This is a genomic window from Gaetbulibacter aquiaggeris (assembly GCF_044003965.1).
Classification (GTDB): Bacteria; Bacteroidota; Bacteroidia; order Flavobacteriales; family Flavobacteriaceae; genus Yeosuana; species Yeosuana aquiaggeris.
Window position 1 is genome coordinate 1 of sequence record NZ_JBAWKC010000004.1, and the last position, 230,686, is coordinate 230,686.

Below are 230,686 nucleotides of genomic sequence, written 5' to 3' on the forward strand. Positions count from 1 at the left end.
CAGGCTACTGATATTAGTGCGCTTACCGCTCCTGTATTATGTGATGGTGGTGCTACTAGTGTAACTTATAATATAACGGACTTATGTGAGTCTGGTCAGGATACGGCTACATTTACGGTAACTCCTGCAACATCTGTTTCTTTTGATCAACAAAATCTTCCTACAGACATTGCTGTTGAATGTGATAGTGTGCCAGAAGCAGAAATTCTTACAGCTTCAACAAGTTGTGGAAGTGTAGATGTTATTTATAGTGAAGAAAGAACAGACGGAAATTGTCCTTCTTCATATGAATTAAAAAGAACATGGACAGTTAATGATAATTGTGGTTCAACTATAGCACACACTCAGATTATAATTGTTTCTGATACCAAGGCCCCTGTAGCTCCAAATGCTCCTGCAAATATTACATTTGAATGTATAGATGATGTTCCTGTAGCCGGAAATTTAACTGCGGTAGATAATTGCGCAGGTAATATTACTGTAGGCGGTGTGGATACTTTAGATAATTCAAATCCCTGTAATGTTATTATTACTCGCACATGGACCTTTACTGATGATTGCGGTAATACAAGCTCTGTGGTTCAAACTATAACCGTTATAGATACAACCGCACCTGAATTAACTTCAGATTTAGATACAGACCTTACAGTAAGCTGTTCAAATGTTCCAGAGATACCGAGTCTTAAGTTTACAGATAACTGTTCTTCAAATGTAGATGTTGTTTTTGATGAAACAAATTCGTTTGATGAAGCTATATTGGACGATTATGAAATAATTAGAACATGGACAGTAAGTGATGCCTGTGGAAATAAAAACACGTATACACAAACATTGCATGTAACATTAGATGAAGTTATTACTGAAATAACTGCCGGTGACAAATGTTATGATGATGGTATTGTCAATTTAAATGATTATTTGCAAACGACCAACTTAACAGGCGTTTGGGAAATGCTTGAAGGAAATACAGACGCAACTCTTGAAGGTAATATATTTAATCCTACATTATTAGAACTGAGTTTAGATTTCAAACCAGGAACTGGAGGAATTGATTACTTATTCAAATATGCCACAACTGATTTTGGATGTGTTAGTGTGACCTATGTCTCTATGAATATTAACGCTGAGTGTACTGTATTACCTTGCGGTAGCGAAGACGTTATTATATCAAAAGCAATTACACCTAACGGAGATCAATGGAATGAAAACTTCGAAATTAATGGAGTTGAATTGTGCGGATTTGTAATAGATGTGAAAATATTCAATCGTTGGGGTGCGCTAGTATTTGAATCCCATAATTATCAAAACGACTGGAATGGTAAAGCAATGTCTGGAGCAATTGGTAATGCTTCGAAATTACCTAACGGAACCTATTATTACATTATAATTTTAAAAGACAGTGGATTGAATCCTTTTACCGGACCAGTTTACATCGGAACCAAATAAAACAGTAACCTATGAAACTCATTAAACATTATATAGTTGCTTTGGCGTTGTTTAGTTGTAGTGTGGGAATTGCACAACAGTTACCGCAATTCACACAATACATGTACAACACAATCTCTATAAACCCTGCTTATGCAGGAAGTAGAGAGGCATTAAGTATTGTTGGTTTACACCGAAGCCAGTGGGTTGGCTTCAAAGGTGGTCCTATTACACAAACTCTTTCTATTCATACACCTCTTAGGAATGATAGAATAGGTTTAGGCCTTTCTTTTATAGAAGATGATTTAGGACCACAAAATTTCTCATATCTATATGGCGACTTTTCATATACTATTCCAACTGGAACGGATTCTAGATTGGCATTTGGATTAAAAGCTGGGTTTACTGGGTTTAGTTTTGATACTGAATTTAGACTTGATGACAGTAATATTAATGATCCACTTATTTATGGTCAAGAAGATCGTTGGAGTCCAAATATTGGTGCTGGTGTATTCTGGCATTCCAATAAATGGTATTTAGGTTTATCAGCTCCTAGAATTTTAAATACAGACTATAATACAAGTAAAGATTATGCTGCTTTAGAACGTATTAGCTATTATTTTACAGGTGGTTATGTCATTGACTTAAATAAAAGTGTGAAATTGAAACCGGCATTCTTAGTTAAGGCTACTAATGGAGCTCCTGCTTCCTATGATTTAACGGCTAACTTCTTATTTAATGAGAAATTATGGCTAGGTGGTTCTTATAGAATAAATGAACAAACCTCTGCAATTGGTGGTATTGTAGATTTTCAAATATCCAGACAATTACGCATTGGTTACGCGTATGAAAAACCTATCTCAGATATTGCCAGTTATACTTCCGGAACACATGAAATACTGTTAATTTATGAGTTTAAATTCTTAAGTTCTAAACTAAAATCACCTAGATACTTCTAATTAAAACAATTATGAAATTTAAAAATCACATATTAGTTGGTGTCCTGTTAATGGTCAATGTCTTTGTATTCGCTCAGTATGGGAAACAAAAAAAAGCAGATATCCTATTTAATAAATTTTCATTTGTTAAAGCGGCGAATGAATATAGAGAACTTATTGAAAACAATTATAATAAAGATTATGCAACAAGACGTTTAGCAGATTGTTATGCCTATTTAAGAGATCCAAGAAATGCCGCTAGATATTATAAAAAAGCTGTTGAACAAGTTAATGTGCCTATTGAGTATTATTATAGTTACGCCCAAGCCTTAAGAGGAATCAAAGATTATAAAAACTCTAGAATTTGGTTGGAAAGATTTAAAGATTCCGGAGGGGTTATTAATGCTAATGATTTTGAAAAGGATGTGAACTTTATTACGAGTGTTTTTAATGCTAAACAACAGTATTTTTTAGATAAAGTAAGGTTTAATTCAAAATTTAGTGACTTTGGCGCATTTGAACAGAATGGTAAAATTTATTTTGCTTCCTCCAGAGATGAAGGTGTTTCTGTAAAGCGACTTTATGGCTGGAATGAACAACCGTTTTTAGATGTATATGTAGCTGATGTTGGAACCAAAAGAAATGTAGATCATACTGCCAAATTAAAAGGCGATGTTAACTCCATATATCATGATGGTCCAGTTACCATTACAAAAGATGGGAACACCATGTATTTCAGCAGAAATAACATTGATGAACATGGTCTTTCAAAAGATAAAAAAGGTATTAGCAATATGAAAATTTATAGAGCAACCTTAAGAGATAGTATTTGGACCGATATTGAAGATTTATCTATTAACCATAGTGAATATTCCACACAGCATCCTGCCTTAAATAAAGATGATTCTAAATTATATTTTTCTTCAGATTGGCCTGGAGGTTTTGGAGGTTCTGATATTTATGTAGTAGATATAAAGGCAGACGGTACTTTAGGAGTACCAACGAATTTAGGAAACGTTGTCAATACAAAAAAATCTGAAGGTTTTCCATTTATTAATAATGAAGGCACACTTTTCTTTTCATCAGACGGGCATCCGGGACTTGGCCTGTTAGATATTTTTGGTACTATTCAAGGTGAAAATGACGAATTTGTTGATGTCATAAATTTAGGAATCCCAATTAATTCAAATAAAGACGATTTTTCATTTAGCATGAATCCTAATGGGATTACAGGCTATTTTGCATCCAATAGAACCGGAGGTCGCGGTGATGATGATATTTACGCCTACCACAGAGTTCCAACATTACAAGTTGAAGGTATAGTAAGTGATGCTATAAATACCAAACCTATAGCTAACTCCATTATTACATTATTTAATGATAAAGAAGAACAGATAGCGTATATGGTCACTGATGAAAATGGTTTTTATCAAATAAACATTGACAGAAATCAAGATTATAAAATTGTTGGAAGTCAGATAAAATATATAGATGATTACAGGACCTTTACTTCAAAGTATTTACAAACTGAACTGACAACCATTACGGCTAATTTGTTATTAAATCCAGTACAGGATGTTATAAAACTTGCTGAATTAAATACCATTTATTTTGATTATGACAAACATAATATTAGAAAAGATGCCGCCTTGGAACTCGATAAAATTGTGAGTTTAATGCAGAATGATTATCCGGATATGGTCATAAGAATTGAATCACATACCGATTCAAGAGGAGAACTGTCTTATAACGATAAGTTATCTATTGACAGAGCTAATTCCACTTATGAATACTTAATATCAAAAGGAATTAATCCATCAAGAATAACAGAACATGAAGGTTTTGGTGAAAGAAGGCTGACTAATGGTTGTGAAGATGGAGCAAAATGTGAAGAAAAAGATCACCAGTTAAATAGAAGAACTCAATTTATTGTTGTTAAAATGGAATAACCTATAATTTCAAAAGAACTTATTTTAAAAAACCTTGGTCTTTTTAAATTGAAACTAATACCCCATGAAATCAAAAACACACATACTAATCTACATTATTGTTCTGATTAACTTTACAGTCTTTGCTCAATATGGTAAGCAAAAAAAAGCAGATAGTTTATTTAATAAATTTTCATTTGTAGATGCATCAGAGGTATATAAAGACTTAATTGAAAAGGATTTCAATAAAGACTATTCTGTTAGGCAATTAGCTGATAGCTATGCCTATATGAGAAATCCAGATAGTGCGGCAGTATATTATAAGAAAGCTGTTGAACAAAATAATGTACCTACAGAATATTATTATAAATATGCACAAGCTTTAAGAGGCATAAAAGAGTATAAAGAGTCTAGAATATGGTTGAGAAAATTTAAAGATGCCGGTGGTAAAATTGATAATAATAAATTTTTAAAAGATGCAGATTTTATAACTACCATTTTTAACACAAAACAACAGTATTTTTTAAAAGATGTAAAGTTCAATTCTAAGTTTAGTGATTTTGGTGCTTATGTTCATAATGGTTTAACTTATTTTACCTCATCTAGAGATGAAGGTGTATCTACCAAACATATATATGGCTGGAATAAAGAGCCTTTTTTAGATATCTATGTAAAAGCAGAAAATGATACTATAGTAGATCATAAATCAAAAATAAAGGGTAAAATCAATTCAACATACCATGACGGCCCTTTAACTATGACTAATGATGGTAAAACCATATATTTTTCAAGAAATAATTATAATAAAAATGGTTTAGCAAAAGACAAAGCAGGTATTAGTAATTTAAAAATTTACAAGGCCTCTTTAATCAATGGCATTTGGGATAATATTGAAGAAGTTCCTTTTAATAATGATGAATATTCGACCGGTCATCCGTCATTAAATAGTGATAATACAAAATTATATTTTGCTTCAGATAGGCATGGAGGTATTGGTGGATCAGATATTTATTATGTAGATTTAAAAAGTGATGGCACTTACGGAGACCCACAAAATCTTGGAAATGTTGTCAATACAGATAAAAATGAAGTTTTCCCTTTTATAAATAATGAAAACGTTTTATTCTTTTCTTCAAACGGGCATCAGGGATTAGGCTTATTAGATATATTCGTCACCACTAAAGACCAAAATGATATAATAACTGGTGTTTTAAACTTAGGAGTTCCTGTAAACTCTAGTAAAGACGATTTTTCATTTTTTATGAGTGAAGATGGAACCAGTGGTTTTTTTGCATCCAATAGAGATGGAGGCGTTGGTAGTGATGACATCTATGCATACAACAGAATTTTACCTTTAAAAGTTGAAGGCACTGTTACTGATATTATCAACAATAAACCTGTTATAGGTGCAAAAATCACCATATTTGATGCAAATAATAATCAAATTGCCTATTTAGAAACGGATGAAAATGGTCATTACGAAATTAATATTGATAGAGATGCTGATTACAAAATTGTAAGTAGCCAAACAAAATATGTTGATGATTCGAAAACGTTCACCTCTAAAAACGTTCCAAAATCAACGACTAGTATTACTACTAATTTATCATTGAACCCAGTACAAGACGTTTTTGTCTTGGCTGAATTAAATACCATCTATTTTGATTTTGAAAAGTATAATATTAGAAAGGATGCCGCATTGGAATTAGATAAAATAGTAAATATGATGCAAAAGGATTATCCTAATATGATTATTAGAATTGAATCGTACGCAGATTCCAGAGGCACAATAAAATTTAATGATTGGTTATCACAGGCTAGAGCTAAGGCTACCAATGATTATTTAATTTCAAAAGGTATTGATGCTTCTAGAATTACAAAATATGAAGGATTTGGTGAACGAATATTATTGAATGGTTGTGATGGCAGTATTAACTGTGAAGAAAAAGACCATCAGTTAAACAGACGTACAGAATTTATTGTGATTCAAATGCAATAAAATTTAAACTAAAATAATTTCAATAAAAAACAGGTAATTTAAATTACCTGTTTTTTTTGGTTGGTTAGTTATCAGTCCTTTTGCTTTTTAGCTTATAAGGAAATCGCTGCTAATATATTCTAAAGTATCATTAATTTCATTAACAAATGTTAAGGGTTAATGTTTAGTGTTTTTCTAATTCTACTTAATTGAACAGGAGTTATACTTAAATAAGAGGCAATTTGATATTGCGGAATCATAAAATCTATATTAGGAAGTCTTTTTTTAAGCTGCAGATAACGTTGTTTTGCATCCATAGAAATAAGTTCAAGTTGTCGTTCTTCATAGGACATAAATATTTTTTCTAATATCTTATTATATAAATTACTTATCTCAATATCCTGTTGACAAAGACTGACTATTTCATTAAAATCAATTTCATATAACTTACAATCAGTAAGTGTTTCATAGGTTAATTTTGAGGGTTGTTTTTTGATTATGGACGTAAATGAACCAACAAAACTTAGTGGCATAAAAAAATTCTTGTTATATTCCTTTCCGGATTCAGAACTTAAATAAACACGCATAAGCCCAGAAACGAGCAAATATATTTTATTAGCTACCTCACCGGCCTTAGCCATAGGAGTATTAGCTTCTACAACTTTAAACGACGAAATCTTTTGAAGCTTCTCAAAAGTTTCTTCAGACACAGCGATAAATGAATTTAAATATGAGAGAGTCGGATTCAAATGGATTTGTAAATTATAATGCTTAGGAAGGCACAGCTAATTTACATTAAATTTCTTATAAAAGAAATATGTTTTTAAATCGAAGTTATTTATCCCATTAACTTATAAGATTGTCTAGCTATTTCAATTTCCTCATTTGTAGGTATCACTAAAATTTTTACTTTTGAATGCATGGAACTCACATCTGTAATTTCACGTGCTTTAACGTTATTTTTCTCCTTATCTAGCTCTATTCCTAAATAATTCATATTCTCACAAATCATTTTGCGAATTAAAATAGAGTTCTCTCCTACTCCAGCTGTAAAAACAATAGCATCCAAACCATTTAAAACGGATGCATATGATCCAATATATTTCTTTACCCGATAGGCAAACATGAGTAAAGCTAATTGACAATTCTCATTTCCTTTAGCGGCTTCTGCTTCTATATCTCTTAAATCACTAAATCCTGTTAGACCTTGCATGCCGCTTTTCTTTTGCAATAGTGTATTCACTTCATCTAAAGAATATCCTAAAGAATTTACCAGATAAAAGATGACGGATTGATCAATATCACCACTTCTGGTACCCATGATAAGACCATTCATAGGTCCAAAACCTAAGGAGTGATCCACACTTTTTCCGTCTTTCACTGCCGTAATACTGCACCCGTTGCCTAAATGTATAGTAATTAACTTTGAACTGTTATTTGGCAAGGTTTCTTTTGCTTTTTCAGAAACATATTTATGACTCGTGCCATGAAAACCATAAAGACGAATTTTTTTCTCCGTCAGAAATTCATTGGGAATAGCATATTTATAAGCCTCAATAGGTATAGTTTGGTGAAACGCCGTGTCAAAAACTGCAATTTGAGTGGCAGATGGGAATATGGCTTCCGACACTTCAATACCCTCATAATTGGGAGGGTTATGTAAAGGAGCCAAAGCAAACAATTCTTTTATTTTATCTTTTACAGATTGATTAATAATTACCGTTTCTGAAAATGTACTTCCGCCGTGAACTACACGATGGCCTACCGCATGAATTTCACTTTCATCTTTAATCACACCAACTTTAGCATCCATCAATAAAGCAGCCACCTTTTCAAGACCCACTTTATGATTAGGAACTTCAGTTACATTTTCTGTTTTATGAGTGTCTGTTTTATAATGTATTTGAGCGTTATCTAATCCAATTCTTTCTACCATTCCAGAACAAATTATTTTTTCGTCTGGCATTTGTACTAATTGATACTTTATGGATGAGCTTCCTGAGTTTATTACTAATATATTCATACTTAAATTCCTTGCGCTTGTATAGCTGTGATAATTACGGTATTAAAAATATCATCAACTGTACAGCCTCTGCTTAAATCATTTACTGGCTTATTTAAACCTTGCAGCATTGGTCCGATGGCTATAGCTCCGGTTTCACGTTGCACAGCCTTATAAGTATTATTTCCTGTGTTTAAATCAGGGAAAATTAAAACCGTAGCTTGACCAGCGACTTCAGAGTTTGGCATTTTACTTTTTCCAACGCCCATATCAACAGCCGCATCATATTGAATAGGACCTTCTATTTTTAGATCTGGTCTTTTTTGTTTTACAATTTCCGTAGCTTTTCTCACTTTATCAACTTCTTCTCCTTTTCCAGAAGCACCTGATGAATATGATAACATAGCTATTCTAGGCTCTATTCCAAAAGCAATACTTGATTCTGCAGATGAAATGGCTATTTCGGCTAATTGTTCTGCATTAGGATTCGGATTGATGGCACAATCTCCAAAGACTGATACGCGATCATCCAAACACATGAAAAACACAGATGAAACCACCGAAACTGAAGGCTTCATTTTCACAAACTGTAAGGCTGGTTTAATAGTATGTTGCGTGGTATGTGCAGCTCCTGATACCATACCATCCGCTAATCCCTTATAAACCATCATAGTTCCAAAATAAGAGACATCATTCATTAAATCTTCTGCAATATCAATCGTTACTCCCTTATCTTTTCTTAATTCATAGAGGGTATTCGCAAAATCCTTTGATAACTCAGACTCCAAAGGATTGATAATATTTACTTTTTCAAGGTCTAATTTTAATCCTAATCGGTGTAATCCTTCAATAATTTTATTTTTATCACCAAGTATGGTTATATCTACGATATCCATAAGAATCAATCTTACGGCTGCAGCGATGACTCTATCATCATTCCCTTCTGGTAATACAATATGTTTTTTAGATGTCTTAGCCCGTTTTAATAAATTATATTGAAACATTCTTGGTGTTATACCAGCATTCTTAAATGTAATGAGCTTATCAGTCAGTCTATCGACTGTACAATATTTATCAAATGTATTTAAGGAAATTATAATTTTATCTTTATTCTCAGCGTACATGTGAGAACGTACTGCACCAATTTTATTGGCAACCTCAAAAGTTCCAAACTTAACTGACAGAATTGGCACAATTTGTTGTAATCCTTCAATTAATTTAACGATGGGTTCTTCGGGTATTAATCCACCTGTTAACACAATTCCTGAAACCGAAGGATAATTACTAGAAATATTAGCTTGTAAGGCACCTAAAATAATGTCTGCTCTATCACCTGGGGTGATTATTAAGCAATCTTGTTCCAGTTGTTTTAAATAATTGCGTAACTGCATAGCGCCTACTTTAAAACTACTAGTTTGATTATTTAGGTATTCTTTACCAAACAAAACTTTGGCTCCAATCGCTTTTGATATTTCTTTAATTGTAGGATTATTTAATGATGAGATTAATGGAATTGCATTAACAACAACATCCTTTGGTAAATTTTCTTCTACGCCGTCAATTACAATTTTTAGATTTTCTTCCTGGACTTTATTAGCAATGACGGCCAGTACTTTTACTTCTTTTTCTGTAAATGAATCATAAGCTAAATGCAATCCATTTATAAATTCGTCTAAAGTTTTCCCAACGCCACTTGATACAATAATAGCCGGAATCCCTAAGTTTTTTGCTATTAAAATATTTGCATCTAATTCTATGGCCGCACCTTCTCCAGAAAAATCAGTTCCTTCAACCAGCATAAAATCATTTTTATCTTCAAGAGCTTTATATTTTTCAATAATGGTGTCAAATATTTCACCTTCTTTTCCGGCATTCCTTTTATTAATAAACTCTGTGCGAGTCAACGCAAATGCTTCTTTGTAATTGATATCTAAATCAAAATAAGAAAGTATTGTCTTAACATGGTTGTCTTTTTTTCCTAAGCCATCACCATCAATTATGGGTCTGAAATATCCCACTTTAGCTGTTTTGCCCAACAACATTCTCATTAACCCTAATGCAACAATTGATTTACCACTATTAGGTTCACTTGTTGCAATATAAATTGCCTTATTCATTGAAATAAAAATTGAAATAAATTCAATGCAAATGTACTTTAAAATAATATAAAATAAATTTTAAAAGCCCTAAAAATCAAGGGTTTTACGATTTTTTTTTCAAATTTATTTTATATTATTTTAAAATGATTTTTATCATATTTTGAATATTTTTTTTCAATTAAAAATATCATCAATTTATAATAAATTACCCTTATTTTTACTTTATGGTTTTACTTATAAAGAACATAAAGGAATTACTTCAAGTTAGAGAGTCACAAATTAAATTCATTTCTGGTAAAGAAATGAGTACACTTCCATCAATAAAGAATGCCTTTCTTTTAATAGAAAATGAGACTATTATTGATTATGGAAGTATGGTACATTTTAAAAATATTTCAGTTGATAAAACAATAGATGCTACTGGAAAAATGGTAATGCCGGCTTATTGTGATTCTCATACGCATATTGTTTATGCCGGAAATAGAGAATTGGAATTTGTAGATAGAATAAATGGTTTGAGTTATGAAGAAATTGCAAAACGGGGCGGTGGTATATTAAATTCCGCTAAAACCCTTCAAAACACCAGTGAAGATGCCCTTTATGAGCAATCTATTCAACGTATAAAAGAAGTTATGGCTTTGGGTACGGGTGCATTGGAAATAAAATCAGGGTATGGCCTAAATGTTGAATCTGAACTTAAAATGTTAAGAGTAATAAAGCGAATAAAGGAAAACTTTCCCATTGAGATTAAAGCTACCTTTCTTGGTGCCCATGCTATTCCGCTAGAATACAAAAATGATAAGAAAGGTTATATAGATTTAATAATAAACGTCATGCTTCCTGAAATTTCAAAGGAAGGATTGGCTAACTATATTGATGTTTTCTGTGAAAAAGGTTATTTCTCTTTAGAAGACACAGAACAAATACTAAAAGCAGGTGAAAAATTTGGCTTAATCCCGAAAATTCATGTTAACCAATTTAATGCTTTTGGCGGTGTTAGCTTAGGCATAAAATACAACGCTTTGTCTGTAGATCATTTAGAAGAATTAAATGATGAAGATATTACTGCATTACAAAATAGTTTAACTATGCCTGTAGCTTTACCTTCATGCTCGTACTTTTTAAGTATCCCCTATACCCCAGGCAGAAAACTTATTAATGCAGGACTGCCTATGGCTTTAGCTTCTGACTATAACCCAGGGTCAACACCTAGTGGAAATATGAATTTTGTGCTAAGTACCGCATGTATTAAAATGAAAATAACTCCTGAAGAAGCTATAAATGCCGCGACCATTAATGGGGCTTATGCCATGGGAATAGCTGATAACTATGGAAGTATAACCATTGGTAAAAAAGCGAATTTAATAATAACGAAAAAAATTCCGAGCTACTATTATTTACCATATGCCTTTGGCGACAATCATATTGATCAGGTGATCATCAAAGGAGAATCAATATTATATTAATTTTTAAACATAAAAAAACCCGAAAGTTTTCTTTCGGGTTTTTTATTTACTTAATATTTCTCATTTAAGAGTAAACTCTGAATTAGCCACTAAGTCTTTTTCATTGAATACATTCACAATATAACGTCCTTTTACAAATTTACCTGAATCTGTAGGTGCTAAAAACTCACAAACATTTAAACTTGTATTTTCATAATTAAATTTACTAATCATACTGTAATTTAAAGTTTGTTCTCCAAAAGTTACTTGCTCATTAGCTCCTAAAGTATTACTATTTGGATCTATAACTTGAATATAAAGTTCTTGATCACCCGCTTGTACCAGTTTATTTTTAGCAACTGTAAAACAAACACTGATTTTATCTGCACGACTAGCTCTTTCAGTTGGTACTAATTTTCCAGAAGTTCTTTCAATAACTCCTAAAACTTTTAATCCTACAGCTGATAAAACAGCAGCATTTTCCATAACTTCTGCTAAAGCATTGTTTTGTAATAACAAAGAATCAGTAAACATAGTTCTTTCTTCTAAACGTACTTTAGTACTATCTAAAGACGTTGCTAAATAAGCATTTTGAGTTTTTAATGATTCATTTTCAGCTAACAATAAATCCATTTCTTTTTGAAGTGAAGTATACTTTTGTTTGTATCTCCATAAACTTTTCACGTTTGTTTCTGAAATTTTTAAAGAGTCAATTAAACCTTGAATACGGTCTCTTGCTTCAATTAAATCGTTTTTAGCAATAGTGTTTTCGCTAATGGCAGCATCATATTGTTTTGCCATGGCGTTTAAATCATTCATTACTAATTGTTTTTGTTCAGTAAGATCTTTTTTCGTTTTATTACTTTCGTTATAAAGATTTAGTGAATAAAAAGCTGTACCTAAAAAAAGGACAAGTGCAATACCTAGTGCAACTTTTAATCCCATACTACTGCTACCATTGTTTTCCATAATTACTTGATTTTAATTTGTTTTAATAGTTTAATGAATTTTAATTTTATACTTGTTTTTTTAATACTTTGAATAAATAAAAAACTGTATTTTTAAATATTCTAAAAATTTAATTATTCAATGGATAAACTAGTTTTATTTAATAATTCAGAACTAAATAAATTACTAAACAAGCGTACAGGTGAATCCAAATTTGGAGAACATGTTACTCTTTTAGCTTCCATTTCTAACATATACGACGAACTTAAAAATTTGGATGTTACACATGTAATTATAGGTTTGCCAGAAGATGTTGGCGTATTTGCAAATCACGGAATGACAGGGACTTACAACACTTGGAATACCGTAATAAAATTTTTAGTAAATATTCAAAATAATCAATTTACAAAAGCAAATAAGGTTTTAATATTAGGACATTTAGATTTTTCGTCTGAAATGCTAAAAGTTTCAAGCCTAGACCAATCAAAGAAAAAAGATGTTTTAAAGGCTAGAAAAATGGTCAAAAAAATTGACACTTATGTCACTTATATTATAGAACAAATTGTTTCAGCCGGGAAAAAACCTATTGTTATTGGCGGAGGTCATAATAATGCCTATGGAAATATAAAAGGTGCTTCACTGGCCTATGGCTTTCCTATTAACGTGGTTAATTTTGACGCCCATTCAGACTTTAGACCTGAAGAAGGTCGTCATAGCGGCAATGGTTTTTCATATGCTTATGCCGAAGGCTTTCTAAAGAACTATTTTGTTTTTGGATTACACGAAAATTATACATCTGACAGTATTTTTAAATCCTTTTCAAAAATAAAATCAATTCAATACAACACATTTGAAACTATAGAAATTCGAAAAGACTTAAAATATAAAAATGAATTACAGCGTGCATTGGAACATGTCTCTGGCAAACCTTTTGGAATTGAAATTGATTGTGACGCCATTGAAAACATTTCCAGTAGCGCAATGACTCCAAGTGGATTTAGTGTGAATAAAACCAGGTCATTTATTAATTTTTTTGCCAAGAATGAAAATGCCTGCTATTTACATATCTGTGAAGCTATTGCCAACACTGAAAATGAAAAACAAATAGGCAAATTAATTACTTATTTAATCACAGATTTTATTAAAGCCCATGCTAATTAATATAATTAGTTACCAACCGGAGTATATACCATCTTTTTATGAATTAAATATTGAATGGCTCCAAACCTTTTTTTATGTTGAACCTTATGATGAGGAGGTATTAAGTAATCCTAAAAAATATATTATCGATAAAGGGGGGCATATATTTTTTGCCAAGTTAGAAAACCAAATTATAGGAACTGTTGCTTTGATGCCTACTAAAGTAAATTCCATTGTTGAACTAACAAAAATGGCTGTTTCTCCAAGCTATAGAGGTTTAATTATAGGACAGCAACTTATGCAACATTGCATCAGGTATTCTATGGAAAACAACATAAATTCCATCATCTTATATTCAAACAGAAAGCTTGAAAATGCCATTTATATTTATAAAAAATATGGTTTTATCGAGATTCCGGTAGAAGAAAATTGTCCTTATAAGCGTTGCAATATTAAAATGCAATTAGCCTTAAAAAAATCATAGTAACTTATGAATTATTGCATATTGAAGTAAAACAATCGTTCTAGTATCTTCTATTTTTCCCGAATTTAACATTTCAATGGCTTCTTTAAATGGTATTTCCATCACTTCAATATCTTCATGCTCACTTTCCAATCCACCTCCTGCATTTACCTTCATGTTGTTCGAATATTCTCCAATAAAAAAATGCATCTTTTCTGTCATAACACCAGGTGATGAATAGGCTTCGTAAACTTTCTTGACACTTTTCAACCTATAGCCTACTTCTTCTTCTGTTTCTCTAATAATACAGGCTTCGGGTTGGTCTTTGTCTAATAAACCCGCACATATTTCAACTAAGAAACCGTCTGAATTTCCATTTATATAAGTCGGCATTCTAAACTGTCTGGTTAAAATAATGCTGCCCTTTTCTTTATTATACAACAATATGCCAGCACCATCTCCTCTATCATAACATTCCCTGACTTGAGTGACCCATTCCTCATTTTTCATTAAATAATCAAAAGTCACTTTATTCAATGTGTAAAATTGTTTTGAAAGCAATTCTGTTTTAATATTTTTTACCCTTATTTTTGACATTCGTTTACTTTATGAATATTATTTATCTGGTAATTTCGTAAAATTAATTAAATATGAAATTTTAATTTAACATATTCTTAGTTAAAACGTATAAACCTATCTAGACCAATATTTAGTGAATAAAAAATATTATATTTGATTCGCTATAATGCAATTTGCTCAAACAATGCTTTTAAAACATACTATTAATTTTTTATCAGGATTTACTGTTATTGAACAGAGTGACATTGTAACTGTTTTAATAGTGGTTGTTATCTTTTTTTCAATTCTTTTAATTTTAGGAATAAGAAAGTCTTATAAACTTAAAAAAGAAAATGAGCGATTGGATAAGATAAGTGAGGAAATAGCGAAACAAAAAGAAGAGTATAAAGACTTTACTGAAGGCCACATGTATGGTAATAATTAATAAAAAAAAAAGCCTGCAGTTTTGCAGGTTTTTTTTTCTATCTTACTAACTTCTTATATTTAAGACGTTTAGGCATCAAATCGCCACCAAGTCGTTTTTTCTTATTTTCTTCATATTCACTAAAACTTCCTTCAAAGAAATACACCTGAGAATCGCCTTCAAAAGCTAAAATATGCGTACAAATTCTATCTAAAAACCATCTGTCATGTGATATTACAACAGCACAACCTGCGAAGTTTTCTAAACCTTCTTCTAAGGCACGCAAGGTATTCACATCAAGGTCGTTCGTTGGTTCATCTAATAACAACACATTTCCTTCTTCTTTTAGTGTCATAGCCAAATGCAGACGGTTTCTTTCACCACCAGATAACAATTTAACTTTCTTATTTTGTTCACCTCCAGAGAAGTTAAAACGACTTAAATAGGCTCTGGAATTTACTTCTCTGCCGCCCATTAAAATTAACTCTTGCTCATCGCTAAAGTTTTGCCAGATCGTTTTTTCTGGGTCAATATTTGAATGACTCTGGTCTACATAGGCGATTTTAGCAGTTTCACCCACCTTAAACTCTCCTTTATCTGGCTTCTCTTCACCCATGATCATTCTGAAAATAGTTGTTTTACCAGCACCATTTGGTCCAATAACGCCAACAATTCCAGCTTGAGGTAATTTGAAATTTAAATTTTCATACAATAGTTTATCACCATAGGCTTTACTTACTCCAATGGCTTCAATCACATTAGTTCCTAATCTGGGACCATTTGGAATATATATTTCAAGTTTTTCGTCAAGTTGTTTTTGATCCTGACTCATCAACTTATCATAATTATTCAAACGTGCTTTTTGTTTGGTTTGACGTCCTTTGGCACCTTGTCGTACCCATTCTAATTCGCGCTCCAAAGTTTTCTGACGTTTTGATGCTACTTTACTTTCTTGTGCCATGCGTTTAGATTTTTGATCTAACCAAGAAGAATAGTTCCCTTTCCATGGAATCCCTTCACCCCTGTCTAGCTCTAAAATCCATCCAGCCACATTATCTAAAAAGTATCTATCATGTGTTACCGCGATGACAGTTCCTTTATATTGAGCTAAATGATGCTCTAACCAATGTACAGATTCTGCATCCAAATGGTTGGTAGGTTCATCCAGCAGTAACACATCTGGTTCCTGTAATAATAATCTACATAAAGCAACACGTCTTCGCTCTCCACCAGATAAGACACTTATCTTTTTATCACCTTCCGGCGTGCGTAACGCATCCATGGCGATTTCAAGTTTGGTATCAAGTTCCCAAGCATTTGAAGCATCAATTTTATCCTGTAGTTCTGCTTGGCGAGCCATAAGCTTATCCATTTTATCTGGATTGCTATATACTTCCTCTAAGCCAAACATATCGTTTATCTTGTTGTATTCATCAAGGATAGCAACCGTTTCCGCAGCCCCTTCTTTAACAATTTCAATCACTGTTTTACTATCATCCAACTTTGGATCTTGCTCTAAATAACCAACCGAATAATCCTGTAAAAACGTAACATCACCCTGATAATTCTTTTCAACACCTGCAATAATTTTAAGTAGTGTAGATTTTCCTGAGCCGTTTAAACCTAAAATTCCAATTTTAGCCCCGTAAAAAAAACTTAAATAAATATTTTTTAAAACGGGCGTGTTTGCTCCTGGAAAGGTCTTGGTTAAACCAGTCATTGAGAAGATAACTTTCTTATCGTCGCTCATTATACTCTTCCTTTTAAAGCATTAAACACCCAGGCAATGGCAAAAAAACCAATACCAACAGATGCAAAGCCCCAGCCTGCAACTTCATTATATCTAAAGGCTCCAAGTCCTATTAAACCTAATCCTACTATCACCATAATTGTTGTGGCCCAAGCCAAAACGGTATTTTTGTTCATTGCCATAATAATATTCTTTTTTCAGTTAAGGCGCATTCTTGTTAAGATACAAGGAAAAGACTCTACACCTCATCATATATTTTATAACAAATTATATGATTACAGTTTCAACCCTTTCCGCAAATTGAAACACAAATATCGTATTTTTTAATAAAAAAGCATCCTATCAAGGATGCTTAATTATAAGATTTAAAAAATACACTTAAAATTTCATGGGTACTTCAATAAATAATAAACTAGTATCTTCTTCTGGATTAATTTTAAAAGCATCTGTTTCCCATATTCCAACAGCATCTCTACTCTCTAAAACAGTCTTATCAATCAGTGTTTTACCGCTAATGTTCATAATATAAACACCATGATTTTTACTTTTTAATTTATAGTCAAATGAATTTGATGCACCTAAATCAATTCTAGAAATGATGGCATCCTGATGAATTTTTAAACTTCCTTCGTGAGTGTCATCAATAGAAGTCACTAAGGTTTGAAGCTTATTTTTTCGCTCATTAGCATCAAATTTTTTCTGATCATATCGAGGTGTCACATTTTGTTTATCTGAAAAAATCCAAATTTGAAATAAACTTAAATGCTCATCAACAGACCCATTAATTTCTGAATGTTGCACGCCAGAGCCAGCAGACATCACTTGCACTTCACCTGGTAAAACAGGAATCCACTCATCACCCATATTATCTTTATGTTTAAGAACACCCTTTAACGGAATTGTTATGATTTCCATATTGTCATGCGGATGCGTTCCAAACCCCATTTTTGGAGCAATGATATCGTCATTAAGTACACGCAACGCCCCAAAATGCACTTTTTCCGGATTGTGAAAACCGGCAAAACTAAATGAATGATTTGCTTGTAACCATCCGTGATTTGCAAATCCTCTGCTATCAGCCTTATGATGTATTATTTTCATTTTATTTCCTTCTTTAATATTTATTATCTCATTTTATCAAGTAATTGACTCAATTGTTCTGCTTCTGATTCATTCAAGTTTTTTAATAGTTCTTTATTAAAATTGTCTGGTATCGATTTCAAAAGACTCTTTCCTTTTTCAGTAATGGCAATTTTAACCACGCGTCTGTCATGTTCACACGGCAAACGTTCTATAAATTGTTTGGCACACAACTTATCCATTAATCTGGTAGTGTTTGGAGCGCGCTCTATCATTCGATCTTTAATTACCTGAACATTTAGGGGTTCATCTGCTCCGTTTAATATTCTTAAAATATTATATTGTTGAGGAGAAATACCAAAAGATTTAAAAAAATCATTTTGATGATTTGAGATCCAACTAGCCGTGTATAATATGTTTAACAGCGCTTTAATTCTATTATTCGCGAATGTTGAATTAATATCTTTTGATAAATCTCCCATATTTACAGACTTAGCTCAAATTGCTTCACAGCATTTTTTAATTGCAAATTCAATTCGTCGTCAACAATTTTACCATTAGAAAAATTATTTCCAAAAAACGGTAATGAATAGATTTCAACAATATTTGCATTGTGACGCGGAAATCTATCTTTCGCAATATTTAAGACTGATTCACCACCTCTTCCTCCTGGAGAAGTCGCCAATAATAACATAGGCTTATCAAAAAAAGTCTTTCCCTCAATCCTTGACATCCAATCAAAAAGATTTTTGAAGGCTGTTGAATAGGCACCATTATGCTCGGCTAATGACAACATCAGCCCATCTGAAGATTTTATAAGATCTAAAAAAATATGCGCATTTTGTGGAATACCATGTTCCTTTTCAAAATCAACGCCATAAAGTGGTAATTCAAAATCATTTAAATCTAATATTGTAACATCAACCTCATTTAATAAACTTGCCGAATACGTCACTAATTGTTTATTAATTGATGTTTTACTATTGGTTCCTGCGAAAGCAATGATCTTTTTCATATGATGTTTAAAATTTAATCAAATGTACAATAAACTATTTTATTTTCCAAGGAAACTATTTCCATGTAATATTATTTAATATTTAATTAACATAGTTTGAATGATTTTTTGAATCTTTTGTACATTAGCAACAAACTAAATGCAAATGGATATCAACTTCAATAAAAACGAAGATCATAATAAACTCTTACTCTCTGAACTTAACAAAAGACTTGCTAAAGTTCACCTTGGAGGAGGTAAGTCAAGTATTGAAAAACATCATTCAAAAGGTAAGATGACCGCGCATGAACGGATTAATTATTTACTTGATTCGGGAGCCAAATCTATTGAATTAGCTTCGTTTGCCGGTGAAGGCATGTACCAGGAACATGGGGGTTGCCCTTCAGCTGGAGTAGTTGTAAAAATTGGATACATCAAAGGAAAACAATGCATTGTAGTTGCCAATGATGCTACCGTAAAGGCTGGAGCCTGGTTTCCAATTACAGCCAAGAAAAACTTAAGAGCTCAAGAAATAGCTATAGAAAATAAACTTCCTATTATATATTTAGTTGACAGTGCAGGTGTTTATTTACCATTACAGGATGATATATTCCCAGATAAAGAACATTTTGGACGTATTTTTAGAAATAATGCCATCATGAGCAGTATGGGAATTACCCAGATAAGTGCTGTTATGGGTAGCTGTGTGGCCGGTGGTGCTTATTTACCCATAATGAGTGATGAAGCCTTGATAGTTGATAAAACGGGAAGCATCTTTTTAGCTGGGAGTTATCTGGTAAAAGCTGCTATAGGTGAGAGTGTTGATAATGAAACCTTAGGAGGTGCTACCACACACTGCGAAATTTCGGGTGTGACGGATTATAAAGCCAAAGATGACAAAGATGCTTTAGATACTATAAAAAATATTATAAGTAAAATTGGTGATTATGACAAGGCGGGTTTTAACCGAATTGATCCGGCCAAGCCTAAAGAAAATCCTGAAGATATTTATGGTATCATTCCCAAATCAAGGGCTGATCAATATGATATGTATGATGTTATTAAACGTTTGGTTGATAATTCTGAATTTGATGAATATAAAGCTGGTTACGGAAAAACAATCATTACCTGCTATGCCAGAATTGAAGGCTGGGCTGTTGGTATTGTGGCTAACCAAAGGAAACTAGTTAAAACAAAACAAGGTGAAATGCAGTTTGGAGGGGTTATTTATAATGACAGTGCTGATAAGGCTACCCGATTTATTGCCAATTGTAATCAAAAAAAAATCCCACTGGTCTTTTTACAAGATGTTACCGGTTTTATGGTAGGCAGTAAAAGTGAGCATGGTGGTATTATAAAAGATGGTGCTAAAATGGTTAATGCAGTGAGTAATAGTGTGGTTCCTAAATTCACTGTTATTATTGGGAACAGTTACGGTGCCGGTAATTATGCCATGTGTGGTAAAGCTTATGATCCACGCCTCATTGTGGCCTGGCCAAGTGCCGAATTAGCAGTAATGAGTGGTAATAGTGCCGCTAAAGTACTATTGCAAATTGAAACCGCTTCCTTAAAGAAAAAGGGAGAAACGATTACCAAAGAAAAAGAAGAAGCCCTTTTTAATAAGATTAAAGACAGATACGATGCACAAGTATCCCCTTATTACGCAGCCGCACGTATTTGGACAGATGCTATTATTGATCCTTTAGATACGCGCAAATGGCTTAGTATAGGTATTGAAGCGGCTAACCACGCTCCTATTGAAAAGAAATTTAATTTAGGCGTGATACAAGTTTAAATAACGCCTATCTTTTTTAAAATCTTATTACGTTGAATTTTTTCTGATATCACATCAAACTTTTTAACGGCATAAATATGCTTTGGCCTTTCATATTTGTCCAAGATATTAAAAATGGAAGTATCTATATCTGCAAATTCTTTTTCTACAATTATAATAACTCTCTCACCTAATTTTTTATCTTTTTCTGAAGCTATAAAAAACTTACAATCTATTTTACCATACAGCTTTTCTTCAACACTTTCAGGAAATATTTTAACACCTCCAGAATTAATAACATTATCAAATCTACCTAACCATTCAAATTCGGTGTCAGAATATAATTTAACAATATCATTAGTTACAATGGGATGCTTTGAAAGATGTGGTGATTTTATGACTAAACAACCTCTTTCATCCTGAGAAACAAAAATATCTGGCAGGGTTTTAAAAACAGATTTATCTTGTGAAAAATCATTTCCTTCTTTATTGAAATTATTAAGTGCTTTTAAGGCAATATGAGTGGCGGTTTCCGTCATTCCAAAGGACTCGAAAATATTTACTGGAAAATCCTTGATGGCATCAATAAGTTCATTGGATGCTTTAACACTTCCTACTATAATATTTTTAAAATTACCTATTTTATCAATAGAATTTTGCAATTGAATAGGTAACATAGCACAAAAATCATAGGCTCTTTTTGAGTTAAAAACGGGATGAGCTGAAGGTTCAATCAGGTCAATTTCTAGACCTAATATCATGGCGCGCACTAACATCATTTTTCCTGCAATAAAGTTGGCAGGAAGACAATGCAATGCTTTGTCTCCCGGAGCAAGATTAAAAAAATTACCAGTAAAAATAGAGGAATTTACCATGGCTTGTTTATCAAGCTTAATTAGTTTTGGTTTACCCGTTGTTCCTGTTGATTTTACTTTTATAAAGCTTTTAGAATCCAGCCAATCTATCAAAAAATCACCAACAGCTTGTTCGTAAGGCAGGCCTTCTTTAATAAAACTATAGGCTACTTCTTTTATATCATCTTGATTATAATTTACGCCGTTCAGCTTAAATTTTAAATGTACTTTATTATAACTAGGTATCACGTAATTGTGGGTTTAGGTCTTTAACTATAAAATCTCGTTCGGTGGCGTCACCACTTTTCCAAATAGCTTCTCTTTCCAGTTAGTCCATTTGTATTTTTTTGCTAAAATTAATAGAATTATTGGAAATACTATAAATACAGGCATAAATATATCTACAAACCCGGCTTCCGTTGGATCTGACAAATCTTTTAAAACGGAATGGGTTTGAAAAGCAGTCCAGTCAGCCGTCACTAACAGTGCTGTAAAAAGATTATTGGCTGCATGAAACCCCAAGGAGAGTTCCAATCCTTCATCCATTAAGGTCATAATACCTAAAAATAATCCGGTTCCTATATAATAAACCATAATCATATTTCCCAACTTATCAACTTCAGGATTAGCAATATGCAACATGCCGAATGTAAATGAGGTCAATAATAGCGGTGCCCATTTGTTCTTTAAAATCACACCAATCCCCTGCATCAAATAACCTCTAAACAAATACTCTTCAAAACTGGTTTGAAGTGGCACAAATAAAATGGCAATGATACAAAGTATTATAAATGGTACGAGCTGAAAATTAATAACATAATCCGCCGGCGAGGTCACATAATCTATAATCACAAAACTGCTTGAAACAATTCCCCACAGAATAAAAATAAACCAAAAGCGTTTCCAATCAATTTTTTCTCTTGAGGTAGTTAATTGAATTAAAGGCTGCCTGTGTAAATACTTAGCAACCATGAATACACCTACCAAACCAATGGCAAAAGACAACAGCATTAAAAACAGATTTAAATTAGGCTCTAATAAAGACATCATATTCTGTTCATCCAACTGAAATATATTATCCCCATTTTTAAAAGCTTTAATCATAACCGCAGCAGTAAATGGAATTTGCCCAATGATGACTGCAATGACAATAATTATTAATCCTGCTAAATAACGCCACCATTCGTGTAATGACTTAAATGCTTGTGATATATACATAAATTATAAATTAAAATTCCAACTAGTGTTAGTATTGTAATAAAGTGCGCCCTCTTTGACCTCTAAGGGTGACTCAAAATTATTGGTAAACAAACTTCCTGTACCTAATCCTTGTGGTTGTAGATTGCGCTTTGTGTAAGTATATTGCGCTATAGCATTAAGCCCTACATTACTTTCTAAAGCACTGGTTATCCACCAGCCAATATTATGGTGTTCTGAAATCTCTATCCAACCATCACTACCTTGAAAACCACCAATTAAAGTGGGTTTTAAAATAATATATTGTGGTTTAATACTATTAAGAAGCGATTCTTTTTTTTCTTTTGAAAAAACGCCAATCAATTCTTCATCTAAAGCAATGGGTAAAGGCGTTTGGTCACATAGTTTTGCCATCTCTTCAATTTGTCCTGGTTTAATAGGTTGCTCTATAGAATGCAAGTCTAAATCAGATAAAATATTAAGTTTTTCTAAAGCATCTGAAGGAGAAAAAGCCCCATTCGCATCGACTCTTAATTCCATATCTTTTGAGGAAAATTCTTTTCTAATAGATCTTAAAAGATTTATTTCCGTTTGAAAATTGATGGCACCAATTTTCATTTTGATACATTTAAAACCAGCTTCAATTTTATATTTAATTTGTTGACGCATATAGGATTCAGACCCCATCCAGATAAGTCCGTTTATTTCAATAGAATCAGTTCCTTGAGTAAAATCCGAAGGAAATAGTATAAAAGGTTTTTTTGCCTCCAAAGATTTAAATGCCATTTCTAATCCAAATTGAATGCTCGGAAACGCTACCAATTCTTGAAATAAGACCTCTAATCCTAAATTCACATTTTCACAAACCCATTGTAATTTGTCTTCATAATTAGGTTTGTCATCAATTGATAAGCCCTTAAACATGCCGCATTCACCAACACCTTGCTTACCATGCTCATTAAGAATGATAAACCATGTTTCTTTGGTTTTTAATACCCCTCGTGAGGTTCCACTCGGCTGTTCAAAAATTAAGATATGTTTTTGATAAGATGCTGTTTTCACTCGCCAAAAATACTTAATTTATTTTGTATTTTAGAGCGCATAAACTAAATACCAATGCCCAATTTCCCTAACATTATTCTTTTTGCTATTCCGTTTTTCATTTTGGCTATGTTAGTTGAATTGTTTGTAACCGCAAAACAGCATATTAAATCTTACGAAATGAAAGATTCATTTTCATCGCTAACCATGGGATTGGGTAATGTGCTTTTGGGTTTTGTTAGTAAGGCCCTGGTTTTATGGGCCTTCTTATATGTTTATGACCATTTCAGATTGGCTACAATTCCTATTATTTGGTGGAGTTTTGTTCTTATTTTTTTTGCTGATGACATCTCTTACTACTGGTTCCATCGTGTTTCGCACACATGTCGCCTTTTTTGGGCCTCTCATGTGGTACATCATTCATCTAAACACTATAATTTAAGCACGGCTTTACGCCAGACCTGGTCAGGTAGTTTTTATTCATTTATATTCTGGATCTGGATGCCTCTTTTGGGATTTCATCCGGCCATGATCATGTTACAAATGTCTATTAGTTTATTATATCAATTCTGGATTCATACGGAGACTATTGATAAAATGCCAAAATGGTTTGAAGCTATTATGAATACCCCTTCTCATCATCGGGTACATCATGGCAGCAACCCATTATATTTAGATAGAAACCATGCCGGAATTTTAATCATTTGGGATAAAATCTTTGGCACTTTTCAGTTGGAACTTAAAGACGAAAAAGTAGTTTACGGATTGGTTAAAAATATTAATACCTTCAATCCCATAAAAATTGCCTTTATTGAATGGATATATCTGTTTAAAGATGTTCTTACGGGTAAAAAATCTATAAAAAACAGGATTCTTTATTTGATTAAACCTCCAGGCTGGTCTCATGATGGCACTGGAAAAATAAGTAATGATTTACGAAACGAATGGCTCATTAAAAAAAAGACTTATGACACTAAATAACAAAGTGATTTGGATAACAGGTGCCTCCAGTGGGATTGGCAAAAGTTTAGCGATTGAACTTTCAAACTATCCGTGTCAATTAATATTATCTGCAAGGCGAAAAGAGGTTTTAGAGGAAGTAAAAAAACAATATAAACATCCGGAAAACGTTGCGGTACTGCCTTTTGATTTAGCCGATTATAAAGCGATGCCTCAAATTGCCAATGAAGCTGTTAAATGCTTTGGTGTTGTGGATATGCTCATTAACAATGGTGGTATTAGCCAACGGTCACCAATCATAGAAACGGCCATTGAAGTAGATAAAAAACTGATAGACATTGATTATTTGGGCACGGTAGCTTTAACCAAAGCCATTTTACCTCATTTTGTTTCAAATCAATCAGGATGTTTTGTGGTGGTGTCGAGCCTTATGGGGAAATTCAGTTCTCCTTTAAGATCTGCTTATTGTGCTGCCAAACATGCCTTACATGGTTTTTTTGACGCGTTACGATTAGAGCATCATAAAGATAATATAAAGGTGACTTTAATATGTCCTGGTTTTGTCAATACCAATGTGGCCAGAAATGCTTTAACTGCAGATGGCAGTCAGCAAATAATTCAGGATAAAATGACTGAAAATGGATTAAATCCGGACATTTTTGTTAAAAAAATGATCAAAGCCATAAAAAAAGAAAAATTTGAAGCTTATATTGGAAAATTTGAAGCTTTTGGAGTTTATGTACAACGCTTATCTCCCAGACTCATTCATTGGTTGGTTCTGAGAAGTAAGGTGAAATAACAAACTGCTTATAATTCAATAAAATCACCAATATTTAAAAGCATTAAATCTTTTCCTTTTTCAAAAAACTTCTTTTTAGCTAAATCGTGGTCAATTTCAATATAACCAAAAGTGTCAAAATGATAGCCCAACACTTTATCACATTTAACAAAATCACTGGCTATAATGGCATCGTCTACTCCCATAGTAAAATTGTCACCAATAGGAAGGATAGCTAAATCAAGTTTAATAAACATGGGAATAAGCTGCATATCCATTGTAAGAGCCGTATCACCGGCGATATAAATATTTTTATGTTCTCCTTCAATAACGAAGCCGCCAGGTTGCCCGCCATAACTTCCGTCTGGAAACGATGAGGTATGAATGGCATTGACATATTTTACATTTCCAAATTCAAAATCCCACTGACCACCATGATTCATTGGATGGCCTTCAATGCCAAGTTTTTCAAAATGTGATACGATTTCAAAGTTTGAAACAATGACGGCATTGGTTCTTTTGGCAATAGCTTCCACGTCTAAAATATGGTCTTGATGCGCATGGGTTAACAAGATGTAATCTGCTTTTAAGTCTTCAATGTTTATGTGGGAAGCCTTAGGATTTGCTGAAATAAATGGATCTACTAAAATATTAATGTCCCCTACTTGAATGCCTAATGAAGCATGACCTAAAAATGTGATTTTCATGATTTCAAAATTATTTATTTTAAAAAAGAAAAGTACAAAAAATCTATAACAATTGCCCTACTCCCATAAGTATGGCTAAGAAAAAAGTAGAAAGCGCCACTTTTTTTAATTCAGAATCAAGTAATTTTAACTCCTTGTTCCTTTTTACTTTAATTAAGTGAAGTATTAAAGGCACATACATAACCATAAATATGAGGTTATAAACAGAAGTATAATAAAAAATCCCAAACAATAAAGAACTGATAATGGCTGAAATAATTAAGCTGTAATGATAAAGCTTCATATTCTTTTCACCCAACTTTATAGCGATGGTTATTTTTTTTGATTTCTTATCAGATTCTATATCTCTCATATTATTTAAATTGAGAACCGCTGTACTTAACAAACCAATAGTAATAGCCGGTAAAATAACCACATGATCTAATTGTTTTGAAAATAAAACATAACAACCAATCACACTAACCAATCCGAAAAATATAAAAACAAAAAGATCTCCAAACCCTCTGTAACCATAGGCATTGGCTCCGATTGTATATTTCATTGCAGCAATAATACTGACGGTCCCTAACACAAAAAACAAAAGAGCTAAGAAAAAATTACGCGCTCTAAAAGAAGAAAAAACCAACATGGTAGCTAAAATAATAGAAATTAAAACACAGATTTTGATGCCTTTAAACATGTTTTCTGGAGAAATCTTACCGCTTTGAATGGCTCTTTCTGGTCCAATTCTGTCATTACTATCCGTTCCTTTTATGCCATCGCCATAATCATTGGCTAAATTAGAAAGTATTTGAAAACTCAGGGTGGTAAGTATTGCTAGAACACAAATCTTCCAGTTAAAAAATCCATTGTATTCAGCTAAACAAGAGGCCAGAATGATTCCAGAAACAGACAAAGGCAAAGTCCTCAATCTCATAGCAGAAATCCAAATAGAAATGTTTTTCATATTAAGGAATCCATTTTTTTTCAAAATTAGGCTTTCGCTTTTCAAGAAAAGCGTTTCTGCCTTCTTTTGCCTCCTCAGTCATATAAGCTAAACGAGTGGCTTCTCCTGCAAATACCTGCTGACCAACCATGCCGTCATCCGTCAAATTCATGGCGAATTTCAACATTTTTATAGATGTTGGGGATTTTGCTAATATTTCCTGGGCCCATTGATAAGCAGTTGACTCTAATTCTTCATGAGGAACTACCGCATTGACCATTCCCATCTCAAAAGCTTCTTGTGCAGAATAATTTCTTCCTAAAAAAAAGATCTCTCTTGCTCTTTTTTGACCTACCATTTTTGCTAAATAAGCGGAACCATATCCACCATCAAAACTGGTAACATCTGCATCTGTTTGCTTAAAAATAGCATGCTCTTTACTCGCTAATGTTAAATCACATACCACATGCAGACTATGACCGCCGCCAACAGCCCATCCTGGTACTACGGCTATCACTGCTTTAGGCATGAAACGAATGAGTCTTTGTACTTCCAGAATATTTAAACGATGGTATCCATCCTCGCCAACATAACCTTGATGCCCTCTTGCTTTTTGATCGCCACCACTGCAAAAAGAATACACCCCATCTTTTGTTGAAGGACCTTCAGCTGATAATAAAACGACTCCTATATTAACATCTTCTCCAGCATCATAAAAAGCATCATATAATTCACTGGTCGTTTTTGGTCTGAATGCATTTCTTACATTTGGCCTATTAAATGCTATACGAGCAACACCATTACATTTTTTGTAGGTAATATCTTCGTATTCTTTAACAGTAATCCAGTTTACTCCGTCCATTTTCATTATTTTGTTCAAAAATATATTTTATTTTAATAAGACTCTTTCTTTAACCTTAAAAATTACGGTTAAACAATTCTAAACTTTTGACTTTATTAAAAATTAATAATTTAATTAAATTTTAAATCATCTAGTTTCCCAAATTAATAAATAAAAAGTAAAAATCAGGAATCAGAAATAAGCATTGGAATATATTTTTTTCTCCATTTGAATGGACTACATTTATAAAATCTAAATGTAAAGACCAAAAAATTATAAAATACTTATTTTTTGAATGTAAATTTGATATTTCTATTATTTTATAAACTGTAAGTGTATATTACAGGTTTTTATCTTATATTTATTTAAGAAATTAGCTACTAATTTATGATATTTACAATCATTCTTTCATTATTAATTTTAGTTGCAATAAACTTTTTATTACTAGCCTTTAGCTGTAATAAAACAAAAAAGGTTAAAAAAACCATTAACCAACGTGTTATTCACTCAACCAAAGTTACCAATTTACCGGCTTCTCAAAAACTTGCTCCAACAGGAAGTTAGTTTTACTAAAATGTTTATTACCAAACCACAAACCTCTATTCGCGCTTAACGGAGATGGGTGACCACTTTGTAATACGTAATGTTTTTTCGCATCAATTAGTTTTATTTTTTGTTTGGCATAACTACCCCATAGCATAAAAACAACATTCTTTTTATTATCACTGATTGTTTTTATAACAGTATCTGTAAATGTTTCCCATCCTTTACCTTGATGACTTCCTGCCAAATGCGCTCTTACGGTCAAAGTTGCATTCAATAATAAAACTCCTTGATTGGCCCAACGTGATAAATTTCCACTTTTAGGATAAGGAACACCTACATCCTGTTCAATTTCTTTAAAAATGTTCTTAAGGGATGGTGGATGTTTAATATCATCATTCACTGAAAAACATAAACCATGTGCTTGTCCTAGATCATGATAAGGGTCTTGTCCAATAATTACGACTTTAACATCATGAAAATGACAATGTTCAAAAGCATTAAATATTTGATTGTCTGGAGGAAAACATTCATGTTTTGAATATTCTTCTATCACAAAATTTGCTAAACTATCAAAATAGGGTTTATCAAATTCTGATTGCAAATAAAATTTCCAGCTTTCGTGTATATTGACATTCATAATATCTAAAACATTATCAAAAATTAATCCTACAAGTTAATATGGCCTCTTTATAGATTAGATAATTTGGTCATTACCAATTTCAAATTTTAAATGATCATAGCAATTTGTCGATTCTATTTACCATGATTAAGCAAACCCTTCAATTTTGCTTTTAGATTGAATTATGTGTGTTTTAATTCAAAGTTTCACTTAACCATTTAAAAAACTCATTTTGCCAAACAATCCCGTTTTGAGGACTCAAGACCCAATGATTTTCATCTGGTAAATACATAAGTTTACTTTTTATTCCTCTCAATTGAGCCGCTTGAAATGCCTCTAATCCTTGTCCTATTGGAACCCGATAATCTTTTCCTCCCTGAATCACAAGAATAGGTGTATTCCATTTATCGACATTTTCAATAGGATTAAATGAGGTGTAACTTTTTAAGTTTGCAGGGTCCCAATACGGACCGCCAAGATCTTTGTTGACAAAAAATAATTCTTCAGTTGTTCCATACATACTTCTAGTATTAAAAATACCATCATGAGCAATAAATGATTTAAATCTCTCATTGTGAACACCCGCTAAATAATAAACAGAATAGCCACCATAACTAGCACCTATACACCCCATTCTATTTTTATCGACATAAGATTCTTTAGACACATCATCTATAGCTGCAAGATAATCTTCTATATTTTGTCCACCATAATCACCGCTAATTTGCTCATTCCATTCAACACCATGCCCTGGCATACCGCGCCTGTTTGGTGCCACAATGATATAACCATTGGCAGCCATTAATTGAAAATTCCATCGAAATGAATAAAATTGAGTAAGAGCCGATTGGGGACCGCCTTGGCAATAAAGCAATGTTGGATATTTTTTGTTTGGATCAAAATCTGGAGGATAAATAACCCATGATAGCATATCCTTTCCATCAGTTGTTGGAATCAATCGCTTTTCTACATTGCCAAATTTTATATTTTTATAAGCCTCATCGTTTACATGACTTAACTGGGTCATGGTCCCGTTTGATAAATTTACCAGATAAATTTCTGATGCATGGTTCATATCGGTCCTTGTCACAGCCATTTTAGAATCAGACTGTCCTATAAGTCCTGTAATATCAAATGTTCCATTGGTGATTTGCTTAACTATTGGTGTAATGCTTTTTAGCGCAGTAACTTCAAAAAGTTGAATAGTTCCCTCTACAGGTGCATTGAAAAATATTTTTTTACCATCATTACTCCATAAATAACTATTTACAGTTCCATCCCAATCTTTAGTCAAATTTCTTTTTAAACCATCATTTAATACAATAATATCATTTTTATCAGCCTCATATCCGGGTTCATCCATTTGTAACCAAGCCAAAACACCTTCTTTTGAAAAAGAAGGATTCGTATCATAACCCTGATTATCTTTTGTTAAATTAATAGTAGTATTTGACTTTAAATCATAACTATAAATATCGGTATTCGTGCTTTTAGCATAATTTGTTCCATATTCTTTTTTAGCTACATATAGAATTTTTGATCCATCCAAATTCCAGATATAATCCTCTGCGCCACCAAAAGGCTTGAGCGGGCAGTCAAATGCTTCGCCTTCCATAATATCTAAAGGATCTGCATCCTCTGAATCTATTTTTTTTAAGAATACATGACTGAATTTACCGTCTTCCCAAGTATCCCAATGTCTATAATTAAGATTATCATAAATCTGAACATTTGATTTTTCCAATTCAGGATAATTATCAACACCACTAACAGATTTTAACTTCACCTCTACATCATAAATTTTAAATTGACCATTTGGAGATATTTTTGAATCCTTAAAAATTGTTTGATACTCATTTATAGCACTTGTTGCTCCATTTGCCATAGAAACTTTATAATAACTAGTCGTTTTAGAATTGGTCTCAAGGTTGTAAACCGTTGAAGCATAAATCACATCCTTGCCATCATTGGAAAGTCCAACCGGGCTAATACGATTTAGTTTCCATAACAATTCCGGGGTCATGACTTGAGCCAATAAAAAATGATTGCTAATTAAAAGCAACATAATAAATCCAATTTTTTTCATGATTTTTATAATTAATTTAAAATTTTATATAACATTTCTTTTAACAAATCGCCCTGGGCAACGGCATTAGAATCAACCCCTTTACTTTTGACATCAAATTCTCTTAAAACTGAAATCACTGTACTTACCTTTTTCATAGGGAAATTGCGCGCAGCTACTATGTAATCATTAACAAAATAGGGGTTTATTTTTAAGGCCGACGCCACGTGTCTTGGCGCTTTATCAGATAATCCATGAAATTGTAAAAGTTGTGTGAAGAAACTAAACAATAATGCGACTGTTACAACCATAGGATTGTCCTTAGGGTTTTCAGCAAAATAATTTATAATTTGGTAAGCCTTCATACTATTTCGTTCACCAACAGCTTTCCGTAATTCAAAATTATTAAAGTCTTTACTTATTCCAATATTCTCTTCAATAAGTTCGGGAGTTATTTGAGTCTCCTTTGGAATTATGATTTGGAGTTTTTCTAATTCATTATTAATTTTACTTAAATCTGTTCCTAAAAACTCAACCAGCATTTGTGCTGCCTTTGGTGTAATAGTATATTTTTTTACCGATAAAATCCTTTTAATCCAATCGGCTACTTGATTTTCATAAAGCTTCTTACTTTCATAAACCAACCCTACCTTATTAACCGCTTTATATAAACTTTTACGCTTATCAATTTTTTTGTACTTATAATTTATTACCAGTACGGTTGATAATTGTGGATTATTAGCGTAAGTTTCTAATTTTTCAATGGATCTTGACAAATCCTGCGCTTCCTTTACAATCACTACTTGTCTTTCAGACATCATAGGATAACGCTTGGCATTTTCAACAATATCTTCAATGGTCACATCGCGTCCATATAAAACCACCTGATTAAAGCCTTTTTCTTCTTCTGTCAAAACATTTTTTTCAATATAGTCAGATATCTTGTCAATATAATAAGGCTCTTCGCCCATTAAAAAATAAATAGGTTTAATGTTTCCGTTATTAATATCAGTAACCAATTGTTTGACTTCGTCCAAAATGTAAAAATTTCAAATTAAAAGAATCAAATTCCAAAAAATCATAGAGATATTTGGTATTTGAATATTGTGGTTTACCTTTGAGTTAATTAAAGATAAAACGTGTTGCAAGAACTAAACTTTCCTAAGTTTTCGTTTCGATTCAAAAATAAGGAAAATAAAATTTCTATATTCGATGTTATCCGCAAAAGATTTGTGATTTTACAACCTGAAGAATGGGTAAGACAACATTGTATTCATTATTTAATTGATTATAAAGGATACCCGAAGTCTTTAATAAATATAGAAAAGGAACTCATAATCAATTCTTTGAGAAAACGTTATGACATTGTTGTTTTTAATTCTGATGGAAGTATCCATTTAATTGTTGAATGTAAAGCACCAACCATCAGTATTAATCAAAATGTATTTGATCAAATCGCCTTGTATAATTTAAGTTTGAATGCCACTTATTTGATGATTTCTAATGGTTTCAATCATTATTATTGTCAAATGGATTTTATAAATGAAAAGTATCATTTCCTTAAAGATATTCCAGAATATACTAAATGAAAATAGCCGTTGTTATATTAAATTGGAATGGTAAAAAGCTTTTAGAACAGTTTTTACCATCTGTGGTTAAATATTCTAAAGAAGCGTCTGTATATGTAGCAGATAATGCCTCAACAGACGATTCTATTTCTTTTATTGAACATCATTATCCAAAGGTTCACATTATAAAAAACAACCAAAATGGCGGTTATGCCAAAGGATATAATGACGCACTCAAAAGTTTAAAAGAACCTGTTTTTTGTTTGCTGAATAACGATGTTGAAGTCACAAATAATTGGTTAGAACCAATCATTCAAACTTTTAATAACGAACCTAATACAGGGATTATTCAGCCCAAAATATTAGATTATAAACGCAAAGATTATTTTGAATACGCTGGAGCTGCAGGTGGTTTTATTGATAAATTTGGGTATCCGTATTGTAGAGGGCGCATTTTTGATTCCATTGAAAAGGATTTAGGACAGTATAATGATGTTACAGAAATTTTCTGGGCCTCTGGTGCCTGTTTATTTATTAGAAATGAGGTTTATAAAACATTAAACGGTTTAGATGAAAGTTTCTTTGCTCATATGGAAGAAATTGATTTGTGCTGGCGTGCGAAAAATGCAGGTTATAAAATTAAATATGTAGGAAAGTCTGAAGTTTTTCATCTTGGCGGTGCCACTCTTAATAGTTTAAACCCGCAAAAAACGTATCTCAATTTCAGAAATAGTTTATATACATTAACTAAAAATGCTAATGGTAATTTGTTTATTTTAATTTTTATAAGACTCATTTTAGATGGCGTTGCAGGATTAAAATTTTTGTTAGAACTCAAATTCAAACATTTCTTAGCTATTATTCATGCTCATTTTAGTTATTACAAACATTTAGGAACTTTACTAAATCAAAGAAAAACCTATATTAACAAAGAAAAATACTATAATAAAAGATCCATTGTTTTATATTATTACGTATATAAAAATAGAGTTTATAAAAGTTAATAAACAGTTTAGCAAAAATTTTGTTAAAATGTTAAAATTGAATGATTTTTATATACTTTTGCTACGTTAAACAACAAAACAAATTAATCCAAAAACAATCATGAAAAAACTTTTAATTTTTACCTTTTCAGCCTTAATGCTTCTTAGTTCATGCGTCTCTAAAAAAGAATATACTGCACTTGAAGCCAAACAAAAAGAAACCCAAGATTTATTAAATACTGCAACAGTAAAATTAAACAGTTGTTTAGCTGATAAATCAGCAGCGGTTGCAAGAACAACGGCCTTAGAAGAACAAATTGCTGATTTACGTAAAAACAACGACAACCTAACTGTGTTGTCTGCTAAAGGTGCTTCAAATATTGAAAAAACACTTGAAAGCATTAAAGAAAAAGAATTAAAAATTACACGTTTACAGGATGCCTTAACTAAAAAGGACAGTATTACTTTAGCGGTAGTTACTAGTTTAAAACGTGAAGTTGGTATTAACGACCCTGACATTGAAATTAATGTTGAAAAAGGTGTTGTATTTATTTCTATTGCTGACAAATTATTATTCCAAAGCGGAAGCTACAATGTAACTACAAGAGCTAAAGAAGTTCTTGCTAAAGTTGCTAAAGTAGTTAATAGTAAACCAGACTTCGAATGTATGGTTGAAGGACATACTGATAATGTGCCTTACCAAAGTGGTGTTTTATTAGACAACTGGGATCTAAGTGTAAAACGTTCTACCTCTATTATTAGAGTATTACAATCTCTTGGTGTAAACCCTGGACAATTAATTGCTGCTGGTCGTGCAGACTATGTGCCTTTAGTTGAAAATAATACTGCTGAAAACAGAGCTAAAAACAGACGTACTCGTATTGTAGTACTTCCAAAAATTGACCAGTTCTATGACATGGTTGAAAAAGAAATGAAAAATCTTTCAGCTGGTACTAAATAAGAATTGAAATATTTATACTAAAAAGCCCAATCATATGATTGGGTTTTTTTTATTTGTCATCATTAAAAAATCTCTAAGCCCCCTTTGCCTTTTCTTACAACAAGAGGCTCTTCTTCAGATAAATCTATAACGGTTGATGGCTCATTGTCACCATAACCGCCATCAATGACCAGATCTACTAAATGATCCCATTTTTCTAATATAAGTTCTGGATCTGTAGTGTATTCCAAAACTTCATCTTCATCTTTAATTGATGTTGAAATAATAGGATTACCTAATTGCTTAACTATTTCTAGTGCAATATTATTGGCTGGTATTCTAATACCTACTGTTTTTTTTTGTTTAAATGGTGCTGGCAAGGACCTGGCGCCCGGAAGAATAAAAGTATAGGGACCTGGCAGAGCTCTTTTTAAAATTTTGAATGTTGATGTATCAATTTGTTTGACATAATCACTTAAATTACTTAAATCATGGCAAACAAATGAGAAGTTTGATTTTTCTAACTTTATCCCTTTAATGCGCGCAACCCGCTCCAGTGCTTTTAAATTGGTAATATCACATCCTAGTCCATAGACCGTATCTGTTGGATAAATAATTAAACCACCCTTCCTGAGAACCTTAACTACTTTTTCAATTTCCTTCGGATTAGGGTTCTCTTCGTATATTCTTAAATATTCAGCCATGTTGGTTAAAATTAACCTATTACTTCCAGCTTTGCAAAACGCAATAAAAGTTTTTTAACACCTCCATTTTCAAAATTTATTTCCGCCTTCGTATCTGCTCCAACCCCTTCAATTTTTGTGACTCTGCCGGTTCCAAATCTTAAATGCTTTACTAGGTTACCCACAACCAATTTATTATCAAACAAATTTGCAGAACCATTAGTTTTTGATAAAGGTTTTAAATTTTTTGGCGTTGTTACTTGAAATTTTTCTGATTCTTTATTAGGCGTTGTCCCTTTTTTAAATATTGGTTGCTTTGTTTCTTTAAATCTGATTTTATTTGGTTCTACATCTCCAAAAATATCGGCATCCAGCATAGGATTAAACCGCCGTTCTTCAATAGGCGTGATGTTTTCAAGATATTGTTCATCTATTTCTTCAATAAAACGACTTGGTTCAGAATCAATCAATTTTCCCCAACGGTATCTTGATAAAGCGTAAGTTAAGTAAGCCTGTTTTTCGGCACGGGTTAAAGCGACATAAAAAAGGCGTCTTTCCTCTTCCAGTTCACTACGAGTATTCATGCTCATGGCACTTGGAAATAAATCTTCTTCCAGACCAACTATAAATACATATGGAAACTCCAGCCCTTTTGCTAAATGTATGGTCATTAATGCCACATGATCCGGATCACCTTTATCAGCATCTATATCCGTTGCCAAAGCAACATCTTCCAAAAATTCAGCTAACGATCCCGTAGTATCTGCTACTTCTTTCTGGCCTTCCACAAAATCTTTCATACCATTTAAGAGCTCTTCAATGTTTTCCATTCGGGTGACACCTTCTGGCGTCCCATCTTTGTTAAACTCTCTAATTAATCCGCTGGTTCTTGTGACATGTTCAGCTAACTCAAAGACATCTGCTGTTTGATTTAAAACCTGGTAACTTTCAATGAGGGTTACAAAATCTTGAAGTTTTGTTTTAGTGCCAGAATTAACTTTTACATCGGTCTTATCTATGTTTTTCATCACCTCAAAAATGGTACGTTTATAACCATTAGCAGATACAATCAATTTATCAATGGTGGTTTGCCCAATACCGCGTGGCGGAAAATTAATTATACGCTTAAGCGCTTCTTCATCAGCCGGATTAATAACTAATCTTAAATACGATAATACATCCTTAATCTCTTTGCGTTGATAAAATGATAAGCCGCCATAAATTCTATAAGGAATATCGCGCTTTCTTAATGCATCTTCAATAGCACGTGATTGCGCATTGGTTCTATATAAAACTGCAAAATCACTATTCTTTAATTGATGCTGCATTTTGTTATCCCAGATGGTACTGGCTACAAAACGACCTTCATCACCGTCTGTCAAAGACCTGTTAACTATAATTTTATTGCCTTCATCATTAGCTGTCCAAACCACCTTTTCAAGCTTGGTCTGGTTCTTATCAATAATGGAATTGGCCGCATTTACTATGTTTTTAGTAGACCGATAGTTTTGCTCCAATCGAAAGACCTTCACCTCGTCATAGTCTTTCTGAAAATTCAATATATTATTAATATTAGCCCCTCTAAACGCATAAATACTCTGGGCATCATCTCCAACAACACATATATTTTGAAACCTATCAGATAAGGCCCTTACAATTAAATACTGCGAATGATTGGTATCTTGATACTCATCAACTAAAATATATTTAAAACGGTTTTGATATTTCATCAAAACATCTGGAAAACGTGTTAAAAGTTCATTTGTTTTTAATAATAAATCATCAAAATCCATGGCACCCGCTTTAAAACAACGCTCAACATATTCTTTATAAATATCTCCCATCTTAGGGCGTCTTGCCATAGCATCCGCTTCCTTAAGTTCTGGATTTTGGAAATAGGCTCTCACGGTAATCAAACTGTTTTTATACGATGAAATCCTGGAGCGTACTTGCTTATATTTATAGATATCTTTATCTAGATTCATTTCCTTAATAATAGAGGCAATCAATCTATCTGAATCTTGTGTATCATATATTGTAAAATTGCTGGGATATCCCAATTTATCTGCTTCACTTCGCAATATTTTAGCAAATACTGAGTGAAAGGTTCCCATCCATAAATTTTTAGCTTCACTGGCTCCTACAATGGTAGCTATACGATCTTTCATTTCACGCGCTGCCTTATTTGTAAAGGTTAAGGCTAAAATATTAAACGGATCAACGCCTAGGCTCATTAAATAAGCAATACGATAAGTGAGTACCCTGGTTTTACCTGAACCTGCTCCAGCAATAATGATCATGGGCCCATCCTTTTGAATGGTGGGCTCTAATTGCGCTTCATTTAGTTGACTTAAATACTTCTCCAAACTACATCAAATTTACATGGTGAAATTAACCATTGTTATGCTTTTTCTTTATCCGATTTATTAATAATTATAAACAATTAAACATAAAATATTTAAAAAATATAACAAACACCATTCCACTTGATACATTTAAAAGATTGTTTATATTTGAAATATACTTTATAATTTAAATTAAAACCCATCTATATGGATACTGAAAGAGTCATCGATCTATTTTTATTTATAATTCCATCATTAATTACCGGACTCATTGCTTATTACTTTTTTAAAGAGCACACAAAAAATGAAGATGGCAGAAGACGCTATTTATTAAAAAAGGACATGCAAGTAAATGCGTTGCCCATAAGGCTTCAAGCCTATGAACGTCTGACTATATTTTTAGAACGCATGACCCCTTCAAAAATGCTCATAAGAATAATTCCAAAATCTTCTAATAAAGAATCTTATGAGTCTTTACTTATACTAACAATTGAACAAGAATTTGAACATAATTTGTCACAGCAAATATATGTGAGTGATAGATGTTGGAGCATTATCACAGCTGCGAAAAATGCAACTATTCAATTAATTAGAAAAGCCAGTTTACTAGAAAAAACAGATACAGCCGATAAACTTCGTGAAGTTATTTTAACAGAAATGATGGAACGACGTCCGCCAAGTGACGCAGCCTTATCTTTTATTAGACAGGAAGTAAGTGACTTGTGGTAGGCAACTCATTTTCAAACTTCTTTTAACTATATTTCTAAAGCACTCAGTTCCTGATTTCTGGTTTTAGCAAAATCATAACCACTGAGCCACCACTTAGTCATTTTGTCCTTTTCAAAAATCAAGGAATTTGTTGTTAATACTATTGGCGCATAATAAAAATTGATAATCGCATTGTTATGCGTAGCCACATATTTGCCGATTTTAATGTTTTGAGATTCAATTCTATCCAACATAAAAGCGAACATGTTAGTTAATAAAGAAAAGGCGTTTTTAGACGGCATTCTATTAAATTGTGTGATTTCTGTTTGCAAAATTATGGCATCCACTTCAGTAGCCCCCCTAGATATAGCCTCTTCAATTGGCACCATATTTCCCAAACCGCCATCAGCATATTCACAGCCATTCTTTTTAACAAGAGACATGAATGGTGTGTAATTGCATGAAATCCAGATCCAATCTACAAATTCCTCATAACTAAATTCTTTTAAGCTTTTATACTCTACCTGATTTACTGAAATATTTGATACCGTCACTACGATATCCATGTCGCTATTTTTTAAAAACTCAAACTCCTCCTCTATTAAGGTGTTTTTGATGAGTTTTTTAAGATTATGACTTTCACCAAAAGTTTTGCTTCCACGTAAAAAATTAATAAGTACATTAATGTGATTGATACCGATGTTTTGAACACCATATTTTTTCTTGATTACAAATGGACAGACGCTAAAAATACTGTTATTATTGACATTCGTATAGACATTTTTAATCTTTTCAATATTATTTAATGCTAAATGAGATACCAATAAACTTCCTGTCGAAGTGCCAATATACAATTGATAATCACGCTTTAATTCTTGAATGAGGTATTGAGCGACACCACCGGCAAAAGCCCCTTTACTGCCACCTCCTGAAATCACTAATGCATTCATATTTCTTATGGTTCAATTATTAATCTGATTTAACATCTCTTTTGCATATTTTGAAAATTGCCAGTTATGATGTTTGGTTGCCTGATTTAAATTGTCCTTGCAAATAGCATCACAAGCTTGTATCATATTTAAATATTGAAAAGCCTTTTGACGCGTTTCAAAATCATAATTGATGTTGGTATAATTCCTTAACTCTTCAAAATATTTCTGATTGTTTTCAAACTCAAATTCAGGCGTATTTAAAGTTAACGCTAACCAAAGCATCCTTACATTTTTATCATTAAACCCCATAACATCTCTGCTTCTTTTCAAATACTCAACTTTGTTTTCTGGAAAATTATTCCACAAATTATATAACGCCATTTCTATTGTAATATACGATTTATCATGCAGAAGAGATTCATACGCCTCCTTTAATTCCATCGGAATCTTAGTTATAAATTTCGCGATTGCTTGTCGCACTTTAAGGTTATTATTAAAGATCTCAATAGTCACTAATTCCGGGACTTGTTCTATGATTTTAATTTTGACTTCGTCAGACATCTCAGAAGTTAAATAATCTTTACACCTTAAGACGTCATCTTCGCAATCCACCAACAGATACTCTTGAATAAATTTAGATTGTTTTAAGCTATTTAAAGCTTCAGTATAGGGAAACTGTTCGTTTTTCAGCCAAAGTTCAGTAAATCCTTTTAAATCTTTACCGCTCGCCTTTTCAACAACCATAATAAAATCTTCTGTTTCAACATTTTTAAATTGATAGGCTTCCAAATAAGCTTTTATAGCCTTTTTAAAATTAACCTCACCCACATATTCCCTTAAGACATGTAAAGCCCAGGCGCCATGTTTATAAAAAGTTAAACTACTCGCTTTTGGATTTAACACACTTGCTCCTTGCTCCGCTTCATCCTGTTGCAATAATTCCTGGACATATTCATATAATTTCCAATAGTAATAATCTTGTCCAAATATCTCCCTTTCTGCCAACAAAGCATAATAAGTCGCAAAACCTTCTTGCAACCAGTGATGGGTTCCAGATTTCTCAGTTACTAAATCTCCAAACCATTGATGCGCCAGTTCATGAGCATTCACATTCACATAATTTTTATCAATAAAGGCAATGGAATCTATTAGAAATCCATCTGAAAAAATAGTAGTACTGGTATTTTCCATGCCGGCATACAAAAAATCCTTTACAGGAACCTGTTTATAATTTTGCCAGGGATACTGTACACCAATTTCTTCTTCCAGAAAATCAAAGATCCGTTTTGTGTAGCGATACGTTGGCTCAACTTTTAAGGAATCTTCAGGATAAAAAAACATTTCAAGAGGAATACTACTTTTAGAATATTCTGTTTTTTTATTGTATCTACCTATGGCTAATGCTACTAAATAGCTGGACATAGGTTGTTTCATATTGTATTGCCAAGTTATTGTTGACTCGTTATTTTCTCTATTAGTTAATTTACCATTGGCAATCACCTCATAATGTTTATCAAAAGTAATGGTTAAATCAAACTCAATTTTATCAGTCATATCATCAATAGAAGGCAACCAGTTACTAGTGTATTTGCCTTGTCCTTGTGTCCAGATCTGCTTATTACCATTTTCATTCTCCCAATCAATAAAATACATGGCTTTTTTAGGATTTGCCTTGTAATTAAATGACAACTGATATGAAGAATCATTTTTAAAATCGTGCTTTAACCATACTTTTTTACCGTCATTTGAAAAAGAAATCGTTTCATTATTTAAAGAAACATTTTTGAACTCCATATTTATGGCGTCAATAAAAATAGAATCTACTGGTTTCAAAATTTTAAACTGATAATTAACCATACCAGTCACTGTAGAAGAGTCTGGAATAAGGCCGATAGTAATTTTCGCTGTTTTAAAATCAACATAATCCGTCTGCTGAGTATAACCACGAAAACCAAAAAGAAGGAATACAATTAATCCAAAATATTTCATGTTATAAATATAGAAAAGCTTAGAGCAATTTAACAATTATAGTGGTTATTAGTGACAAAAGAATTATTTTAGTTTTATGAATACCAATCTTCAAACTCCCATTGATTATTTAAAAGGCGTTGGACCCAATCGGGCAGATTTACTACGCAAGGAATTGGGAATTTTTACTTATCAAGATTTAATTAATCTATTCCCAAACCGGTACATAGACAGGACACATTATTACAAAATAAATCAATTACAACGCAATAACGCTGATGTTCAGATTATTGGCACCATAATAAATCTCCAAGAAGTTGGCGAAGGCCGTTCAAAACGTTTAGTAGCTACATTTAAAGATGAAACCGGCGTCATGGAGTTGGTATGGTTTAGAGGGCATAAATGGATTAGAGAAGGCTTAAAACTTCACAAGCCATATGTGATTTTTGGAAGAACAAACTGGTTTAATGGCAAGTTTAATATGCCGCATCCTGAAATGGAATTTTTTGAAGATCATCAAAAAAATCTTCAATCGGCCATGCAACCAGTGTACCCCTCTACTGAAAAACTTTCAAACAAAGGTATTTCCAATCGTGTGGTTATAAAAATCATGCAGCAGCTATTCGCAGAAACAAAAGGCCAATTTTCAGAAACCCTTTCAGCAGAGCTTCTCTCAGAACTCAAATTACTTTCAAAAAGTGAAGCTGTTTTTAATGTTCATTTTCCACAAAATCAAGAACGATTAGCCCGTGCACAATTCCGTTTAAAATTTGAAGAATTATTTTATATTCAACTGCAATTAATCATCAAAAACCTACTACATAAATCTAAAATAAAAGGATATCCTTTTACAAAAGTCGGCAAGCTTTTTAACGACTTTTTTAATCATCATTTACCCTTTGAATTGACCAATGCACAGAAACGTGTACTCAAAGAAATTAGAGCTGATATAGGTAGTAATGCACAGATGAATCGATTATTACAAGGTGATGTAGGTTCCGGAAAGACCATAGTAGCCTTCATGTCAATGTTAATAGCAATTGACAACGGTTTTCAGGCTTGTTTAATGGCTCCGACTGAAATTTTGTCAGTACAACACTATAACGGATTAAGTGAACTATGTAAAAACTTGAATATCAGTGTTAAAATACTCACTGGTTCAAGTAAAACTTTAGAAAGAAGGAAAATTCACGAATCTTTAGAAAATGGCGAATTAGACATTTTAATTGGTACCCATGCCTTACTTGAAAATAAGGTGAAATTTAAAAATTTAGGGCTTGCCATCATTGATGAGCAGCACCGATTTGGAGTTGCACAACGCAGTAAATTATGGCACAAAAACACATCACCTCCACATGTTTTAGTGATGACCGCCACCCCTATTCCGCGCACCTTAGCCATGTCCGTTTATGGTGATTTAGACATCTCTATAATTGATGAATTACCTCCGGGAAGAAAGTCAATTAAAACGGTTCACAGGTATGACAAAAACCGTTTACAGGTATTTAAGTTTATTAGAGATGAAATTAAAAAGGGACGGCAAATTTATATAGTCTATCCATTAATTCAGGAAAGTGAAACAATGGATTACAAAGACTTAATGGATGGCTATGAAAGCATAGTCAGAGACTTTCCATTACCAAATTATCAAATATCAATTGTGCACGGCAAAATGAAACCGGCAGATAAGGATTTTGAAATGCAACGTTTTATCAAAGGGGAAACACAAATAATGGTAGCTACTACAGTGATTGAGGTTGGTGTGAATGTACCAAATGCCTCTGTTATGATCATTGAAAGTGCTGAGCGCTTTGGTCTTTCACAATTACACCAATTACGCGGACGTGTTGGAAGAGGTGCAGAACAAAGCTACTGCATATTAATGACCAGCCACAAATTGAGTGATGATAGTAAAACCAGATTAGAAACAATGGTAAAAACGAATGATGGTTTTGAAATTGCTGAAGTTGATTTAAAATTACGTGGTCCGGGTGATTTAATGGGAACCCAGCAAAGTGGTGTTTTAAATTTGAAAATTGCTGATATTGTAAAAGATAAAGATATTTTACAGTTGGCAAGATACTATGCTAAAAATATTTTATCAACTGACCCTTCTTTAAAACAACCTAAAAACAAAGCCATTATGGAGACCTACAAACAGTTAGGTAAATACAAGAATATCTGGAATTACATTAGTTAATAAAACTCACTTTTCAAACTCGAGACTTTAAAAATAACTTGATTATTGAGTCTTTTTTATTGAATTTATATTAAATCTGTAGATAGCTTCAAATTTCAAGAAAACCCCACCCTTTATACCTGGATTAAGTTGGGTACGATCATCGCCAAAAGTAAAAGCTGTCAACCCTAAATCATATTTATCTCCCTTAGCGTAAACTTCGTAATTATTACTTGAGTAACCGCATTTAGCGCGCAAAAGAACAGTTTTTTCAAAGGCATTATATTGTAAATAGGTAGCAAACTCCAAAGAACTTAAATCGACATATTCGTTTGAATTGTCCTGATTGATATTAAAACCACGGCCTATTCCAAAATAATCAAATCCATAAGTCAAAGCGCCTTTAGTATAATTTATTTCCGCTGAAATAGGAAGAGACATGTCCATTTCAAACTTATTATTTGGACTCAAATAATACCAGCCTATAATAGGGGTCGTAAAAAACCCAAATGCTTCCTCTGAACCATAGACTCCAAAGCGATAGATCAGGTTTGATTTTTTCTGAAGTTTTAAAATAGCAAAACCTCCCATAAAGAAGTCTTTTTTAGTGATTTTTTTGTAGTCAGAGGCTACTTTAGGAAGCAAAACTATAGTAGAACTCCATTTATCATTAAATTTAGAACTAAGACCCATTTTTAAAGTAGTACTGTATAATTTATTGAAAGGGCTATCATAAATATCGGTACTGGGATATAATTGTACTTCGTTTTCAATAAAAATAAGACCTGTGACCAAAACATTATTTTTATTCAGAATTACTGGATATGTAAAATCCAGATCAAAAGAAGTTACATGAGTACTCGCATCACTTCCTTCAAAATTATTATTAAAGGTTTGTCCGTAACCAATTTTTAAAAGATCCACATAATCCTGAGAATAACTAAATAATGGAAGAAATATCAGAATTAAATATTTTTTTTTCAAAGTTCTAATCTAGTTTAATAGATTCGCCTAGAGTCAACTCAAAAAAAAGAGGTAAATTTAGTCTAATCATAGATGATTTATAAAGCCAATATAGTTATTTTATGCAATAAATATTAAATAAATTAAGCCTTGCACCATGATAAGAAACCTAATACCATTTGCTTGTTTATTTCTAGTCATATATTCATGCAGTACTAAAGAAAAAACAGCATCTCCAGATCTTATAAAACAACAAATTATTGATACGGAAAACAACTTTGTTAAAGCATTACAGGAAAATGGTCTGCATGACGCTTTTGTTGCTTTTGCAGATGAAAATGCTGTTCTTATAAGAGAGACACAGTTAATAAAAGGAAAAAAAGCGATCGATGCCCATTATAAAAACCAACATACTAAAGGATTAACCTGGAAAGTTGATTTTGTTGAAATTTCAAAATCAGGAGATTTAGGCTATACTTATGGCGAATATATCTATAGTTATCAAGACTCCATAGGAAATCAACTAAAAGAAACTGGTGTTTTTAATACAATTTGGAAACTTCAAAAAGATGGCACCTGGAAATATGTAAAAGATTAGCCTTTATATTTAAAATGATTCTTTAATCTTTTTAAATCTGACGGTTTTTAATTCATTAAAGTACCACCGTATTAAACTAAAAAAGCGACTTTCTTAAGTCGCTTTTTTAGAGTTATTCAACCTTTTTCTTGGGCAATCTTTTGGCTTGTTTCAAATATTGCATCAACATCCACTCAATCTGTCCATTAGTGCTTCTAAATTCATCTGCCGCCCATTTCTCTACTGCTTTTAGCATATCTTCATCTATCCGTAATGCAAATGCTTTCTTTTTTGACATAAATACTTTCTTTATACTGTGCTTTGAAAAGGTTTATCTATATTTTTCTCTCTCAAAAACTACATTCATAATTCCGTTCTGATTTGTATTTATAGTATGTAGCGTCCAGCCTTCTTTCGCAATCAAATTCAGAAATTCTTCTAACTTTTTTGATCTATCTTTCCAGCCTAACTGCGGTTTTTCAACTCTATATTCTTTCATGATCTATTGATTTAATGTCCCTGTATTCAATACTGGAGAAGCATCTTTGTCACCACAAAGAATCACCATTAAATTGCTAACCATAGCAGCTTTCCGTTCGTCATCAAGATCGACAATGTTTTTCTTGCCAAGTTCATTTAAAGCCATTTCAACCATACTTACGGCTCCTTCAACAATTTTATGTCTTGCTGCTACTATGGCCGTGGCTTGTTGACGTTTTAACATGGCATTCGCAATTTCCTGAGCGTAGGCTAAATACCCTATCCTTGCTTCTAAAACTTCAATGCCAGCGATACTTAAACGCTCATCAATTTCTTTTTCAAGAGCCTCACTTACTTCATTGACACTGGAGCGTAGTGTAATGTCTTCAGTATGTCCTTCATCAGCAAAATTATCATAAGGATACATGCTCGCTAACTTTCTAACCGCTGCGTCTGTTTGTACTCTAACAAAATTTTCATAATTATCGACATCAAAAGCTGCTTTGTAGGTGTTTTGAACACGCCAAACCAGAATAGTACTTATCATGATTGGGTTACCCAGTTTATCATTCACCTTTAATCGCTCAGAGTCAAAATTACTTGCTCTTAAGGATATTCCCTTTTTTGTATAAAAAGGATTTACCCAGTAAAATCCGTTCTTCTTCACCGTTCCAACATACTTTCCAAATAAAAGAAGTACGCGAGATCCATTGGGCTGAACCATAATAAATCCGAACATCGTCACAATGGCTAGAAATACAGATATTCCAAACCATGGGTTTTGTAAAACAACAATAGCAGTAATTCCTCCTAAAAATAATATTATAAATACTAATAACATTAAGTATCCACTTGTAGGCACTATAATTTTTTCTTCTTTCATGATATATAATTTAAAATGATATTATTTTGATATCATAAATTTATAAAGTAAAATTATAATTTCCAAGTTTTTAAATAGATATTTTAAGGAATCCCCTTATTTGAATAAATCAATATTTAATTAAAATCGAAAAAAGTCCATGTGATTTCAAAAATAATTTATAACACATACTTAAAAATTAATGATATATTTAGCTTGTAAAAAACATTACAAACTTGCTTATTGCAAAAAAAGCAGAACAACACTTACTGCACAATCATCAAAAACATACAGCATATGAAATCTATTTGGAAGCTAAAATATTATTATCTAGTAGCCTTTCTAACTTTAACATCATGTTCAAAAAAGAAAGAGACTGCTGTTGTTACAGACTTTTGCTCGCAAATACATAGAAATAACGAATTGACTCTATCCAAAGAACTTGAAGAGGTGGCGCCTTTAATGAAAAATAAAACTGGCGTTTATGTTCTTGAAGATGGCAGTGGGTCCATGGTGGCGAGAGCGTGGCTTAGTGAATATGCTGAAAAATCAATTGATATACAATATTTTATTTTTTCAACAGATAATGTTGGACTAATAGCCTGTGATTATTTGATAAGAGCAGCTGACAGAGGCGTTCAAGTAAGAATTATTGTTGATGATATTATGGTGGACGCTGATATTGAAGATTTATTAACCTTTAGTTCTCACAAAAACATTACTGTTAAAATATATAACCCTGGCGTTAATTTAGGTAAGAACATCTTTAGTAAAATTGGAAAATTTGTCACTGATTTCAGATCTGCCAATCAACGGATGCACAATAAAACATTCATAGTTGATAATAAAGTGGTTATCACAGGAGGTAGAAACATTGCAGATGAGTATTTTGATTATGATCACGAATATAATTTTAGAGATAGAGATATTTTATTATTAGGCAAAACAACAGAAAAAGTTAATACCTCCTTTAACGAATTCTGGAATAGCGATTTATGCAAAAACGTAGATGACCTCTTGGAAGCTGACCCCAATATTACTTATCCCGAAAACAGATTTGACAATCTTCATGAATATGCCTGTAATCCAGATAATTTTTGGCCACAAGTAAGAAACAGAATTAAAAATTTACCAGCTACATTCAAGGCTATTAATAATTCTGGTGATTTGGTTTGGCTTGATGATGTTGAATTTATTTCGGACTTGCCTGGAAAAAATGACGGAAAAAGTGGCTTGGAAGGTGGCGGTATCACTACGAGTGCCTTAATTGATCTAGTAAAAAATGCTAAATCAACTATTGATATTCAAACACCCTATTTAATTACTACCGAACTAAGCAGAGACTTATTTAAAGACGCCGTGATTCGTGGCGTAAAAATTAGAATTCTTACGAATAGTTTATCATCAACAGATAACCTTGAGGCTTTTAGTAGTTATCAATCAGATAGAGAAAAATTACTAAATACAGGTATAAGAATTTTTGAGTTTCGGCCAGATGCAGAAGAACAATCTAAAATGTTAACTGGAGAACTAGAAGATAGTTTGATTCACAAACCCATATTTGGGCTTCATGCAAAATCAATGGTTATTGATAATGAAATAACAGTCATAGGCACCTTTAATCTTGACCCAAGAAGCGCCAATTTAAATACAGAATGCATCGTTATTGTTCATTCTGATAAAATATCACAAGGGGTTTCAAAAGGCATGGAAATTGAGTTTAAACCTGAAAATTCATGGGAAACCACATTCAAAAGCAATCCAGATTATAAAGTGGATAGTTATAAACGAATTAAAACCTGGACACGAAAAATAATCCCAAAGGAAATTTTATAAGTAATTCAGTCTAGTTATAAGTTATTTGGTTATTCATTTAACAAATCATTTATAAATGATTCAAACTCCCCTTTAAACTGAATATATTTATCTCCTGTTGCAGGACCATTAAAACCTGTATGTATTTTTCGTACTTTTCCTGCTTTGTCAATATAAATAGTGGTAGGATATGATAAAATATGGTCAAGCATTGGTAATTTTTCCTGTGCTTCTGTTTTACTTGAACTACCATATTGGGCTAACAAAACAGGATACTCTATACCTACATTTTCCTTTAATCGCACAATATTTTTAAAAGCAGCTTCGGGTGTTTTTGCATATTCAAAAGCTAAAGCGATGAATTCAACCTCTTTATTGTGGCTATTTTTATAATATTCTGAATAAAACTTACTCTCATCCAAACAATTGGGACACCAGGTTCCCATAATTTGTATCACAACCACTTTATTTTTAAAACGAGTATCATCTAAGGACATCATTTTTCCCGAAACATCAGGAAATGAGAAAGAAACCTTGTTATAGCCTTCTTTTAAAAAAGTTAACTGATCTTCATCCGGCAATTCAAAATATTCATTACGCCTCGCAATAAAAGGTTCTTTATAATGATTACCTGAATAAAAAACACCTTCCATAGTACTATCAGTTACTTTTGCTGTAAACAAAAAGGCATGTGAACCATCAAAAGTTGAGAGTTTAAGTTGATCTCCTTCCATAACACCTTCAAGATATCTATAATCCCCTGTGGTGGTTCTAAAAGTTCCGGAAACCTTATTAGCTACTTGATTGAATATCCCTTTAGCAATATAGGTGTCTTCTTTAGTCTTTGGACTAAACACGGTTTCCCAATTTCCGGTTATATTGCTATTGTATTCAGGATTAGCAACTTCAAAACGAATAGTGTTATTGGATTCAGCTTCAAAAGGCACTACTCTACTTAAAGTTTCATTTTTAAAATATCCTTTTAAATCACCTCCATTTGAAATTTTAGCAACGATATAACCTTCAAAAACAGGCATTTTAATATAAACTGAGTCATTAGCGTAATTAATATCATTTACCGAAATTACTTCATCTGCATTATAAATTTTTAAAGACTTAGCAGTTATCACTTCAAAATTAAAAGGCAAATCCAACGAATCATTGATCATTAAAGTAGCTCTATAGGCACCGGTTTTCAATTCTTTTGGTTCTTGAATACAAGAAACCATCATAATTAGCAATACAATAAGGAGACGTTTTATCATAAGAAACTGGCTTTAAAGCATAATTAATCGAAATATATCTAAAAAACTTACAAATAAAAATAATTTAGCATTTCTATTACTATTCAGTATTATTATCTTTGTCACCTTATTTAAGGATAAAACATGAAGATTTCATATAATTGGTTAAAACAATTCATCAAAATAGATTGGACACCAGAACAAACGGCTGAATTACTGACTGATTTAGGTCTTGAGGTGGAAGGTATTGAAACTTACCAATCTGTTAAAGGAGGTTTAGAAGGTGTTGTCATAGGAAAAGTTTTGACATGTGTTAAACATCCAAATGCCGATAAATTAAAAATAACCACTGTTGATATAGGTGAAGAAAGCCCGTTACAAATTGTTTGTGGTGCTCCTAATGTAGCTGCAGGGCAAAAAGTACCTGTTGCCACTATTGGAACTACTCTATATTCTCCTGATGGGGAAGCCTGGACCATTAAGAAAGGAAATATTCGCGGAGAAGAAAGCCATGGTATGATTTGCGCTGAAGATGAACTTGGTTTAGGAGCGTCTCATGATGGTATTATGATTTTAGATGATAGCCTTGCTGTGGGTACTTTAGCTTCCACTGTTTTTGAGGTTGAAAACGATCAGGTCTTTGAAATTGGCCTAACTCCAAACAGAGCTGATGCTATGAGTCATTTGGGAACTGCCAGAGATTTAAAAGCAGGATTACTTCAAAAAGAAATTAGCTTAGAACTTATTACACCATCTCTTAGTGCCTTTCATACAGATAATAGATTACTAAAAATTGATGTCGCCGTTAAAAATAAAGATTTAGCCCCTCGCTATTGCGGCGTTACTATTTCTGGAATTAAAGTAGAAAGTTCTCCTGCATGGTTGCAGCATAGACTAAAAGCTATTGGTTTATCACCCATAAACAATATTGTAGACATTACTAATTACGTTTTACATGATTTAGGGCAGCCACTACATGCTTTTGATGCAGTTAAAATTAAAGGCAACAAAATTGAAGTTAAAACTTTAAATGAAGGTACAAAATTCATGACCCTTGATGGTGTTGAAAGAACCTTATCTCAAGAAGACTTAATGATTTGTGATGCTGAAAAACCCATGTGTATTGCTGGCGTTTTTGGTGGCTTGCATTCAGGTGTTTCAGAATCAACTACAAGTATCTTTTTAGAAAGTGCTTATTTCAATCCAGTAAGTATTAGAAAATCAGCAAAACGCCATGGTTTAAATACAGATGCTTCTTTTAGGTTTGAGCGCGGAATTGATCCAAATATTACAGAACTGGCTTTAAAACGTGCAGCGCTTTTAATTCAAGACATTGCCGGTGGTGAAATTTCTAGTGATATCGTAGATATATATCCTAACAAAATAGAAGACTTCCAGGTTCGATTAAGTTTTGAAAATGCTAAAAAACTCATTGGGGAAGAAATACCTAAGGATATTATTAAACGTATATTAACCTCTTTGGAAATTAAAGTCAACAATGTTACTGAAACAGGATTGGGTTTAACCGTTCCTGCATACAGAAATGATGTTCAAAGAGAAGCCGATATTATTGAAGAAATTTTAAGAGTATACGGCTATAATAATATCACCATTACTGAAAAATTAAATGCCTCTATTTCAAGTTCTTCAAAATTTGAAGATCACAAGATTCAAAACGTCGTTGGTAACCAACTGGTTTCTCAAGGTTTTTTTGAAATTTTGGCCAATTCTTTAACAACTCCTGCCTATACTAAATTAAGTTCACAGTTAAAAGAAGAAGATAATGTCACCATTTTAAATCCTTTAAGTAATGATTTATCGGTATTAAGACAATCATTACTATTTTCCGGTTTAGAAGCTGTTTCATACAACTTAAACAGAAAAAGACTGGATTTAAAGTTATTTGAATTTGGCAAATCCTACCACGATTTTAATGGAAAAAGAGAAGAGCAAAAACATCTAACCTTATTTTCTACAGGCAACCAAAATAACGATACGTGGCTATATCCAAACAAAAGAAGTGATTTCTTCTTTATGAAAGGCACTATTTTGGCTATATTAGAACGCTTAGGGATTACAAGAACTCAAGAATCACCAATAAGTAATGATCTGTTTAGTGAAGGTTTAGAATTAGGTTTAGGCAAATTGAAACTAGTTGAATTTGGCTTAATTAAGAAACCAATCTTAAAGCATTTTGATATCTCTCAGGAAATTATTTATGCAGATTTTAATTGGGATGCTATTCTGGAAATGGTTAAACGCAATAAAATTTCATTTAAGGCCATTCCAAAATATCCTGAAGTTCGTCGTGATTTTGCCTTATTGTTAAACGACAATATTAACTTTAAAGATATTCATGCAATTGCCAATAAAACGGAACGACAACTCTTAAAAAAAGTGAGTTTATTTGATGTATATCAAGGAAAAAATTTACCACAAGGCAAAAAAAGTTATGCGGTAAGCTTTACTTTGCAGGATGAACACAAAACCTTAACAGATAAGCAGATAGACAAAATAATGTCTTCACTCCAAGGTAACTTTGAAAAGGAACTAGGCGCTGAGTTAAGGTAAAATAGCCTTTGAAAAAGTTGTTATTAAAATTATAAATACAAAAAAAGCCTTTCAAATAATTGAAAGGCTTTACTTTTTGGGTGGAAGACCGGATTCGAACCGGCGACCCTTGGTACCACAAACCAATGCTCTAACCAACTGAGCTACAACCACCATGTAACTTGCATTTTCTAATGCGTGTGCAAATGTAACTGATTTCAGTTTTTCTGCAAAGATTTTTATTAATATTTTAAAAGGAAATTTTAATAATTTACCAGAGGTTCCATAAAACCAAAGGACCAGTTCAAAGAATTGCCTATTAACTTACTTATAAACAAGTATTAAGTAATATTATTTTAAATCAAACAAACTGTCAACCGCTATATTTCTATCAACCGTAAAACCTTCACCATATGCAGTTCCAATTAAACGTCCCATATCAATGGCTCTGTTTTTAATATTATCAGTAAAATTTTTTGTTGAAATAGGAGTCATTGGTTCCTTACTATTCTCATCATAAAATTGCGTTTTATAAGCTAATACAGCCTCCATTTTTAAATCCATATAGCCAGAAACATCTACAATAACATCAGGCTCTAAGTTTTTCCATTGTATATAATGATAAATTTGTTTTGGTCGCCAAGGTTCCTGCCACGCTTCTTCATCCTCAGTTTTTGTGTCAATTTTCAATAATCCACTTAAAAAACAAGCATCGCTAACTAATTGACTTCCTTTGGCATGATCAATATGCCGGTCCTCTTTTGCATTACAAATTACTACCTCTGGCCGGTACTTTCGAATCATTTTAATAAGTTCTATTTGATGATACTTATCATTGACAAAAAAGCCGTCCGCGAATTCCATATTGGTTCTCATAGAAACACCTAAAATTTCTGCTGCATGTTGAGCCTCTTCAAATCTTGTTTTTTCAGTGCCACGAGTCCCTAATTCACCTTGCGTTAAATCAATAATTCCTACTTTTTTACCATTGGCAATTTCTTTAGCTAAAGTAGCAGCACATCCCAACTCAACATCATCTGGATGTGAACCAAAGGCAAGAATATCTAATTTCATATATTTTATTTTAAACCTAAATAAAGTTCATTACAAAATTCAATTATTTTTATTAAAACTTCCAACTTATTTATTCTTTTTTTAAGGAAAAACGGAACATTTAATAATGTTTCTTGTTAATGTAAACATGATTATTAATAAATCGACATATCTATTACGTTTTGGTTAGTAAAAATTTGATATTATTATCAATGAGAATGAAAAGTATGTAAAAATGTCGTATTTATTCATTTTATGACTTTTGTCATAAATAATGGTCGTGATGCTCAGTAATTTTATACCACAATGAAAAACAAAAAATTGCAAGAGCCATTTAAATAAATTTAAAACTTAAAAGACATGAAAGAATCAACCCTCTTGAAAAAGTATGGTTTAAAAGATGTTAGTGCACATTGGAATTTATCACCTGAAGAACTTCAACGAATTACCGTTGCAAAAAATATGGGTAAAGAAACTTCCAACGGTACACTCGCTATCAATACCGGAAAATTCACAGGCAGATCTCCACAAGACCGTTTTATAGTGAAGGATAATTACACTGCAGATAAAGTATGGTGGGGAAAGGTAAACAAACCTGTGTCTTCTGAAAATTTTGATAAACTACAAAAGGAAGTTATAAGTTACCTTTCTGGAAAAGAACTTTACGTAAGAGATGGTTATGTTTGTGCTGATCCAAGATATAAAACGAATATAAGAACCATTACAGAATTCCCCTGGTCTAATTTATTTGTTTTCAACATGTTTTTAAGACCTGACAAGGCAGAATTAGAGAACTTTAATGAAGAATGGTTAGTACTTTGTGCTCCAGGTTATGTGGCTCAAAACCCAAGTGAATACGGTATTCGTCAAGGCAATTTTTCAATCATCAACTTTACTAAAAAAATAGCCTTAGTTGGTGGGTCTGCTTATACAGGCGAAATAAAAAAAGGTATTTTTTCTGCTTTAAATATGATCTTACCCGTTGAAAAAAATGTGTTACCAATGCATTGCTCTGCTAATGTCGGTGAAGATGGAGATACTGCTATTTTCTTTGGGTTATCAGGAACTGGGAAAACAACGCTTTCAGCAGATCCAAACAGAAAACTTATTGGTGATGATGAACATGGCTGGACCGCCGATAACACTATTTTTAACTTTGAAGGTGGCTGTTATGCAAAAGTTATAGATTTAACAGAAGAAAAAGAACCAGATATTTTTAGAGCTATTAAACCAGGTGCTTTACTTGAAAATATAGTTTTTAAAGACAATGGTGAAGTAGATTATTTAGATAGCAGAATTACACAAAACACCCGTGTAAGTTATCCGATTTATCATATTGATAACATTCAAGAACCTTCATTTGCAAAGAATCCAAAAAACATCTTCTTTTTAACTTGTGATGCTTTTGGTGTATTGCCTCCTGTTTCAAAACTGACTCCTGGACAAGCTGCGTATCATTTTATATCCGGATATACTGCAAAAGTGGCCGGAACTGAGGCTGGAATTACCGAACCGGTTCCTTCTTTCTCTGCTTGTTTTGGTGAACCATTTATGCCTTTGCATCCGGCAAAATATGCTGAAATGTTAAGTGCAAAAATGCAGGAAGCCGGTGTTAATGTATGGTTAATCAATACGGGCTGGAGCGCCGGACCTTATGGTGTAGGGGCCAGAATTAAATTAAAGTATACCAGAGCTATGATTACCGCTATCTTAAAAGGACAGCTCAATGAAGTGGATTATGAACAACACCCAATATTTGGTTTCTTTATGCCTAAATATTGTCCTAATGTCCCCACTGAAATTTTAGATCCAATGAATACCTGGTTACAAAAAGGCGCTTATATTGGTAAGGCTATTCAATTAGCACATTCTTTCCACATTAACTTTGAAAAATACGCTAATGAAGCTTCACAACAAATCATGGAAGGTGGCCCGCTAATTGACCAGCACCATCATTTAGAAGAGCATATTTAATTGAATATGAATACTAAGTAAAAAAGGAGCCTGAACAGGCTCCTTTTTTTATTCGCCGACGCCAAAAGCCCTTATTCTTAGGGTCATAATCATTATTTTTTGGAGTGTTTGACCACCCATTGTCATTGTTTGTCGAAATTTATTGTATTCAAATTAATTATAAGCTTGATTTAATAACATTAAACACACATAAAATGACACGTTTAACTCTTCTCCTATTTGTAATTATCGTTTTAGGCTGTAAACCTAATGATGAAAAAAGTGACCTAATTCTTGGAACTTGGGACTGTATTTCTGTTTTTGATTTTGAAACTCAGGAAATATCACAAGCTCCAAGCGGAGAAAAGTTCATCGCTGAATTTAAATCAGATTCACTTTACTTAAGAAGTATTGATAATAATACTGAGTATGATGCAGAAATATATGCCTGGCAGATTAAAGAAGACTCTTTGTTTTTAGATGAATTAGGCTCCATTTATATAAAAGAATTATCCAAGAATAATCTTATAGTTGAACATGAGCTTTTTGGGAAACAACGCTTAACGTTTATAAAAATAAAATAATTATAAAACCATGAATATTGCTGATTTCAATAGGGTAATCATTTATTTTGTGATATTAAGTTTCACTTTAGGTTGCGGCTCTTTTCCTAGAAGAACAGTACCCAAGTACGACCTTAATAAAAACAACATTAATGCTTTAAATGGAAAATATACTATTAAAGCTATTTATTCTGGACCGACAAAAGACACAACTTCTGCTTGGAATTTCTCAGATTCAGATTTAGAAATTTATCCAACTTTTTTTGATGAACTTAACAATAGCCTTTTTGTAAAAAGCATAAAAAAAGATACCACTAAGATTTATACTTTTTTCTTAAAAATTTTAAGTACAAAAAAAATGGAATTTAATTATTTTGAAGATGATAGTATTATCAAACAAAATACGATAAAGTATAGATTAAAAGATGATGGTTATGTCTACTTAAAATACAAGAATTTCAAAATAATAGGTATTCCATATGTATTTGGAGGTTTCAACACAAAAAGAAACCGTATTACCTTAAATAAAGACACCAATTTACTTTTTGAAACTTCAGAATTTAAAAGCGGAGGTTTGTTCTTACTTATGATTAATCCCTATTCTAAGATGAAATATGAAAAAATATATCAACGCATAGAATAATTTTTATGTTTAAGCTACAGTATATAAAAATTTTAAGAAACTTATTTACTTTTCTTTGACATCTACTTGTTGATTGTAAATAATTAAATTTATATCATGAAAGCAACTTTACTATTTATATTAATTATTTTATTCATGGCATGCGCATCGCCCAATGGTGAAATAGAAATTCCTATTCTTGTATTTAATAAAAGCATAAATAAATTATCCCCTAATGTGGCATCACATAAAGATAAAGACGTTGAAATATTAAGTAGTGATTTTGAAAATGGAAGCAGAATAGTCTATTCATGTATCATTTATAGAATGGACAATGGCGTATTAAAAGGTTATCAGGCTCATATAAGTTTTTTAAACAATTATAATAAAGCAAAGTATGAATGGGTTAATGATTCTACTGTGACCGTTAGTTTTAATAACAAATTTAGTATTTCAGAAAAACATACCATAATGGGATATGGAAGCACAACTTTGTTACATTGGGATGATTAAGAAATACTTTGTTTCTTAATGATGTAGTTACTATGTGCCTGAATAAAAGAAACGTTTTATGTCTATTTTAATTACATTATATACAAAACCATTCAGGGTTTGACTACTCACCATAAGGGTTTGACGAAAATATTTGAAATTAATCATACTACAGCCTTACTTAGCCTTTAAATAATTAAATTTGAATATCATGAAAACTTTCAAACCCAGACTCATCATTTTAGCATTGTTGTTTTTTATAATAAACGGTTGTGTTGTAAAATCTTTATTTCCTTTTTATACGAGCAACTCTATTGTTTTTGAAAAAAAATTTATCGGTAACTGGATTGATACTGAATATGCTAAATGGAACATTCAACCTTTCCAAGAAGTGATTTTAAAAGAAAATAAAAAAGCCAGCCCCTCTGAGCTTGATGACGAGCAATTTGCTCTATATAATAAGTATGAAAAAGCATATGTGGTCTATTTTGAAAAAGACAGCACAAAATCTAGTTTTTTGGCAATGGCTTTTAAAATTAACAATCAGTTATTTCTTGATGTCACCCCTATTGAAGACAAGGAAATTGACGATTTAAAAAATAATTTATTATATAAAATTCATTTAATTGGCACTCATACTTTGGCAAAGTTTGATATACTAAATGATAATCAAATAGATATTAACTGGTTTTCTTCTGAAAAGTTAGAGAAACTTCTAAAAGAAAATAGAATAAAAATTAAACATGAAAAGGTCGGGTTTTGGGAGACTATTTTATTAACCGCCTCTTCAGAAGAATTGGAAAAATTCATAAAAAAATATATGGATTCTAAAGATGAAGACAAGTGGAAAACGGATGTAGAGTTTAATTTAACAAGAGTTAATGACTAATCGAAACCCACATTTAATCCAAGGCAATAACCACAATACACTCTTATTTAACAGTGTTTTGTGGATTTGCTCTTTTACTATATTGCTGTTCATTTTTTCTGAAGACAATAGTCCTAAAAAAATTGATTTTATATATACTATTAGTTTTTTAGCCACCATCATAATTCCAGTACTTTTAAACTTATACATTCTTATTCCGCTATTTTTAAAAACAGAAAAATACATACTGTTCGTAATTACTTTTGTTTTAACTATCATTGTGTTTACACAGCTTAATGTATGGTTCTTTGATTATTTTATAGATTATTTATTTCCAGATTATTTCTTTATATCCTATCATTCAAATTCTAAATTAATTACTATTTTCAGTATCTTTTTGTTAGGAACTACTTTAATAAAATTATCAATGGACTGGTTCTATTTTAATAAACAAGAGAACTTAGAATTAAAACTAAAGAACCAAAAAATTGAAATGCAACTCTCATTGTTGAGATCACAAATCAATCCTCATTTTTTATTTAATTCTCTTAATGTCATTTATGCTTTAGCACTTGAAAAGAAAGAAGAAACAAAAGATGCCATCGTGCAATTATCTGATATTTTAAGGTATGTTATTTATGATTCCAATACGCAACGCGTGTCTTTGAAAGATGAAATTGAACTATTAAAAAATTATATCGCATTTCAAAGATTCAGACATCTGGACACTGGAAATGTGACTTTTAATTATTCAACTGATGATACTAATTTTCTCATCTATCCTATGTTATTATTACCTTTAGTTGAAAACAGTTTTAAATACGGTATTAAGGGCGATATAAACCATACTTTTATAAATATAACGCTCAATCAAAAAGAAGAGGTTTTTTATTTTAAAATCGAAAATAATTATTCTGATAATCAAAATGAATCCAGTGAACATTCTGGTGTAGGTAATGAAAATATAAAAAAAAATCTGGAAATTGTATACCCCAATTTGCATGAATTTGAAATTATTAAAACGGAATCTACCTTTAAGGTTCACTTAAAATTAATTCAAAAATGACGCTTCGCTGCTTAATTATTGACGATGAGCCCTCTTCACAACTGGTATTAAAAACTTTTATAGCAGATGTGGGTTTTCTGGAGTTATGTGGGATCGCCAATAATGCTGTTGAAGCGATGAATCTATTACAAGATCATACTGATATTGACCTCCTTTTTTTAGACATCAATATGCCTAAAATATCTGGGTTAACTTTTTATAAATCCCTTCAAAACCCACCTCATGTAATTTTTACAACGGCTTATTCACAATATGCTATAGAAGGTTTTGAAGTTAATGCTATTGATTATTTACTAAAACCTTTTTCGTTCGATCGCTTTTTTAAAGCGGTTAATAAGGTTATTGAAAATCAAAGTGGAAAGGAATTAAAAAATCATGAAGACTCCTTCATTTTAATTAAATCCAGTAAAACTCTGCATAAAGTTAATCCCAACGACATTCTGTTTATTGAGGCATTAGGCGATTATGTCAAGGTTCATTTAGAGACCTCTTATATTTTGACCAATAATACCTTTAGCTCTGTTTTAGAATCTCTCCCGGAGTTAATGTTTATTCGAACACATAAATCATTTGCTATAAATTTTGCGAAAATGAATAGTGTAGAGGGCAATTTAATTACTATAAATCATCATAAAATTCCTATAGGACAAAAATACAAAGCAGCATTCCTCAGTATGATTAATACAGGAAAAAAACTATAGAGAACTCATTATAAATCTGTATAAAGAAAAAAAATAAAAATCACCTACAATTAATCATTTCTTTCAGCTTTTTCAAAAGCTTTGATGGCAGCAATAGCCCAAATAGCTACACAAACAGCGACAAAAATTGAAAACCAAAATATAACTTCGTTACCGCTCATTTTTTATAAGTTTTATGTAAATCATTACCCCTAAAAGTGTAGGAGCCCATAAGCCTATAAATATGCCATGCATTTGATCACCGGTTAAAAACAAAACTTCTGCTACAACAATGATAAATACACAGAGTAATAGCATTAAGAAATTAGAAAGACCTAATTTTTTTATTAAATTCATAATTATATGATTTTGAGGTTAATTTATAAAAAACACTTATTAGTTCAAAACATTTTCACAATAAAAATATTTTGAACTAATAAGAAAATTAAGAATTGAAAATCTAAATAATAATTTTAGATTTTATTTCTTGAAATACATCGCATATTTTCGATAGGCAAAATATCCAACGATTGCTAAAAATGCGATAGCTCCAAAAATAAATTTAATGCTTACAATCTGGTCACCACTTGCATATGAATGCAATCCTGCTAAGTAAAAATTAACTCCGAAGTAAGTCATCATAATACTTGCAAAGGCAACAACAGCCATCAGGTTGAATAACCATTTACCTCTTAGCCCTGGAATTAAACGCATATGTAATACAAAGGCATAAATAATAATACTAATAAGTGCCCAAGTTTCTTTTGGATCCCAACCCCAATAGCGACCCCAGCTCTCATTGGCCCACATACCTCCTAAAAAGTTTCCTATGGTTAACATAACTAAACCTACGGTTAAAGCCATTTCATTTATGATTGTTAATTCATTGATATTTAGCAACATCTTATCTTTATTGTCCTTATTTGTAAAGATCATTAAAAACAAGGCTACAAAACCAAGAATCATTCCTAAGGTAAACGGTCCGTAACTAGCCACAATAACAGCCACATGTACCATTAACCAGTAACTGTTTAAAACGGGTTGTAAATTAGCAATAGCCGGGTCCATCCAGTTCCAATGGGCTACCATTAAAATCATAGCAGTTACAAACGCCGTTGAAGCTATAGTTAGGTCACTTTTTCTTCCAAAAGCGAGTCCAAAAAACATGGTGGCCCAGGCCACATAAATCATAGATTCATAGGCATCACTCCAGGGTGCATGTCCAGAAATATACCAGCGTGTTATTAAACCTGCAGTATGCAATAAGAATAACAAAAGAATGATAATCTTAAATAAATTAACTGAGACTTGTATGGCCTTACTTCTACTTTTAAATATTTGAATAATCAGCACCACAAATAATAAAGAACCTGCATACATATACCAGCTAAACAGCTTTTTAAATATGTCATATTTATTATATAGCACTTCGGTATTAACTTTCTTATCACTTAACATAACAGCCGCTCCATACTGCTTTTGTGTTTTCTTAAAAGCGTCCAATAGTTTATCTGCTTCAGTAAAGTTTTTTGATTTTTTTGCTTCATTCAAAGCGTACAGGTAAGCACGAAATCCATTATTTATAAAATTACCATACAGAGAATCCTGTATATTAAAGTTTTTTGTTCTGTATTCTACAGATGAAATCCACTTATTATTTGGATCGTTAGGCACAGGAAAAATTCTAAGCGATTTTCCTTCAACCGTCCCATACATTAAATTAACACGTTGATCTGCCTCTTTAAATTCCTTTTGAAAGGCATTAGGCACTTGGGCTTTATAAGCCTCATCTAAATAAGGAGCCAATTTATAGTCCCCCTTTTCACTGAAGAAATCAGCTAAAGTGGCAAATTTTTCTTCCTTATCTAACCCAATAATCGTGCGAATGGAATCTGCTTTTTTAAGTTTTAAATAAATAATTGGAATGTTATACCAAAGCATCGGACTTTCCTGCATGGAAAGAAATATTTGATCGGCATTAAATTCTTCATACACATCATTTTTACTTAATTTTCTAAGCATTTCTGAAGCATACGTATTAACAGGCATCATTCTACCACTAAGATCCTGAATAACCAAACGTCCAAATTTATCAGTATGTTCTTTAGGGGTAATATTAGCGCGTAAAACCGAGTCCATTTGAACTTTAGTTGGCTTGGAATGGTCGTGACCATCATCTTCAGAATGAACTTGAGAATAGGCATTCAATCCAAATACAATTAATAAAACGGATAATAATTTTGCCTTTTTATCTTTTATACTATTCAATTGATTTTCTAAAAATTTAAATCTGGTAGCCTTACTAAACATAATGGCCATTAAACCGAAGAAAAGCATAAAATACCCAGAATAAGTGACCCAGGTTCCCCAGAAATCATGGTTAACCGAAAGCACAGTTCCTTTTTCATCGGGGTCAAAACTCGATTGAAAAAAACGATAGCCTTTGTGTTCAAGTATATTATTCATAAAGATCTTATAATCAAAATCACCAGATTCTGGATCTAAAACCGTTACTTTACTAGAATAGGACGAATAACCACGTTCTGTACCGGGATAACGTTCTGCTTCAAAATCATTTAACTTAATAGAAAAAGGCAATTCAAGAACTTTAGCACCAAATTGCAGATAAATATCTAATCCTCCTATTTCAACCTTTTTAAAGCCATTATTTAAACCTTTACCGCCTAGAACACCTACAGTTTTAGTTTCTCCGTTAGTTTCAATTTTAAATAATAAACCGTCTTCATCAAAAGTATTTATTACTTTAGATTTTTCCACAATACCAATATTTCCTTTAATAACTGGTTTTGGGAGCACCATTTGAAAACTTCCAAAAACGTACCTAGATCTTAAATGTAATGGCTGGATACTATCTTTTACCAATTGTCCTTGCGCCATAGTTGCCATGGTCATATACTCACCTTCAAAAGGTGATTCTATAAAAATACCATCTTCATTATTAGTAATGTTTACAGCTCCTTTGGTAGCCGCATTAAGACTGAATAACACATTATGAATAATCATAATCTGCCCTTCTTTTAAAAAATGATTATGAGCACCACCATCACCTGCCTCAACAATTTTTAAATAATTTTCTCCATTTTCATCAGGAATAATATCTTCTTCAGCCCCTTGAATAAAATCCAATAACTCAATGCTAACCGGTTGTTGATCATATTTTGCACTGATGGAAAATTTATTTTTTAACCTTGGCGAAAAATCAACCTCTTTTTCAATTGGCAATCTTTGTGCCACACCATCAATTTTATAGTTTCCATCTATGTAGGCTGTTACATATGTTTTTTGTGACAAGAACTTATTTTCAGTCGCGCCTTCACGAATGGCCATGACGCCTTCAAAACTGGTATATCTTGTGATAAACGCACCTAAAATGATAAAAATAAAAGCTAAATGGAGAGTAAACGTTGCCCATTTTTCCTTTTTATAAAGTTTATATCTGAAAATATTACCTGAAAAATTGATAATAAAAAACACAAATATGGCTTCAAACCACCAGGCATTATAAATTAATGTTCTGGTATAAGGTGTTGGTGATGTTTTTTGTCCCGCATCTAAAAAAGTACCGGCAACCATAGCACCAGCAAAAACAAGAAATAAAACAGCTGTAAATCGAGTTGAGAAAAGAATATTGGTTAATTTTTTTAACATTGTAGTTGGATCTTTAATATTGCGCAAATTTAAAGTATTTTGTATTGTTAGTAATGATAATAGTCATAAAAAAAGATGTTAAAACATTAGGATTTATTATTTGAACTAGTTCTAGATTCATAAATATGAAGATAAAAAAAGGTACTCATTTTTCTGGCTCTGGTCTTGGCATTTTCTGCGTAATCACCAACAAATAAATCATCTATAGTTTGAAACCACAGATGAAGCCATGCTCCAAAATGCAATTGGCTTATCGTGTTATTAAATTTTTTATCTACTTCCACATGGGCCTTTAAAGGGTTTCCCAAATATTTTGTCTTTAAAAATAAATTAGACTCCCAAAAAGTAGTAAGACGTTCCAAATGTTCCTCCCAATCTTGGATGGTTTCATTAAAAAAAGGACCTAATAAAGCATCCCTTCGCACTTTTTCATAAAATGTGGAAACCAATAAAAATACATCAGCTCTCGTTTTAATATCTTTTTTTTCCATATCGATCAAAGATACATGAATAGGCTTTTATATAACGCTTTACTTACTTATTTTAGCATTATGATTTCTGTAGTTATTCTCGGCGCTGGCAATGTAGCCACACATTTATTTCATGCTTTTTATAAAGCTGAAAATGTATTTGTAAATCAATGGTTTAATAGAAATTTAAAATCCATTGATTTCTACAAAAATATGGTAAATGTAACTAGTGATCTCTCTTCGCTTAAACCCGCAGATGTTTATATTATTGCCGTTAGTGATGATGCCATTTCAAAATTATCCTCTCAATTACCCTTTGAAAACCAATTGGTAGTTCATACTTCAGGGAGTGTTGGGTTATATGATTTAGATAAAAAGAATCGTCGTGGTGTTTTCTATCCATTACAAACTTTTAGTAAGGAAACAAGTATTAACTTTAAAAACGTTCCTATATGTATCGAAACGGCAGATAAGAAGGATTTTAAAAGCCTAAAACTACTTGCAGAAGCTATAGAAAGCGCAAGCTTCAAAGTAAATAGCGATCAAAGAAGCTCCTTACATTTAGCGGCCGTTTTTGTAAATAATTTTACCAATCAGTTGTATAGGATTGCCCATGAAATCACAGAATCAACAGGCACCGAGTTTGATATTTTAAAACCATTAATTCTTGAAACGGCCAATAAAATACAAAACTTATCTCCTTATTCGGCGCAAACAGGCCCTGCAAAGCGTAATGACAAGAAAACCATTAAAAAACATTTAAAAAAATTAGAGAATTCTCCTCATAAAGCAATTTATGAAATACTAACCGCATCAATTCAAAAAACACATGGAAGAAAAAAGTTATAAAGAATACTTAAATCATATTACCACTTTTATTTTTGATATTGACGGCGTCTTAACTGATGGCACAGTAACAGTTACCACAAGTGGTGAGTTGTTGCGTAAAATGAACATAAAAGATGGCTACGCTTTAAAAACAGCTGTTGATTTAGGTTATCATATTTGTATTATTTCAGGAGGCTCCAATGAGGGGGTTCGTATTCGTTTAAATGCATTAGGCATTACAAATATTTATTTGGGCACCCATGATAAAATAGACCAGTTAAATGAGTTCTTATTAAAATATAATATTAAGCCAGAACAGGTGCTTTACATGGGTGATGATCTACCAGATTATCATGTGATGCAAAAGGTAGGATTGCCTTGTTGCCCTCAAGATGCCGTACCTGAAATAAAAAATATTTCAAAATATATTTCTCATAAAAACGGGGGTTATGGTGCTGCCAGAGATGTTATTGAGCAAGTTTTGAAAGTACAGGAAAAGTGGCATTTAAACTATGATGCAAAATATGATTAGAATGCATGATTTCACTTTTTTTAATACACAATTCTTCTTTAATCTTTAACTCTCAGCTATTGAACATTTTAAAACTTATCCGCTGGAAAAATCTTGGCATGATTGTAATGATGCAATGCCTGATTAAGTATGGTTTATTTCAACCGTTTGGGGTAAGCATGTCATTAAATACCTTCCATTTTTTCCTTTTAATGATTTCGACACTTTGTATTGCGGCTGCAGGCTATGTTATTAACGACATTTATGATGTTGAAACCGATTTTATTAATAAACCGGACAGAATTATTATAGGTAAAACAATTAGTGAAAAAACGGCATATAACCTATTTATCATTTTAAATGTTATGGGTGTAGGCATTGGTTTTTATCTGTCTTATGCCATTGGTAAAAGTGAGTTGTTTGCTCTATTCGTTATTATTTCAGCGCTGCTATATGTTTATGCCAGCTATTTAAAACAAACATTTTTAATAGGGAATATCGTTATTTCTGTTTTGGTTGGTTTAAGCATTTTAATTGTTGGAATTTTTGAATTAATTCCTTCTATGACTCTTGAAAACCAAGGTATTCAATTAGCTTTTTTCAGAATCCTCTTAGACTATGCCATTTTTGCCTTCATTATAAATTTCATTCGGGAAATATCCAAAGACATTGAAGATACAGATGGTGATTATAAATCTGGTATGCATACTTTACCTATTGTAATCGGACGTGGAAGCGCTTCAAAAGTATTATTTGTGTTATCATTTATACCCTTGTTGGCGGTTATTTATTACCTTAATAAAAACTTGTACAAACAGCCGGTTGCCGTAATATATTATTTGATTTTTATAATAGCGCCTCTCCTCTATACCTGCATTTTAATATTTAATGCAAAAACAAAAAAAGACTTTCATGCCATAAGCCAACTACTTAAATTAGTCATGCTTTTTGGGATGATTTCTATTTTATTATATAAATTCATGTTATTATCATAATGATAAAGGAAAAATTAAAAAACCATCATATTATTTTAGCTTCTGGTTCCCCCAGAAGACAATTGTTCTTTAAAGATTTAGGGGTTGATTTTGAAATTCGCCTGAAGCCAGTAAAAGAAGATTTTCCATCACATTTGAAACATTATGAAATCAGTGATTATTTAGCCCAGTTGAAGGCAGAACCATTTAAAGAGGAATTGAAAGACCATGACATTCTTATTACAAGTGACACCATTGTATGGCATCATAATCAAGCTCTGGGAAAACCTTTAAATGAAGCTGATGCATTCAACATATTGAAGGCTATTAACAATGGCACACATGAGGTTATAACATCTGTTTGTTTTACTACCAAAACAACTCAAAAAATCGTTCATGACATTACTAAAGTAACGTTTAAACATCTTTCTGATGAAGAAATTAAGTATTATATTAAAACCTTTAAGCCATTTGACAAAGCGGGTGCTTACGGAATACAGGAATGGATTGGACAAATTGGAGTGACAAAGATTGAAGGCTCCTATTTTAATGTTATGGGACTTCCGGTACACATGGTTTACCAAGTACTTTCAGAAATCGTTGAATAAAATCGTTTTATTTACATAACCAAACTAACTTATCTTTGTAACTATATAATCAAGCATTATGAATAATTTTTTTAACACTTATACTTTAGAAATAGTAGAAACTATTATTCTTATATTATTTTTTATTATTCTAAATTTTACTTTAAAAAAAATATTAAAAGGCATTGGAAAACGAGGTAACATTAATGTGGCCAGAATCAAACTCATTGGGAAATACATCACAGTAACCTTAATTTTAATTGCTATTCTTATTGAAGCTATTATTCTTGGTGCTGAACCCAGTCAAATAGTTTTAGTTTTTTCTTCGGTATTTGCAGTTGTTGGTATCGGTTTATTTGCCACCTGGTCTATTTTAAGTAACATCACTTCTGGTATCATTATGTTCTTTTCGTTTCCTTATAAAGTTGGTGACAAAATCATGATACATGATAAGGATTTTCCACTTGAAGCCGTCATAGAAGATATTGGAGCTTTTCAGCTGCATTTAAGATTAGATAATGGGAATTTAGTCACTTATCCAAATAATCTCATACTACAAAAAGGCGTTACCCTTATTGAGAAAGATGCCCTGGATGAAGATTACGATTAAAACACTATATTTATAATATTAAGCTTTTAGCATGTTAAAAAAACGTACATCGCACTATAAAAAGAAACTGGGTTTAAGTCCTGGCTCTATTGTATACACCGGAGACAAAGAAACCCAGGGTCTTTTTATTGAATCTTTTGATTATAATTCTGAATTTGTCGATAAAAAAGTACATGCTAATATTGAAGATGTTTTTCATTTTAAAAATACAAAATCTGTTAGTTGGATAAATATTAATGGTCTTAATCATGTGGATGCTATTGAAAAAATAGGTAATCACTATAATCTGCATCCGCTCACGCTTGAGGATATTGTAAATACTTCTCACAGACCAAAAATAGATGACTATACTAATTATGTTTTTATCGTTTTAAAAATGATTTATTACGATAAGGATGAACAAGTTGTAACAGAACAAGTTAGTTTTATACTTGGAGATAATTATGTTATCAGTTTTCAGGAAGCAGAAGGTGATGTTTTTGATACGGTGAGAAATCGTATTAGTTTGGCAAAGGGCCGCATAAGAACCTTAGGCTCAGATTATTTATTATATGCCTTAATTGATGCTGTGACCGATCATTATTTTATTGTTATAGAAACTATGGGCAATAAAATTGAAGATCTGGAAGATAATTTATTCACCGGATATTCTCAGGAAGAAATAAGCGTGCAAATACAAAATTTAAAGAGAGAAATACTTAAAGTACGCCGAGCCATTTTTCCTTTAAGAGAAATTATAAGCAGGATTGAGAAAAATGAAAATAATTTTATTCAGGATAAAACCATTCATTATTATAGAGACATTTATGATCATGTCATCCAAATTTCTGAAAATATTGAGATTTACCGAGAAATGATCTGGGGTCTTATGGATATGTATATGACTACCATTAGTAATAAAATGAATGAAGTTATGAAGGTCCTTACAGTCATATCAACCATCTTTATTCCTCTGACATTTATGGCAGGTATATATGGTATGAACTTCGATTACATTCCTGAACTGCATTTCAGATACTCTTATTTTATTTTGTGGGCGATAATGATTGCTTTATTTTTCTCTATGCTTTATTATTTTAAAAAGAAAAAGTGGTTTTAGTTTTCTGCCTTTTAAAAGAAATCTGTCCTGTCATTTTTTTAAACAATCACTTGATTTTTATCAAATAAATTGTAAATTTAAATAGTTTTCAACCACTCAATATGAAAGATGTTAAGCAACATGTCTCAAACTTTCATAAAAAAAATAGAACATCTCGTTTTATCTAATCTTGAAAATGAAAAATTTGGTGTTAGTGAACTTGCCAAGGAAATGAACTTTAGCCGTTCCCAAATACTTAGAAAAACGAAGTCATTTTCAGGAAAATCAACCAGTTATTTTATTAGAGAAATTAGATTAAGGGAAGCGGCACGATTTATTTTAAATAGTGACTTAACAGTATCAGAGATTGCCTACAAAGTTGGTTTTGGTAGCCCTTCTTATTTTAACAAATGCTTTTTAGATTATTTCAATCAAACACCAGGTGAATTTAAAAAGAGCCATGAAAATAATGAATCCTTTGATTTTAAATTAGTAAATGAAACCTCTAAAAAAGGAATAAAAACAAATATGGCCTGGATTGCTGTTGTTGCAGTCATTATCGCCATAGTTTTATACTATCAAAAGAATTTCTTTAGTAATAAGTCTCATAAAGAGATTCAATATGCATCAATTGGAGTCCTACCGCTTGAAGATTATTCTGAAAATAGAGATTTTGATTATCTCGCATCTGGAATAACTGAGGCTATCAATCTAGAATTATCTAAAAACAAATCCATTCGTGTTATCTCAAGGGGGTCTTGCGAACGTTTTAAGGATGATAAAAACACTCCTTATAATCAAATTGCTAAGGAGTTAGGAGTTGATTTATTATTAGAAGGATCAGTTCTTCCCAATAATGATAGTTTACTTGTAGTAGTTCAACTAATTAAACCTTTTCCTGAAGAACGTCACATTTGGTCAAATAAATACCATCATAGCACCAAAAATGTTTTACAATTAGTGCAAAATATTTCCAGTGAAATCGCCAATGAAATTTCAACAAAAATAACTTCGAATAGGTCTAAAACTTACAATATAAATCCCGAGGCCTACAGTTTATATTTAAAAGGCAGGCATTTATGGTATTATCAAAAAACAAGATATAGTTCTTTAATGAGTGCTAAAGATTACCTGGAGAAGTCAATTAAAATTGATCCTAATTTTGCTCCAGTATATGTAGCATTAACGGAAACTTATATATCTCTGAATAAATTGATAGGAGACAATCTTGAAAGATTAATCAACAGGGAAAATGCAAGAAAATCAATTGACAGAGCGTTTGAACTTGACGAATCTTTAGCAGAAGCTTATATTACAAAAGGAAATTTAGTTGGAAAATTTGATTGGAATTGGGGAAAAATGAAAGAAATGGCTGAAATAGCATTGAAACTTGAACCAAACAACACAGAGGCACATCAATTATTATCAAATTATTATACGATAACTGGAGATTACGATAAAGCTATAAGCGAAGCTACGGTAGCGCATTCTCTAGACCCATTAAATCCCTCTATGGGTTCTTTAGTTGCTGAGAGATATTACATAGCAAAAGAATTTGATAAATCAATTAAAAAATATAACGAGGTTTTAGAGTTAGAGCCAGATTATGGTTTTGCCTTGAACGGAATAGGATATGTTTATCATAAAAAAGAAAACCTTGATAAAATGATTACATCATGGAGAAAGCTCCAAACCATTATGAAAAACGATTCACTTGGATGGTATTATGATAACAAAAGCCTCAATGAATCTTTAAATTTCTATTTAGATAAAGCAACAATAAATACACCAGGTTTTTGTTCAAATCCAAGCGTTATTGCATCTATTCAAATGATGGTAAACAATAAATCAAATGCCCTAGATTTTATAAAAGTTGCATACCAAAATAGAAATGAGGATCTACCTATCATGCTAACATATCCTGATTTTATTCCTCTTCACAGCAATCCAGAATTTCAGGAAATCGCCAAGAACATGGGGTTAGTTCTACCCGATTAATTGGAATGGTTTTTATAAATAAATTATTTTCTAATAATTCCCTATGCTTTAAAATTTTAATGATTTAAGAAAAATTTGAAATAAAATGCTTCAATATTGATATGTTTACATTAATATAATTCATGAGATTTAGAACATAACAATAAAACTAAATATTATGAAAAAAATTATTTCACTCTCGACAATTTTCGCTTTGTTTTTTCTTTTTATATCATGTCATACTGAAGCCATAGATGAAGCCACCAGCAATTTGGAACTAAATAGTTCTAAAGTAAATAACAGCAAAAAATCTACTGGTTTTGATCAATGGGGATATAATTGGAACGCCCACCAGTTTAATGGCTATCTTATAAACGCATGGTTTGGTGATGAACTGTATCCGGACGCACCTTGGTACAAAAAAGAACCTCCATACAATGGTGATTGGGAAGGATATGCAGTTGATAATCCTGAAGTTTTGGATTATGACTTTTATTACTACGGAAATATGACACTGGTAATGCACTGGAACGAATCCTGTATAACAAAAGAAGGAGTATACCAATATCCAATTGTTGATACAGATGCATGGATAACATTTCATTATCGCGCAGGAGAAGGCGAAAACCGATGGTCTCAATTTCAAAAATACGTGGCAGTAAAATCCACAGACACATTAGCTGTTTATTTTGCTGATGATGATGGAAATCCAGTATATGGAGAATGGTTCTCAGAAGAGGGAGAATCAGTTGGATTATTTTACTTGTGGCCAGACCGAGCACTTGTGCAAGTAGTAAATACAGGAAATGTTCCTGAAGGCATGCTTGGTACATACAAGGGTTTGATTGGCCCTGGAATAGGTAAATATAAGTCCCGTTAAATTTAGATGGTCTTTATGTACACCTTTGAACAAATAGGATAATGAACATTAAAAAATTTTTTAAATTAAAAAACCCTGTAGAATTAAACAGGGTTTTTTTATTTTTGAAATAAGTATCATTGTTTATGAAATTCGTTAAAGAAACATTAAAAGTAGGTCCTTGGCTGGTATCTTTTTCTATATTTGATTTTACCTAACTACAAAATATGATGCAAAAATCAATCCTTTTCCTACTATTTATATTTTTATTTCCATATTCCAATCAAGCTCAACAACCAAAAAAACTTAATGCTTCAGAGATCTATGAATCTATCCAAAAACTGAATTTTTTAGGATCAGCATTATATATAGCAGCGCATCCGGACGACGAAAACACCAGACTCATTTCTTACCTATCAAATGAAGTCAAGGCTAGAACTGGTTATTTGGCGTTAACAAGAGGTGATGGCGGACAGAATTTAATTGGCCCGGAAATAAGTGAATTATTAGGCGTGATAAGAACTCAAGAATTACTGGAAGCCCGAAAAATTGATGGTGGAGAGCAATTCTTTACAAGAGCCAACGACTTTGGGTTTTCAAAACATCCGGATGAGACTTTAGCCATTTGGAATAAAGAAAAGGTTCTGAGTGATGTTGTTTTGGCTATAAGAAAATTTCAACCTGATATTATTATTAATCGTTTTGACCATAGAAGCGCTGGCAGTACCCATGGCCATCATACCAGTTCAGCCATGTTGAGTGTTGAAGCCTTTGATTTAACTAACAATCCTAATATTTATCCAGAGCAACTTAATCAAACAAGTATTTGGCAACCACAGCGTGTCTTTTTTAATACTTCCTGGTGGTTTTATGGAAGCCAGGAAAATTTTGAAAAAGCGAATAAAACCAATTTATTAAGTATTGATACGGGTGTTTATTATCCTTTAAAGGGATTGAGTAATCCTGAAATTGCGGCTTTAAGCAGAAGCAAACATAAATCTCAAGGATTTGGAAGTACAGGAAGCCGTGGCGAAGAAATAGAATATATTGAACTCATCAAAGGTGATTTACCCATAAATAAATCTAATGTTTTTGATGGTATTGATACTAGCTGGAATCGAGTAAAAGGAGGTACCGCTATTGGTAATATTCTATCAAAAGTGGAAGCAGATTTTGATTTTACCAACCCTTCAACATCCATTCCAAAACTGGTTGAAGCCTATAAATTAATTGAAAAATTAGAAGATTCACACTGGGGAACTATAAAGTCTAACCAGATAAAAGATATTATTGCCGCTTGCGCTGGCTTATATCTAGAAGCCGTTGCAGAAACCAATCATGCTACACAAAATTCAGAAGTAGCTATTGCTGTTGAAATGATTAACAGGAGTAATGCAAATATTGTATTCACAGAGTTAAATTTAAAAGACAAAAGCCATAAAAAGTCATACAAACGTTTTGCTTTGGAAAATAATAAAAGAGCGCTTTTAAAAGACACAATAAATATTTCTAAAAACCAAGAACCGACAGCTCCTTATTGGTTGACTTCTAAAGGAACCTTGGGCATGTATACCGTAAGCAATTCAAATGACATCGGTTTACCTGAAACGCCTGCGATCTATAACGCCATTTTTAAATTAGAAATTCAAAACACCCCAATAGAATTTACAAAACCCATTGTTTATAAAACCAATGACCCTGTTAAAGGAGAGGTTTATAAACCATTTGTAATCACCCCAGAGGCTTCAGCAAAATTTACTGAAAAAGTAATCGTTTTTAGTAATGACCAACAAAAAGAAGTTCCAGTCATTATAAAAGCAGGAAAAGATAAATTGGAAGGATTTGTATCTATAGCACATCCAAAAAACTGGAATGTTTATCCTGAAAAACAAACTATTTCAATATCTCATGATGATGAAGAGCAAACCGTTTTGTTCACTATCGTTCCGCCGAAGGATCAACATGAAGGACTTATAACGCCAATGGTTCATGTTGGTGATCATATTTACACCAGAGAACTTTTTGAAATAGATTACGATCATATTCCATTTCAAACAGTTTTATTACCAAGCGAAAGCAAAGTAGTGAGATTGGATATTCAAAAGAAAGGTGAGAATATAGCTTACATTGAAGGTGCTGGAGATGTCATACCTGAAAGTTTAAGACAAATTGGTTATAACGTGGTTACCATAGCACCAAAAGATATTAATGCAGAAACTTTAAGCAGGTTTGATGCTGTTGTTGTTGGAATCAGAGCTTACAATACGGTAGATGATTTAAAATATAAACAACAAATATTGTTTGATTTTGTTGAAAAAGGAGGTAATATGATTGTTCAATACAATACAAACTCAAGATTAAAAGTGGATGCTTTGGCCCCATTTGATCTGGAGCTTTCAAGAGATCGTGTTACCGATGAAAATTCAGAAGTTATATTTTTAAACCCAAGTCATTCTATATTAAATTATCCAAATAAAATCACCCAAAAAGATTTTGAGGGATGGACACAAGAACGTGGATTATACTTCCCTGATAAATGGTCCAATGACTTCACTCCTATTCTATCCATGCATGATAAAGGAGAAAGTCCAAAAGATGGTAGCTTATTAGTGGCAAAATATGGAAAAGGCTATTACATCTATACAGGTTTAAGTTTTTTTAGAGAATTTCCAGAAGGTGTGTCTGGCGCTTATCGTCTATTTTCAAATATGCTTTCCATTGGTAAAGAAAACCTTAAACTAGAAGCTAAAATAAACGATTAATGATGGACCCGGAAAAGCAACAGAAACAACCTTGGTTAAAACTTTATTCAATTTTACTGATTGCTAATCTGGTCTACATTATTATTTTCTACCTAATCATGAAATCCTTTTAACGATGCAGAATTTAAATTGGATTGATTGGGCCGTTTTAATTACTACACTATTAACTATAGTTTTATATGGCACCTGGCAAACGCGTGGCAGTAAAAATGTAAAAGATTATTTAAAAGGGGGCAACACTTCAAAATGGTGGACTATAGGATTATCTGTCATGGCCACCCAAGCAAGTGCTATTACCTTTTTATCAACCCCAGGACAAGCCTTTAATGATGGCATGGGCTTTGTACAATTCTATTTTGGTTTACCAATAGCCATGATCATTATTTGCATGGTCTTTATTCCGTTGTATTACCGACTTAACGTTTATACCGCTTATGAGTTTTTAGAAAACAGATTTGATTTAAAAACCAGAACCTTAACGGCTATTTTATTTTTAATACAACGCGGATTGGCAGCCGGCATCACCATTTTTGCACCAGCCATTATTTTATCCGTGGTTTTGGGTTGGGATCTATTAACGCTTAATATTGCAATTGGCTTTTTAGTAATTATCTATACGGTTTCTGGTGGTACAAAGGCAGTTAACGTGACCCAAAAACACCAAATGATTGTCATTTTTATAGGAATGCTTGTAGCATTCTTTATTATTGTTGCCAAACTCCCGCAGGATATTACTTTCTCCAAAGCACTTGATATAGCTGGTGCCAGTGGTAAAATGAACATTCTGGATTTTAGTTTCAATTTAAACAACCGCTATACCTTTTGGAGTGGTATCATAGGTGGGACCTTTTTAATGCTCTCTTATTTTGGAACGGATCAAAGTCAGGTGCAACGTTATTTGTCCGGCAAATCAGTTAAAGAAATGCAACTCGGACTGATATTTAACGGATTGCTAAAAGTTCCCATGCAATTTTTCATTTTATTGGTGGGTGTCATGGTTTTTGTCTTTTATCAGTTTAATGAAGCCCCTTTAAATTTTAACCCTACTGCGACCGAATTAGTTTTAAACTCTGAATATAGTGCTGACTTCAAAAAGCTTCAGCAGGAACAACAAGAAAATTTTAAGGACAAGCAATTACAGATTAATAATTTTGTTACCAATTCTCCAACGGAAAATACCTCTAAATCAATTGCATTAGCAAATAAATCCAATACTGAAATTAGGAATCAAGCCAAAATATTAATAGATAAAGCCGCCGAAAAACAAGATATTAAAGTTGAAAGTAATGATAAAGATTATGTTTTTATCTATTTCATTTTAAACAATTTACCTCGTGGACTAATAGGTTTATTGTTAGCAGTTATTTTGAGTGCGGCCATGTCAAGTACTTCTAGTGAATTAAATGCTTTAGGGTCTACTACAACCATTGATTTATACAAAAGAAATACATCTGAAAAAACAGAAGAGCAGATGGTAAAAGCCTCCAAATGGTTTACATTCGCTTGGGGCATTATGGCTATTAGTGTTGCTTGTATTGCCAATCTTTTTGAAAATCTCATCCAGCTGGTAAATATAATAGGATCTATATTTTATGGTAATGTATTAGGTATTTTTATGATTGCTTTTTTCTTCAAACTTATTAAGGGGCAAGCTGTTTTTATTTCAGCTCTGGTGACACAAGTTATTGTTATTAGTTTGTTTCTTTTAAACCAATATGACATTATTAATCTGCCCTTTCTTTGGCTAAATTTTGTGGGATGTATTTTAGCGATTATGTTCGCTATGATAATAGATTATAAAAGAATTTCTAAATCCGATAAGATGATACTTATTTTTTTAATGGTCTTATTTTCTTGTTTCAGTTATTTAATTTTAAAAAACTCTAACCTTCTATACTAATTTATAGTATTTATTAAATACTAAAAACCATATGGCACAAAAAGTAAAAACCATTCGTTGGGGCATTATGGGCTTAGGAAATATAGCTCATAAATTTGCTCAGGATTTAATTAAAATTGATCATTCGCAATTATATGCGGTAGCCTCAAGAACTAAAGAAAAAGCAGATGAATTTGCTTCTAAATATGGGGTTTCACAAATCTATGGCAGTTATAAAGCATTGGTAAATGATACTAATATAGATGCTATATATATTGCCACACCTCATGCGTTACATAAAGAAAACACCCTTTTATGTTTAGACAAAGGGATTGCCGTGTTATGTGAAAAACCTTTTGCCATGAATGCTAATGAAGTAGACATGATGATTTCTAAGGCAAGGGAGAAAAAGGTGTTACTTATGGAAGCCTTATGGACTTCTTTTTTACCTCATTATCAATATGTTCTTAAAGAACTAAAAACTAAAACGTTTGGCGATCTGCTAAAAATGGAAGCCTCTTTTGGTTTTTTTAGAGCATTTGACAATGACTCCAGACTGTTTAAAAAATCATTAGGAGGCGGAAGCCTTTTAGATATTGGCATCTACCCCATTTTTGCGGCATTATCTGCTGTTGGAAAACCTGAGTCCATAGAGGCCACTGCCACTTTTTTTGAGAATGGTGCTGATTCGTCCTGTGACATGAGATTTAATTATAAAAATGGATTGAAGGCTTATTTAAGAAGTTCCTTGCTTGAAGATTTACCCACAGAAGCCATTTTTTACTGTGAAAAAGGAACTATTAAAATAAATAAGCAATTTCATTGTCCATCAAACATAACCATTACTGTTGATGGGAAAGAAGAACATTTAGATTTCCACTACCAAACAATTGGTTATAATTATGAAATTGAACACTTTAATGAGTTATTGCGTCAAGGAAAAACTGAAAGTCCTATCATGTCTTTTAAATTTAGCCAAGAATTAATAGCATTATTAGATAATGTAAGAACCCTTATCAATTTAAAATATTAAACAATTTAAATTTCCTGTTGAATATGTGGAATTTTTTTGATCAAGAAGCCTAAAAAAAAAGCGCAACCAGTGGTTGCGCTTTTTTTTATAAATAACATTCAACTTACATTTTTGCCCATTCTTGAAGCGACTCAGTATTCATTTTTACATAATCAGCGTTACCAGCTGCCTGTGCACCTACCAATGATTTTTTAGCAGTTTCTATAGCGGCTTCTTTATTTCCGGCTTTAGCATATATTAAAGATTGTTGTCTTAATTGCCAAAAGGCTGGTTTTTCAGTCATAGACATCGCCTTTTCCATCCATTCTAGTGCTGTGTTAATATCCTTATTTTCTTGAGAATAATAAACGGCTGCCGCATAATAATCATTCGCCGTTGGTGTCCCGTTCATAGCATCATTAATACTAGTTAGAACTTTATCATCAGTAGGTACTTTAAATTCTACACCCACATAAACATTTTCCCACATCATTCCTAAAGTTGCACCACCGCTATGTAAGTTATTGAAGCCCATAGTGAATGTTTCTATTGTCATTGGTAATGGGTAGACCTCTGCAGTAACTTTAGCCGCCACTTTTGCGTCATCCCATTTTTGAGGTGTTCCCCAATTATCAGTATCACTATAGAAAACAACTTCCCATGATTTTTCATTAGGCGTCACAAAAATAGCGTAAGATCCCGCTTTTAATGTTTTATCTCCGACACTAAAATCATCACTAAAAGTAATTTTTGTGTTCGCATTAGCGCCTAAACGCCAAAGTGTTCCATAAGGCACCAGATCTCCAAATATAGTTCTTCCTCTCATATTAGGTCGGCTATACTCTAAACTAACATCTGTTAGTCCTACCTTTTGATCTATCTTTGCAGACGGACTAGGCTGAGGGGTTACAATCTGTGCGTTTACCATTAAAGTAACAGTAAATAATGCAATAAATAGCTTAATTTTTTTCATAAAAAAGTGTTTGTTATATGTTTATCATTAGAATTTTTATAAAATTAAAGATTTATAACTCGTTAAAATGTTAACAAATCCTTAAATCTAATTTATTTGTTGATATTAGTTTGCTTCATAATATCTTCAAGCATTTCAACTTGCACCTGTTGAATCGTTAAAACTTCTTGTTACTGATGTATAATTAAATGATCATATTTAGGCATCAAAAAATAATCTTATTGAATTATCACAGGTATTAATTTAAAAACATATAAACTCCAATACCAGCTGCATATCCCAAAATAGCCAAAACAGAAATTCTTTTTAAATACCAAATAAAGTCAATTTTAAATATGCCCATAATGGCCACACCTGCCGCTGACCCTATGATTAAAATACTACCGCCGGTACCCGCACAAAATGCTAATAATTCCCAAAAAACACTGTCTACAGGATATACGTCTAGAGAATACATGCCCATGGCTCCAGCTACAATAGGGACATTGTCAATAATGGATGAAAATACTCCAATTAAAGTATTAATAACGTAAATATTATCAAAAGTCTTATCCAACAGTGTTGAAAGCTGTAATAAATGACCGCCGACTTGCAAAGCCGCCACTGCCATCAATATTCCTAAAAAGAACAAGATACTTGGGGTGTCAATGCGCTCAATGATGCCAGCAATTGACAAGTGTTTCTTATGTTCTTCATTCTTATTTCTATGCAATATTTCAGTAGTAATCCAAATAATACTCAAACCAAATAAAATACCCATAAAGGGTGGTAAATGGGTCACAGTTTTAAATATTGGAACAAAAAGTAAAGCGCCTATACCCACAAAAAATATCAATCTTTTCTCAAAATGATTTGCTAACCCACCTTTAATTTCAACGGAATCCTCGTCAGCTGTTTCTTGAATGAAATCTCCTTTTAATTTAAAACTTAATACAATAAGCGGAACGATCATGCATACCAAACTAGGAATAAAAATTTCAGTAACAATATTAGTGGCAGTGACCTGACCGCCTATCCAAAGCATGATGGTAGTCACATCTCCAATTGGTGACCAGGCACCGCCAGCATTGGCCGCAATGATGATCATACCGGCAAAAAGCCATAAATCCTCTTTGTTTTTTATCATTTTTTTTAACAAAGTGGCCATTACAATGGCGGTTGTTAAATTATCTAAAGCCGCTGAAAGAAAAAAGGTGATAAAACATAAGGCCCAAAGCAATTTAATTCTGCTAGAAATTTTTATACGATCTGTGATAATAGAAAAACCTTCATGTGCATCAATAAGCTCAACAATGGTCATGGCCCCTAATAAGAAAAACAGAATTTCAGATATTTCACCTACTTGAATCAATAAGGATTCTGTAATAAAATCAATAGAATGCGATGGTGAAATAGCAGTAAAAATGGTATCTCTTCCAAAAATGAGTAAAATCCAGCAAATAACTGCAATCAAAAGTGCAGAAGCCGTTTTATTGATTTTAATGACGTGCTCAGTTGCAATAGCCAAATATCCTATGGCAAATACTAAAATGATTGCTAAGTACATATTTTTTCAAAAATTAATTAGGGTAATGACACATTAAAATTAATCTATTTTTGAATTGGTTAAATCAGTGGGTAATAATATTTTTTATTCTTAATATCTAAGGCAATTTCAAACCAAAAAATGTCATTTTTTTAAAGGCATTTAGTAATTCTTTTAGAATTCAAAAAAAATAAAATTCAATCCTAAACAATGAGCTGATAAATTTATTATGTTAATTTTTGTTTAACTTTTATTATAAATGATTAAACATTTTGTACTTTTGTTCTAGAATTTTTAAATTATGGCAAAAAAGAAAAATATTTTAGAACAAGACATCATTTCATATTTCATGGATTATGTCCTAGCGCATGATAAAAAACCAGCTTCCGTTTACCACTTTGCTAAAACAAATGGTTTTGACGAAGCTGCATTTTATAATTTTTATGGATCCTTTGAAGCTCTTGAAAAAAACATATTTAAAGTATTTTTTGAGAATACTTTAATCGCCTTAGAGGCAAGTGAATCTTATGAAACCTTTGATGCAAGAAATAAGCTCTTGAGTTTTTATTTTACCTTTTTTGAGAACCTGACGGCTAACCGCAGTTATGTAGTATATGCTTTAAACACTCAAAAAAACAATCTTAAAGGTGTTTTAGTCTTATCTGAATTAAAGAAAAGTTTCAATAAATATATCTCCAATTTAGATATTGAAACATTAGATATTAAGCAAGAGCACATTGAAAGGATTCAAATAAAAGCACTACAAGAATCAGCGTGGATTCAATTAATGATGACCTTAAAATTTTGGTTAGATGATACCTCTGCTGGTTTTGAGAAAACAGACATTTTTATTGAAAAATCAGTGAATACCAGTTTTGATATATTAAATATTGCGCCTTTAAAAAGTGTTATTGACTTTGGAAAATTTCTTTTCAAAGAAAAAATGCATATGAATTAATTGACTATCATGAAAACCATAGATAAAATACCAGTAACAAAAATTCAAAGAGCCACGAAACTAGTTTCAACAGGTGCTAAAGTTGGCGTCAATTATTTGAAGTACTATGGTGATAAATTAGTAAACACTGAAGTTGAAGCCAAAGAGCGACTGAATAAAAATAATGCAGAAGATATTTATGACGGTTTAAAGCAACTAAAAGGGAGTGCCCTTAAAGTAGCTCAAATGCTAAGCATGGAAAAAAGTATTCTTCCACAGGCATATGTTGACAAATTTTCTTTGGCCCAGTTTTCTGTGCCACCATTATCGCCACCACTGGTTCTAAAAACATTTAAGAAATATTTTGGTAAATCACCAGATGACCTATTTGATTCCTTCAACACAACTTCTGTGAATGCTGCAAGTATTGGTCAAGTACACCTTGCAGTCAAAGACGGGAAAAAACTTGCTGTGAAAATCCAATATCCGGGAGTTGCCCAAAGTATTGCATCAGATCTTGCCATGGTTAAACCAATTGCTATGAGCATGTTTAACATCAAAGGTAAAGACTCCGATAAGTACTTTAAGGAAGTTGAAGGAAAGTTATTAGAGGAAACAAATTACATGTTGGAAATTAAACAAAGTCAAGAAATTGCCTTGGCTTGTTCTCACATTTCCAACATGTTGTTTCCTGATTATTATGAAGAATTATCTTCTGACCGTATAATTACGATGGATTATATGGAAGGTGAACATCTATCTGAGTTTACAGCTTATAATACCGATCAAGAGAAAGCTAATAAATTAGGACAAGCGCTTTGGGATTTTTATATGTTTCAAATACATAAATTAAAAAAAGTACATGCTGATCCGCACCCTGGCAACTTTTTAGTATCCAAAAAAGGGGAACTCGTTGCACTTGATTTTGGTTGTATGAAGAGCATTCCGGATGAGTTTTACATACCATACTTTGAACTGGCAGAGGAAAAAAACATCAATAATCAAGACTATTTTGTCACTAAATTATATGAATTAGAAATATTACGTGAAGACGACTCAAAAGAAGAAATTGAATTTTTCACAACTATGTTTCATGAAATGCTGAGTTTGTTCACACAACCATTTCAAAATGAGTCTTTTGACTTTTCAGATTCAGGATTTTTTGGAAAAATAGCAGAATTGGGTGAACGCTATTCTAAGAATACTGAGTTACGTAAAATGAACGGTAACAGAGGTTCAAAACACTTTATCTATATTAACAGAACCTTTTTTGGCCTTTACAATTTGATGTTTGATCTAAAAGCACAAAACATTAAAATCAATAATTTTAAAAATTTATAATAATGCTTCATTTCTCTCAACACGATATAGATGAAATGCAGCATTTGTATAAAATAAACTTAATTAACAGTTGCTCCGGCTATAAATCGGCAAACCTTATAGGGACAAAATCTCTTAGAGGTATTAGTAATGTTGCAATATTTAGTTCTGTAACGCACATTGGCTCAAGTCCGGCAGTATTAGGCTTCTTCTTAAGACCAACAACAGTTATCAGAAATTCTTACGAAAATATTAAGGAAACTGGCTTTTTTACTATCAATCATGTACATGAAGCTATTTTACAGGATGCGCACCATACCTCAGCTAAATATGATAAGTCGCTTTCAGAATTTGACTTTACAGAACTTAAAGAAGAATATAAAGGAGATTATTTAGTACCTTTCGTACAAGATGCGCCTGTACAAATGGCTATGAGATATGTTGAAGAATATGCTATAAAAGCTAATGACACCATTTTACTGATAGGCGAAATTATTGATTTGTACATTGCTGATGACCTACTGGAAGCAGATGGATTTGTAAATTTATCAAAAGCCAATGTAGCATCTATTAATGGTTTAGATGGATATAGTATTCCAAAACTAAAAACAAGATTAGAATATCAGAGACCAAAAATCTAAATAATAGGCGTTATTAAGATTTTGCATCTGGTTTTTAATGGAAATAAATTATAACCGATGAAAATTCTCGTAACTGGTGCCACAGGCTATATTGGCAAAAGATTGATTCCTTTATTAGTAAATGAAGGTCATGATGTTGTATGCGCTGTCAGAGATAAACTGCGCGTCAATAAACAGTATTTAGATGATGAGCATATTGAATTTATTGAAGTAGATTTTTTAAATGTTGAGTCCTTAAATAACATCCCTAAAGATATTGACGTTGTTTATTATTTAATTCATTCCATGTCCAATACTTCAAAGGACTTTGAAAGTATGGAGGAAAGATGTGCTATTAATTTCAAAACTTTTATTGAAACCACTCAAGCAAAGCAAGTTATTTATTTAAGTGGTATCACTAATGAAGAGAAATTATCAAAACATCTACGTTCACGTAAAAAAGTGGAAGACACCTTAGCTTCAAAAAAATACGCCTTAACAACCTTTAAAGCTGGAATAATAGTTGGCTCTGGAAGTTCCTCTTTTGAAATTATCAGGGATTTAGTAGAAAAGCTACCCATCATGATAGCACCAAAATGGTTAAATACTAAAACCCAACCTATTGCTGTGAGAGATGTATTAACCTATTTAAATGCCGCAAAAAACAACCCAGCTCTATTTAATAGATCCTTCGATATTTTTGGACCAGAAGTACTTACATATAAAGATATGCTTTTACAGTTTGCTCAAATTCGCAAACTAAAAAGATATATTATTACGGTTCCAATAATGACTCCCAGATTATCTTCATATTGGTTATATTTTGTAACGTCAACCTCTTATAAACTCGCAGCTTCTTTAGTAGACAGCATGGGTATACAAATAATAGGTCATCCAAGTGATATCAACAAAATACTTAATGTTCATCCTTTAACTTATAAAGAAGCCGTAGAATTAGCCTTTGAAAAAATTGAACAAAATAGCATTGTATCAAGCTGGAAGGACTCTATGATCAGTAGTGGGCGCTTAAAAAACAGTATGCATAAATATGTAAATGTTCCAAAATTTGGATGCTATACAGATTACAAAGAGCTGCCTGTTATTGATGAACAAAATACCCTCAACAAAGTCTGGTCTATTGGCGGCGAAACAGGCTGGTATTATGGCACTTTTCTTTGGAAAATTAGAGGTTATTTAGATAAACTTGTTGGTGGCATTGGATTGAGACGTGGCAGAACAAGTCCCACAGAACTTCACGTTGGAGATGCTTTGGATTTTTGGAGGGTTATTTTTGCCGACAAATCAAAAGGGAAACTATTACTGTACGCTGAAATGAGGCTTCCAGGTGAGGCATGGCTGGAATTTAAAATTGAAGAGGGGCTTTTAAAACAAACTGCTACGTTTAGACCTAGAGGAATTATTGGCAGATTGTATTGGTTTAGTGTTTCTCCTTTTCATGGATTAATTTTTAATGGGATGATCAAAAAGCTCATTCAACCTTAAAATGAATAAGTCATACCTGCCACAAAAACTTTGTAGTGTTTGCGGTTTAGCTTTTACCTGGCGAAAAAAATGGGAAAAGAATTGGCTAAATGTTAAATATTGTAGTGAAAAATGCAGAAGAAGAAAAGCACAATCAGCTTAGTTTGGTTAAAAAGAGATTTAAGACTTGAGGATAATGAGGCTATATTTAACGCCTTATCTTCAGGAAAAGAAGTGCTCTTTCTTTATGTTTTTGAAGAATTATTAATGAATGATCCTCATTATAGCCAACGTCATTGGAATTTCATTAAAGAATCTTTGTCAGATCTAAATAAGCAATTAATTCCCTATAATTCTAAAATACTAATCGTACAATCTGATATTATTGCGGTGGTCAATCAATTACAGTCAAACTATAAAATTTCTGATGTGTATTCTCATCAAGAAACTGGAATTTTAGTAACCTATGATAGAGATAAATCGTTTTACAGATATTGCAAAAACAACCTCATTGATTGGCATGAATCAATAAACAATGGTGTTTATCGCGGTATGAAGGACAGAGCATATTGGTTAGAAAAAAGTAATACCTACTTTGATTCCCAAACGCTTTCATTCTCGCCAAAAGAAAATCAATTAGTACCCATAGAGGACATTGAATCTTTGGAAAATAAATTGACGCCTCAGTCTTTAGAAACAGATGACTCATCTCCATTTCAAAAAGGTGGTCGTACTATGGGAATAAAATATTTAAATTCATTTTTTGACAAAAGACATGAAAAATATGTGTTTCATATTTCAAAACCCGAAATGTCAAGAATGAGCTGCAGTAGGTTATCACCATATTTAGCCTGGGGTAATTTATCAATTAGAGAAGTATATCAATTTGCTCAAGAACAAAAGAAAACTTCTAAGCATAAAAGATCTATTGATGCCTTTACATCCAGATTGCGTTGGCAGACTCATTTTGTTCAAAAATTTGAAATGGAGCATACCATGGAAAAGGAAAGTATTAATAAAGGCTTTCAAAAATTAAAAAAAGAGGTGTCATTAGAATTCCAAAAAGCATGGAAGACCGGATATACTGGATATCCTTTAATTGATGCCTCTATGAGGTGTTTAAATGAAACCGGTTACTTGAATTTTAGAATGAGAGCCTTAGTAGTTTCATTTTTTACTCATAATTTATGGCAACCCTGGCAAGACGCCTCAAAGCATTTATCACGAATGTTTCTTGATTTTGAACCTGGCATACATTTCCCGCAACTGCAAATGCAAGCTGGCGAAACAGGCACCAATGTCTTAAGAATATATAATCCCATAAAAAATAGCCTGGAACATGACCCGGATGCTTCATTTATCAAAAAATGGGTCCCTGAATTAAAGGGTTTAGACATCCCATTTGCACATCAACCCTATTTAATGACAGAATTAGATCAGGCTTTTAATAACTTTAAATTAGGGAAAGATTACCCATACCCCATTGTAAACATAAAAGAAACCAGAAAAAAGGCCAGTGATACACTATGGAATATGAGCAAAAATAATCAGGTAAAAACAGAACGTAAACGCATCCTGAAAAAGCACGCATCTAATGTTGAAACAAAGACTTTGTTAAAAAATTAAGTGATTCTATGCTTTTTTTATACAAATTCTGGCATCAACCGCAATTAAATCATTTTCAGAAGCTAATAAAGGGTTAATATCTAATTCGGAAATTTCCGGAGCCAAAATGAGTAATTTAGAGACTTTCGTTATCATTTCGGCCAGAGCCTGAATATTTATTCCTTTTTTACCTCGGATACCTTTTAAAACAGGAAAGGCTTTTAAACTACTAATCATATTTAGAGCTTCCTTATTTGAAATAGGAACCATATTTACGCTGATATCTTTTAATACTTCAACAAAAATACCTCCAAGTCCGCAAAGTACTATAGATGGATAATTTCCTTCTTTTTTAGCGCCGATAAAAATTTCCATTCCGCTTATCATAGGCTGAATCAGCACAGATTTAGCCCCATCAATCTGCATTAATTTATCAAAATGATCATGAAGTTCTTTTTCATTTGAAACATTTAAAATAACACCTCCAACGTCTGATTTATGCAAAGGCCCCTCTACTTTTAATACAACCGGGTATTTTAGTGTCTCTGAAACTTTGTGAAGGTCTGTTTTATTTCTGGCATATTTTTGAGCGGCCATTTTGACGCCTGCACAGTCTAATAATTTAAAAGCTGTTTCTGAAGACATGTATCCATTTGGAAGCGCATCTATCAGTTTTCTTACTTTTTTTAATGATTTTAATTCTAAAGTCTGAACTTTATCTTGAACTATTGTATAGTTAGACACCTTAGCTAAAGCCTTTCCAAATAAAACTTCATCATTAAATACAATATTTCCTTTCTTAATAAACGCATCCATTTCATTTTTTACATTCACAACTGATGGTAAAATGGCATAAATGGGCTTTTTACATGTTTTAATTTTATTATGTAACACTTCATAAGCATCGTAAACAGAGCTTAACCCCGGACTGCCAAAAATGACAGCCATAGCATCAATCTCATCAAATTTATGTTCGCAATAATCAATAATGGTTTCTAATTGCTGGGCGGTTCCAGTAGCTAAAAAATCAATGGGATTAGTAACTGAAGACCCTTCAAACAACTCACCTAATAATGTTTTACAATGGGTTCCCTTTAAAGAAGGAACTTGTAATCCGTTTTTTGACAAGACATCCGTTAACATCACAGCAGGACCACCGGCATGGGTGATGATAGCTATATTTTTTCCTTTAGATCCCTTTTGTAATAAGATGCCCGCAACAGTAATAAGTTCATTTCTGCCATAACAACGTATGATTCCTGCCTTTTTAAATAAGGCGTCTATAAAAACATCTGAATTGGCTATAGCGCCTGTATGTGAAGAGGCTGCCCTGTTCCCTGCTTCTGAACTTCCCGCCTTAATAGCGGCTATTTTACAACCTTTACTTATTAATGAAGCGGTATGCTCTAAAAACTTAAGCGGATCTTTAATGCTTTCAATATAAAGCAGTTTTACTTTGGAACTTTTATCTTCTTCAAAAGACTGGTCTAAATACTCTAAAACCTCTTCCACTCCTATTTGAGCACTGTTTCCAACCGTATAAACACTTGAAAAAGTGAGCCCCATACTTTCTGCAGCCTCTATAATAAATACGGCTGTGGCGCCTGAACCCGATATAAAATCCACGCCCTTTTTATCTAACTTCGGTATCGGTCTTGTAAAAACTCCTGTATAATATTGGTTTATTAAGCCTATGTTATTAGGCCCTAATAAACTGCCTCCCGCGATATTTATTAATTCAACGATTTCCTTTTCCAGTTTGGTCCCATTTTCATCCTTTTCACTAAAACCAGCCGAGAAAACGATAAATCCTTTGGTCTCCTTCTGCTGTGCTAAAATCCGGATAGCTTCAGGAATATATTTTGCTGCAATAGCCACTATTGCCAAATCTACCTTAGGTAACTCATTTAAATTTTTATAAGATTTTACTCCTTGAACAATTTCCTGCTTTGGATTAACTACATACAACTGTCCAGGGTATTTGTGATCAATCAAATTTTTCAACACGCTGCCTCCCGGACTCTGAACATTATCAGAACCCCCAATAACAACAATACTTTCTGGATGAATTAATTTTGGATGAAGCATAAATAGAGAACATGTAATAATTGTAAAGTAAGCAATTTAAAATAGGATTTTAGCTGACATTTATCACAATCTATCTTATTTAATTTTTGTTATTTTGAAAAGACAGATAATATATTTTAGCTTATGTATGCATTTTCAAACGCAGTAAATTCCATGCATTCAGAAGACATTAAATTATTAATGAAGCAGGCTTCTGGAAAAAGTGTGATCTCATTTGCAGGTGGCATGCCGAATAATGATTTATTTCCAGTAAAACAAATTGATGACATTTACAATTCTTTACCAGAAGACATTAAAAAATTATGCTTTCAATACGGACCAACCTCTGGTTACCCACCTTTAATAAAATCATTGCAAAGCTATTTAGAAAAGAAAGGATTGCCAGTCCAAGACAATAAAATTTTAATCACTACAGGTTCTCTGCAAGCCATATCTATTATTACTCAGGAATTTATAAACGAAGGTGATATCGTATTAACTGAAAACCCCTGTTTTGTAGGCGCTTTATCCGTTTTTGAAACCTTCGGTGCTGAAATACATAGCATTCCCATTGACAAAGATGGTATAGATATCAAGGCTTTAAAAAGAAAAATCACTTCTTTAGACCGAACCCCCAAGTTTTTATATGTCACACCAAATTATCACAATCCGGCTGGTATTATTTACACACCTGAAAGAAAAAAAGAACTTTTGGAGGTGTTATCGGGTACAGGGATTATTTTATTGGAAGATGATGCCTATAGTGATTTGTATTTTAATGAAGATGAAAAATATCTAACCAAACCCATGAAATCATTTGGTATTCAGGGTGTAGACATTATTTATACAGGTTCATTCTCAAAAATTCTCGGTCCGGGTTTCAGATTAGGCTATATGCTTTCTTCACCAGAAATATTCGAAAAAGCAGAAACCATAAAACAGGCTTTAGATGCCTGTACTTCTAATTTCATGCAAATATTAGGTAATGAATTTTTAGCACAACATAAATTAGAATCCTATTTAAAATTCTTGAGAAGTGAATATTTAGAAAGAAAAAATTTACTTCAACAGAGTCTTGAAAAATATATGCCAAATACAGTCACCTGGAATGAGCCAAAAGGAGGTTTTTACATCTGGCTAAAGTTACCTTCTCATATAAAGTCGACAGACATATTCAAAGAAAGTGTTACCAATGGTGTTGTCTTTGTAACCGGAAGAACCTTTGATCCGGCCAGTATAAAAGATGATAGATTGCGACTTTCATTTTCAAATATGCCAAAAGACAGCATTGAAAAAGGAGTCATTATATTAGCCAAGGCCGTAAAAAAGGTACTTAAAAATGCGAAAGTTAAAAGCTCTTAATTGCTATATAAAGTTAATTATTGGCAGCCAAATCTGTCATTTCTTTGGCTATTCTTTTTCCCTCAAAAAAGGCTTCTAAGTTTAAGCTTATTATTTTTTCACTTTTATGTTCAAATAGTTTTTTGATGGCATCCAGTAGACTTTTTTCTGATAAGGGAATAATAGAAGCAGCAGCGCCAAGCAATACCATATTGGCCACTTTTGAATTACCTATTTTTTTAGCAACATCTGTGGCATTTATAATGACATGATACGGATGCTTTTTAATTTGTTCTAATAAATCATTTTTCTCTGGATAGTTATCTGTATTAATAAAGGGATGTGAGTCTGTAACCAACCAGCCATATTTATTTAAAAAGGGTATATATCTCAATAATTCCATAGGTTCTACTGATAATATGAGATCCGCTTTCCCTTCAGGAATGAGGTCAGAAAATATTTCTTTATCAGAAATTCTAACATGACATTGCACGGCACCACCACGTTGACTCATTCCATGAACTTCAGATTGTTTTACAAACAAATTTTCACTTAATGCAGCCGTATCTAATACCGCTGCAATGGTTAAAATACCTTGTCCGCCAACACCCGATAATATAATGTTTGTTTTCATTCTTTTATTTTAGCTTAATGAAGCGATTTTAGCTTTAATTTCTTCTTTTTGGTCTCTTGATAATCGAACACAAGCTCTTTCAGAAATAATAACGGAAACGCCTTTGTATTTTAACTCATTTCTCAAGAGCTCTACGTTTTCATCATGATTTTTCTTTAAAGGAACCATTTTCTTAAGGTGATCTGGATGCACGCCAAGACCCAGGCATATATTATATAATCTTCCTACCGCACTTGATTCTTGCGCGCCGGTCATAGCGATGGCAGAATTATCAGAGATAATCACGGTAATAGGTGAATTTTCAAAAACAGCATCTAATAATCCGGTCATTCCGGAATGTGTAAAAGTAGAATCTCCAATTACTGCAATAGCATTCTCTAATCCGGCATCTGTGGCACCTTTTGCCATAGTAATGGAAGCTCCCATATCTATTAAGGTATTTATGGTATTTAAAGGAGGTAAAGCGCCTAAAGCATAACAACCTATATCTCCAAAAACGCTTTTATTCCCAATTTCAGGGATCAATTCATTAATAGTATTAAAAAGATCGGTATGTCCGCAGCCTTCGCACAATTGCGGAGGTCTGGGTGCAACGATAGACGGGATAGCTTTTGGACTTGCTTGAAAAATACCTAATGAATTGGCAACTATATTAGGGTTTAGCTCTCCTGTTTGCGGTATATCTCCAGTCAATCTACCTTTTATTTTATCATTCTCATCAAAATAATTGTGCAACAATTCTTCTACTATAGGATATCCCTCTTCTACTACTAAAACCTTATGACAATGCTGATATAACTTTTTAATTTTTTTCTTAGGTAAAGGATATTGTGATATTTTTAAAATAGAATAATAATCAATATCATCACCTATATTTTCCATCACATAGTTATAAGCGATACCACAGGCAATAATACCAATATCTCTGTCTTCACTCAACTTTAAACTATTGAGGGCAGAGTTCTCAGAAATCTCAATTAAAAGACTTTTTTTATTAACCAGTTTATCGAATTGTTTTTTGGCATTCATCGGAATTAATGCAAACCTCGAAGTATCATCAGGTAATTGCATCATATTCTGAGCTCTTCTTTCCCGTAATTCAATACCCGCACGCGAATGAGATAAACGGGTTACCATTCTTAATAAAACCGGTAGTTTTAATTCTTCGGAAAGATCAAAGGCATCATACATAATATCATAAGCCTCTTGCTGGTTTGAAGGCTCCAGTATGGGTATCATGGCAAATTTTCCATAAAACCTTGAATCTTGTTCATTCTGTGAAGAGTGCATGGAAGGATCATCTGCCACAACCACCACAAGTCCTCCATTAATTCCTGAAACGGCCATATTCATAAAAACATCTGAAGCCACATTTAATCCCACATGCTTCATCACAACCATGGCTCTTAAACCTGTATATGACATTCCTAGAGCAGACTCCATAGCCGTTTTCTCATTCACAGACCAGGTAGTGTGTATCTTTAATTCCTTAGCAAGTTTTGACCTTTGTATATATTCAGTAATTTCAGTAGAAGGGGTTCCGGGATAAGCATAAACTCCAGATAAGCCGGCATCAATACTGCCTTGAGCCAGTGCTTCATTACCTAATAATAAACTTTTCATATGATCCTTTTATTTCTAAAAACAAATGTAATTGTAACACAGCTAATAGAGTATGATTTATGTCATAATGCGGCTAAGAACTTGGGTAAAATCATTAGAAATGTTAATTTTTGTTTAACGTTTTAAATATATGGTTAAACATTCTGTAGATTTGTGTATATTTACAAGATGATATTAGATACTACATATTCAAACAAGAGTAATGACCAACTAATTAATGACTTAGTGGGTAAATCTTATTCCTTTCTGGAATCATTCAAAATGAAAGGTGTTGGATCCAAAAGAATGATCATAGATGATGCCAGTCCGAATTTTAAAAACTATTTAAATGCCACGGAAGATGTTACTTATGCCAATCTTGAGTTAAGACCCAATGGTTTGCTCGTGAGAATTAATAAAGGTTTAAAAAATTACACATGGGTAGTGCCCTTTTATCATTTGGTTATTTATAAAACCAACGGCAGCAGCATTCATGCACAAGGAAAATTTATTCATTTTAAAAATAACATCACTTTTAAAGAAAATAAATCCTTCTTTGACAAGCTTCTTAGTTCAAAAGTTACGTTTGAAAAACAATATGAATTTATTGGAATTTAATGGAGCTAACGGTAAATGATATTGACAGAATAATTGAAATGGCCTGGGAAGACCGGACTCCCTTTGAAGCCATAACCTTTCAGTTTCATGTATCTGAACAAGAAGTGATCACATTGATGCGTCGCGAAATGAAGCCCAGTAGTTTTAAAATGTGGCGTAAACGTGTTCAAGGACGTGCTACCAAACATGAAAAATTAAGAGAATTTGAAAAAGGGCGCTTTAAATGCTACAGACAAAAACAAATTACACATAACTCAATTTCAAAACGTTAACCTTGCTTTGCTTTAAGAGATGAGTACTTAATGACAGCAAATAAAAAAGATTGCTATGATATTAGAAACATTAAAAGAAAATTTAAAAAAGAACGGGCACAAATTAAATGGTTTCTCATTTGATGAAATTGGAGACGACCATCTATTTACGGGCTTAGAAACACCCATGAGATCAGATGCTTTTAAATTATCAGATTCAGAAAAAAAAGAAAAAATCGCCCTTCTTTTTGAAGAAATCATGAATGTGATGGGATTAGATTTAACAGATGATTCTTTAAAGGGGACACCCAAACGAGTGGCGAAAATGTATATAGATGAGATCTTTTCCGGGTTAAATCCTGCGAATAAGCCAAAAGTAGCTCTGTTTGATAATAAGTATCAATACAATCAAATGTTGGTGGAAAAAAATATCAGCTTTTATTCTAATTGTGAACACCATTTTGTGCCCATTATTGGTAAAGCGCATATCGCCTATATTTCTTCCGGGAAAGTGATTGGGCTTTCAAAATTAAACCGCATTGTTCAATATTATGCGAAACGACCTCAGGTTCAAGAGCGTTTAACGAATCAAATCGCTAATGACCTAAAGCAAATTCTTGAAACGGATGATATTGCCGTCATCATTGATGCTAAACACCTTTGTGTCTCTTCGCGTGGTATTAAAGATGACACCTCTGCTACAGTAACTTCTTTTTATGGAGGTGCGTTTAATTCGCCACAAAAAATTGCAGAATTACAAAGTTATATAAACAATTAATGAAACATATCATAATCATAGGAGGCAGTAAAGGTATTGGAAATGCCCTGCTAACAACCTTGTTAGCTGAGCATAAAGTTACCAACATCAGCAGAACAGTTCCAGAGCAGCAACATAATAACCTGGTACATTTTACTTGCGATGTTTTAAATGATGAATTACCTGAAATTTCAAGTGCTGATGCCCTTGTTTATTGCCCTGGCAGTATCAATTTAAAACCCATATCAAGACTTAGTCTAGAAGATTTTAGGGAAGATTTTGAAATTAATGTTTTAGGTGCGGTTAAAGCCATTCAAAAATATCTACCTGTTATTAAAAATGGTACAAATCCCTCTATTGTCCTATTTAGCACGGTAGCGGCCAAGTTAGGAATGCCATTTCATGCCAGTATTGCCACTGCAAAATCTGGTGTGGAAGGCTTGGTTAAATCTTTGGGTGCAGAATTGGCTCCAACAGTGAGGATTAATGCCATTGCTCCTACGGTTACTAATACTGATCTGGCTTCTAAACTACTTAGAAATGAAAAAATGATTGAAGCCATGACCGAGCGTCACCCATTAAAAAAATTCTTAAATCCTTCAGAGGTGGCAGAAATGGCTGCATTCTTAATTTCTGAAAAAGCGGCATCTATTTCTGGTCAAATCTTTGAAATGGATTGCGGTATTGTTACCTTTAAACTATAAAATTATGAAACGATTAATACTATGCTGCCTTATGTTTTCAATATTCAATAAATCTATGTCACAAACATCACCAACAGAATCTATTTATGATATCAAAATAAATAGTTTAGCCGGTCAACCAATTAATCTGTCCGATTACAAAGGAAAATATATTTTATTTGTTAATGTGGCCTCTAAATGCGGCTTTACTGGACAATATGAAGATCTACAGAAATTGCATGACAAATATCAGGACAAGCTGATGATTATAGGGGTTCCTTGCAATCAATTTGGCAATCAGGAACCTGGCACCGCTAAAGAGATAGAGTCCTTTTGTCAGGTGAACTATGGGGTAAGCTTTTTAATGACGGAGAAAGTGGATGTAAAAGGAAAAGATCAACATCCCCTTTATCAATGGTTAACGGATCAGGCTAAAAATGGGCAGTCCAGTTCCACCGTAAAATGGAATTTCCAAAAATATTTAATTGGCACCAATGGTCATTTGATTGATTATTACTTTTCAATCACCAATCCTATGAGTGATAAAATAACAAAACACTTACTATAACAACATATGTTCTCTCTATTTAAAACAAAACCTGAAGCTGAAAAACTTCAAAAAAAGTACGAGTTACTAATGCAAGAATGGCATTCACTTTTAAATGTAAACCGTAAAAAAAGTGATCAAAAATTTGCAGAAGCGCAAGAAATTTTAAACAAAATAGATAGTTTAAATTCTAATTAATGAAACAGTTAAAATTTGTAGTCCTGTTTTTAGTTATCAATTTTGGAGCCTTAGCCATCGGGACTTTACTCATGAACAATGGACCACAAACAGACTGGTATCAGCAACTCAATCAGGCACCCTGGACCCCCCCAGGATGGGCTTTTGGTGTTGCATGGACAAGCATCATGTTTTGTTTTTCGTTCTACATGACCTATTTATTTTTAGCCGAGCCCAGCGCCCGAGTTAAAATACTTTTCACGGTTCAATTTATTTTAAATGTTAGTTGGAATTATGTTTTTTTTAATCAGCATTTAGTTGGATTTGGATTACTAATTATTCTGGCGCTCACATTCATAGTAGCTGCCTTATTATTCAACTTCAGGAAACTCTTGCCGATTAAGAGTTTTTTAATACTTCCTTATTTTTTATGGTTGTTAGTTGCCAGCTCATTAAACGCCTACATATTTTTATATAATTAAAATGAAAATTTACACCTTACACAAAAAACAAAACTTACCAATAACTCTACAACAGGCCTGGGATTTTTTGTCAGATCCAAAAAACCTAAAGACCATTACACCAGAATATATGGGCTTCCATATTCTTTCCGGTGCTGACAGACCCATGTATGCCGGTCAGATTATTCAATATATAGTCACCCCTGTTCTAGGCATTAAAACGAAATGGGTTACTGAAATTACACATACCGTTGATAAGCATTATTTTGTTGATGAACAACGGTTTGGCCCCTATGCCTTATGGCATCACAAACATTTTATAAAGCAAATAAAAGGGGGTGTTGAAATGGAAGATATTATAGATTACAAAGTGCCACTTGGTATTCTTGGTCAATTGGTGCACCCCATATTAGTAAAGCCTAAACTGGAGGAAATCTTCAATTATAGAACCAAAAAGTTAGAAGAACTCTTTGGTGTTTATAAACCATGAAACAAACATTAAATATTTTTTGGTTCCGACGAGATTTAAGATTGGATGATAATCATGGATTGTATGAAGCTTTGCAAGGTGAGCATCAGGTTCTGGCTATTTTTATTTTTGATTCTGACATTTTAGAACGGCTCCCAAAGGATGATGCCCGTGTGACCTTCATTTATGAAACACTTCAGGCCATTAATGAAAAACTTCAAAAAGATGATGGAAGTGGTATCTCTATCTATTTTGGGAAACCCCTTGAAATATACCAACAACTTGTTCAAACCTATCACATCGAGACGGTGTATACCAATCATGATTATGAACCCTACGCCATCAAACGTGATCAAGAGGTTAAAGATTTTTTGAAAGAACAAAATATCGATTTTAAAACCTATAAAGATCAGGTTATTTTTGAAAAAAACGACATCGTAAAAGGGGATGGAACTCCCTATTTGGTGTACACCCCATACATGAAACAGTGGAAGAACCATTTTAGCAATCAATCTTTAAAAACATATGATACAAAACCAAATTTATTTAAGCTTGTTAAGCACACTCCTTTGGCTCATAGCAACTTATCAGAAATGGGATTTAAAACGTCATCCCAGAAAATAAGAAATTATTCAGTGACACCTGAATTGATTCAAAACTACGAAGCCACCCGTAATTTTCCAGCGCAAGACAGCACCTCAAGATTAGGACCGCATTTGCGTTTTGGAACGGTGAGTATCCGTGCGATGGTAAAAAAAGCGACTGCTGAAAAAAACGAGATCTTTTGGCAGGAATTGATCTGGCGTGAATTTTTTAGCCAAATATTATGGCATTTTCCTCATTCAGTGACCCAAAGTTTTAAACCACAATACGACCGTATTGTCTGGCGAAATAATGAATCAGAATTCAAAGCCTGGTGCGAAGGCAAAACAGGGTATCCGCTCGTAGATGCAGGTATGCGACAATTGAATAAAACCGGCTTTATGCACAACCGGGTGCGCATGCTGGTGGGTAGCTTTTTATGCAAACATTTATTGATAGACTGGCGTTGGGGTGAAGCCTATTTTGCAGAAAAACTGCATGATTATGAGTTGGCCAGCAATGTGGGTAACTGGCAATGGGTTGCTGGTTGCGGGGTGGATGCCGCGCCTTATTTTAGGATATTTAATCCCACCACACAAATTGAAAAGTTTGATAAAAATTTAGAATATATCAAACAATGGGTGCCAGATTTTCAAGAACTCACCTATCCTATTCCCATTGTGGACCATGCTTTTGCCAGAGAGCGCTGTTTAAAGGTTTATAAAGAGGCCCTGCAATAAGAAGCCTTCAGGTACATTAGTTTATGAGAACCAAATATAATTTTATCTAAACTTTATTCTTTTTTGTAGATTAGCGGTATTGTAACCAACCGATTTATAATGGAAGAAAGAAATATTCCCTTTGAAAAAACAATACCTGGGGTTTACGAAAAATATTTAGGCCCTTATCTTTACGAACCATATGCAGTGTATGTAACGTCCAGGATAAAAGGCTATCCAAAAAAAGTACTCGAAATTGGTGTTGGTTCAGGAAGACTCACCAATCACTTATCCAAAAAAATGGGTACTCAGGCCATGATCAATGCCATAGATATCAATCCGAATATGCTTGAGATTGCAAAAGAAAAAGTAAAAGCCAGCAATGTAGAATTTCTTGTAGCTGATGCGCAATCACTGCCTTTCCCTGATCATAGTTTTGATTGTGTGATATGCCAGTTTAGTTTTATGTTTCTTCCAGATAAACAAAAAGGATTTAACGAAGCATGGCGCGTTTTGAAACCTGGAGGTCAGTTCATATTTCTTACCTGGGACAAAGCAGAAAATAATATAACACTTCATATAAGCCAGCAAACTATCTTAGAATTTTTAAAAACCGAACCTCCTGCTTATTTTGGAAAAGCGTATGCTGCCATGAATAATCCCGATGAGCTTATGGAGTACACTAAAAATGCAGGTTTTGAAAACGCCAGTATTGAAAAAATCACTTTAATAGGTCAAAGCCCAACAGCCATGGATGCAGCCATAGGCTTTGTGGAAGGTAATTCTATTATCAAGGAAATTTTGAGAGAAGGCCCGGAACTACTAAAAACTATTAAGACTACTATTACTGCAAGAATTCATGAGCAGGTAAGTAAAGATCCTATAAGTTCTGAACTGAAAGCCTGGTTGGGAGAAGCATTTAAATGATAAAACCATCACTTCATTCTTTGGTTGATATCATTAATCTATAAAAGCATATTCTAATTATTAAACATGAAGCGCTCTTAAACTTTAATTTATAACAAACTTATTATAAGCGCCTTTTCCTTATTTTTTAATAATTTTACAGTATATTTTTTAATATGTCTGTAACAGGAAAACGTTATTTAGATTACGCTTCTTTTATTAAATCCACTTTTGGAGAACGGGTACAAAAAATAAGCTTAAATATTGGCTTTTCCTGTCCAAACAGAGATGGTTCCAAAGGCTTTGGAGGATGTACTTACTGCAATAACAACACTTTTAATCCTGATTACTGTATTTCTACTAAAACTATAAAAGAACAATTAGAAGAAGGCATACGGCGTTTTACTAAAAAATATAAAACGCAAAAATACTTCGCCTATTTTCAGGCGTATACCAACACCTATTCTGATATCGCATCCTTAAAAAAAATGTATGAAGAAGCCTTGAGTTTTCCTGGTGTGATTGGGCTGGTTATTGGTACCAGGCCCGACTGTATTTCTGAAGAGATTATTGAATATCTGTCGTTTTTATCAAAGCGAAGTTATATTTCTCTGGAATTTGGCGTTGAAAGCACCCTAAACAGCACTTTAAAAACCGTCAACAGATGCCATACGTTTGAAGACACCAAAGCGGCTTATAAACTGTGCACAAATAAAGGATTTCATTTAGGTGCTCATTTAATCTTAGGTTTACCGGGTGAAACCAAAGAGGATTTGTTAAACCATGCAGTGGAAATTTCTAAGCTACCCATCAACACCTTAAAATTGCATCATTTGCAAATTGTAAAACAATCTGTCATGGCGCATCAATTCAAAGAAAATCCTGAAAATTTTAATTTATTTACTTGTGAAACATATGTGGAGTTTATAGCGGAGTTTATAGAATTGCTAAGACCTGATATAATAATAGAGCGGTTTATTAGCGAAGCGCCTCTGGATTTATTGATAGCTCCCAAATGGAACGGTCTTAAAAACTTTGAAATGGTGGCAAAAATTGACAAAAAATTGTCAGCAACAAATACATGGCAAGGTAAATACTATACCCGGAACTAATAAGTTACTCTATCCTTTCAATCTTCGCACCAATAGCCCGTAAACGTTCATCAATGCGCTCATAACCGCGGTCAATCTGTTCTATATTCTGAATAGTAGAAGTCCCTTTTGCAGAAAGTGCAGCAATAAGTAAAGAAACACCGGCACGTATATCCGGAGAGGTCATTACCGTGGCTTTTAAAGTCGATTTAAAGTCATGACCAATAACCGTCGCTCTGTGCGGGTCGCACAAAATAATTTTAGCCCCCATATCAATCAATTTATCCACAAAGAATAAGCGGCTTTCAAACATTTTTTGGTGTATTAAAACACTGCCTCTGGCTTGCGTAGCCACTACCAGAATAATACTTAATAGATCTGGTGTAAATCCAGGCCATGGGGCATCTGCAATGGTTAAAATAGACCCGTCAATAAAACTTTGTATTTCATAACCATTAGTATGTGCTGGTATATGAATATCATCGCCTCGCTTTTCAACGGTAATACCCAGCTTTCTAAACACATTTGGAATCAATCCCAAATCGTCCCAACTCACATTTTTAATGGTGAGTTCACTTTTAGTCATGGCGGCTAATCCAATCCAGCTACCAATTTCAATCATATCTGGTAACATGGTATGTGTGGTGCCACCTAAGGTTTCAACACCTTCAATAACCAGCATATTAGAACCAACACCAGTTATTTTGGCACCCATTCTGTTAAGCATTTTACACAACTGCTGTAAATAAGGCTCACAAGCCGCATTATAGATAGTGGTAGTGCCTTCTGCTAAAACGGCGGCCATCACAATGTTGGCAGTTCCGGTCACAGAGGCTTCCTCCAAAAGCATATAAGCCCCTTTTAGGCGTTTTGCAGTCACACCATAAAACTGTTCTTCTTTACTGTAACCAAATTTGGCGCCCAAATTAATAAGCCCTTCAAAATGGGTGTCTAAGCGTCTTCTACCTATTTTATCACCACCCGGTTTAGGGATATAACCCTTGCCAAAGCGCGCTAATAATGGCCCAACAATCATAATGGAACCGCGTAAACCGCGTCCATCTACTTTAAAATCCTCTGATTCTAAATATTTTAAATTAACATTGTCTGCCTGAAAGGTATAGGAACCATGAGATAACTTTTCGACTTTAACCCCTAATTTTCTGAGTAAGTTGATGAGTTTATTAACATCTACGATGTCTGGGATATTATGAATAGTAACTACCTCTGGAGTGAGCAATACAGCACATAGAATCTGTAATGCTTCATTTTTGGCGCCTTGAGGTTGGATACTTCCTTTTAATTGATGGCCGCCTTCAATTTTAAATGTTCCCATACTATAAGTTTAATAGCGTTTTCTTGGTCGATTTGAGCTTTTTTTATGTCCGCTTTTTTTGCTTCCGGTATTAAATTTTGTTTTGGTGCGCATTAAACTGGTCGCATCCGTTAAATCTTCATCGGTGTTTTTAAGGTTTATTTTTCCATTTGAGAGTTCAAATAAATGCTTGAAAATCACGTCATCTTCAACCGTATCCTTATTCCAGTTTAAAAAACACTTTTTCATATGGTTGGCAATGGTAAAGATAAGAGCTTCTTTAAGGTCTCCTTCTTCCCAGGTATTGGCCACATCGATCATCGTTTTGATGTTATTTCCATAAAAACGATATTTAGGGAAGTTTTGAGGATATTCCAATGGGTCCGGCCTTAACTCAAGAAGTTCTTTTGAAGGCATTGGGAAAGGGGAATCTACGTCTAATTCAAAATTAGCCATTATAAAAAGCTGATCCCATAGTTTGTGCTGGAAATCAGGCACATCTCTTAAATGAGGTTGCATATTTCCCATCACAGCAATAATAGATTTTGCCGTTTTGTTGCGTTCTTCTTTGGTTTCAAGTGTTTTCGCGTAGTTAATCATTTTTTGCATATGACGACCATATTCCGGAATGATTAAATGTTCACGTTCTGTATTGTATTCTAAATTGTCTATAATCAAAATAAAGTGTGTAGAATTATATATTGTTGCATGTAGTATTTATGCTTTTTCAAAAGTACAAAAAAAAACTAAAGACTAATAACGCCTTCTACATTATTTATGACTTCTTTATACTTTTCAATAACCGCTTCCGGATTGCTCATCAGCAGATTTATAGAGATGCTGGTGTATTTACCGTTTTTAGATTCAGTAGTATTAATAACAGCTCCTACATTATTAAAAAACTCCTCTATAATTATCAGATTGTTTTTATCGGATTTGATAATGAATTTATACAAATATTCTGATGGCCAGCTACTTGTTTTATACAATCGGTCTTTTAATTTTTCGTAAAATTCTTCAGGGTTTTGTTCTGTGCTCATAATAATTTAATAAGTTGCAAAGGTACAGTTTTGTTTACATTTTTTTTTAAACATTTAAATTCCGAATTTTACAATCAAATAGCGCTGCATTGAATCGAAAAAAAATTGTTATTACAGGCGGACCAGGAACAGGTAAAACCTCAATTATTAACGAATTGAAAAACCAGGACTATCACTGTTTTGAAGAAATTATACGCTCTTTAACTTTAGAAGCTAAAAAAGAAAAGGAGGATGCCACACCTATCTCAAACCCTATTGCTTTTGTAAGTGATCCGTTAGACTTTAATACCAGATTATTGAATGGGCGCTTAAATCAGTTTGAACAGGCGCTTGACGTTGAAAAACCACTCATTTTTTTTGATCGCGGTATCCCTGATGTGTTGGCATACATGTCATTTTTTAATCAATCCTACAGTGAAGATTTTTTAAATGTATGCCTCAATCATAAGTATAACCATGTATTTTTACTACCACCCTGGGAATCTATTTATGAAATAGATAATGAACGATTTGAAAGTTTTGAAGAAGCCGTGAAAATTCATACTTTTTTAGAAGCAGTTTATATAAAATTAGGATACAACATTATAGAGGTTCCGTTTGGAAGTATTCAGGAAAGAACACATTTTATTATTAACAGTCTATAAAACATTTTTTGCAACATCCTATTAACATATTAGAGCGTTATTGGAACTTTACTGAATTTAAGCCGCTTCAGGAAGAGATTATCAATGCGGTTATTGAAGGTGAAGACACCTTTGCCTTATTGCCTACAGGTGGTGGGAAATCATTGTGTTTCCAAATTCCTTCCTTGGCACAGGAAGGTATTTGCATTGTTATTTCGCCGTTAATCGCCCTGATGAAGGACCAGGTACAGAAACTTCAGGAACAAGGTATTAAAGCCATGGCACTCACCAGTGGCATCCCGCCACAGCAGTTAGATACCCTTTTGGATAATTGCATTTATGGGAATTATAAATTTTTGTATTTATCGCCTGAACGCCTGCAGCAAGAACTGGTTCAGGAACGCATCAGGCAAATGAATGTGAATTTGATTGCTGTTGATGAGGCCCATTGTATTTCACATTGGGGTAATGATTTCAGACCTGCCTATAAAAATATTACTGTTTTAAGACAGCTGCAACCTGGTGTAAACGTGGTGGCATTAACGGCCTCGGCCACACCAAAAGTAGTCCAGGATATTATCAAGGAATTAGATTTTATTCAACCCAAAATCTTCAAACAATCCTTTTCTAGACCTAATTTAGGGTATTTAGTGCTTCATGAAGATGACAAATATTATCGGATTGAAAGCATTTTAAAAAAATATACAGCATCTTCCATCATCTATGTTAGAAACAGGAAATTAACGCTTCAAATAAGCTCCTTTTTAGAGTCCAAAGGCATTACCGCTACCTATTATCATGGCGGTTTATCAAATGCCGAGAAAGACAAGTTCATGCAGCAATGGCTCAATGACCAAAAACAGGTCATGGTGGCCACCAATGCCTTTGGAATGGGCATTGACAAACCAGATGTCAAAACCATCATCCATTTTAATTTACCGGAAAGTCTTGAAAGCTATTTTCAGGAAGCCGGAAGAGCCGGACGTAATGGAGAAAAGGCATTTGCGGTGATTTTAAAAAATAACAGCGATGAACTTTTAATAAAAAATCAATTTTTAAACGTTTTACCAACGGTTGATTTTATTAAACAGGTGTATAGAAAACTGTGCAACTATTTTCAGATCTCTTTTGGCGAAGGGGAGTTTACAACCCATGATTTTGATTTTAATACCTTTTGTAAAGTGTATGAATTTAATACGGTGTTATGCTATAATGCCTTGTTACTTCTTGACAGAACCAGTATTATCAGTTTATCCAGACAGTTTCACAATCAGGTGTCTCTTCAGGTCATTGCTACAAATCCGGTGGTGTTTGATTATTTAGAAACACATAAAGATTTTGAAATTATTTTGAAATCCATCTTAAGAATGTATGGTGGTGTTTTTGAACATGACACTAAAATAAATCTGATTAAAATTTCAGAAAAAGCATCAGTTGCTGAACCTGTACTGATATCGGCATTAAAACAATTAGAAAAGGATGAGATCATTACTTTAAACCTGGCAAAAACCGATGCCCAGGTTACTTTTATTCAGCCACGTGAGGACGATAAAACCATCAACCGCATCGCAAGTGTTATAGAACAACAAAATGATTTGAAACAATTACAGGTTCAAGCCGTTTTAGATTATATTAAAAATGAGTCTCTTTGTAAAAGCGTGCAACTCCTCTCCTATTTTGGTGAGACCAATATAAGCCCTTGTGGTATCTGTTCGGTCTGCACGAAAACGAAAAAACCGACTAGATCTCAGGATTTAAAAGCCTTAAGAAATCGAATAATTGAACTCCTGGAAAATGGAGATGTTTCCTCAAGGGTGATGATCACTGAACTGGATTGTTCTGAAAAGGACCTGAAAAAGGTCTTACAATTATTGTTAGAACATCAAATCATTTCAATTACAAAAACAAATACCTATAAACTATTTCATAGATGAAAGAATTAAGAATTGTTTTCATGGGAACACCAGATTTTGCGGTTGCTACGCTGAAAGCTTTAGTAGAAAATAATTACAAGGTGGTTGGGGTTATTACGGCGCCGGATAAACCCGCAGGAAGAGGCAGAAAACTCAATGAAAGTGCTGTTAAGGTCTATGCGGAATCGCAAAACCTGACTGTTCTTCAACCAACAAACTTAAAGGATCTTACGTTTCTAAATGATTTAAAAGCCCTGAAGGCCAATCTTCAGATAGTGGTCGCTTTTAGAATGTTACCAAAAGTCGTTTGGCAAATGCCTGAATATGGCACCTTTAACTTACATGCCTCTTTATTACCTGATTACAGAGGGGCTGCTCCTATTAATTGGGCTATTATGAATGGTGAAACTGAAACCGGCGTTTCAACTTTCTTTATAGATGATAAAATTGATACAGGCGAAATGATTCTTCAAGAAAGTGTGGCTATTGATTCAAAAGAGAATGCCGGAAACCTTCATGACAAACTTATGGATCTAGGCAGTAAACTGGTCCTTAAAACAGTGGCCTTAATTGAAAAAGGACCCGTTAAAACAACCCCTCAGACAGATTCTGAAGCGATTAAAACAGCTCATAAACTGGATAAAGAGAATTGTAGAATAGACTGGAACGATACTTTATTGAATATATACAATAAAATACGTGGCCTTAGTCCCTATCCCGGGGCCTGGTGTTACCTTATTAATAAAGGAGACACTGTATCGGTCAAAATATTAAAGAGCGATTATGAAATAAAAGACCATACTTTTTCAACTGGTCAAATTATTTCTGCTAACCAGGAATTAAAAGTGGCCACTAAAAAGGGCTTTATTATCATTAAAGAATTGCAGCTCCCGGGCAAACGAAATATGGATATAAAATCATTATTAAATGGCTATCAATTTGATGCTGCTGCAAAAATGCTGTAAGCCCCTAATTTTACTGATATTTTTAAATTACCGATAAAATGCAGTGTCTTTATTAACAAATGTGGCAAGTTATCAACATTAGCTTGCATTTCCCTTGCTATTACTTGCGTGATTGTACAAACCGTATAAATTTGTAAAGGATTTAACAAAAATGTTTAACCAACAATTTATTAATAATTAAATTTCATATTATGAACAAAACAGATTTAATCGATGCAATGGCAGAACATGCTGGAATTACAAAAGCAGCTGCTAAAAAAGCTTTGGAATGTGCACTAATCGAAATTGAAGGCGCTTTACAAAAAGGCAACAGAGTTTCTTTAGTAGGATTTGGTTCTTGGTCAGTTTCTAAAAGAGCTGCAAGAGAAGGTAGAAACCCTCAAACTGGGCAAACTATTAAAATTAAAGCGAAAAAAGTTGTTAAGTTTAAAGCTGGTTCAGATTTATCTAGAGCAGTAAACTAATAAACTTCATTTAATATTTATAAAATGCCTTCTCATCAGAAGGCATTTTTTGTTTAAAAAGTAATCTGACTTATTGCATTTTAAATAAATATATGTTAGTTTTAATAAACAAACGCCTCTTTTTATGATAACAACAAAACCCAAGAAAGGTGATTTACTAATTGCTGAACCTGCTATTATTGGCGATATATCCTTCAATAGGTCTATAGTATTGTTAGCAGACCATAATCAAGAAGGATCCATCGGTTTTATACTTAACAAACCTCTTAATTACACCATCAATGATTTAGTTCCAGAAGTTGAGGCCACCTTTAAAGTGTATAACGGGGGGCCAGTAGAACAGGATAATTTATATTTCATTCATACCATTCCGCAATTAATTCCTAATAGTATTGAAATTTCTCTTGGTATTTTCTGGGGTGGCGACTTTAACAAAGTGGCGGAGTTGATCACCAAACAGGAAATCAAAGAAAATGATATCCGTTTTTTTCTTGGCTATTCAGGCTGGAAATCGAATCAGTTAGAGACCGAACTTAAATCAAGTTCATGGGTGGTGACTGAGAACATATACAAGAAAACCATCATAGAAAAAGATTATGAATCTTTTTGGAAAGAAAAGATGCTGGAATTTGGTGGGGAATACAGTATCTGGTCCAATGCGCCTGAAAACCCAAATTACAACTAATTCAAACGCATTTTAACATTTAACTTTTGTAATATCAGTTTGGCGGTATTATTAGTAAAACTCTTTTTCCTGTATTTTGTAATGGGTTGTATGCCTGTAATCACATTAGTAACCCAAAGTTCATCGGCCTTTTGAAGTTCAAAAGGTGAAATGGAAGTCTCCAGAATTTCATATTCAGAAAGTGTCTTTAAAATTTCAATAATTTGTTGACGCATGACGCCTTTTAAACAACCGTCTGCTAATGGTGGCGTTTTTATAAGATTTCCTTTTACTAAAAACAGGTTCCCATTCAGAGCTTCTACTACCTGCTTATCTGTATTCAGTAATAAACAGTTTTGAAGCTTGTTTTCTTCTGAAAAAATACTCCCAACCACATGAATGGCCTTGTTATTTGTTTTTAAAGTAGATAATAAATTGGGGGCGATATAAAAATCCTTAAACAGATCAACTTCATAAGCTCCTTCTTTTATAAGATAGAAATCATCTTCTAATTTTTTACATGAAATCACAAAACTGATGTCATTAGTAGTGGGTAAATATAAACCACCCTCATTTCTGTAAACCAATAACTTGACCCTTGAAGAGGCATCTTGAAGCTTATTAGCCAGCAGCAACTCTTGAATGTGATCCTCAAGAAATTGCATGGTAAAATTCATGGGGATTTCCATACGCATAATACGCATGGAAGCCATCAGTCTGAAATAATGATCTTCCCAAAACAACAACTTCCCATAAGAAGTTTTTATCGTTTCAAAAAGGGCGTCTCCATAGTTAAGGCCCCTGTTATTTATTGATAATAAGGTATTATTATCAACTATCTGTCCATTAAAATTAATCATAAAAAAAGTCCAAAAGCCCGGTAAAGGGTCATTTGGACAAATATAAATTAAAGTCTCCTATTTTCTTTAAGAAGAACCTAAAACTTGTTTTAAACTGGAGATTTGATTTTCCCATAACATTTTAGCTTCCTCAACTTCGTCTTCATCAGCGAAATCTACAATCATTAAAGAAACATCCTTGGTGATTTCATCCACCTGAATTCTGAGTTCAAAGAAAGTCGATAACTCATCTTCTTCATCCGCCAGCCATCTGAATTTAATGCGCTCTCCGCTTTTTTTACTTAATAATTTTGCACTCTCTTCACTGTCATCCCATATAAATGTAAATAACTCGCCACGTGAGTTTACATTATCTGAAAACCACTCAGATAAACCAGAAGGGGTAGATATATATTGGTATAATAACTGAGGTGATGCATGTATAGGGAATTCTATTTCAAATTTCACTTTATCGTCCATAAGTAACATAAAATATTTTGTTGCTCAATATATACATAAATTGATAAGTTTAACAATAAAAATTAATAATATTTTGCACAAGTTATGTTTGTTGACAATAATATTGTTTTTATATTTGCAGCCTTCAATTATGGCGAGGTAGCTCAGCTGGTTAGAGCGTCGGATTCATAACCCGGAGGTCGCGGGATCGTGCCCCGCTCTCGCTACAAATGTTAATTGATTCAAAAACAAACGGTTTAGTTCACTCTAAACCGTTTTTTTTATGGCTACCTTTAATGAATTAATTTTGCTTGAACACGAAAGTGAACACGATTTAGAACACGATTTGGCACACAAAAAAGAGTTTTCAGATCCAAAAATTTACACCGCCAATGGCAATTTGTCCAAACGATGGTATGTTTATTATTCCTTTAGACACCCAGAAACCGGCAAGCTAAAGCGCATGAAAAATATTTATGGCGCCGTGAATACCTACAAGACTAAAGAGGACAGGCTGTCCTTATTAACAGGATACCGCAGACGCTTGCTAAAACTCCTAAAGGATGGTTACAACCCATACCACAATAATACCGCCTTGTATCAGTCCACATTACCTGAAAACAATCTAAAAGCTAAAGCAACAGAATCAAAACAAACGGATCCACAAACAGAAAACAGGCCTGTTTTTGAGGCACCAGACAACTCTGGACCATCACTTAGAGAAGCGTTTGATTATAGTTTACAGTTAAAAGACAAAACCGTTAATGAACGCACCTTAAAAGATTACCTATATTCTTCGAACGCGCTTGTTAAATGGGTCAAAAACAATAGACCAGAGATTCAATCCATACAGCAATTAAATAAAAAAGTGGCTATGGATTTTTTAAATGATAAATTATTGAAAACAAGCTCTAGAAATAGAAACAATATCCGTTTAAATCTCAGCAGTCTCATGCAAACATTAGTGGACAATGAAATTATTTTATCCAATCCTATGGGCAAAATTCGGGCCCTGAGAACGATTCCTCAAAGAAATAAATGCTATACAAAAGACACCCAGGAAAAAATATTTGAATATCTCAAAATGCAAGATCCTGTACTATTATTATATATCAAGTTTATCTCCTATGTGTTTGTAAGACCAATAGAAGCTTGCAGGCTCAAAGTTAAGGATCTGGATTTTACCAATAATACCTTTGAGTTTAAGGCTAAAAACAAGTCTTCAAAGACAAAGATCATCCCAAGAATCCTCTTGGAGTCATTACCAGATCTCACAGCATCCCATCCTGACTCCTGGTTATTTACACCTGGAAAAATTGGAGGAACATGGGATACCCAGGAAGAAAATAAACGAAACTATTTTACAAAACGATTTAAACAAGTAGTAAAGGAGCCTTTTAATTTAGGACCTGACTATGGCCTTTATAGCTTTAAACATACCTACACAACCATATTATATAGAGCTTTGTTAGAGAAGTCTTCACCATATGCCGCTAAAAGTGAACTAATGGAGATCACAGGACACAGCACCATGGAAGCCCTAGAAAAATACCTGAGAGACATTGATGCTTATTTGCCGGATGATTATTCCTATCTCTATGAAAATGAAGACTGACACTTTTGAAATAATACGCGATAATTTAACCAGAAAGTATATTTTTTACATTCCGGAAGTGGCCCATGCACATTTAGAAAATTCCATTTTTAAGGGTTCCGTCCCCATGGAAATTTGTAATACCATAGCCTATTTCAATCTTAACCGAGACCTGTCTACAAATATTAAGGTTATCACGACCCTCGACATGCTTGGAAAAGAGGAAATACTTAAAAAAAACCAATTTATTCTTTTTGAATCCAGAACAAATAGTGACGATGATTACTTTAAAGTTTTATTAAATGACTATATGCGGCAGTTAGAGGCCCACGCATTTGTTACCACGTGGATGCATCGAAATATTGAGCAAGTATTTAAATCGATAGACGAAAAAACCCTAACCCTCTTTAAACTTCAAGCAGTATATTTTGAAAATCATTATCAAGAGGTGTATAATCATTTTAAAATTCAAAAACATAGTCCCTCAAATACTAATAAAAATATTATAAAAGCATTAAAAGAGTCTTTATCAAAATCAGCTATAGAATTAATGAAGCCTCCCCTTTTTAATAATGCACCACGCAACGCACAGACAACCACAACCCTTAAAAAGAAAAAAAGCCTTATGAGTGATGAAGACATTGATCGTTTTTTATTGACCACCGTTTTTAATATAAAACTATAATGACGCTTTTTTTATGCTATTTGCTTGGATAATGCTGATTAAATCGTTAATTTAGCGTAAAACAAACGTTTGTTTTATGCTAAATTATTAAAATGAAATATTACACCTGTAAATATTGTTTTAACGAATTTGAACCAAAACGAAGACGTGTTCAAATATATTGTAGCAACACCTGCCGCGCGAAGGCCTATCATGCGAGAAAAACTGGTAGCACACAATTAGCAAAAACTTTACATCCCGATAGTGGTGCTTTGGTGCCTGATTTAATAACACCACCATCAAAAACAAAAATAGAATCTGTGAGCATTGCTGGTGTAGGTAATGCGACTATTGGTGCCCTTGCGGCAAGTGGCATAAAATCTGTTTTTACACATCCAGATAACAAAGCAGCCACAAAAGGGGACTTAAAGGACTTAGCAATGACCTTTACAAGAAGATATCATTTGGTAAATAATCTCCCAAGAAGGGACACTGATGGCGCTCTAGCTTATTTTGACATGGCAACCAAAGAGATCAAATACTCCATTTACCCCTTGTAAAACATTACATTCTAAAAACATACCCTAGAAATAATTATATATCCCTAGGAGCGTAATTGCTTTATCCTCTTGCCCCCTATTTCCTTAACTTTCACCAAGTCAAATACGCGGTACTTTAGCTAAAAATTGTAAGATGCTGCCTCACGCTCGCTACTAATTTTCATTCATTTCTATCTTTTGTATAGGATCTGTCTTTAGAAAAGATTTTTTTCAATCCAAAAATACAAACACCCCCTGATGATATAAAAATAATTATTAGTTTAGTGCTTGATCACCGTTTAGTGTTGTTTTGATAGCTTCTGTTTTCCTCAGGGAAATCCTCAAATACAAAAGGGCACTATTCTGTTATATAAACCTGATGAATCATTATGACCAAGCACTAACCAATGATCACAATCTTTAGAAAAATACGCCAAGGGTTACTGACTGAAAACAAATTCAGCAAGTATCTCATCTATGCCATCGGAGAAATTATACTTGTAGTTATCGGAATTTTGATAGCGCTCCAAATTAATAATTGGAACGAAACACAAAAAAATAAGCAACAGGAACTCATTATTCTAGAAAATATTCTTCAAGACTTAAAAAATGACAAAGTTGGTTTAAATAACATCATTGAGAGAAGAACAAGTAAGGCTGCCTCAGCAGAAATAATGCTCAGCTATTACAATGGCGTAAAAATAAAAAAGCTATCTGATTATTATTTCCATTGGACCAATGTCCTTTATTGGGAAGCTCATAACCCCAGAAATGTAGCATTTAAAGAATTGGTCAATTCGGGGAATGTGTCCATAATCAAGAATGCAGAAATTAGAAACTCCCTTCTTGAAATTAATGCTTCTTATGACGAATTATTCATAGTGAGACAGCACATGTATGATGATTATACGCTTTATTTATACAGTCCTTATTCTGACATTATAAATTATGAAGACGGCATTAAAGTGTGGTCTAATCCCAATACAGACATAGAATTATCCGAAGAAGATGTTGCTGTTGCTTTGAAAAATAAGGCCATAAAGAATGGATTTACCCTGGCATCTTTTAATAATAATTTACTAAAAGACCAACTGATCCAAATTTTGAAAAATGTGGAATTGACCATTGCTTTAACTGAAAAAGAAATTCAAAAATAACGAAAGCAACACAAGAACTTTTATCCCTTGTTTACAAATAAGCTAAACCAAAAAATATTATCTTTATATAGCTATGATCCCTTTGTGTAACAGGCCTAAAGGAACAGTGATTTTGTTCTTACATTGTAATTTTATTATGAAGTAGAAATGACCAGTCTAACAAGAACTTCAAGTTCGGAAAAATCGAACATCGAACACATAGAGATAAAAATATGGCTGGACTCTTATGATGAAATGTTTTCTGACTTTGACCCAAGAACCTATACCAAACGTACTGTATCAGACGATTTCATTTTACAGGTTAGAAAAGTTGCTAAGGACCAATTTCGAAAAAAAATGAGCCTTAAACTTTTGCTGCCAGAATCTGCAAGAAATGAGCAAAACGAACAAATCATTTCTGAACGCTTACATGATTACTTCAAGATCAACAATGAACAGCTTATTGAAGAAAAAAGAAAAGCCAATCGCAAGGGGTCTTTGCTAATAACAGCCGGTATATTATTGATGCTCGGGGCCAGTTATATCTCATACCTGAAGTCTGAATCATTTTATAGTCAGGTGCTGCTTATCCTGTTTGAAGCTGCCGGATGGTTTATGCTTTGGATGGGGTTCGATCAATTAGTATATTACTCTGGAAGAACCTTAAAAGAGTTTAATTTCTACGCCTATATGGCCAAAGCCGAAATTAAATTTGGATCTTATAGTGAGGAATCAAACCTGCTTGTTTAACTAACAAAAACAGGTTCATTATATTTTTAAAAAATTGAAAACACTCATGATTTACAAAAATTTGTAAAAATAATTCTAAATTAGGTACTTAAAACACGTAACATCGAATAGACATTATCCATTTACTTCTAAATATGAATTCACAAAAGAAAAAAGGTATCGATCGCAGAGAATTTATTGAACTAGGTGTTAAAACTGCTGTAGGGGTCGGACTTACTTCTTTACCTCTCATTTCTGTAAGTTGCCTGAGTGTTTCAAATACCAAAACGGTGCACGGGGCTTGCTATCATGATTGTCCTGATAGGTGCAGCTGGAAAGTTACCACGGTTGATAACAAGGTGACGGCATTTGAGGCCAGTCAAAATAATCCATATACTGCGGGAAAATTATGTGACAAAATGCTCAACTTTCCCAATGATGTAACCTTTAACCCTGATCGCATATTAACACCCTTAAAAAGAACTGGTGATAAAGGGAAGGGTGAATTTGTAAAAATAAGCTGGGAACAAGCCATCAGTGAAGTCTCGACAAAACTGAAAGCAATCATAAATACAAAAGGTGGTGAGGCTATATTACCTTATAGTTTTGGAGGTAATCAAGGCATGATTCAGGGTGATGCCATTTCTAATCGCTTCTTCGCTCAAATTGGTGCCAGCCAGTTAGAGAGAACCATCTGTGGAAGTGCAGCAGTAGCTGGTTTACTGGCCGTCAACGGACAAACTACCGGGGTGTTGCCAGAAGATATTGTTCACAGCCGATATATTATTCTTTGGGGCACTAATCCAATTCTTTCAAACCAACATCTCTGGCCTTTTATAAAAAAGGCCCAAAGCAGCGGCGCTACTATTGTGACGGTGGATCCTTTTCGTTCTCTGACTGCGGAAGCATCCGACTGGCATATTCAGCCAAGACCAGGCACGGATACGGCCCTTGCCCTTGGGTTAATGCATGTGATATTAGCAGAGAACCTGCATGATCAGGATTATATTGATAAGTATACCGTTGGTATTGAAGAGCTTAAAGAACACGTACAGAAATATGATCCTGATTATGTTTCTCAGATCACTGGTTTGGAACAGGAAACAATAATAGCCTTGGCCCAAGCCTATGCTCAAAGTAAACCCTCACTGATTCGGATACTCATCGGTATGGAACATCAGGTGAATGGTGCCAGCGCTTTTAGAGCTGTGGCCATGTTACCGGCACTAACTGGTGCCTGGCGGCATTTTGGAGGCGGCTTGATGCACTTTACCTACGAACCTTTTGGAGAAGCGCTCAACTGGAACAGTGTGGCACTTCCCCAATCCTTGGCAAATCCAAAAACACGATCCATCAATATGATAGAATTAGGGAAAGCTCTCAATAATAAGGAGCTCAATCCTGGCATAGATGCGCTATTTGTGTTTAACTCAAACCCGGCGAATACCACACCAAATCAAAACCTGGTCCTTAAAGGATTGGAAAGAACTGATCTGTTGACCATCGTATCAGAGCATTTCATGACTGACACCGCACGGTATGCAGATTATATTTTCCCGGCAACCACTGTTCTTGAAAACTGGGATATACTGGATTCCTGGGGAACTACTTATCTCAACATCAATGAACCGGCCATTGCCCCTTTAGGAGAATCCAAACCCAATTCAGAACTCTTCAGGCTTCTTGCCCGAGAGATGGGCTTTAATGAGCCCTATTTCCAGGAATCAGATATCGACATGGTGAAGAAAACATTGGAAAGCGATCATGGCTATTTGAAAGGCATCACTTTTGAGTCCCTACGACAAAATGGGGGACAAAAGCTACATCTCCCCAATCAATGGATGCCGCATGCAGAAGGGCATTTCAAAACAGCATCCGGGAAGTGTCACTTTTATAATGCGAATGTAGAACCCCCTATTCCAGATTATATACCAGTAGTCTATAATAAAAGAGAAAAGGAACAATACCCCTTGCATTTATTAACTATCAAAACCCCCAAACATTTCTTAAACAGCAGTCATGCAAATGTCCCCACCCTTATTGAGAAAGAAGGCAAGCCCTATTTAGAGATCAATGCACTTGATGCCTCCGCAAGGAACATTAAAGATGGCGATGAACTCAAAGTATTTAACCAGCGTGGCAATGTATACCTCAATGCAAGAATCAGTGATAGGGTTCAACAAGGGATCGTTTGTATGCCACAGGGATTTTGGTCTTCATTTTATAAAGGGGGCTCTTCCGCTAATGCCCTGACTAATGATCTGCTAACAGATATGGGCCGAGGAGGCGCCATACAAGAAGCCAAAGTTCAAATAGTAAAGGTCTAAAATAACCAACTACAATGGATATGGTTTATAAGTTTCGTTTCGGCATTCTTAACCATATACTAACTGTTATGGGTATTGCTAGACCACGGTGCTCACTTGAAACATTTAAAGCAGGACATTTTTATCAAATGAATTGTTGACCAATATCATTTCATTTCTTTAGATAGTTCCTTTATTTTATGGACTGTTAAACAAGAATATATTGCAGCATGGAAAAACAACATGCACAAAAGATAGTTACTCGATCTGGATGGCAACGGGTCATATTACTTATTGTTCTTGGTTACGAGGCGGCTGGTTGTTTGCTTGGCGGAACCCTCCTTATTGGGGCACCCAACGGCAGCTATATGGACATGCCCGTTGACATCATGCATGGCGTCTTTAGTGATTTTCTCATTCCCGGAATCCTCCTCGTTGGATTGGGAATTCTCAACCTGTTTGCTTTTCTGGCGGTGCTTCGGAAAAGCAGCTCAGACTGGTTCTTATCAGTACTTGCCTTAGGAGGGCTGTATATCTGGTTTGTGGTCGAAATTATTATTTTGAATGAACTGCACTGGCTTCACGCCATGTGGGGACTTCCGGTTTTACTTGGATGGGTGATGGTCATTCCGTTAATTGCGTCCCGACATGACACAGCGATGATGAGAAACACCTTGTTGCTCTGTGGCATCCTGTCGTCTTTATGGTATGTTGCGATAAATATTTTCGTTCCCATGCTATATGATGGATACAGTATGGCTTCCCTAACGGTTAGTGAATTGTCCGCCATAGGGGCTCCGACACGGATCTTATGGGTATTGCTATCTTTTTTGTATCCTCTGCTGTTAGCTGCCTTTGGATGGGGTGTGTTCCAATCAAGGGAAGGTAATCGTGCGCTGCGTATAGTTGGAAGTGTCATCATTTTTTACTGTATCATGAATTTCTACTGGCCACCGATGCACCAGCGAGACGTTCTCGCAGCGGGCGAAGGCACACTCACTGATATCTTGCATATCGTTTGGGCCATGATGACACTTATCCTTATGATGGTGATTATGGGATATGGAGCCGCAGCATTAGAAAAGGCATTCCGTCTTTTTACGATTGCTACTTTTGTGATCTTTATTGTATTTGGGGTTTTGATCGGCGTGGAAGCGCCAGATATCCGGACAAATCTGCCAACACCTCACATAGGTATTTGGGAGCGTATCAACATTGGCGCATTCATGTTCTGGGTGATCGTGTTTGCCATTGTTCTCATACGCAGGAAAAATATACCAGATTCTATTTAGGTTTGTTGCGGGAATAGCACCAACTGGCGATACGGACCTAAAAAAAAGTCTTTTTTTTTACAATTAGTAAATTCCGGAAACCTCGAAAACATCAGTAATGAAATGCTTCAAAATAGACTTTCTTCTAGGCTCGCCGCTTGAGATGCATGCAACAATAAAGCAGCATTTTTCTAAATTGAAATATCATCATTACATGGACACGCAAATCAAAGCAAACCAGATTGAGAATTTAAGCTGTCAATTAAGCAATATTTCTTTAATATTTGTTAACTAAATTGTTCATAATTCGTGCAATAATTACCGTCAAAACACCCTAATAAATTTTGATTTGTAGTAATTTTCCCGAGGAATTAAAATAGCTACGATTACAGCTCTATTCCCTCTATTTAAGCTTAAAAATCTTAAATATCTGGGACTGGTAACGGCGAAGCCGTGGGAAAGTGTTACAATTTTCTCTTCAAAAAACGATATGAGATTGTAATTGGTATGATGTAAACATTTAATTAGTGTGCTATCATTCTTGTAAAAGGGGTCTTTTTTTATGGTCATCGTAATTTGGAGCAAATACGGGTTACCGTAAAGATCCTTATTGAAAATATTGCAATTTTGGCTAATGTTTTTGTTGCATTGAAAAGATAAACCATGTCAGAGACTGAAAATTGGTATGTATTATACACAAAACCAAATAGAGAGAAAAAAGTTTTATCGCAGTTACTAAATCTTGACATGACCGTATACTGCCCAATGGTGACGACCATGCGTCAATGGTCAGACCGGAAGAAAAAAATAGAAGCCCCGTTAATTCCAAGAGTGATATTCATTAAATGTTCAGAACAAGACAGGAATAAGGTTTTTGAAGTGTCAGGTCCGCAGCACTATTTGTTCTGGTTAGGCAAACCTGCTATTGTACAAAACGCAGAAATTGAAACCATGCAAGCCTGGCTTCAGCAGGACATTAGTGAAGCCAATGTTATTGATTTAAAAACCGGAGACACCTATGTCATACAAAACAATGTTTTTAAAGGACAAGAAGGGGTGATTTATGAAGTGTCAAAGAATAGGGTACAGATCGTATTAAAAGAGTTAGGGATGAAGGTCACCATCACGAAAGAAAATAGAAGTTAGAACCATTTTATTATAAAAATAAGGGCTTGTAAGCGGTTAAATAATCATTTATCAAATAAGAAAAAAACCATCAAAATATTGAGGTATTACTTAAAAATACAGCTAAAAATATTGAAATTAATAAATAATGACCCAAGACCCCAGGACTGTTAAAAATGCAGATCATTATCTGTAAGTTTGTACTATATTAAAATAAAATAAATTTAAAATCAGGCATGACTTATATCATGTTTTTGTAAGAAAGGTCAGTTTATTTTTGACCCGTTAAAAATAGTAAGAACCCTTTGTAAATCTCTCTAACTGGGACTTTTAGCGGCGAAGCCGTGAAATAATAAAAATAAATTAATAGTTTTCTGGTATATATAACCTAATAGCAATTATATATATCCTATAACAATCAATTCCTCCCTAGCCTGTAATTATAAACTCATCTTAATTACCATTCAAAAGCATTTTTCCCTAAATGTGCATCTCTCAAAATTAATTGCTTAACCATTAAAACTATTTAAATTATGGAACTGATCAAAAAAATGTTACGAATTCTAATCATTGCTTTTGTTGCCGGTGTTTCTCTGGCAATGGTGAGTTACGTCATGTTTCCTTAAACCGTTTAAGATGGCTCATCACATGCTTTGAGCTAGTCAAACCTATCTGTTTTTCAAATAGAAGCGGTATACTCTTTTTGGATAGATCTTTTTTGCCAGCCAATAAATAATCCTTTAAAATGAATGTTTTATGACTAAAATTAAATTATGCACTTTTATGACGCTTGTCGTCTTCTGTTTTTCTATGTTACAAGCTCAACATGAGATGCCTGTAAACCCATTCAACCAATCTGATCATGAGGATCAGATGGATTCTAATGACATGAGTTCCATAGTGGTCCAGGAGCTTGCAACAGAAATAAGTGATAAGCATGCCATAACAACCGAATCTGTTGAAACACCCATAGAATTGCATTATTCAGGTAAATGGATGATAGGAGCCGGTATCAATATGGTAGAAGACAGTGGCAATCAACAATTGGGTAATTTTTTCACATTTAAACATAAAAATTGGGGGAATCCTTTTTATATAAATACGGAATATCTGTATAATAGCCATTTTAGTTTAGGGGCCACCCTCCTGTTCAACAAATACCAGTCAGGAAAAACAATTCAAGGTAATATCATTCAGGACGCCAGTGAACCTAATTATTTTGCCATGGATTTTTCCGCTAAATTATTTTTACGGGAAGTTTTGCATAGACATGTGTTCACACCCTATGTGATGGCCGGCACCGGATACCGTTATTTAGAGGGTTATCAGGCAAAAAATCAATCAGGAACCCTCGTTGACGTCCCAAAAACACAGGATATCACCCTGAATGCGGGCATTGGTGCTTATTACTGGATAGATAGAAGCTGGGGGATCAACTTCAGTTATATGGCAAAATTTGCCATGAAAGTAGGCGCAAATGATGCTTCAAAAACCAATCATCTGGCATCCTCTTTGGGTGTTTTTTATCGCTTTGATACCGCTCTCAGATAATGGCTATAAGCGTTTAAACTTTATATCAAACAATAATAACCACCCCTATCTATTTTTAAAAAAGGAAAATTTAAAAGCCTCATCTCTAAAATGTTTAAATTTAATTGTTGAATAAACCTATAAAATATATTATGAAGTCTACTATTAAATTAATAGCTTTCACCATGTTTGTCGCTACCTGTTTTACCGGGGTTCAGGCGCAAAATGATACGCTTGTAAAACCGGCCAAGGCCCCTGAATATGATGAACTCATGGATTCTAATTACAAAGATTCCATAGCTGCCAAATACGTTAAAACAAAAACAGTAACAGAAACCAAAAAGGAAAAGAAAAAAAATTATTCAGGGAACTGGGTTATAGGTGCCGGCATCAATGTCATTGAAGACAGTGGTGCACAAGACTTTTCTAATCTCACTGAAAGTAAATACAATCATTTTGGCAGCCCTGTTATGCTGAGTGTGGAGTATCTGACTAGTAACAAATTCAGTGTTAGTGCCACCTTCTTATTAAACAAATTCCAGTCAGGAAAAGACGTTCAAGGGCTTACCATTCAAACTGGTGAGGAACCTAATTATATGGCAGTCGATCTGGCCGCTAAACTGTTCTTTCGGAAAATTTTATATAAACATGTGTTTACACCTTATGTAACGGCCGGACCCGGATACCGATCTATAGGCAGTTATCAGGCAAAAAATGCCTCAGAGAATCTGGTGGACGTCCCTGAAACACAGGATATCACTATGAACCTGGGCTTTGGTACCTATTTCTGGTTCAATCGCAGCTGGGGACTCAACATTAATTATATGGCCAAATTCGCCCTGAAAATTGGTGATAATAATGATTATAAAACCAATCATCTGGTACCTTCTTTTGGTATTTTTTATCGCTTTGATGCCCCTAAAAATTTTAATGATCAGCCACCTGTTTTTAAATAAATTATTTAAACTACCTAGTGTCCAGATTTTAAAAAAATATAGGCACACACCACCCAACTATAAGATCAATTATGTCAAAATTAGTCCTTGAAGCCGAAACCTATAAGATTTTAGTTGCTTGCATACAAGTACATAAAAAACTGGGGAACGGGTTTTCAGAAAGCGCGTATCGCGAAGCCTTGGCAAAGGAATTGACAAACTCTGAGATCCCTTTTGAACAGTCCAAAAAACTACCGGTTTATTATGAGGGGACGCCTCTAGATAATTATTTGGTAGCTGATTTTGTGTGTTTTGATAAGATCATTTTAGAAATTAAAACATTGGTGTGTCTAAACCAAAACATCAAACAGCAAGCTCTTAAACTTTTAAAAGCTACCAATCTGGAGATAGGCTATCTGATAAATTTTGGGGAAACCAATCTCACCTGGAAACGACATATTAATACTTAAAATATCATTATTTTTACCATAAACTAATCTGTGTTCTTTAAAACATCCGTGTTATCCGTGAATCAAACAATTAAACTATCAGCCTCTCATTTAAAGCTTAGTTATAGCCTGTATTTAGAGTATTCCATTCCAAATGCAACCAGTCCAGAAGCGCAGGCGCATCGTAATAAGCACTGCATGGCTTTTAAAAACAAGCAAGCTCTTCACTATTATAACACAAACCATGTTTCTAAAGACACTTCAGGAAAATGGTGTCGTTATCAAGAAATAAACAATAAATTTTTTATCAGAAAGTTATTGATTGACAGATCCAGTATCTTACAATAAGGGCTTTGCCGTAAAAAAAATTAAAATATATCAATAATATCAAGCGCTTTATTAGACGTTCACAGTTTTAATGAGGCGCTATTAAAAATAAAGAAACATGACTACAAAAACCGCCTTTATAACAGGGATCACCGGACAGGACGGGGCTTATTTAAGTGAGTTTTTATTAAAAAAAGGCTATAAAGTACATGGGTTGAAAAGGAGATCTTCCTCTTTTAATACCGATAGAATAGATCATTTGTATCAGGATCCGCATATTGAAAACAGAAATTTCATATTGCATTATGGTGATATGACCGACAGTACCAATTTAATACGGTTGATCCAGGAAATACAGCCCGATGAAATTTACAATCTGGCCGCCATGAGTCATGTACAGGTCTCTTTTGAGATCCCTGAGTATACCGGTAATGCCGATGGACTGGGAACCTTGCGTATTTTAGATGCCGTACGCCTGTTAGGCTTAGAAAAAAAGACGAAGATCTATCAGGCTTCAACTTCTGAACTGTTTGGGAAAGTACAGGAAGTACCTCAAAGTGAAACCACGCCGTTTTACCCACGCTCCCCTTATGGTGTCGCCAAAATGTATGCCTACTGGATCACGGTCAATTACAGAGAAGCCTATAATATGTTTGCCTGTAACGGTATTTTATTTAATCATGAATCGCCAATCAGAGGAGAAACTTTTGTAACCCGTAAGATAACCAGGGCTACTGCCAGAATAGCCTTAGGCATGCAGGATAAATTTTATTTAGGCAATTTAGACGCCCAGCGCGATTGGGGCCATGCTAAAGATTATGTGCGCATGATGTGGATGATTCTCCAGGTCGATGAAGCCGAAGACTGGGTCATAGCCACTGGTAAAACAACCAGAGTTAGAGATTTTGTGCGCATGAGTTTTGCAGAAGTAGGTATTGAACTTGAATTTAAAGGCAAAGGAAGCGATGAAAAAGCCTATGTCAAAACCTGTATAGATCCAGAGTATCAGTTGCCAATTGGTAAAGAAGTATTGGCGGTAGACCCCAAATATTTCAGACCTACAGAAGTAGACCTGTTAATTGGAGACGCCACAAAGGCGAATACCAAATTAGGTTGGAAATGTCAATATGAATTGTCAGATCTAGTAAAAGACATGATGGAAAGTGATATCCAGCTTATGAAAAAAGAGCGTTACTTAAAAGATGGTGATTATAAAACAATGAATTATTTTGAGTAGGACCGAGCGTTAAGAAAATGTCTAGTAGACATTTTTAGCGATGGGGCCAGCTGGCGCGTTGGCAATTAAAATGACAGCATGGATTTATTTAATAACCAATAAACGGGACGGCGTGTTATACGCCGGAGTAACAAGTGAATTAAAACATCGTATCAAAAGCCATAAAACAAGAAAGTATAAAAACTCATTTTCAGCGCGTTATAATTTAGATAAGTTAGTTTATTTCGAGACGTTTGACAGTATCATAACAGCAAGAGAAAGAGAAAAACAAATAAAAGCAGGTTCCAGAGCTAAAAAGATACTTTTAATTGAATCGTTAAACCCTGATTGGAAAGATCTTTTTGAAACATTGTAAAAGCTTCATGAGATTGCTTCGCTATTTTGAGTGATTTTTTAGGAAGCCTCATGAGATTGCTTCGCTACGCTCGCAAATTCGTAGCTCCGAAACATGATAGTAACAAGGAATTCAGGCACCATTTAAAACAAGACTTTGCGAGGAAGCCAAAGGCGAACGTGGCAAACTTCTGATACCTAACGGAAAAGTTAACAAAATGCAAAAAAACGATAAAATATACATCGCCGGCCACCATGGCATGGTAGGCTCGGCAGTCTGGCGAGCACATGAGGCGAAAGGCTACACCAATTTGATTGGGAGAACCAGTAAGGAGCTGGATCTAAGAGACCAGAAAGCCGTTCATGATTTTATTAAAAGGGAGAAACCGTTAGCTATTGTGGATGCGGCAGCCAAAGTAGGCGGTATAATGGCTAACAGTAAGGACCAGTATGGTTTTTTAATGGAAAATTTGCAGATACAAAACAATCTCATACAAGCGGCTCATGAGTTGGGTGTTGAAAAATTTGTGTTTTTAGGAAGCTCCTGTATTTACCCAAAGCTCGCCCCACAGCCTTTAAAAGAGGAATACCTATTAACCGGCCCACTGGAACCTACCAACGAAGGCTACGCTATTGCTAAAATTACCGGTGTTAAGTTATGTGAAGCCATACGGAACCAATATAAAAAAGACTTTGTAAGTCTCATGCCTACTAACTTATACGGACCCAATGATAATTTTGATTTAAAATCATCGCACGTATTGCCCGCTATGATCAGAAAATTTCATTTAGCGAAGTGTTTAGAAGATAATAATTTTGCAGACATTCGTGCAGATTTAAACAAAAGACCTATCGAAGGTATTAATGGAAAGGCGAATGAAGAAGAAATAATAGCAATTCTTAAAAAATACGGCATCACCGAATCACCGAATCACTGCGTCACACTAAAACTATGGGGAACCGGCACACCCATGCGGGAGTTTTTACATGTGGATGACCTCGCAAAAGCCGTGGTATTTGCCATAGAAAACAGATTACCTGAACACTTATACAATGTAGGGACAGGTACTGATGTGACCATCAAACAATTGGCAGAAACCATACAAAAAGTGGTGGGGCATCAAGGCACAATCCATTGGGATAGCACAAAACCAGATGGTACCCCGCGTAAATTGTTGGAGGTGTCTAAGCTAAATAACTTGGGTTGGAAACATACCATTGATTTACAGCAAGGGATTGAGAGTACGTATGAGTGGTTTTTGAAAAAAAACAAATAATATTAACGAAAAATAACAAACACAAATGAGCTTATATAGTACGCTTAAATTTATTGCCAATCATCCATTAAATGGGAATAATAAGTTAGGTACTATCATTCGTTTTTTTAAATGGCAGATTAATACCCGATTAAATCCATATCCCATCCTTTATCAGTACACAACAAAAAGCAAACTGATAATAGAAAAGGGAATGACTGGAGCAACGGGAAATTTATATTGCGGCCTACATGAATTTAATGACATGGCATTTGTTTTACATTTTTTAAGACCAGATGATTTATTCGTAGATATTGGAGCAAATATTGGAAGCTATACAATTTTAGGAGCAGTACATGTAGGTTCTAAAACAATTTCCATTGAACCTGTTCCTTCCACGTTTTCAAAACTCTTGAATAATATCTCAATAAATAATGCACAGAATAATGTGATTGCCAAAAACATTGCCTTGGGCTCTAAGAAGGAAAATGTAGCATTTACAAAATCTCTTGACACAACTAATCATGTTGCTACCGCTTCTGATAAGGATATTATTGAAGTTAATGTTGAAACATTGGATGAACTTTTAAGTAACAATATAACACCTTCTTTAATGAAAATTGACGTTGAAGGATTCGAAACGGAAGTTATTAAAGGAGCTTTAAAAACTTTAAATAATCATAGTCTAAAAGCAATAATTATAGAGTTGAATGGCTCAGGCAAGAGATATGGCTATGACGAACTAGAAATACATAAAACATTATTGGCAAATGGTTTTATCCCATATTTATATGAACCATTTAATAGGGAAATTATAAAAATGGAAGGTTTTGGAACTCAAAATACAATATATATTAGGGACATTCAATTTGTAAATGAGCGCTTAAAAGGTGCAGAAAAAATTGAAATATTAAAACACACATTTTAATATTTGCTTATAACAAGTTTAAAATATAGAAGCCTAACCGCTATAAAACCAAGAGCTGTTATCAACTAAAACTTGATTAGCTCATAGCAGTTATTAATAAGATTTATATTGCTTGGGCTAATGCAAAACATGATGAATCAAAATTTAAATTATTTGATATCTAAACAATATGTTTTTAGCTAGGAAAGAAGAGATTAACTTACTAAAAGGATTTAAATTGACTTATAATTGGTTTTTGCAGAACTTTAAAGATGTTATAAAAAAAAATAGATACTTTAATGAAAAGCATTAAAGAACTGGTAAAGCAATATCAAGAAATAGTATTTAATTTCTTTAATAAAGGACACCAACGCACGCTGGAGGCTAAAAAAAATATTGCTGCTTCATTTTTTATAAAAGGAATAAGTATTGTTATTAACCTGGCACTGGTACCGCTTACCATAAACTATGTAAATCCATCCCAATATGGTATTTGGTTAACATTAAGCTCCATTGTTGCTTGGTTTAGTTTTTTTGACATTGGTTTTGGACATGGTCTACGAAATCGGTTTGCAGAAGCAAAAGCAAAAGGTGATTTTGAAAAGGCGAGGATTTATGTTAGTACAACCTACGCAGTTTTAGCTTTAATTTTTTTAAGCGTTTGGTTATTGTTTTTTATGGTTAACTTTTTTGTGGACTGGAGTATTATATTAAACGCACCAACTGAATTAGCACAAGAGTTATCGACTCTTGCTTTAATAGTTTTTAGTTTTTTCTGTTTACAAATTGTTTTAAAAACAATTAATACGATAATAATTGCCGACCAAAAACCTGCAAAAGCAGCATTTTTTGACATGTTGGGGCAGTTAATTGCTTTAGTAACAATCTTTATTTTAACAAAAACAACAAAAGGCTCCCTTATTTATTTAGGCTTAGGTTTAGGTTCTGCCCCAATTATAATGTTAATGGTTTCATCACTCATATTTTATTCCAAAAGTTATAAATATTTTGCTCCTTCATTAAAATATGTAAAATTTTCTCATGCAAAAGATATTATGAAACTTGGTTTCAATTTTTTCTTTATTCAAATTGCCGTTATTATTATTTATCAAACCAACAATTTAATAATAACGCAAACTGGTTCACCTGAAGATGTAACTATTTTTAATATTGCCTATAAGTATTTAAGTATTGCTCTTATGGGCTTCTCAATTATTTTAGGTCCATTTTGGTCGGCATTTACTGAGGCATACACTAAGAAGGATTATTTATGGATGAAGACAACATTAAAAAATTTAAAAAATATTTCCTATTTAGCAGTGTTTGGAGTTATTATTTTGGTTTTGTTTTCCAAATACATATATCAGCTCTGGATAGGTGATACAATAATAATACCTTTACATGTAACAATTGTAGTTGGTTTTTATATAATATTATTAATTGTTGTAGCTCTTTATACACAGATTTTGAATGGAATTGGAAAGATTAAAATACAGCTACTATCCTATTCTATAGCGACTATTTTTCATATTCCATTGGCAATATTTTTAGGAAATAAATGGGGTATTATAGGAGTAATTTTATCAGCCTCGTTTTTTTATTTTATTATTTCAATTTACACGATGAAGCAAGTTAATCTTATTGTGCGCAATAAGGCTAAAGGAATATGGATTAAATAATTTGAATTATTATTTAAATAAATGAAATTTACTAACAAACAAATCCTGGCTTTTATTTTTGGACTTGGAGCAACCATTACAATTCGCATTGTTGGTATTTTTGCTATCAGTGACGCAATAGCTATTCTGTTTTTGCCTTTTATTTTTGGGAAAAAGAGGATGTTTGCTGATAAACATTTTCGTAATGTTATTATTTTATTGCTGCTTTGGATGTTTTCGGCAATTATTTCAGATTTTTATAATGATACAGAACAGATTGATTCTTTGAAGGGGGTTTTCGGAATTATTCCTTTTTTTGCATGTTTGGTATTTGCTTATTGGTTATTAAAAAACAATTTTAGATTAATGGAACCTTTTCTTTGGGGTTATGCAATATCGTTTACAGTAAGTGCAGGATTTGGTTTGGATGCATTTTACCAGGAACAAATAGCTCGGAAGGGAATGGAATCTATATCCTCTTTAGGGTATTATAATAAAATTATAATATGGATAATAAGTAGTTTTATTTCAGGGGCTTTTGCAATAAGTTATTTTAAGAAATATCCGTACTTGGTAACCTTGGTATTATTTGTATTTTCCTTCATTACCTTGCTAGAAGGCTCAAGAAGTACCTTTCTTATTTTTTTTATTGCTTCGCTCACATTGTTCTATATTTTAAAGATTACCAAAGAATTACCCTGGAATGGTTTTTTATGGCAAGAACGATTAGGTAGAAAAATTCCAAAGTTTATTTTATTTGCATCAGTTCTGGTTTTCGCAGGGAAAAATATTTATGAGTATGGTGTGACTAAAGGGTATATGGGAGATGATGAACTTCAAAAATACAAAATGCAAGCTATTTCTAAAATCGGATTACTTTCAGGTCGAGGAGAATTCGTTTCTGCAGTTTTGGCAATAAAAGATGCCCCAATATTGGGACATGGGTCCTACGCTAAAGATAAAAATAAATATGGTTATTCGGCTGCAGTTTTAACAGGTCAAGATGATTTTAGTATAAATTGGAATTTTACTCGTGGGGATGATATTCAAATACCATCACACTCTCATTTATGGTCTGCATGGGTATTTAATGGGGTTATGGGTGCAGTATTTTGGTTTTATATTTTATTTGGTATCCTTCTGAAATTTATTAGAAAAAGGTTATTCTCTTACCCAAAATATTTAGCATATGTACTACTAGGTATTTTTTCTTTAGGCTGGAATATATTATTTAGCCCATTTTCCCAAAAACCTATGTTAGCCATGGCTATAGTATTTTTTATTATGTTATTGCGCAAAGAGAGCATAATTCTAGAAAGAATAAAAAAAATAAATGATTAGCATAATTACTCCCGTATTCAATGGTGCTCAATTTATTCGTAAAAATATCGAGTGTGTCAGGCAGCTTTCATTTCCCTTTGAGCATATCATTGTTGATGGCGGTTCTACTGACGGAACGTTAGAAATTATTCAGGAATATCCCTCACTACAGTTATTACATCAAACAGAAAAATCTGGCATGTATGGAGCAATTGACATGGGTTTTAAACAGGCAATAGGTGAATACATTTGCTGGATTAATTGCGACGATATTATATATCCACGGGAATACGAAAAATTTTGTTTGTGGACAGAACGAAATAATCTGGACTTCGCCAGTTCTAATGGAATTTTTAATTACGTTAAAGAAAATAGAAAAGTGCAGGTACGAAGCACAAAATATTTAAAGTGTTTTCTAAAAAAAGGATTTTTCCCATTTAGCCAACCCAGTGTTATTTATCGAAAAAAATTATATGAAAACTCAGGAGGTTTGGATTTTAAAAATTTTAAAATTGCTGGTGATATGGATCTTTTTTACCGCATGGCTACTATAAAAGAAGCAAAATTTGGGTTTAAAAATTTATACACATCCGAATTTTTAAAATACGGTGACTCACTTGGTGATAATAACGGCCAATTGGGAAAAAATGAGAGAAAGAATATAGGTTATATTCCTAGAGTAACTTGGTTTAATCGTGTTTTTTTAAAATTAGTTAGAATATTGCATATCTAAATTTCTATGTGGATTAAAATAAATGAATTAAGGCGGTTTTTAAGGATAGGAATATTAAAAACCTTATTCCTAAATTTCTATATGCTACCACTTAATCAAGCTATTCGTCTTCCAATTATTTTAACTCGAAAAGTTCATTTGTTCGATTTAAGCGGAAAAATTAAAATAAATGGGCCGGTTAAATTTAGTATGATTCGTTTTGGCTATTTTGGAGAAGACACTGCAGTTGCTAAAGATTTTAATACTTTACTTAAAATACGTGGAACCTTGATTTTTAATGGCGGCGCTCATTTTGGAATTGGCGTAACTATACGTGTTGAAAATGGAGCTACATTTGAAATTGGTAATAATGTCAGGATCAGCAATCAAACCAAAATAATTTGTTACGAAAAAATTGAAATTGGAAATGACTGCAGAATTGCATGGGAATGTCAAATTATTGATACTACATTTCATTATATCAGAAATAAAATAACCGGGGAATTTGCAGGTTTAAATGCATCTGTTAAAATAGGAAACAATAATTGGATTGGTAACCGGTCCAACATCATGAAGGGAACAGAAACCCCCGATTTCTGTATTATTGCCGGCGGCAGTCTATGTAACCAGAAATATGATATTCAGGAATATTCGCTGATTGCCGGAACACCAGCAAAGCTCAAGAAAACAAATGTTTACAGAGTTTTAGATGAAGAAGAGAAGGATATTAAAATCAATTCAAATATTACTACAATATAATGAAAATTGTTTTTTTAGTTGCAAGCTATATGCCACATCAAATTGCATTAATAAATGCAATAATTAAACAATATAATGTAGAAATACATTCATTCAGCATAAGTAAAAATTTTTCATTCATACCAAATAATTCAAAAGGGCTCATTACCTATGAACCAAGTAATTATAATGTTATACAACTTTATAGAAAAATTCTTGAAATTAATCCAAAACTGATTGTAGTTGCAGGATGGTTTATAAAAGATTTTGTTGGAGTTGCGAAAAAAATCAATAAAACACTTAATATTCCTGTAGTTTCATATTCTGACACCCAATGGAGAAACAACTGGAAACAAAAACTTAATTGCCTGATAAGCCCGTGGCATTTGAAAAAGGCATTTTCGCATATTTGGGTAGCTGGAATTTATCAATACGAATATGCCCGGAAACTGAGATTTGAAAAAAATCAAATCATATACAACTCATTAAGTTGTGATATAAAACTTTTTCAAAATGTTTCATTCGAACAAAAAACATCAGATTATCCTAAAAACTTCCTTTTTATTGGTCGGTTTGTTCCGGTCAAAGGACTTCATTTATTAATGGATGCTTGGCAACAAATATCCGACAAAAAAGGCTGGACTCTAACATTAGTTGGCGATGGTCCTTTAAAAACGCACTATCAAAACGAAGAGAGTGTTATTGTAAAGAATTTCATGCCGCAAACACAATTGATAAAAGAGATTCAGCAGTCCGGTTGTTTTATACTACCATCAGTTTTTGAGCCATGGGCTTTGGTTATTCATGAAGCTGCAGCAGCAGGTTTGCCTATAATAGCTACTGATGTATGTGGTGCAACGCCCCATTTTGTAATCAATGGTTTTAATGGTTATCAGGTGAAACCCAATGTTACAAGTATTAAAAATGCATTGGAAAGTTTTATTATGCTGGATACGAAACAATTAATTCGTTTTTCCCAAAACAGCCTAAAACTTGCGGAAAGTATTACTCCTGAATTAGGCGCTGCACAACTAATGAGCATATTAAATAAGGCTTAATTTAAAATGAAAATATTACACACCATTTCCGGGATGGGAATCAGCTCCGGCGGCCCAACTGCCTGTTTATATAACCTGATAGCTGGGTTAAGGCAGCAAGGCGAAAATGTAAATGTTTTAACCTTTAAACCGGAAAATATTGATTCCCTTATTTTAACTGAAGATTACATTCTAGGAGTAAAAAGCCCGTTTGAAAACAGATATGGCTATTCACTGAATTTCAAAAAAGAACTGCAGCAATTCAAAGATTTGGATATCATCCATGCCAACGGACTATGGCAATTTACAACTCATGCATCAGCGGTTTTTGGACGTAAAAACAACATTCCCTATCTTATTTCACCTCACGGAATGTTATATCCAGAAGCCATTAAAACATCATCGTGGTTAAAAAAAATTGCATTGCCACTCTACCAGCGTAAAGATTTACAAAGGGCAGCAGTAATTCATGCCACCTGCAAACAGGAAATGGAATTTATTAGGGCATTTGGATTTAATAATCCGATAGCAATCATACCCAATGCCATAGATGTTAAAACACCAATGAAATTTACACATTTAACAGCAAAAAAAAAGCAGGTAGGTTTCGTAGGCAGGTTTGCCACTATTAAAAATCTTGAGGTGCTATTGGAAGCTTGGGCTAAATCAGGAAAAAATCACCCAGGATGGGAATTGGTATTAATTGGCGATGGAGACCCTGTTTATAAAAAGAGTTTAATCCAATTAGCCAATAAATTAGAAATTAAAAACATCCGTTTTACTGGCTTTTTATCGGGCGATGAAAAAGAAATTGCATTGCAAAACTTGAACTATTTAGTATTACCAAGCAAATCTGAAAATTTTGGTATGGTAGTGTCGGAAGCATTAATTAGAGAAATTCCTGTCATTGCATCTAAAGGAACACCTTGGGAAGAACTTAATACTTGCCATGCTGGTTGGTGGATCGATTTCGGTGTTGAACCTTTAATAAATGCCTTATTAAATGCGATGCAAACACCAAAAATTGAAATGGAAACAATGGGTAAGAACGGTAGAAAATTAATTGAAGAAAAATATAATATGGAATTTGTAGCAAGCCAGATGATACAATTATACCAATGGCTATTAAAAAAAGGCGAGAAACCTGAATTTGTTAATTTAATTTAAATAATATGTCAGAATATAAAGATTACAACTGGAATGATGATGATTTTACAAATGCCCATGGAGTATTTATGACCCCTATAATTAAAATGTTACCAACCGACGGATCTCCAATTTTAGATGTTGGTTGTGGTAATGGAGCATTTGCAAATTATTTAATTAGTAAAGGATATAATGTTTTTGGCACCGACGCATCGATTTCCGGAATAGAAATTGCAAATAAGAAAAATCCTCAACATTTTTTTGTTCAAGACTTGGCAAAGGATGAGTTACCAATACAACTTCAACATATTCAATTTAAAACCATTATTTCAACTGAAGTAATTGAGCATTTATACGACCCCCGAAAATACATTGCATTTTGCAAATCAATTCTTGAAAAATCATCTGGAGGTAATTTAATTATTTCAACTCCTTATCATGGTTTTTTAAAAAATTTGGCTTTATCAGTTTTTGATGCTTGGGATAGGCATTTAACAGTGTTATGGGATGGTGGTCACATAAAATTTTGGTCTTTTAATACCTTATCTAAACTTCTAAAGGAATATAATTTTGAAATCCTTGCATTTAAAGGTTGTGGTAGGTTTCCTTATTTATGGCATTCAATGGTTATTAATTCAAAAATTAAAGTTGAATGAATCATAACAAGATAGATTTATCAAAATATAAAAATGCATTGAGTAAAAAAAACCAACTCGCACGTTTTTTCTGGACAATTATATGGTTTTTATTGGCAAGACCTTTGCCAAGAAGTGTTGGACGATCTTGGAAGTTGTTTTTATTGAGGTGCTTTGGGGCAAAAGTCCATAAATCGGCACATGTCTATTCTTCTGTTCGTATTTATGCACCCTGGCATTTAGAAATGCATGCTTATAGTTGTTTAGCTCCTGAAGTTGATTGTTACAACGTGGATAAAGTATCTATAGGAGCAAATACGACCGTATCTCAAAAAACCTATTTGTGTACGGCTTCACATGATATTACAAAATCTCATAACCCGTTGGTTACTGCTCCTATAATTATTGCAGATCAATCATGGATTGGAGCCGATGTCTTTATAGGTATGGGTGTCAATGTTGGTCAAGGTGCTGTAATTGGTGCGCGAGCAGCAGTTTTTAAAGATGTGGAACCCTGGACCATTGTTGGTGGTAACCCAGCAAAATTTATAAAAAAAAGAATAATTAATGAATAGGAAGCCCTCCCTTACTGCTATTATTTTAACCTATAATGAAGAAATTCATTTAGAACGTTGTTTAGATTCTTTAAAAGATGTCTGTAAAGATATTGTAGTCGTTGATTCCTTTTCAACCGATGGCACAGAAGCCATAGCTTTAAAATATGAGGCTCGCTTTTATCAAAATAAATGGATTAATTATGCAACCCAATTTAACTGGGGCTTAAAAAATACTAATATTGATACAGATTGGGTATTGCGCTTAGATGCTGATGAATATATAAATGTTCATTTGCAACAAGAGCTTCAACATAAGTTACCACTTTTACAGAAAAATATAAATGGAGTATTTGTAAAGCGCCTCATGTATTTTTTTGACAAGCCATTAAAAAAAGCGGGAATGTACCCTATCTGGCATTTGAAGATTTGGCGGCATGGTGATGCATTCTGTGAACAGCGTTGGATGGATGAACGCATGAAAATTAAACGGGGTGAAACCATAAAACTGCAAGGTGATCTTATAGACCATAATTTAAATAATTTAACCTGGTGGACACAGAAACATAATGGCTATGCCACCCGGGAAGCCATTGATATTTTAAATTCAATTTACAATTTTACCAATTCGGCAGGTGTAAAAGCAAACCTTTTTGGTAATGGCGAAGAACGTCGCCGATGGTTTAAAAAACGTTATTTGAAATTGCCTCTTTTTATAAGGCCTTTTTTGTTTTTTATAGTAAGATATGTTTTTCAAGGTGGTTTTTTAGAAGGAAAAAGAGGTTTTATCTGGAACGTATTGCAATGTGGCTGGTACCGGTTTTTGGTTGATGCAAAAATTTATGAAGCGTATAAAAAAGTAGGGAGAAATCGCGCATCCTTAATCACATATTTTAAAAACGAATATGGGTATGATATAACCAAGATTAATTGAACATGAAACTATCCATCATCACAGCTACGTATAACAGTCAAGCCACTATTGCCAGTTGCATGGCATCCTTAGTGCAACAAAGCTATCAGGCTATTGAATATGTGATTGTAGATGGTAATTCCAGTGATGACACCTTAGAGATTGTAAAGCAATACCAATTAAACTATCCACATGTTGCCTTTAAAATCACATCAGAACCCGATTTAGGTATTTACGATGCTTTAAATAAAGGGATTGCTCAGGCAACGGGCGCTGTTATTGGCTTTGTACATTCTGATGATGTGCTGGCATCAAACACTATTTTATCTGAAATTGCCCAAGCCTTTCAAAATAAAGCTCTGGATGGTGTGTATGGTGATTTGCAGTATGTAGCGCATTCAAATACAAATCAGGTCATCCGTTACTGGAAAAGCCGGTCCTTTCATCCTAAATTATTAAAACAAGGCTGGATGCCTGCGCACCCTACCCTGTTTTTAAAACGTGGAGTTTATGAAAAATATGGTAATTTTGATACATCGTATAAAATAGCAGCAGATTATGATTTTATGTTACGCATACTCAAAGAGCATACTCTTAAATTTTTATATTTACCACAAGTAATAACCAAAATGCGCGTTGGGGGGATGAGCAATCGCTCTGTTAAAAATATAATACAAAAATCAAAAGAAGATTATCGTGCGGTAACTTCTAATAAAGTAGGCGGTTTACTGTCAGTTTTAAGGAAGAATACCTCAAAAATAAAACAGTTTATTTGAAAATGTCATTGGTATAAAAACCTAATAAATGAGAAAAAAATGCTAAACGAAATGATGTCAAACTTAACGCTGGCCAGTATACTGGCAGTCATCAATTCATTTTTACTGGTGTATTTTATCATACCAAAAATAAGCTGGGTGATACACATGCGGCAATTACATGATAATCCGGATGAAAGAAGCTCTCATAGTACCGCCATTCCTACCATGGCAGGCATTTCTTTTTTTATTACCCTGATCATGACCTTGTTTTTTATCAAACACTTTGATTCAGACCAAATAAGTTTAAATATCATTGCAGCTATCACACTCTTGTTTATCATTGGCTTAAAAGACGATCTGGTCCTGGCTACCCCAAGAGCTAAAATACTCATGGAAACATGCGCCATTCTTTTGATGCTGTTTTCCAGCACTATGCAGATACCTACCTTCCATGGTTTTTTAGGCCTGCACGAAGTACCTGTAGTGCTCACTTACATAGCCATTATACTCATGATGCTCACCATTATCAATGCCTATAATTTAATTGATGGTATTGACGGGCTGGCGGCTATTGTGGCGATCATTATTTTTAGTATCTATGGTCTGATATTTTTTGCCACCGATTTACACTTTTATTTTTTGTTGTGCCTAAGTCTTATAGGTATCTTACTGGCCTACCTGAATTATAATTTCTCTTCAACAAAAAAAATATTTATGGGCGATACGGGGTCTCTCATTATTGGCTTTTGTATAGGGCTTTGTACCTTAAAATTTCTGGCCATGGATGATGCCATTTTTAATCACTTTTCATTTCAACCCGAAAATAAATTGATTGTGATTGCCGCCATTTTATGGATCCCGCTATTTGATATGTTACGGGTGATAAATGTGCGTTTGCTTAATAAAAAAAGCCCCTTTTACCCGGATCGGAATCATATGCATCATATATTGATCGATGCCGGGATCTCTCATTTTCAAGCCACCATGTTATTAGGTCTTTTAAATTACATCATCGTCATTGTGATTATCCGACTGTCGTCCATTTGGAATAGCTTTATTATGGTGGCCTTATTATTAGGACTGTTTATTGCAGGCGTTTTTATATTTTACATTCTTAAGAAAAAAATCACCTTAAAAAATCAAAAAATCAAAAACATAAAAATTCATATCAATTGAAACACGAGCACCATTATAGTTTAAAAATCATGAGTATTAAGAAAAGTAATTACCTGTTGATCCTCGCCTCCGCCCTATTCTTAACAGGCTGTATGTCCAGTAAAAAGATTGTCTATTTTCAGGAATCGGAGGCCATCAAAGTTCAGGACACCCTGGCCAACTTTCAGCCCCAGATACAACTTGGTGATCTAATAACCATACAGGTTTCTGCCAGCGACCCATTATCAGCAGAAATTTTTAATCTGTATGAAACGCCTTCAACATTAGGTAATCCCAGGCTCTTACCTTATTTGGTGGATGGTGAAGGCAACATCAATTTTCCGGTACTGGGAAAACTAAAGGTAGCGGGGTTGACCACGCAACAAATTGGGGACCAAATCACACAGGCTCTGACCACTTATCTGGTGGCTCCCATAGTGAATGTGAGGCTCACCAATTTTAAAATCACGGTAATGGGTGAAGTAAAATCACCTGGCACTTTTGCCATACCTAACGAACGTATTACCCTGGTAGAAGCCCTGGGTCTGGCCGGCGATTTAACCATTCAGGCCAAAAGAAACACGGTGCTGCTGATCAGAGAGAAAAATGGCGCACGCGACTTTGTGACCATTGATCTAACCAATAAAGCCCTGTTTAATTCCCCCTATTATTATCTGGCACAGAATGATGTCCTTTATGTGGAGCCCAACAAAACCAAGGTCAATTCGGCAGCAGTGGGCACAGGAACCAGTGTGCTGCTATCCTCACTTGGCATATTAATTTCCTTGATCACCTTATTTTCCCTTTAAAAATAGCTCATTATGCAAAATGAAAACCCCTTAAATTATGTATTGATTGATGAGGACAAACCCGTGAATTATCGCGAATTATTTGAAAAATATGTATACCACTGGAAGTGGTTTCTTTTGGGCATTTTGGTAGCTTTGGTAGCGGCTTACGTGTATCTCAGATACACGCCCCAGCAGTATACCGTGGCCACCACCATTTTAATTGAAGATGAATCTAACGGCATGTCTTCAGAGTTGTCATCCTTTGAAGATCTGGGACTTTTTGGCAGCCCAAAGAAGAAGGTAGAAACAGAGATCGGTCTGCTGAAGTCGCGCAGCTTGATGGAACGTGCGGTACGGACCTTAGGGATCAATATCAGCTATTTTAAAAAAGGCAGGGTGCGTGAACAAGAGGTTTATGAAAATACAGTTCGTGTTAATATTCCTTTTGTGACAAATGACTCCCTCTTTAAAAATGTGGATACACTTTTTAGCATTCATGCCCTGTCTGCCACTCAGTTTGTATTAAAAAATGCTAATGGTGCACAGGTTGGCCAGCATAGCTTTGAGGAACTAATTCCAACGGATTTTGGAATGATCTCTGTAATTTCAACCGGCACTGAAGCCATTAAAAGTGGTGATATAACCATTGTAAAAATTCAACCCGTAAAAGCCGTTGCCAAACAATTAAGTAACGCCATAAAGGTGGACTTAAAGTATAAAAATACTGGCTTGATCGAGTTGAGTACCAATACCGCCATCAAACAAAAAGGGGAAGATCTGCTCAATGAACTGGTAAGGCAGTATAATGAAGATGCCGTTGAAGATAAAAGTGTGATAGGTAAAAACACCAATACCTTTATTAATGAACGGATGCGGGTAATTGAAGAAGATCTGTTTAATGCAGATAAAGGGATTCAACAGTTTAAAACTAGCAATAAATTAACCGACATTACTTCTGATGCCACGATAGCCCTGGAAACCAATTCGGAACTGGAAAAGACCATTTTAAATTTAAATACCCAGATCAAACTCGCCAACTATGTGATGGAGTATGTGGCCAACAATACCAATGAACTCATTCCTGCCAATTTAGGTTTCAATGACGGGGCAGTCAATGCCAACACGCAACGTTATAATGAACTGCTGCTGGAACGCAGCCGCATTTTAAAAGGCTCAAAATCAGAACATCCTTTAATCAAAAACCTGGATGACCAGTTAAGCCAACTGCGACGCAGTATTTCTGCGGGTCTGGTGAATTTGAAGTCCTCCCTGCAGATCTCTTTAAGAGATGCCCTGAAGGAAGAGCAGAAAATGAGCTCCAAGATCACCTCAGTGCCCAGACAGGAACGCGAGTACCGCGATATTCAGCGTCAGCAACAAATTATAGAAACCTTATATCTTTACTTATTGCAAAAGCGTGAGGAGAATTCTATTGCCCTGGCCATCACGGTACCGAATGCGAAAGTGATTGACAGAGCCGACAGCAGTAATATTCCAGTAAGTCCGAAAAGATCCATTGTATATTTAGTGGCCCTGATGCTGGGAGGACTCCTACCATTTATGATCCTCTATATCCGGTTTTTATTTGATAATAAGGTACATACCAGCAAAGATATTGAAGCGGTGGTGAAATCCCCTATTATTGGTGAGATACCGCATTCAAGATCAGAGAATAAAATAGTGGTCAATGACAATGACGTAGATAATATTGCAGAAGCCTTCCGCATGCTTCGTACCAACATTTATTTTATGCTTTCGGGTGCTAAGAACGGGTCTCAAACCCTGTTTATAACATCAACTCTGGGTGCAGAGGGTAAAACATTCATCTCCTTAAATCTGGCCAGAGTATTGGCCTTATCTTCTAAAAAAGTGCTACTGATCGGGGCAGATGTTAGAAAACCAAAATTTAATGAATATATGGGCATTAAAATTAATAAGGGACTCACCCATTATTTAGCGGATGACACGATTGAGATTAACCAAGTGATTACCTCCTATCCAGAGGGGAATTTTGACGTTTTAGCATCAGGTGTGGTACCGCCAAATCCTTCAGAATTATTAATGAATGGACGTTTTGATGAGATCATGGCCTATGGAAAAGCCCACTACGACTTTGTGATCGTGGATACGGCGCCTATCAAAATGGTAACAGACACCTTATTGCTCAGTCATTTTGCCGATCTATGTCTATACATCATTCGTGCCGAAGTATTAGATAAAAGATTACTGGAAATACCTGAAAAAATGTTTTCAGAAAAACGCCTGCCCCATATGGCAGTGGTGCTTAATGATGTTAATATTCAAAAAGGAGGCTATGGCTATGGCTATGGCTATGGCTATGGCTATGGCAAGGAAGATCTAAAAAAACCTTGGTGGAAACGCATTTTAAAAAATAAATAAAATATATTTGACACATGAAGTAAATACTGACAAAAAAAGGCTTTAGTTTATATACGTCCCTTTTTATCAGCTATTTATCGAACACAGTAACCAATCCATTGAAAACCACAAAAAGTATAAAATGAAGAACATTATGCAATTTTATAAGGTAGTACCCTCATTATTACTACTAGTTACGCTATCTGGCATGGCCCAAAACACAGACAATGCAACAGAGGTAGACAATAAATATTTTAGTCTGACCTTTGGGATCAACATGATAGATAATAGTAATAATAAACTTGCGCCTTTTGATGGTAATCAATTGGATTTTAATACGCCTTTCTTTTTAACTGCCGAGCAAAGAATTCATAAAAACTGGTCTATAGCATTAAGTTTATCTACTAATCAATTAAAACTGGATAATATATCTGCTGTAGAGCCCTATTTTAGTACGGACGTCTTTGCCAATTTGTTTGTAGATGATCTTATTTTCAACAATAAAAATATAGACCTATATGTTGGTTTAGGTGCAGGCATCCAGACCTTACAAGGCAAGGCCGCAGCGTCTATTAATGGAACAGGAGGGTTTAGATACTGGGTTTCAGAAAAAGTGGGTATCAGTCTACAGGCTATTGGAAAAATAAACAGAGATGGTCTGGCACAAGTGGACAATCATTATCAATTTAATATGGGTGTGAGCTATGGCTTTGGAAGAAAAGCACAATCTAAGAAAATCGAAATTGGAGAAACCTTAGAGCCACCTGCGAAGCCAGCAGAGAGTATTAAAGTTACAGTTAAGGATACCATCCCTGCAGAACTGCCTGATTTCTCTTTAGATGTCAAAAAACCGGTTACCGTGACCTCTACAGAGTTGGCTAAAGACGCCTATGAAGCAGATATGATCAAGAAAAATGCGGGAGCCGCTTTAAATGCAAAATCTTCAAACACCAGGCCAGATGGCGTGAAAAAAGGCTATCATGTGATCGTTTATGCCTTTGAATATAAAAATAATTTAGATAGGATGGTGCGTCTTTTAACGGATAATGGCATTAAAGTGCAGGTGATCAGAGTATCAGAAAAAAACTTAGACTACATCAGTGTGGCTTACTTTAAAACGAGTGAAGAAGCGCATAACTATATGAATAATACCTTAGATAAGACACTGTTTAAAGACAGCTGGGTCTATGAAGTGGATTAAAAGAAAAAGACTATTGTAGAAAAAGTAAAGGTGTCTTTAAAATATGATTGATTTAAGAGTTGCCACTTGTTGGCATGAGTATCAATGAAAAGCAGCTTCATCTGGTCAAGATAATATCTTGTAAAAAAAAACGCTGCATCTATTGGATGCAGCGTTCGATCATAAATTTCCCTAAAACTTATGAATCAATTAATAGCACTACAAGTGTAAGCTGATTATTTTGATTTTTTTTACTGTTTTCCGTAAATAGCTAATATTTTAAATAAGCCCTAGATCTTTTGCAGTGGCTATCAAATGAATAGCATTATTAGATTTAAAATCTATGCGAAGTTTATTTAATCTTTTTTCAATAGAACTGAGACTACTAGGCTTAATGCCGTTCTGTTTAAAAAGATCACTTATGTCCTCCTGAGATAATCCGTTGGACAAATGCTCCAGTAATTGAATATCATAATCATCTATTTCCATATGATTATTAGAGTTCAATGCCTGCGATACTTCAGGAGACAGATAAAGTTTGTCCTGATGCACACTTCCTACCGCTTTTGTTAATTCTATTAGGCCTCTCCGGCTTTTACAGACATAGCCATCAACATGATGATTATTTATTAAATTCCGCACTTTTTGAAGGCGGTCTTCAATAGAATACACAATTATTTTTAAGGCGGGATATTCCTGCTTTAAGGCTTTTATTAAAGCTTCTCCTGAAGAAAATTTTTGTTCCCTATGGTCCGATTTAAAAGAGAGGTCAGTAATTAACAATTCAAAAGGCACTTGATCTGCCATGCCTTTTTTAATTTTTAGATAGGCATCGTCACAATATTGTACCTGATTAATTTCTTCAATACCCAGCTCACAAAGCGATATATACACCCCCTTGGTAATGTCCTGCATATCTTCTGCAACTAAAACTTTTTTAAACATAATTAAAGTGATACTCTGGCTTTAAAACCATTATTAACTTTTGTTTCAAAGGTAATTGTTCCGTTTATGGATTCCATACGGTTTTCCGTATTGTGTAAACCACTATTTTTAATCAGGTTAGTCCCAATGCCATTGTCTTTATAATCAATAATTATTTTTTTTCCTTTCTGTGAGAATGTTAAGACTACCAGCGTTGCTTTGCTATGCTTACGCATATTGGTCATAAGTTCCTGAAGCACCCTGTGCAAAGTGATTTTTTTATCATGGTCCAAACCCTCCCAGTTGACTTTGGACAAATCTTTGGTAATAATATTGACGGCATCACTCTTATAACTTTGTAACAAATCTCTCAAATGTGCTTCATAAGTGCCATGTATATCAATAATACTGCTCTCTTTAGAGATATCTCTGGTTTTATTATATACTTCCTCCAGATCATCTAAAATAGCCTCTTTGATCGTTTCAGTCTTTTGTATTTTTGTCATCACACGGTAAAGATCATTGGCAACCTCATCATGTACCTTTTTAGAAATACGTGTCTCGGTATTATAAACCTGTTGCAATTTGTCTTTTCTGTGTTTAGTTCTAACAATGACATACAAAAAAACCGTTAGAAATAGCCCTAAGATGGTTATACTTTGATAAATAGTTTTATTTAACTTTTCCTGCTCGGCTTCTATCTGACTGTCTTTTATTTGTAATTCCAGTTTTTGGGCTTCTTTTTCTTTCTTTTGAAAATCGTATTTAATGGCCGCATAATTATTCTCCTGAAGTTGCTTTTTACGTTCGGTCTCGTTCTTTAAAGCAACATAACTCATGAAATCAGAATTACCCTCTAATTTCATCTTTAATTCCATTGTTTCCAATTCAAATATGGGTGAGTTAATCTGATCAGACAGCGCCTTCATTTTATTAAAATACGTAATGGCTTTGGCTTTGTCATTTTGATCTAAATAGAATAAGAACAGATGCCTGTAACTTGAAAAAAGAGCCACCATATCTTCTAATGATAATCTGATTTGTAAGGCTAATTCCATGTTATTGAGCGCACTTGAATGTCCTGTTTTAGACTGAAAGTATCCCAAATTATCCAGGTATACGGCTTTGGTCTCTGTTTCTTTCATTGCTAAAACACTGTCATAATGGGGTATTAAAACGGCAGCAGCTTCTTGATAGTTATCTGAATCCGCATGGGTATTGGCCATATTAGTAAGGATCGCAATTTTATCAACTAAATTATCTTTCAATTCAAGGGCTAGGTTGTAATACCAAATGGCATTATCATAATCTTCAATTTTTCTGTAAACCATGCCAAGATGATTGGTTAATCGTTTTCTTGGTTCTGCTGTTTTAGTGCGGTCTTTAATAGCATCTAACAAACCCATGGCCTTCACAGCGGTTAATTCGCTTTCATGGGTAAACCCCATTTTAAACTGCCCTAAGGCGATTAATTCAAAATGATAGGCAGCCTTAATAGTATCGCCCTGCATTAATGATTGTTCAGCCTTTTTATTAAAAAACTCAAAAGCTTTGCCTGTTAAGTTAATATCGTTAATTTGAAGAATGGCATGATAATAAATTGACGTGCTGTCGGGAGTGTTCTGAGCGTGAAGCGAGTTGTTAAAAACACCAGGAATGTTAAGTAATACAAAACAAAAAAAGAGGTAGGGTAATTTATGGTGTTTCATTCCTCTAATTTACTAAGAATTTTTAGTTTTATTCTAAAAACTATTTTTTAAAATATTGTTTTTAGTTGTTTATAAATCATAGATTTTTTAGAAGAAGTAATGAAGAAAAGCTAGCGTTAACTGCTGTTGCATTAACATGATACAGTTATGACCTTATCAGAATTGCCTGTGTAAGAATGTTCAATTCAGTCATCAATACAGCGTACCATTTTTTGCTGCTGATTCTGGCATTATTCGATCGACGGATTGCAATTATTAAATTCAAATTTGATTAATCATTCCTTTTTCAAATCAGTAAAAATAGTTTTTGATCAATTGTTTCTGGTTTTCCGAATGGCTCCCTTAACAGATCTCCCTGCCGCTTTTAACATTTCATCTTTCAAATCCAAGGTATTTACATTTTTTCCTCTTTGAGCATCGCGTTTTTCCTTTCGAGCTTCACGTCTTTGCTTCCTAATCTCTGATACAGTTAATGGTCTCTTAATTTTTGATTTAACTTCTTCTTCCAGAGTAATATTAATTTTATTCTCATTTCCTACAGTAATTTCTTTGGTTTTAAATCCAGCACAACTAATAATGAGTACGGCGCCTTCATTTACCTTCAAATCAAAATTTCCATCAAAATTTGTTTTGATTACAGCTGATAAGCCCTTAACTAAAAGGGTTGCGTCATTTAAAGGCATACCATTCAAATCCCGCACATTGCCCTCAATTACAATTTCCTTTTTTAATCCCTCCACCATAGTCACTTGTCCTAATGAAATAGTTGGAAGAACAAAAAGTAGTACTAGTAGTTTTCTCATTGGTATGTTTTAATTTCTTCCAATTTAAATTTTTATTTTGGATTACCGTTTTTATTTATTAAATCTTTGGAGGATACTTATCAAGAGTATGACCATTTTAAAACCTTGTTACTTCTGTTATTGAGTTATGTTGTGACTCATAGACAACCTCAACAAAGCTTCTCAATAGCATAACAGTTATTATTGTTTATAAATTTCTATATACCACTAATCTAAAATAGCCCGATGTTATATTTAAAAAATTAGATTTCTTTTTTATAGTAATTGTGTTATTAATTTAATAAATTGTGATTATCATTTTATATTAATATGTGAACACAAAACTGAACACGTTTTGGAACACGATTAAAATTTGTAAAAATATAAATGACTGATATATAGTTATTTACAAATAGATGGATTTTCCTTTTGAAATTCATAACCCGGAGGTCTCAGGATTGCACCTCGTTCTCTCTGTATACTTAAAATCACTCACAATCAATACGTTTAGCTTACGCTAAACCGTTTGTTTTTTTACTTACATTTGCGCGTCAAAAAATATATAAATTTTGCAAATGATAATGACTACACTTTTTAAAAGAACCTTTCTGTTTATACTCTTCTTAATACCCATCTGCTTATTTGCACAAAATGACTCCATTGTAAATGAAAAACTACCAGCGAACGCCGAAAAGCTAGAGCTGATTTTTAAATATTCATCAATAACTTTGTTAAATACCAATACCACAAAGGTGACTGTTAACCCATACGGTGATGGAAAAATCAAGAAAAAAAGCGGCTCACAATCCACTACAAAAGTGTTAGGCATTACCTATGTTGAATCCAAATATAAATTCTTAATTGATTTCAGCAACGTATATAACGGATCTTCAAATCTAACAGGCACGAAAAAAACGAGTGATGTTTTAGAAACGACTGAGGCGACTATTACCACCAATTTAGAAACTTCTAAAACTTGGAACTTCTATTTAAAAATTGATAAAATTGATTTTTTTAATCTGGATAAAGGAAGGCTTACTGATGGCGAACGTACCATCAAGATCATCAGATCAAAAATTATCAGGCTTCAAAACATAGAGGAGCTTAGTGATTTGAATCCGGAAACCCTCTTTTATGAATTTATAGAAGATGGGGTGTCCTTAGGAGCGGTGACATTTGAGGGTCAAAGTACTATCTGGCTAAAGCCTGATTTAGATGAAACCACTAAATTGCTTGTATGTACGGCGATGCTATCCATTGCGAGTTAAGCTGTCAATAGCTCCCACTCCATTTTCCCCATAAATAATCATTAAATCAGCTACTTTAAGGTATCAATGTAGCCATGTCATTTTTATCTGGAGTCGTTTTTAAACTTGTTTGACCATAAACGGCATTGACAATCTTGTATAGGTCAGGTATTACTGTTTTTGCTATTTTGGAATTACTGTTTAAAAGCACACAGATACCCAGATCAGCCTCAGGATAAACTGCAATTTCATTTCTGTAATTATTCACACTGCCTCCATGATGGAACATGGTTTTTTGCGTATCATTTTCAATAAAGTTATGGATTCGCCACCCAAAGCCATAATAGGAGCTTACATGCCCCGGCCAACGTTGATAATATTTGCTACTTCCTTTAATTTCTATAAAGGGGTTAAAAGCTTTATCTAAAGCTGACATATCCATTATTTCTGGACGATGTCCAAGTAATAAGCGCATCCATTTGGCCATATCAAGGGCGCTGGCGTTAATACCTCCTGCCGCAACGGCATTATAATAATTATCTGTTAGTTTTAAAGTTTTCCAACTCTTACCGCTTTTAGAATGTGGTATAGCAACATTTTTTACCTTATCCAAAGTTTGATAATCCATGGAGATAGTTGTCATTTCCAATGGTTTAAAAAACCTATCGTTCAATAAAGTCTTAATATCTTGATGAGTTGCTTTTTGCATCATCTCAGCACTAAGGGCAAACATCGCATTTTGATAGCTGTACATCTTACCTGGTTTACTAATAGGAGTTACTGCTTTAAAACGTTTCGCAATATCAGTTAATGGGATTCCAGCCTCCACAAGATTGGTATAACTATGGTAAGGTGCTCCTGAAGTTTGTGATAAAATAGTAGCGAGTGTAATTTCATTAGTATTCGTCAAGTCTCCCAACTTAAATTCAGGGATATAATCATTAACCTTATCTGTCCAATCCAAAACCCCTTCACTATTTAATTTGGCCGCTAAAACGCCTGCGAACCCTTTTGAAAGGGATCCTAGTCTAAATACGGTTTCTGAGTCAACTTGATCCTTAAATTTAATGTTCTTTTTACCAAATCCCTCAGAGATGACAATAGAATCTCCCATGACTATGCTGACTCCTGCACCCACAATGTCACCAGAAAATATGGCTTTTTCAAAATAAGCCACAAGTGCCTCATTCAAGGCTTCCTGAAATGCTTTATGTATTTTCATTTCATTTTGATCGACTGTCGTTTTTTCAATTTTAATAGTCGAAATGGCTTTCCCATTGTCTTGTTCAGGAGCCGTTACAGCTCTGACAACACTTAAGGTGAGCACAACAAACGTGAAAATTAATACAGTAGGTTTTATAAAGATTTTGAATCTCTGCATAAGTAAAATTGAAATTAGTTTTGGGTGTTCGGCTACGAATATAGGATGAAATACTGATATATCCGATAAAAAACGTGTTTTTTTTAACAAAAACCGCTTATTGTTATTTTAACCTAAGATTTGTTTAAACTTCTCATAAAACACCTCTTATCGCAGCATATAATAATTAAGTAAAAACAGGTAAACCCTTTTTTTGAAAATCTGTGAATAAATTCACTATTTTTAAAATCAAATGTTATTAGCCTTAAATAGCATCCATTTTGTGTTCAAATGAAATCATAACCGACTTCATTAAACTGCAATCTATAACAACAAGACTCATGAATTCAATCATTAGAAATATTTTAGCAGTAATCACCGGAATTATTATTGGAAGTATTGTTAATATGGGCATCATAGCCATAAGCGGTTCTATCATTCCTCCTCCTAAAGGAGCAGATATTACTACCATGGAAGGTTTAAAAGCGACCATACATTTATTTAAACCTGTTAATTTTTTATTCCCTTTTTTAGCACATGCCCTAGGCACTGTGGCAGGGGCCCTCTTAGCAGCATTCATTGCAACTAAACATAAAATGAAATTTGCTTTAGGGATCGGTTTGTTTTTCCTGATAGGTGGTATTACAAACATCTTATTACTACCTTCGCCAACCTGGTTTACTATTGTAGATCTTGTCGGCGCTTATTTACCAATGGCGTGGCTTGGAGCAACACTAGAAAACAAAATAATAAATATGGTAAAAAAAATATTTTTCGTCGGTCTGGGATTGATCTTAATCTTTATAATTTACTTATTAGTCAATACTTATAATTTTAAATCAACACAACTAAAATATGAACCGGCCACTGTTTTTAAAATTAATAGGGCTTCCATTGAGAACTTCTCAAATGCCATAAAAATTAAAACAGTATCACCAGAGAATGACATTGATTTTGACTCTTTGCAATTCCAGAATTTTGAAACATTTTTAATTGAAACTTATCCTTTAGTGGATTCCCTTTTAGAAAAGAAAACGTTTAATTCTTTTAGTTTTTTATATAAATGGGCCGGTACAGACCCCAGTTTAAAGCCCATCATCTTAATGGCGCATCTTGATGTGGTGCCTGTTATAGAAGAAAATCTACCAGATTGGAAACACCCACCTTTTGGCGGCGAAATAATTAATGATACCATTTGGGGCCGTGGCACCATTGACGATAAAGTAGGAGTTATTGGCATCATGGAATCCTTAGAACTTTTATTAAAAGACGGCTTTAAACCAACACGCAGTATTTATATTTCATTTGGACATGATGAAGAAATTGGAGGCGTCAATGGGGCGAAGTCTATCGCTCAATACCTGAAAGATGAAAAGGTGGAAGCTGAATTTGTTTTGGATGAAGGCGGCAGTATTGTGCAGCATATGATACCAGACATTGATAAAGATGTTGCACTCATAGGCATCGCTGAAAAAGGCTTTATTTCTTTAGAATTATCAGTAAAAATGGAAGGTGGCCATTCTTCCATGCCAGAAAAAGAAACAGCGATAGATATAATTTCAAACGCCATAGTCAAACTTAAACAAAACCCCTTTCCTGCGATAATTTCTGCACCTATTGATGGTTTTATTCAAAATTTAGGCCCGGAAATGCCTTTTATAAACAGACTGGTGTTTGCTAATAAGTCCATATTTGAATCTGTGATTACAGGAATTTATGAAAAATCAGCGTCTGGTAATGCCCTGGTAAGGACGACTACTGCTCCAACCATCTTTAATAGTGGTGTGAAAGATAATGTCATACCACAGTCTGCCAGTTCAACCATAAACTTTAGAATTATTCCAGGGGAAACCCTTGCGACCGTTACTGAACGTGTGAAGGATCTTATCAATGACGAACGTATCATGATTAAAAAGGGAGATTTTATTTCTGAACCATCAAAAGTGTCAAGCACCAGTTCTTTTGGTTACACGACATTACAAAAAACTATTTCAGAAATTTATCCTGAAGTACTGGTTGCGCCTTATTTAGTAGTCGGCGGCACAGATTCCAGACATTTAAATGATATCTCGGATAATATTTACAGATTTTCAGCCATTAAACTCAATAAAGGAAATATAAAATCATTTCATGGACTGAATGAAAGATTACCTGTTAGTGACTTTGAAAATTCCATTCGTTTTTATTATCAAATCATAAAGAATAGTTCAACAAAATAAATGTAGTTCTATCTTTTAAACTAAACAAAAATTAGCGTTACCATGATGGAAAATAGTCCAAAAGTTGGGATTGGCGTGATGGTCATTAAAGATAGTAAAATACTGCTTGGTAAGCGAAAAAATGCCCATGGTGAAGGGACCTGGTCTTATCCCGGAGGCCATTTAGAATTTGGAGAATCCTGGGAAGCATGTTCAAAACGTGAAGTGATGGAAGAAACGGGTATCCAAATCAAAAATCTTCATTTTGGAATGGTGACCAATGATGTTTTTAAAAAGGAGCAAAAGCATTATATAACCATTTTTATAGTTGCAGAATTTGCCGCGGGTGACCTTAAATTAATGGAACCCCATAAATGTGAAAAGTGGGATTGGTTTGAATGGGGGCAATTTCCAGAGCCGCTTTTTTTGCCCATAATAAATCAGTTAAAAACAGACTTTAATCCTCTAACTATTTATTAAAAATATAAATGATTATTTATCACTTTATTTCGATATTATATAACAATATACACTAGCAAGAATGACTATTTTACAACAAGAATTGATTTTGCCTAATGGCAGCAGATTAAGTAACCGAATTGCTAAATCGGCCATGAGCGAGAATGCTTCAAACAAAAAGCATGAGCCAACAACAACGCTGATAAACGCCTATAAAATATGGGCTCAAGGTGGCGCCGGATTGTTAATTACGGGCAACATCATGATTGATTCCAAGGCTCTTGGCGAACCTAGAAATGTGATTGTGGAAGATGAGAGAAATTTTAATTTACTCAAATCATGGGCAGACACTGTAAAAGGGACAGAAACGCATTTATGGGCACAAATCAATCATCCTGGCAGACAGGCCATGGAACAAATCAACAGTGAATTATTAGCGCCGTCTGCCGTGCCTCTTAAAGTTGGTGGTAGAAAAAATGCGACAAAAAAAATACCAAAAGCCTTACTCGAAAATGAGATTGAAGAAATTATTGAAGCGTTTGGTAATACTGCCTTTATTTTGAAAAAAGCAGGATTTACAGGCGTTCAGATTCATGGCGCCCACGGTTATCTGGTAAGTCAGTTTTTATCACCCTATACCAATATCAGAGAAGATAAATGGGGTGGTACTATTGAAAACAGGTCCAGATTTGTGATCGAGGTTTATAGAAGTATCAGGAAAAAAGTAGGAGAAAAATTTCCTATAGGCATTAAATTAAATTCAGCAGATTTTCAAAAAGGAGGCTTTACAGAAGAAGAATCTATGGAAGTGGTTAAAATGCTGTCCAAAGAAGGCATCGATCTAATTGAGATCTCAGGCGGAACCTATGAAGCACCAGCCATGATGGGGAAAAAACATGAGAGCACCAATAAAAGGGAGGCTTATTTTATGGAATACATTGAAAAAGCAAGAAAGATCACCAAGACGCCTTTAATGTTAACAGGTGGTTTTAGAACATCCTCTGTCATGGAAGATGCGGTAGCATCAGATCAAGTAGATATTATTGGAATGGCGCGTCCTTTTGTCTTATTTCCCAATATAGCGAATGACCTGTACACTGGAAAACAAACTGATTTTACCAGCCACATTCAAAAAACAGGGGTAAAAGCCATTGATGGAGCTATGAACATCATCTGGTATGAAGCGCAAATTAAACGTTTGGGGAAAGGTAAAAAACCAAATCCAAAATTAAATCCTTGGTTTGTCTTTATAAGATATGCCTGGTTGATAATAGCTAAAAACCTTTTTTAAATTGAAATAACCATAAATAAAAAACTCTGCATCATATTCAACGCAGAGTTTTTTATATTTAATAAGTACAACAGGACTCTTAAGACTCCGCTTCTGAGAGGTTAATGCCTTTTAAGAGTATAAAAACACCCATTGTTAGTAACCATATCACCTTTACGTGAAAAACAGGCTTATAAATTTCAAAGTTGTCTGGGATTGCCAGTATAATGCCCATAGCGGTAAGACCCAATAAAATAGTAAACCAACTTAACCATTTGCTAAGCATATGCCATTTTAAAAGTCCAAAACCTAATAATATCAATCCTACTCCTGAAAATATACGTCCAAAACGTACAAAACAAGTCACATATTGATTGGTATAGAGTGTTCCGTTCAAAAATTCCTGAATTTCTTCAGGCGATTTACCCATGGTTTGACCCACACCCCAGGCACCGTAATTATAATAAAACGCTGCCGCTATAGCAATGGTAAAAGTTCCGACGATAACCATTCCTGCTCCAGGTATGATTACAACCCCAAAAGGTTTTTTGCCTGTCATTGAAACAAATGCAAAAATAGCAATGGCCATAGTGACCCATCCAAATATATGAATGCGATACATCCATATCCAGAACCATACGTTCTCACCTATGGCAGGAAAATCTGAAGCTTGAAAATACTCACCAACGTGATGTGGTGAAAGTGCCCAGCCACTCCATAATAATAAGGCAGCTAAAACAAAAGCCCATCCAATAAATTTAGTTCCAAAATTCTTTATCATAAAATTTAACTTTAAGTTATGGCATAATATAATTAAGGTACAATATAAAGCTGACTTGACAAAAAATGTGTAACATTTGTTACATAAGATATATTTTTAAAATTGTAATTTGTATCTTTAATATAGTATGTTAAAACTAATTTAATTCTACACTTTTGAAAAGAAGATCTTTTGTTAAAAAAGCAACGATTAGCTCGTTTGCCACACTTATTGGAGCAGAAATTATTTTTGGATCTAATATATTAGAAGGTTATGTGCCATTGGCATTACAAGATCCAGATCCATTTAAAATGTTTAATAAAAACAAAGAAATGGTAGTGTTGAATGACAAGCCATGGAATATGGAAGCGCAAGCTCACTTGCTAGATGATGAAATCACTCCTAATTCTTGCATGTTTATAAGAAATAATGGCTTAATTCCTGAGAGTATTGATGTAAAAAGCTGGGTTTTGAAAATTGATGGAGAATCTGTCGTTAAGGAAAAAACCTATACTCTTGCTGAATTAAAATCAAAATTCAAACAATATACCTATCAATTGACTATAGAATGTGGCGGCAATGGACGCAGTGAATTTAATCCACCTGCTCAGGGAAATCAATGGACTATTGGTGCCGTGCACTGTGCCTCATGGACCGGTGTGCGCTTAAGAGATGTTTTAGAAGATGCCGGCATCAAAAATAACGCGGTTTATATTGGCTATCACGCAGCAGATATACATTTAAGTCGGGATCCTAAAAAAGAACCTATTTCCAGAGGATGCCCCATGTCAAAAGCATTACAGGATGAAACTTTAATTGCATTTAAAATGAATGGAGAAGATATTCCGTTGGTGCATGGGTATCCTTTAAGACTGGTGGCTGGTGGCTGGCCTGCGTCGGTTTCAGGCAAATGGCTTAATAGAATTAGTATTAGAAACATCATTCATGATGGTGAAAAAATGGGGGGCGATTCTTACAGAGTGCCTTGTAAACCTATAGAACCAGGAGAAAAGATAAAGGATGAAGATTATTGCATCATTGAGTCTATGCCTGTCAAATCGTTAATTACGTATCCTAAATCTGGTGCTATTATCAACAAAGGAAAAACATTAAACATCCGAGGACATGCATGGGCAGGTGAATTAGAAGTGACTAAAATGGAATACTCCATAGATTATGGCTCGACCTGGAAAATGTGTACGATTGAAAAACCTAAAAACCGATTAGCCTGGCAACATTTTAAGGCTTCCATTGATTTTCCTCAAACAGGATATTATGAAGTTTGGGCCAAAGCAACAGATAGCAATGGAAAAGCACAACCTATGCTATTACCAGGATGGAATCCTAAAGGGTATTTAAATAATGCTTGTCATCGCATTGCGGTTAAAGTTAAGTAGATGTCTGAAGAATTAGAATTTTTTAAACAAGTTAAAAAAGTATATCATTTATTACTTTTACTATTCAGTTTGTTTGTCATAGCAGGCGGAGCGCTTGTTTATTATATGGCTAACCCTGAATTTTTTAATTTTAACAAGGCTACAGAGGTGGCTGTTGTTGTTGAAGAATTAGACCCCGATAGAATAGAAAATGGCATACATGTAGCCACTGGTTTTGTGGATGCTGAAGGGATGATGACGGTGGTTCGTAACTGTACAGCCTGTCATTCATCAAAATTAATTCTTCAAAACCGCATGAATGCTGATCGGTGGAATGCCACTATTAAATGGATGCAGCAAACTCAGAATCTGCCGGATTTAGGAAAAAATCAGGAGATTATAGTTAATTATTTAGCAACAAATTATCCGCCGGTTGATACGGGAAGACGCCCTGGATTAACAAATATTGACTGGTACGAATTAGATTAAGAATAAGAATAGAAATTAATAACATTTTACAAACAATAAATTAAGAATGGAAACTTATTTAGAAATTTTTACAAACACAGTAGCCGGAATGGCAAAATACCAATGGAGACAAATTATATTTGATGTTCCATGGGATAAGAACTATTTTTGGGGATTAACAATCATCTCTTTATTAGTTTGGCTATTGGAAATAGTATTCCCCTGGAGAAAGGAGCAATCTATTATAAGAAAAGATTTTTGGCTGGATGCGATTTACATGTATTTTAATTTTTTCATTTTCCAAATAGGTTTATATGGTTTATATAATTTATTGGGTGAAGGATTCAATAAATTAGGGATTACATCTACCTCTTTTGCGCTATTCGAGAAAGAAGCACTACCCACTTGGGCATTTATGCTTATTTTCTTTCTTCTTAATGATTTTGTGCAGTGGTTTACGCATGTGTTATTGCATAAATATCCCTTTTTATGGAAGTTCCACAAAGTGCATCATAGCGTCAAAGAAATGGGTTTTGCTGCGCATTTAAGATATCACTGGATGGAAAATATACTTTATAAACCACTTAAAACATTGGCAGTTATGATTTTGATTGGTGCTGAACCTGAACAAGCATTTTTCATTCACATTTTTACAGTTTTAATTGGTCATTTAAATCACGCCAACGTTAAAATAACCTGGGGTCCGCTTAAGTATATCTTGAATAACCCGGTAATGCATTTATACCATCATGCTTATGTTTTGCCTAAAGGATCATATGGTGTTAATTATGGTATTAGTTTAAGTTTGTGGGATTATATCTTTAAAACAAACTATATACCTGAAGATAGTGGTACGGTAGAAATAGGATTTGAAGGCGATGATGTATTTCCACATGATTTTATTCGACAAAACCTTTATGGATTTAAAAAAGGGCAGAAATAATTTGCCCTTTTTTAAAATATTTATAATATATAGAATATTAAAGTAATTTAATTATTCAGGATTCATAAAAACCTCAATATCTGAAAGTTTGATATTGGGGTTTGCTCCTTCACTTTGAGCCACTAAAGCGCCTACAGCGCAGGCAAAATCAATAGCTTCCTGAGGTTTCTTTTTGTTTAGTAGCTGACTTATTAATGAACCTAAAAAGGAGTCCCCTGCTCCAACGGTATCCTTTACTTTTACAAGATAACCACTGTTATAGTAAAAGGTACCGTCATATAATAAAACAGCCCCGTGATTCCCTTTGGTAACACAGAGGTGCTTTGTATTGGTTGCTTCGGAAATAAAACGAATATTTTGCTCCATTGATAGATATTTAGAACCCAGATAGGCACTTACTTCATAGAGTTCATCATCATTAAATTTTATAAAATGTGCCTTGTTCATAAGATGAATCAAAAGCTCTTTTGTATAATGTGGTGCTCTTAAATTCAAATCAAAAACATTATAAGAGGATACTTCAACAAGCTGTAATAAGGCCTCCTTTGAAATGTCATCTCTGGCTACCAAACTACCAAAAACAAAGGCATCTGAATTTAAAACTAAGGCTTTCGCCTTTTCATTAAAAATAATTTTATCCCAGGCACATGGATAGGTGATATCATAAGTTGCAGATCCTTTATCATTTAAGCTTACATGAACCTTTCCTGTTTCCAGTCCTTCATGCACTTGCATATAATCTGTATCAAGGCCGCTTTCAGAAATATAGTCTAAAAGGGTCTTTCCATACATATCATTTCCTATAGCACTAATGATAGCAACTTCATGATTAAATGATTTTAACCTTAAAGCGACATTTAATGGTGCTCCACCTATCTTTTCATGTGTTGTGAACACATCCCATAAAACTTCACCAAAGCATGTTATTTTAGCCATTTTATTCTCTTAAAATTATTAAATCCTTTTATAAAAAATTGAATATTAAAAATAGATACTGAATACGCAAAGTTTTCTAAAAAAAGTTCTTTTAAAATAATATAATTTCCTTAATCGATTTTCGAGTCATAAATTAATTTAAGGCTCCTTTATATGATATGATTAATTAACTCTTTTAAATTCAAGGCTTCCTGAGTTCCGGAAACCATGTTTTTTAAGGTATACGTATTTGATTTCATTTCTTCCTCTCCAACCAAAACTACAAATGGTACCTTTCTTTTATTAGCATAATTCATTTGCTTTTTCATTTTAGCAGCATCAGGATATAATTCTGCATGGATATTATTTTCACGCAAATGTTTAATCGCTTTTAAGCTGAATAAGGCTTCCTTCTCACCAAAATTGATGAATAAGACATCAATAGTCTTAGTGATGGTTTCAGGAAACAGAGCCAATTCTTCTAAGACCAGATAAATTCTATCCAATCCAAAACTGATACCCACGCCACTCACATCTTTCAAACCAAAAATACCGGTTAAATCATCATATCTTCCACCACCACCAACAGAACCCATTTGTACCTCTTTGGGAGCCGATACTTCAAAAATAGCCCCTGTATAGTAATTTAAGCCACGTGCTAAAGTAACATCGAGTTGTAATGAAGCGGTTTCTAATCCTAAGGTGCTAATCGCGTTATTAATAAATTCTAATTCTTCAATGCCCTTAATGCCTTCTTTTGAAGAGGCCAAAATAGTTTTAAGAGTATGCATTTGACTTTCAAAACTTCCCTGTAAACTGAATAAAGGTTTTAATTTATCAATGCCTGATTGCGGAATATCCTTGCTCAACATTTCTTCTTTAACCTTCTCCTCGCCTATTTTATCAAGCTTATCTAAGGCCACCGTAAAATCAATCAATTTATCATGTGCTCCAATAACTTCAGCAATCCCCGAAAGGATTTTACGGTTATTTATTTTAATCGTAACCCCATCTAATTTTAAAGAAGAAAAAACAGCATCGTAAAGTTGCACAAACTCTACTTCCTGCCATAAGGATTGTGAACCAACCACATCGGCATCACATTGGTAAAATTCTCTAAAACGTCCTTTCTGAGGTCTGTCGGCACGCCATACCGGTTGCATCTGATAACGCTTAAAAGGAAATTCTATCTCGTTTTGGTGTTGTACTACATAGCGCGCAAAAGGTACTGTTAAATCATAGCGCAGCGCCTTTTCAGAAATTATTGAAGTTAATTTATTTGAATCTTTAATAGTGTAAACTGAATCATCCACCTTGCTTAAATAATCGCCTGAATCTAAGATCTTAAAAATCAACCGGTCTCCTTCTTCTCCATATTTTCCCATTAGAGTTTCAGAATTTTCAAAACTAGGAGTTTCTATCGGTTGAAATCCAAAAGTTTCAAAAACAGTTCTAATCTTTTGAAAAATATAGTTTCGCTTAGAAACCTGTTCTGGATTAAAATCTCTTGTGCCTTTAGGAATACTTGGTTTTTGAGCCATTTAAATATTTTTAATACACAAATATCTTAATTTTTAATGTGACTTGATACCTTTTTTAAAATTTATAGTAACTTTATTGTCCTTTCATAGTCTAACAGGAAAAGTGAATAATTTATAAATCCGGTTTATGTTTTCATTAGTACGAGAAAATATTAGAATTGCTATAAATTCTATAAAAAGTCAAATATTACGTACTATTTTAACTGTTTTAATAATAGCCATTGGCATTACGGCTCTTGTTGGCATTTTAAGTGCTATTTCTGCCCTTGAAAACACCATATCAAGTGATTTTTCATCCATGGGCGCCAACACCTTCAATATACAGCGTGATGAGTTTCAAGTGCAACGTCGTGGCGGTGGGGAACGTCAAAAACAAAATCCTGTTATAACCTATGCAGACGCTAAGGATTTTATTGAAAAATATCAATTCCCTCTGTCTTCCATTTCTCTTGTCTTTACAGGAACTAATGCTGCAGAAATAAAATATGAAAGTACAAAAACGGATCCTGATGTTCCTGTTTTAGGAGCCAATGAAAATTATTTACAAAATTCGGGATTTAAAATAGCCTTAGGAAGAGAATTCAACTACTTTGATGTTGAAAACAACAATAATGTATGCGTTATTGGTGTGGATCTGCAAAAGAAATTGTTTAAAGAATTATATCCATTAAATAAAACCATTAGTGTAAGAGGCACTAAATTTAAAGTTATTGGCATATTAGAATCAAAAAAAACAGGGTTGGGAAGTAATGAAGATTATCGTGTTATCATTCCTATTCAAAAAGCGCGTTCCATCTTTACAAATGCGAATATCAATTATGGTTTAAGCGTTAAAATAGAAAAAAAGGAACTTCTTGAAAATGCTCAGGAAGAGGCCGTGATTACTTTTAGAAAAATTAGAAAATTAAACCCGATTGAAGATAACAATTTTGCTATTGAAAACAGTACTGATTTGATTAACCGCGTTGGTTCTATCACGCAATATTTATATATGGCCGCCTGGATAATAAGTATCATTACCATTTTTGGATCTTCTATTGCCTTGATGAATATTATGCTGGTATCTGTTACAGAAAGAACTCGTGAGATAGGTGTCAGAAAAGCCTTAGGCGCCAAGCGTGCCACCATTGCGTTTCAATTTTTTGTTGAAACAATTATTGTTGGACAATTAGGTGGTATTTTAGGTATTATCTTAGGCTTGTTAATAGGTTTAGGCGTTTCGGCGGCAGCCGGATTTAATTTTACCACGCCTTGGTTAGCCATGTTTAGTGCCTTTTCTATTACGTTTCTTGTGGCGATATTATCCGGTTTAATACCTGCTATTAAGGCCTCTAAACTAGATCCTGTGGAGTCATTACGTTATGAATAACTAATTGATGAGCTTATTAAAATAGTTGTACAAATCACCTTTTGTAATTACGGAACCTTGTTGAATTAGTTTAAAGACATCAAGATTTCTGTCGTCAGAATATTCCTTTTTTGCTTGTAAAAACGCTACATTTTCATCCATTAAATTTTCACGCAACCAATTAAAGCCTTCCTTAGTAGTCATGTCTACTTTATTTTTTAAAGTCACTGCTATCACATGCATATGGTCATTATTGATAGAAAACAGATGCATGTGCTGTGGCGAAATATGCTCTAGGTATTTAGCACTTTTTAAAACACCTTCCCAAATTAAATCACTGAAAACATCCAACTCCATTTCTGCCAGTTCAGGCCTATTCTCCTTTAAATTTTTCCACTCATCAGCGGTCACGGACTGTGTCGCTAAAAAGTTTATAAATTCTTGTTGTAATTCTTCGAATTGCTCTTTGGTTAATCTACTATACTTCATAATAAAAAAAATGCGCTCCTATTTAGGAGCGCAAATTTAATAATATAAATTCTTTTATTTTTAGAAAATATAACGTAATCCTACTTGCGCTTGCCAGCGTGAAGCTAAACTAGAGTCAAAACCAAAGGTTTTTGTTTGATTAGGATCAAAAGAATATGTTGGAGTTCCTGTACCATCAACCGATACACCAATTGGTTGTACATTGTTTGGTTGCTGAATCACGCCCCAATCAGAATTGATCAGATTACCAACATTAAGCACATCTATACTAAATTGAATCGTATTCGTTTTGTTTTCAGATACTTTAATATTATAATCTTGTAAAAATTTAATATCCCATCTGCCTCTCCAAGGTGCAATAGCCCCGTAGCGTTCAGCATATTGGCCACGTCTTCCGCTTAAATAATCATCCTGTGCAATATAAGCATCTAAAGCAGCGCCTTGTCCCGCACCTGCAAATTGCATTTGCGTAATTTCACTTGAAGTTGGCACATAAATAAGATCATTTAAATTAGAACCATCGCCGTTAATATCTCCTCCATAGGTATAATTAAAACGTCCTCCTTGTGCATATTCAAAAAAGGTTGACAAAGTAGTAGACCATTGATCATTTCCATAATTCCATTTTTTACTCATGACACCAATGAATCTATGTGTATCACCATATTTAGAATAAGATAACGCATCATCATTAACATTCCCTAAAGCAGCATTAAAAACAAAGGCATCTCCTGTAATTTCTGCTTCAATAGAGTTCACATCTTTTGAATTTAAATAGCTGTAAGCTAACATCGTGTAAAAACCATCATTGAAGGTTTTTTGAGCTTTCACAGAAGCATTCCAAATACGACCTTTATCTGAATTAGTAAAAACATAAGCGTTATTAATAATATCAGCAGAAGTATAAATCGCTCTATTATCTACGCCTTGTAAGGTTCCTGACGGAGGTAATAAGCCCCAGTTTTGAACATGAGCACCATTAATGTCTTTAGTATAAGAAACATCACCTGTTAAAATTAAACCATTTTCAAACTTATAGTCCGTTCCTAAATTAGTTCTCCAAACCTGTGGAAACTTATAATCTGGGTCGACCATTTGGTAGAAAAATACTTCCGGATTAGCAATCTGATTTCCTAACCATACGAATGGGAAACGCCCCGTAAATAAACCTGAACCACCTCTTAACTGGAAAGTATCATCACCATTCACGTCATAATTAAATCCTAAACGAGGAGAAATCAACCAATCATTATTAGGCATCTGCGTATTATCTAATTTTACGGTCTCTCCTGTATTTGGATTCACATAAGGTATATCTGGCACATAACAACAAGCTCTGTCAATTACATCCTGAGCCTTTTTTGCTGAATCAAAAAACAATGGTTTATCAAAACGCACACCATAAGTAAGTTTGAATTTATCGGAAAGATTCCATTCATCCTGCGCATAAAATGCTAATTGTCCAACATTAGTTTCAGCTAATGACCATCCACCAGCAACACCTGTACCATTCGCTTCTAAAGCAGCATGTGCCGCGGTGGCATCATTTAACATAGCTTCCATGCCGCCACCGGGACCTGCATCTGCAAGAAATTCGGCAACACTTCCATATGATGGAAAAAAGACACCTCTTGCTCCATATACTCCCAGATTAAAAGAGTTATCAAACTCAAATTTTTCAAAAGAAGTACCAACGGTGAAGGTATGATCACCTTGATAAAAACTTAAATTATCAGTGAATTGAAACACCTTTTGATCTAAAGTATTGTGAATTGAAAAAGGCTCATGACCAGCTATAATATAATTAGATCCACCTTCAAGAATAGTAATAGTTGGAGCTGGAACAGAAAGCGGGTTTCTGAAATCATCAAAATGCGTATAACCTACCTGAAGCTTATTACTAGAAGTTGCTGATAAGGTTGAATTCAATTCTAACTGAATAGATTGTAATTTATTATTGATTTCATAACCTGTATTTTCAAATTGAAGCGTTGCCGCATTTGGACCTCTGAATCCAAGTGCTGTAGGATGTGCAGGTTTTTCTTTTGAAGCATCTAACCAGTTATAAATAATAGCTAAACGGTTTTTCTCATTAATATTCCAATCCAGTTTAAAAATCCCTTTAGTAGATGCTGAAGCATAAGTAAAGCCTTCATAAGCACCCGTATTGTATCCTAAGTCTGATAAAGCACTTTGAACCGCTATCATATCTGAAGCAGCGACTCTAGATTCATTAATAGCTCCAGTACCTCTATTAGGTACCCAACCATTAGATCCTAAATCTGAACGCTCATCTTTTTCAAAATTGGCAAAAAAGAATAATTTATTTTTTATAATGGGTCCTCCTATACTGACGCCATACTGTTTTTGTTTTAAGTCAGGTCGAACAACATCTTCGCCATTTATTTTCTTACCTGTCATTTTCTCATTTCTTGTAAAACCATAAACGGTTCCATGAAACTCATTAGTACCACTTTTGGTTACTGCGTTTACTGAGGCACCAGTAAACCCAGATTGTGTGACATCGTATGGTGCTGTAGAAACTGAAATTTGATCGATCGCATCCAAAGAAATTGGCTGTGCATCTGTTTGTCCACCAGGCGTTGGAGCATCTAAGCCAAATGGGTTATTAAATATGGCGCCATCTAAAGAGAAATTATTGAACTGGTCATTTCTACCACCAAAGGAGTTTCCACTTGCTGTAGGTTCTAATCTTGTAAAATCGGAAGCAGAACGAGAAATGGAAGGCAAGCGTGTTAATTCGCGTCTTCCTACACTTGTTTCTGCCCCTGTTCTATCACTACCAAAGGTACCTGTACTGGTCGTGCTAGATACAACAACCGCATCTAATTGCTGACTATCTGGTACAAGCGTTAAATCTAAACTAAGTGTCTTACCCAAATCTAAGTAAACATCATTAAAAGTTTGTGCCTTGTATCCAATATAACTTACTGTTATAGTATAGGGCCCACCAACACGAAGATTTAATAGGTTGTAACGCCCGTCAAAATTGGTAGCCGCCCCATCTTTTGTACCTGTTGGTGTGTGAACAACAACAATATTAGCTCCCATTAACGGCTGAGAAGCTTCATCTAATATTAATCCTTTTATATTAGAGGTAGTTACTTGCGCTATCGCAAAACTTACGCTCAACATAAACATAAAAAACAAAGTAATTTTTTTCATTTATCGAAAATTTGAATTAGTGATCCAAAAGTAATGAATAGTACTCAAAAAAAAGAGGGCCACTCAAATGAGTGGCCCTTTTTTTATTAACTATTGTTAACTATTTTTTTTGATTAATCTGCTTGTGCAATAACCTCAAATGGTAAGTCAACAGTTACATCTCTATGTAAACGTACAGTCGCATCGTACTTCCCTAAACGCTTCACATGTCCACCTGCAACTGAAATATACTTTTTATCAATTGATTGTCCTTCTTTTGCCAATGCTTCAGCAACATCTATATTGCTTACAGAACCAAATAATTTGTCTCCAGCACCTACTTTAGCAGTAATTTTAATTTCTAATGCTTTTAAAACTTCAGCAATTTTATTGGCATCATCAATTATTTTCTTGTCTTTAAACGCTCTTTGCTTTAAATTTTCTGCTAATACTTTTTTAGCTGAAACTGTAGCCAAAATAGCTTGTTTTTGAGGAATTAAAAAATTTCTACCATAACCGTTCTTAACCGTTACAACATCGTCTTTAAATCCTAAATTTTCAACGTCTTGTTTTAATATAAGTTCCATTGTTATCGGTATTTTATTTTAATAAATCTGCTACGTAAGGCATCAAAGCTAAGTGACGTGCTCTTTTTACAGCCACAGAGACTTTTCTTTGGTACTTTAATGAAGTTCCTGTTAATCGTCTTGGTAAAATTTTTCCTTGCTCATTAACAAAACCTAATAACCAGTCTGCATCTTTATAATCTACATACTTAATACCAGACTTTTTGAAACGACAATACTTTTTAGTTTTGTTAGTTTCAATGTTTAAAGGCGTAAGATATCTGATTTCTCCGTCTTTTTTTCCTTTTGCTTGTTGTTCAATTGTTGACATAATTACGCTTTTTCTTTAAGTTTTGCTCTTCTTCTTTCTGCCCAAGACACAGCATGCTTGTCTAAACTAACAGTTAAATAGCGCATAAAACGCTCGTCACGTCTAAATTCTACTTCTAATGGGGCAATTACTTCACCATCAACAGTATATTCCATTAAGTGGTAAAAACCACTTTTCTTGTTTTGAATAGGGTAAGCTAATTTTTTTAGTCCCCAGTCTTCTTTCGATATCATCTTAGCTCCTCTAGAAACAAGAAAATCTTCGTATTTCTTTACTGTTTCCTTTATCTGATCTTCAGATAAAACGGGATTTAAGATGAAAACAGTTTCATAATGATTCATAAAAATCTAAATTTATTATTAAAATGGGTGCAAAAATAATCTATTTATTTATATATTGCAAGTATATTCCACGTATAATAGAGTTATTTTATATATGTTAAATTTATGTTAAAATAAACAGTTTAACGATGAAATTTGGTTTTTATCCGAATTTTTTTGTAATATTGTCGATATCTTAACCGAAATATAAAATGTTATGACTTTAAACTGTGTAGTAGTAGACGATTCAGCAATACAACGTCTCTCAATAGTCAAGTTAGTAGAGAACCACCCCTCTCTCAACTTAATTGCGGAGTACAGTAGTGCTTTAGAAACTAAAAATGGTTTAAATACAAATCAAGTAGACCTTATCTTTTTAGATATTGAAATGCCAGTACTTAATGGCTTTGAACTCTTGGATGTATTAAACAACAAACCCCAAATTATTTTTGTAACCGGTAAAACAGAATATGCTTTTAAAGCATTTAACTATGATGCTACCGATTACTTACACAAACCAATTACCAGAGAGCGTTTTAATATTGCTGTTGAAAAAGCATTAGAACAGCATAAATTAACCTTAGACTTTAATGAAGAAGAAGGTGAACATATCTTTGTAAAAAGTAATCTTAAAAAACGTAAAGTTTACATTAAAGACATTAAATGGATTGAAGCTTTAGGAGATTACGTAAAACTGGTCACTGAAGAGAATAGTCTTGTAGTATTATCTACAATGAAATCTTTTGAAAAAGAATTGCCGGAAAATAAATTTCTGAGAATTCATAAATCTTATATTGTTAATCTAGATAAAATAGATAGATTTAACAGTAAAAATGTGGAAGTTGGTGCTTATGAAATTCCTTTAAGTAGAAATAAAAAGACCCAATTAGTAGATGCTTTAAATAATATTTAATTCTAAAAGTTATCGACATTTAAAATTACTTTTACCGACCTAAAATCCTTAATACTTGAGAAGCTGTTATTAATTTTAATAATAGCTTCTTTTGTTTTTACTAAAGATTGCTTTTTAGGAATTTTTATCAATATGTTTTTATGAAATTGATTCCTGATTCTTGCAATAGGGGGTGATTCCGGACCTAAAATAGCGTCTCCAAAAACTTGTCGCAGTGATTTAGCCATCCATTGAGACCCTGCCTCTACTCTATTATAATCTTTATGCTTTAGGGTGATTTTAATTTGCTTGTAAACAGGCGGGTATTTATAATTATAACGATCATTCATTTGTTCGTTATACATTTCTATGTAATTATTGGTAGAAACCTGTTGCAGGATTCTATGTTCCGGATTATAGGTTTGAATTAAGACTTTACCTCTTTTATCCGTGCGTCCTGCCCTGCCAGAAACCTGTAACATCAATTGAAAACTTCTTTCATGTGCTCTAAAATCTGGAAAATTGAGCATATTATCAGCATTCATAATACCTACAAGTTTTACATTTCTAAAATCCAAACCCTTGGTTAACATCTGCGTTCCAACCAAAATATCAACTTCCTGTTGTTCAAAAGCAGTAATTATTTTTTCATAACCATATTTGCCTCTTGTGGTATCCAAATCCATACGGGCAGCCTTATAATCAGGAAATAATAATTTTACTTCTTCTTCTATTTGCTCCGTACCAAAACCTTTACTGTCTAACTCAATACTTCCGCAAGCTGAGCATGTTTTAATCATAGCTGTATGGTAACCACAATAATGGCAACGTAACTGGTCTTTATATTGATGATAGGTTAAACTCACATCACAGTTAGGACATTGTGGTGATATGCCACAGGTATTACATTCTACTATTGGAGAAAATCCTCTCCTATTCTGAAATAAAATAATTTGATTTCCTTCTTTTAATGCTTCCATCATTTCCTCAATGAGTCGGTCACTAAAATGCCCTTTCATCAATTTGCGCTTATGCTTATCCTTAATATCAACTAATTCAATATCGGGCATTAAAACATTATTATAACGCGTATTAATTTCCACAAAACCATACTTATTTTGTTGCGCATTATAATAACTTTCTAAACTTGGTGTTGCAGAGCCCAAAAGTGTATTAGCCTCATGTAAATTTGCTAAAACTATGGCGGTATCGCGTGCATGATACCGAGGTGCAGGATCAAATTGTTTAAATGATTGTTCATGCTCCTCGTCAACGATAATCAATCCTAAATGATTGAATGGTAGAAAGACAGAGGAACGCGCTCCTAAAACAATTTGAGCTTTATTTTTATTTTCCAACACATTATTCCAAACCTCAACACGCTCTTGTGAGGAGTATTTTGAATGAAAAACAGCTACTTGCTCTCCAAAATAATTTTGCAATCTGGTAACCAGCTGTGTGGTTAAGGCTATTTCTGGCAGCAAATACAATACCTGTTTGTTTTTTGCTAATGCTTCCTCAATAAGCTTCACGTAAATTTCAGTCTTTCCTGAAGAAGTCACACCATGTAACAACACCACCGCCTGATCATTAAAGGATTCCTTAATTTCACTTAAAGCTGTTTCCTGAAATATGTTTAGGTGTTTTGAAGCTTCATTTTCTTCGCCCGAATATTGCACTCTATCTGTTTGAATAAAATATTCTTCAAGAACGCCTTTATCGATTAAAGTTTTTATAATGGACGCTGAAGCATCGCTTTCATTTGATAAATCTGATACTTTAACAGGCTTTTTAGTTTTTGCTGAAATTGAAAATAAAGAAAGAACTACTTGGCTTTGTTTAGGCGCTCTACTTAATTCTTCTAACAAGTTTTGCAGTGCTCTTTCTGAAGTAAACTGAGCATGCAACTTTACATACCTAACTAATTTCGGTTTATATTTTTCGTAGACTTCTTCTTCAATTAAAATGGCCTCTTTATCAATTAATCGTTTAATGACCGGAAGTACCGTTTTTTTATCAAGTATATTAGAAATATCATGAATTTTTAAGGAAGATTGATGCTGTAATGCTTCATAAACCAGAAATTCATCATCTTTTAAATCATCATCATTTATGATTTTATCAGGATTTAATACAATGATTGTTTCACTCTCCAAAATAAAAGCATTCGGCAAAGCTGCTCTCATCACATCTCCTAAAGTACACATATAATAACTCGCAATCCATTGCCAAAGATTCAGTTGAATCGCATTAACAACAGGGGATTCATCTAAAATCTGATCAATAGCTTTAGCTTCATAAACAATTGGAGCTTCAGTATGTATATTATAAACTATTCCTGTGTATATTTTTGATTTCCCAAAAGGAACTGCCACACGCATGCCTGCTTTTAAAAAGTCTGCTTCAGAGGGCGTTATACTGTAAGTAAATAGTTTTTCAAGTGGTATTGGAAGTATGACGTCAATAAAATATGTCATGACCTAAAACCTTTTGCGTAAATTATTCAAGGACGCATTCAATTCATGACCTAATAAAAGAATATTGGCATTTAACCATAAATAGAACATTAATATTAATAGCGCTCCTATAGATCCATATAACTTATTGAATTGTCCGAAATTCTCAATATAAAGTCCAAAAAGATACGAGATCAATATAATTAGAAAAGTTGTCAATAAAGCTCCAATAGAAAAGAAATTAGAATATTTCCCTTCTTTTGTTCCAAAATAATATAAGGTGGCTGTCGCTAAATAAACCATAATAATAAAGAAGACATATTTTGCAACATCAAACCAAAAAACTGTTTGAGACTCCACTTGATAGCCCCGATTACCCAAAACATCTAATACTTTTTGAACGACATAAATTTGAAAATACCCTAATACCACTATGGTGAAAATAAGGAGAAATGCTAAAATTAAAGAAACACTTAAAGCATACAGATACTGTCTTATTGCATTTCTGCCAATCTGTTCATGATATGAATTTGTAAAACCAGAGAACACAGCATTTACACCATTACCCATTAAAATAATAGATAATAAAAACACGGTAGACACTAAACCACCACGCTGAGACTGATCTATATTTTCAAATATATTTTCAAAGAAAAACTCTGATGTATTTGGTGGCAAAAACGATTCCAAAAATTTTAAAAATTCAATTTTAAAATCATCAATAGGCACATAAGGAATCACAATTAAAACAAATAGAAGAAATGGAAATAAGGCCATAAAAAAACTAAAGGCAATAGCACTGGCCCTTGTGGTTAAAGCACCTCTGGCAATTCCAATAACATATAACTCCAATAAATCATAAAAAGAAAGACCTTCAAGACCAGGAAGCTTTAGTCTTTTTAAAAACTTAAATAAAATATTGACTATTGGTATTTTAGAAAGCTTGTCTTCTATTGGTTTTGTCATTAATAATTGTATCTGTTATATTTTATGTAAAGTTATTAAATTAAAAAACTTATATACTTTCTATTTTAACAAATTCAAAAACTAACTGACATCTCTATTTTATAGCTTTAAGACTTAAATCCATATTATAAACTGAGTGTGTCAAGGCACCACAAGAAATATAATTCACGCCCGACTCAGCATAATGTCTTATTGTTTCTTCGTTAATATTACCTGACGACTCAGTAAGGCACTTATTACCGATTAATTTGACTGCTTTTTTAGTGTCCTCATAATCAAAGTTATCTAATAAAATTCTGTAAATTCCATCACTTTGGAGAATTTCTTTAACCTCAGTTAAATCTCTGGCCTCAACCATAATATTTAAATCTCTATCAGTATCCTTTAAATATTGTTTTGCCATAATAATAGCTTTAGTAATACCACCGGCAAAATCAATGTGATTATCTTTTAGCATGATCATATCATATAAGGCAAATCGGTGATTTTCTCCACCACCAATTTTAACAGCCCATTTTTCTAAAGCACGAATTCCAGGTGTTGTTTTCCGTGTATCTAATATTTTTGTTCTGGTACCCTTCAATAAATCAACAAACATTCTGGTTTTAGTTGCAATAGCACTCATCCGTTGCATGGCATTTAAAACGGTGCGTTCTGCCATTAAAATAGATTTAGGAGAGCCCTCAACATACAAAACGATGTCGCCGTAAGAGACCTCAGAACCATCTTCTATTAAAATGTCAATTTTTAAACTTTTATCGACATAGTTGAATACTTTTTTTGCAAAAGCTACACCTGCAATGACACCTTTGTCTTTAACCAAAAGCTTTGCCTTTCCTCTCACGCCGTCTGGAATACAAGCAATTGAACTATGATCACCATCACCAACATCTTCTCTAATTGCATTAGAAATTATAATTTCTATTTCTTTGTCAAATTGTTCTTTAGTTATCATTTGTTTTAAAATTTAGTGCTAAAATAAGAAATTGATTGGCTTTAAAAGATTTTCAAATTATGTATTTTTTAAAAAAATCAGCTTTAATTATGTAATTCATAATTTTCAAATAGTAATTTTGTTTTATGACAATAAAACTTCTCGCCATTGGCAAAACAGACAACAGAGAGCTTCAATCATTAATTGAAGATTATCAAAAACGATTGAATTTTTATATAAAGTTTTATTTTGAAATCATTCCTGATTTAAAAAAAGTAAAAAATTTGAGCGAAGAGCAACAAAAGCAAAAAGAAGGTGAGCTTATACTAAACTGCTTAAATGCTACTGACGTCCTTATTTTATTGGATGAAAATGGTATACAATTAGATTCCCTTGCTTTTTCAGACTATTTGCAAAAACATATGAATTCAGGAATAAAACAATTGGTGTTTGTCATTGGTGGTCCTTATGGTTTTTCTGATGAAGTGCATAAACAGGCAATAGGAAAATTATCCCTATCAAAAATGACATTTTCACATCAAATGGTCAGACTATTTATAATTGAACAACTTTACAGAGGATTCACCATATTAAAGAATGAACCCTATCATCACCGGTAATTATTTTATATTTCTTATAACGTAACGGTTAGTCAAAAAAAACGCAGCATAGAATAATAGAGCCCCGTTCATGTTCAGGGAATTAATATTTTTTTTTAAAACAGTCATTTAAAAAAGGCCGTGCCATTTTTCTCTTACAAGATTCATCATAAAAACATGCCCTTTTTCGTTATAATGCATACCATCTTCCATAAAGAAATCTTTGTCTATACCCTCATTAAAATTAATACACTTGATTTCTTTAGTTGAACAGAACTGAATTAGTAACTCTTGAAATTTTTTAATTCGTTCAGAATAGTTTTCACCTATCACATTAAGTTCATTATGATTATAGCAAGGTGTTGGTATTCCAACTAAAGGCATTACATTAAAATATGATGCCTGTTTGCACATAGCATAAACATTGGAAATTATAAATTCGTCATTTAAACCAAACCATAAATCATTGGTACCACCAAAAATCAAACAATGTGTTGGCTTAAACTCCCTAATTGCAGCCATAAACCGGCTTAACATACCCGAAGTTGTATCACCATTAATTCCGAAATTAATGACGTCTATATTCAATTCAATTTCAAGTAAACTGGTCCATTTTTTTGAAACGGCCGTTTCATAACCAAACGTCAAACTATCTCCTATGCAAAGAAGTTTCATAGTATTTAATTTATTCAAAAATAACGAAGTCATTCATTTCAAACCAGGACTGATAATAATCTTGATGTATTTTCTCTATGTTATTGCGTTTCACTTTTAAACTTGGAGTTGCTAAGCCATTAGCTACAGTCCAGTCTTCTTTCATTATAACCACTTTTTCCAATCGTTCATGCTTTTCCAAGTTAGGATTGATGCTTTTTATTGTATCCATCAAACTTTGCACTAAATCAATTTTAGATTTTGATTTACCAAGTTCAGATAAAGTAATCAATGCTATAGGCTGCGGAATTCCTGTGCCTACAATACAAATCTGTTCAATATCAGTATTATGAGAAAGTAACAATTCAATATGAGATGGAGAAATATATTTACCTTTATCCGTTTTAAACTGATCTTTTACTCGACCCGTTATGGTTAAAAATCCATCATGATCAAATTCGCCCTTATCACCCGTTTTTAAATAGCCTTCTTTATCAAAAACTTTAGTAGTTTCTTCAGGGTTTTTAAAATACCCCAACATTAAACAGTTGTTTTTAATACAGATTTCAGCTTCTTCTGTTAATTTAACTTTGACACCATTAAGAGTTTTACCAACCGTACCAATTTTATTGTTCTGATGTGTATTAAAATGAGAGACACAGCAATCTTCAGTCATCCCATAACCTTGCAAAATTTTAATATCAAGCTTTTGATACCATTTTACTAAACTTGAGGCTATGGGAGCCGCTGCAGAAGCAATAAAGACGGCTTCTGCCAAGCCGAGTTTCTGTTTAAGCTTTCTTTTAATTAGTGTATTAATAACAGGAATATTTAAAAGGATGCCTAACTTGTTTTGAGGTATGGTTTCTAAAATTTTTTCTCTAAACTTGGTCCAGATTCTTGGTACCGCAAAAAAGAGATGTGGTTGTGTTGCTTCCAGTTCTTTTGCAAAAGTTTCTAAGGATTCTGCAAATGTGACATTACCACCAAAAACCAGACCTGCATTCACTAAAACACGTTCTGCAACATGCGCCAGTGGCAAATAAGAAAACAATTTAAGATGGTCTGGAAATTCAAAATGTGTTTTTAACGTTTTGGAACTCTCCATAAAACTGCCTGAACTATGCATGACCCCTTTTGGAATCCCTGTGGTACCAGAAGTATAAATAATAGTATGTAATTTTTCTTTTTGCGGTAGGTTTATATTAACCAATGCATCTTGTTTTGCAATAATATCTTCCCAGAGCATTCCACTTGATTGATCATATAATCCAATACTAATTTTATGAATTTCCGGGATACCGCTTTTTTGAGATTCAAAATCATCTAACTTACCAATGATAATTGCCTTTGATTCACTATGTATTAATATTTGATGAATACTATCCGCATTCAGTGTTGGGTAAATGGGAATGGAGACGCAATCAGCCATCATAATAGCAATATCTGCAAGCACCCAATGCGCACAATTCTTTGATATTAAAGCGATATGAGATTGCTCAGGTAAATTTAAAGACTTTAAGTAAGCGCCTATCTTTCGGGCCTCTACTCCTGCTTGCGCATAAGTATATTCTTTTATTTTACCATGAACTGGTTGCCTTAGAAATACTTTGTTTGGCGTGGTTGTTTCCCAATATAAAAATGCTTCTAACGGTGAATTAAATGCCTGCATATTTAATTCTTACTTTTAAACTTATCAAAATCAGATGGTTCTTCCTTTTTTGGAAAGTTATTATTATTCATATCAGTGTCAGCAAATTCAAAGTTAGGATCTAAATTAACTTGAGTCACTTCTTTGTCTTTAACAAACGTCTTCTTTATTTCATATTCATTAAGACGCCAAATTTCAGCCGGCAATTTGTCCATTTCTGAACTTCCATCTTTAAATATCCATTCTATAGTGACTGGCATTACCAGACCACCCACATTTTTTATGGTCACTTCGTAAATATTCTTTCCTGATAGTTGCTTGCGAATCTCTGGTTCATCAAGCCTCGATAAAAATTGACCATAACCTTGATCTGAAGTTGAGGCCATATTTATTACTTCTGGACCACTTGAAAAATCTTTTGCTTTGCCACCAGAATTTTCACCTTCAATTTTCATTTTCACATTCTTATTTTGATCTTCAATATTCAAGGATTCTTCATACACTTTAAACCATTTCACATCAGATAATTCCATATCAACATTATCCGTAGTAAAAAACCATCCTTTAAAAAACCAATCTAAATCAACAGCTGTGGCATCTTCAAGTGTTCTAAATAAATCAGCGGGATTTGGATGCTTATATTTCCATCTATTGCAATATTCTTTAAATGCCTGATCAAAAAGTTCCTTCCCAACAATTGAATTTCTTAACATTTGAAGACCAACGGTAGGTTTTAAATAAAAGTTAGCCCCAAATTGACTAAATAATTCATTATCTGATGTTGTCATAATAGGACGCATGATACTCTTATCTCCACTCATAAAAGGCACAACTGTTCTAGGTTGAAAACTATAAAAGTCAGGATATCGTTCTGAAATGGTTCTTTGATGAATAAAGGTGTTTAATCCTTCATCCATCCACATCCATTTGCGCTCATCAGAGCTTATAATCATAGGAAACCAGTTATGTCCTACTTCATGAACTATAGTTCCTATCATGCCTTGTTTGGCCGCATCACTCATTTTTCCATCAACAGGACGACCTCCGTTAAAACTAATCATAGGAAATTCCATTCCAATATTTGACGTATTCACAGAAATAGCTACAGGATATGGATATTCAAAAGTTGATTCTGAATAAACCTGCAATGCATTTACTACTGCCTTTGTTGATTCTTCCTGCCATACAGGTAGTCCTTCTTTAGGATAAAAGGACATAGCTAAAGTATTGTGATCAGAAAATTTTACGGCTTGTGCATCCCAAATAAATTTACGAGAGGACGCAAACGAGAAATCCCTAACATTAACTGCTTTAAATTTCCATGTTTTTAACCTAGCTGATTTTTCTCTTTCATTAGCTTCGGCTTCTTCTTTGGTCACAATTAACAATGGTTCATCAAAAGATTTTCTGGCTTCTTCTAATCGCTTAAGCTGTGTTTTATTTAAAACTTCACTAGCATTTTGTAATTCTCCTGTGGATGCAATAATATGATCTTCCGGAACCGTAATATTTACTTCATAATTCCCGAATTCAAGCGCAAACTCCCCCAACCTGTTAAACTGCTGATTTTGCCATCCTTCAGTATCATTATAAACAGCCATTCTTGGAAACCAATGCGCAATCAAATAAACGGTATTCTCATCCGCTGGAAAATATTCATAACCTTCTCTAGACAATAAAAACATGCTTCTGTCCGTGATTGGATAAGACCATCCAATAGAAAAACTTAATGATTCACCAGATTTTAAAGGTTGATTAAGAATTACTTTCATCATGGTATTATTTACCAAAGATTTGATGGCATTTCCGCTTTCATCTTTTATAAATTTAATGGTATAACCTGCCGGAAAATCAATCGCTCTTGTAAGAAACTGCATCTGGCGGGTACTCATACCTTCTGTGATGCTATTATTTACTGAGCCAAAATCTTCACTACCTTTTTTATTAATATTCTGTTCCAGCTGAATCCATAAATAATTCAGATCATCAGGCGAATTATTAAAATAAGTAATCATTTCTTCACCCGAAATGGTATTATTCTTTTCATCTAAAACGACATCAATTTTGTAATTAGCACGCTGTTGCCAATAATCCTTACCAGGTGCGCCGCTGGCTGCTCTAAAAGAATTAGGCTGATTGATTAAATTATCAATGGGCTCAAATTTACCTTGCCAAGGTTGGTTTTGAGAATGACTATAAAAAGTTGATAAAAATGACAAAACAATGATTAGAATCCGTTTCATTTGGAAAGAATTTATTTAATTATATTTTAAGAGGACAAGATATAAATTTTAGATATATTTTTAATATATAAAAAACAAGGTCTCAATTTTAATTTTAGCTTTGTTGAATTTCGGTACGAAACTTACAAAATATCCTATCTATGCAACTCGTTTTTGCCACTAACAATCACAACAAAATTAAAGAGGTACAAGTCTTGTTGCCCGAAAATATTAAACTCTTAAGTTTAGACGAAATTGGGTGTTTTGAAGATATTCCAGAAACGCAAAATACCATAAAAGGCAATGCCATTCAAAAGGCTGAATATATAAAAAAGCATTTTGGTTATGATTGCTTCGCTGATGACACCGGACTTGAAGTAGCTATTTTAAATGGCGAGCCAGGTGTTTTTTCTGCTCGTTATGCGGGGGAACAAAGAAATGCAGATGATAATATGCAGAAACTACTTGAAAGTCTTAAAAATCAAACAAACAGAAAAGCACAATTTAAAACAGTCATTGCCTTACATCTTAACAATAAGCTACACACTTTTGAAGGTGTTTGTGAAGGAATCATTACAGAAATAAAACATGGTAATGAAGGATTTGGATATGATCCTATATTTAAACCCAATGGGTTTAATGAAACTTTTGCTGAAATGGATTTAACCCAGAAAAATAAAATTAGTCACAGAGGTAAAGCCATTGAATTACTAGTTCATTTTTTAAATTCTTAACCATTTTAATTTAGAAATTAAAAACAACAAAGCTGTTGTATGTTAATATTCTTTATGCTATTTTTAGTTTATGACAGATGAAGCTATAGAACAAGAAAATGCAGCCATTGCCAAAGCCTACAAAGAGTTATTAAAAGTAAGTTACAGAACGCTAACCAACGAGGATAAAAAACTTATAAGAAGTGCTTTTGATGTGGCACTAGATGGCCATAAAAACCAACGCAGAAAATCTGGGGAAGCCTATATTTTTCACCCATTAGCCGTTGCAAAAATTGTTGCACAAGAAATTGGTTTAGACGCCACCTCCATTGCTGCAGCTTTATTACATGATGTTGTAGAAGATAATAAAGATATCTCTATTGAAGATATTGAGCGCCTTTTTGGAAAAACAGTAGCTAAAATTGTTGATGGATTAACTAAAATTTCTTCCTTAAGTAAGGAGCAAGATATGCACGCCTCTTTACAAGCAGAAAATTTTAGAAAAATGTTATTGACGCTGAATGATGATGTTCGGGTAATTATTATAAAAATTGCCGATAGGCTTCATAATATGCAAACAATGGATGCCATGCGTCCAGACAAACAAGTCAAAATTGCCTCAGAAACACTCTATATATATGCGCCATTAGCCCATAGAATTGGCCTCTATAATATAAAAACAGAACTTGAAGATTTGGGCTTAAAATATACAGAGCCCGAAGTTTACAATGATATTTTATATAAAATTAAGGAAAGCAAAGAAGAGCAAGACCTTTATATAAACGAGTTTAGTCATGTTATTAAAGTTTCTTTGGATAAAGAACACCTCAATTATACTATAAAAGGCAGACCCAAATCTATTTTTTCTATTCGTCGAAAAATGTTAAAACAAGGGGTTTCTTTTGATGAGGTGTATGACAAGTTTGCTATTAGAATTATTTATAAAAGTGACCCAGAAAACGAAAAGTTTTTAGCCTGGAAAATTTATTCTATTGTAACGGACCATTTTAGACCAAATCCCATCAGACTTCGAGATTGGATATCTTCGCCCAAATCAACGGGTTATGAAGCACTTCATATTACTGTAATGGGACCAAAAGGCAGATGGGTGGAGGTGCAAATAAGAAGTGAGCGTATGAATGAAATTGCTGAAAAAGGATATGCTGCTCATTATAAGTATAAGCAGGATGAAGAAAAAGAAGATAATTTAGAAAACTGGATTAACAGATTACAAGAAGCCCTTGAAAATCCAGATATAAATGCCGTTGATTTTGTTGAACAATTTAAGCTTAATCTTTATTCAAAAGAAATATTTGTTTTTACTCCTAAAGGTGAGCTCAAGTCTTTACCGAAAGGTGCCACTGCATTAGATTTTGCTTTTAGTATCCACTCTGAAGTTGGAATGAAAACAAGAGGCACTAAAGTTAATGGAAAACTGGTTCCTTTAAGTCATGAATTGCAAAGTGGAGATCAGGTAGATATTTTAACTTCTGATACTGCCAAGCCAACTACCAACTGGCTGGATTATGCAACAACTGCAAGAGCCAGAAGTAAAATTAAATCAGCATTAAAAGAAGACAGAAAGCGGGTTGGTGAAGAAGGAAAAGAAGTTTTAAGAAGAAAATTAAAGCAATTAAAAATCACTTTAAATGAAGCAAGTATCAATGAGTTAGTCAACTACTTTAAACTTAAAACAAGTTTAGACTTATTTTACAGAGTTGGTATTGGCACTATTGACAACACCATGCTGAAAGATTATGCTTCCTCAAGAAGCAATGCCCTAATGAGTTTTATTAAAAATAAAATTACCAGAAAGGCTAACATAAAAAAAGAGGATTTAGAAAAAGAGGAAGTCACGTCAAATTATGATTCCATTGTTTTTGGTAAGGAAGAAGAAAAACTAGATTATAAATTGGCCAATTGCTGCAATCCGATTCCTGGTGATGAGGTCTTTGGTTTTTTAACCGTTACAGAAGGCATCAAAGTTCATAAAAAAAACTGTCCAAATGCAGTTAGCTTACAATCTAATTACGCATACAGAATCATGTCTGCCAAATGGATTGATTCAACACAACAAGAATTTTTAGTTCAAATAAGTGTTTCAGGTATTGACCACATGGGTCTTGTCAATGATATTACTAAGGAGATATCATCAAATATGCACGTAAACATGAAAAGTTTAAGTTTTGAAAGTGATGACGGTTTATTTACAGGCAAAATAAATATTATTGTAAAAAACAATACACTTGTTAAAAAACTAATTGAAAAACTTAAAAAAATTAATGGCATAGATAAAGTGAATAGAGTATAAAAGTGTAAATTTGTCTTGAGATTATGAATGTAAAAGTGGATACAAAAAATCAGGATATTGTTAAAAATGTCTTTACTGCCTTTTTAGAAGGCAATGGTCATCGTAAAACTCCTGAACGCTATGCCATTCTTCAAGAAATTTATAATAAAACAGAACATTTTGATATAGAGTCTTTGTATCTCAGCATGAAAAACAAAAAGTATCGTGTTTCTCGTGCAACCCTTTATAATACTATTGAATTACTGTTGGAATGTGGCCTTGTTAGAAAACATCAATTTGGTCAAAATCAAGCACATTACGAAAAATCATATTTTGACAGACAGCATGACCACGTTATTCTTACGGACACAGGAGAAGTTATTGAATTTTGTGATCCTAGAATACAATCGATTAAAAAAACAATAGAAGAAGTTTTTGATATTGAAATCAGTAATCATTCACTCTACTTTTATGGAAATAGAAAAGCAAAAAAATAATTAAAACTTACAATGGCAGTAGATTTACTATTAGGCTTACAATGGGGAGACGAAGGCAAAGGAAAAATTGTTGACGTATTAACATCAAAATACAATATTATAGCACGTTTTCAAGGTGGTCCAAACGCAGGGCACACCTTAGTTTTTAATGGCAGAAAGCATGTTTTACACACCATTCCATCTGGTATTTTTCATGATGACACTACAAATTTAGTAGGTAATGGCGTTGTTATTGATCCTGTAATATTTAAAAAAGAATTAGATAAGCTTGAAGAACAAAATGTTGATTATAGAAAATCAATGTTGATTTCTCGAAAAGCCCACATCATATTACCTACCCATCGCTTATTAGATGCGGCAAGTGAAACTGCTAAAGGAAAAGCGAAAATTGGTTCAACTCTTAAAGGTATTGGACCAACTTATATGGATAAAACAGGCAGAAATGGACTTCGTGTTGGTGATTTAGAATTAACGGACTGGAAAGAACGATATAGAGCACTGGCAGACAAGCATGAATCCATGATTTCTTACTACAATGTTGATATTCAATATGATTTAGCAGAACTTGAAAAAGAATTTTTTGAAGCTGTAAAAGTTTTGAAATCAATTACATTTATTGATTCAGAAGAATATTTGTATCAAGCACAAAAACAAGGTAGAACGATACTTGCGGAAGGTGCCCAAGGATCTTTATTAGATATTGATTTTGGAACTTATCCATACGTTACTTCAAGTAATACAACTGCTGCAGGAGCATGTACTGGTTTAGGGGTTTCACCTAGTCAGATAGGCGATGTATTTGGCATTTTTAAAGCCTATACAACACGTGTTGGTTCTGGACCATTCCCTACTGAATTATTTGATGAAGATGGTGCTACTATGAGTCGTGTTGGCCAAGAATTTGGTGCCACAACAGGAAGACCCAGACGTTGTGGATGGCTTGATTTAGTGGCCTTAAGATATGCCTGTCAAGTGAATGGTGTCACTCAGTTAATGATGATGAAAGGCGATGTACTTTCAGGTTTTAAAAAACTTAAAGTTTGTACTGCCTATAATTATAAAGGAGCTGTTATTACCCATTTTCCTTATAATATTGAACCAGAAAATGTACAACCTATTTACACAGAATTTAAAGGTTGGAATGAAGATTTGACAAAAATGTCAGAGGCAGGTCAACTACCTAAAGAATTAAATGAATACATTCAGTTTTTAGAAAAAGAACTTGAAATCCCAATCACCATTGTCTCAGTTGGACCAGATAGAAAACAAACTATTTTTAGAAATAAAAAATAAAGTAAATCATCATATTTTATTTAAAAAACGCTTCATAAAAATTGGAGCGTTTTTTGATTGATTATTCTGAAACATGATTATTATCGTTATTTTTGCGACAAACAAAATTAATTTGAACACATTAAAAACCATATTATTCCTTTTTTGTGTTTTGGCCGTTACCATCGGTTCAAAAGCACAAGACCAAAAAAAAATTGAGATTGAATACTCTGGTTTCCTGACCTTTAATGAAGCCGAATACCCTGGAGCAAAAATCTTAACTCGCGATGATTCCCAACAAATTCATATTGTACATGAAAGCATCAATATGTGGTGTGATAAAGCCTATTATTACGGTAAAGAAAATTTTATTGAAGCCTATGGCCATGTAAACTTGATTCAAGGAGATACCATCAATATGAATTCAAAATACATTGAATATAGCGGGATTACCAAATTAGCATTTGCCAGCGGTGATGTTGTTTTAACAGACCCGAATTCCACCATTACTTCTGATACTTTATATTTTGACCGAGAAAAACAACAAGCATTTTACCGAAATGGCGGGAAAGTTGTAAAAGACACCTCCGGTACTATCACCAGCAAGATTGGTCGTTACTATATGAATTTGAAAAAGTATCAATTTGTAACTGATGTTGTTTTAGTAAATCCGGATGCCACTATAAAATCTAATTATTTTGATTTTTATTCAGATACCGGAAAAGCCTATTTATTTGGTCCTTCCACTATTACTACTGAAGAAAGTGTGACCTATTGTGAAAAAGGGTATTATGACACAAAAACCAAAATTGGTCATGCCTTGAAAAAATCAAGAATTAATTATGATAACAGAATCATTGAAGGGGACAGCTTATATTTTGATAATAACAGAAGTTTTGCTTCGGCTACTAATAACATAAAAGTTACGGATACTTTAAACCATAGCATCGTTAAAGGCCATTATGCGGAGGTTTTTAAAGAAAAAGATTCCGTTTTCATAACCAAACGCGCATTAGCTATCACGGTTCAAGAAAACGATTCCATTTATATGCATGCCGATACCTTAATGGTAACAGGTAAACCTGAAAAAAGAATTACCAGGGCTTTTAGAAATGTAAGACTTTACAAATCCGATATGAGTGGCAAAGCAGATTCTGTTCATGTGAATCATGAAAAAGGATTAACGCAGCTTATCAATATCTCCAAATATTCAACAGGTGATGCTTTTTCAACTAAAAGAAGACCCATTTTATGGAATATTGGCAACCAAATGACCGGAGATACCATTCACCTTATTTCAAATCCTGAAACCGAAAAATTAGATTCTCTTATTGTATTCAAAAATGCCTTTTTAATAAGTAAAGATACGCTTGAAGCTGGTTTTAATCAAATTGCAGGTCAACGTTTGGTAGGCTTATTTAATGAAGAAAACGAATTAAAAACCGTTGATGTTATAAAAAATGCAGAGTCTATCTATTATTTTAGAAACGACTTAAACGAATTGGTTGGTATTGATAAAGCAAAGTCAGGAAGTATTAAAATTTATTTAGATAAAAAGATTATTGAAGAAGTTAAGAAAATAAATCAAATTGATGGTAAAATATACCCTGAGTCCACATTCCCTGATAAGGAAAAATTATTAAAAGGTTTTGACTGGCGTGAGGAAGAACAATTAAAAAGTATTGACGATTTATTTAAAGATGATCCGCCGTTGGTTTTACCAAAAATAACAGGCTTAGATGATTACGTACCACAAGAAGAATTTTTTGATGATGCCATGCTTGAAAGAATAGAATCTGCAGATAAAAAATCCAACACAAATATCAAACAAGACTCCAAGGCATCAAGAAATATTCCTAAAAACATTAAAGACAAAAAACTACTTTTAAAAGATAAGCCAATGTTAACCAAACCAAATCAGTAGTAATTTTATGAGGTCTGAATTCTTTAAATACCAGGCGCAAACAACTACGCATCCATTAGCCATGACTATTTCTCATGCACATGGATCTTATATATATGACACCAATCAAAAAGCTTATTTGGATTTCGTTGCCGGTGTTTCTGCAATCCCGTTAGGTCATAATCACCCAAAAGTAATTAAGGCTATTAAAGTGCAATTAGACAAGTATTTACATGTTATGGTTTACGGTGAATATATTCAAAAGCCAGCCGTTGAACTCTGTAAATTACTGGCAAAAAACTTACCTTATCCATTAGAAACAACTTATTTGGTAAACTCAGGAACTGAAGCTATTGAAGGGGCCTTGAAACTTGCAAAACGAGCCACTGGACGAAGTGAAATTATTTCTGCCTTTAATGCTTATCATGGAAACACAATGGGTTCTATGAGTGTTATGGGTTACGAAGAACGAAAACAAGCTTTCAGGCCTTTACTTCCCGACGTAAGATTTATTACGTTTAACAAAGAAGAAGACCTAGACCATATAACTTCAAAAACAGCAGGTGTTATTTTAGAAACTATTCAAGGCGGCGCTGGTTTTATTGAGCCAAAAAATAATTATTTAGCCAAAGTAAGAGCTAAATGTGATGCAGTTGGTGCGCTACTTATTTTAGATGAAATTCAGCCTGGTATTGGCAGAACAGGTAAACTATTTGGATTTGAACATTATCAATGCATACCTGATATTCTTGTAATAGGAAAAGGGCTTGGTGGAGGTATGCCAATTGGTGCTTTTACCGCTTCTAAAGACTTAATGGATTTACTTACCGAAAATCCAAAACTTGGCCATATAACCACATTTGGTGGTCATCCAGTTATTGCAGCTTCTGCCTTAGCCACCTTAACCGAAATCACTGAAAGCGAATTAATGGCTCAAGCTTTAGAAAAGGAGCTACTTTTTAGAGAGCTTTTAGTACATCCTTTTATTAATGAAATTCGGGGTAAAGGGCTTATGCTTGCATTAATGATGCCTTCAGAAGACATTACAAATAAGGTGATTTTAACCTGTCAAGAGCACGGATTAATTCTTTTTTGGTTATTATTTGAGCCAAAAGCAATCCGAATCACCCCTCCATTAACCATTTCAAACGAAGAAATAATCAAAGGATGCTCAATAATCATTCATGTTTTGAATTCAATTTAAAAAATTTAATAAGGTATAACTTATTCATTATCAAATAATAAACACTTCTTTTCTTTATAAAAGGTTTATCTGTTGATTACTTTGTTAAAAACATTTAAGTCATCTTCCCTAAAAAAACGATTAGAATCATACATTTAACGACGTAGAATCATACAAACATGCTTATGGAGTATAGCTCTAACGACAACGATAGTTTTCCTTTAATAAAATTTGAATCCATGCTAAAAACAAACAATGTTTTGTTTTTTGATTCAGAAGAGTTTGAAAATATTATCCACCATTACCTGAATCAAGGTAAAATGTCCTTAGCAAAAAAAGCTATTAAATTAGGTCTAGATCAGCACCCTACTTCAACTAACTTAAAACTTTTTAAAGTTGAAGTTTATGTGTTTGAAAATAAATTAGTTCAAGCAGATGCTCTATTAAATGAGTTGTATCGTCTCGAACCTATGAATGAGGAAATTTATATTCAAAAAGCTAACATTCTTTCAAAAAAAGATGAACATCTTCAGGCTATTGAGGTTCTTAAACAAGCTTTAGAATTGACTGATGATGTTGTTGACCTCTATTCATTAATAGGAATGGAGTATTTATTTCTAGATCAATTTGAAGAAGCTAAGAACTATTTCATGAAATGTCTTGATGAAGACATTGAAGATTATTCAGCGTTATATAACATCATTTATTGTTTTGATTTTCTGGATCAGAACACCCAAGCTATTGAATATTTGAACTCATTTTTAGATGAGAATCCGTATTGCGAAGTTGCCTGGCATCAATTAGGTAAACAATATTTTACTTTAAAAGATTATAAAAAGGCTTTAGCGGCTTTTGATTTTGCTATTATTTCTGATGATAGTTTTGTAGGAGCCTATCTTGAAAAAGGAAAAGTCCTAGAAAAATTAAAACGTTTTGAAGAAGCCATTGAGTTTTATAGTTTTACTTTAAAACTTGATGATCCTACTTCCTTTGCTTTGTTGCGCATTGGAAATTGTTATGAAAAATTAAAAAAAGATGATTTGGCCGTTCAGTACTATTATAAAACGGTACATGAAGATCCTTTATTAGACAAAGGTTGGATTGCTATCACCAGATTTTATAATAGAAAGAAAAACTATCAAAAAGCGCTGTACTATATTAACAAAGCCATTAATATTGATAGTGAAAATGTGATTTACTGGAAATTATATTCTCAAATAAATTTAAGATTAAAATTGTACGAAGAGGCTGAAAGAGGCTTCAAAAAAACATTGGAATTGGGAAATTATGAACTCTCAACTTGGCTATCACGTGGTGACTTATTAATTAAACTTGGAGAGCCTGAAGCTGCTATTTATAACTTTGAACAAGCCGTAGAATTTTACCCAGAAAATGCAGAACTAGAATACAGATTAGCAGGCTTGTTTTTTATACTTAATGAAACCGATAAAGGCACATTCCATTTAAAAAATGGATTAAGATATAATGAAGAATATTCTTTTATTATTGATGAACTTTTTCCTGAAGTTTGTAATAAAACATTAGTTAAAAACTTACTAAAAACAAATCAAAAAGAAGGTCTATAAAAAATTTGCATACCTTTGGATTCAATAATTAAATTCAACACATGCAAAGACGATTTATTGACTATTTAGTGATCTCTTTAAAAGGGTTAGCTATGGGCGCTGCTGATGCAGTTCCAGGTGTTTCTGGTGGCACTATTGCCTTTATATCTGGTATTTATGAAGAGTTAATAGCGACCATTAGTAATGTCAATATCTCTATCTTTAAAACCCTATTTAAAAAAGGGTTTAAATCATTTTGGGAACAATTAAACGGAAATTTTCTATTAGCCTTGTTATCTGGGATTATTGTCAGTTTTGTATCATTTATGAGATTGGCTAAATATTTAATTGAGAATGAACCCGTATTAATCTGGTCATTCTTTTTTGGACTTATTATTGCTAGTATTTATTTTGTTGGAAAACAAATAACTAAATGGAATATATCAGTGATAGCCGGACTGTTATTTGGATCAATCGTTGCCTTTTATATTTCAACTTTACCTTCAATGGCAACTAATGAAAGTTCATTCTTTTTATTTTTTGCCGGAGCTTTAGCTATTTGTGCCATGATCTTACCTGGTATTTCAGGCTCCTTTATCTTAGTAATTTTAGGCGCTTATAAAACAATAAGTGATGCTCTACATGATTTTGATTTTAAAAAATTAATATTTTTTGTAGGTGGCGCCGTTATTGGACTTTTAAGTTTTAGCCATTTATTAAAATGGCTTTTTAAACATTATCACAACCTAACTTTAGCAATTCTTACTGGTTTTATTTTTGGTTCTTTAAATAAAGTTTGGCCATGGAAAGAAACTTTGACTTGGCATGTTAATTCAAAGGGATTAAAAACACCTCTTATAGATAAAAGTGTCTTACCTTTCAATTATGAAGGAGACAATCATTTATTACTGGCAATTCTGCTAATCATTGTAGGTTTTTTAACTATTTTTATTCTTGAAAAGGTAGGTTCAAAAAAACACTAATGGAAAGTACCAGAACACTAAGAGATAAAATATTCCTAGTTCTAAAAGGATTAGGTATGGGTGCTGCCAATAAAGTCCCGGGTGTTTCTGGAGGTGTTGTTGCTTTTGTTGCAGGATTCTATGAAGAATTTATTTATTCACTTAGAAAAATAAATGCCAAGGCTTTTAAATTACTGATTAATGGAAGATTTAAAAGTTTCTACAATTACATCAATGGAAAATTCATTGGCCTGTTATTCCTAGGAATGATTGTCAGTTTCTTTAGTGTTTCAAAAGTATTGGACTATTTGATTAAATACTATGAATTATATATCTGGAGTGTTTTCTTTGGAATGATCATTGGCTCAATATATTATATCAATAAAGATTTTAAAGATTGGAATTATAAAACATATACGGCCCTAGCATTAGGAATAATGGTGGGTGTCAGCATTAGTTTTTTAAATCCTGCCAAGGAAAACGACAACCTGTGGTTTGTGTTTTTTTGTGGTATTATAAGTGTCTCTGGTATGACGCTTCCTGGTTTTTCTGGATCATTCATACTCATTCTTTTAGGAAACTACGTACTACTTTTGGTTGATTCAGTCAATGCTCTATCTGATACTTTTTTTGATCTTTTTAGTGGTGATTTAAGTTTTATACATAACCCGCAAAGAATAAGAATGCTTGAAGTTTTAGTGGTTTTTACCTTAGGTTCTGTTACAGGCTTGGTGTCCTTTTCACATATATTAAGTTATATTTTAAAACATTATAAAAGCATCACTCTTTCTGCTATTATTGGATTTATTGTTGGTTCATTAGGAGTTGTCTGGCCTTGGAAAAATACTATTTATAAACTAGCAGAAGATGGCTCGCATATTTTAGATTCTACAGGAACGAAAGTAGTTTTAAACTATGAACGTTATGTACCCACTCTTAATATGGAAACCTATTATGCGATAGCCTTTATTTTTCTTGGAATTATAATTGTTCTAGCTCTTGAATATTATGGACAAAAAACAAGAAAACAACATGCATAAATTAGGCCTAATAGGCAAAAATATTTCATACTCCTTTTCTAAAGCTTATTTTAAGAATAAATTTGAAAAAGAACAGATCACAAATGTTTCTTATGAAAATTTTGATATTGAAAACATAGCATTATTTCCATCAATTATGCAAAATAATGATGGTATTAAAGGTTTTAATGTGACCATACCTTATAAAGAAGCAATCATTCCCTTTCTTGATGAATTGGATGAAACAGCTGAGAAAATAGGTGCTGTTAACACGATTAAAGTTTCTCAAAACAACCAACTCATAGGTTATAACACAGACTGTTATGGATTTAAAAATTCCTTAAAACCACTTTTAAAACCACATCATAAAAAGGCGTTGATATTAGGAACGGGCGGTGCGAGTAAAGCCGTTGCATTTAGTTTGAATGAATTAAATATTAATTATGATTTTGTTTCTAGAACCCCTAAAAATGGGATTGCTTTTACATACGATTCTTTAACAGATGATATTATCAAACAGCACCAAATAATAATAAACTGCTCCCCTATTGGTACATTTCCAAATGTAGACGCTTGTCCAAACATTCCATTTGGAGCTATCAATAGCGAACATATTTTATTTGATTTAATCTATAATCCTAAAGAAACCACCTTTCTAAAATTTGGTAAGTATCATGGTGCCACTATTCTAAATGGTTTAAAAATGTTAGAATTACAGGCAGAAAAAGCCTGGACCATATGGAATTTAAGTTGAAAATTCATTTAACTGTATTAAAAACGTTCCACCCTTTTGTAATTACTGGAGTTGTTAGTATATTTAAACAATAAAGAATTACTGAACCTAAACATTTGTATAATGTCTGAGCTAGATAACCTGCAAGAAGCAGAAGGAAAAAAAGAAATTAAAAAAGCAACAACAAAGAAAACTAAAAAGGAAATTTCTACAGAGTCTTCAGTTGAAAATACTGAGTTAAAAATTTCTGAGAAGGGCGCTGCGAAACAAGTTGATATTCCAAAAGAAGAAACACCCGCTATAGTTGTAGAAGAATCTATTGAAAAAATTGAACCAAAAGAACAAGAAACTGCTTCTGTTGAGGAAAATGACGAAGTTTTAAATGAAATAGACGAATCAAATGCAGAGGATGCAGAAGATGACGGTCATAAAGACAGACATACCATTGAGGTAAAAGATTATGATAGTATGTCACTTGATGCGCTTACTATTGAATTAGAAAGATTAGTAAATAAGGAGAAGGCTCAAGCCATAAGAAATCATGTTGAATTAATAAATAATGAATTCAAAACTAAATTTCAAAGCCTTTTAGAAGAGAAAAAAGATGAATTTATTGCTGATGGTGGAAATGACATTGACTTTTACTATTCAAGCCCAGTTCAAAAACGCTTTAAAGAAATCTATAAAACTTATAAAAGTAAGCTCCATGACCATTATAAGGGATTAGAACAAAATCTCAAACAAAACTTAGAGGATAAACTTGAAATAATTGAAGAATTAAAAGGTTTAATAAATGTTGAAGAAAATATAAACACGACTTATAAACATTTTAAAGAATTACAGGAACGTTGGAGAAATACCGGCCCAATTCCAAGAGATAAATACAATACCGCCTGGAATACTTACCACCACCATGTTGAAATGTTTTATGATTTTCTGCATTTAAACAGAGATTTAAGAGATTTAGATTTTAAACATAATTTAGATAAAAAGTTGAAAATCATTGAGAGAGCTGAAGAACTCGCTCAAGATGACAATATTCTACATGCCTTCAGAGAATTACAAGAACTTCACAAAATGTGGAAGGAAGAGCTTGGTCCGGTAGCAAGAGAAAATAGAGAAGAAATTTGGGAGCGTTTTAAAACTTCAACCAAAATAATTAATGATAAGCGCCAAAAATATTATCAGGAAATAGATAAAATCTACGAGAAAAATTTAGATAAAAAACTTGAAATCATTACTAAAATTGAAGCTCTAAATTCAGATGAAGTTAATTCACATAATGTTTGGCAGAAGAAAATTAAAGAGATTGAAAGTTTAAGAGATGAATTTTTTAACGCAGGTAAAGTGCCTTCAAAAGTAAATGAAGAAACCTGGGCTAAATTTAAAGATGCGGTAAGAACCTTTAATAAGAAAAAGAATAATTTTTATAAAGGATTAAAAAAAGAACAATACAAAAACCTTCAAAAGAAATTAGACCTTATTAAAATTGCTGAAGACAATAAAGACAACGAAGATATTCAGACTACCACGGCATTGATGAAGAAAATTCAAAATGACTGGAAAAAAATTGGTCATGTTCCCAGAAAAGATAGCGATAAAATTTGGAAACAGTTTAAAACGGCATGTAATCACTTTTTTGATAAACTTCATGCCTCAAAGAATGCTGCCAATAAAGTAGGAATAGAAGCTTACACTAAGAAGAATACGCTTTTAGATTCTATGAAGAATTTAACCTTGTCTGGTGACAAAGAAAAAGACTTAGTAGTTATTAAAAATATTATTTCTGAATGGAAGGAAATAGGTAGAGTTCCAAATGAAAAACGATTCATTGAAGGTAAATTTAATAAAAATCTAGACGAGTTGTTTTCCAAATTAAAAATGGACAAAAACGAAGTGGAACTTATTAAGTTTGAAAATAAATTAGAAGTACTTAGTAATGAAGACGATAACCAAAATCTAGACAATGAAAGGTTCTTTATTCGTAAAAAAATTGATGAAATAAAAGGACAGATCAATCAGCTGGAAAATAATCTGCAGTTTTTCACTAATGTAAATGATGATAATCCTTTAGTAAAAGAAGTTCATAATAACATTAAAAATCATAAAGACTCATTAAAGCTCTGGAAAACTAAACTCAGTAAAATAAAAGAGCTTTACTAAATTTTTAAAAACTTAAGCTTGCTTAATTAGATGAACAATTAAGCAAGTTTCGGCTTCTCAACAAATTTGTTTCCCACGATCCATTTCCAACCATGAACTATAAATTAATCTGTAGTGATATAGATGGCACTTTACTGAATAAAGACAGAGAATTATCAAAATTCACCATCAGTGAAGTTCAACGTATTTCGCCTATCCCTTTTATTTTAATTTCTTCAAGAATGCCAAGAGCTATGAGGCATCTTCAAGATGAACTTGGGAATTCAACTACCCCAATTATAGCCTATAATGGTGGTTTAATTCTCAATAAAAATGAAATTATACAATCCACAGAAATTAATATTTTAGTTATCGAATCCATTATAAATAAATGCAAAAACACCTCTATTCATGTAAGCCTATTTCATGCAGATGAATGGTTTGCACCTTCTATGGACTTTTGGGCCAACAGAGAAATTTATAACACTAAGGTTAAACCTGATTTAAAGCCTAATTTAGAGGTTTTAAAAAGTTGGAAACAAGAAGGTAAAGGCGCTCATAAAATTATGTGTATGGGTGATGAAAACGAGATTGATTATTTATATCATACATTAGAAAAAGAACATGCACATGACATTATCTTATATCGTTCAAAATCAACCTATATAGAAATATCGCATCGCTCTATTTCAAAAAAAACGGCCATTGAAACATTAATAAATAATTCTTATCCTAATATTGCTATGCATGAGGTTGTTGCTTTTGGGGACAATTACAATGATGTTGAGATGCTTAAATCTGTAGGATTAGGTATTGCCGTTGCTAATGCCAATGAAGCGGTTTTAAAAATAGCAAAAAGAGTGACAGAAACTAATATAAATGATGGTGTTGCCATGGCTTTAAGTAAAATTTTCAAATTATCTCATTAAACTAAAATGCCCATGACAGGTATTGGGTGTTTCAGTAGCAGTTAAAACGGGAACAACTATTAAAGAATAAGAGATATAGTTTAAAGACTTTTTGCTTCTTCCCAAAAAACATCCATTTCAGCTAAAGTCATTTCTTTTAAAGGTTTATTTAAACTTTTAGCTTTACTTTCCAAATATTGAAATCTTTTTGAGAATTTTTTATTGGTACGTTCTAGCGCATTTTCCGGGCTTATATTTAAAAATCTGGCGTAGTTAACCATTGAAAATAATACATCTCCAAATTCACTTTCCATAGCATCTGTATTACCCTTTTCCACTTCAGTTTTAAATTCTCTTAACTCCTCCTCTACCTTTTCCCACACTTGATTTGGTGCTTCCCAATCAAAACCTACACCAGCCACTTTCTCCTGAATTCTGTTGGCTTTTACCAGAGCCGGAAGGCTGTTTGGAACGCCTTCTAAAACACTTTTTTTACCTTCCTTTAATTTTAAATTTTCCCAATTACGTTTAACATCGTCTTCATTTTCAACCTTCACATCTCCATAAATATGAGGATGCCGGCTTACTAATTTATCGCAAATACCATGGCATACATCAGCAATATCAAAATCATTTGTTTCACTTCCAATTTTAGAATAAAACACTATATGCAACAAGACATCGCCTAATTCTTTCTTAATTTCCTGTAAATCATTATCTAAAATAGCATCACCCAACTCATAGGTCTCTTCAATGGTGAGATGCCTTAAACTTTCCATAGTTTGCTTTTTATCCCAGGGACAACCTTCCCTCAATTCATCCATAATGGTTAATAATCTATCAAATGCTTTTAGTTGAGCTGCTCTGGAATTCATATGAAGTATTTTGGTAAAAATACAATTATAAATGATTTTTATTAAATCTTGTAAAACAAAAAATCCAGCTATAATGCTGGATTTTTAAGTATAAATAACCCTCTACATTAAGAGGCGTTTTGTCTTTTAATTAAATTAAGCGCAGACCCTGCATTATACCAGTCTATCTGAGATTGATTATAAGTATGGTTTAATTTGATAAGGCTCTTGGTTCCATCAGCATGAACAGCCTCAAGTGTTAGTTGCCTACCTGGTGCAAAATCTTTTAAATCTATAAAATTAAAAGTATCATCTTCTTGGATTAAATCGTAATCAGATTCATTGGCAAAGGTCAAACCTAACATCCCTTGTTTTTTTAGGTTTGTTTCGTGAATACGTGCAAATGATTTAACAATAACTGCTGCAACTCCTAAAAACCTTGGTTGCATTGCAGCATGCTCACGAGAGGATCCTTCTCCATAATTTTGATCGCCGACAACTATGGTTTTAATACCTTTGGCTTTGTATTGACGTTGAACATCTGGAACGCCACCATACTCTCCTGTTAATTGATTTTTAACAAAATTAGTTTTTTGGTTGAATGCATTTACTGCTCCAATAAGTGTATTATTAGCAATATTATCTAAATGACCTCTAAAACGCAACCAAGGTCCAGCCATAGAGATATGGTCTGTAGTACATTTACCAAAAGCTTTAATAAGCAATTTAGCCCCTTTAATGGTGTTCCCAATTGGTTTAAAAGGTTCTAAAAGTTGTAATCTTTCTGAATCTTGAGCTACTTTTACTTTAACATGACTTCCATCAGCTTCAGGAGCTAAATATCCGTTATCTTTTACTTCAAAACCTTTTGGTGGTAATTCCCATCCTGTTGGCTCATCAAACATAACTTCCTGACCATTTTCGTTTATCAACTTGTCTGTCATTGGGTTAAAATCTAAACGACCTGCAATGGCAATAGCTGCCGTTATTTCTGGTGAAGCTACAAACGCATGCGTATTAGGGTTTCCATCAGCACGTTTAGCAAAGTTTCTATTAAAAGAATGTACTATGCTATTTTTTGGAGCATTTTTAGGATCACTATACCTCGCCCATTGTCCAATACATGGGCCGCAAGCATTGGTAAATATTTTAGCATCTAATTTCTCAAATACCTGCAGTATGCCATCTCTTTCAGCAGTATAGCGCACTTGCTCCGAACCTGGATTAATTCCTAATTCAGCTTTCATCTTAATACCCTTATCTAAAGCTTGTTGTGCAATAGAGGAAGCTCTGGATAAATCTTCATATGAAGAATTAGTACATGAACCGATTAATCCCCATTCTACCACAATAGGCCAATCATTAGCTTTTGCTTTTTCTGTCATTGCCTTACCAACTGTAGTTGATAAATCAGGTGTGAATGGGCCATTTAAAAGTGGGCCTAATTCTGATAAATTAATATCTATAACTTGATCAAAATACTTCTCAGGATTTGCATAAACTTCTGGATCAGCAGTTAAATATTCCTTCACTTTATTGGCCGCATCAGCTACATCGGCTCTATCAGTAGAACGTAAATAACGTTCCATAGACTCATCATAACCAAAAGTTGAAGTAGTTGCTCCAATTTCAGCCCCCATATTACAAATAGTCCCTTTACCGGTACAAGACATAGATGTTGCTCCCGGTCCAAAATATTCAACAATTGCGCCTGTTCCACCTTTTACGGTTAAAATTTCCGCTACTTTTAAAATCACATCTTTTGGAGCTGTCCAACCAGATAATTTACCGGTCAATCTTACTCCAATCAATTTTGGGAATTTCAATTCCCAGGCCATTCCAGCCATGACATCTACAGCATCTGCACCACCAACACCAATAGCTACCATTCCTAAACCACCCGCATTCACTGTATGTGAATCGGTTCCTATCATCATCCCACCAGGAAACGCATAATTTTCTAAAACCACTTGATGGATGATACCAGCGCCCGGTTTCCAGAATCCAATTCCATATTTATTTGAAACCGACTCTAAAAAATTAAATACTTCACTACTTACAGAATTAGCGTGTTTTAAATCGACAGTTGCCCCGTCCTTAGCTTGAATTAAATGATCACAATGTACTGTAGTAGGAACCGCTACTTTTGATTTTCCAGCTTGCATAAATTGCAATAAAGCCATTTGAGCGGTTGCATCTTGACATGCAATACGGTCTGGCGCAAAATCAACATAATCCTTTCCTCTAACAAATGCCTTTGTAGGCTTTCCATCCCAAAGATGATTATATAATATTTTTTCAGAAAGGGTTAGTGGTCTTCCTACAACTTCACGAGCTTTATCAACTCGCTCCGCCATTTTGGTGTAAACACCTTTGATCATATCGATATCAAATGCCATGCGTTTTGTTTTAATTTAATTTATGTTTTATAAAGTATCGCAAATTACGAAATAAAAACAAAGTTCTAAAAATTAACCCTGCAAACAAATGACTAATCATATTAAATTATTATAGTCATATTATTAATTTAAATAATTGCTGTTTTATTAGTTATAGGTGTGAAAAATTACCTTTTTGAAACCCTTGCAGATACCATCTCTTTTTTGAAAGCAAAGATTTATTAAAACAGACTTTTTATTATAAAATCATCTGTTATACCTTCTGCTTCTGCTTTGTAATTTTTAATAATCCTATGTCTTAGAATACTGTGAGAAACCGCTTGAACATCTTCAATATCTGGAGAAAATTTACCATGAATTACGGCATGTGTTTTAGCCGCCAAAATTAAATTTTGTGAAGCTCTAGGGCCTGCTCCCCAATCTAAATAATTTTTTACTAAATCACTAGCGGACTTACTATTTGGTCTCGTTTTACCAACCATGGTAACCGCATATTCAATAACATTATCAGCAACTGGAATTCTGCGAATAAGATGTTGAATATCCTCTATTTCTTTTGCAGAAAAAAGCGGATTAACTTTTTCATTTGTATCACTGGTAGTTGATTTAACAACTTGAACTTCTTCACTAAAAGAGGGGTAATCCAAATTAATTGCAAACATAAATCTATCCAATTGAGCTTCTGGTAACGGATAGGTTCCTTCTTGTTCTATAGGGTTTTGGGTTGCCAAAACAAAATATGGCAAACTTAATTCATAATGATGACCGGCAACAGTTACAGAACGCTCCTGCATTGCTTCCAATAATGCTGCTTGAGTTTTTGGAGGTGTTCTGTTAATCTCATCTGCTAAAATAATATTTGCAAAAATGGGGCCTTTTATAAATTGAAAATGCCTGTTCTCATCTAATATTTCACTACCTAAAATATCGCTAGGCATTAAATCTGGCGTAAACTGAATTCTTTTAAAATCTAGACCTAAAGCCTGAGCAATCGTATTAACCATTAATGTTTTTGCTAAACCAGGAACACCAATAAGTAAAGAGTGCCCTCCTGAAAATATAGCTATTAGAATTTGGTTGACAACCTCATCCTGACCAACAATGACTTTGGCAATTTCAGACTTTAAATCTTTATATTTTTTTACGAATTGTTCTACGGCAGCGACATCTGACATAACATTATTTTTTTAACCAATTACTCGCAAAATCACAGTCTCTGTGAGATCCGCTAATTTTTATATAAGTGTCCATGATTTTTTCATTTTGCCAAGTTTCAATAGCTTTTACCTTCTTTTCATTCAGGGCTTGCTCTTTGATTTTTAAATAATCACGAGCGTAATCTGCTTCATGCTCATTAACTCTATCCGTAACAGTCAATATTTTAAATTTTAATTTATCAGTTCTATCCTTTTCTGTTTGTACTAAACTAATCTCTCCATCTTTTAAATTCTGGATTTGAGAATATAATTCAGGATCCATTCTGGTTAATTCAAAATTATAATCTTGAGTTTCTGGGTTTATAAGCTGACCTCCATCATTTTTAGTTTCTTTTTCATCACTTGATTCTCTTGCAGCATCAGCAAATGATATATCACCATTCACAATACGTTCTCTAATTTTATCAATTCGTTCTTTAGCTTCTTTAATAGCATCTGTTGAAACTTTTGGAATTAAAAGAATATGACTAACATCATACTCTTGACCTCTGATTTTTTCACAATACACAATATGAAAACCAAACTCTGTTTCAAAAGGATCTGAAATTTCACCTTCTTGCAAAGAAAAAGCCGCTTGTCTAAACTCTTTTACCATTCTAGGCTTCTTTCTATTTAAAGTATATTTTCCTCCGGTACTTATTGAGGCCTTATCATCTGAGTATAATACTACTTTAGATCTAAAACTTGCTCCATTTTCTAAAACATCTGCTCTAAACTGTTTTAATTGGTCAACAATACGGAGTTTTTCCTGATCAGTGACCTTTGGTTCCACTACTATCTGAGCTACCTTAAGTTCTGTTCCAAAAGTTGGCCGATCATCTTTAGGTATTTTATTAAAAAATTCTCTTACTTCTTCAGGAGTCACTTCAACTTCTTCTACAATTTTAGCCTGCATTTTTCTTGCTAATTCATTGCTTTTATTGATTTCAAACATTTCCTCTCTAAGACTTTTCTCATCTTCTTTATTATAAATGCTTAAAAGCTTATCCATGGAGCCGTTGGTCGTCTGAAGAAACTGTTGTATTTGATAATCAATATTTTGACGGATTTCAGCATCAGAAACCGGAATACTATCCTGAATGGCATGATGAGCGTAAAGTTTGTCTTCTAACAGCTTACCAAATAGTTGACAACGAGGTATTTCACTTGTATTAACACCTTGTGCTTGTAATTGTAAATAGGCTTTATCTACATCTGAATCTAGAATAATGTAATCACCAACAACCGCAGCTACGCCATCCACTTTTTTAGCTATAAAAGTATTTGTTGTATCAGAAGCCTTTACTAATTCAGACGATTTAATAGTTTCTACAGGCGTTATAGAATCAATTACTTCTTCTTCAATTATTTCTTGGGCAGATATAATATTTACAGCTATAAAAGCTGTAAATAAAGTAAATAAGTATTTCAAATTAATTGTAAATTTCGAATTGTTTATTTTTAATGGCATCCTGGGTAATATCTTTTTCTAATTGCTTAATAAGTTCAAGTTTTCTTTGATTAATAACAATTTGGTCTATGGTAGGTTTTACGTATTCCAAGGGCGCCGTATCACCACGCAATAAAACATCATTAATCTGCATCAAATATACTCCTAATGAATCTTTGAGTTGTACAAAATTAGATTTTTTTAACAGTTCATTTTTATTTTCAGGAGTAATGATAGAAATTTTATTAATGACTTGACTGACTTTTATCCAAATGGAGTCATTCAAAGAATAGGATTTAAACTGAACTGAAATTGAATCAAGTTCCTGTTTATCATTTTTATTAAAACGTTTAAATTTTTGTTCAATTTTATTAAAATCTATCATGTTTTCATCAACATGAACGTAACGAAACTTAATCAGGTCTTCATTTAACTTAAAAACTTCCTCATTGACCTGATAATAAGTTTTAGATTCTTCATAAGTAACTGTCGTATCTATACTTCTTTTTACCAAGGCTTCAATATAGGCCTTTGTGTACAAATCATTTTTATATTGAGTTACCAATTTATTAAAAGATGCCTGTTGAGATTCACTTAGATTTAACATGGCACCATCTACAAACAATTGCTGAGTAGCCCATCTGTTTATATAGTTTTGAACCAGTAAAATACTATCTTCCTTAGAGGTGTTTTCAGAAACCAAATCTTTTATATCGTCATAATATAAATAGGTGTCATTGACTCTTGCCACTTTCACCCTATCATCCGTTTCTTTAAAAAAATACTTACACGAAGAAATGCATATAACTAAAAATAATATATATATTTTATTTCGCACCTATTGATTTTTAATTGCAGACTTCACCTGTTTTAAAGCCTCCGGATTTACATTGACCTTATATTTGCTTTTTAATTCTTCAATCCATGTATTTTCTTTAAATGTTTGAAAATCTCCCACTACATTGCCTTTAGCCTCATCCAGTGTTTTTTGTGAACTAGGGTAAACATCTTTAACCATAACAATCACAAAACCATTACTATGCTTGTAAATTTTTGAAAGACCTTTTTTAAATTCAAAATTTTCCGGTAAAGCCTGATCCTGAGCATCCATCAAACCAGTTGTAAATATGATATTGACTTCATTATTTTTATTAAACAACTTTTTAATTTCTTCAGGATCCATATCTTTTTCTAATAATTTTCCCACCTTTTTTAAAATACTTTCATTAGAAGAAGAGGCCACCACGGCATGTACTCTATCTGGCCACATATAATGCTCCTTATGCGCATTATAAAAATCTTGAATAGCAATGGAATCTGTGCGTGCAGCATTCCAAATGGTTGTTTCCATTAAATCAAATAACAACAAACCATCTCTGTATTCCTGAACAATATTAGCATAATCTTTATTTTCTTCTTCTAAATGCGCCTCTTGATATTGTGTTAGATTACTGCTTAAAAAAGCTTCATATTGTTTAGATGTTATTTGGCTAAACGGAGCTTTAGCCTGAATACTGCGTTGGTTTTTAACTAAATAATCTCCAAAATCCTGATAAGTAAAGGTCTGATTCCCCACTTTTATAAAATCTAAATTCCCCTTAAAATTCTCTGGCAAATTCCAGGTTCTTTTAAAATAGTCATCATTTAAAATGGAAGCAAAATAATCAAGTGCTTTTTGGTTCGTACTTACATTATATTTAATCTTTAATTTACTCACCAAAGCATCATCAATTAAATGAGAACGCTCATCGCGTTTTACTTTCATTTCCAATTCTGGTTTTAAATCTGAAAACGGTTTTACAGGTTGTTTATCATATAATTTTAAAATATGCCACCCATATTGTGTTTTTACAGGCTTTGAAACATCACCAATCTTTTCTAAACCAAAAGCCACATCTTCAAATTCCTGTGAACTTAATTGGCCTGCAGAAAATGGTGCCAGCATACCTCCTTTATTTGCTGAACTTTTATCATCCGAAAATTGTTTTGCCAATGCCTCAAAATCTTCTCCTTGCTGAAGCTTTTTATAAATATCATTAATTCTGGTTTCTGCAATTTCGGCTAAAGTATCACCTGGTTTAGTATTCACCATGATATGAGCAATAGTGCGCTCACCTCTAGATTTACGAATGTCATATATTTTAACAATATGATATCCAAAGCGGGTCCTAAAAGGTTGAGAGATCTCTCCTGCTTTAGTATTAAATGCAGCATTTTCAAAAGGATAAACCATTCTAAAACCAGAAAAATAACCCAATTCTTCACCAAAAAGTGTTTGCCCATTATGCACTTCCTTCATGACATTTTCAAATCCTTCTACCAAAGTTCGCTCTCTTAACTTTACAATATTATTATAAGCTACCAAGGTGTCTTCAGGACTTGCATTCTCCGCAAATCGCACCAAAATATGGCTTGCCTTTACTTCATTTGAAACACGCTCATACGCTTCTTCTATTAAAGCATCGGTTACCTTAGAGTCTGTCATAAAATTTTTAGATAATTGTTTTTTATAACTATCTAATTCTCTGATATAGGATTCTTTATTTTGAAGTCCTAAATTATGAGCTTCTTTTAGTTTTAATTTATAATTGGTAAAAAGAGTTAAATATTCGTCCACATCTTTTTGAGACTCATCTTGCACCAGGTCAATGTTTTTGTTATAAACTCTAATAAATTCTGAGGTATAAACCGGCTCGTTATCAATTGTAAAAAGTACGGCATCTCCATTTGTCTGTGCCTCCATAACGGATAAAAACAAACTCAGGACTAATAAGGGGAAAAATCTTAATTTCATTTAAATAAAAATTATACTTAGTTTACAAAAATAGTAATATAAAGCTATATGACAAGTTGCTTTAGCAAACGGTTTATAGAATACTTTAGTATCTTTATTTTTTTATAAATTTTAAATAAAATAGCAGGTGCGAAAATTAAAACTAATTTGGGATTTTTATGGTCCTGACGCTCATAGAATTGCAGAACATCATGAAATTCATTTAAAACAATATATACAATTAGAACACCTTGATATTTCAATAACAGGAATTGAAGATCTAAACGAGTTACACAGCATTGCTTTTTTAGTAGTGAACGAAGATGAAATGAAGCCTGTTAGAGATGCTTTAAAACCTCATCGCGGTCAAGTGTACACTAATTGAAATATATTCATTTGACTTTCTAAGCAAAATCAACTCACATCGCTTACCTATTGAAATAGCCCATTACAACTATATCATGGCATGGTGTGTAATACCTTAACCCTTATCTAGATTAAAGATTCATTGTTTAATTTTCTTCTTTAGGTTTTATGAATTCAGACTGATATTTTTTTAAAAATTGCTTTTGCCTTTCCATCATTTGCGCTCTTATTTTATCTATATCCATAAAGTCTTTACCGAAGTTACTTTCGAAAAAATCATCGTTAAAGAAGTGTTTACTAAAAAGGGAGTCCTGTGCAAAAACATCCTCAAACCCCTGATTTTCAAAATCTAAAAAATTTGTAAAAAACTTTGATTTAAACGATTGTAATAAGCTATCTCTATCAAAAGAAGTAAGATTCTTAATTTTATCATTTGAAGACCAGGAATAAATACTATCGTATTTAATTAAATTACCTTTTTCGTCAAATTCCTTATCAACTTTCCAGCTGCCTTTATTTTGATCTCCTATACTCTTTAGCTTTTCATCTGATATGGCTTTATCCGAATCTTTATTTTGACCGTTACAGCTAATATAAACTAAAGTGATGATCAAAATTAAAATATATTTTCTCATTGCTAATTTTTTTTAATAAACATGTTTAGTAACTCATAACCGCTTTATTAGTCATGGAATTCATTATTAATTATTAAGATTTGGAGATTATTGAATCAATCTCCAAATCTTATAATTCAATCATAAAAAAGTTTAGTAGAAAAATTATGAAATTTTGATAGATCTAGCCGGTTTTTGTTTTGCTTCTTCTTTTTTTGGTAAAAGAATACTCAAAATGCCATCTTTATAATTCGCATCAATCTTATCATCATTTACAGTTTCAGGTAATGTAAAGGTTCTTTTAAAGGAAGAATAACCAAATTCTCTACGAGTATAGGTTGCATCTTTATGCTCATTTTCTTCCTTGGACTCAGTAGAAATTGACAAAATTTGATTGTCAAGGTCTACATGAAAATCAGATTTCTTAAGTCCTGGAACTGCCATTTCAACTATGAATGCCTCAGCAGTTTCTATAATATTTACTTTTGGTAAAGTAATACCAGTATTAAAATTTGAAGTAAATACTGATGGCAGGTCTCTGTTAAAAACATCATCTAACCAATTTGAAAAAGTAGGGAAGTTTATATTTGAATTAGTGTTTGCTAAACTTCCGCTTTTAGGAACATTAATTAAAGTGCTCATAATTACAAAATTTTAAATTAAACATTATTTCAAGTTTGAAATCTTTGATTGATTTCAATTACTATTGGGCAAAAAAAATACCAAAATAAAAAATAGGCTATTTGATTTTGAATATTATATTTGAATCAGTATTAATTTAATAAAATATGAACATTTTGACATATTTTATGTCTCAAAAATGTCAAATTGGCATTTTTGAAGTCAGTTAAGTTTTTATCTGAAACGATAAAAGACAAACTTTAGAAGTATGTATTTATAACCTAAATTTGGCAATTTCATACCCAATAAAGCATTTATAAATGATTCAACTAATTTAGAAATTATCTGGAATAATTAGGTGACTCATTGGTAATGGTTACATCATGTGGATGACTTTCATTTATACCACTTGCTGTAATCTTTATAAACTGACTGTTTTCTTTAAATGCTTCAATATTATAAACTTAAATACCATTATAATATAATAAAAGTGACAGAATTAGTTTTTTTATCCTTAAAAAACCCATAAACTAAAATTAAAGCATTTAAACGATTAATACACAATATAAAATATAATAGTACTATATTGAAATACCAAATGTACTGCGTTATTCTTTCCTTTTTTTAAAACCAACCAAATGAAAAAAGCAGTATTTTTTACTATTATCTTTTTTATTGTTTCACTTTTCACTTTTTCTCAAAATCTTTCACGTGAGGTAATTGCCTCTCAAGGGGATTATAATAAAATTGACAATATGTCCCTAGAATGGACACTTGGAGACGCCTTTATTGAAACCGTTGTTGCTAATAATGGCTTTCTTACTCAGGGCTTTCAGCAGCCCTCTCATATAAAGACAGCAATTTTAAGTAGCGAATCACTTTTAGAAAGGCCCTTTAATATTCTCCTCTACCCAAACCCGGTAAATGCCTTACTCCATATTTATATAAAACCTATTGATCGTGTGACACTTAATATTAGCCTGTATGATATTAGTGGACAACTTTTAAAAAAAGCTAAAACAATAGAAACCGATAAAAACCTCACCTTGGATGTTTCAGACTTATCATCTGGAATTTATCTTATTAAATTTTCTAATGTTGAAGGTTCATTGATTGAAACACATAGAATAATAAAATATTAAAAACACTAACCACCTTAACATATTAAATTATGAAAAAAGTAATCATAGCAATAATTGTCTTATTATTTATCACACCTGGTGTGATAGCACAAAATATGCCTCAAGGCATGAAATATCAGGCTGTTGCCAGAGACCTTTCCGGAGATATTCTAGCTAATGAAAAGGTTTTATTAAAGATTAAATTACAAGATAATACCAACTCGCAAAAGCCTTATTACACAGAAACACATAGTGTAATAACAAATCAATTTGGTTTATTCTCTTTAATTATTGGAAAAGGTAACATTGAAAATGGAACCTTTAGTAAAATACCTTGGAGCTCTCAAGATATCTGGATGACCATAGATATTAAAGATAATAAAAAAGGTGATTTCTCTACTATAAGTAGTAGTAAATTATTAGCTGTCCCTTATGCATTCCACGCAGCTACGGCTTCTAAGATAGATGATGGTAAAAATAATCTTAACAATAATGGTCCTGGAAATACAGCTGGTGTACCATCTCAAAACTGGTCTCTTTTTGGGAACTCTAAAACCAACCCGGAAAAAGATAAGTTAGGAACTACAGATTCGACTGATATGGTATTTGTAACCAACAACAAAGAAAGGTTAAGAATCACTGCCGATGGGCAGTTAATTACAGGAGACGGCAAATTTACTATTGGCGGTAATTTAGAAGTTCAAGGAGACAGTACGCTTATTAATAAAGATCTGTTTGTGGGTAGAAATGTTTTCTTAAATATAAATGAAGAATTTGACCCCATGGGAGAAACGATTAATTACGGTGATTTAACGGTTTTTGGCAAAGCAAATCTAAAAAAATTAGTAATTAAAGATGATGTTCCTGATGAAGGACAAGGTGGCTACCTGGTTACCTTTGAAAACACAAATGATGATAAAGGTGATGGACTCCTTATTAAGTTAGGTAATAGAGCAGTAAAAAGTCCTGAAGCTTTGAAGACATTGGATAGTGCATTGGGTGAATTAGTTGGGGAAATAGAAAGTGGGGAAAGAGAAACTGTAAAAAACTTGTTTAGCGGACAAAGTATTTCTTTTTCCTATTTAACAGATAAGATGACCAATCTATCTGATGAAGAAATTGAAGAAACTGCTCTGGCAGTTGCAGCTTCTGCTTGCGCATTAACAGCTCAAGTAGGCAAATTATTAATTGAAGAGATTAACAAAGTAATTGGTTTTACGGATAGAGATATCTTGGTGGCAATAAATGGATATGATCCTGTAACCTGCCCTGAATGTGTCTGTGATGCTTGTTTTAATGATGCCGGGGATTTTTTAATCCCTGATGACGCAATTACAGATATTACTGATCCATTTCGATTTATTCCAGAAATTCCAACTGGTTGGTTAGATGAATTGGCAAAAACATGCACAGAACTTTTTGGCGATAAGCCATTATTGGCAGAAAAACTAATATTTACGGTAGAAGGAACACCTTTAAATGAAGAAAATACTTTTATTGAATTCGCCGATGTGGATGATTTCCATATGGGTGCTATAAAAGCGCAAAGCCTTGGCGATTGGACAGAAGATTATTTTAACAAGGTGTTTTTATTTGAAGTAGTAAATTCTTTAAGAAGTCCTAACAAAATAAAGTCTTTTGGTGACATGAAACTTTTGGCAATTAAAACCGCAAAAAGTTATTACGAGATTGGAGTGGAGTATAGTTCAGGTAACGGCGATTACGCCGAGTGGCTGGAACGACAAGATATAAATGAATCTATTAGCTATGGTGATATTGTGGCTGTCAAAGGAGGTAAGATTACAAAAGATTTAACCCATGCAGAGCAGGTTATGGCCGTCTCCCATAGACCTATTGTATTAGGTAATATGCCTTCTGAGGAAAAACTTCATTTAGGAAATAATATTGCCTTTATGGGTCAAATACCGGTAAAAATCATGGGGCCTGTTAACACTGGTGATTACATTGTTGGAAAAGGAGAAATTAGGGGTTATGGAGTTGCAGTCAGTCCAGAGAACATGACTATAGAAGATTTCAAGCTTGCCGTAGGGCGCTCATGGGATGCAAATTTAGAAAATGGCCCAAAAATGGTGAATACTGTTGTTGGGGTGCATAATGGCGATTATTTAACTATATTAAAACGCTACGAAGCAAAATTTCAAGAATCAGAAGCACGATTATATACTGTAGAAGCAAAAATAGATATGCTTTCTGGGTTAATTTCGCATCCAAGTAATTAAATTAGAAATAATTACATTATGATACTCCTTTTAAAATAATAAAAAGGTGCTTCATATTTTGATATTTTATTATATGAAAAAAAAATTTTTATGGCTAATCTGTTTTTTACCATTCCAAATATTAGGGCAAACCAATGAAATTGATCATTCTCAAATTAGTCATGAAGATCAGGCTACAATACTCGAATGGTATAATAATACAACTGAAATGGGGGTTGAGATAATTGGCGATTCTATAAAATATAGTCAGGAATTTATTAAAGTTTTAAACGACCAAGGTTATCGAGAATCACTTTTTCCGAATTCATATTCATGGGATCGAGCCCTACATTATATAAAGCATCAACAACTTAAACAGGCCTTCTGGTATTTTATTAATTTATATGCAGATAGTGAAACTAATAAAGATTTGGTTATTAAATCTGTACTAGCATACGATCAAGTGCTCAAAATGGATGAAATGTTAATAAGTACTTTTTATACATATGGTTTAATGGATCCAGAAATTAGTATCATAAAAGATGGTAAACCAGAAATAGTGAGACCTGATATTTTAGAAGAAAAATTAGGACATGTAAAGGAAATGGTTGCCTATATCACAAAGTACAGAGAGCAACAAGTAAAAGAAGGTGATTAATAGACATTAGTTTTATAAATTAAAAAAGGCTGCATGTAAATAATGCAGCCTTTTTTAATATTTTTAAATCCTAACGTGAATAATTAGGTGACTCATTGGTAATGGTTACATCATGCGGATGACTTTCATTTATACCACTTGCTGTAATTTTTACAAACTGACCGTTTTCCTTTAATGCTTCAATGTCTTTAGCTCCACAGTATCCCATTCCGGCACGTAAACCACCAATAAATTGGTGAATGCTTTCATATAAATCGCCTTTATATGGTACGCGACCTACAATACCCTCTGGTACCAATTTTTTTATATCATCTTCCACATCCTGGAAATAACGGTCTTTACTACCATGCTTCATGGCCTCAACAGACCCCATACCGCGATAGGACTTGAATTTTCGGCCCTCATAAATAATGGTTTCTCCAGGAGACTCTTTTGTACCTGCCAACAATGATCCTAACATGACGCAATCTGCACCTGCAGCAATGGCCTTAGGTATATCGCCTGTGTAACGAATGCCCCCATCTGCAATTACCGGAACACCAGTGCCTTTTATAGCAGCAGCAACTTCTAAAACAGCAGAAAACTGTGGAAACCCAACACCCGCAATGACACGTGTGGTACAGATTGAACCTGGTCCAATACCAACTTTCACAGCATCTGCTCCAGCCTCTACTAAATATTTGGCAGCAGCACCGGTTGCTATATTACCAACAATAACATCAAGTTGAGGGAAATGAGATTTAATATCTTTTAAAACAGCGACCACTCCTTTTGTATGACCATGCGCCGTATCTATCACCACCGCATCAACACCAGCATTCACCAATGCTTCAGCACGTTCAACTGCATCAGCCGTTACACCAATAGCGGCAGCTACCCGCAAACGACCAAAGGCATCTTTATTAGCCATTGGTTTTAGTTTTACTTTTGTAATATCTCTAAAGGTAATTAAACCTGAAAGTTTATAATCCTCATCAACAATAAGTAGCTTTTCAATTTTATATTGTTGAAGTATTATTTCTGCATCCTGTAAGGAAGTTCCAACAGAGGCCGTCACCAGATTTTTGCTGGTCATTACCTCGATGATAGGACGGCTGTTATCATGTTCAAAACGTAAATCACGATTGGTTACTATCCCCTTAAGCGTTCTGGTTTCATCAACAATAGGAATTCCGCCAATACCATGTTCAGCCATACTTTGTTTCGCATCCTTAACAGTTGCAGTTAATGGTAAGGTAACCGGATCGATGATCATACCGCTCTCTGCACGCTTCACTTTTCTTACCTTCAAAGCTTGTGCCTCGATGGACATGTTCTTGTGCAACACGCCTATTCCACCTTCCTGTGCCATAGCAATCGCCATTTTACTTTCAGTAACGGTATCCATAGCCGCTGAAATAATGGGCACATTAATAGTAATATTTCGTGTGAATTTTGTTTGAATATTAACTTCTCGTGGAAGTACATCTGAAAAAGCTGGAACTAAAAGGACATCGTCGTAGGTTAAACCTTCTCCTACTATTTTATTTTGATGTGAAGTCATGGTGCAATTATGTTATAATTGCGTGCAAATATACAATATTATCTAATAACTCCCTTTAAAATTAGATTGTTGTTAACATATTTATAACGCCTATTGTTAAATAAAAGGTTATACTGTTTTTTGTAATAATTGTTTCAAAATAATCAAAACTGAAAGCAGAAAAGAAAGGGTCATTAAGGTTCCGGAAAACATGACAATATATTTCATCCAGAGAATACCCGTCCACAGAAAATATAGTCCTCCAAATGTCAGAACAACAGACACCAATGGCTCTACCATTAAAAACATTTTTAATTGTCTTTTAAGCTTGGTTATAGAGACTATAAGTGCCAGTAAGAAGAAAATAATGGACATGGATAATACATGAGAATGCACTAAGGACAACATTTCTTTTTCACTTTTTTTAAACTTCATCACTTTAGCGTCTTCATCATGTTCATTTCCTAAATATTGTTCTTCAATTCCGTTAGGATTAGCTGATGATGTTTCCCCCACAAACAATAGTCCGGAAAAAAAACCAATACTTAACACAATAACAAATACTCCAATTAAAACCTTAATCTCCCTTGGAAGTGAAAAAATTTGGCCATTTAATGACATCTATAAAATATTTTTAGAATGAAGGATTTTTAATGATTTCAGAAAATTATTCATGGCATCAGTAAACGATCTTACAGAGATGGTTGCTCCTGATATGGCTATAATATTTTCACCATATTTTAAATCATCATTTTGGTTTTTTCCCATGAATTGTTTTAACCAACGTCTGCTCCCTATTTCCCCACCATACTCTTCTCTGTAAATTAAAACCTTTGTTTTTATAACCACCAATTCTGAATCTAAAAATACTAAGTAATCAAAAAGAGCCGTTTTACTTGGCGCTTGCGAAACATAGGCATATGCAATAAATTTCTTATTAGATTCAATTTTAAATAAATTATCTTCTCCAAATCTTGAAGGCAATGTTTTTTCTATTTCAGAAGGAATAATAACACTAATCAAATCAAAATTTTCAACTTCAAATGTGTCAGTAATTTCTTTATTCACCTTCTTTTCCAAGTTTTTTGGTAAACCGAATGAAAGCAATGAAAAACCAATTAGAATTAATATAGCTTGTTTGAATCTCATAAGTTAAAAATAGTTATTTTCATTTAAATAGCATGATGAGTATTTCTATCTGAATACTCATCATACTATAGTTTATTATAAATGTTTAGAACCAAACACCTAAGCCAAAATTAAGTCGGTTATCTACATTTGAACCTGCCAATGCGTTATCTCTGAATTGATAATCTCCTTTAACAACTACTCCCGGAGCAATATGATAACTTAAACCGAGTGTGACATCATTTCTATTATAGGCATCATTTCTAAGTAAACCACCATCCGTATCTGCATGTGTATCATATTGTTCATATCTTAAAAATGCAAATAATCTCTGTTCTTTTGATTGAGGTAATAGATTATAAGCCCCTTCAACATACCAGCCTTCTAAAACACTTCCTAAATCTCTACCGGTTAAGTTATTATATGCTTCAGTCCCAGATAGAGAACCATAAACATATTGACCTCTTGCAGTAAATCTTTGAAAAGCATAACGAGCATCTAATCCTACCATAGAAATACCAATATTAGCCCCGTCAATATCTTCCACAGCATCTTCTGCTTGTGTGTCTCCAAAATATCCTGATAAACCTAACCTAAGACCTGGTAATCCGTAATAATCAAGTTTAACAGAAAAGGTAGGGCTATCAATAGTAGATTGCACACCTTTTTGTCTGCCACCTCTTAAAGCATTAGACCCTTTTAATGAACCATTAACGCCTCCAGACCCATCAAAACTTGTCGATTTAAAACCATTAAAAACATATGCCTGATAGCCAAGAGAAATATTATTGAATCTACCGGCAACACCAAATCCCAGTTCCCTCCATGTTGATGGAACAATCACATTATCCAATTCCGGACGTTCTACACCGTTAAAAGTGGTTGGTTCATGAAATTCATTAATAATACCAAAAGGCACGAGCATTAAACCTCCACGTAAACTAACGTTTGAACCCACATTGTAATTTATAAAGGCCTGCTCAATATACACTTCTTGAACATGCTCAAATTCAACCTCAGTCACAAACTGGGTTTTGTCGTTAAACTTGTAACCAAAAAGTAAAACTAAACGCTGAACATCTAATTCTCCATTATTACCTTCTGGTTGATTATAGGTTAATTCACCATAAGCTCCAACAGTCACAGCCTGACCATAGTTTCCTGAAAGGATTCTCTGTGCTGCGTTTAATTGTTTTTGAGGATCAAAGGTTATAGAATCTTGAGTTGTTTGTGCTAACGAAAATGCACTTATTAAAATAGCTAAAAATGTAGTAGTCGTTTTCATTTGTTTTTATTTAGACTAATTATAAATAGAGTTAAAATTTCGTTAACAAAGATAAAACTCAAAACTAATATTTACAAGCTTATTTAGAATTATTTTAAATAAAAAAATCAATGATATACTGAAAAAATTTTAGTAGCCTCGTTATAAGCGCTTTCAAAACTTAAAGCGTCCAAACTATTACATTTTTTTGAAGTAAAATAGGATAGCAGTTTTTCTGTTGGCATATTACCTATCAGTTCATCTTTAGCCATGGGACACCCACCAAATCCCTGTATAGCGCCATCATAGCGTTTACATCCGGCATTATAAGCAGCATCAATTTTCTCAAACCAGGTACTTGGAGCCGTATGTAAATGAGCCCCGAATTCAATAGTTGGATATAAAGGGATCAAATTTGAAAACAGATAATGAATTCCTTCAGGGTTTGAGCTTCCAATGGTATCGCTCAATGAAATAATTTTTACGCCCATCTTACTTAAACGCTCTGTCCACTCCCCTACAATATCCACATTCCAAGGATCTCCATACGGATTACCAAATCCCATGGAAATATAAACCACCACTTCCTTTTGTGTCCTTTGTGCTATATTTAAAATACCCTCTAAAGTAACAACAGACTGAGCAATCGTTTTATGCGTATTCCGCATTTGAAAATTTTCGGAAATAGAAAAAGGAAAACCTAAATAATCAATTTCCTTATGTTGCGTTGCTGCTTCCGCTCCTCTTTCATTAGCCACTATGGCCAGCAATTTACTCACTGTTTTGCTCAAATCTAATTGCGCTAATACTTCAGACGTATCTGCCATTTGAGGTATGGCCTTTGGAGATACAAAACTACCCACATCAATAGTATCAAAACCCACACGCAACAATGATTGAATATACTGTACTTTATTCTTTGTAGGAATAAAGGTTTTGATGCCCTGCATGGCATCTCTGGGACATTCAATAATTTTTATAGAGTTTGACTTCATTCTATTATCTAAATGAGGATAAAAATAATATTAATGAAAGAGAAAACATAAAATCTACAGATATATTAATTGTTTAAAGTTTTATCATACTTAACTGCTTAAATATTAGTCTTTTCTGCGTTTCAATTGATTAAAACGAATTAAACAACCGTTAAACGGTTATTTTATTGCAAAACTTGGTTTGTGTCTACATTTAACCAAATGTTTCGCCCCAATGAAAATGTTTCCTGAATTAATTAAGTTTCTTTTTACCGGAATCATTGTTTTATTCCCTTTTAATATTTTTTGTCAAAATAATTCAGATCCCATTTGCGGTACCGTTACATCTGCCGAAACATTAGACTATTTTAATACCCTGAAACCTCAATTAAAACATTATGAGGCTGCTTTTATGAGTTCCAAAAAAACACAAAAAAACGGCAAGTCGATTTCAAAAAACTATATTCCTATTAAAGCCCATATTATCAGATCCTCAAACGGAGATGGTGGCATGGATACTTCAGAACTAGAAAACGCCATTACTATTTTAAATAATACCTTTGGCAATGCTTTTATGGAATTCTTTTTGTGCAATGGCATCAATTATATTAACAATGACTCTTTTTATCATTTTAAATCCAACCAAGAACAATCTTTAGTTGATGCCAATAATGTTTCAGGTGTCATTAATATTTATTTTACAGAAACTATTGAAAATGCTTCTAATGAATATGTTTGCGGTTATACTTATAACAAAAAGAATTATGACGTCATTGTTATGCAAAATGGATGTGCCGGTAATGATTCATCTTTAGCTCATGAGCTAGGTCATTATTTCTCATTAATTCATACCCATGGTGCTGACAATACATGCATGACAAAAGAAATGGTTAATGGCAATAATTGCAGTAGTGACGGCGATCAAATTTGTGATACCCCAGCGGACCCAAAATTAACTATAGAAAACGTTAATAATTTTTGTAGATATATTGGCACTGAAACAGACAGCAATGGCGAGCACTATACACCAGATACCAAAAATATTATGTCTTATTCCATGAAAGGTTGTCGTTCTCATTTTTCCGAACAGCAACTGGCAAGAATGTATGCCTATTTCATGACCACAAAAAATTATTTAGCTTGTGGTGGTGAAGATGCAGAAACTAAAATATCTGAATCTACAAATATCAAAATTTATCCAAATCCAATTTCGGGAGAAGTGATTTATGTAAAACAAACGAGTAATAAAGAATATCATAGTTTTACAATTTCTAATTTGATGGGACAAGTATTTGTATCAGGAAAACTTACAAATAACCCTATTCATTTAAGTCATTTGCCTTCGGGAAGCTATTTAATTACCCTTAGAAGTAATAACTCCAAAATGGTAAAAAGGCTTATTAAGTAGATTTTACTGTTTTTTAAGAAGTGCTTTATTGATACGCTTAACTAATTTCGGACCTTCATAAATAAATCCAGTATACAACTGGACCAAATCAGCACCAGCCTTTATTTTTTCTAAAGCATCTGCAGCTGAATGAATCCCACCAACTCCAATGATTGGAAACGCTTTATTACTCTTTTGTGAAAGATATTTAATAACACGCGTACTTTTATCTTTTATTGGCAGACCACTTAAACCGCCATTACCTATTGTTTCCAACTGTTGTGAGGAGGCTTTTAAGTCACTTCTATCAATTGACGTATTACTGGCAATCACCCCGTCAAGTTTGGTGTTTACCACCAATTCAATGATTTCATCTAACTGGTTATCATTTAAATCTGGCGCAATTTTTAAAAGGACCGGTTTTTGAGATTTAAAATTATTATTAGCTTTTTGAACGGCGCCAATCAACTCTTCCAAATACTCTTTATCATTAAGTTTGGCGTGACTCCCAACATTAGGGCAACTCACATTCAGCACAAAATAATCAACAAAAGGATGCAATGCCTTAAAACACTCCAAATAATCCTGAGTATAGTTTTCTGGTTTTGTCTGCGTATTTTTACCTATGTTTCCGCCAATAATAACCTTTCCTTTATTCTTCTTTAAATTGATAATGGCCGCTTCAACACCTTCATTATTGAACCCCATTCGGTTAATAATCCCCTGATCCTCTTTTAATCTAAACAATCGCTTTTTAGGATTGCCTTCTTGTCCTTTTGGAGTGACGGTGCCAATTTCAATAAACCCAAACCCAAAATTAGCCAGTTCATTATACAAAACAGCATTTTTATCAAAACCTGCTGCCAGTCCAACAGGGTTTTTAAAAGTAAGACCAAATACTTTTTTTTCTAAGCGTGCATCTTCAACTACATATATTTTTCTAATGAGTCCAATGACTAAAGGCAGTTTATTTAGAAAACGAAGCAATGAGAAGGTCATATGATGTACGCGCTCAGGGTCAAAGCAAAATAAAATGGGACGGATAATTAATTTGTACATCAGGTATTATTTGTGCAAAAATAGTTTTAAATAAAAAATATGCCAATTCAAAACACAAAAAAATTATTAATTGTATTTTTGAGGTATCGAGATCTAAATAGACCTATCATCTTAACATCAAATTAATACACCTATGATTTCAAAAGAAAACCTAATAAAGCGTTTTGTTGGATACATTACTATTGACACACAGTCTGACCCTGAATCAGAAACCACACCAAGCACCAAAAAACAATGGGATTTGGCTAATAAACTGGCTGAAGAACTGAAGCACATTGGTTTAGAAGAGGTGAGCATTGACGAAAACGCTTATATTATGGCTACTTTACCAAGCAATGTTGACCATGAAGTGCCAACTATAGGCTTTATTTCACATTTTGATACCTCTCCCGATTTTTCCGGAACGAACGTAAAACCACAATTTATTGAAAACTATAACGGAAAAGATATTGTTTTAAATGCGGAACAGAATATTGTATTGTCGCCTGATTATTTTGAAGATTTGCTGCTTTATAAAGGACAAACTTTAATTACTACAGATGGTACCACTCTTTTAGGTGCTGATGACAAAGCAGGCATTTGCGAAATTGTAACTGCTATGGAATATTTAATAAATCACCCAGAGATTAAACATGGTAAAATACGTGTCGGCTTTACACCTGACGAAGAAATAGGACGTGGAGCGCATAAGTTTGATGTTAAAAAATTTGCAGCTGATTGGGCTTATACTATGGATGGCAGCCAGGTTGGTGAATTAGAATATGAAAATTTTAATGCGGCCAGTGCCGTAATAAAGGTTATAGGAAAAATAGTGCATCCTGGCTACGCCAAAGGAAAAATGGTGAATTCTATGTATATCGCTCAGGAATTTATCAACTCATTACCCAGAATGGAAACACCTGAACATACGGAAGGTTATGAAGGTTTTTTTCATTTAACATCTATTGCAGGTGAAGTTGATGAAACCAAATTACAATATATCATCAGAGATCACAGCAGAGGGCATTTTGAAGCCAGAAAGGAAGTAATGCAAAAACTAACAGATGATCTTAATGAGCAATACGGAAGAGAAGTTATTGAAATAACCATTAAGGACCAGTATTACAATATGAAAGAAAAGGTAGAACCTGTAAAGCATATTGTTGATGTTGCTGAAGAAGCCATGAAACAACTGCATATAAAACCCATCATAAAGGCTATTCGTGGAGGAACTGATGGTTCACAATTAAGTTATATGGGTTTACCGTGCCCTAATATTTTTGCTGGTGGCCATAATTTTCACGGACGCTATGAGTATGTGCCTGTTGAAAGTATGATAAAAGCCACCGAGGTTATTTGTAAAATTTCGGAACTAAGGGCTAAAAAAGCACAGGATAACTTTAAGAAAAATTAGCTGACTTCATTTAAGACAAAAACAGCCTATTATAACAATCCACATTGAGACTTAATAGAACTCATAAAAACCCATGAAAAACCCTGTTTCAGTCGAAGAATATATAAAAGAACATGCTCATTTTAGTGAAGCCTTAAAGGTTTTACGGTCTATTATTACCTCCACTGAGCTGGAAGAACACATTAAATGGAATGCACCGGTATATTCGCTTGACGGGAAAAACATCATTGGTTTAGGGGCACATAAAAACCATTTTGGTATCTGGTTTTTTAACGGCGTCTTTTTAAAAGATGAGCAAAACCTATTGATGAATGCTCAAGAAAAAACGAAAGGTTTACGGCAAATGCGGTTTGAATCCATTCATGATATAGATAAAAACACTGTGTTAGCATACGTTAAAGAAGCTATAGAAAATCAAAAATCAGGGAAAGAAATTAAACCGGAAAAAACTAAAAAAGTCCTGATTCCTGAGGCTTTAAAAACCCTGTTTCAATCTCAGATAGAACTATTCAAAAGCTTTAAAGCCTTAACACCTTACAAACAAAAGGAATATTGTGAATATATCGAAACGGCTAAACGAGAGGCCACAATTTTAAGTCGCATAGAAAAAATAAAACCCATGATTTTAAAAGGTATAGGGCTTCATGATAAATACAAGAACTGTTAAAAAAAAAAGCTTCCAATTCTGGAAGCTTTTTTTTAATTCTATATTGGCTTATTACTTGGTTTTTGCCGGTGCATTTAAAGCCGTACTCAATTCCATTGAGATAGCTGAACGCTCAAACTTTACTTTACCAGACATGGTTTCAATAATACAGGTATTATCTTTATCTCCAAGTTCTAATATTTTACCGTGTAAACCACTTTTTGTGATTATTTTATCACCTTTTTTTAATTCTGCTGCAAATTTCTTTTCTTTTTTAGCACGTTTCATTTGAGGTGCAATCATGAAGAAATACACTACTACAAACATTAAAATAAACGGTAAAAATTGTCCTATATCACCCATTTTCTATTAATTAAACTTTTATTAGTTAGTTTTTGTTGGCTCAGGTTTTACAAATGCTGTAATTTTGACTACCTCAGAACCTTTTTCGGTATTGGCTGTAACGGTTATTGTTTTAGTTACTTTATTAGTGCCACTACCATTAAATTTTACTGAAAACTTTCCAGAAGCTCCAGGTGCTAAAGGCTCTCTACTCCAATCTTGTGGAACCGTACAACCACAAGAACTTTTTATATCTGTAATAACTAAAGGAGCATCCCCCGTATTTGTATAATTAAATTCAGTTTCAACCGGCGTTTTTGCCTCAATTTCGCCAAAATCATGTTCCATTTTATCAAATGTAATTACCGGGAATAAAGACGAATTGGCATCTCTTTCAGCTGCTACAACCACATTTTTTTCATTAATTTTTTTTGTTGCGTCCTCTTTACAAGACGTAAATGCTAATAGACTTAAAGCCATTAATCCTAATATCACTTTTTTCATAATTTGAATTTTCTAATTGGTTTGTAAAAATAACAATTATTTAATCTATTTAAAATATTTTAGTCCTTTCTTAACAGAAATTACATCAATCCTCTGCCTAATTTATTGAGTTTTCCATCATTTTCATATTCTTTCACCAACTTGTCTAAAATACCATTAATAAAGATGCTGCTTTTTGGCGTAGAATATTCTTTGGCAATTTCTAAATATTCATTGATGGTTACCTTTACTGGTATGGACGAAAAATTCTGAAGTTCACAAATGGCCATTTGTAATAAAACAAAATCCACGTTGGCAATTCTATCTTTATCCCAGTTTTGGGTTTTTAGCTCAATTTCATTATTTAAAGCCGATTGATTCAAGATAGTTTTTTTAAACAAATCAATAGCGAATTGTTTATCCTCTTGATCCTTGTATAATCTGGGTGTAAAATAACTTTCATCAGAAGACACTTTAGCTTTTCTTAATATCTTTAAAATCGTCGTATTTACAGTAGGAAGATCATCCAACCAGGTAAGGTTTTTGTCTTCTATATACTCATAAAGTTTTTCGTTTGGCGCAATAATATCTTTAAATGCATCTACAATAAACTCTTTATCATCCTTAAAATCAGAGACTCTGGTTTGCATATAGTCTTTATACAAAGCACTAGTGGTAATGGCTTTAAAAATAACATCAACATACTCACTGTCTAATTCCCAATCAGCTGGCTTATAAGTTTCTATCTGATTTTTTAATTGATTGTTTTCTTTAAGAATTTGCAACAATTGATTGTTCACAAACTTTCTGTTGGGGTCTTTGTCTTCCTGAGTGGCTAAATGCTTTTTTTGTTTTTTACTTAAATCATCCTCTGCTCTCTTTTGAACTTCTAGCAATAATGATATAATCAATAAATACAGATTATACATGTTATCTATGCTGAAAAGTAAAAACTTTTGATTTTTAGTGAAATCATCGCCTTCATTACCTTTAAAAGCATAAAGGGTTTGCATCACTTTTACACGTATATGTCTTCTGTTTAGCATATTTCCAAAGAACTTATTTAATTAAAAAACAAAAGTATCATGTCTTTTGCTTGGCAAAAATAATACTATTTTAAAAAGTAGACGTCCTATTTTTATTTTTATTATCCCAAATACAGTTTAAGTAATTTTTAACAGACTGGTAGCGCCCTTCCAACCATGATATTGTTTATAATGCTGTATCTTTGTCGGCGTACTTTTTATTGGTACCTAAATCAGAATCATACTATTTCTGTCGATGAAAGAATTAAAGCACATCAATAAATATTTTTTAAAGTATAAATGGCATCTTTTAATAGGTGTAATTATAACTATTGTAGCAAGAATTTTTTTGCTGTTTACGCCGCGCTACGTAAAGGAAATATTTACCGTTGTTGAAACCTATAAAAAAGGATTAGAATCTGGCAACAGCAGTTTACAGGCAGAACTTGCCTTGATCATTTTTTATATCATCGGGGCTGCAATTATAGCAGGTATTTTAAGTTTCTTTATGCGTCAAACCATTATTAATGTTTCCAGATACATTGAATATGATTTAAAAAATGAGGTCTATGCGCATTACCAAAAACTGTCCTTAAATTTTTATAAAAAGAATAGGACTGGTGATTTAATGAACCGCATAAGTGAAGATGTGGGCAAAGTAAGAATGTATGTTGGCCCGGCCATTATGTACAGTATTAATACCATCACCCTCTTTATTATAGCTATTTTATACATGTATAACGAAGCGCCCGTTTTAACGCTTTACACCATAATTCCTCTACCTATACTCTCTGTAGCTATTTATAAATTAAGTAAAGAAATACATAAGCGCACCACTATTGTTCAACAATATTTATCCAAACTATCAGCATTTACTCAAGAAGCTTTTAGTGGTATTTCTGTGATTAAGGCCTATGGTATAGAACCTCAAACTTCAGCTAATTTTGATGAACTTTCTACTAACAGTAAACAAAACCAGCTTAATCTGGTAAAAGTGGAAGCACTCTTTTTCCCAATGATGATTTTGCTGATAGGTGTGAGTAATTTAGTAGTCATTTATATTGGTGGGTTACAATATATGGATGGTAGAATTGAAAGTTTAGGAACCATAGCTGAATTCATAATTTATGTGAACATGCTTACATGGCCCGTTGCAACAGTTGGCTGGGTAACCTCTATAGTGCAACAAGCTGAAGCCTCACAAAAAAGAATTAATGAATTTTTGAAAATTGAACCTGAAATCAAAAATACTGTTGAAGAACATACCGCAATAAATGGTGATATTACCTTCGACAAGGTTGCTTTCACTTATGATGACACTAATGTCAATGCTTTAAAAGATATTAGTTTCAGCATCAAACATGGACAAACATTGGCTATTTTAGGAAAAACAGGTGCTGGAAAATCAACCATTCTAGATTTAATAGGCAGACTTTATGATATAGATAAAGGATCCATTAAAGTGAATAATATTGAAATTTCTAAACATAATTTAACAGATTTAAGAAATAGTATTGGTTATGTGCCTCAAGATGCATTCTTGTTTTCAGACACCATTAAAAACAATATTAAATTTGGTAAAGAAGAAGCCAATGATGAAGAAGTTATTGAGGCCGCCAAGCTCGCGCATGTTCACAAAAACATTGTAAAGTTTAATAATGGCTATGACACCATTTTAGGAGAAAGAGGCATTACGCTTTCTGGTGGTCAAAAACAACGTATTTCTATTGCCAGAGCTCTCATCAAAGATCCTGAAATATTATTATTTGATGATTGTCTTTCGGCAGTTGATACAGAAACAGAAGAAAAAATATTAAAAAATTTAAATCAGGTTACAAAAGGAAAAACTACAATCATTGTTGGTCACAGGGTATCCTCTGCCAAAAATGCCGATAAGATTATAGTCGTTGAAGATGGCAGGATTGTTCAGGAAGGTACTCATGATACCCTTGTAAATGTTGATGGATACTACAAACATCTCTATTTAAAACAATTAAGCGAAAAATCAAGTGTAAATAATTGATTATTAAATTAAAAGGATAAAAAGCATTCTGCATTTTTATTACTTTTAAACGATTAAATGAAATAGTTATTAAAAGAATCTTAGTAATTTGTTGTTTAGTAATTGTTTTTTTTAGATTTTTGATAGATATAATTATAATCCTATAAATTTTAATACAACTATGAGTACACATGACATGATGGAGAAAGAGGATATTTTTTCGAAAGTATTAAGAGCCGGAAGACGCACGTATTTCTTTGATGTAAGATCGACAAAAGCAGATGATTATTATCTTACAATCACAGAAAGTAAAAAATTCACAAATGACGATGGTTCTTTTCACTATAAAAAACATAAAATATACATTTATAAAGAAGATTTTTCTGAGTTTAAAGATATTTTAACAGAGATGACCGATTATATCATTAATGAAAAAGGTGATGAAGTCATTAGCGAACGTCATCAGAAAGATTTTAAAAAGGAACACGAGGTTGATGATGTTGCAGAAAGTGATGAAAAAGTGAATTCTACTGAAAGCTTTACAGATATAGATTTTGATGATATTTAATTGGACCATCAAATAAAAATTAAAAACCATTACATAAAAAGTAGTGGTTTTTTTATGTTCAATATTTTACTGCTATTAATGCTAAAATGATGACCATTAGTAAATAGGTTATTGCTATGAACCACCCAAAAATACCCGTTAAGATCAGCGTCAAGATTAACAAATAAAAAGGCACTAAAGTAATTACCACCGTAAACCTATAGGTAGACACGAACTCAACCTCCTTTATTTTGGGTTCTATTACCTTTTTCCAGATTAAATAAGGTAACCACAGATTTAAAATAAGTAATCCTTTAAACCATTGCCTAAGCATTGTATTTTGAGGTTTTTTTTCAAAACTGCACTTTTTAAAATTATTTGAAATGCATTCATTAACCAATTGAGGATTTAAAAAATCTGCTTCTTGAGCTATTAATTTTTTAATAATATCACCATAATGATCATGTGGAATATGCGTTGTGAGTTTAGAAATGGATTGATGTAAATCTGCTTTTAATTTTACAACGGCTTCATTTCTTTCATACCCCCTATATTCTTGAGCTTTGATAGGTTCACCCATATACAATGAAACTTCATCAACAAAACATTCAGGTCTTTTATAATTAAAACCTACGGGGACTAATTGTAAATCTAAATCTGGATGTTTTTCTAAAGTATCAAACACAATTCTGGTAAACCCCTTACTTAAAGGCCTGACGGTTCTTTTTAAATTATGATTGCCTTCAGGAAAAATAACTAAGGAATGGTTTTGATTCAGCAATTCTGAACAAGCTTCAAAAACCTCATTATTTTTTTTAATTGTTCTGATACCGTCGCGAATTCTGTAAACAGGCAACATTTTATAACTTTTTAAAATTTTGGCAATGAGTGGTGAATAAAATGCTGATGCTCTTGTTAAAAAATAAGATATCCTATTAACTTTTACTGCAATAATAAGGGCATCCAGCAAAGCATTTTGATGATTGGGAAGTATTAAGACAGGTTTATCTTTAGGAATATTATTTAAATAAATCATATGGATTCTTCTAAAATAAAAGAACAGACCTAATTCTAAATAGGATCTCATACTATATAGCCAAATCTTATTTAACACGCCAACACTTTTTCTGACTTTTTAGACCAATATAAGGAAAGCAACAATCCTGAAATGATATGCCATATACCCCAAAATGCGGCCATTATAGCCATGCCTCCTAAACCATTAAAAAAAGTAAAAATTAATAATAAACCTAAACCTGAATTCTGAATACCTGTTTCTATAGCTAAAGCTTTTTGATTTTTAAATGATAATCCAAATAGCTTAGCTACCATAAGACCGAGTAAAATGGCCAACATATTATGAAGTATACCCAAGGCCAAAACATGATGTACATACTTATTAAAGACGTCTAAATTATTGGCAAATGCAATAATAACTATAGCAACAAATAGAATAATTGAAAAGGGTCTCAGAAATTTTGAAATTTTATTAGCTAAAATTTCATTTTTATTTCGCAACCACATCCCTAAAACTAATGGGACTCCTAAAATTAATAACACCAATTTCACAAGTTCAAAAGGTGCCACTTGCACATCCTTTAAAAGCTCAGCAGTTGGCGTATATAAATTACCATAAAATTCAAAATTAAAGGGAGTCATAAACATGGCTAAAAACGTTGCAAACGCTGTTAAACTTACTGATAAGGCCGTATTTCCCTTTGCCAAATGCGTCATAAAATTAGAAATGTTTCCACCTGGGCAGGCGGCAACCATAATCATCCCTAAAGCAATACTTGGTTGCGGTTTTACCAGCATGATTAACAAAAAGGTAAAAAAAGGCAACAGGATAAATTGAGAAAGTATACCAATTAAAACCAGCTTGGGTTCTTTTAATAATCGTTTAAAATCTTCAACAGAAATACCTAACGACACTCCAAACATGACAATGGCAAGTGCTATATTTAAGACCCAAAGACTACTGTTATCAAAATGGATCTGAATACTGTCTAATTCATTCATATAAATTTAAGATACGGTTGAACCATTTTTAACCTTGTTCTCAGGATTTAAAAGAATGACATCTTTTCCATTAACAGCACCTAAAACTAAGCATTCACTTATAAAATTAGCGATCTGCTTTGCAGGAAAATTTACCACTGCCACAATCTGTCTGTTTAACAAATCTTTTTTAGTATATAGTGTTGTAATTTGCGCTGAGGATTTTTTAATTCCTAATTCGCCAAAATCAATAGTAAGCCGGTAAGCTGGGTTTCTGGCTTCTGGAAAATCATTGACTTCAATAATAGTTCCGACACGTAGGTCTACTTTAGTAAAATCTTCAAATGTTATTGCTTGGCTCATTTTTTAAAAATACAAATAATCACGAACTTAGCACAAAACTTTTTAACTATGGCACAAACCCCTTCAAATATGATTCCTATTGGAACTATAGCTCCATCTTTTTCATTGTTTGATACTGTTTCTGACAAAGAATTACAATTAGAACAGCTAAAAGGTAAAAAGGGTACAGTTGTTATGTTTATTTGTAATCATTGTCCATTTGTCATTCATATTAATTCCATGATAGTTGAAATAGCTAATAAATATCAAAATAAAGGCATCAGCTTTGTTGCCATTTCGAGCAATGATGTAATAAACTATCCACAGGACGGTCCCCATTATATGAAGTTACATGCTAAAAAGGAAAAGTATCCTTTCCCCTATCTTTATGATGCAACACAAGAAGTGGCTAAAGCCTATGATGCCGCCTGCACTCCAGATTTTTTTGTCTTTAATGAGGAACTAAAACTTTGTTACAGAGGCCAATTAGATGATTCTCGCCCAGGAAATAGTATACCCGTTACTGGAAGTGATTTACGTAATGCATTAGATTGTCTACTTGAAAATAAAGAAAATACCAACAACCAAAAACCAAGTATTGGATGTAATATTAAATGGAAAAAATAATTAAAAAGTAAGTTGCCAAAAACCAACATCTTGCCATTTACCAAATTTCAAACCTACTTCTTTTAGGTGAGCCACTTCTTTAAAGCCAAATTTTTCGTGAAGTTTTACACTGGCTTCATTAGGTAATGTTAAAACGCCTAAAACCACATGAACGTTTTTTTGTTTTAATAAAAAAAGCAATTCATGATATAGCTTAGATCCTATTTGTTTCCCTTGCAGACCAAGTTTTAGATAAACAGTCGATTCAACCGTATTGTTATAAGCTGGTTTGGGTCTGAATTTACTACCATAAGCATATCCTAAAATTTCGCTGTTTTCTTCATAAACAATAAATGGATAATCAGCACTTACTGTGGTTATTTTTTCTTTAAAAGCATCTAATGATAAGGGCTCCAGATCAAAGGTAACTACAGTATTTACAACATAATAGTTATAAATATCAAGCAGTTCCTGAGCATCTTCAATTTGAACATTTCTAATCATCTCAAAATAATTAAATCCATTGGTTAACGTTTAGTAAATTTTCTATATGGGCATAATGGTGGTTACTATGCCAGGCATACAAGCCAATATTATGTTTTAAAATAACTTCCTTATTTGTCTGAGGATGAATAAAAGACCTGTTCAAATCTTCTTCTGATAAACTTTTTAACAGATAGACAAGTTTAAAATGAATAGCTTTTAAATGTTGAAGTGACATTTCAATAGGACCTGTTTTTGAATCATAAAGTTCTGCCCAATCCCCTTCATCATAAGCTTTTATGACTGGATTCTCTTCTGTTAGAGCCCATTTAAATCTGGTATAACTATGATGATGACTGTCTGAAAGATGATGCACTACTTGCCTGACAGTCCAACCCCCAAGCCTATAAGGCGAATCCAATTGCTTATCGGATAAATTCTTAACTAAATGCTCCAAACGGTTAGGGAAATGTTCTAGTATTGAAATCCAATCTTCAATCTTATTTTTTGAAATGAAGTTTGGTACTTCAAATTTCCCTATAGGATACTGCAATTGATATAATGCTTCATTCGTCATATAACAAATATAAGATTATGCCAAATCAAATAATTATTCCCCTATTTATTTTTTGAATACTTTTTTATATATTCTTTAGCTCGGTCGTTCCCTGTATTCAATTCTAAGGCTTTCTTATAATTATTAAAAGCCAGTAAACTGTCTCCATTTCTTAAATAGGCATCAGCTAAACTATCATATACATTATCACTTTTAGGATATAAAGCCACATTAATTTTAAAGACATTGATGGCATCCTGATATTTTTTTTCTCTTAATAATTCATACCCTTTTCTGTTAAAATCGATTTCATTGATAAAGACGCTTGTAGAATCTTGCTTTTGAATATCCAAATACCCTAATAATGCTTTATCAAATTCCTTATTTTCTAAATACATACTTGGTGTTTTAAAAGAATCTGACACTTTTAAATAATCATAAGAAATAACATTCTCATCATCTTCATCCAATATAGATAAATAGTGCTTTTTAGTTTGAGGATGCTCTACAAAATGAAATTTCTTGTACATATCTGCAACAAAAAAAGTATTTTCATCCAAAATAATTGGCTTCATTACTTTTTCTCCCTGCCACTTTAAAAACAAATCATTATTTTCAAAATAAACATCAATAACAACTTCTGAATTAAATAAATAGCGACCAGCGGTTTTTTCTTTAAATTCTTCAGAATATTGCACGTTTTTTGAGCAACCAGAAATAACAATTATAGTAAATAAACAAAATAATATAGCTCTCATTTGTATTTTAATCTGATAATTAGTTAAATTCCAAAATTTAAGAAAAAAAAAGTCTCATTAAATATGAGACGATTTTTTTTGTTATATGTTACCTAATTAAAGGTAAAAATATTCAAATAAGCTTATTTTATGGCCATTAACTCTACATCAAAGATCAAAGTCGCGTTTGGAGGAATTACCCCACCAGCACCTTTGCTTCCATAACCCAAATGACTTGGAATAACCAATCTTGCTTTATCGCCTACCTGCAATAACAAAATTCCTTCATCCCAACCTGAAATAACTTGACCTACACCAACTTGAAAATCAATAGGCTCATTGCGTTTATATGAAGAATCAAATACAGTTCCATCAACTAATTGCCCTTTGTAATGTACAGACACCATATTCCCTTTTTCGGCTTTCTTACCATTACCTTTTTGAATGATTTGGTAACGCAATCCGCTTTTAGTTTCAGTAAAACCAGCGGCTAGCTTGTCTAATTCAGCTTGAGCAGCCTTTTTAGTTTCAGCAATTCTTTTTTCTCTTGAACCTTCAAAGGTTCTAAAAGCTTCTACAGAATTATAAGCTTCGGCTTCTGCTCCAACTCTTATAATTTCTAAACTTTCAATTTTATCACCTTGTACAATGGCATCAACCACATCTTGTCCTTCCACAACTTTACCAAAAACCGTATGATTATTATCTAACCAAGGTGTTGCTACATGTGTAATAAAAAATTGACTTCCATTGGTACCTGGACCAGCATTTGCCATAGATAACACTCCAGGACCATCATGTTTTAAGTCTACATGAAATTCATCATCAAACTGATATCCAGGATTTCCTGACCCCGTACCTTGTGGGCATCCACCTTGAATCATAAAATCTGGAATTACTCTATGAAATTTTAAACCAGCATAATAAGGAGTCCCTTGTGGTTTTACCGAATTTTCTAAATTTCCTTCTGCTAAAGACACGAAGTTACCAACTGTACCAGGTGTTTTCTTGTATTCTAAAGCAACTAAAATTTCGCCTTTGTTAGTCTTAAATTTTGCGTATAAACCGTCTTGCATCTTTCTTTATTTTAATTGAAGTTGCAAAGATAGAAAACTAAGTTAGAAGTAAGAAGCATAAATAAAGAAGTTCACGTTTTAATTTGCCACTTCACTTATAAATTTAATGCGGTACAAACGAAGTTCTTCATCATCATAATCGCCATCAAACTCTTTAATAGCTATATCTATATTATCGGTTTTAGATTCCATAAAATAATCATGAATTTCTTCTTGTTGATCTTCATCTAAAATTTCATCAATCCAGTAATTAATATTCAGTTTAGTACCTGAATATACAATAGCCTCCATTTCTTTTATAAATTCTTTCATTGACATTCCTTTTGAAGAGGCTATATCATCAAGTGGTAATTTCCTGTCAATATTTTGAATAATATAAAGTTTAATGGCAGAATTAGTTCCTGTTGATTTTACGACCAAATCATCAGGGCGAATGATGTCATTTTCTTCGACATAATTTGCTATTAATTCAATAAAATCCTTTCCGTACTTTTTTGCTTTTCCGTCACCAACCCCATGAACATTTGCTAGTTCAGTTAGTGTCATTGGATATTTTAAAGCCATATCTTCTAATGAAGGATCTTGAAAAACAACAAATGGTGGCACTCCTAATTTTTTAGCATTGACTCTACGCAAATCTCTAAGCATACCCATGAGTACTTCATCTGCTGATGCACCACCTCCTTTAGCCGAAGTTATAACATTAGCCTCATCTTGATCAATATCATAAACATGATCTTCGGTCATCATAAATGATTTTGGTTTTGAAATAAAATCAATCCCTGAATCATTTAATTTAATAACACCATAAGTCTCAATATCCTTTTTAAGATACCCGGCAACCAAAACTTGCCTAAGTAAAGCCATCCAATACTTATTGTCTTTATGGCTTCCTTTACCAAAAAATGCTTGTTCATCCGTTCTATGTGATTTTATTAAGGCATTTTCCTTTCCTATAATCACATTTACTAAATCTTTAGATTTATATTTTTCATTGGTGTTTTGAATGGTTTCTAAAAGAAGTTTAACATCCTCGTTTGCTTCATGCTTCTTTTTAGGAAAACGCACATTATCATCCATGTCACCACCTTCTCCCGTTTCATTATCAAACTCTTCTCCAAAATAGTGAAGAATAAATTTTCTTCTGGACATAGAAGTTTCGGCAAAGGCCACAACTTCCTGTAATAAGGCTTGGCCAATTTCTTGTTCCGCTACCGGTTTTCCGGACATGAATTTTTCCAATTTTTCAATATCCTTATAAGCGTAAAAGGCTAGGCAATGCCCCTCGCCACCATCACGACCTGCTCTACCCGTTTCTTGGTAATAACTTTCAATACTTTTTGGAATATCATGATGAATGACAAAACGTACATCTGGTTTGTCAATTCCCATACCGAATGCAATGGTTGCCACAACCACATCAACATCTTCCATAAGAAATTTATCCTGATGACTCGTTCTTGTTTTGGCATCTAAACCAGCATGATAGGGTACCGCTTTAATACCATTGACCTGCAATACTTGAGCCAATTCTTCTACACGCTTGCGGCTTAAACAATAAACTATTCCAGACTTGCCACTATTCTGTTTTATGAAACGAATAATATCAGCATCAACATTTTTGCTTTTAGACCTCACTTCATAATATAAATTGGGCCTATTAAAAGACGCTTTAAATGTTTTAGCTCCAACAATACCTAAATTTTTAATAACATCTTCTTGAACTTTTGGAGTCGCTGTTGCTGTTAAGGCAATGATGGGTATATTATCCCCTATTCTGGAAATAATTTGTTTTAAATTTCTGTATTCCGGTCTGAAGTCATGTCCCCATTCACTAATACAATGGGCTTCATCAATGGCCATAAATGAGACTGTTACAGAACGTAAAAATTCAACATTTTCCTCCTTGGTCAGAGATTCTGGTGCTACGTATAATAATTTTGTGATGCCGTTTACAATATCTTCTTTTACACGCTTAATTTCTGTCTTATTTAAAGATGAATTAAGCACATGAGCGACGCCTTCTTCATTTGAAATCCCTCTAATAGCATCAACCTGATTTTTCATTAAAGCTATTAACGGAGACACGACAATAGCCGTTCCTTCCTGCATCAAAGCTGGTAACTGATAGCATAATGATTTACCACCACCAGTTGGCATAATTACAAAGGTGTTTGTTCTAGCTAAAATACTTTCAACCACACCTTCTTGAAGTCCCATAAACTTGTTGAAACCAAAAAACTTTTTCAGTGCAGCATGCAAGTCACTTTTTGTTATTGACATGTACTTTTTTAAAATTTAATTTTAAAATATAAAAACACTCTAAACAATCAAAAAAAACAGCAATTAATTTAGTAATGAATTTTGAGAACCCTCTTTTTTTTTCGTTAGTTTTGTAACCGAAATTAAAATTATAAACTAATTTTAATTTGACCAAGTTTAAAGATAGTAAAATCTTTATAAGCATCTATTAAAAAAAAACATAAATTTTGAATACCAATAAGGCTATTATAAATAATGCTAAACGCACTATAGAACTGGAAAGTCAAGCTATTTTATATTTATCTGAATTAGTAAATGATGATTTTGCAGAAGCGGTAAATTTAATTCACAACTCAACCGGAAGAGTTATTATTACGGGTATTGGAAAAAGTGCCATTATTGCTACTAAGATAGTTGCTACGCTAAATTCAACTGGAACGCCAGCTATCTTTATGCATGCTGCGGATGCTATTCATGGTGATTTAGGATTAATACTCGAGGATGATGTGGTTATTTTTATTTCAAAAAGCGGTAATACTCCGGAAATTAAAGTTCTTGTTCCGTTTATTAAAAACGCAAAAAATAAAATGATAGCTATTACGGGTAATAAAGACTCGTTTCTAGGGCAACAGGTTGATTATGTTTTAAATGCTTTCGTTGAAAAGGAAGCCTGCCCGAATAATTTAGCGCCGACCACAAGTACTACGGCACAATTGGTTATCGGTGATGCATTAGCTGTTTGTTTGTTGGAATTAAAAGGTTTTTCAAGTAAAGATTTTGCTAAATATCATCCAGGCGGTGCCTTGGGTAAAAAATTATATTTAAAAGTCAGAGATCTGTCTTCGATTAATGAAAAACCTCAAGTTGCCATAAATGCTCCTTTAAAGGATGTGATTATTGAGATTTCCAAGAAAATGCTCGGAGTTACTGCCGTTGTAGAAAACGAAAAAATTATTGGTATTATTACAGATGGAGATTTACGTAGAATGCTAAGTAAGGTTGACAACATGTCTTTATTAACTGCAAAAGAGATTATGAGTACAAATCCAAAAAGCATCAACTCCGACGCTATGGCTATTGATGCTATGGACGTTATGGAATCTCATAGCATTTCACAGCTACTTGTTGAAGAAAATGGAAAGTATGCCGGTGTAGTGCACATTCATGATTTAATAAAAGAAGGTATCATATAATGAAAAAAAAAAATATAAATGAAATGTCTTTTTTAGATCATCTTGAGGATTTAAGATGGCATTTAATTAAATCTGTCGCTGCCATAACAATAGCGGCAACAGGTGCTTTTTTGGCTAAAGGTTTTATTTTTGATGTTTTAATTTTTGGACCATCAAAGGCAAGCTTTATTACTTACCAATTATTATGCAAAGCCTCACAGTATATAGGCATGGAAAGTTTTTGTTTTACAGAACTTCCTTTTAGAATTCAAAGCCGTACCATGTCCGGCCAGTTTTCAGCACATATATGGACTGCCATAACGGCTGGTTTTGTTGTTGCCTTCCCTTATGTTGTTTATCAACTATGGAAATTTATCAGTCCTGGATTACACCAAAATGAACGTAAACATTCTAGAGGCTTTATTATTATATCTTCATTATTGTTTTTCCTAGGTGTCTTATTTGGCTATTATGTGATTTGCCCATTATCTATCAATTTTTTAGGAACCTACCAAGTAAGTAATGAAGTTCACAATGATTTTGATTTAAGCAGTTATATCGGCCTCATCAGATCTTCCGTTTTAGCTTCTGGTTTGGTATTTGAACTACCAATTATCATCTATTTTCTTACCAAAGTAGGATTGGTAACGCCGGCATTTCTTATAAAATACAGAAAATATGCTTTAGTGATCGTATTAATTGTTTCGGCTATTATTACGCCACCCGATATAGCCAGTCAGGTTATTGTTGCTATTCCTATACTTATCCTTTATCAGGTAAGTATCTTAATTTCACGAATTGTTATTAGAAATCAAAAAAGAAAAGAAAAAAAACATGTCTGATATAGTTGCTGAATTTAATGAGTATCGTGCTAAAATGAATGATAAAATTTTAGCTGATAACAATAAGATTATCAAACGTATTTTCAACTTAGACACCAATACGTATACTGAAGGGGCTTTAGATGTTAAAACTAAAGAATTGTTAGGTTTAGTGGCTTCTGCGGTATTACGATGTGATGACTGTATAAAATACCATCTAGAAACCAGTTACAAATTAGGTTTAACTAAAGATCAGGTTGTGGAAGCACTTAGTGTTGCCACTTTAGTTGGCGGCACCATTGTTATTCCTCATTTACGCCGCGCTTATGAATTTTGGGATGCTTTAGAGGCACAAGAATAAACCAATTTAAAACCCATGACTGCTAAATAGTCTATATGATTTTACTATTTTTAGCGTTCATTAATGATATATGATTTTAAGAGCCGAAAATTTAATGAAGTCCTATAGTGGGCGAAAAGTTGTTAAAGATGTTTCACTGGAAGTTAATCAAGGCGAAATTGTTGGACTATTAGGACCTAATGGTGCAGGAAAAACAACCAGCTTTTATATGATTGTTGGTTTAATAAAGCCTAATGGTGGGAAAATTTTTCTTGACAATACAGAGATCACTAAATATCCTATGTATAAAAGAGCTCAAAACGGTATTGGATACTTGGCTCAAGAAGCCTCTGTTTTCAGAAAACTGAGTATAGAGGATAACATTTTAAGTGTTTTACAATTAACCAAATTAAGTAAGAAGGAACAACTGGATAAAATGGAATCCCTTATTGATGAATTTGGTTTAGGACATATCAGAAAGAACCGCGGTGATCTATTATCAGGTGGAGAGAGAAGACGAACTGAAATTGCGCGTGCGCTAGCAACAGATCCTAGCTTTATATTATTAGACGAACCATTTGCTGGAGTTGATCCGGTGGCAGTTGAAGATATACAGCGTATTGTAGCCCATTTAACAAAGAAAAACATTGGCATATTAATTACTGACCATAATGTACAGGAAACACTAGCCATCACGGACCGCACTTATTTAATGTTTGAAGGAAGCATCTTAAAAGCAGGGATTCCTGAAGAACTGGCTAGTGATGCTATGGTTAGAAAAGTGTATCTAGGTCAAAATTTTGAATTGCGTAAAAAGAAAATAAGAGATTAAAAATCAGGTTTTAATTATCTTATATATCTTCCTAAAGATTCCTAAAAGTAAAAAGACTAAAAATCCAGCTACTAATCCTACATTGGCATCTTTAATAAAGGAAGGAATAAATTCCAAAAAATGATGCAATGGTTGTATGTTATGAGTAAAAATACCACCAGACACTAAAATAAGGGCAATCGTACCTATTACAGATAGGCTTTTTATAACTATTGGCAAGGCTCGAACCAGTGATTTTCCGATGGCTAAGGTAATTCCTTTTTTGTCATTACTTTTTTTAATAAGCCTGAAACCCAAATCATCCATTCTTACTATCAAGGCTACGATACCATAAACTCCAATAGTTGCTAATATAGCAACGAAAGAAACCACCAATATTTGAGACAAAACAGGTTTTCCTAAAACAGTTCCTAAGGCCAGGATAACTATTTCAATTGACAATATGAAATCAGTAAAAATGGCTGATTTTATCTTTTTTTTCTCAACTTCCAATACTTCTTCTTTTGAAATACCATCTGTTTTAACCACTTCTATTGAATGTTGATGCGGCACAAAAAACTCTACTATCTTTTCAACGCCTTCATAAGCCAGATAAAAACCTCCTAAAACTAAAATCAAGGTAACCGCCCATGGCAAAAAAGAACTCAACAAAAATGCAACAGGCAAAATAATAAGTTTATTAAGAAAGGAGCCTTTTGTTATGGCCCATATAACAGGTAATTCTCTTGAAGAAACAAACCCTGTAGCCTTCTCTGCATTCACCGCTAAATCATCACCTAAAATACCCGCTGTTTTTTTTGTTGTGATTTTACTCATAACAACCACATCATCCATAAGAGTTGCTATATCATCTAATAAGGCGAAAAAACCTGAAGCCATTTAATTTTTATATTATTTTATAACAATACTATCTAACAATGACATTGAAATATATAGCAGAATAATTACAGGAATAGCTGCAAACTGCAACAGAATTAATAAAATGACACACAGCATAATAAAGGTATATCGTGAGGCATTGGCCTTAAATCCCCATTCTTTAAATTTTAATGCAAATAATTTAATGTTTGAATTTAAAAGATAACTGCTGAGTAGCGTTAAAGCTATTAAGAACCATTTATTAAGAATAATGGTATTCATTAAATCACTATTTTGAAATTCAATTATCAATGGTAGCGATATTATTAACAAGGTATTAGCAGGCGTTGGTAATCCTTTAAAATAACTCTGTTGATCTTCATCTAAATTAAATTTTGCTAATCTGTAGGCTGACGATAAGGTTATAAAAAGGCCCATCAAAGGAATAAATGAAAAAGGCATTCCGCCTGAATGAAAAACAGAATTCCATTCATCATGTAAAAATATCACATCAGGTTCATTTATTGACAAAGACAATAACTTAAACATGATGATTCCAGGCACTAATCCACTGGTGACCATATCTGCCAAGGAATCTAACTGCACTCCTAAAGGACCTTGAACATTAAATTTTCTCGCAAAAAAACCATCAAAGAAATCAAAAAATATTCCCATAAAAACAAAAAAAGATGCCGCGACAAAATTGTTATTCACCGCAAAAATTACAGCAATACTTCCACAAAATAAATTTAAAAGTGTTAATGCATTAGGAATATATTTTTTCATATATCGATATTTGTAGTATGTAAAAATAACAAACATTTTTCGTCTAAAATAACTATCAAACAATATCTGTCCATATTTCAAGTTTATAGGTAATAAATTATGTGCATATTTGTAAAAAAATTGCGATTGAAGTCATATATAACTACTGTTTTTTTAATTGTTACTGTGACCCTTTTTGGTCAGACTACCAGAAAATATTCCAATGAATTTATGAATATTGGGGTTGATGCGGCAGCGCTAGGAATGAGTAGTGCCGTTACCTCTCATACGGCTGATGTCAATTCTGGATACTGGAATCCTGCCGGGTTGGTCAATCTTGAAGATAATCAGTTGTCTTTAATGCATTCTAGTTATTTCGCCAATATTGCCAACTATGATTATGTTGCTTTTGCAAAACCCATAGATGACCGAAGCACCATGGGCATTTCGTTAATCAGGTTTGCTGTTGATGACATCTTAGACACTACACAACTCATTGATGATCAAGGTAATATTAATTATGATAGAATCAGTTTATTTTCTACTGCAGATTATGGATTAACCTTTTCATACGCCAGAAAACTACCAGTAGAAGGCCTGAATTATGGCGTTAATGCGAAGGTAATACGAAGAATTATAGGTGATTTCGCCTCTTCTTGGGGATTTGGTTTAGATGTAGGTATTCAATTTGAAAGTAAAAATAAATGGAGATTTGGACTTATGGCTCGAGATATTACAACCACGTTCAACGCATGGAATATTAATGAAGACGCCTTTGCCAAAATTCAAAATGCCGTTGAAGGACAAAATCAAGAATTGCCAGAAACAACAGAGATCACGATTCCAAAACTTCAAATTGGCATTTCAAAATTGATGACTTTCAATTATGATTATTCTTTTTTAGCAGCCCTGAATTTAAATGTTCGTTTTGAAGAAAATAATGATGTTTTTTCGTCGTCATTTGCAAGTATCAATCCGGCTTTAGGCTTTGAATTTGGGTATATTGATATGATTTATTTAAGAACTGGTGTTGGAAATTTTCAGAATGAATTACAAATTGATAATACGGACCAATTAAGTTTTCAACCAAGTTTTGGTGTTGGTTTCAAATACAATGGTATACAAGTAGATTATGCTTTTACTGATATAGGAGACCAAAGTGTTGCGCTCTACTCCAATGTATTTTCATTGAAACTCGATTTTAGTATCTTTAGATAATTTATCACGTCTTTTTATGTTTAAAAATCTACTTACCACAGTCTCTCTTATATTTTTCACATACTCATTTTCTCAAACTTCTACCTTATCCAATGAGGCTAAAATTAGTATTATTACCGTTGCCCCGGGAAGCTCATTAAATGATGCTTTTGGTCATAATGCGATAAGAATAAATGATCCAATCAAAAATTTAGATATTTCTTTTGATTATGGACGCTTTGATTTTGATGCCCCTAATTTTTACTTAAATTTTGCCAGAGGGAAATTAAATTATTCTATTGGTGCCAGTAATTATTATGATTTTGTGAAGTTTTATAAATGGCAAAACAGAAGCGTTGAAGAACAGGTATTAAATCTTAGTCAAAAACAAAAGCAAAAACTTTATGACTATTTAGTAAACAATTACCAACCACAAAATAGAAATTATTTGTATGATTTCTTTTATGATAATTGCGCTACCAAAATTAAAGACGTTTTAAACCAATCAACCAATAATGCTATCTTATTCAATGCTCCAAAGGATTTTAAACCTCAAACTTTTAGAACTTTAATACAGGATAAATTAGATTGGAACACCTGGGGAAGTTTAGGAATAGATGTCGCCCTTGGTTCTGTTATAGATCAAATCGCAACGGCTGAAGATCACATGTTTTTACCAGCCAATATTCATATATTTTTTGATCATGCAACTTTTAAAGATAACAACACTGCAGTAGTTGGACAAAGTATCCTAGTTTATAAACAAACCAATCAGCCAAAATCAAACTACTTTTTTATAAGCCCAATAGTTGTTTTTGGTCTTATAGGGCTGTTCATACTAATTATAACTTATAGAGATTTTAAGAGCAGCAAAAGAAGTAAATGGTTAGACATAACTTTGTTTAGTATTACCGGTATTATAGGCGTTGTTGTATTACTCCTATGGTTTGCAACTGATCATAAAGCGACCCATCAAAATTATAATTTGCTTTGGGCTTGTGCTTTAAACCTTTTTGTGATAGGACAACTTTTTAGAAAAATCCCAAAAACTTGGTTTATCAAATACCTTAAGTTTTTAGTCATCCTATTATGCCTGTTAACATTACATTGGATCATTGGTGTACAGGTTTTTGCCTTTGGACTTATCCCTTTATTAATAGCCCTTTTTATAAGGTATCTCTATCTGATAAAATACTTTAACCAACAAGCTATTGCCCTCTAAAGAAAATGATGGTGCTTAAAGTTTTTATGAGAATATTGGCATCTAAAAAGAAGCTTCTGTGCTTGATGTAGTACAAATCATATTGAAGTTTTAATAAGCTATCATCAACCGAAGAACCATAGCGCGTATTAACCTGCGCCCAACCTGTTAAGCCTGGTTTAATAATATGCCTTGTTTCGTAAAAAGGTATCGATTGAGACAGTTCTCTTACAAAATGAGGGCGTTCTGGCCTGGGCCCAATTAAACTCATTTCTCCTTTTAAAATATTTAAAAACTGTGGCATCTCATCAAGTCTTGAGTTTCGCAAAAATCTACCAAAAGGGGTTATTCTTACATCTCCCTTTTTTGACCATACAGCACCGTTTTTCTCTGCATTTTTAACCATCGTCCGATACTTGATGATACTGAATAAATGGCCGTTTTTCCCTATTCTTTCTTGTATATAAAATAGTGAGCCACGATTAGCAACAAGATTTCCAAGAACAATGAATGGAAGCAACAGGCAACCAAAAAAAATACCTAAAAAGGCTATTAACAAATCAAAAAAACGGAAAAAAAATAAATACAACTTATTTTGATTACTCCTGCTAAACGGAAAGTATTTATAAAAATCTTTACCTACAAATTGCACGGGAACACGTTGAGTCATGTCTTCATAAACTTGCGTGTATTCCTTTATTGGGAAGCCACCTTCTAATAAGGTAATAAGGTCTCCATAAATTTCAGGAGTAATGTTTTCTGAATTATAAGTAGCAATTACTATTTCTGTAATATTTTCATCTTTTATAATTTGATAAATCTGTTTAGGACTATATTCAACAATACCCTTTAATTTAATTTTATCCTTTTTCTTAGTTTCACAATTAATAAACCCTACTATTTTATAATTTGGATCGGAATCATTAAAAATCTCTATGATATTTTTAATATTAGATGTTTCTCCAACTATTAGGACTTTTTTAAAAAATCTTGGAGACACAATAAATGTTAAATAGGCAATTCGCCATAGAAACAATGCAAAAATAATGGCGAAATAAAAATATATGATCTGTAGACGATTTTCTGGTAAAAGAGGCGTGAAAAATGGTGTTAAAAAATAGAATAAAACTGTAACAGACACAGTAAACACAATACTAGTAGAAATCTTTTCAATTTTACTTGATTTTTGCAGATCGTAAAGCTCAAAAATAGTTCCAAATATAGAAACGTACAGAATGAGCACAAAAACCCATCTCCAATTTTCCTTGGTAATGGTAAAATAATCAAAATCAAAGCTGTTACTTACAAAATATAAAACAACCAAAATGGAAACAATATCAAAAATGCGTAATAAAACTTTACGCTCGGAAATATTGAAATGAATCCCTTTTTTGAACATTTTTGAATCTATAAATGAGAGAGCATAAAGATACTAAGTTAATTTTTATAGCAACTAAATTAATCTAATAATGAAATCCATTGCGATTTAATTTTATCCCAATCATAACCCTCAACTTTTCGACGGGCATTTTGTGCTAATTTAATGGCTTTGTCAGGACATGATCTTATTTCTTTGATAGCATCCACGAACTCTGAAACGTCATCTCGGTTCACTAATATACCATCTTCATTATGGTTTATTAAAAAAGGCAACCCACCAACGTTCGTTGAAATTATAGGCAAGCCTAATGCCATAGCTTCAATAACGCTCACTGGCATATTATCAAAATTAGTGGTATTGAGAAACACATTGTAATCTGTTGACATTTTTATCCATTCATTTTTAGATAATTTTCCAGTAAAAATGACATCAACCCCTAATGCTTTCGCATAATCTTTAGTTTTTTCTAAAGTACCATCGCCTTCTGGTCCTACCATACAAAGTGAGGCGTTTAATCCTTCATCCTTAAGAG

At 33.2% G+C, this 230,686-nt stretch carries 217 protein-coding genes and 2 tRNA genes (1 of these 219 cut by a window edge); 129 read left to right on the forward strand and 90 right to left on the reverse strand.

Annotated elements, in window-relative coordinates:
- From V8G56_RS11750 to V8G56_RS11765, 4 genes are all read left to right on the forward strand, one after another.
- A partial coding sequence (locus V8G56_RS11750) for a gliding motility-associated C-terminal domain-containing protein (RefSeq protein ID WP_395438651.1) occupies positions 1–1,446 on the forward strand: 1,446 nt, incomplete at its 5' end.
- Between the two features lie 11 nt (positions 1,447–1,457).
- Positions 1,458–2,384, forward strand: coding sequence for a PorP/SprF family type IX secretion system membrane protein (locus V8G56_RS11755; protein WP_395438652.1), 927 nt, complete (start codon positions 1,458–1,460; stop codon positions 2,382–2,384).
- An 11-nt stretch (positions 2,385–2,395) separates the two neighbouring features.
- The gene (locus tag V8G56_RS11760) at positions 2,396–4,312 is read left to right on the forward strand and encodes an OmpA family protein (protein ID WP_395438653.1); all 1,917 of its coding nucleotides are present in this window, start codon (positions 2,396–2,398) and stop codon (positions 4,310–4,312) included.
- A 64-nt stretch (positions 4,313–4,376) separates the two neighbouring features.
- Complete coding sequence (locus V8G56_RS11765; RefSeq protein WP_395438654.1) at positions 4,377–6,290, forward strand: OmpA family protein; 1,914 nt, start codon at positions 4,377–4,379, stop codon at positions 6,288–6,290.
- 149 nt (positions 6,291–6,439) lie between these two features.
- Here V8G56_RS11765 and V8G56_RS11770 read toward each other — a convergent pair whose 3' ends face one another.
- From V8G56_RS11770 to pta, 3 genes are all read right to left on the reverse strand, one after another.
- On the reverse strand, positions 6,440–6,979 hold the full coding sequence (locus V8G56_RS11770) for a Crp/Fnr family transcriptional regulator (RefSeq protein WP_395438655.1): 540 nt from the start codon (positions 6,977–6,979) through the stop codon (positions 6,440–6,442).
- A 128-nt stretch (positions 6,980–7,107) separates the two neighbouring features.
- Positions 7,108–8,292, reverse strand: a complete 1,185-nt coding sequence (locus V8G56_RS11775) for an acetate/propionate family kinase (RefSeq protein WP_395438656.1) — start codon at positions 8,290–8,292, stop codon at positions 7,108–7,110.
- Between the two features lie 2 nt (positions 8,293–8,294).
- Positions 8,295–10,388, reverse strand: coding sequence for a phosphate acetyltransferase (pta, locus tag V8G56_RS11780; protein WP_395438657.1), 2,094 nt, complete (start codon positions 10,386–10,388; stop codon positions 8,295–8,297).
- Between the two features lie 206 nt (positions 10,389–10,594).
- Here pta and hutI point away from each other — a divergent pair, with 206 nt between their 5' ends.
- Entirely contained in the window at positions 10,595–11,836 is a 1,242-nt protein-coding gene (gene hutI, locus V8G56_RS11785; protein ID WP_395438658.1) for an imidazolonepropionase, read from the forward strand.
- Positions 11,837–11,896: 60 nt separating this feature from the next.
- Here hutI and V8G56_RS11790 read toward each other — a convergent pair whose 3' ends face one another.
- Positions 11,897–12,784 carry a chromosome partitioning protein ParA gene (locus tag V8G56_RS11790; protein WP_395438659.1) on the reverse strand — a complete coding sequence of 296 codons (888 nt, stop codon included), beginning with the start codon at positions 12,782–12,784 and terminating at the stop codon, positions 11,897–11,899.
- Between the two features lie 120 nt (positions 12,785–12,904).
- Here V8G56_RS11790 and V8G56_RS11795 point away from each other — a divergent pair, with 120 nt between their 5' ends.
- Together V8G56_RS11795 and V8G56_RS11800 are read left to right on the forward strand one after the other, a co-directional pair.
- On the forward strand, positions 12,905–13,924 hold the full coding sequence (locus V8G56_RS11795; RefSeq protein ID WP_395438660.1) for a formimidoylglutamase: 1,020 nt from the start codon (positions 12,905–12,907) through the stop codon (positions 13,922–13,924).
- Positions 13,914–14,387 (forward strand): GNAT family N-acetyltransferase, encoded by a 474-nt coding sequence (locus tag V8G56_RS11800; protein ID WP_395438661.1) that lies wholly within the window; start codon positions 13,914–13,916, stop codon positions 14,385–14,387. Before V8G56_RS11795 ends, V8G56_RS11800 begins: the two co-directional genes overlap by 11 nt.
- Here the strand turns inward: V8G56_RS11800 and V8G56_RS11805 are convergent.
- Positions 14,382–14,963: an NUDIX domain-containing protein gene (locus tag V8G56_RS11805; protein ID WP_395438662.1), complete on the reverse strand. Its 582-nt coding sequence runs from the start codon at positions 14,961–14,963 to the stop codon at positions 14,382–14,384. The two genes, V8G56_RS11800 and V8G56_RS11805, sit on opposite strands and share 6 nt — an antisense overlap.
- A 166-nt stretch (positions 14,964–15,129) precedes the next feature.
- Here V8G56_RS11805 and V8G56_RS11810 point away from each other — a divergent pair, with 166 nt between their 5' ends.
- On the forward strand, positions 15,130–15,369 hold the full coding sequence (locus V8G56_RS11810) for an FtsL-like putative cell division protein (RefSeq protein ID WP_395438663.1): 240 nt from the start codon (positions 15,130–15,132) through the stop codon (positions 15,367–15,369).
- Positions 15,370–15,406: 37 nt separating this feature from the next.
- Here V8G56_RS11810 and ettA read toward each other — a convergent pair whose 3' ends face one another.
- The 5 genes from ettA to V8G56_RS11835 form a co-directional block, all read right to left on the reverse strand.
- Positions 15,407–17,098 (reverse strand): energy-dependent translational throttle protein EttA, encoded by a 1,692-nt coding sequence (ettA, locus tag V8G56_RS11815; RefSeq protein ID WP_395438664.1) that lies wholly within the window; start codon positions 17,096–17,098, stop codon positions 15,407–15,409.
- Complete coding sequence (locus V8G56_RS11820; protein ID WP_395438968.1) at positions 17,098–17,274, reverse strand: CAL67264 family membrane protein; 177 nt, start codon at positions 17,272–17,274, stop codon at positions 17,098–17,100. The genes ettA and V8G56_RS11820 overlap by 1 nt, the downstream gene beginning before the upstream one ends.
- Before the next feature lie 202 nt (positions 17,275–17,476).
- On the reverse strand, positions 17,477–18,199 hold the full coding sequence (locus tag V8G56_RS11825; protein WP_395438665.1) for a pirin family protein: 723 nt from the start codon (positions 18,197–18,199) through the stop codon (positions 17,477–17,479).
- Between the two features lie 23 nt (positions 18,200–18,222).
- Complete coding sequence (locus V8G56_RS11830) at positions 18,223–18,660, reverse strand: MarR family winged helix-turn-helix transcriptional regulator (RefSeq protein ID WP_395438666.1); 438 nt, start codon at positions 18,658–18,660, stop codon at positions 18,223–18,225.
- Positions 18,661–18,662: 2 nt separating this feature from the next.
- A complete protein-coding gene (locus V8G56_RS11835) occupies positions 18,663–19,193 on the reverse strand; it encodes an NADPH-dependent FMN reductase (RefSeq protein WP_395438667.1) in 531 nt (176 codons plus the stop codon).
- Between the two features lie 145 nt (positions 19,194–19,338).
- Here V8G56_RS11835 and V8G56_RS11840 point away from each other — a divergent pair, with 145 nt between their 5' ends.
- Positions 19,339–20,967, forward strand: coding sequence for an acyl-CoA carboxylase subunit beta (locus tag V8G56_RS11840; protein ID WP_395438668.1), 1,629 nt, complete (start codon positions 19,339–19,341; stop codon positions 20,965–20,967).
- Here the strand turns inward: V8G56_RS11840 and V8G56_RS11845 are convergent.
- The 3 genes from V8G56_RS11845 to V8G56_RS11855 are packed head-to-tail and all read right to left on the reverse strand — an operon-like array spanning position 20,964 to position 24,059.
- Entirely contained in the window at positions 20,964–22,049 is a 1,086-nt protein-coding gene (locus V8G56_RS11845) for an AMP-binding protein (RefSeq protein WP_395438669.1), read from the reverse strand. The genes V8G56_RS11840 and V8G56_RS11845 overlap by 4 nt on opposite strands.
- Positions 22,050–22,073: 24 nt before the next feature.
- Positions 22,074–23,018 carry a CPBP family intramembrane glutamic endopeptidase gene (locus tag V8G56_RS11850; RefSeq protein ID WP_395438670.1) on the reverse strand — a complete coding sequence of 315 codons (945 nt, stop codon included), beginning with the start codon at positions 23,016–23,018 and terminating at the stop codon, positions 22,074–22,076.
- A 3-nt stretch (positions 23,019–23,021) separates the two neighbouring features.
- Positions 23,022–24,059, reverse strand: a complete 1,038-nt coding sequence (locus tag V8G56_RS11855; protein WP_395438671.1) for an o-succinylbenzoate synthase — start codon at positions 24,057–24,059, stop codon at positions 23,022–23,024.
- Positions 24,060–24,113: 54 nt separating this feature from the next.
- On the opposite strand from V8G56_RS11855, the gene V8G56_RS11860 reads away from it, so the two are divergent.
- Entirely contained in the window at positions 24,114–25,019 is a 906-nt protein-coding gene (locus tag V8G56_RS11860) for a sterol desaturase family protein (RefSeq protein WP_395438672.1), read from the forward strand.
- The gene (locus V8G56_RS11865) at positions 25,006–25,797 is read left to right on the forward strand and encodes an SDR family oxidoreductase (protein ID WP_395438673.1); all 792 of its coding nucleotides are present in this window, start codon (positions 25,006–25,008) and stop codon (positions 25,795–25,797) included. Before V8G56_RS11860 ends, V8G56_RS11865 begins: the two co-directional genes overlap by 14 nt.
- An 8-nt stretch (positions 25,798–25,805) precedes the next feature.
- Here the strand turns inward: V8G56_RS11865 and V8G56_RS11870 are convergent, their stop codons facing one another.
- The 6 genes from V8G56_RS11870 to holA all read right to left on the reverse strand — a co-directional run bounded on the left by V8G56_RS11870 (position 25,806) and on the right by holA (position 32,516).
- Positions 25,806–26,483: a metal-dependent hydrolase gene (locus V8G56_RS11870; protein WP_395438674.1), complete on the reverse strand. Its 678-nt coding sequence runs from the start codon at positions 26,481–26,483 to the stop codon at positions 25,806–25,808.
- 43 nt (positions 26,484–26,526) lie between these two features.
- Positions 26,527–27,429 (reverse strand): 1,4-dihydroxy-2-naphthoate octaprenyltransferase, encoded by a 903-nt coding sequence (gene menA, locus V8G56_RS11875; protein ID WP_395438675.1) that lies wholly within the window; start codon positions 27,427–27,429, stop codon positions 26,527–26,529.
- 1 nt (position 27,430) lies between these two features.
- Positions 27,431–28,270, reverse strand: coding sequence for a 1,4-dihydroxy-2-naphthoyl-CoA synthase (locus V8G56_RS11880; protein WP_395438676.1), 840 nt, complete (start codon positions 28,268–28,270; stop codon positions 27,431–27,433).
- 496 nt (positions 28,271–28,766) lie between these two features.
- Positions 28,767–29,432 carry a uracil-DNA glycosylase gene (locus tag V8G56_RS11885; RefSeq protein WP_395438677.1) on the reverse strand — a complete coding sequence of 222 codons (666 nt, stop codon included), beginning with the start codon at positions 29,430–29,432 and terminating at the stop codon, positions 28,767–28,769.
- 175 nt (positions 29,433–29,607) lie between these two features.
- The gene (locus V8G56_RS11890) at positions 29,608–31,500 is read right to left on the reverse strand and encodes a S9 family peptidase (protein ID WP_395438678.1); all 1,893 of its coding nucleotides are present in this window, start codon (positions 31,498–31,500) and stop codon (positions 29,608–29,610) included.
- An 11-nt stretch (positions 31,501–31,511) separates the two neighbouring features.
- Positions 31,512–32,516, reverse strand: a complete 1,005-nt coding sequence (holA, locus tag V8G56_RS11895) for a DNA polymerase III subunit delta (RefSeq protein ID WP_395438679.1) — start codon at positions 32,514–32,516, stop codon at positions 31,512–31,514.
- A 105-nt stretch (positions 32,517–32,621) separates the two neighbouring features.
- On the opposite strand from holA, the gene V8G56_RS11900 reads away from it, so the two are divergent.
- The 3 genes from V8G56_RS11900 to V8G56_RS11910 all read left to right on the forward strand — a co-directional run bounded on the left by V8G56_RS11900 (position 32,622) and on the right by V8G56_RS11910 (position 34,991).
- Complete coding sequence (locus V8G56_RS11900) at positions 32,622–33,068, forward strand: type I restriction enzyme HsdR N-terminal domain-containing protein (RefSeq protein ID WP_395438969.1); 447 nt, start codon at positions 32,622–32,624, stop codon at positions 33,066–33,068.
- Positions 33,065–34,051 carry a glycosyltransferase family 2 protein gene (locus V8G56_RS11905; protein WP_395438680.1) on the forward strand — a complete coding sequence of 329 codons (987 nt, stop codon included), beginning with the start codon at positions 33,065–33,067 and terminating at the stop codon, positions 34,049–34,051. The genes V8G56_RS11900 and V8G56_RS11905 overlap by 4 nt, the downstream gene beginning before the upstream one ends.
- Before the next feature lie 100 nt (positions 34,052–34,151).
- The gene (locus tag V8G56_RS11910; protein WP_395438681.1) at positions 34,152–34,991 is read left to right on the forward strand and encodes an OmpA family protein; all 840 of its coding nucleotides are present in this window, start codon (positions 34,152–34,154) and stop codon (positions 34,989–34,991) included.
- A 62-nt stretch (positions 34,992–35,053) separates the two neighbouring features.
- Here the strand turns inward: V8G56_RS11910 and V8G56_RS11915 are convergent, their stop codons facing one another.
- Positions 35,054–35,674: an L-threonylcarbamoyladenylate synthase gene (locus V8G56_RS11915; RefSeq protein WP_395438682.1), complete on the reverse strand. Its 621-nt coding sequence runs from the start codon at positions 35,672–35,674 to the stop codon at positions 35,054–35,056.
- An 11-nt stretch (positions 35,675–35,685) separates the two neighbouring features.
- Positions 35,686–38,019 (reverse strand): ATP-dependent helicase, encoded by a 2,334-nt coding sequence (locus V8G56_RS11920; RefSeq protein ID WP_395438683.1) that lies wholly within the window; start codon positions 38,017–38,019, stop codon positions 35,686–35,688.
- A gap of 186 nt (positions 38,020–38,205) precedes the next feature.
- Between V8G56_RS11920 and V8G56_RS11925 the strand changes: the two genes are divergently transcribed.
- Entirely contained in the window at positions 38,206–38,727 is a 522-nt protein-coding gene (locus V8G56_RS11925) for a DUF7935 family protein (protein WP_395438684.1), read from the forward strand.
- A gap of 26 nt (positions 38,728–38,753) precedes the next feature.
- Here the strand turns inward: V8G56_RS11925 and V8G56_RS11930 are convergent, their stop codons facing one another.
- Positions 38,754–39,656 carry a patatin-like phospholipase family protein gene (locus V8G56_RS11930; protein WP_395438685.1) on the reverse strand — a complete coding sequence of 301 codons (903 nt, stop codon included), beginning with the start codon at positions 39,654–39,656 and terminating at the stop codon, positions 38,754–38,756.
- Between the two features lie 12 nt (positions 39,657–39,668).
- A complete protein-coding gene (locus V8G56_RS11935) occupies positions 39,669–41,627 on the reverse strand; it encodes a M1 family metallopeptidase (protein WP_395438686.1) in 1,959 nt (652 codons plus the stop codon).
- 76 nt (positions 41,628–41,703) lie between these two features.
- On the opposite strand from V8G56_RS11935, the gene recG reads away from it, so the two are divergent.
- A complete protein-coding gene (gene recG, locus V8G56_RS11940; RefSeq protein WP_395438687.1) occupies positions 41,704–43,806 on the forward strand; it encodes an ATP-dependent DNA helicase RecG in 2,103 nt (700 codons plus the stop codon).
- A gap of 42 nt (positions 43,807–43,848) precedes the next feature.
- On the opposite strand, the gene V8G56_RS11945 is transcribed toward recG, so the two are convergent.
- On the reverse strand, positions 43,849–44,769 hold the full coding sequence (locus V8G56_RS11945; protein ID WP_395438688.1) for a DUF6268 family outer membrane beta-barrel protein: 921 nt from the start codon (positions 44,767–44,769) through the stop codon (positions 43,849–43,851).
- A gap of 136 nt (positions 44,770–44,905) precedes the next feature.
- Here V8G56_RS11945 and V8G56_RS11950 point away from each other — a divergent pair, with 136 nt between their 5' ends.
- The gene (locus tag V8G56_RS11950; protein WP_395438689.1) at positions 44,906–45,346 is read left to right on the forward strand and encodes a YybH family protein; all 441 of its coding nucleotides are present in this window, start codon (positions 44,906–44,908) and stop codon (positions 45,344–45,346) included.
- A gap of 112 nt (positions 45,347–45,458) precedes the next feature.
- Here the strand turns inward: V8G56_RS11950 and V8G56_RS11955 are convergent, their stop codons facing one another.
- The 3 genes from V8G56_RS11955 to V8G56_RS11965 are packed head-to-tail and all read right to left on the reverse strand — an operon-like array spanning position 45,459 to position 46,688.
- Positions 45,459–45,623, reverse strand: a complete 165-nt coding sequence (locus V8G56_RS11955) for an Arc family DNA-binding protein (RefSeq protein ID WP_395438690.1) — start codon at positions 45,621–45,623, stop codon at positions 45,459–45,461.
- A 33-nt stretch (positions 45,624–45,656) separates the two neighbouring features.
- Positions 45,657–45,824, reverse strand: coding sequence for a hypothetical protein (locus V8G56_RS11960; RefSeq protein WP_395438691.1), 168 nt, complete (start codon positions 45,822–45,824; stop codon positions 45,657–45,659).
- Between the two features lie 3 nt (positions 45,825–45,827).
- Positions 45,828–46,688, reverse strand: a complete 861-nt coding sequence (locus V8G56_RS11965; protein WP_395438692.1) for an SPFH domain-containing protein — start codon at positions 46,686–46,688, stop codon at positions 45,828–45,830.
- Positions 46,689–46,964: 276 nt separating this feature from the next.
- Here V8G56_RS11965 and V8G56_RS11970 point away from each other — a divergent pair, with 276 nt between their 5' ends.
- A complete protein-coding gene (locus V8G56_RS11970) occupies positions 46,965–48,503 on the forward strand; it encodes a phospholipase D family protein (protein WP_395438693.1) in 1,539 nt (512 codons plus the stop codon).
- A 29-nt stretch (positions 48,504–48,532) separates the two neighbouring features.
- Here the strand turns inward: V8G56_RS11970 and V8G56_RS11975 are convergent, their stop codons facing one another.
- Positions 48,533–49,747 carry a peroxiredoxin family protein gene (locus tag V8G56_RS11975; protein ID WP_395438694.1) on the reverse strand — a complete coding sequence of 405 codons (1,215 nt, stop codon included), beginning with the start codon at positions 49,745–49,747 and terminating at the stop codon, positions 48,533–48,535.
- Between the two features lie 123 nt (positions 49,748–49,870).
- Here V8G56_RS11975 and pheT point away from each other — a divergent pair, with 123 nt between their 5' ends.
- On the forward strand, positions 49,871–52,297 hold the full coding sequence (gene pheT / locus V8G56_RS11980; protein WP_395438695.1) for a phenylalanine--tRNA ligase subunit beta: 2,427 nt from the start codon (positions 49,871–49,873) through the stop codon (positions 52,295–52,297).
- Between the two features lie 78 nt (positions 52,298–52,375).
- On the opposite strand, the gene V8G56_RS11985 is transcribed toward pheT, so the two are convergent.
- Together V8G56_RS11985 and bshB1 are read right to left on the reverse strand one after the other, a co-directional pair.
- Positions 52,376–52,451 (reverse strand) — tRNA-His (locus tag V8G56_RS11985).
- 176 nt (positions 52,452–52,627) lie between these two features.
- Positions 52,628–53,350: a bacillithiol biosynthesis deacetylase BshB1 gene (gene bshB1 / locus V8G56_RS11990; RefSeq protein ID WP_395438696.1), complete on the reverse strand. Its 723-nt coding sequence runs from the start codon at positions 53,348–53,350 to the stop codon at positions 52,628–52,630.
- Between the two features lie 339 nt (positions 53,351–53,689).
- Between bshB1 and pckA the strand changes: the two genes are divergently transcribed.
- The 7 genes from pckA (at position 53,690) to V8G56_RS12025 (ending at position 59,594) form a co-directional block, all read left to right on the forward strand.
- The gene (gene pckA / locus V8G56_RS11995; protein WP_395438697.1) at positions 53,690–55,303 is read left to right on the forward strand and encodes a phosphoenolpyruvate carboxykinase (ATP); all 1,614 of its coding nucleotides are present in this window, start codon (positions 53,690–53,692) and stop codon (positions 55,301–55,303) included.
- Positions 55,304–55,497: 194 nt separating this feature from the next.
- The gene (locus V8G56_RS12000; protein WP_395438698.1) at positions 55,498–55,866 is read left to right on the forward strand and encodes a hypothetical protein; all 369 of its coding nucleotides are present in this window, start codon (positions 55,498–55,500) and stop codon (positions 55,864–55,866) included.
- Between the two features lie 10 nt (positions 55,867–55,876).
- Entirely contained in the window at positions 55,877–56,488 is a 612-nt protein-coding gene (locus V8G56_RS12005; RefSeq protein ID WP_395438699.1) for a hypothetical protein, read from the forward strand.
- A 96-nt stretch (positions 56,489–56,584) separates the two neighbouring features.
- The gene (locus tag V8G56_RS12010) at positions 56,585–56,980 is read left to right on the forward strand and encodes a hypothetical protein (protein WP_395438700.1); all 396 of its coding nucleotides are present in this window, start codon (positions 56,585–56,587) and stop codon (positions 56,978–56,980) included.
- A gap of 190 nt (positions 56,981–57,170) precedes the next feature.
- Positions 57,171–57,848: a hypothetical protein gene (locus tag V8G56_RS12015; RefSeq protein ID WP_395438701.1), complete on the forward strand. Its 678-nt coding sequence runs from the start codon at positions 57,171–57,173 to the stop codon at positions 57,846–57,848.
- A complete protein-coding gene (locus V8G56_RS12020) occupies positions 57,841–58,893 on the forward strand; it encodes a sensor histidine kinase (protein ID WP_395438702.1) in 1,053 nt (350 codons plus the stop codon). The genes V8G56_RS12015 and V8G56_RS12020 overlap by 8 nt, the downstream gene beginning before the upstream one ends.
- Positions 58,890–59,594, forward strand: a complete 705-nt coding sequence (locus V8G56_RS12025; protein WP_395438703.1) for a LytR/AlgR family response regulator transcription factor — start codon at positions 58,890–58,892, stop codon at positions 59,592–59,594. The genes V8G56_RS12020 and V8G56_RS12025 overlap by 4 nt, the downstream gene beginning before the upstream one ends.
- A 150-nt stretch (positions 59,595–59,744) precedes the next feature.
- On the opposite strand, the gene V8G56_RS12030 is transcribed toward V8G56_RS12025, so the two are convergent.
- From V8G56_RS12030 to V8G56_RS12040, 3 genes are all read right to left on the reverse strand, one after another.
- Complete coding sequence (locus V8G56_RS12030; protein WP_395438704.1) at positions 59,745–59,930, reverse strand: hypothetical protein; 186 nt, start codon at positions 59,928–59,930, stop codon at positions 59,745–59,747.
- A gap of 123 nt (positions 59,931–60,053) precedes the next feature.
- A complete protein-coding gene (gene ccsA, locus V8G56_RS12035; RefSeq protein WP_395438705.1) occupies positions 60,054–63,242 on the reverse strand; it encodes a cytochrome c biogenesis protein CcsA in 3,189 nt (1,062 codons plus the stop codon).
- 86 nt (positions 63,243–63,328) lie between these two features.
- Positions 63,329–63,733: a group III truncated hemoglobin gene (locus tag V8G56_RS12040; protein WP_395438706.1), complete on the reverse strand. Its 405-nt coding sequence runs from the start codon at positions 63,731–63,733 to the stop codon at positions 63,329–63,331.
- 60 nt (positions 63,734–63,793) lie between these two features.
- Between V8G56_RS12040 and V8G56_RS12045 the strand changes: the two genes are divergently transcribed.
- The 11 genes from V8G56_RS12045 (at position 63,794) to V8G56_RS12095 (ending at position 76,810) form a co-directional block, all read left to right on the forward strand.
- Positions 63,794–64,561, forward strand: a complete 768-nt coding sequence (locus V8G56_RS12045) for a Rossmann-like and DUF2520 domain-containing protein (protein WP_395438970.1) — start codon at positions 63,794–63,796, stop codon at positions 64,559–64,561.
- Positions 64,542–65,072, forward strand: a complete 531-nt coding sequence (locus V8G56_RS12050; protein WP_395438707.1) for a KdsC family phosphatase — start codon at positions 64,542–64,544, stop codon at positions 65,070–65,072. The genes V8G56_RS12045 and V8G56_RS12050 overlap by 20 nt, the downstream gene beginning before the upstream one ends.
- Positions 65,073–65,131: 59 nt before the next feature.
- Positions 65,132–66,046 carry a geranylgeranylglycerol-phosphate geranylgeranyltransferase gene (locus V8G56_RS12055; RefSeq protein WP_395438708.1) on the forward strand — a complete coding sequence of 305 codons (915 nt, stop codon included), beginning with the start codon at positions 65,132–65,134 and terminating at the stop codon, positions 66,044–66,046.
- Positions 66,046–66,633: a Maf family nucleotide pyrophosphatase gene (locus tag V8G56_RS12060; protein WP_395438709.1), complete on the forward strand. Its 588-nt coding sequence runs from the start codon at positions 66,046–66,048 to the stop codon at positions 66,631–66,633. The genes V8G56_RS12055 and V8G56_RS12060 overlap by 1 nt, the downstream gene beginning before the upstream one ends.
- A 58-nt stretch (positions 66,634–66,691) precedes the next feature.
- Complete coding sequence (locus V8G56_RS12065) at positions 66,692–67,222, forward strand: mechanosensitive ion channel domain-containing protein (RefSeq protein ID WP_395438710.1); 531 nt, start codon at positions 66,692–66,694, stop codon at positions 67,220–67,222.
- 31 nt (positions 67,223–67,253) lie between these two features.
- Positions 67,254–68,321 carry a magnesium/cobalt transporter CorA gene (gene corA, locus V8G56_RS12070; protein ID WP_395438711.1) on the forward strand — a complete coding sequence of 356 codons (1,068 nt, stop codon included), beginning with the start codon at positions 67,254–67,256 and terminating at the stop codon, positions 68,319–68,321.
- Between the two features lie 120 nt (positions 68,322–68,441).
- Positions 68,442–70,298 (forward strand): helix-turn-helix domain-containing protein, encoded by a 1,857-nt coding sequence (locus tag V8G56_RS12075; protein ID WP_395438712.1) that lies wholly within the window; start codon positions 68,442–68,444, stop codon positions 70,296–70,298.
- 157 nt (positions 70,299–70,455) lie between these two features.
- Entirely contained in the window at positions 70,456–71,157 is a 702-nt protein-coding gene (locus tag V8G56_RS12080) for a hypothetical protein (RefSeq protein WP_395438713.1), read from the forward strand.
- Between the two features lie 209 nt (positions 71,158–71,366).
- Positions 71,367–73,898 carry a PIG-L family deacetylase gene (locus V8G56_RS12085; RefSeq protein ID WP_395438971.1) on the forward strand — a complete coding sequence of 844 codons (2,532 nt, stop codon included), beginning with the start codon at positions 71,367–71,369 and terminating at the stop codon, positions 73,896–73,898.
- A gap of 115 nt (positions 73,899–74,013) precedes the next feature.
- The gene (locus V8G56_RS12090; RefSeq protein ID WP_395438714.1) at positions 74,014–75,798 is read left to right on the forward strand and encodes a sodium:solute symporter; all 1,785 of its coding nucleotides are present in this window, start codon (positions 74,014–74,016) and stop codon (positions 75,796–75,798) included.
- Between the two features lie 31 nt (positions 75,799–75,829).
- The gene (locus V8G56_RS12095) at positions 75,830–76,810 is read left to right on the forward strand and encodes a Gfo/Idh/MocA family protein (protein ID WP_395438715.1); all 981 of its coding nucleotides are present in this window, start codon (positions 75,830–75,832) and stop codon (positions 76,808–76,810) included.
- Between the two features lie 103 nt (positions 76,811–76,913).
- Here the strand turns inward: V8G56_RS12095 and V8G56_RS12100 are convergent, their stop codons facing one another.
- Together V8G56_RS12100 and nhaD are read right to left on the reverse strand one after the other, a co-directional pair.
- Complete coding sequence (locus tag V8G56_RS12100) at positions 76,914–77,762, reverse strand: DUF2911 domain-containing protein (protein ID WP_395438716.1); 849 nt, start codon at positions 77,760–77,762, stop codon at positions 76,914–76,916.
- Between the two features lie 238 nt (positions 77,763–78,000).
- A complete protein-coding gene (gene nhaD / locus V8G56_RS12105; protein WP_395438717.1) occupies positions 78,001–79,308 on the reverse strand; it encodes a sodium:proton antiporter NhaD in 1,308 nt (435 codons plus the stop codon).
- A 280-nt stretch (positions 79,309–79,588) separates the two neighbouring features.
- On the opposite strand from nhaD, the gene V8G56_RS12110 reads away from it, so the two are divergent.
- From V8G56_RS12110 to V8G56_RS12135, 6 genes are read left to right on the forward strand one after another with little or no spacing between them, the layout of a single operon-like run.
- Positions 79,589–80,245: a TetR family transcriptional regulator C-terminal domain-containing protein gene (locus tag V8G56_RS12110; RefSeq protein WP_395438718.1), complete on the forward strand. Its 657-nt coding sequence runs from the start codon at positions 79,589–79,591 to the stop codon at positions 80,243–80,245.
- Between the two features lie 9 nt (positions 80,246–80,254).
- Entirely contained in the window at positions 80,255–81,565 is a 1,311-nt protein-coding gene (locus V8G56_RS12115) for an ABC1 kinase family protein (protein ID WP_395438719.1), read from the forward strand.
- A gap of 2 nt (positions 81,566–81,567) precedes the next feature.
- Positions 81,568–82,185, forward strand: a complete 618-nt coding sequence (locus V8G56_RS12120) for a flavin reductase family protein (protein WP_395438720.1) — start codon at positions 81,568–81,570, stop codon at positions 82,183–82,185.
- Between the two features lie 57 nt (positions 82,186–82,242).
- Positions 82,243–83,667, forward strand: a complete 1,425-nt coding sequence (locus V8G56_RS12125) for an SDR family oxidoreductase (protein WP_395438721.1) — start codon at positions 82,243–82,245, stop codon at positions 83,665–83,667.
- Between the two features lies 1 nt (position 83,668).
- Complete coding sequence (locus tag V8G56_RS12130; RefSeq protein ID WP_331628973.1) at positions 83,669–83,809, forward strand: DUF2256 domain-containing protein; 141 nt, start codon at positions 83,669–83,671, stop codon at positions 83,807–83,809.
- Entirely contained in the window at positions 83,779–85,272 is a 1,494-nt protein-coding gene (locus tag V8G56_RS12135; protein ID WP_395438722.1) for a cryptochrome/deoxyribodipyrimidine photo-lyase family protein, read from the forward strand. The genes V8G56_RS12130 and V8G56_RS12135 overlap by 31 nt, the downstream gene beginning before the upstream one ends.
- 6 nt (positions 85,273–85,278) lie before the next feature.
- On the opposite strand, the gene V8G56_RS12140 is transcribed toward V8G56_RS12135, so the two are convergent.
- Positions 85,279–87,339, reverse strand: coding sequence for an acetate--CoA ligase family protein (locus V8G56_RS12140; RefSeq protein ID WP_395438723.1), 2,061 nt, complete (start codon positions 87,337–87,339; stop codon positions 85,279–85,281).
- Positions 87,340–87,492: 153 nt separating this feature from the next.
- On the opposite strand from V8G56_RS12140, the gene V8G56_RS12145 reads away from it, so the two are divergent.
- Positions 87,493–88,680, forward strand: a complete 1,188-nt coding sequence (locus tag V8G56_RS12145) for an aminotransferase-like domain-containing protein (protein ID WP_395438724.1) — start codon at positions 87,493–87,495, stop codon at positions 88,678–88,680.
- Between the two features lie 13 nt (positions 88,681–88,693).
- On the opposite strand, the gene V8G56_RS12150 is transcribed toward V8G56_RS12145, so the two are convergent.
- The gene (locus V8G56_RS12150) at positions 88,694–89,293 is read right to left on the reverse strand and encodes an indolepyruvate oxidoreductase subunit beta (RefSeq protein WP_395438725.1); all 600 of its coding nucleotides are present in this window, start codon (positions 89,291–89,293) and stop codon (positions 88,694–88,696) included.
- A 9-nt stretch (positions 89,294–89,302) separates the two neighbouring features.
- Positions 89,303–90,916, reverse strand: coding sequence for a thiamine pyrophosphate-dependent enzyme (locus V8G56_RS12155; RefSeq protein ID WP_395438726.1), 1,614 nt, complete (start codon positions 90,914–90,916; stop codon positions 89,303–89,305).
- 168 nt (positions 90,917–91,084) lie between these two features.
- Between V8G56_RS12155 and V8G56_RS12160 the strand changes: the two genes are divergently transcribed.
- From V8G56_RS12160 to V8G56_RS12210, 11 genes are all read left to right on the forward strand, one after another.
- A complete protein-coding gene (locus V8G56_RS12160) occupies positions 91,085–91,513 on the forward strand; it encodes a hypothetical protein (RefSeq protein ID WP_395438727.1) in 429 nt (142 codons plus the stop codon).
- A complete protein-coding gene (locus V8G56_RS12165; protein ID WP_395438728.1) occupies positions 91,513–91,785 on the forward strand; it encodes a TIGR03643 family protein in 273 nt (90 codons plus the stop codon). The genes V8G56_RS12160 and V8G56_RS12165 overlap by 1 nt, the downstream gene beginning before the upstream one ends.
- A 55-nt stretch (positions 91,786–91,840) precedes the next feature.
- Complete coding sequence (gene folE, locus V8G56_RS12170) at positions 91,841–92,542, forward strand: GTP cyclohydrolase I FolE (RefSeq protein ID WP_395438729.1); 702 nt, start codon at positions 91,841–91,843, stop codon at positions 92,540–92,542.
- Complete coding sequence (locus V8G56_RS12175; RefSeq protein WP_395438730.1) at positions 92,542–93,225, forward strand: SDR family NAD(P)-dependent oxidoreductase; 684 nt, start codon at positions 92,542–92,544, stop codon at positions 93,223–93,225. The genes folE and V8G56_RS12175 overlap by 1 nt, the downstream gene beginning before the upstream one ends.
- A gap of 31 nt (positions 93,226–93,256) precedes the next feature.
- The gene (locus V8G56_RS12180) at positions 93,257–93,772 is read left to right on the forward strand and encodes a glutathione peroxidase (protein ID WP_395438972.1); all 516 of its coding nucleotides are present in this window, start codon (positions 93,257–93,259) and stop codon (positions 93,770–93,772) included.
- 6 nt (positions 93,773–93,778) lie between these two features.
- Positions 93,779–93,949, forward strand: coding sequence for a Lacal_2735 family protein (locus V8G56_RS12185; protein ID WP_395438731.1), 171 nt, complete (start codon positions 93,779–93,781; stop codon positions 93,947–93,949).
- The gene (locus tag V8G56_RS12190; RefSeq protein WP_395438732.1) at positions 93,949–94,410 is read left to right on the forward strand and encodes a TspO/MBR family protein; all 462 of its coding nucleotides are present in this window, start codon (positions 93,949–93,951) and stop codon (positions 94,408–94,410) included. Before V8G56_RS12185 ends, V8G56_RS12190 begins: the two co-directional genes overlap by 1 nt.
- Before the next feature lies 1 nt (position 94,411).
- Positions 94,412–94,879, forward strand: a complete 468-nt coding sequence (locus V8G56_RS12195) for an SRPBCC family protein (protein WP_395438733.1) — start codon at positions 94,412–94,414, stop codon at positions 94,877–94,879.
- Complete coding sequence (locus V8G56_RS12200) at positions 94,876–96,180, forward strand: cryptochrome/photolyase family protein (protein ID WP_395438734.1); 1,305 nt, start codon at positions 94,876–94,878, stop codon at positions 96,178–96,180. The genes V8G56_RS12195 and V8G56_RS12200 overlap by 4 nt, the downstream gene beginning before the upstream one ends.
- Positions 96,181–96,279: 99 nt before the next feature.
- Entirely contained in the window at positions 96,280–97,086 is an 807-nt protein-coding gene (locus tag V8G56_RS12205; protein ID WP_395438735.1) for a class I SAM-dependent methyltransferase, read from the forward strand.
- 155 nt (positions 97,087–97,241) lie between these two features.
- Positions 97,242–98,177 carry a TIGR01212 family radical SAM protein gene (locus tag V8G56_RS12210; RefSeq protein ID WP_395438736.1) on the forward strand — a complete coding sequence of 312 codons (936 nt, stop codon included), beginning with the start codon at positions 97,242–97,244 and terminating at the stop codon, positions 98,175–98,177.
- 4 nt (positions 98,178–98,181) lie between these two features.
- Here the strand turns inward: V8G56_RS12210 and murA are convergent, their stop codons facing one another.
- The 3 genes from murA to V8G56_RS12225 all read right to left on the reverse strand — a co-directional run bounded on the left by murA (position 98,182) and on the right by V8G56_RS12225 (position 100,511).
- The gene (gene murA, locus V8G56_RS12215; RefSeq protein ID WP_395438737.1) at positions 98,182–99,492 is read right to left on the reverse strand and encodes a UDP-N-acetylglucosamine 1-carboxyvinyltransferase; all 1,311 of its coding nucleotides are present in this window, start codon (positions 99,490–99,492) and stop codon (positions 98,182–98,184) included.
- A 9-nt stretch (positions 99,493–99,501) separates the two neighbouring features.
- On the reverse strand, positions 99,502–100,146 hold the full coding sequence (locus V8G56_RS12220) for a DUF4290 domain-containing protein (RefSeq protein ID WP_395438973.1): 645 nt from the start codon (positions 100,144–100,146) through the stop codon (positions 99,502–99,504).
- A gap of 71 nt (positions 100,147–100,217) precedes the next feature.
- The gene (locus tag V8G56_RS12225) at positions 100,218–100,511 is read right to left on the reverse strand and encodes a DUF493 domain-containing protein (RefSeq protein ID WP_395438738.1); all 294 of its coding nucleotides are present in this window, start codon (positions 100,509–100,511) and stop codon (positions 100,218–100,220) included.
- 89 nt (positions 100,512–100,600) lie between these two features.
- Between V8G56_RS12225 and V8G56_RS12230 the strand changes: the two genes are divergently transcribed.
- The 5 genes from V8G56_RS12230 to V8G56_RS12250 all read left to right on the forward strand — a co-directional run bounded on the left by V8G56_RS12230 (position 100,601) and on the right by V8G56_RS12250 (position 105,161).
- Complete coding sequence (locus tag V8G56_RS12230; protein WP_395438739.1) at positions 100,601–101,155, forward strand: AAA family ATPase; 555 nt, start codon at positions 100,601–100,603, stop codon at positions 101,153–101,155.
- 8 nt (positions 101,156–101,163) lie between these two features.
- Complete coding sequence (locus V8G56_RS12235; protein ID WP_395438740.1) at positions 101,164–103,068, forward strand: RecQ family ATP-dependent DNA helicase; 1,905 nt, start codon at positions 101,164–101,166, stop codon at positions 103,066–103,068.
- Entirely contained in the window at positions 103,065–104,012 is a 948-nt protein-coding gene (fmt, locus tag V8G56_RS12240; protein WP_395438741.1) for a methionyl-tRNA formyltransferase, read from the forward strand. The genes V8G56_RS12235 and fmt overlap by 4 nt, the downstream gene beginning before the upstream one ends.
- Positions 104,013–104,203: 191 nt before the next feature.
- Entirely contained in the window at positions 104,204–104,476 is a 273-nt protein-coding gene (locus V8G56_RS12245; protein ID WP_166963467.1) for an HU family DNA-binding protein, read from the forward strand.
- A gap of 124 nt (positions 104,477–104,600) precedes the next feature.
- The gene (locus V8G56_RS12250; protein ID WP_395438742.1) at positions 104,601–105,161 is read left to right on the forward strand and encodes a YqgE/AlgH family protein; all 561 of its coding nucleotides are present in this window, start codon (positions 104,601–104,603) and stop codon (positions 105,159–105,161) included.
- On the opposite strand, the gene V8G56_RS12255 is transcribed toward V8G56_RS12250, so the two are convergent.
- Positions 105,158–106,000 carry an aminotransferase class IV gene (locus tag V8G56_RS12255; RefSeq protein WP_395438743.1) on the reverse strand — a complete coding sequence of 281 codons (843 nt, stop codon included), beginning with the start codon at positions 105,998–106,000 and terminating at the stop codon, positions 105,158–105,160. The genes V8G56_RS12250 and V8G56_RS12255 overlap by 4 nt on opposite strands.
- 66 nt (positions 106,001–106,066) lie before the next feature.
- Positions 106,067–106,459, reverse strand: coding sequence for an START-like domain-containing protein (locus V8G56_RS12260; protein WP_395438974.1), 393 nt, complete (start codon positions 106,457–106,459; stop codon positions 106,067–106,069).
- A 132-nt stretch (positions 106,460–106,591) separates the two neighbouring features.
- Between V8G56_RS12260 and V8G56_RS12265 the strand changes: the two genes are divergently transcribed.
- The 31 genes from V8G56_RS12265 (at position 106,592) to V8G56_RS12415 (ending at position 137,773) form a co-directional block, all read left to right on the forward strand.
- A tRNA-Met gene (locus tag V8G56_RS12265) sits at positions 106,592–106,665 on the forward strand.
- A 56-nt stretch (positions 106,666–106,721) separates the two neighbouring features.
- The gene (locus V8G56_RS12270) at positions 106,722–108,053 is read left to right on the forward strand and encodes a tyrosine-type recombinase/integrase (protein ID WP_395438744.1); all 1,332 of its coding nucleotides are present in this window, start codon (positions 106,722–106,724) and stop codon (positions 108,051–108,053) included.
- Positions 108,037–108,717: a hypothetical protein gene (locus V8G56_RS12275; RefSeq protein ID WP_395438745.1), complete on the forward strand. Its 681-nt coding sequence runs from the start codon at positions 108,037–108,039 to the stop codon at positions 108,715–108,717. Before V8G56_RS12270 ends, V8G56_RS12275 begins: the two co-directional genes overlap by 17 nt.
- A 92-nt stretch (positions 108,718–108,809) precedes the next feature.
- On the forward strand, positions 108,810–109,256 hold the full coding sequence (locus V8G56_RS12280) for an RING finger protein (RefSeq protein WP_395438746.1): 447 nt from the start codon (positions 108,810–108,812) through the stop codon (positions 109,254–109,256).
- Between the two features lie 386 nt (positions 109,257–109,642).
- Positions 109,643–110,392, forward strand: coding sequence for a DUF6090 family protein (locus V8G56_RS12285; protein ID WP_395438747.1), 750 nt, complete (start codon positions 109,643–109,645; stop codon positions 110,390–110,392).
- 147 nt (positions 110,393–110,539) lie between these two features.
- Positions 110,540–111,121 (forward strand): hypothetical protein, encoded by a 582-nt coding sequence (locus V8G56_RS12290; RefSeq protein ID WP_395438748.1) that lies wholly within the window; start codon positions 110,540–110,542, stop codon positions 111,119–111,121.
- A 134-nt stretch (positions 111,122–111,255) separates the two neighbouring features.
- Entirely contained in the window at positions 111,256–113,427 is a 2,172-nt protein-coding gene (locus V8G56_RS12295) for a molybdopterin-containing oxidoreductase family protein (RefSeq protein ID WP_395438749.1), read from the forward strand.
- Positions 113,428–113,636: 209 nt separating this feature from the next.
- The gene (locus V8G56_RS12300) at positions 113,637–114,698 is read left to right on the forward strand and encodes a DUF998 domain-containing protein (protein ID WP_395438750.1); all 1,062 of its coding nucleotides are present in this window, start codon (positions 113,637–113,639) and stop codon (positions 114,696–114,698) included.
- Positions 114,699–115,340: 642 nt separating this feature from the next.
- Entirely contained in the window at positions 115,341–115,823 is a 483-nt protein-coding gene (locus V8G56_RS12305) for a UpxY family transcription antiterminator (RefSeq protein ID WP_395438751.1), read from the forward strand.
- Positions 115,824–116,558: 735 nt separating this feature from the next.
- A complete protein-coding gene (locus tag V8G56_RS12310) occupies positions 116,559–117,353 on the forward strand; it encodes a hypothetical protein (protein ID WP_395438752.1) in 795 nt (264 codons plus the stop codon).
- 131 nt (positions 117,354–117,484) lie between these two features.
- Positions 117,485–118,288: a porin family protein gene (locus V8G56_RS12315; RefSeq protein WP_395438753.1), complete on the forward strand. Its 804-nt coding sequence runs from the start codon at positions 117,485–117,487 to the stop codon at positions 118,286–118,288.
- 71 nt (positions 118,289–118,359) lie between these two features.
- Entirely contained in the window at positions 118,360–118,737 is a 378-nt protein-coding gene (locus V8G56_RS12320) for a GxxExxY protein (RefSeq protein ID WP_395438754.1), read from the forward strand.
- Between the two features lie 57 nt (positions 118,738–118,794).
- A complete protein-coding gene (locus tag V8G56_RS12325; RefSeq protein WP_395438755.1) occupies positions 118,795–119,064 on the forward strand; it encodes a hypothetical protein in 270 nt (89 codons plus the stop codon).
- A 97-nt stretch (positions 119,065–119,161) separates the two neighbouring features.
- Complete coding sequence (gene gmd, locus V8G56_RS12330) at positions 119,162–120,280, forward strand: GDP-mannose 4,6-dehydratase (RefSeq protein WP_395438756.1); 1,119 nt, start codon at positions 119,162–119,164, stop codon at positions 120,278–120,280.
- 70 nt (positions 120,281–120,350) lie between these two features.
- Entirely contained in the window at positions 120,351–120,635 is a 285-nt protein-coding gene (locus tag V8G56_RS12335; RefSeq protein WP_395438757.1) for a GIY-YIG nuclease family protein, read from the forward strand.
- 196 nt (positions 120,636–120,831) lie between these two features.
- Positions 120,832–121,890 (forward strand): GDP-L-fucose synthase family protein, encoded by a 1,059-nt coding sequence (locus V8G56_RS12340; protein WP_395438758.1) that lies wholly within the window; start codon positions 120,832–120,834, stop codon positions 121,888–121,890.
- Positions 121,891–121,915: 25 nt separating this feature from the next.
- Entirely contained in the window at positions 121,916–122,797 is an 882-nt protein-coding gene (locus V8G56_RS12345) for an FkbM family methyltransferase (protein WP_395438759.1), read from the forward strand.
- Between the two features lie 278 nt (positions 122,798–123,075).
- Positions 123,076–124,455 (forward strand): lipopolysaccharide biosynthesis protein, encoded by a 1,380-nt coding sequence (locus V8G56_RS12350; protein ID WP_395438760.1) that lies wholly within the window; start codon positions 123,076–123,078, stop codon positions 124,453–124,455.
- A 21-nt stretch (positions 124,456–124,476) separates the two neighbouring features.
- Positions 124,477–125,775, forward strand: coding sequence for a hypothetical protein (locus V8G56_RS12355; protein ID WP_395438761.1), 1,299 nt, complete (start codon positions 124,477–124,479; stop codon positions 125,773–125,775).
- The gene (locus V8G56_RS12360) at positions 125,768–126,487 is read left to right on the forward strand and encodes a glycosyltransferase (RefSeq protein WP_395438762.1); all 720 of its coding nucleotides are present in this window, start codon (positions 125,768–125,770) and stop codon (positions 126,485–126,487) included. Before V8G56_RS12355 ends, V8G56_RS12360 begins: the two co-directional genes overlap by 8 nt.
- 81 nt (positions 126,488–126,568) lie before the next feature.
- Positions 126,569–127,225, forward strand: a complete 657-nt coding sequence (locus V8G56_RS12365; protein ID WP_395438763.1) for an acyltransferase — start codon at positions 126,569–126,571, stop codon at positions 127,223–127,225.
- On the forward strand, positions 127,225–128,262 hold the full coding sequence (locus V8G56_RS12370; RefSeq protein WP_395438764.1) for a glycosyltransferase family 4 protein: 1,038 nt from the start codon (positions 127,225–127,227) through the stop codon (positions 128,260–128,262). Before V8G56_RS12365 ends, V8G56_RS12370 begins: the two co-directional genes overlap by 1 nt.
- Before the next feature lie 6 nt (positions 128,263–128,268).
- Positions 128,269–129,408: a glycosyltransferase gene (locus V8G56_RS12375; protein ID WP_395438765.1), complete on the forward strand. Its 1,140-nt coding sequence runs from the start codon at positions 128,269–128,271 to the stop codon at positions 129,406–129,408.
- 5 nt (positions 129,409–129,413) lie between these two features.
- The gene (locus tag V8G56_RS12380) at positions 129,414–130,043 is read left to right on the forward strand and encodes a class I SAM-dependent methyltransferase (protein ID WP_395438766.1); all 630 of its coding nucleotides are present in this window, start codon (positions 129,414–129,416) and stop codon (positions 130,041–130,043) included.
- Complete coding sequence (locus V8G56_RS12385; protein WP_395438767.1) at positions 130,040–130,597, forward strand: LbetaH domain-containing protein; 558 nt, start codon at positions 130,040–130,042, stop codon at positions 130,595–130,597. The genes V8G56_RS12380 and V8G56_RS12385 overlap by 4 nt, the downstream gene beginning before the upstream one ends.
- Positions 130,590–131,510 carry a glycosyltransferase family 2 protein gene (locus V8G56_RS12390; protein WP_395438768.1) on the forward strand — a complete coding sequence of 307 codons (921 nt, stop codon included), beginning with the start codon at positions 130,590–130,592 and terminating at the stop codon, positions 131,508–131,510. The genes V8G56_RS12385 and V8G56_RS12390 overlap by 8 nt, the downstream gene beginning before the upstream one ends.
- 2 nt (positions 131,511–131,512) lie before the next feature.
- On the forward strand, positions 131,513–132,265 hold the full coding sequence (locus tag V8G56_RS12395) for a glycosyltransferase family 2 protein (protein WP_395438769.1): 753 nt from the start codon (positions 131,513–131,515) through the stop codon (positions 132,263–132,265).
- Positions 132,266–132,316: 51 nt separating this feature from the next.
- Positions 132,317–133,423 carry an MraY family glycosyltransferase gene (locus tag V8G56_RS12400; protein WP_395438770.1) on the forward strand — a complete coding sequence of 369 codons (1,107 nt, stop codon included), beginning with the start codon at positions 132,317–132,319 and terminating at the stop codon, positions 133,421–133,423.
- Between the two features lie 29 nt (positions 133,424–133,452).
- The gene (locus V8G56_RS12405) at positions 133,453–134,211 is read left to right on the forward strand and encodes a polysaccharide biosynthesis/export family protein (RefSeq protein WP_395438771.1); all 759 of its coding nucleotides are present in this window, start codon (positions 133,453–133,455) and stop codon (positions 134,209–134,211) included.
- Positions 134,212–134,223: 12 nt separating this feature from the next.
- Positions 134,224–136,593, forward strand: a complete 2,370-nt coding sequence (locus V8G56_RS12410; protein WP_395438772.1) for a GumC family protein — start codon at positions 134,224–134,226, stop codon at positions 136,591–136,593.
- A 121-nt stretch (positions 136,594–136,714) separates the two neighbouring features.
- A complete protein-coding gene (locus tag V8G56_RS12415; protein ID WP_395438773.1) occupies positions 136,715–137,773 on the forward strand; it encodes a hypothetical protein in 1,059 nt (352 codons plus the stop codon).
- Between the two features lie 258 nt (positions 137,774–138,031).
- Here V8G56_RS12415 and V8G56_RS12420 read toward each other — a convergent pair whose 3' ends face one another.
- The 3 genes from V8G56_RS12420 to V8G56_RS12430 form a co-directional block, all read right to left on the reverse strand.
- Positions 138,032–138,697 carry a response regulator gene (locus tag V8G56_RS12420; RefSeq protein ID WP_395438774.1) on the reverse strand — a complete coding sequence of 222 codons (666 nt, stop codon included), beginning with the start codon at positions 138,695–138,697 and terminating at the stop codon, positions 138,032–138,034.
- A 2-nt stretch (positions 138,698–138,699) separates the two neighbouring features.
- A complete protein-coding gene (locus V8G56_RS12425; protein ID WP_395438775.1) occupies positions 138,700–140,385 on the reverse strand; it encodes a tetratricopeptide repeat-containing sensor histidine kinase in 1,686 nt (561 codons plus the stop codon).
- Between the two features lie 311 nt (positions 140,386–140,696).
- Positions 140,697–141,188 carry a carboxypeptidase-like regulatory domain-containing protein gene (locus tag V8G56_RS12430; protein WP_395438776.1) on the reverse strand — a complete coding sequence of 164 codons (492 nt, stop codon included), beginning with the start codon at positions 141,186–141,188 and terminating at the stop codon, positions 140,697–140,699.
- Between the two features lie 560 nt (positions 141,189–141,748).
- Between V8G56_RS12430 and V8G56_RS12435 the strand changes: the two genes are divergently transcribed.
- Positions 141,749–142,435, forward strand: a complete 687-nt coding sequence (locus V8G56_RS12435) for a hypothetical protein (RefSeq protein ID WP_395438777.1) — start codon at positions 141,749–141,751, stop codon at positions 142,433–142,435.
- Between the two features lie 55 nt (positions 142,436–142,490).
- Here the strand turns inward: V8G56_RS12435 and V8G56_RS12440 are convergent, their stop codons facing one another.
- Positions 142,491–143,795 (reverse strand): serine hydrolase domain-containing protein, encoded by a 1,305-nt coding sequence (locus V8G56_RS12440; protein ID WP_395438778.1) that lies wholly within the window; start codon positions 143,793–143,795, stop codon positions 142,491–142,493.
- A 320-nt stretch (positions 143,796–144,115) separates the two neighbouring features.
- Between V8G56_RS12440 and V8G56_RS12445 the strand changes: the two genes are divergently transcribed.
- From V8G56_RS12445 to V8G56_RS12455, 3 genes are all read left to right on the forward strand, one after another.
- Positions 144,116–145,993, forward strand: coding sequence for a M20/M25/M40 family metallo-hydrolase (locus V8G56_RS12445; protein ID WP_395438779.1), 1,878 nt, complete (start codon positions 144,116–144,118; stop codon positions 145,991–145,993).
- Between the two features lie 42 nt (positions 145,994–146,035).
- The gene (locus V8G56_RS12450) at positions 146,036–146,452 is read left to right on the forward strand and encodes a nucleotide triphosphate diphosphatase NUDT15 (RefSeq protein ID WP_395438780.1); all 417 of its coding nucleotides are present in this window, start codon (positions 146,036–146,038) and stop codon (positions 146,450–146,452) included.
- 61 nt (positions 146,453–146,513) lie between these two features.
- Positions 146,514–147,722 carry an NADH:flavin oxidoreductase/NADH oxidase family protein gene (locus V8G56_RS12455; protein ID WP_395438781.1) on the forward strand — a complete coding sequence of 403 codons (1,209 nt, stop codon included), beginning with the start codon at positions 146,514–146,516 and terminating at the stop codon, positions 147,720–147,722.
- Positions 147,723–147,801: 79 nt separating this feature from the next.
- On the opposite strand, the gene V8G56_RS12460 is transcribed toward V8G56_RS12455, so the two are convergent.
- A complete protein-coding gene (locus V8G56_RS12460) occupies positions 147,802–148,482 on the reverse strand; it encodes a hypothetical protein (protein WP_395438782.1) in 681 nt (226 codons plus the stop codon).
- A 155-nt stretch (positions 148,483–148,637) separates the two neighbouring features.
- On the opposite strand from V8G56_RS12460, the gene V8G56_RS12465 reads away from it, so the two are divergent.
- The 3 genes from V8G56_RS12465 to V8G56_RS12475 are packed head-to-tail and all read left to right on the forward strand — an operon-like array spanning position 148,638 to position 151,248.
- Entirely contained in the window at positions 148,638–149,858 is a 1,221-nt protein-coding gene (locus tag V8G56_RS12465; protein WP_395438783.1) for a sulfite oxidase, read from the forward strand.
- A complete protein-coding gene (locus V8G56_RS12470) occupies positions 149,859–150,326 on the forward strand; it encodes a monoheme cytochrome C (RefSeq protein WP_395438784.1) in 468 nt (155 codons plus the stop codon).
- 46 nt (positions 150,327–150,372) lie between these two features.
- Positions 150,373–151,248, forward strand: coding sequence for a sterol desaturase family protein (locus V8G56_RS12475; protein WP_395438785.1), 876 nt, complete (start codon positions 150,373–150,375; stop codon positions 151,246–151,248).
- Positions 151,249–151,299: 51 nt separating this feature from the next.
- Here V8G56_RS12475 and V8G56_RS12480 read toward each other — a convergent pair whose 3' ends face one another.
- Both V8G56_RS12480 and hisS read right to left on the reverse strand, forming a co-directional pair.
- Positions 151,300–152,184, reverse strand: coding sequence for a carbohydrate kinase family protein (locus tag V8G56_RS12480; protein ID WP_395438786.1), 885 nt, complete (start codon positions 152,182–152,184; stop codon positions 151,300–151,302).
- Positions 152,185–152,333: 149 nt separating this feature from the next.
- Entirely contained in the window at positions 152,334–153,704 is a 1,371-nt protein-coding gene (gene hisS / locus V8G56_RS12485; RefSeq protein ID WP_395438787.1) for a histidine--tRNA ligase, read from the reverse strand.
- A gap of 127 nt (positions 153,705–153,831) precedes the next feature.
- Here hisS and V8G56_RS12490 point away from each other — a divergent pair, with 127 nt between their 5' ends.
- Positions 153,832–155,073 (forward strand): ABC transporter permease, encoded by a 1,242-nt coding sequence (locus V8G56_RS12490; protein ID WP_395438788.1) that lies wholly within the window; start codon positions 153,832–153,834, stop codon positions 155,071–155,073.
- Here the strand turns inward: V8G56_RS12490 and V8G56_RS12495 are convergent, their stop codons facing one another.
- The 5 genes from V8G56_RS12495 to rpsF form a co-directional block, all read right to left on the reverse strand.
- Positions 155,074–155,541, reverse strand: a complete 468-nt coding sequence (locus V8G56_RS12495) for a DUF6495 family protein (protein ID WP_395438789.1) — start codon at positions 155,539–155,541, stop codon at positions 155,074–155,076. It lies immediately after the preceding gene.
- 60 nt (positions 155,542–155,601) lie between these two features.
- The gene (locus V8G56_RS12500) at positions 155,602–158,727 is read right to left on the reverse strand and encodes a TonB-dependent receptor (protein WP_395438790.1); all 3,126 of its coding nucleotides are present in this window, start codon (positions 158,725–158,727) and stop codon (positions 155,602–155,604) included.
- A 113-nt stretch (positions 158,728–158,840) separates the two neighbouring features.
- Entirely contained in the window at positions 158,841–159,293 is a 453-nt protein-coding gene (gene rplI / locus V8G56_RS12505) for a 50S ribosomal protein L9 (RefSeq protein WP_395438791.1), read from the reverse strand.
- A 13-nt stretch (positions 159,294–159,306) separates the two neighbouring features.
- Positions 159,307–159,603, reverse strand: coding sequence for a 30S ribosomal protein S18 (gene rpsR, locus V8G56_RS12510; RefSeq protein ID WP_331630007.1), 297 nt, complete (start codon positions 159,601–159,603; stop codon positions 159,307–159,309).
- A 2-nt stretch (positions 159,604–159,605) separates the two neighbouring features.
- Complete coding sequence (gene rpsF, locus V8G56_RS12515) at positions 159,606–159,944, reverse strand: 30S ribosomal protein S6 (RefSeq protein WP_395438792.1); 339 nt, start codon at positions 159,942–159,944, stop codon at positions 159,606–159,608.
- 196 nt (positions 159,945–160,140) lie between these two features.
- On the opposite strand from rpsF, the gene V8G56_RS12520 reads away from it, so the two are divergent.
- Complete coding sequence (locus V8G56_RS12520; protein WP_331630011.1) at positions 160,141–160,836, forward strand: LytR/AlgR family response regulator transcription factor; 696 nt, start codon at positions 160,141–160,143, stop codon at positions 160,834–160,836.
- A 2-nt stretch (positions 160,837–160,838) separates the two neighbouring features.
- Here V8G56_RS12520 and priA read toward each other — a convergent pair whose 3' ends face one another.
- From priA to nadC, 3 genes are all read right to left on the reverse strand, one after another.
- On the reverse strand, positions 160,839–163,292 hold the full coding sequence (gene priA / locus V8G56_RS12525; RefSeq protein WP_395438793.1) for a replication restart helicase PriA: 2,454 nt from the start codon (positions 163,290–163,292) through the stop codon (positions 160,839–160,841).
- Positions 163,293–163,295: 3 nt separating this feature from the next.
- Positions 163,296–164,237: a YihY/virulence factor BrkB family protein gene (locus V8G56_RS12530; protein WP_395438794.1), complete on the reverse strand. Its 942-nt coding sequence runs from the start codon at positions 164,235–164,237 to the stop codon at positions 163,296–163,298.
- 94 nt (positions 164,238–164,331) lie between these two features.
- Positions 164,332–165,192, reverse strand: coding sequence for a carboxylating nicotinate-nucleotide diphosphorylase (gene nadC, locus V8G56_RS12535; protein ID WP_395438795.1), 861 nt, complete (start codon positions 165,190–165,192; stop codon positions 164,332–164,334).
- A gap of 125 nt (positions 165,193–165,317) precedes the next feature.
- Here nadC and rlmH point away from each other — a divergent pair, with 125 nt between their 5' ends.
- Positions 165,318–165,791: a 23S rRNA (pseudouridine(1915)-N(3))-methyltransferase RlmH gene (gene rlmH, locus V8G56_RS12540; protein WP_395438796.1), complete on the forward strand. Its 474-nt coding sequence runs from the start codon at positions 165,318–165,320 to the stop codon at positions 165,789–165,791.
- Between the two features lie 108 nt (positions 165,792–165,899).
- Here the strand turns inward: rlmH and V8G56_RS12545 are convergent, their stop codons facing one another.
- Genes V8G56_RS12545 through V8G56_RS12555 form a run of 3 tightly spaced genes read right to left on the reverse strand, consistent with a single transcriptional unit; the run spans position 165,900 to position 170,318 of the window.
- Positions 165,900–166,445 (reverse strand): GDSL-type esterase/lipase family protein, encoded by a 546-nt coding sequence (locus V8G56_RS12545; protein ID WP_395438797.1) that lies wholly within the window; start codon positions 166,443–166,445, stop codon positions 165,900–165,902.
- 10 nt (positions 166,446–166,455) lie between these two features.
- The gene (locus V8G56_RS12550) at positions 166,456–168,096 is read right to left on the reverse strand and encodes an AMP-binding protein (RefSeq protein WP_395438798.1); all 1,641 of its coding nucleotides are present in this window, start codon (positions 168,094–168,096) and stop codon (positions 166,456–166,458) included.
- A 2-nt stretch (positions 168,097–168,098) separates the two neighbouring features.
- The gene (locus V8G56_RS12555) at positions 168,099–170,318 is read right to left on the reverse strand and encodes a M1 family metallopeptidase (protein ID WP_395438799.1); all 2,220 of its coding nucleotides are present in this window, start codon (positions 170,316–170,318) and stop codon (positions 168,099–168,101) included.
- A gap of 140 nt (positions 170,319–170,458) precedes the next feature.
- Between V8G56_RS12555 and V8G56_RS12560 the strand changes: the two genes are divergently transcribed.
- From V8G56_RS12560 to V8G56_RS12615, 12 genes are all read left to right on the forward strand, one after another.
- A complete protein-coding gene (locus V8G56_RS12560) occupies positions 170,459–171,031 on the forward strand; it encodes a non-canonical purine NTP diphosphatase (RefSeq protein ID WP_395438800.1) in 573 nt (190 codons plus the stop codon).
- Between the two features lie 70 nt (positions 171,032–171,101).
- Positions 171,102–173,321, forward strand: coding sequence for a RelA/SpoT family protein (locus tag V8G56_RS12565; protein ID WP_395438801.1), 2,220 nt, complete (start codon positions 171,102–171,104; stop codon positions 173,319–173,321).
- Between the two features lie 23 nt (positions 173,322–173,344).
- Positions 173,345–173,797, forward strand: coding sequence for a Fur family transcriptional regulator (locus V8G56_RS12570; protein WP_395438802.1), 453 nt, complete (start codon positions 173,345–173,347; stop codon positions 173,795–173,797).
- A gap of 12 nt (positions 173,798–173,809) precedes the next feature.
- Positions 173,810–175,090: an adenylosuccinate synthase gene (locus V8G56_RS12575; protein ID WP_395438803.1), complete on the forward strand. Its 1,281-nt coding sequence runs from the start codon at positions 173,810–173,812 to the stop codon at positions 175,088–175,090.
- 112 nt (positions 175,091–175,202) lie between these two features.
- Positions 175,203–176,993, forward strand: a complete 1,791-nt coding sequence (locus V8G56_RS12580) for an OstA-like protein (RefSeq protein WP_395438804.1) — start codon at positions 175,203–175,205, stop codon at positions 176,991–176,993.
- A gap of 7 nt (positions 176,994–177,000) precedes the next feature.
- On the forward strand, positions 177,001–178,176 hold the full coding sequence (locus V8G56_RS12585; RefSeq protein ID WP_395438805.1) for an aspartate aminotransferase family protein: 1,176 nt from the start codon (positions 177,001–177,003) through the stop codon (positions 178,174–178,176).
- A gap of 164 nt (positions 178,177–178,340) precedes the next feature.
- The gene (locus V8G56_RS12590; RefSeq protein ID WP_395438806.1) at positions 178,341–179,741 is read left to right on the forward strand and encodes a tetratricopeptide repeat protein; all 1,401 of its coding nucleotides are present in this window, start codon (positions 178,341–178,343) and stop codon (positions 179,739–179,741) included.
- Positions 179,742–179,782: 41 nt separating this feature from the next.
- Positions 179,783–180,703 (forward strand): DUF368 domain-containing protein, encoded by a 921-nt coding sequence (locus tag V8G56_RS12595; protein WP_395438807.1) that lies wholly within the window; start codon positions 179,783–179,785, stop codon positions 180,701–180,703.
- Positions 180,703–181,722, forward strand: a complete 1,020-nt coding sequence (locus V8G56_RS12600; protein ID WP_395438808.1) for a DUF368 domain-containing protein — start codon at positions 180,703–180,705, stop codon at positions 181,720–181,722. Before V8G56_RS12595 ends, V8G56_RS12600 begins: the two co-directional genes overlap by 1 nt.
- Positions 181,691–182,455, forward strand: coding sequence for a shikimate dehydrogenase family protein (locus V8G56_RS12605; RefSeq protein ID WP_395438809.1), 765 nt, complete (start codon positions 181,691–181,693; stop codon positions 182,453–182,455). Before V8G56_RS12600 ends, V8G56_RS12605 begins: the two co-directional genes overlap by 32 nt.
- A 102-nt stretch (positions 182,456–182,557) precedes the next feature.
- A complete protein-coding gene (locus V8G56_RS12610; RefSeq protein ID WP_395438810.1) occupies positions 182,558–184,597 on the forward strand; it encodes a DUF349 domain-containing protein in 2,040 nt (679 codons plus the stop codon).
- A gap of 92 nt (positions 184,598–184,689) precedes the next feature.
- A complete protein-coding gene (locus tag V8G56_RS12615) occupies positions 184,690–185,505 on the forward strand; it encodes a Cof-type HAD-IIB family hydrolase (RefSeq protein ID WP_395438811.1) in 816 nt (271 codons plus the stop codon).
- 80 nt (positions 185,506–185,585) lie between these two features.
- Here V8G56_RS12615 and mazG read toward each other — a convergent pair whose 3' ends face one another.
- The 6 genes from mazG to V8G56_RS12645 all read right to left on the reverse strand — a co-directional run bounded on the left by mazG (position 185,586) and on the right by V8G56_RS12645 (position 194,177).
- Positions 185,586–186,359 (reverse strand): nucleoside triphosphate pyrophosphohydrolase, encoded by a 774-nt coding sequence (mazG, locus tag V8G56_RS12620; RefSeq protein WP_395438812.1) that lies wholly within the window; start codon positions 186,357–186,359, stop codon positions 185,586–185,588.
- Between the two features lie 107 nt (positions 186,360–186,466).
- On the reverse strand, positions 186,467–188,737 hold the full coding sequence (locus tag V8G56_RS12625) for an aconitate hydratase (RefSeq protein WP_395438813.1): 2,271 nt from the start codon (positions 188,735–188,737) through the stop codon (positions 186,467–186,469).
- A gap of 221 nt (positions 188,738–188,958) precedes the next feature.
- The gene (locus V8G56_RS12630; RefSeq protein ID WP_395438814.1) at positions 188,959–189,912 is read right to left on the reverse strand and encodes an AAA family ATPase; all 954 of its coding nucleotides are present in this window, start codon (positions 189,910–189,912) and stop codon (positions 188,959–188,961) included.
- 4 nt (positions 189,913–189,916) lie between these two features.
- Positions 189,917–191,404, reverse strand: a complete 1,488-nt coding sequence (locus V8G56_RS12635; protein ID WP_395438815.1) for a peptidylprolyl isomerase — start codon at positions 191,402–191,404, stop codon at positions 189,917–189,919.
- The gene (locus V8G56_RS12640) at positions 191,367–192,221 is read right to left on the reverse strand and encodes a peptidyl-prolyl cis-trans isomerase (protein ID WP_395438816.1); all 855 of its coding nucleotides are present in this window, start codon (positions 192,219–192,221) and stop codon (positions 191,367–191,369) included. The genes V8G56_RS12635 and V8G56_RS12640 overlap by 38 nt, the downstream gene beginning before the upstream one ends.
- Entirely contained in the window at positions 192,222–194,177 is a 1,956-nt protein-coding gene (locus V8G56_RS12645; RefSeq protein ID WP_395438817.1) for a peptidylprolyl isomerase, read from the reverse strand.
- Positions 194,178–194,304: 127 nt separating this feature from the next.
- Between V8G56_RS12645 and V8G56_RS12650 the strand changes: the two genes are divergently transcribed.
- Entirely contained in the window at positions 194,305–194,541 is a 237-nt protein-coding gene (locus V8G56_RS12650) for a hypothetical protein (protein WP_395438818.1), read from the forward strand.
- 127 nt (positions 194,542–194,668) lie between these two features.
- On the opposite strand, the gene V8G56_RS12655 is transcribed toward V8G56_RS12650, so the two are convergent.
- Together V8G56_RS12655 and V8G56_RS12660 are read right to left on the reverse strand one after the other, a co-directional pair.
- Positions 194,669–195,157 (reverse strand): hypothetical protein, encoded by a 489-nt coding sequence (locus V8G56_RS12655; RefSeq protein ID WP_395438819.1) that lies wholly within the window; start codon positions 195,155–195,157, stop codon positions 194,669–194,671.
- Positions 195,158–195,301: 144 nt separating this feature from the next.
- A complete protein-coding gene (locus V8G56_RS12660; RefSeq protein ID WP_395438820.1) occupies positions 195,302–195,778 on the reverse strand; it encodes an Hsp20/alpha crystallin family protein in 477 nt (158 codons plus the stop codon).
- A 617-nt stretch (positions 195,779–196,395) separates the two neighbouring features.
- Between V8G56_RS12660 and V8G56_RS12665 the strand changes: the two genes are divergently transcribed.
- Genes V8G56_RS12665 through V8G56_RS12675 form a run of 3 tightly spaced genes read left to right on the forward strand, consistent with a single transcriptional unit; the run spans position 196,396 to position 199,755 of the window.
- On the forward strand, positions 196,396–196,899 hold the full coding sequence (locus V8G56_RS12665) for a T9SS type A sorting domain-containing protein (protein ID WP_395438821.1): 504 nt from the start codon (positions 196,396–196,398) through the stop codon (positions 196,897–196,899).
- A gap of 29 nt (positions 196,900–196,928) precedes the next feature.
- Positions 196,929–199,118 carry a hypothetical protein gene (locus V8G56_RS12670; protein ID WP_395438822.1) on the forward strand — a complete coding sequence of 730 codons (2,190 nt, stop codon included), beginning with the start codon at positions 196,929–196,931 and terminating at the stop codon, positions 199,116–199,118.
- Between the two features lie 46 nt (positions 199,119–199,164).
- Positions 199,165–199,755 (forward strand): hypothetical protein, encoded by a 591-nt coding sequence (locus V8G56_RS12675; protein WP_395438823.1) that lies wholly within the window; start codon positions 199,165–199,167, stop codon positions 199,753–199,755.
- 70 nt (positions 199,756–199,825) lie between these two features.
- On the opposite strand, the gene guaB is transcribed toward V8G56_RS12675, so the two are convergent.
- From guaB to V8G56_RS12700, 5 genes are all read right to left on the reverse strand, one after another.
- Positions 199,826–201,298: an IMP dehydrogenase gene (gene guaB, locus V8G56_RS12680; protein ID WP_395438824.1), complete on the reverse strand. Its 1,473-nt coding sequence runs from the start codon at positions 201,296–201,298 to the stop codon at positions 199,826–199,828.
- A 108-nt stretch (positions 201,299–201,406) separates the two neighbouring features.
- Positions 201,407–201,898 (reverse strand): hypothetical protein, encoded by a 492-nt coding sequence (locus V8G56_RS12685; protein ID WP_395438825.1) that lies wholly within the window; start codon positions 201,896–201,898, stop codon positions 201,407–201,409.
- Positions 201,899–202,426, reverse strand: a complete 528-nt coding sequence (locus V8G56_RS12690; RefSeq protein ID WP_395438826.1) for an FMN-binding protein — start codon at positions 202,424–202,426, stop codon at positions 201,899–201,901. It lies immediately after the preceding gene.
- A gap of 85 nt (positions 202,427–202,511) precedes the next feature.
- Positions 202,512–203,690, reverse strand: coding sequence for a porin (locus V8G56_RS12695; RefSeq protein ID WP_395438827.1), 1,179 nt, complete (start codon positions 203,688–203,690; stop codon positions 202,512–202,514).
- Positions 203,691–203,797: 107 nt separating this feature from the next.
- Positions 203,798–204,664 carry a hydroxymethylglutaryl-CoA lyase gene (locus V8G56_RS12700; protein WP_395438828.1) on the reverse strand — a complete coding sequence of 289 codons (867 nt, stop codon included), beginning with the start codon at positions 204,662–204,664 and terminating at the stop codon, positions 203,798–203,800.
- A 214-nt stretch (positions 204,665–204,878) separates the two neighbouring features.
- Here V8G56_RS12700 and V8G56_RS12705 point away from each other — a divergent pair, with 214 nt between their 5' ends.
- The gene (locus V8G56_RS12705) at positions 204,879–206,051 is read left to right on the forward strand and encodes a zinc-dependent metalloprotease (RefSeq protein ID WP_395438829.1); all 1,173 of its coding nucleotides are present in this window, start codon (positions 204,879–204,881) and stop codon (positions 206,049–206,051) included.
- Between the two features lie 3 nt (positions 206,052–206,054).
- Here V8G56_RS12705 and V8G56_RS12710 read toward each other — a convergent pair whose 3' ends face one another.
- Entirely contained in the window at positions 206,055–207,089 is a 1,035-nt protein-coding gene (locus V8G56_RS12710; RefSeq protein WP_395438830.1) for a quinone-dependent dihydroorotate dehydrogenase, read from the reverse strand.
- Between the two features lie 133 nt (positions 207,090–207,222).
- On the opposite strand from V8G56_RS12710, the gene pepT reads away from it, so the two are divergent.
- Together pepT and V8G56_RS12720 are read left to right on the forward strand one after the other, a co-directional pair.
- On the forward strand, positions 207,223–208,482 hold the full coding sequence (gene pepT / locus V8G56_RS12715; RefSeq protein WP_395438831.1) for a peptidase T: 1,260 nt from the start codon (positions 207,223–207,225) through the stop codon (positions 208,480–208,482).
- 73 nt (positions 208,483–208,555) lie between these two features.
- Positions 208,556–209,149 carry a YdeI/OmpD-associated family protein gene (locus tag V8G56_RS12720; RefSeq protein WP_395438832.1) on the forward strand — a complete coding sequence of 198 codons (594 nt, stop codon included), beginning with the start codon at positions 208,556–208,558 and terminating at the stop codon, positions 209,147–209,149.
- A gap of 51 nt (positions 209,150–209,200) precedes the next feature.
- On the opposite strand, the gene yajC is transcribed toward V8G56_RS12720, so the two are convergent.
- The 3 genes from yajC to nusB form a co-directional block, all read right to left on the reverse strand.
- Positions 209,201–209,491 carry a preprotein translocase subunit YajC gene (yajC, locus tag V8G56_RS12725; RefSeq protein WP_331630088.1) on the reverse strand — a complete coding sequence of 97 codons (291 nt, stop codon included), beginning with the start codon at positions 209,489–209,491 and terminating at the stop codon, positions 209,201–209,203.
- Between the two features lie 21 nt (positions 209,492–209,512).
- Entirely contained in the window at positions 209,513–209,974 is a 462-nt protein-coding gene (locus V8G56_RS12730; protein WP_395438833.1) for a DUF1573 domain-containing protein, read from the reverse strand.
- 80 nt (positions 209,975–210,054) lie between these two features.
- Positions 210,055–210,999, reverse strand: a complete 945-nt coding sequence (gene nusB / locus V8G56_RS12735) for a transcription antitermination factor NusB (protein ID WP_395438834.1) — start codon at positions 210,997–210,999, stop codon at positions 210,055–210,057.
- A gap of 235 nt (positions 211,000–211,234) precedes the next feature.
- On the opposite strand from nusB, the gene V8G56_RS12740 reads away from it, so the two are divergent.
- On the forward strand, positions 211,235–213,001 hold the full coding sequence (locus V8G56_RS12740) for an ABC transporter ATP-binding protein (protein WP_395438835.1): 1,767 nt from the start codon (positions 211,235–211,237) through the stop codon (positions 212,999–213,001).
- A 160-nt stretch (positions 213,002–213,161) separates the two neighbouring features.
- Positions 213,162–213,548, forward strand: a complete 387-nt coding sequence (locus V8G56_RS12745; protein WP_395438836.1) for a PUR family DNA/RNA-binding protein — start codon at positions 213,162–213,164, stop codon at positions 213,546–213,548.
- 58 nt (positions 213,549–213,606) lie between these two features.
- Here the strand turns inward: V8G56_RS12745 and V8G56_RS12750 are convergent, their stop codons facing one another.
- From V8G56_RS12750 to V8G56_RS12760, 3 genes are read right to left on the reverse strand one after another with little or no spacing between them, the layout of a single operon-like run.
- A complete protein-coding gene (locus V8G56_RS12750; protein ID WP_395438837.1) occupies positions 213,607–214,641 on the reverse strand; it encodes a 1-acyl-sn-glycerol-3-phosphate acyltransferase in 1,035 nt (344 codons plus the stop codon).
- Entirely contained in the window at positions 214,635–215,546 is a 912-nt protein-coding gene (locus V8G56_RS12755) for a bile acid:sodium symporter family protein (RefSeq protein WP_395438838.1), read from the reverse strand. The genes V8G56_RS12750 and V8G56_RS12755 overlap by 7 nt, the downstream gene beginning before the upstream one ends.
- A 6-nt stretch (positions 215,547–215,552) precedes the next feature.
- Positions 215,553–215,888: a tRNA-binding protein gene (locus tag V8G56_RS12760; RefSeq protein ID WP_395438839.1), complete on the reverse strand. Its 336-nt coding sequence runs from the start codon at positions 215,886–215,888 to the stop codon at positions 215,553–215,555.
- A gap of 48 nt (positions 215,889–215,936) precedes the next feature.
- Between V8G56_RS12760 and V8G56_RS12765 the strand changes: the two genes are divergently transcribed.
- Complete coding sequence (locus V8G56_RS12765) at positions 215,937–216,494, forward strand: thioredoxin family protein (RefSeq protein WP_395438840.1); 558 nt, start codon at positions 215,937–215,939, stop codon at positions 216,492–216,494.
- Here V8G56_RS12765 and V8G56_RS12770 read toward each other — a convergent pair whose 3' ends face one another.
- The 5 genes from V8G56_RS12770 to V8G56_RS12790 all read right to left on the reverse strand — a co-directional run bounded on the left by V8G56_RS12770 (position 216,495) and on the right by V8G56_RS12790 (position 221,608).
- The gene (locus tag V8G56_RS12770; protein ID WP_395438841.1) at positions 216,495–216,977 is read right to left on the reverse strand and encodes a GNAT family N-acetyltransferase; all 483 of its coding nucleotides are present in this window, start codon (positions 216,975–216,977) and stop codon (positions 216,495–216,497) included.
- 10 nt (positions 216,978–216,987) lie between these two features.
- Positions 216,988–217,533, reverse strand: coding sequence for a YfiT family bacillithiol transferase (locus V8G56_RS12775; protein WP_395438842.1), 546 nt, complete (start codon positions 217,531–217,533; stop codon positions 216,988–216,990).
- Positions 217,534–217,574: 41 nt separating this feature from the next.
- Positions 217,575–218,270 carry a tetratricopeptide repeat protein gene (locus tag V8G56_RS12780; protein ID WP_395438843.1) on the reverse strand — a complete coding sequence of 232 codons (696 nt, stop codon included), beginning with the start codon at positions 218,268–218,270 and terminating at the stop codon, positions 217,575–217,577.
- Between the two features lie 122 nt (positions 218,271–218,392).
- A complete protein-coding gene (locus V8G56_RS12785) occupies positions 218,393–219,325 on the reverse strand; it encodes a peptidylprolyl isomerase (RefSeq protein ID WP_395438844.1) in 933 nt (310 codons plus the stop codon).
- 78 nt (positions 219,326–219,403) lie between these two features.
- Positions 219,404–221,608: a RecQ family ATP-dependent DNA helicase gene (locus tag V8G56_RS12790; RefSeq protein WP_395438845.1), complete on the reverse strand. Its 2,205-nt coding sequence runs from the start codon at positions 221,606–221,608 to the stop codon at positions 219,404–219,406.
- A gap of 206 nt (positions 221,609–221,814) precedes the next feature.
- Here V8G56_RS12790 and V8G56_RS12795 point away from each other — a divergent pair, with 206 nt between their 5' ends.
- The 4 genes from V8G56_RS12795 (at position 221,815) to lptB (ending at position 224,752) form a co-directional block, all read left to right on the forward strand.
- The gene (locus V8G56_RS12795; protein ID WP_395438846.1) at positions 221,815–222,780 is read left to right on the forward strand and encodes a KpsF/GutQ family sugar-phosphate isomerase; all 966 of its coding nucleotides are present in this window, start codon (positions 221,815–221,817) and stop codon (positions 222,778–222,780) included.
- Positions 222,780–223,601, forward strand: coding sequence for a twin-arginine translocase subunit TatC (tatC, locus tag V8G56_RS12800; RefSeq protein ID WP_395438847.1), 822 nt, complete (start codon positions 222,780–222,782; stop codon positions 223,599–223,601). The genes V8G56_RS12795 and tatC overlap by 1 nt, the downstream gene beginning before the upstream one ends.
- Positions 223,594–223,941 (forward strand): carboxymuconolactone decarboxylase family protein, encoded by a 348-nt coding sequence (locus tag V8G56_RS12805; protein ID WP_395438848.1) that lies wholly within the window; start codon positions 223,594–223,596, stop codon positions 223,939–223,941. The genes tatC and V8G56_RS12805 overlap by 8 nt, the downstream gene beginning before the upstream one ends.
- Before the next feature lie 70 nt (positions 223,942–224,011).
- Positions 224,012–224,752 carry an LPS export ABC transporter ATP-binding protein gene (gene lptB, locus V8G56_RS12810; protein WP_331633586.1) on the forward strand — a complete coding sequence of 247 codons (741 nt, stop codon included), beginning with the start codon at positions 224,012–224,014 and terminating at the stop codon, positions 224,750–224,752.
- A 3-nt stretch (positions 224,753–224,755) separates the two neighbouring features.
- Here the strand turns inward: lptB and V8G56_RS12815 are convergent, their stop codons facing one another.
- Complete coding sequence (locus tag V8G56_RS12815) at positions 224,756–225,631, reverse strand: DUF808 domain-containing protein (protein WP_395438849.1); 876 nt, start codon at positions 225,629–225,631, stop codon at positions 224,756–224,758.
- Positions 225,632–225,643: 12 nt separating this feature from the next.
- On the reverse strand, positions 225,644–226,396 hold the full coding sequence (locus tag V8G56_RS12820) for a CDP-alcohol phosphatidyltransferase family protein (protein ID WP_395438850.1): 753 nt from the start codon (positions 226,394–226,396) through the stop codon (positions 225,644–225,646).
- 126 nt (positions 226,397–226,522) lie between these two features.
- On the opposite strand from V8G56_RS12820, the gene V8G56_RS12825 reads away from it, so the two are divergent.
- Positions 226,523–227,593 carry a putative type IX sorting system protein PorV2 gene (locus tag V8G56_RS12825; RefSeq protein ID WP_449528518.1) on the forward strand — a complete coding sequence of 357 codons (1,071 nt, stop codon included), beginning with the start codon at positions 226,523–226,525 and terminating at the stop codon, positions 227,591–227,593.
- Positions 227,594–227,609: 16 nt separating this feature from the next.
- Complete coding sequence (locus V8G56_RS12830) at positions 227,610–228,794, forward strand: lipoprotein N-acyltransferase Lnb domain-containing protein (protein WP_395438851.1); 1,185 nt, start codon at positions 227,610–227,612, stop codon at positions 228,792–228,794.
- Here the strand turns inward: V8G56_RS12830 and V8G56_RS12835 are convergent.
- Positions 228,781–230,172 carry an exopolysaccharide biosynthesis polyprenyl glycosylphosphotransferase gene (locus tag V8G56_RS12835; RefSeq protein ID WP_395438852.1) on the reverse strand — a complete coding sequence of 464 codons (1,392 nt, stop codon included), beginning with the start codon at positions 230,170–230,172 and terminating at the stop codon, positions 228,781–228,783. The genes V8G56_RS12830 and V8G56_RS12835 overlap by 14 nt on opposite strands.
- 59 nt (positions 230,173–230,231) lie before the next feature.
- A protein-coding gene (locus V8G56_RS12840; protein ID WP_395438853.1) for a glycosyltransferase family 4 protein crosses the window boundary here: on the reverse strand, positions 230,232–230,686 show its 3' portion. 556 nt of this gene lie beyond the right edge of the window; 455 of the gene's 1,011 nt are visible here — the last part of the coding sequence; the start codon falls outside the window, past its right edge; its stop codon occupies positions 230,232–230,234.

Bases quoted from the DNA above. Each gene is read 5' to 3' on its own strand.
- V8G56_RS11755 (WP_395438652.1), top strand. From the start codon at position 1,458: ATGAAACTCATTAAACATTATATAGTTGCTTTGGCGTTGTTTAGTTGT.
- V8G56_RS11760 (WP_395438653.1), top strand. From the start codon at position 2,396: ATGAAATTTAAAAATCACATATTAGTTGGTGTCCTGTTAATGGTCAAT.
- V8G56_RS11765 (WP_395438654.1), top strand. From the start codon at position 4,377: ATGAAATCAAAAACACACATACTAATCTACATTATTGTTCTGATTAAC.
- V8G56_RS11775 (WP_395438656.1), bottom strand. From the start codon at position 8,292: ATGAATATATTAGTAATAAACTCAGGAAGCTCATCCATAAAGTATCAA.
- pta (WP_395438657.1), bottom strand. From the start codon at position 10,388: ATGAATAAGGCAATTTATATTGCAACAAGTGAACCTAATAGTGGTAAA.
- hutI (WP_395438658.1), top strand. From the start codon at position 10,595: ATGGTTTTACTTATAAAGAACATAAAGGAATTACTTCAAGTTAGAGAG.
- V8G56_RS11790 (WP_395438659.1), bottom strand. From the start codon at position 12,784: ATGGAAAACAATGGTAGCAGTAGTATGGGATTAAAAGTTGCACTAGGT.
- V8G56_RS11795 (WP_395438660.1), top strand. From the start codon at position 12,905: ATGGATAAACTAGTTTTATTTAATAATTCAGAACTAAATAAATTACTA.
- V8G56_RS11800 (WP_395438661.1), top strand. From the start codon at position 13,914: ATGCTAATTAATATAATTAGTTACCAACCGGAGTATATACCATCTTTT.
- V8G56_RS11805 (WP_395438662.1), bottom strand. From the start codon at position 14,963: ATGTCAAAAATAAGGGTAAAAAATATTAAAACAGAATTGCTTTCAAAA.
- V8G56_RS11810 (WP_395438663.1), top strand. From the start codon at position 15,130: ATGCTTTTAAAACATACTATTAATTTTTTATCAGGATTTACTGTTATT.
- ettA (WP_395438664.1), bottom strand. From the start codon at position 17,098: ATGAGCGACGATAAGAAAGTTATCTTCTCAATGACTGGTTTAACCAAG.
- V8G56_RS11820 (WP_395438968.1), bottom strand. From the start codon at position 17,274: ATGAACAAAAATACCGTTTTGGCTTGGGCCACAACAATTATGGTGATA.
- V8G56_RS11825 (WP_395438665.1), bottom strand. From the start codon at position 18,199: ATGAAAATAATACATCATAAGGCTGATAGCAGAGGATTTGCAAATCAC.
- V8G56_RS11830 (WP_395438666.1), bottom strand. From the start codon at position 18,660: ATGGGAGATTTATCAAAAGATATTAATTCAACATTCGCGAATAATAGA.
- V8G56_RS11835 (WP_395438667.1), bottom strand. From the start codon at position 19,193: ATGAAAAAGATCATTGCTTTCGCAGGAACCAATAGTAAAACATCAATT.
- V8G56_RS11840 (WP_395438668.1), top strand. From the start codon at position 19,339: ATGGATATCAACTTCAATAAAAACGAAGATCATAATAAACTCTTACTC.
- V8G56_RS11850 (WP_395438670.1), bottom strand. From the start codon at position 23,018: ATGTATATATCACAAGCATTTAAGTCATTACACGAATGGTGGCGTTAT.
- V8G56_RS11860 (WP_395438672.1), top strand. From the start codon at position 24,114: ATGCCCAATTTCCCTAACATTATTCTTTTTGCTATTCCGTTTTTCATT.
- V8G56_RS11865 (WP_395438673.1), top strand. From the start codon at position 25,006: ATGACACTAAATAACAAAGTGATTTGGATAACAGGTGCCTCCAGTGGG.
- V8G56_RS11870 (WP_395438674.1), bottom strand. From the start codon at position 26,483: ATGAAAATCACATTTTTAGGTCATGCTTCATTAGGCATTCAAGTAGGG.
- menA (WP_395438675.1), bottom strand. From the start codon at position 27,429: ATGAAAAACATTTCTATTTGGATTTCTGCTATGAGATTGAGGACTTTG.
- V8G56_RS11880 (WP_395438676.1), bottom strand. From the start codon at position 28,270: ATGGACGGAGTAAACTGGATTACTGTTAAAGAATACGAAGATATTACC.
- V8G56_RS11885 (WP_395438677.1), bottom strand. From the start codon at position 29,432: ATGAATGTCAATATACACGAAAGCTGGAAATTTTATTTGCAATCAGAA.
- V8G56_RS11890 (WP_395438678.1), bottom strand. From the start codon at position 31,500: ATGAAAAAAATTGGATTTATTATGTTGCTTTTAATTAGCAATCATTTT.
- V8G56_RS11905 (WP_395438680.1), top strand. From the start codon at position 33,065: ATGAAAATAGCCGTTGTTATATTAAATTGGAATGGTAAAAAGCTTTTA.
- V8G56_RS11910 (WP_395438681.1), top strand. From the start codon at position 34,152: ATGAAAAAACTTTTAATTTTTACCTTTTCAGCCTTAATGCTTCTTAGT.
- V8G56_RS11915 (WP_395438682.1), bottom strand. From the start codon at position 35,674: ATGGCTGAATATTTAAGAATATACGAAGAGAACCCTAATCCGAAGGAA.
- V8G56_RS11925 (WP_395438684.1), top strand. From the start codon at position 38,206: ATGGATACTGAAAGAGTCATCGATCTATTTTTATTTATAATTCCATCA.
- V8G56_RS11930 (WP_395438685.1), bottom strand. From the start codon at position 39,656: ATGAATGCATTAGTGATTTCAGGAGGTGGCAGTAAAGGGGCTTTTGCC.
- V8G56_RS11935 (WP_395438686.1), bottom strand. From the start codon at position 41,627: ATGAAATATTTTGGATTAATTGTATTCCTTCTTTTTGGTTTTCGTGGT.
- recG (WP_395438687.1), top strand. From the start codon at position 41,704: ATGAATACCAATCTTCAAACTCCCATTGATTATTTAAAAGGCGTTGGA.
- V8G56_RS11950 (WP_395438689.1), top strand. From the start codon at position 44,906: ATGATAAGAAACCTAATACCATTTGCTTGTTTATTTCTAGTCATATAT.
- V8G56_RS11955 (WP_395438690.1), bottom strand. From the start codon at position 45,623: ATGTCAAAAAAGAAAGCATTTGCATTACGGATAGATGAAGATATGCTA.
- V8G56_RS11960 (WP_395438691.1), bottom strand. From the start codon at position 45,824: ATGAAAGAATATAGAGTTGAAAAACCGCAGTTAGGCTGGAAAGATAGA.
- V8G56_RS11965 (WP_395438692.1), bottom strand. From the start codon at position 46,688: ATGAAAGAAGAAAAAATTATAGTGCCTACAAGTGGATACTTAATGTTA.
- V8G56_RS11970 (WP_395438693.1), top strand. From the start codon at position 46,965: ATGAAATCTATTTGGAAGCTAAAATATTATTATCTAGTAGCCTTTCTA.
- V8G56_RS11975 (WP_395438694.1), bottom strand. From the start codon at position 49,747: ATGATAAAACGTCTCCTTATTGTATTGCTAATTATGATGGTTTCTTGT.
- pheT (WP_395438695.1), top strand. From the start codon at position 49,871: ATGAAGATTTCATATAATTGGTTAAAACAATTCATCAAAATAGATTGG.
- bshB1 (WP_395438696.1), bottom strand. From the start codon at position 53,350: ATGAAATTAGATATTCTTGCCTTTGGTTCACATCCAGATGATGTTGAG.
- pckA (WP_395438697.1), top strand. From the start codon at position 53,690: ATGAAAGAATCAACCCTCTTGAAAAAGTATGGTTTAAAAGATGTTAGT.
- V8G56_RS12000 (WP_395438698.1), top strand. From the start codon at position 55,498: ATGACACGTTTAACTCTTCTCCTATTTGTAATTATCGTTTTAGGCTGT.
- V8G56_RS12005 (WP_395438699.1), top strand. From the start codon at position 55,877: ATGAATATTGCTGATTTCAATAGGGTAATCATTTATTTTGTGATATTA.
- V8G56_RS12010 (WP_395438700.1), top strand. From the start codon at position 56,585: ATGAAAGCAACTTTACTATTTATATTAATTATTTTATTCATGGCATGC.
- V8G56_RS12015 (WP_395438701.1), top strand. From the start codon at position 57,171: ATGAAAACTTTCAAACCCAGACTCATCATTTTAGCATTGTTGTTTTTT.
- V8G56_RS12020 (WP_395438702.1), top strand. From the start codon at position 57,841: ATGACTAATCGAAACCCACATTTAATCCAAGGCAATAACCACAATACA.
- V8G56_RS12025 (WP_395438703.1), top strand. From the start codon at position 58,890: ATGACGCTTCGCTGCTTAATTATTGACGATGAGCCCTCTTCACAACTG.
- V8G56_RS12030 (WP_395438704.1), bottom strand. From the start codon at position 59,930: ATGAATTTAATAAAAAAATTAGGTCTTTCTAATTTCTTAATGCTATTA.
- ccsA (WP_395438705.1), bottom strand. From the start codon at position 63,242: ATGTTAAAAAAATTAACCAATATTCTTTTCTCAACTCGATTTACAGCT.
- V8G56_RS12040 (WP_395438706.1), bottom strand. From the start codon at position 63,733: ATGGAAAAAAAAGATATTAAAACGAGAGCTGATGTATTTTTATTGGTT.
- V8G56_RS12045 (WP_395438970.1), top strand. From the start codon at position 63,794: ATGATTTCTGTAGTTATTCTCGGCGCTGGCAATGTAGCCACACATTTA.
- V8G56_RS12050 (WP_395438707.1), top strand. From the start codon at position 64,542: ATGGAAGAAAAAAGTTATAAAGAATACTTAAATCATATTACCACTTTT.
- V8G56_RS12060 (WP_395438709.1), top strand. From the start codon at position 66,046: ATGATAAAGGAAAAATTAAAAAACCATCATATTATTTTAGCTTCTGGT.
- V8G56_RS12065 (WP_395438710.1), top strand. From the start codon at position 66,692: ATGAATAATTTTTTTAACACTTATACTTTAGAAATAGTAGAAACTATT.
- corA (WP_395438711.1), top strand. From the start codon at position 67,254: ATGTTAAAAAAACGTACATCGCACTATAAAAAGAAACTGGGTTTAAGT.
- V8G56_RS12075 (WP_395438712.1), top strand. From the start codon at position 68,442: ATGTCTCAAACTTTCATAAAAAAAATAGAACATCTCGTTTTATCTAAT.
- V8G56_RS12080 (WP_395438713.1), top strand. From the start codon at position 70,456: ATGAAAAAAATTATTTCACTCTCGACAATTTTCGCTTTGTTTTTTCTT.
- V8G56_RS12085 (WP_395438971.1), top strand. From the start codon at position 71,367: ATGCAAAAATCAATCCTTTTCCTACTATTTATATTTTTATTTCCATAT.
- V8G56_RS12090 (WP_395438714.1), top strand. From the start codon at position 74,014: ATGCAGAATTTAAATTGGATTGATTGGGCCGTTTTAATTACTACACTA.
- V8G56_RS12095 (WP_395438715.1), top strand. From the start codon at position 75,830: ATGGCACAAAAAGTAAAAACCATTCGTTGGGGCATTATGGGCTTAGGA.
- V8G56_RS12100 (WP_395438716.1), bottom strand. From the start codon at position 77,762: ATGAAAAAAATTAAGCTATTTATTGCATTATTTACTGTTACTTTAATG.
- nhaD (WP_395438717.1), bottom strand. From the start codon at position 79,308: ATGTACTTAGCAATCATTTTAGTATTTGCCATAGGATATTTGGCTATT.
- V8G56_RS12110 (WP_395438718.1), top strand. From the start codon at position 79,589: ATGGCAAAAAAGAAAAATATTTTAGAACAAGACATCATTTCATATTTC.
- V8G56_RS12115 (WP_395438719.1), top strand. From the start codon at position 80,255: ATGAAAACCATAGATAAAATACCAGTAACAAAAATTCAAAGAGCCACG.
- V8G56_RS12120 (WP_395438720.1), top strand. From the start codon at position 81,568: ATGCTTCATTTCTCTCAACACGATATAGATGAAATGCAGCATTTGTAT.
- V8G56_RS12125 (WP_395438721.1), top strand. From the start codon at position 82,243: ATGAAAATTCTCGTAACTGGTGCCACAGGCTATATTGGCAAAAGATTG.
- V8G56_RS12130 (WP_331628973.1), top strand. From the start codon at position 83,669: ATGAATAAGTCATACCTGCCACAAAAACTTTGTAGTGTTTGCGGTTTA.
- V8G56_RS12135 (WP_395438722.1), top strand. From the start codon at position 83,779: ATGCAGAAGAAGAAAAGCACAATCAGCTTAGTTTGGTTAAAAAGAGAT.
- V8G56_RS12140 (WP_395438723.1), bottom strand. From the start codon at position 87,339: ATGCTTCATCCAAAATTAATTCATCCAGAAAGTATTGTTGTTATTGGG.
- V8G56_RS12145 (WP_395438724.1), top strand. From the start codon at position 87,493: ATGCATTCAGAAGACATTAAATTATTAATGAAGCAGGCTTCTGGAAAA.
- V8G56_RS12150 (WP_395438725.1), bottom strand. From the start codon at position 89,293: ATGAAAACAAACATTATATTATCGGGTGTTGGCGGACAAGGTATTTTA.
- V8G56_RS12155 (WP_395438726.1), bottom strand. From the start codon at position 90,916: ATGAAAAGTTTATTATTAGGTAATGAAGCACTGGCTCAAGGCAGTATT.
- V8G56_RS12160 (WP_395438727.1), top strand. From the start codon at position 91,085: ATGATATTAGATACTACATATTCAAACAAGAGTAATGACCAACTAATT.
- V8G56_RS12165 (WP_395438728.1), top strand. From the start codon at position 91,513: ATGGAGCTAACGGTAAATGATATTGACAGAATAATTGAAATGGCCTGG.
- folE (WP_395438729.1), top strand. From the start codon at position 91,841: ATGATATTAGAAACATTAAAAGAAAATTTAAAAAAGAACGGGCACAAA.
- V8G56_RS12175 (WP_395438730.1), top strand. From the start codon at position 92,542: ATGAAACATATCATAATCATAGGAGGCAGTAAAGGTATTGGAAATGCC.
- V8G56_RS12180 (WP_395438972.1), top strand. From the start codon at position 93,257: ATGTTTTCAATATTCAATAAATCTATGTCACAAACATCACCAACAGAA.
- V8G56_RS12185 (WP_395438731.1), top strand. From the start codon at position 93,779: ATGTTCTCTCTATTTAAAACAAAACCTGAAGCTGAAAAACTTCAAAAA.
- V8G56_RS12190 (WP_395438732.1), top strand. From the start codon at position 93,949: ATGAAACAGTTAAAATTTGTAGTCCTGTTTTTAGTTATCAATTTTGGA.
- V8G56_RS12195 (WP_395438733.1), top strand. From the start codon at position 94,412: ATGAAAATTTACACCTTACACAAAAAACAAAACTTACCAATAACTCTA.
- V8G56_RS12200 (WP_395438734.1), top strand. From the start codon at position 94,876: ATGAAACAAACATTAAATATTTTTTGGTTCCGACGAGATTTAAGATTG.
- V8G56_RS12205 (WP_395438735.1), top strand. From the start codon at position 96,280: ATGGAAGAAAGAAATATTCCCTTTGAAAAAACAATACCTGGGGTTTAC.
- V8G56_RS12210 (WP_395438736.1), top strand. From the start codon at position 97,242: ATGTCTGTAACAGGAAAACGTTATTTAGATTACGCTTCTTTTATTAAA.
- murA (WP_395438737.1), bottom strand. From the start codon at position 99,492: ATGGGAACATTTAAAATTGAAGGCGGCCATCAATTAAAAGGAAGTATC.
- V8G56_RS12225 (WP_395438738.1), bottom strand. From the start codon at position 100,511: ATGAGCACAGAACAAAACCCTGAAGAATTTTACGAAAAATTAAAAGAC.
- fmt (WP_395438741.1), top strand. From the start codon at position 103,065: ATGAAAGAATTAAGAATTGTTTTCATGGGAACACCAGATTTTGCGGTT.
- V8G56_RS12245 (WP_166963467.1), top strand. From the start codon at position 104,204: ATGAACAAAACAGATTTAATCGATGCAATGGCAGAACATGCTGGAATT.
- V8G56_RS12250 (WP_395438742.1), top strand. From the start codon at position 104,601: ATGATAACAACAAAACCCAAGAAAGGTGATTTACTAATTGCTGAACCT.
- V8G56_RS12255 (WP_395438743.1), bottom strand. From the start codon at position 106,000: ATGATTAATTTTAATGGACAGATAGTTGATAATAATACCTTATTATCA.
- V8G56_RS12260 (WP_395438974.1), bottom strand. From the start codon at position 106,459: ATGGACGATAAAGTGAAATTTGAAATAGAATTCCCTATACATGCATCA.
- V8G56_RS12270 (WP_395438744.1), top strand. From the start codon at position 106,722: ATGGCTACCTTTAATGAATTAATTTTGCTTGAACACGAAAGTGAACAC.
- V8G56_RS12275 (WP_395438745.1), top strand. From the start codon at position 108,037: ATGAAAATGAAGACTGACACTTTTGAAATAATACGCGATAATTTAACC.
- V8G56_RS12280 (WP_395438746.1), top strand. From the start codon at position 108,810: ATGAAATATTACACCTGTAAATATTGTTTTAACGAATTTGAACCAAAA.
- V8G56_RS12285 (WP_395438747.1), top strand. From the start codon at position 109,643: ATGATCACAATCTTTAGAAAAATACGCCAAGGGTTACTGACTGAAAAC.
- V8G56_RS12290 (WP_395438748.1), top strand. From the start codon at position 110,540: ATGACCAGTCTAACAAGAACTTCAAGTTCGGAAAAATCGAACATCGAA.
- V8G56_RS12295 (WP_395438749.1), top strand. From the start codon at position 111,256: ATGAATTCACAAAAGAAAAAAGGTATCGATCGCAGAGAATTTATTGAA.
- V8G56_RS12300 (WP_395438750.1), top strand. From the start codon at position 113,637: ATGGAAAAACAACATGCACAAAAGATAGTTACTCGATCTGGATGGCAA.
- V8G56_RS12305 (WP_395438751.1), top strand. From the start codon at position 115,341: ATGTCAGAGACTGAAAATTGGTATGTATTATACACAAAACCAAATAGA.
- V8G56_RS12310 (WP_395438752.1), top strand. From the start codon at position 116,559: ATGACTAAAATTAAATTATGCACTTTTATGACGCTTGTCGTCTTCTGT.
- V8G56_RS12315 (WP_395438753.1), top strand. From the start codon at position 117,485: ATGAAGTCTACTATTAAATTAATAGCTTTCACCATGTTTGTCGCTACC.
- V8G56_RS12320 (WP_395438754.1), top strand. From the start codon at position 118,360: ATGTCAAAATTAGTCCTTGAAGCCGAAACCTATAAGATTTTAGTTGCT.
- gmd (WP_395438756.1), top strand. From the start codon at position 119,162: ATGACTACAAAAACCGCCTTTATAACAGGGATCACCGGACAGGACGGG.
- V8G56_RS12335 (WP_395438757.1), top strand. From the start codon at position 120,351: ATGACAGCATGGATTTATTTAATAACCAATAAACGGGACGGCGTGTTA.
- V8G56_RS12340 (WP_395438758.1), top strand. From the start codon at position 120,832: ATGCAAAAAAACGATAAAATATACATCGCCGGCCACCATGGCATGGTA.
- V8G56_RS12345 (WP_395438759.1), top strand. From the start codon at position 121,916: ATGAGCTTATATAGTACGCTTAAATTTATTGCCAATCATCCATTAAAT.
- V8G56_RS12350 (WP_395438760.1), top strand. From the start codon at position 123,076: ATGAAAAGCATTAAAGAACTGGTAAAGCAATATCAAGAAATAGTATTT.
- V8G56_RS12355 (WP_395438761.1), top strand. From the start codon at position 124,477: ATGAAATTTACTAACAAACAAATCCTGGCTTTTATTTTTGGACTTGGA.
- V8G56_RS12360 (WP_395438762.1), top strand. From the start codon at position 125,768: ATGATTAGCATAATTACTCCCGTATTCAATGGTGCTCAATTTATTCGT.
- V8G56_RS12365 (WP_395438763.1), top strand. From the start codon at position 126,569: ATGCTACCACTTAATCAAGCTATTCGTCTTCCAATTATTTTAACTCGA.
- V8G56_RS12370 (WP_395438764.1), top strand. From the start codon at position 127,225: ATGAAAATTGTTTTTTTAGTTGCAAGCTATATGCCACATCAAATTGCA.
- V8G56_RS12375 (WP_395438765.1), top strand. From the start codon at position 128,269: ATGAAAATATTACACACCATTTCCGGGATGGGAATCAGCTCCGGCGGC.
- V8G56_RS12380 (WP_395438766.1), top strand. From the start codon at position 129,414: ATGTCAGAATATAAAGATTACAACTGGAATGATGATGATTTTACAAAT.
- V8G56_RS12385 (WP_395438767.1), top strand. From the start codon at position 130,040: ATGAATCATAACAAGATAGATTTATCAAAATATAAAAATGCATTGAGT.
- V8G56_RS12390 (WP_395438768.1), top strand. From the start codon at position 130,590: ATGAATAGGAAGCCCTCCCTTACTGCTATTATTTTAACCTATAATGAA.
- V8G56_RS12395 (WP_395438769.1), top strand. From the start codon at position 131,513: ATGAAACTATCCATCATCACAGCTACGTATAACAGTCAAGCCACTATT.
- V8G56_RS12400 (WP_395438770.1), top strand. From the start codon at position 132,317: ATGATGTCAAACTTAACGCTGGCCAGTATACTGGCAGTCATCAATTCA.
- V8G56_RS12405 (WP_395438771.1), top strand. From the start codon at position 133,453: ATGAGTATTAAGAAAAGTAATTACCTGTTGATCCTCGCCTCCGCCCTA.
- V8G56_RS12410 (WP_395438772.1), top strand. From the start codon at position 134,224: ATGCAAAATGAAAACCCCTTAAATTATGTATTGATTGATGAGGACAAA.
- V8G56_RS12415 (WP_395438773.1), top strand. From the start codon at position 136,715: ATGAAGAACATTATGCAATTTTATAAGGTAGTACCCTCATTATTACTA.
- V8G56_RS12420 (WP_395438774.1), bottom strand. From the start codon at position 138,697: ATGTTTAAAAAAGTTTTAGTTGCAGAAGATATGCAGGACATTACCAAG.
- V8G56_RS12425 (WP_395438775.1), bottom strand. From the start codon at position 140,385: ATGAAACACCATAAATTACCCTACCTCTTTTTTTGTTTTGTATTACTT.
- V8G56_RS12430 (WP_395438776.1), bottom strand. From the start codon at position 141,188: ATGAGAAAACTACTAGTACTACTTTTTGTTCTTCCAACTATTTCATTA.
- V8G56_RS12435 (WP_395438777.1), top strand. From the start codon at position 141,749: ATGACTACACTTTTTAAAAGAACCTTTCTGTTTATACTCTTCTTAATA.
- V8G56_RS12440 (WP_395438778.1), bottom strand. From the start codon at position 143,795: ATGCAGAGATTCAAAATCTTTATAAAACCTACTGTATTAATTTTCACG.
- V8G56_RS12445 (WP_395438779.1), top strand. From the start codon at position 144,116: ATGAATTCAATCATTAGAAATATTTTAGCAGTAATCACCGGAATTATT.
- V8G56_RS12450 (WP_395438780.1), top strand. From the start codon at position 146,036: ATGATGGAAAATAGTCCAAAAGTTGGGATTGGCGTGATGGTCATTAAA.
- V8G56_RS12455 (WP_395438781.1), top strand. From the start codon at position 146,514: ATGACTATTTTACAACAAGAATTGATTTTGCCTAATGGCAGCAGATTA.
- V8G56_RS12460 (WP_395438782.1), bottom strand. From the start codon at position 148,482: ATGATAAAGAATTTTGGAACTAAATTTATTGGATGGGCTTTTGTTTTA.
- V8G56_RS12470 (WP_395438784.1), top strand. From the start codon at position 149,859: ATGTCTGAAGAATTAGAATTTTTTAAACAAGTTAAAAAAGTATATCAT.
- V8G56_RS12475 (WP_395438785.1), top strand. From the start codon at position 150,373: ATGGAAACTTATTTAGAAATTTTTACAAACACAGTAGCCGGAATGGCA.
- V8G56_RS12480 (WP_395438786.1), bottom strand. From the start codon at position 152,184: ATGGCTAAAATAACATGCTTTGGTGAAGTTTTATGGGATGTGTTCACA.
- hisS (WP_395438787.1), bottom strand. From the start codon at position 153,704: ATGGCTCAAAAACCAAGTATTCCTAAAGGCACAAGAGATTTTAATCCA.
- V8G56_RS12490 (WP_395438788.1), top strand. From the start codon at position 153,832: ATGTTTTCATTAGTACGAGAAAATATTAGAATTGCTATAAATTCTATA.
- V8G56_RS12495 (WP_395438789.1), bottom strand. From the start codon at position 155,541: ATGAAGTATAGTAGATTAACCAAAGAGCAATTCGAAGAATTACAACAA.
- V8G56_RS12500 (WP_395438790.1), bottom strand. From the start codon at position 158,727: ATGAAAAAAATTACTTTGTTTTTTATGTTTATGTTGAGCGTAAGTTTT.
- rplI (WP_395438791.1), bottom strand. From the start codon at position 159,293: ATGGAACTTATATTAAAACAAGACGTTGAAAATTTAGGATTTAAAGAC.
- rpsR (WP_331630007.1), bottom strand. From the start codon at position 159,603: ATGTCAACAATTGAACAACAAGCAAAAGGAAAAAAAGACGGAGAAATC.
- rpsF (WP_395438792.1), bottom strand. From the start codon at position 159,944: ATGAATCATTATGAAACTGTTTTCATCTTAAATCCCGTTTTATCTGAA.
- V8G56_RS12520 (WP_331630011.1), top strand. From the start codon at position 160,141: ATGACTTTAAACTGTGTAGTAGTAGACGATTCAGCAATACAACGTCTC.
- priA (WP_395438793.1), bottom strand. From the start codon at position 163,292: ATGACATATTTTATTGACGTCATACTTCCAATACCACTTGAAAAACTA.
- V8G56_RS12530 (WP_395438794.1), bottom strand. From the start codon at position 164,237: ATGACAAAACCAATAGAAGACAAGCTTTCTAAAATACCAATAGTCAAT.
- nadC (WP_395438795.1), bottom strand. From the start codon at position 165,192: ATGATAACTAAAGAACAATTTGACAAAGAAATAGAAATTATAATTTCT.
- rlmH (WP_395438796.1), top strand. From the start codon at position 165,318: ATGACAATAAAACTTCTCGCCATTGGCAAAACAGACAACAGAGAGCTT.
- V8G56_RS12545 (WP_395438797.1), bottom strand. From the start codon at position 166,445: ATGAAACTTCTTTGCATAGGAGATAGTTTGACGTTTGGTTATGAAACG.
- V8G56_RS12550 (WP_395438798.1), bottom strand. From the start codon at position 168,096: ATGCAGGCATTTAATTCACCGTTAGAAGCATTTTTATATTGGGAAACA.
- V8G56_RS12555 (WP_395438799.1), bottom strand. From the start codon at position 170,318: ATGAAACGGATTCTAATCATTGTTTTGTCATTTTTATCAACTTTTTAT.
- V8G56_RS12560 (WP_395438800.1), top strand. From the start codon at position 170,459: ATGCAACTCGTTTTTGCCACTAACAATCACAACAAAATTAAAGAGGTA.
- V8G56_RS12565 (WP_395438801.1), top strand. From the start codon at position 171,102: ATGACAGATGAAGCTATAGAACAAGAAAATGCAGCCATTGCCAAAGCC.
- V8G56_RS12570 (WP_395438802.1), top strand. From the start codon at position 173,345: ATGAATGTAAAAGTGGATACAAAAAATCAGGATATTGTTAAAAATGTC.
- V8G56_RS12575 (WP_395438803.1), top strand. From the start codon at position 173,810: ATGGCAGTAGATTTACTATTAGGCTTACAATGGGGAGACGAAGGCAAA.
- V8G56_RS12585 (WP_395438805.1), top strand. From the start codon at position 177,001: ATGAGGTCTGAATTCTTTAAATACCAGGCGCAAACAACTACGCATCCA.
- V8G56_RS12590 (WP_395438806.1), top strand. From the start codon at position 178,341: ATGGAGTATAGCTCTAACGACAACGATAGTTTTCCTTTAATAAAATTT.
- V8G56_RS12595 (WP_395438807.1), top strand. From the start codon at position 179,783: ATGCAAAGACGATTTATTGACTATTTAGTGATCTCTTTAAAAGGGTTA.
- V8G56_RS12600 (WP_395438808.1), top strand. From the start codon at position 180,703: ATGGAAAGTACCAGAACACTAAGAGATAAAATATTCCTAGTTCTAAAA.
- V8G56_RS12605 (WP_395438809.1), top strand. From the start codon at position 181,691: ATGGACAAAAAACAAGAAAACAACATGCATAAATTAGGCCTAATAGGC.
- V8G56_RS12610 (WP_395438810.1), top strand. From the start codon at position 182,558: ATGTCTGAGCTAGATAACCTGCAAGAAGCAGAAGGAAAAAAAGAAATT.
- V8G56_RS12615 (WP_395438811.1), top strand. From the start codon at position 184,690: ATGAACTATAAATTAATCTGTAGTGATATAGATGGCACTTTACTGAAT.
- mazG (WP_395438812.1), bottom strand. From the start codon at position 186,359: ATGAATTCCAGAGCAGCTCAACTAAAAGCATTTGATAGATTATTAACC.
- V8G56_RS12625 (WP_395438813.1), bottom strand. From the start codon at position 188,737: ATGGCATTTGATATCGATATGATCAAAGGTGTTTACACCAAAATGGCG.
- V8G56_RS12630 (WP_395438814.1), bottom strand. From the start codon at position 189,912: ATGTCAGATGTCGCTGCCGTAGAACAATTCGTAAAAAAATATAAAGAT.
- V8G56_RS12635 (WP_395438815.1), bottom strand. From the start codon at position 191,404: ATGCCATTAAAAATAAACAATTCGAAATTTACAATTAATTTGAAATAC.
- V8G56_RS12645 (WP_395438817.1), bottom strand. From the start codon at position 194,177: ATGAAATTAAGATTTTTCCCCTTATTAGTCCTGAGTTTGTTTTTATCC.
- V8G56_RS12655 (WP_395438819.1), bottom strand. From the start codon at position 195,157: ATGAGAAAATATATTTTAATTTTGATCATCACTTTAGTTTATATTAGC.
- V8G56_RS12660 (WP_395438820.1), bottom strand. From the start codon at position 195,778: ATGAGCACTTTAATTAATGTTCCTAAAAGCGGAAGTTTAGCAAACACT.
- V8G56_RS12665 (WP_395438821.1), top strand. From the start codon at position 196,396: ATGAAAAAAGCAGTATTTTTTACTATTATCTTTTTTATTGTTTCACTT.
- V8G56_RS12670 (WP_395438822.1), top strand. From the start codon at position 196,929: ATGAAAAAAGTAATCATAGCAATAATTGTCTTATTATTTATCACACCT.
- guaB (WP_395438824.1), bottom strand. From the start codon at position 201,298: ATGACTTCACATCAAAATAAAATAGTAGGAGAAGGTTTAACCTACGAC.
- V8G56_RS12685 (WP_395438825.1), bottom strand. From the start codon at position 201,898: ATGTCATTAAATGGCCAAATTTTTTCACTTCCAAGGGAGATTAAGGTT.
- V8G56_RS12690 (WP_395438826.1), bottom strand. From the start codon at position 202,426: ATGAGATTCAAACAAGCTATATTAATTCTAATTGGTTTTTCATTGCTT.
- V8G56_RS12695 (WP_395438827.1), bottom strand. From the start codon at position 203,690: ATGAAAACGACTACTACATTTTTAGCTATTTTAATAAGTGCATTTTCG.
- V8G56_RS12700 (WP_395438828.1), bottom strand. From the start codon at position 204,664: ATGAAGTCAAACTCTATAAAAATTATTGAATGTCCCAGAGATGCCATG.
- V8G56_RS12705 (WP_395438829.1), top strand. From the start codon at position 204,879: ATGAAAATGTTTCCTGAATTAATTAAGTTTCTTTTTACCGGAATCATT.
- V8G56_RS12710 (WP_395438830.1), bottom strand. From the start codon at position 207,089: ATGTACAAATTAATTATCCGTCCCATTTTATTTTGCTTTGACCCTGAG.
- pepT (WP_395438831.1), top strand. From the start codon at position 207,223: ATGATTTCAAAAGAAAACCTAATAAAGCGTTTTGTTGGATACATTACT.
- V8G56_RS12720 (WP_395438832.1), top strand. From the start codon at position 208,556: ATGAAAAACCCTGTTTCAGTCGAAGAATATATAAAAGAACATGCTCAT.
- yajC (WP_331630088.1), bottom strand. From the start codon at position 209,491: ATGGGTGATATAGGACAATTTTTACCGTTTATTTTAATGTTTGTAGTA.
- V8G56_RS12730 (WP_395438833.1), bottom strand. From the start codon at position 209,974: ATGAAAAAAGTGATATTAGGATTAATGGCTTTAAGTCTATTAGCATTT.
- nusB (WP_395438834.1), bottom strand. From the start codon at position 210,999: ATGCTAAACAGAAGACATATACGTGTAAAAGTGATGCAAACCCTTTAT.
- V8G56_RS12740 (WP_395438835.1), top strand. From the start codon at position 211,235: ATGAAAGAATTAAAGCACATCAATAAATATTTTTTAAAGTATAAATGG.
- V8G56_RS12745 (WP_395438836.1), top strand. From the start codon at position 213,162: ATGAGTACACATGACATGATGGAGAAAGAGGATATTTTTTCGAAAGTA.
- V8G56_RS12755 (WP_395438838.1), bottom strand. From the start codon at position 215,546: ATGAATGAATTAGACAGTATTCAGATCCATTTTGATAACAGTAGTCTT.
- V8G56_RS12760 (WP_395438839.1), bottom strand. From the start codon at position 215,888: ATGAGCCAAGCAATAACATTTGAAGATTTTACTAAAGTAGACCTACGT.
- V8G56_RS12765 (WP_395438840.1), top strand. From the start codon at position 215,937: ATGGCACAAACCCCTTCAAATATGATTCCTATTGGAACTATAGCTCCA.
- V8G56_RS12770 (WP_395438841.1), bottom strand. From the start codon at position 216,977: ATGATTAGAAATGTTCAAATTGAAGATGCTCAGGAACTGCTTGATATT.
- V8G56_RS12775 (WP_395438842.1), bottom strand. From the start codon at position 217,533: ATGACGAATGAAGCATTATATCAATTGCAGTATCCTATAGGGAAATTT.
- V8G56_RS12780 (WP_395438843.1), bottom strand. From the start codon at position 218,270: ATGAGAGCTATATTATTTTGTTTATTTACTATAATTGTTATTTCTGGT.
- V8G56_RS12785 (WP_395438844.1), bottom strand. From the start codon at position 219,325: ATGCAAGACGGTTTATACGCAAAATTTAAGACTAACAAAGGCGAAATT.
- V8G56_RS12790 (WP_395438845.1), bottom strand. From the start codon at position 221,608: ATGTCAATAACAAAAAGTGACTTGCATGCTGCACTGAAAAAGTTTTTT.
- tatC (WP_395438847.1), top strand. From the start codon at position 222,780: ATGAAAAAAAAAAATATAAATGAAATGTCTTTTTTAGATCATCTTGAG.
- V8G56_RS12805 (WP_395438848.1), top strand. From the start codon at position 223,594: ATGTCTGATATAGTTGCTGAATTTAATGAGTATCGTGCTAAAATGAAT.
- lptB (WP_331633586.1), top strand. From the start codon at position 224,012: ATGATTTTAAGAGCCGAAAATTTAATGAAGTCCTATAGTGGGCGAAAA.
- V8G56_RS12815 (WP_395438849.1), bottom strand. From the start codon at position 225,631: ATGGCTTCAGGTTTTTTCGCCTTATTAGATGATATAGCAACTCTTATG.
- V8G56_RS12820 (WP_395438850.1), bottom strand. From the start codon at position 226,396: ATGAAAAAATATATTCCTAATGCATTAACACTTTTAAATTTATTTTGT.
- V8G56_RS12830 (WP_395438851.1), top strand. From the start codon at position 227,610: ATGTTTAAAAATCTACTTACCACAGTCTCTCTTATATTTTTCACATAC.
- V8G56_RS12835 (WP_395438852.1), bottom strand. From the start codon at position 230,172: ATGTTCAAAAAAGGGATTCATTTCAATATTTCCGAGCGTAAAGTTTTA.